The sequence below is a fragment of the Streptomyces sp. CB02056 genome, assembly GCF_001905545.1.
Taxonomy (GTDB): domain Bacteria; phylum Actinomycetota; class Actinomycetes; order Streptomycetales; family Streptomycetaceae; genus Kitasatospora.
Window position 1 is genome coordinate 1 of sequence record NZ_LIPD01000009.1, and the last position, 228,993, is coordinate 228,993.

Here is a 228,993-nt window from a genome sequence, read left to right on the forward strand (position 1 = left end):
CGGCGCGGCCGAGTTGTCCGCGGGGACGCCGTCGGCGGAGGCCAGTGCGGTGGCGCCGAGCGTGGCGGCCACGGCGACGGCACCGCCAACGAGCAAGCGGGACATGCGCTTTGCCATGCCTATTCCTCTTCGTTCATCTGGTGTTTGCCCTGACGGGCGGATCAGCGGAATCGGGTGACCGGTCTGAATGGTGAGCGAACCAACCGGCAATGGCGAGACGTCATTGCCGGTGGAAGTGGTCGAAGTTGCCGCATGGGCGCCTTCGGGGTCGCAGCCGGAATCCGGGCCATCGAACCAGATGAGCTGATGCTTCGACAAGCGCGTTCCTGGCGCTGGCCAGGCGGAATGTCATGCTTTCCCAGCGGTTGGGTGTCTATCGGTGATGCGGTTGTATTTGCTTGGCTTTGCCCTTTGACAGGTGTTTCATTGGCGGGTTTTTTTTGGCAACGTCATGGCTTCGTGGACGTTCTGTCGTATCGTCATCTGGCGTAGGCTCCGCTGCGGCCGTGAATCCGGCCGATGCCGACAGTGGAGGTTTCCGATGCACCATTCGATATCCCGTTCACAAGGGCGCGGGAGGGGGAGGCCGCCGCTGCTGGGCAGGCTCTCCCTGGGCCTCCTGCCGCTGGCTCTGACGGCGGGGCTGGTGGGTTCCGGCATCCAGACGGCTTCGGCCGTCGAACCGACCGACGCTCAGCTCCAGCGGAGCGCCCGCGACATCACGGTCGAGGCCTGGCTCAACGGTGGTCCTCGCGTCCACGAGCTCGCGGAAGCCGTGCTTGCGGGCTCGGACCAGGACGTGAAGCGGTTCGTCGACAACGAGCTCGCCGGCGCCCAGCACCTGGACGACCTGCTGGCCGCCACGCAGATCGAGGGTGTGGGCGGGCCGAAGGTCCGCGAGGCCGCGGGCAAGGCCATCGCGGGCACGGCCGACGAGCTGCACACGTTCCTGCGGAGCGGCTGGCAGTCGGCACTCGACGCCGACCGGCGGCTGTGGATCACCCGGATCACCGACCCCGCCGTGGGCGCCGGCCGCAACCTGCAGGCCGCCGGCGACGCCGCGCTGCGCAGCAACACCAGTGACGACCTGCAGCGGTTCCTGACCGAGGGACAGTTCCCGGCGAAGGATGCCGACGACCGGCTCAAGCTGGTCCAGATCCTCAGCTCCGGCGGCACGAACACCCAGGCCGCGGCACGCGCCGCGCTGAACGGGTCGATCCAGGACGTGCGCGACTTCCTCGCGACCGGCCAGTATGTCGCCCAGAACCGTGACATGGAGCGCGCGAGCATCGCGCTGCTGGTGCAGCAGGCGAAGGACGCGGGCGCGCAGGCGGCCCAGGAGGCCGCTGCGGCCATCGAGGCCAAGGACAAAGCGGTCTTCGAGGCGCAGGAGGCCATGAAGGCCGCCGCTCTGGCCGCGTCCGAGACCCAGCAGGCAGGTAACGACGCGGCCAGGGCCACGGAGGCGGCGAACAAGGCGGCGACGGCCGCCGAGCGTGCGGGCAAGGCGGCGAACACGGCCTTGGCGGCCGCGCGTGCGGCCAACGCGGGCGCGCGGGCCGCGGCTTACGCGGCGTCGAACGCGGCGGCTGCGGCGTCCGGCGCCCAGCGGGCCGCCGCCGCCGCGCGGAACTCCGCGGCCGCGGCGGCCGGTGACGCGACGAAGGCGCACGACGCGCGGGTCGCGGCGGACGCCGCCGACGCGGCCGCGAAGCTGGTGGACGCCGCCAAGGACACGCTCGTCCACGCGGACAAGGCCCTCAGCGACAGCCAGACCGCGGCGGGCGCCGCGCTGAGCGCGAAGGGCAACGCCGATTCCGCGGCGGGTTCGGCCGAGCAGGCCGGTGCCTACGCGGACAGCGCCGGCGGTCAGTCGGCCAAGGCCAAGCAGGCCGCGGCGGCCACCCGCCGTTCGGCCGTCGAGGCCGGTCGCGCCGCCGCCGCCGCGCAGCAGCTGGCCGGGGAGGCCGCGACGCAGTCGCAGGCGGCCGCGGCGCTCCTGAAGTCCGCGGGCGAGCACGCCGCCGCGGCGGCCCAGGCCGCCCGGGACGCCGCCGACCACGCCGGCCAGAGCGCGAACGCCGCGCAGGAGTCCACCGACCACGCGAACGCCGCCTCCGGGTTCGCTGCGGACGCCCAGACCGCGGTCGACAAGGCCAACGCGGTCCAGGACCTGGCACGCCGCATCGAGGCCGAGGACCTGACCAACCGCACCGCGGTGGCCGTGGAGAAGGCCCGGCAGGCCAAGGCCGACGAGACGGCGAAGCAGGCGCAGACCGACCAGGCCGCCCAGGACGTCCAGAAGGCCCGGGCCGAGGCCGACCGCCTCGCCCAGCTGGCCAACCAGCCCGGCGCCACTCCGACGCAGGTCGCCACCGACGGCCGCAAGCTCGCCATGGTCTCCCGCAAGATCTCCGCTTCCTGGGGGAACTCGGCGGCCGTCGACGCCCTGTCCGGTGACGACGCCGCCGTGTTCGCCTACGTGAAGACCGGGCGACGGGAGGCCGAGGAGCGCGACGCCCGCGACAGTGTCACCGCGATCCACAAGAACTCCGACAGCGAGGCGGTCCGCACCGCGGCCTACACCGCGCTGCAGGGCAACGCCGCCCAGCTCGGCGCCTTCCTGGCCAGCGGTCAGTACGAGGCCGTCGCGCCGGAGAACCGGCTGACGATCACCCGCCTCAGCGACAAGGCCGGCCCCGCCGTCAAGGCCGCCGCCGACGCCGCGCTGCGGGTCAACACCCCCGCCGCGCTGCGGGACTTCCTCGGCAAGGGCCTGTCGGACGCCCAGGCCGCCGACGACCGCCTCACCGCCACCCGGCTGGAGGACGCCCCGGCCACCGAGCCCGAGCTCAAGGCCGCGGCGAAGATCGCCCTCGAAGGCCCCGTGCAGGACCTGCGCGCCTTCGTGGCCGAGGGCCAGTACACCGCGCAGCAGAAGGACCGGCTCACCGCCCTCCACGTCGCGGACATCAAGGGCCTGATCGCCCAGGCGACCGCCGCCGCCGCGACCGCCCAGCAGAACGCGGCCACGGCCCAGGCCGCTGCCGCCATCGCCCGCAACGCCTCCAACGAGGCCAACGGCTACGCCGCCCAGGCTCAGGCCTCGGCCAACACCGCTGCCGAGCACGTCGCCAAGGCCAAGGCCGCCGCCGACGCCGCCGCGGCCGACGCCGCCAGGGCGGCGGCATCCGCGAAGACGGCCAACGCGGCCAAGGCCTCCGCCAACCGCGACGCCGCGAGTGCCGTCCACTCCGCCAACAGGGCCGAGCAGTCGGCCCGGCAGGCCCGGTCGGCCGCGACCGACGCCTACAACTCCGCTGCCGATGCCCGGGCCTCCGCGGAGGCGGCCGGCAAGGACGCGACGGCCGCCCAGGCCGCCGCCGACGACGCCCGCGCCAACTACCAGGGCAAGTTCGACGCCGAGCAGAAGGCCGAGGCCGAAAGGCTCGAGGAGGCGCGCAAGGAGGCCGATTACAAGGCCCAGATCGAGAAGGAGAAGCAGGACTCGATCGCGGGCATCGAGGAGGAGATCAAGAAGGCGAAGGAGGACAACGAGACCTCCAACTCCATCTACCGCCTCGTCTCCGAGACCATCCACCTCACCCTCGACGTGATCGGTGGTGCGGGCGGCGTCATCGCCCCCGGCCTCGCCGACATCGCCGACCTCGTCAACTGCGCCTACTACGCCGTCGAGGGCAGGACCACCGAGGCGGTCGAGTCCTGCATCGGGGCGATCCCCTTCATCGGCGACGGCGCCGCCATCGCCAAGCTCGCCCGGTGGGCGAAGAAGTTCGGCTCCTGGGGCGAGAAGGCCGTCGAGTTCATCCAGAAGCTCGTCAGGCGGGTTCCCGCGTCCTGCCCGGTGCCGAACAGCTTCGCGGCGGGTACCCCCGTCCTCATGGGCGACGGCTCCACCCGCGCGATCGAGACCGTCAGGATCGGCGACGAGGTCCTCGCCACCGATCCCGTCAGCGGGCTGACCGGACCCCGCCGGGTCTCGGCCACCATCTACGGCCCGGACGACCGGGACTTCACCGACATCTCCCTGGGTGCCGGACGCTCCCTGACCAGCACCGACCACCACCCCTTCTGGGCCGAGAACCGGAAGGCCTGGATCGACGCCGTCGACCTCGAGACCGGCGACGAACTGCGCGACCCGGCCGGCCAGCCCCGGCGAATCGAGAGCGTCCGGCACTGGAACACCCTCCAGGGCGCCTACAACCTCACCGTTGACGAGCTTCACACGTACTACGTGGTCGCGGGCGACACGCCGGTGCTGGTACACAATGCCAACAAGCCGCTGTGCCTGGAGAAGCTCACCAACAGCGACGTCGAGAGCGTCTTCCACCGCGGCACCTTCGACAATCCCAGCGATCAGTTCCTGTATCACTACAAGTTGGAGGGGGCCCCGAACGGCATGTCGCAGACGGAGTACATCGCCGCGGCCAAGGAGGCGATGGAGCGTGTGACGAAGCCTGGTTTCCTGAAGGACAACCCTGGTTGGAAGGTCAATATAAAGCCCATCGGAGCCCACGAGGACAAGCTGGAGGGGCTGGCGTGGACCAACGAGGCAACGGACGAAGTGGTGTTCACGTCGATGGATCGCAGTAGGGTCGTGACGTACCACCCCCCGAAGAGGCGGTAACAGAATGATGCGACGACCGGTGGAACTGAGCTTCGTCGATGCCTACACCATCTGGAGTCACGTTCCATATCCGCCGCATTCCACAACGCCGGAGTTGGGGAAGCTCCGCGCCGATCTCGCGATCGCCCACGAGCACACCACGGGGGCCGTCGTCTTCATGAGGACCGGTGCGTTCAGGCCGTCGGGTGCGGATGTCCTGACGGAACTCGACGAGATCATCACTCAAGCCGGTGTCCTGTGCGGGGAGTACGCGGGGGAGGACCTGGTGGTCGCGCGGGAGATACACGCCTACGCGACGTTGCTGGCGATCGTCTACCGGGGATTCCTCGAAGCGGGTGAATCCGTCTAGGCGGTCGTTTCGTCGAACCGCAGAACGCCCGGCCGGGGTTTCCCGGCCGGGCGTTCTGCGTTGTCGGCGGTTACAGGCGGCTGAGGCGCTCGGCGAGGGCGCGGGCGTGGGTGGCGGCGGTGGGGCCGCGGGTGGGGTCGGGGGCTTCGGAGAGGAAGACCAGGGCGAGCATCAGGGCGGCGTCGAGGCGGCAGACGAGGAGGGTGGGGTCGTCCTCGGTGGGGACGGGGGCGAGGGTGGCGTAGCCGGCGCGGAGGGCGGGCAGGTCGAGGTCGTTCTCGGGGTAGCGGGCGTATTCGGCGAGGCGGCCGAACTCGAGGGCGGGGGTGCCGAGGAGGGCGTTGGACCAGTCCAGGAGGGCGGTGGTGCGGCCCTGGTGGCGGCGGATGTTGGAGCTGCGGACGTCGAGGTGGAGGAGGCTGGTCCCGGTGAGGGGGGAGAGGTGCCGGGCGAGCAGGTCGGGGGCCGGGGGCTCGGGCCAGTCGGCGACGAGGCGGGCGAGTTCGGCCCAGCGGCGCGCTATCCGGGTGGTGAGGACCCCGGCGGTGGTGCCGCCCTCGGCGGCGACGGGGTGCAGTGGCGGCGGGGGTGCCTGGTGGAGCCGGGCGAGGAGCCGGCCGAGGGCGTGGGAGTCGAGCGGGGTGCCGTCGTCGGGGACGTAGTCGGAGAGCAGCACGTCGGGGGAGTCGGGGTCGTCGGCGAGGACGAGTTCCCGGGCGCGGGCGACGGGCAGGCCGTGTTCGGCCAGGTGCCGGGCGATGGCGTGCTCCTGGACGAGCAGGGCGCGGGTGTCCACGTGCGGGTCGTTGGCGTTGGAGTCGAAGCGGTGGTGCGCGAGCCGTACGGCGACCGGTTCGCCGTCCCGGGCCCGGGCCCGGAAGACGGTGAACTCCAGGCCCTTGCCGACGAGTTCCAGGCCGCTCAGGCCCCACTGTCCGGCCAGTCGGTCCAGTACGGCGAAACGCTCACTCATGGTGCATCCTCGGTGGTCTTGCGACGGTCGGTCACCCTGCTGTCCCTCAGCAGGGCGTAGGCGATCGGCAGGCAGGTCAGCAGGGTGACCACGCCGCCGAGGGCGAAGGCGGCGCGAGGCCCGGCCGAGGCGCTCACCCGGCCGAAGACCAGCGCGCCGAGGGGCATGGTGCCCCAGGCGAAGAGCCGGTAGACGCCGGTGGCCCGGCCGAGCATCCGGTCCGGGATGATCGTCTGGCGCAGGGAGACGGCGACGACGTTCCAGACCATCAGGGCGAAGCCGGTGACGCCGTAGGCGACGGCGACCACGGGGACCCGGTCGGTGGCGGCCACCGCCAGGCCGGCGGCGCCCATCAGGGCCAGGTTGCCGACCAGCGCGGGGACCCGGCCGACGGCCTTGCTGAGCCGGCCGGCGACCGCGCCGCCGATCACGCCGCCGACCGCCCCGGCGGCCAGCAGCGCCCCGTACGCGGCGTCCGGGAGTTCCAGCACCTCGCGGACCAGGATCACGAAGACGGCGATCTGGCCCAGGTAGACGGCGTTGATGACCCCGGCGGAGACGGTCAGGGCGCGCAGCAGCGGATCGCGGAGGACGAAGGCGACGCCCTCGCGGATGTCGGCCAGCAGGCGGGGCTTCCCGGCGCCCGGCCCGGGTTCGGCGGCAGGCCCGGATTCAGGTCCGGACTCGGGCACCGGCCCGCGCACGCCGCGCAGCAGCAGCGCGGAGGCCAGGAAGGAGACCGCGTCGATCACCAGCGGGACGGCCCGGCCGACCGTGAACAGCACGCCGCCGACGACCTGCCCGAGCAGGTCGCGGCCGACGGTCTGGACGGCGAAGAGCCGGCCGTTCGCCGACTCCAGCCGGTCCTTGGGCACGACGCTCGGCAGCAGCGCGAAGGACGCGCAGTCGAACAGCACCTCGCCGACGCCCAGCAGGAACGCGGAGGTGAGCAGCGGCCAGAAGGTCAGCCGGTCGGCGGCGAGCAGCAGGACGGTGAGGACCAGCACCGCGGCGCGCAGCAGGTCGGCGAGGACCATCAGCAGCCGCCGCTCGAAGCGGTCGGCGTACGCCCCGGCGGGCAGGGCGAACAGCAGCCAGGGCACCGTGGTCGCGGCGGTGACGGCGGACACCTGGAAGGCGTCGTCCAGCACCGCGGTGGACAGCAGCGGCAGCGCGGCGAAGCGCATGCCGTCGCCGACCGCGGAGGAGGCGGCGGCGCCGAGGACCCGGTGGTAGCCGGAGGAGGGGCGGACGGCGGTGTCGGTGCTCACCCGCGCGGCTCCGCGGCGGGGTTCCCGGCCGAGAAGACGGCGCAGCGCAGTTCGCTGGTGTACCGCCGGCCGTCCACGTCCAGCCAGCGCTGGTCGGGGGCGGGCAGCATCTCGGAGACCTCCAGGGTGCCCTCGGCTCGGGCGGCCAGCCGGCCCAGCTGCCGGACCAGCAGCGGGGACTCCCAGTCGACGTAGACCGGCTTGGGCTCGCCGGGGACCTTGACGAAGACGTGCCGGGGCAGCCGGTGCTCGGCGCGCAGCCGGCAGGCGGCGACGAACAGCGCGGCGTCGTCCCGGCCGGTCTGGCGGCCGAAGGCGGCGGTGTCGCGCAGCCGGGCGGCGGGGATGCGCCAGGTCTCGCGCTGCAGCACGACGCGGCCGCAGCGGATGCGCGGGATGTGCGCCAGGTCGGGGGCGTCCAGTCCGGCGCCGCCGAAGTGGCGGGGGAAGGCGAACGGGGAGAGCGGGTCCTGCCGGATGCTCGGGCCGCCGGCCGGGGGCGCCATCAGGCGCAGCCGGCCCTCGACGCCGTGGGCGCGCAGCTCCAGCCGGCCGTCGCGCAGCACCAGGTAGAGCTGGGAGGGCTGCAGCACCCGGTCGCGGGACTGCGCGGAGCGGCCGTAGACCTCCAGGTCGTGGCAGGGGTAGACGAGTTGGGTGGAGGACTTGTCGGGGTGGCCGCGGGACAGGTTGGCGAGCACCTCGTCGTCGGCGAGCAGGGACTGGTAGCCGCGGTACACCTCGGAGAGCAGTTCGGGGGTGTGCTCCTGGATCAGCGGGCCGAAGCTGGTGTGGGTGATGACCTCCCGCACCGCGTGGCAGTCGCCGATGACGGCGGTGAACCGGCCCTCGGCCAGGTCCTCCCGGCTCCGCGCGGCGAACAGGATGTCCGGGTCGCAGACGGCGGGCGGGCTGCTCGGCTGGGCGGCGAGGACGGCGGCCATCCGCTCCCGGTCGACCACGACCTCGGAGCGGTCCGGGTCGGTGGCGGCCTCGCCGAGCAGGGCGGCGCCGATCTCCCGGTCCAGTTCGGCGAGTTCGGCCTCGACGGCGAGGCACTCGCGGGCGATGGCGTCGCGGTCGCGGAAGAACTCGGCGTAGAGGACGTCCAGCGGGATCTCCACGCCGGGGCCGAACCGGTCGGCCACCCACCGGGTGAGGATGACCAGCTCGCGCCGCATCCGCAGGCGCGGGCCGGCCAGCACGGTCTCGTACACGATGGACAGTTCGTCGGTGATGAAGCGGGCGAGGTCCGGGCCGACGGTCAGGTCGGCGGGGCGGCCGCGGGCCTCCTCGAACAGGATGCTGCGGTCGGCGTAGTGCAGGCCGCTGTTGCGGTTGGCGGGGCCGCCGGTCAGCTGCTCGAACCGGGCCTTGCTCTCGGCGAGCGCGGCCGCGCGTTCGGGCAGCGGCAGGGCGGCGAAGCGGGTCAGGTCGGCCTCGAAGCCGTCGATCGCGGTGAGCAGCGGGTCGGCCAGCGGGGCGGGGGCGGCGAGCAGTTGCTCGCGCAGGGCGGCCAGCGGCCGGTGGTCGCCGATCGGGATCTCGAACTCGACGACCACCCATTCGCGCTCGGCGAGTCCGGCGAGCACCTCGTCGAAGGGGACGGGGCAGCGCTGCTCGTCCTGCCAGGCCCGCCGCAGTTCGCTCAGGGTGCGTTCGCCGTCGCAGTGCTGCCACAGCCAGGCCTCGTACGGTTCGACCGGGCGCCCGCCGAGGTGCTGGAAGTCCCAGTCGGTGTCCAGGCCGTCGCGGGTGGTGAAGGCGTAGAGGTCGATCCGGCCGTCGCGCAGGAAGGACAGCGGGCGGCGCCGGGGGCGGGCGTGGTCGAGCAGGCCGGGGACGGCGGCGGCGCTCTGGGCGAGCTTCTCCGCGGCCCAGTGGCTGAACAGCGCGCGCCGTTCCAGCTCCCGCTCGCCGGACCAGGTGATGCCGGGGGCGGTGCCGACCCGGCCGGGGGTGAAGGGGCCGAAGTGCGAGTGGGTCTCGTTCTTGGTGGTGACCCGCTGGAGGTACATGGTGAGCAGGTCGGTCATCTTGCGGGTGCGCCGCCCGGTCGCGCCGTCGTGGGCGTCGAGCCAGGCGGCGAAGGTGGGGTAGGCGGAGTCGTTGGAGAGCAGCAGGACCTGCCGCAGCCGTTCGTCGCCGAAGGCCTCGACGACGGCGGCCCCGGCCCGGTCAAGGCGGTCCTGGTGCCGGGCGGCGAACCGGGTCTGCTCCTCGGCGAAGTGCCGGGCGGCGTCCTGGTAGGCGCGCAGGACGGCGGCCTCCTCGGCGGGCACGGCGGCGGCCGCGGCGGCCAGCTCGGGCTCGGGGACGGGCAGCAGGAACCCGGCGGGGGAGGACAGCCGGGCGGCGCCGGGCACCGGGTGGCGGCGCAGGGCGGCCTTGAACGCGTCGGCCAGCTCCTTCAGCCGCTGCCCGTGGGCGACGAGCTCCCGGGCCTCCTCGGCGGCGGCCGGGTCGGCCAGGGGCGCGAGCAGCTCCATCGGGAAGCCGGCCTGGCGGAGCACGACGACCGGCGCGAGCTGCCAGGGGACGCGCACCCCGGGCTCGGCGGCGGTCCGGGGATCGTTGACGGTGGTCACGGCCTCACCTGGGGGATCGAGTGGACGGGCGGACGGCGGTCGTGCAGGGCGTCCAGGACGGCGAGCGGGTCGGCGGGGAGCGCGGGCAGCAGGCCGGGGCTCGGCGCCCAGGGCTTGACCCGCACCCCGTGGTAGTCGGACCCGGCGGTGGCGACCAGGCCGAGCCGCCCGGCGGCCTCGGCGAGCCGGGCGCTGTCGGCCGGGGTGTGCCAGCTGGTCCACACCTCCAGTCCGGCCAGGCCGGCCTCCCGCAGCGGCGCCAGCAGTTCGGCGCACCGCGGGGCGTCCAGGCCGGCGGTGTGCGGGCCGGGGTGGGCGAGGACGGCGACGCCGCCCGCCCGCTCGATCCAGGACAGCACGTCCACCAGGTCGGGGTTGACGGGGTGTTCGACGTGCAGTGGCCGGCCCGGGCGGCACCAGTCGGCGATGAGGCGGGCGAACCGGTCGTCGCCGTCGGCGTACGGGGCGAACCGGGGGTCGTCCCCGGCGGCCTCCAGCAGCAGGGCCAGGTAGTCGTTGACGTAGGCCACCCGGTCGCCGCCGAGGCGCCGTTCGACGTCGGCCCGGGCGATCGGCACGCCGAGGGCCTGCGCCCGGTCGGTCCAGGTGCGCCACCAGGCCAGTTCGGCGTCGTGGAGGCGCCCGATCCGCCGCCGGAACGCCTCGTCGCCGGGGTCGACGAAGTAGGCGAGGCAGTGGGTCTCCTCACCGCGCCAGGTGGTGGTGATCTCGCAGGCCGGGACGACGGTGAGGCGCCCGGCGGCGGCCCGTTCGAAGGCGGCGACGCCCGCGAGGGTGTTGTGGTCCGTCACGGCGGCCACCCGCAGCCCGGCCTCGACGCACCGCCTCGCCAGGTCGGCCGGCGCCTCGTCCCCGTCCGAGTGCCGGGTGTGCAGGTGCAGGTCGACCGGGGTGGCCAGGGTCGCGGGCGCCCCCCGCATCAGCGGGACCTCCACGCCGACCGGAATCCCCGCGCCGGCAGGGCCCCCCGCACCGGCAGGCTCCTCCGCATCAGCGGGCCCCGGGCAGGGTGCGCCGCCAGGAGGCGGCCAGCCAGCGCTCGTACTCGGGGCCGGACGGCTCGTCCACGACCAGGCAGAGCGGCTCGATGATCCGCCCCGCGCCGCCGGCCAGGCCGCCGTGCAGCATGGTCAGGTTGTGGCCGAGCAGCAGGTCGCAGTGCTCGCCCGGGGCGAGCACCTCCCAGCGGCGGCGGAACCGCGCCCAGGTCAGGCCGGTGGCCATGAGCAGCTGGTGGCAGAAGAGCCGGGCCGCCTCGCCCCGGCACTCGCCGCAGGCGCACTCGCGGGCCAGCGGCACGGCGGCGGGGTAGCGCCGCCGCTCCTCCTTGGACAGGTCCGCCTCGCTGTGGTGGAAGGACAGGCCGTGCCAGAACGTCTCCTCCAGCCCGAGCATGGCGCCCACCGAGGGGTAGGCGCAGCCGTGTTCGGGCTGGCGCTCCAGGCCGCGGCGCAGGTTGCCGCCGAGCCAGCGGGCCGCGCCGCCCACCGGGTCGTCGCCCCGGTCGATGCCGCGCCGCTCCAGTACCTCGTCGATCACGCCGAGCCAGTCGTAGTACGTGGTGACGCTCAGCCCCTCGCCGACCTCGGGCAGGAAGATGCCCTGGTACATCTTGTGCGCGGCGGTGGTGGTGTACCCGGAGTCGCCGTAGGTGCGCTGGGCCGGGTCCCAGTCGGGGGCGTCCTGGAGGCTGGGCGTCAGGTACGAGCAGTGCTGGCCGTCGTGGTGGGGCAGCAGGGTCCGGGTGGTGTAGCCCTCGGGGACGTAGGTCTGCTGCGCCTTGTCGACCTCCAGCCGCATCCGGGCGGGGGCGCCGCGGGCGATCAGCGCGGTGCGGACGCGCTCGACGATGCCGGTGGACAGCCGGCGGCTCTCCTCGACCCCGAGCCGCAGCCGGCCGATCCGGAAGACGGCGTAGCCGGTCCGGTGGATGACCTCGACGGCTCCGGCGGCGAGGGCGTCCAGCGCCCGCTCGCGCTCGGCGGGGGCCCCGGAGATCAGCGGGGTACAGTCGAACTGCGCTTCGTGGGGCGTGAATCTCACCGGTGCTCCAGGGGTGCGGAGGGGGTGCCGGGGGCCCAGGGCGCGAGTTCGGCCGGGGCGACCTCGGTGCGGAACAGGAACTCGAAGAGCAGCCGGGCGGCGATCTGCGCGGTGCCGCCGGACGGGTCGTAGCGGGGCGCGATCTCGGCGATGTCGACGGCGCCGACGGGCAGCGCCCGCAGCTCCTCGTAGACGTCGAGGAGGTCGCCGATGCCGATGCCGCCCATGGTGACGTGCCCGGTGCCGGTCGCGGCGGCGCTGTCGAGCACGTCGATGTCGAGGGAGACGTAGACGGTGTCGCACCGCGAGCCGAGTTCCTCGATGACGGGGCGCAGGGCCGCGGCGGCGCCGTCCCGGGTGATCAGGGAGCCGGGGACGACGTGGAAGCCGCTGTCCAGCAGGCCGCGGAACTGGTCGTACTTGGTCACGTCCCCGACCCCGACGAAGGCGATGTCCTCCGGGCGCATCTGCGGGATCTCGCTGATCCGGCGGGAGTTGGAGCCGTGGTAGAGCGGCCCGTGCAGGGTGCTCCAGTTGCCGAAGTCGAAGTGGTGGTCGATGTTGATGAACCCCACCCGGCCGGCGCCGCGGTCCAGCCGGCCGGCCCGGAAGCCGGCGAAGGTGGGGAAGGTGCAGGAGTGGTCGCCGTTGAGGAAGATCAGCCGCGGGGCGTTCTGGCTGAGCCGGCGGCTCTCGGCGGCGACGGCCTGGAAGGTCTTGACGGTGTCCGTCGGGTAGATGTGCAGGTCTCCGGCGTCCGCGACGCGGGGCGCGTGGTAGCGGAAGGTCTGCCCGGTGCGGGTGTCCAGCATCCGCCACTGGCCGAGGCTGGTGAGGTAGCTGGAGAAGACCAGGCTGGCCTGGCGGACCGCCCGCGGCCCCTCGGCGGCGCCGGGCCGGGAGCTGGCGGTGGCGTCGTAGGGCACGCCGGACACCACCCAGCCCGTCTCGCCCACGTCCACCTGGTCGGCGGTGGTGGTGGGGGCGCCGAAGAGGGTGCCGACGCCGGCCCAGCCGGGCAGCGGGTCCTGCTCGAAGTCCTCCGGCTTGACGCTGGTGCGGAGGGCCTCGAAGTCGGGGAGCTCGGTCATGTCAGTTCTCCTGCGCGGCGGGGGTGACGGACAGGCCGGGTACGGCGGAGGCCGGGGCGGCGGGCAGCGGGTCGCGGATGATGGCGTGCGCCGCGGCGATCTTCTCCTGGAACAGGTCCCAGCTGTCCTCGGGGGACAGGTGCCGGGGCCGGTAGACGACCGGGGCGTCCTCCCGCCAGTCGGCGAAGTCCCAGTTGAAGATGCGCTCGCGCAGCCTGGGGAAGTCCGGGGTGAGCGGGTACGGGACGAAGTTGTAGAGGTTGAAGAGCCACAGCGCCGATTCGTTCTCCCGCATCCAGCTGACGGTCTGGCCGTGCGCGGCCTCCGTCTCCTCGTCCAGGCCGCCCATCATGTTGAGGACGATCTTCAGCCCGGCGTCGCTGAGTTGACGGATCTTCGAAGTGTAGTCGTCCAGGCCGCGGGAGAGCTTGTTGAGGCGCTTGAGCATCTGCGAGTCGGCCGACTCGAAGCCGAGCTCCACGGCGACGACGCCGAGTTCGAGCATGGCCTCGACGATCCACTCCTTCACCTGCATCACGTGGGTCTGCACGATGAAGCGGTAGCCGGGGCGGTCGCGGAAGACGTCCAGCAGGTTGCCGACGGCCTCGCGGGACTGGCCGAAGGTCTTGTCGCCGATGTAGAAGAGCCGGGTGTCGGGGAACCGGCTGGTCAGCTCGTCGACCTCCTGGGCGAGCGCGTCCTTGGCGACCAGGGTGAGCTGCTTGCTCCAGGCGTCGCCGCAGAACGAGCACTGGTACAGGCAGCCGTGGCTGGCGTTGAGCCGCAGCAGCGGGACCCGGCCCTGGTAGCCGCCGAGGTGGCGGTAGTCCGGCGCCCAGGTGATCCGGTCGGACACCAGCCCGGGCAGCAGCGGCTTCTCCAGGCTGCCGCCGGACCCGGAGGCGAGCTCGACGAGCCGGCGCACGAAGGTGGCGTCGAGCTGGCCGCGGTGCACGGCGTGCACGGCGCCGTCGGGGGCGAGCGGGGCCATGTTGCCGCCGAGGACGACGCGCCGGCCGGCGTGCTCCAGCCGCTTGGCCACCTCCAGCGCGAGGCGGAGGTTCTGGGCGAGCGGGGACATCAGGACCAGGTCGCCGGGGGCGGTCGCCTCCAGCAGCGGCTCGGCGCAGTGCTCCGGCTCGGCCGGGGTCCTGGACAGGTCGCGGAAGACGGAGTCCAGGCCCGCGGTGTTCAGCAGGGCGGTCAGGTGGGCGACCCAGAGCGGCATCTCCCACAGGCCGTCGGTCGGGATGAAGTACTCGGGCAGCATGGCCCGGAAGCGCCGGTCGTAGTCGTCGTAGTAGCGGGCGAGGTTCGGGTCGGGGTCGTGGCTGGAGGGGAAGGGCAACTGGACGATGCAGCTCTTGGTCATGGCGGTGCCTTCGGTCGGTGAGGGCGTGGGGTCCTCGACGTGGAGCACTCAGTGGGGACGGCGCGAGAAGACCGCACAGCGCAGCTCGCTGGTGTGACGTTCTCCGTCGATGTCGAGCCAGAGGTGCTCCGGGGCGGGGAGCATTTCGCTGAACTCCAGAGCGGCGGCCGTCTTCCGGGCGAGCCGGAAGACCTGCCGGACGATGAGGGGGGATTCCCAGTCGACGTAGACCGGTTTCGGCTCGCCGGGGATCTTCAGGAAGCCGCGGCGCGGCAGGCCGAGTTCGCGGCGCAGCCGGCGGGCGGCGGCGAACTCCGGGGCGTCGCCCTTGGAGCGGTGGACGCCGGGGCTCCAGCCGCGCAGGGCCTCGGCGGGGACGCGCCAGCGCTCCCGGTGCAGCACGATCCGACCGCAGCGGATGCGGGGCACGTGGTCGCGGTCCCGGTCGCGGACGCCGACGCCGCCGAAGTGGCGGGGGAAGGCGAACGGGGAGAGCGGGTCCTGGCGGATGCTGGGGCCGCCCGCCAGCGGGGCGAGCAGCTTGAGCCGGCCGGCCAGTCCGTGGGCGCGCAGCTCCAGCCGGTCGGCGGTGGCCACCAGGTACAGCGCGCCGGGCTGGAGGACGTCGCCGCGGGCCTTCGGGGAGAGCCCGTACACCTCCAGGTCCGGGCAGGGGTAGGTGAGTTGGGCGCCGGTCTTGTCGGGGTGCGAGCGGGAGAGGTCGACCAGCACCTCGTCCTCGTCGAGCAGCCCCCGGTAGCGGTCGTGGACCGCGTCGAGGAGTTCGGGCGCCTCGGCCTGGAGCATCGAGGCGAAGCTGGAGTGGGTGAGCGCCTCGCGGACGGCGTGGCAGTCCCCGACGACGGCGAGGAAGTCGCCGCGGCCGATCGCGGCGGCGTCCGGCGCGGCGAGCATGACGTCCGGGTTGCACAGCGCGGGCGGGGTGTCGGGGTGGCGGGCGAGCAGCTCCTCCAGCCGGGCCCGGTCGACGACGCTCTCGGAGCGGCCGTCCTCGGCGCCGTCCAGCAGCAGGTCGACGACCTCCCGGTCGAGCGCCGCGATCTCCCGGTCCACCTCCTCGCACTCGGCGGCGAGCAGCGGCTTGTCGGCGAAGAAGGCGGCGTAGAAGTCCGGCAGCGGTACGGGCGTGCCGGTGCCGAAGCGCCGTGCCGTCCAGCGGTGCAGGATGTCCAGTTCGCGGCGGACGCGCAGCCGGGGGACGAGCAGCGTCAGGTCGTAGACCACGGACAGCTCGCGGCCGATCAGGGCGGCGACGTCGGGGCCGAGGACGACGTCCCTGACCGGGCTGTACGCCTCCTCGTAGAGGATGCTCCGGTCCGCGTAGTGCCGGCCCTCGGAGCGGTTGGCGGCGGAGCCGGTGACCTCCTCGAAGGCCTGCTTGAGTTCGCCGAGCAGGGCCGCGCGCCGCTCCGTCGGGCCTTCGGCGAAGCGGCGCAGCCCGTCCTGGAAGCGGCGCACCACGGCGAGGTCGGGGGAGTCGTCGGCGAGCTGTCCGGCGAGTTCGCGCAGTACGTCGGTGGCGCCGATCGGGATCTCCCGGCGGCCGATCAGCCAGTCCTGGTCGACGAGTTCGGCGAGCACCCGGTCGAAGTCGCGGTCGGCCGGGCGGTCCGGGCGGTCGGCCCAGGCGGCGCGCAGCCAGGCCACCGTGCGCTCGCCGTCGCAGTGCTCCCAGAGCCAGGACCGGTCGGCGTCGAAGGTGTCGGCCTTCACCGCGACGAAGCGCCAGCCGTCCGGCATGCCGGTGGTGCTCTCGAACGCGTACAGCCGGACGACGGGGCCCTCGGCGAAGGCGAGGGGCCGCCGGCGGGGGCGCACCGTCTCGAAGGCCTCCGGCCGGGCGCTGAAGACCTCGGCCATCGCCTCGCCCGCCCAGTGGCTGAGCAGGGCGATCCGGCGCAGCGGGCCGGTGGACCAGCCGACGCCGGGGGCGGCGCCCTCCGGTGCGGTCCGGGCGACGGCGAGGGGGCCGAAGTGCGAGTGGGTCTCGTTCTTGGTGGTGACCCGCTGGAGGTACATGGCGAGCAGGTCGGTCATCCGCTTGACGTGGCCGTCCGACCCGGCGCCGCCGGAGGCGAGCCAGGCGGTGAACTCCTCGAAGCGGGCGTCGTTGGACAGCAGCAGGACCTGCTGGAGGGAGGGTTCGCGGAACAGGTCCACGACGGTCCGGCGGGCGTCGGCGAGGGCGGCGCCGTGCTCCCGCTCGAAGGCCTCCCAGTGGCCGTCCAGGGCCTGCACCGCGTCCTGGTAGCGCTTGGCCGAGTCCAGGGCGGCCGGGCCGAGTTCGGCTTCGAGCCGGGCGAGGTCGGCGGGCGGGAAGGGGCGGAGCATGCCGACGCCGGAGGCGAGGTCGCCCCGGGTGCCGGCCCGCTCGGCGCGCAGGTCGGCCTTCAACCGCCGCCCCAGCTCGACGGCTTCGTCCCGCAGGTCGAGGACGGCGTCGGCGGCCCGGGCGGTCGAGGGGGCGACGACGCGGTCCAGCAGCGAGAGCGGGTAGCCCGCGTGGCGCAGCATCGCGACCGGGGCGAGGGACCACCCCGGGCCGCCGTCCGCCCCGGTGGTCGGGGTGCGGTCGCCTCCCGTCGGAGGTCGTGCGCCGTCCGGACGCGGCTTCGGCTCGTCCATGATCGCCCCCTTGTGGCTGACTTGATCACGACAGTTCGTGACCATAACAACGTGTCGAGGGGGCGTTCAATAACGATGTGGTCAACGCAAGGATTTCCGGCCGAGATTGACCGGTTGTCAGCCGAAATCCGTGGTGGTGCTCCAGGGCCCGACGATTGGGATGGCCGCAAACGGCCTGTTTCGACCCGAACGTGACGCTCGCTCGGGGGCCGGGCCAGGCGGGCTCAGGAGGCGGTACGGGCGTACGCGGTCAGCCAGTTGAGGTCGCGGTGCCCGGCGCCGTAGCGCTGCCGCTCGTTGACGACGCGGACGTCGGCCCCGGTGAAGCCGGCCGCCTCCAGCAGGCCGCGGACCCGGTCGGCGGTCTGGTAGCGGAAGAAGCGGGCGGCGTCGGCGCTGAAGGACTCGACGAACTCCTCCTCGCCCTCGCCCTCCTTGAAGCTGACGAACAGCGCCCCGCCGGGCCGCAGTACCCGGTGGAACTCGGCCAGCGCGGCCGCCACGTGCTCGTCCCTGAGGTGCAGCAGCGTCGCCTGGGACCAGACGCCCGCGAAGGAGGCGTCGGGGAGGTCCAGCGCGCACACGTCCATGCGCCGGAAGTCCAGCCCGGGGTGGAGCTCCCGGGCCCGGGCGACGAAGGGCTCGCTCAGGTCGACGCCGGTCACCGCCACGCCCCTGGCCGCCAGCAGGGCCGTGTCGCGGCCGAAGGCGCACCCGGCGTCCAGGACCGGCCCGGCCGGATCGGGGAGCATCCCGGTGAAGAGGTCGAGCTCCTCGTCCGGGACCATGCCCTTGGTGGCGGACTCGTACTTGTCGGCGCTGTGCTCGTAGGCGGCGATGGTGCGTGAGAGGTAGTCAAGCATGCCTGAAACCTACCCTCGTGGGGGTCGGAGCGGGCCGGAAGGGGGGCGCCCCGGACGGGACGCCCCCCTTCCGGGGCCGGTCAGGACCGCGCGGCGAGCAGCGCGGCCAGCCCGTCCAGCCCCCGGTCGACGGTGGCCGGGTCGACCTGGCTGACGGAGAGCCGCAGTTGGTGCTCCCCGCCCGTCCCCGGGTAGAAGTGCGACATCGGTGTCCAGATCACCCCGTACTCCGAGGCGGAGCGCTCCAGCAGCGCGTCGTCCACCACGCACGGCACCGTGAGCACCAGGAAGAAGCCGCCGCGCGGCTCGTTCCAGGTCACCCCGCAGCCGGGCGGGAAGCGCCGGGCCAGGCCCTCCAGCACCAGCGCGAGGTTGCGCCGGTAGAGCGCGGCCACCTCGGTGTTGGCGGCCCGCAGGCTGTGGCCGTGCTCCAGCAGCGCGCCGCCGATCACGGCCTGGGCGATCGGCGAGGTGTTCACCGTGGTCATGCTCTTGATCATGCCGAGCAGGTCGGCGAACAGCCCGGTGCCGCCCTGCCCGTCCGCCACCAGCTGGTCCGCCACCACGTACCCGACCCGGGCGCCCGGCAGGGCCGTCTTGGCGAAGGAGCCGAGGTGGACCACCCGCCGGTCGGTGTCCAGCGCCTTGAGCGAGGGCAGCCGCTCCTCGCCGGCGAACACGCAGTACGGGTTGTCCTCCAGCAGCAGGAAGTCCTCCTCGGAGGCCAGCGCCAGCAGCTCCCGGCGCAGCTCCAGCGGCAGGCTGGCCCCGCTCGGGTTGGCCACGTCCGGCACCAGGTAGAGCGCCCGCGGGCGCAGCCCCTCGGCCCGGGCGGCGGCCAGTTGACGGCGCAGGTCGGCGAGGTCCACGCCGTCCGGGCCGTCGGCGACCGCCCGCACCGGCAGGTCGGCCAGCAGCGCCGCGCCGGTCAGCCCCACGTAGGTGGGGGAGACGGCCAGCACCAGGTCCTCGGGGCCGCGGCGCAGCGCCCGCAGCACCAGGAACATCGCCTCCTGGCAGCCCACCGTGACCACGATCGACTCGGCGGGCACCTCGATGCCCTCGTCGGTGGCGAGGTGGGTGGCGATCAGGTCGTGGATGATCCCCTTGGTCCGCCCGTACTGGAGCACCTGCCGGCGGGCCGCCTCCTCCGTCAGCCCGCGCTCGGTGCGCAGGTGGTCGAGGTAGCGGTCCAGGTGGCGGTGGACGGCGTCCAGCTCGAAGAACTGCTCGGCCGGGCGGCCGGCCGCGAAGGAGACCGCCTCCGGGTAGCGGATGGAGATCTCGTTGAGCAGGTTCATCGAGGTCATCGCCGGGTCGGCGAGGGAGGTGTGCAGGCCCGCGAGCAGCAGGTCGTGCGGTGCGGCGATGGTGGTCACGGGGTGCTCCAGACGGGGCAGGGCAGGGTGGTGGTGCGCAGTTCGGCGGCGGCCCGGGGGTCGGCGCAGCCCGCGAGGCCGAGCGCGTGCCGCAGCTCGGTGGCGAGCAGGTCGAGGACCTCGGTGCAGCCCGCCTCGCCGCCGGCCGCCAGGCCCCAGATCAGCGGGCGCCCGAGCAGGACCCCGGTGGCGCCGAGGGCCAGCGCGGTGAGCACGTCCGAGCCGCCGCGCACCCCGCTGTCCAGCAGTACCTGGCAGTCCTCGCCGGCCAGCGCCTCGGCGACCTCCGGCAGCATCGTCACGGCGGGCACGGCCCGGTCGAGCTGGCGGCCGCCGTGGTTGGAGACCACCACGGCCGCGGCGCCGATCCCGGCGGCCCGCCGGGCGTCGGCCGGGTCGAGCACGCCCTTGACCACCAGCGGCAGGTCGGTCTCGCCGCGCAGCCACTCGAGGTCGGCCCAGGTGACGCCGGGGGAGAGCAGCTCCGCGGTGTGCGCGGCCACCGCCGAGACGGCGGCGGTGGCCTCGTGCGCCCGCCCGGCGGCGCCGCCCTCCAGCAGCGCCGCGCGGACGTCCGACGGCAGGGCGAAGGCGTTCCTGGCGTCGCGCAGCCGGCGGCCCATGTACGGCACGTCGGCGGTGACCACCAGGGCCTCGCTGCCGGCCTCCTCGGCCGCCCTGACCAGGTCGAGCAGCCGGCCGCGGTCGCGCAGCCAGTACAGCTGGAACCAGAGCGTGGCGCCGGTCTTCGCGAGCTCCTCGAAGCCGACGCTGCTGAGCGTGCCGACGGTGAACGGCACGCCCGCGGCGGCCGCGGCGCGGGCCGAGGCCAGCTCGCCCTCGGGGTGGAACAGCCGGTGGTAGGCGACGGGTGCCACCGCCACCGGCAGGGCCGCCCGGCTGCGCACCAGGGTGGCGGCGGTGTCCCGGGTGCTGACGTCGGTCAGCACCCGGGGCACCAGGGCCACCCGGTCGAAGGCGGCCCGGTTGGCGGCGAGCGTCAACTCGCGCTCGGCACCGCCCTCCAGCCACTCCCAGACCTCGGGCGCGAGCACGGCCCGGGCCCGGTCGGCGTACTCCGCGACGGACAGCGCCGGGCGCCCGCCGGCCGGGCCGGTCGGTGGTTCGTTGCGGACGGACGCGCTCATCCGGCCACTTCGCTGGCGTTGCGCTGGAGCTCCACGGCCTCGTAGAGGGCGCGGATGTTGTTGCTGCCGAAGTTGCGGGCCCGGATGCGCTCGATCACCTCGAAGAAGAAGGTGTTCCGCGGGTGCTGGGAGCGGGTGAAGATCTGGAACAGCTGGCCGTCGTGGTCCTGGTCGACCAGCAGGTTCAGCTCGCGCAGCTGCTCGAAGGAGTGCCGCAGCGGCGTCAGGCGGCCGGGCAGCGCGTCGTAGTAGGTCTGCGGGGTGCGCAGGAACGGCACGCCGCGCTCGGCCATGGTGGAGACGGAGTGCACCGCGTCCTCGGCGGCGAAGGCGACGTGCTGCACCCCGGCGCCGCCGTGGCCGGCCAGGAAGGAGGCGATCTGGCCGCCCGCGTCCGCGGTGAGCGGCTCGATCAGGGTGAGGGTGACGCTGTGGTCGGCGCTCTGCACGACCGCCGAGTCCATGCCGAGCGCGCCGACCTCGACCCGCTCCTCGAAGATCGTCCGGAAGCCGAAGACCTCGCGGTAGCGGTGCTCGGTCTTGCGCAGCTCGCCGAACGGCACCAGGACGGCGAAGTGGTCGACGGTCCGCAGGCCGACCTGGCCCTCGCCGGTCAGCGGGGCCGGGTCGGGCAGGCCGGGGATGCGGCCGGCCGGGACCTCGGGGCCGCGCTCGATCAGGGTGTGCACCACCTCGCCGAAGGCGTCGACGACCGCGGTGACGCAGCCGTCCGCGGCCTTCGGCTCGCCCAGCGCGGCGGCGCCGCGGGCGGTCAGGGTGCGGTACGCGTCGGTGGCGTCCGGCACCCGCAGGCCGAGGGCGCCGACGCCGTCGCCGTGCCGGGCCAGGTAGCCGGTGGCCGGGTGGCCGGCGGCCAGCGGCTGGGTGAGCAGCAGTCGGATGGAGGCCTGGCCGACCAGCGCGGACAGGCAGCGCTCGGCGGCCTCGCCGCGCTCGGTCGGCGGGACGAGCAGCTCGAAGCCGTACTCCGTGGTCAGCCGGGTGGTCTCGGCGCCCAGGTCGGCCACGTAGAACTCGACGTGGTCCAGCTCGACGGGGATCGGGGTGACGGTGGGAGAGGAACGGTCGGTCATCAGAGGAGCTCTCTCGTGAGGAGGACGGGAGGTGCTGAGGGACGATCGGGTGGAGCGGGCGTACGGGTGCGGGTGCGCGGGATCAGGTGGACTGGAGGTCCTTGGCGTTCTCGGGCTCGGTCGGGCCGTTGCCCTCGCCCTCGCCGTCGCCCTCGTCGGTGTCCGCGTCCGCGTCCGGGCCCTCGGGCTCCGGCGGCTCGGTCGGGGCCTCCGGCTTGCCGATCAGGTGGGCGGACGCGAGCAGCGCGCCGACCACCATCACGCCGAGCACCACCCGGAAGTCCAGGGCGGCCACCAGGCCGGAGCCGACGCCGACGGCCAGCGCCTGCGGCGCGGTGAGCGAGAGGTTGACGGCCGCCTGGGCGCGCCCCATCAGCTGTGGCGGGGTGGAGGCCTGGGCGGCGGTGGCGAGGCCGACCATGGCGGCCGGGATGCCCGCGCCCGCGATCACCAGGCCGGCCGACACCACGTACAGCGACGGGGCGAGCAGCAGGACGGTCCCGAGGCCGAACACCGCCGAGCCCGCCATGACCGTCCGGCGCGGCCCGAGCCTGCCGATCAGCAGGCCGCCGACCACCGAGCCGGCCAGCGCGCCGACGGCCTCGGTGGTCTCCAGCACGCCGAGGAACTGCGGCGAGCGGTGCAGCCCGTGCTGGGTCAGCGCGAACAGCACCGGCTGCAGCAGGCTCAGCACGAAGCCGGAGGCGGCGGTGGCCGCGACCAGCGGCCGCAGTCCGACCGAACCGCGCAGGTGGACGAAGCCGGCCAGCACCTCGGTGCGCCACCGCAGGCCCGAGGGCTCCGGCTTGACCTCCTCCACCCGCAGGGTGAGGAAGCTCAGCGCGGCCAGCAGCAGCACGACGAGGTCGGCCACCGCCACCACGTGCCCGCCGAACCAGCCGTAGAGGCCCGAGCCGAGCAGCGGCGCCACCAGTGTGGTGCCGGCCCGGGCGCTCTGGGTCAACCCGGCCGCCGCGCCGAAGTCCTGACGCTCCGTCAGGATGCTGCGCAGCAGCGCGCTCTGCGCCGGGGCCAGGACGGCCCCGGCCAGACCGCAGACCGTGGCGGTGCAGTAGATGATCCAGACCGTGTCCCGGCCGTCGACCAGCAGCAGCGGCAGCAGCGAGAGGGCCACCGCCAGGTTGACCCCGACCAGCAGCGGCTTGCGCCGGACCCGGTCGGCGAGCAGGCCGCCGAGCGGGAGCAGCAGCAGGGGCGCGGAGAAGCAGAACAGCACCAGACCGGCGGCGGAGTTGCTGCCGGTCAGCACCTTGGCCCAGATGCCGAGGGCGATGGAGAGGGCGCTGTCACCGAGGACGGACAGGGTCTGCCCGGCCAGGTAGCGCCGGAACTCCGGGCGGACCAACAGCGGGTGCATGGCGGTTCCTTCGCTGCGCCGACGGCGCTTCGGGGTGTGCAGGGGTGTGCGGTGGTGCCGTGGTGCTCGGTGGTGCGGTGGTGCTGTGCGGTGGTGCGGTGCGGTGGTGCTGTGCTGTGCGGTGCGGTGGTGCAGGGGCGCCCGGGGTGCGCCCTGACGCACGCGGGGTGCTCAGGGCGCCGGGCGGTCGGCGCGTCGGCGGGTCGGGCGCCGGGCGCTCAGGGTGTGGCCGGGTGGGCCGGGGCGAGCGGGGCGACGGCGGCGAAGCCCTCGATCACCGCGTCGTTGGCGTCCTTCTCGCCGATGGCGACCCGGATGCCCTGGCCGGGGTAGTAGCGCACGGCCACGCCCAGGCGCTCCAGCTCCGCGCGCAGCGGGAGCTGGTCGCCGGGGGCGTCGACCCACAGGAAGTTGGTGACGCTGGGCGCCACCGTCCAGCCGAGGCGCAGCAGTTCGGCCTCGGTGCGTTCCCGCTCCGCGGCGATCTCGGCGATCCGGCGCGCCATCTCGTCCTCGGCGCCGACGGCGGCGAGCAGGCCCGCCTCCTGGAGCCGGTTCACCGCGTACGGCACCTGGTGGTCCCGTACCCGCTGGGCCACGGACTCCTCCGCCAGCGCGTAGCCGATCCGCAGCGCGGCGATGCCGTGCGACTTGGACAGGGTGCGCAGCACCACGAGGTTCGGCCACTCGGCGATCCGGGCCGGCACGTCCGGGGCCTGCCAGCCCAGGGCGAAGTCGACGTACGCCTCGTCGAGCAGGATCAGCGCGGTGGCCGGCACCCGGCGGAAGAACTCCGTCAGCTCGGCCCAGGAGTAGACCGTGCCGGTCGGGTTGTGCGGGTTGCACAGCACGACGATCCGGGTGCGCCCGTCCATCCGCTCGGCCATCGCCGCCAGGTCGTGCCGGGCGTCGGGGCCGAGCGGGACCGGCCGGGCCTCGGCCCGGGCGATCTCGCAGAACAGCGGGTACGCGTCGAAGCAGGGCGCCGAGTGGACCACGTTGTCGCCGGGCTCGACCACCGCGTGGAAGAGGTCCAGCGCCACGCCCGCCGAGCCGTGGCCGACCACGACCTGGCCGGCCGGGACGTCCTGCCAGTCGGCGACGATCCCGGCGATCCGCTCCGGACGGAAGTCCGGGTAGCGGTGCAGGTCGGCACTGGCCTCGGCCAGCGCCGCCAGCACCGACGGCAGCGGCGGGTACGGGTGCTCGTTCTGTGCCAGCAGGTACCTGGCGTCCGACGGGCCGGCCATCAGTCGGCCTGGAGGACGTAGAGCCAGGAGTGCGGGGTGGCCAGCGCCTCGACGCGGTCGATCCGCAGGCCGGCCTCGGTGAACAGCTCCTCGTAGGTGGCCTTGGTGTGCAGCGGGACGCCCATCATCGCGTGCGCCAGCTCGAAGCCCACCGAGAAGACCGGCTGGGCGCCGTCGGAGGTGCCCGGGTCGCGCAGCATGGTGTCGCCGAGGACGAAGGTGCGGGCCTTCGGGAAGGACTCCCGCATCCGGGTGAAGATCGAGGAGCGGGTGGCCGGGTCGGCCAGCAGGTCGTGCAGCAGGAAGAAGCTCATCACGGTGTCGACTTCGGCCACCTCGGCGGCCTCGGCGTCGTTGTCGATCTGGGTGCCGAGCAGGCCCAGCACGTCCGCGCGGACGGCGGTGACCCGGTCCTGCATGCCGGCCTCGACGATGTCGCGGCGGGCGATGTCGGTGGCCGGGCGGCTGATGTCGATGCCCAGGCCCCGGGAGCCCTCGCGCTGCGAGACCACCCGGCGCACCCGGGCGGAGGTGCCCGAGCCCAGGTCGGCGATGTGCCGGAAGTCGATGCCGCTCAGCACGTCGGTGAGCTGGGCGGCGAACAGCGACTGGTCGCACTGGGCGGAGCCGAGGGCGACCATCGCCTCGTCGCGGAAGACGTCCGTGTCGTAGCGGTGGGTGCCGGCGCTCAGGTGGCCGGCGCGGCCGAACACGTCGTGGTAGCCGCCGACGGCCCAGGTGAAGTAGCCGCGCGCGGCGGCGATCTCCAGGCCCGCCTCGGTGGGCAGGTAGGCGTCGCCGTCGGCCTTGAGGTAGCCGTAGTCGGCGGCGGCGCGCAGCACGGCCTCGGTCCGGGCGGTGTCGCCGGCCTGGGCGGTGGCCTCGGCGGCCGAGAGCGGCTCGCCGCGCCCGATCGACTCCAGCAGGCCGATCCGGTCCAGCGCGAAGATCACGTTGGCGGCGATGAAGCCGTTGTACGCGTCGGTCGAGGTGATCGGCGACGGGGTGATGCCACGCCAGGTGTCGGGGATGGCCGCAGTGGTCATGGTGGTGTCCGTTTCTCGGTGGGCGGACCGGGTGCGGTCCGCGTGGTGTGCGCAGGTCGGTCGCCTGCGGTCGGTAGGGGTCTGAAGTCGGTGTGTCAGGAGGTCAGGAGGTCAGGCGGGCGGCGAGCACCGGGCCGATGACGGCGAGCGCCTCGGTGCCCGTCATCGCGCCGTGGGTGCTCGGCACCTCGTGGACGTCGAGCCGGCCGCCCAGGTGCGGGCGCCAGCTCTCCGGGTCGGGGGCGTCGGCCGGCCGGTCCTTGGCGGCGGTGAAGAACACCGCGTCGCCGTCGTAGCCGGGCAGCGGGAGCGCGTGGGACAGCTCGGCGTTGGCCTGGAAGACCGAGACCACCCGGGCCACCCCGGCGCCGCTGAGGCCGGCCAGCGGGCCCTCGCCGTCGCGGACGAGCGCGGCGTAGCCGTCCTCGTCGGCGGGCCAGGCGGTGACCTCCCCGGCCGGGTGGCCGAGCGAGTCGAGGATCACCGCGAGCTGCGCCGGGTCGTCCCGCCACTGCTCGGGCCCCGGCTCGCCGGTGCCCGGGTAGGCGTCCAGCAGCGCCAGCAGCCGGACCTCCTCGCCCTGGCGGCGCAGCAGCGCGGCGATCGCGTGGGCGACGGCCCCGCCGAACGACCAGCCGAGCAGGGCGTACGGGCCCTCGGGGCGGACGGCGCGGATCTGCGCGAGGTAGGTCCGGGCCAGCTCCTCGACCGAGGCCGGGTGCGCGGCCGGGTCGGCCAGGCCGGGGGCCTGGAGGCCGTAGATCGGCTGCTCGGCGTCGAGGTGGCGCAGCAGGCCGGTGTAGACCCAGCTGATGCCGGCGGCCGGGTGGACGCAGAACAGCGGCGGGCGCGAGCCGCGGGTGCGGATCGGCAGCAGGACGGGGAAGCTCTCGGCGGCCGGGCCCCGGGTGAGCCGCTCGGCCAGCCGGGCCACGGTCGGCGCCTCGAACAGCGTGCGGACGCCGACCTGGTCGCCCTCGCCGACCAGGTCGCGCAGGCCCGCGACCAGCCGGCTGGCCAGCAGCGAGTGCCCGCCCAGTTCGAAGAAGTTGTCGTCCACGCCGACCTTCTCCAGCCCGAGCAGGTCGGCGAACAGGCCGCAGAGCAGCTCCTCCTGGGGCGTCGCGGGCGCCCGCCCGGAGCCGAGCCAGGTGGTGTCGGGGGCCGGCAGGGCCTTGCGGTCGACCTTGCCGTTGGCGGTCAGCGGCAGGGCGTCCAGGGCGACGACCGCCGAGGGCACCATGTAGTCCGGCAGGGACGCGCCGACGTGGGCCCGCAGTTCGGCCTGGTCGACCGTCCGCCCGGGGTGGGCGACGGCGTAGCCGACCAGCCGGCGGTCGCCCGGGCGGTCCTCCCGGACCAGCACGAACGCCTGGGCCAGGGCGGGGTGGCGGGCCAGCACGGCCTCGATCTCGCCGGGCTCGATCCGGAAACCGCGGATCTTCACCTGGTGGTCGGTGCGGCCCAGGTACTCCAGGGTGCCGTCGGCCTGGCGGCGGACCAGGTCGCCCGAGCGGTACATCCGGCTGCCGGGGGCGCCGTACGGGTCGGCGACGAAGCGCTCGGCGCTCTGGCCGGGCCGGTTGAGGTAGCCGCGGGCCAGGCCGGCGCCCGCGATGTACAGCTCGCCCTCGACCCCGGCCGGGACGGGCTGGAGCGCGGCGTCCAGGACGTAGAGCCGGGTGTCCAGCACGGGCCGGCCCATCGGCGGGGCGATCCGGCCGGCGAGCGGTTCGCTCATGCTGGCGCAGACGGTGGACTCGGTCGGGCCGTAGGCGTTGACCATCCGCAGCCGGGCCGACCAGTGCTCGACCAGGTCGGGCGGGCAGGCCTCGCCGGCCACCACCAGGGTGCCGCCCTCCGGCAGCGCGTCCGGGGCCAGGACGGCCAGCGCGGTCGGCGGCAGGGTCAGGTGGGTGACGCCCTGCTCGGCGATCAGCTCGGTCAGCGAGGGGCCGGGCAGCAGCTGGTCGGCGTCGCCGAGGACGGCCCGGGCGCCGGTGAGCAGCGCCATGCCCAGCTCCCAGACGGCCGCGTCGAAGGACGGCGAGGCGAACAGCAGCACCCGGCTGTCCGGGGTGACGGCCAGGCCCCGGCGCTGGCTCTCCACCATGGCGGCGAGGCCGGTGTGGGTGACCACCACGCCCTTGGGGCGGCCGGTGGAGCCCGAGGTGTAGATGACGTACGCGGCCGAGTGCGGGGTGATCGCGGTGCCGGTGAGGTCGTGCGCCGGGTGGCCGGAGGCGTCCAGGTCCTCGATCAGCAGCCGCGGGACGGTGCTGTCGGCGAGCAGGCCGTCGGCCAGCGCCCGGCTGGTGAGGACCAGCGCGGGCCGGGCGTCGTCCAGCATGTAGGCGATCCGGTCGGCCGGGTAGCGCGGGTCCAGCGGCTGGAAGACCGCGCCGGCCTTGAGCACGGCGAGCTGGGCGACGATCAGCTCGATCGAGCGCTCCAGGGCGATCGCGACGAACCGCTCGGGGCCCGCGCCGTGCTCGATCAGCAGCCGGGCGAAGCGGTTGGCGCGCTCGTTCAGCTCGCCGTAGGTGACCTGCTCGGCGCCGAAGGAGAGCGCGACGGCCTCCGGGCGGGCGGCGGCCCGGGCCTCGAAGAGCGCCGGGAAGGTGCCGAGCGGGAGGTCCTCCCGGGTGTCGTTCCAGCCGGTGAGCAGCTGCTCGCGCTCCTCGGGCGCCAGCACCTCGACCCGGCCCACCGCGAGGTCCGGGTCGGCCAGCACCGCGCGCAGGGCGCGCTCGAAGCGGGCGGCCGTCGCCTCGGCGGTGGACCGGTCGAACAGGTCGACGGCGTACTCCACCGTCAGGCCCAGCCCGGCGGGCGCGCCGGCCGCGTCGAAGCTCTCGCTGAAGGCGAAGGTCAGGTCGAACTTGGCGAGGTCGGAGTCCAGTTGCTCGACCCGGCCGGGCAGGCCGTCGAGGCCGATCTCCCCGGCGTCGCCGCCGGAGGTCAGCATCACCTGGCAGAGCGGGTGGCGGGCGGTCGAGCGCACCGGGTTGAGCAGCTCGACCAGCCGCTCGAAGGGCACGTCCTGGTGCTCGAAGGCGTCCAGGGTGGAGACCCGCACGCGCTCCACCAGCTCCCGGAAGCTCGGGTCGCCGGAGAGGTCGGTGCGCAGCACCAGGGTGTTGACGAAGAAGCCGACCAGGTCCTCCAGCGCCTCGTCGGTGCGGCCGGCCACCACGGTGCCGATCGGCAGGTCGGTGCCCGCGCCGATCCGGCCCAGGGTGGTGGCGAGCGCGGCCTGCATCACCATGAAGACGCTGGCCCGGCTCCGCTGCGCCAACTCGACCAGGGAGGCGTGGAGTCCGGCGTCCATCCGCAGCTCGACGGCGGCGCCGAGGCGGCTCGGGGCGGCGGTGCGGTGCCGGTCGAAGGGGAGCGTCAGCTCCTCCGGGAGGTCGGCCAGGGCGCGCTGCCAGTAGGCGAGTTGGTCGGTCAGCAGGGCGCTGGGCCGCTCGTCGGTGCCGAGCAGCTCGTGCTGCCAGAGGGTGTAGTCGGCGTACTGCACCGGCAGCGGCGCCCAGCCGGGGGCGGTGCCGGTGCGGCGGGCCCGGTACGCCTCGGCGAGGTCGCGCACCAGCGGGACCACGGACCAGCCGTCGGTGGCGATGTGGTGCATCAGCACCAGCAGGACGTGCTCCTGGTGCGGCAGCGACAGCAGGGTGGCGCGGACCGGCAGGTCGCGGGCGAGGTCGAAGACCTGCGACCCGGCCTCGGCGAGGGCCGCCGCGAGCTCCTCCTCGGAGGCCACCGAGGCGGTGTGCAGCGGGAGTTCGGGGTGCTCCAGGAGCAGCTGGTGCGGTTGCCCGTCGGTGGTCGGGTAGACGGTGCGGAGCACCTCGTGGCGCTCCAGCACGTCCGCCAGGGCCGACTGGAGGGCGGCGGCGTCGACCGGGCCGGTCAGCCGGAGGGCGCACGGGGTGTTGTAGAGGGCGCTCGGGCCCTCGAACTGGTCGATGAACCACAGGCGTTGCTGTGCGGGGGAGAGCGGGACGCGGTCGGGGCGCTCGGCCGGCCGCAGGGCCGGACGGGCGGCGCCCGGGGCGGGCAGCGCCTCGGCGAGCGCGGCCACGCTGGGGGCGTCGAACAGCGTGCGGACGGGCAGTTCGGTGCCGAGCGCGGTGCGGATGCGGCCGACCAGCTTGGTGGCGAGCAGCGAGTGGCCGCCCAGGTCGAAGAAGCTGTCGTCGATCCCGATCCGCTCCAACCCGAGGACGTCGGCGAAGAGTTCGCACAGGGCGCGCTCGGTGTCGGTGCGCGGGGCGCGGCCCTCGGCGCCGCCGGTCCAGTCCGGGGCGGGCAGGGCGCGGCGGTCCACCTTGCCGTTGGCCGTCACCGGGAGGGCGTCGAGGACGACCACGGCGGCCGGGAGCATGTAGCCGGGCAGGCTGTCGGCGACGGCGGCGCGCAGCTCGGCGGGAGTGCCGTCGCCGGTGGCGTACACCACCAGGCGCTTGTCGCCGGGCCGGTCCTCGCGGACCACGGCGAAGGCCTGGCCGACGCCCGGGAGGGCGGTGAACGCGCCCTCCACCTCGCCGAGTTCGATCCGGAAGCCGCGGATCTTGACCTGGTCGTCGGCCCGGCCGAGGAACTCCAGCACGCCGTCGGCGGTCCAGCGGACCAGGTCGCCGGTGCGGTACATCCGGGCGCCGGGCTCGCCGAACGGGCAGGCGACGAAGCGCTCGGAGGTCAGGCCGGGGCGGCCGACGTAGCCGCGGGCCAGGCCGGCCCCGGCGATGTACAGCTCGCCGGCCACACCGGCCGGGACGGGCTGGAGCGCGGTGTCCAGCACGTACAGCCCGGTGTTGTTCAGCGGGCGCCCGATCGGCACCACGGCGGGGACGGGCTCGCCCGGGGCCATGGTGAAGGTGGTCTTGATGGCGGTGGTCTCGGTGGGGGCGTACACCGCGACCACGGAGGTGTCCGGGCAGGCCCGGTGGAGCCGGCGGACGGACTCCGGCGGGACGACGTCGCCGCCGGTCCACACCTGGCGGACGTTGCGGAAGGCGGCCGGGTCCTCGTCGGCCATCAGCCGCAGCAGGCCGGACGGGGCCTGGACCAGGGTCACCTCGTGGGTGGTGATGGTCTCGGCGAGGCGGCGGATGTCCAGCTCGCCGGGCTCGGCGAGCACGATCGCCCCGCCGGTGACCAGCGGCGCCCAGATCTCGGTGGTGGAGGCGTCGAAGGCGGTGGGCGAGTGCAGCAGCACCCGCTCGTGGTGGCCGGCCCGGAAGTGCGGGTTGCCCAGCAGGTCCACCGCGTTGCGGTGGGTGACGGCGACGCCCTTGGGCACCCCGGTCGAGCCCGAGGTGTACATCACGTAGACGAGTTGGCCGGGCAGGACGGGCACGGCCGGGTCGCCCGCCGCGGGGGCCCCGGCGAGCAGCGCGTCGGTGACCTCGACGGTGGCGAAGCCCTCGGTGGCGAGCACCGGGTGGCCCTGGTGGGCGGGGTCGACGAGCAGCAGGGCGGTGCGGGTGTCGGCGAGGATGTGCTGGAGCCGGTCCAGCGGGTAGCGGTCGTCCAGCGGGACGTAGGTGCCGCCCGCCTTGGCGATCGCGAGGACGGCGGTGAGCAGCCCGGCGGAGCGCTCCATCAGCACCGCGACCGGCTGCTCGGTGGTCAGGCCGCGCTCCAGCAGCAGGGCGGCGAGCCGGTTGGCGCGGTCGTTCAGCTCCGCGTAGTCGAGCCGCTCGGTGCCGGAGACCAGGGCGAGGGCCCCGGGGGTGGCGGCGGCCTGGGCCTCGAACAGCCGGGGCAGGCTCTGCTCGGCGACCGGCGCGGCCGGCCCGTTCCAGCCGGTGAGCAGCTGCTCGCGCTCGGCCGGGGCGAGGATCTCGATGCCGCCGATCGGGGCGTCCGGGGCGGCCACGGCGGCGCGCAGGACGCGCACCAGCCGCTCGGCGAGGGAGACGGCGGTGGCGTGGTCGAAGAGGTCGGCCGCGTAGTCGACGGCGGCGCGCACGCCCAGGCAGGTGCCGTCGGCCGCGAGCCGCTCGACGAAGTTGAAGTTGAGGTCGAACTGGGCCTGCGCCTCGCCGACCTCGACCGGGGTGCCCGTCGCGGTGCCGAAGGCGAGGTCGCCGGCCTGCTCCGCGTTGAGCGTGACGACGGTCTGGAAGAGTGGGTGGCGGGCGGGGGTGCGGGTGGGGTTGAGGTGCTCGACCAGGCGCTCGAAGGGGATGTCCTGGTGGTCGTAGGCGTCCAGGTTCGCGCGCCGGACGCGGTCGAGCAGCTCGCGGAAGCTCGGGTCGCCGCTGGTGTCGGTGCGCAGCAGCAGGGTGTTGACGAAGAAGCCGACCAGGTCGTCCAGGGCCTCGTCGGTGCGGCCGGCCACGGGGGTGCCGAGCGGCAGGTCGGTGCCGGCGCCGAGGCGGGTGTAGAGGGTGGCGACCGCGGCCTGCAGCGCCATGAACAGGCTGGCGTGCCGGCCGGAGGCCAACTCGGTGAGCGCGCCGTGCAGTTCGGCGTCCAGCTCGAAGTCGGCGGCGCCGCCGCGGCGGCTCGGCCGGGCCGGGCGCGGCCGGTCGTAGGGGAGCGCCAGCTCCTCCGGAAGGTCGGACAACTCCTGGCGCCAGTGGGCGAGTTGCAGGGAGACGACGCTCTCCGGGTCGTCCTCCTCGCCGAGCAGCTCGCGCTGCCAGAGGGTGTAGTCGGCGTACTGCACCGGCAGCGGCTCCCATCGCGGCTCGGTGCCGGTGGTCCGGGCCCGGTACGCCTCGGCGAGGTCGCGGAAGAGCGGGGCGACCGACCAGCCGTCGCTGGCGATGTGGTGGGTGAGCAGCAGCAGGACGTGCTCGTCCGGCGCGGGCAGCGCGTACAGCCAGGCCCGCACGGGCAGGTCGGCGGCGAGGTCGAAGACCTGCCCGGCCGCCTCGTGCAGCAGCGCGGGCAGCTCGGCCTCGTCGGCCACCGGCACCCGGTGCAGGGTCGGGCGCCCCTCGGTGAGGATGTGCTGGTGGGGCTGGCCGTCGGTGGTGGGGAAGACGGTGCGCAGCACCTCGTGGCGGTCCACCACGTCCCCGAGCGCGCCTTCGAGGGCGGCGGCGTCGAGCCGGCCGGTCAGCCGGAGGGCGAACGGAGTGTTGTAGAGGGCGCTCGGGCCCTCGAACTGTTCGATGAACCAGAGCCGCTGCTGGGCGAACGACAACGGGATCAAGGTCTGCCTCCGACTGGCGACGTACGGCTGCTGTGGCTGGTGGGGCTGCGGTGCCCGGTGGTGCGGAGCGGTCGTGCGGCGGGGGCGGGCCGTGCCGGTGGCGCGGCCCGCGTCCTGCCGCGGGTCAGGCCTGGCCGCTCGGGCGGCGCATCGGCCGCAGGGCCGGGCGGGCCTTCTTCGGCGCGGGCGCCGCCTCGCCCCCGGGCAGGACGGCGGCGAGGGCGGCGACCGTTGGCGCGTCGAACAGCGTGCGGATCGGCAGTTCCGCGCCGAGGGTGGCGCGGATCCGGCTGACCAGCCGGGTGGCGAGCAGGGAGTGGCCGCCGAGGTCGAAGAACCGGTCGTCGATGCTGACCGTCTCCACGCCCAGCACCTCGGCGAACAGGGCGCACAGCTCCCGCTCGCGCTCGGTGCGCGGGGCGCGGCCCTCGGCCGCCCCGGCGTACTCGGGCGCGGGCAGGGCCCTGCGGTCGACCTTGCCGTTGGCCGTGACCGGCAGGCCGTCCAGGACGACCACGGCGGCCGGGAGCATGTAGGCGGCGAGGCGGTCCGCGACGAAGGCGCGCAGCTCGCCGTCGGTGGCCTTGCCGGTGGCGTACACCACCAGGCGCTTGTCGCCCGGCTGGTCCTCGCGGACCACCGCGAGCGCCTGGCCGACGCCCTCGTGGGCGGTGAACGCCGCCTCCACCTCGCCGAGTTCGATCCGGAAGCCGCGGATCTTGACCTGGTCGTCGGCCCGGCCGAGGAACTCCAGGACGCCGTCCGCCGTCCAGCGGGCGAGGTCCCCGGTGCGGTACATCCGGCCGCCGGACCCGTCGAAGGGACAGGCGACGAAGCGCTCGGCACTGAGCGCCGGGCGGCCGACGTAGCCGCGGGCCAGGCCGGCCCCGGCGATGTACAGCTCGCCCGCCACCCCGGCCGGGACGGGCTGGAGCGCGGCGTCCAGCACGTACAGCCGGGTGTTGGCCAGCGGGCGCCCGATCGGCACCACGTTCGGCACCGCCGCGGCGTCCGGCATCGGGTACTGGGTGGCGCACAGGGTGGTCTCGGTCGGCCCGTACAGGGCCCGCACCGCGATGCCGGGGACGGCCTCCAGCACCCGGCGCACGGCCGGGGCGGAGACCACGTCGCCGCCGGTCAGCACCTCGCGCACACCGGCGAAGATGCCCGGGTCCTCCTCCGCGATGACCCGGAACAGACCGGCGGTGACGTGGACGTGGGTGAGCGCGTGCTCGCGGACCAGCCCGCGGATGGCGGCCGCGTCCAGGTCGCCCTGCGGCGCGACGACCACCTGGCCGCCGGAGAGCAGCGGCACCCAGATCTCGTAGGTCGAGGCGTCGAAGGCGTGCGGCGCGTGGAACAGCACCCGCAGGCCCTCGTCGTGCCGCCAGCACGGGTCGGTGGCGAGCTGCACCACGTCCCGGTGGCTGATCGCGATGCCCTTGGGCTCCCCGGTGGAGCCGGAGGTGAACATCACGTACGCGAGCTGCTCCGGGTGGGGCGCGGCCCGGTGGGCGCGCCGCTCGCGCGGACCGTCGAACCAGCCCTCGGTGAGCGGCAGGACGGGGCAGGGGGCGTCGGCGGCCAGCGGGTGGTCGCGGTGCGCCGGGTCGACCAGGACGAGCGCGGCGGCCGTCTCGGCGGTGATCCGCCGCAGCCGCTCGGCCGGGTGCCGGTCGTCCAGCGGGACGTAGGTGCCGCCGGCCTTGGCCACCGCGAGGATCGCGGTCAGCAGGTCGGCGGAGCGGTCCATCAGCAGGACCACCGGCGTCTCGGCGCCGACCCCGGCGCCGGCCAGGTGGGCCGCCAGGTGCTCGGCCCGGGAGTCCAGTTCGGCGTAGCTCAGCCGCTCGGTGCCGAAGACCACGGCCGGCGCGTCGGGGGTGGCGGCGGCCCGCGCCTCGAACAGCTCCGGCAGGGTCGCGTCCGGGACGGGAGCGGCGGTGTCGTTCCAGCCGGTGAGCAGCTGCTCGCGCTCGGCCGGGGCGAGGATCCCGATGCCGCCGATCGGGGCGTCCGGGGCGGCCGCGGCGGCGCGCAGGACGCGCAGCAGCCGCTCGCCGAGGGCGGTGGCGGTGGCGTGGTCGAAGAGGTCGACCGCGTACTCGACCGCCACCGTCAGGCCCGCCTGCGGGCCCTGCTCGGTGAAGCGGAAGGACAGGTCGAACTTGGCGACGTCCAGCTCGAAGGGGTGCTCCGCGCAGCCCAGGCCGCCGAACTCGGCCGGCACCGTGACCCGGCTCTCCAGCGCCACCAGGGTCTGGAAGAGCGGGTGGCGGGCGGGGGTGCGGGTGGGGTTGAGGTGCTCGACCAGGCGCTCGAAGGGGATGTCCTGGTGGTCGTAGGCGTCCAGGTCGGCGCGCCGGACGCGGTCGAGCAGTTCCCGGAAGGTCGGGTCGCCGCTGGTGTCGGTGCGCAGCAGCAGGGTGTTGACGAAGAAGCCGACCAGGTCGTCCAGGGCCTCGTCGGTGCGGCCGGCGACGGGGGTGCCGAGCGGCAGGTCGGTGCCGGCGCCGAGGCGGGTGTAGAGGGTGGCGACCGCGGCCTGCAGCGCCATGAACAGGCTGGCGTTCTGCGCCGCCGCCAACTCGCCGAGAGCGCCGTGCAGTTCGGCGTCGACGGTGACCTCCACCAGGCCGCCCCGGTGCCCCGGCACGGCCGGGCGCGGACGGTCGTAGGGGAGCGCCAGCTCCTCCGGGGCGTCGGCCAGGGCCTGCTGCCAGTAGGCGAGTTGGTCGGTCAGCAGGGCGCTGGGCCGCTCGTCGGTGCCGAGCAGCTCGCGCTGCCAGAGGGTGTAGTCGGCGTACTGCACCGGCAGCGGCGCGCGGGTGGGCGCGGCGCCGGTGCTGCGAGCCTGGTAGGCCTCGGCGAGGTCGCGGAAGAGCGGCCCGACCGACCAGCCGTCGCTGGCGATGTGGTGCATCAGCACCAGCAGGACGTGCTCGTCGTTCGGCAGCGACAGCAGGGTGGCGCGCACCGGCAGGTCGTGGGCGAGGTCGAAGACCTCCTCGCCGGCCGCGACCAGGGCCGCCCGCAGCTGCCCCTCGTCGGCCACCGGCACCTGGCGCAGCGACAACCCGCCAGCCTCGACGACCTGTTGGTGCGGCTGGCCGTCGACGGTCGGGAAGACGGTGCGCAGCACCTCGTGCCGCTCCACCACGTCCCGGACGGCCTGCTCCAGGGCGGGCAGGTCGACGGCGCCGGTGAGCCGGACCGCGACGGGGGTGTTGTAGAGCGCGCTGGGGCCCTCGAACTGCTCGATGAACCACAGGCGTTGCTGGGCGGAGGAGAGCGGCACGCGCTCCGGACGCTCGGCCGGCCGCAGGGCCGGGCGGGCCGCCGCGGAGTCGGGCAGGGCGGCGGCCAGCAGGGCCACCGTCGGGTTGTCGAAGAGCGTGCGGATCGGCAGCTCGGCGCCGAGGCCGGCGCGGATGCGGCTGACCAGCTTGGTGGCGAGCAGCGAGTGGCCGCCGCGGTCGAAGAAGTTGTCGTCGATGCTGATCCGGGCCAGCCCGAGGACCTCGGCGAACAGCGCGCACAGGGCCTGCTCGGTGGCGTTGCGCGGCTCGCGCCCGCCGTCGGCGCCGTTGTAGTCGGGCGCGGGCAGGGCCTTGCGGTCCACCTTGCCGTTGGGGTTCACCGGCAGTTCGTCGAGGACGACGATCGCGGCGGGCAGCATGTAGCCGGGCAGCCGCTCGGTGACGAAGTCGCGCAGCGCGTCGGCCCGCACCTCGCCGGTGACGTACGCGACCAGGCGCTTGTCGCCCGGCTGGTCCTGGCGGACCGCCACGCAGACCTGGCCGACCTCCGGGTGGGCGGTGAACGCCGCCTCCACCTCGCCGAGTTCGATCCGGAAGCCGCGCAGCTTGACCTGGTCGTCCGCTCGACCGACGAACTCCAGTTCGCCCGTGGGCGTCCAGCGCACCACGTCGCCGGTGCGGTACATCCGGCCGCCGGGCTCGCCGAACGGGCAGGCCACGAAGCGCTCGGAGGTCAGGCCGGGGCGGCGGACGTAGCCGCGGGCCAGGCCGGAGCCGCCGATGTACAGCTCGCCGGGCACGCCGACCGGCACCGGGCGCAGCCCGGCGTCCAGCACGTACAGCCGGTTGTTGGGCAGCGGCCGGCCGATCGGCACGACGGCCGGCACCTCGGCGGCCGAGGTCATCGGGAAGTGCGTGGCGAAGGTGGTCGTCTCGGTCGGCCCGTAGACGTTGATCAGCCGCAGCCCGGGGCAGCTGTCCAGCACCCGCCGCATGGCGACCGGCGAGGCGATGTCGCCGCCCGTCCACACCTCGTGCAGCCCGGTGAAGGTCTCCGGGGCCTCGGCGGCCAGCACGTTGAAGAGGCCGACGCTGATCCAGGCGGAGGTGGTCCGCTCGTGGCCGATCACCGCCGCCAGCTCGGCGATGCCGAGCCGGCCGGCCGGGGCGATCACCAGCTGGCCGCCGGAGAGCAGCGGGGTCCAGATCTCGTAGGTGGAGGCGTCGAAGGCGGAGGGCGCGTGCACCGGCAGCCGCTCGTGGCCGCCGCCGGTGAACTGGCCGCCGAGCGCGAGGTCCACCACACCGCGGTGGGTGATGGCGATGCCCTTGGGCACGCCGGTCGAGCCGGAGGTGTGCATCACGTACACCAACTGGTCGGCGCGCTGCGGCAGTCCGAGGTTCTCGGGGTGCTCCTCGGCGTGCGGGTCGAGCACCGTCAGTCCGGCCAGCGCGGGGTGCTCGCGGTGGGCGGCGTCGGCCAGCACCAGGGCGGCCCCGGCGTCGTCGAGGACGGTCCGCAGCCGGTCGGCGGGCTGGGCGTCGTCCAGCGGGACGTACAGGCCGCCGGCCTTGAGCACGGCCAGGATCGCCACCACCTGGGCGGCCGAGCGGTCGATCATCAGCGCGACCGGCGTCTCCCGGACCACCCCGGCCTCGACCAGCCGCAGCGCCAGGCCGTTGGCCCGGGCGTTGAGCTGGGCGTAGGTCAGCTCGGCGTCGTCCGCGGTGAGCGCGAGCGCGTCCGGGGTCGCGGCGGCCCGCGCCTCGAACAGCTCGGGCAGCGAGCCCTCCGGCAGCGGGGTGCTGGTGCCGCTCCACTCGGTGACCAGCTCGGCGCGCTCGGCCGCGGTCAACACCTCGACGGTGCCGACGAGTTCGGCAGGGTCGGCGACGATCCGGTCGAGCAGGGCGAGGAAGCGGTCCAGCAGGGCGCGGGCCTCCCCGGTGGTGAAGGCGTCCGGCTGGTGGTCCAGTCGCAGCTGGAGGCCGTCGCCGGGGGTGAGGGCCAGCACCAGCGGGTAGTGGGCGCTGTCGACGTCCTCGACCAGGGTGACGCGGGTGGCGCCGCTCGGGTCGGCGTCGTCCAGCGCGGACGGGTCCGGGTAGTTGCCGTACACCGTGACGGTGTCGAACAGACTGCCCATGCCGGCGAGTTGCTGGATCTCGGTGAGGCTGAGGTGCTGGTGGTCCAGCAGCGCGGACTGCTCGTGCTGGAGGCGCAGCAGCAGCTGGCCCCAGCTCTCCGCCTGGTCCAGGCGCACCCGCACCGGCACGGTGTTGATGAGCAGGCCCATCATCCGCTCCACGCCCGGCAGGTCGTGCGGCCGGCCGGAGACGGTGGTGCCGAACAGCACGTCCTCGCGCCCGGTGAGCCGGGCCAGCAGCACGCCCCAGGCCGCCTGGACCAGGGTGTTGAGGGTGACGCCGTAGCGGCGGGCGGTGCGGGCGAGGGCCTCGGTGGCCTCCGGGGAGAGCCCGGTGTGCAGGCGCAGCGGCAGCTGCGGGACGGCCGCCGAGCGGCCGGGGGCGAGCAGGGTGGGCTCGTCGGCGCCGGCCAGGGCGTGGGCCCAGGCGGCGCGGGCGGTGTCGCCGTCGCGCCGGGTGATCCAGCGCAGGTACTCGCGGTACGGGGCGGCCGGGGCCATCGGCTGCTCGAAGTACAGCGCCCACAGCTCCTCGGCGAACAGCGGGGTCGACCAGCCGTCCAGCAGGATGTGGTGCGCGGAGGCGATCAGCTGGTGGCGCCCGGGGGCGAGCCGGAGCAGGGTGTAGCGCAGCAGCGGCGGCCGGTCGAGGTCGAAGCGGCGGCCGTACTCGGCGGCGGCGATCCGCCCGGCCTCCGCCTCCGGGTCGGCGTGGCCGCTCAGGTCCACGACGGTGAAGGGCAGTTCGACGCCGTCCGGGACGACCTGCACCGGCGGGCCGTCGTGCCGCTGGTGGAAGGCGGCCCGGAGGTTGGGCTGGCGCACCAGCAGCGCCTCGGCGGCGGCGCGCAGCCGGTCGGCGTCCACCGGGCCGTCGAGGTCGAAGGTGACGACCGAGGTGTAGACGTCCGCGCCGTCGGCGTCGTACGCCGAGTGGAAGGCCATGCCCTGCTGGAGCGGCGAGGTCGGCCAGACGTCGACCAGGCGGGCGGGGGCGTGGTGGGCGGCGAGCCCGTCCAGCTCGTCCTGGGTGACGGCGACCAGCGGGAAGTCGGAGGGGGTGTGCCCGCCCGCGTCCGGCCGTTCGGCGTGCTCGGCGAGCGCGCCCAGCGCGGCGAACCAGGCCTCGGCGAAGGCCTGCACCCGCTCCTCGGAGAGCAGCCCGGTGGCGTAGGACCACTGGGCGACCAGCAGCGGGCCCTGCGGGGTGTCCACGGTGGTGGCGTCCAGGCCGAGCACCCGGCCGAGGGCGAGGCCGGTCGCGGCGCCCTCGGACATCGCCTCGGTGCCGGCGAGCACGTCCTCGGCGGTGACGCCCTCGGGCGCGAAGCGGCCCAGGTAGTTGAACTCGATCTGCGGGTCGGCGTGCCCGGCCAGCGCGGCGGCGGTGTCCGGGTTGAGGTGGCGCAGCAGGCCGAAGCCGATGCCGTTGTCGGGGACGGCGCGCAGCTGCTCCTTCACCCGGCCGAGGGCCCGGCCGAGTGCGGGGCCGGCCGCGGTGACCTCGGACCAGGGCAGCGCCCCGGGGGCGAGCCGGACGGGGTAGACGGAGGTGAACCAGCCGGCGGTGCGGTGCAGGTCGACGCCGTCGACGACCTCCTCGCGGCCGTGGCCCTCCACGGTGACCAGCACGGCGCCGTCGGGCCCGGTGGTCTCCTGGCCGCGCCAGTGGCCGAGGGCCAGGGCCAGCCCGGTCAGCAGCACGTCGTTGACCTGGGCGTGGTAGGCGGCGGTGACCTTGGTGAGCAGCGCCCGGGTGGTCGCGGCGGGCAGCACGAGCCGCAGCAGGCCCTCGGTGGCGTAGGTGTCCTGGGCCGGGTCCAGCGGGCGGTCGCCGAGCAGCGGGTCCGGGGTGGCCAACGCGGCCTGCCAGAGCGGGAGTTCGGCGGCCCGGCGGTCGGTGTTGGCCTCGGTGGTGAGGCGCTGGGCCCAGCGGCGGAAGGAGGTGGGCACCGGGGCGAGCTCGACGGCGCGGTCCTCGCGGAGCGCGGCGAGCGCGCCGAGCAGGTCCTCCTCGACGATGCGCCAGGTGACGCCGTCCACCACCAGGTGGTGGATCACCAGCAGCAGCTGCGAGGGCTGCTCCGGGCCGGCGTCGAAGCGCACGGCCTGGACCATCCGGCCGTCCTCGGGCGACAGGCGGCCGCGGGCGGCCTCGGTCTCGGCGCGCAGCGCGTCCGCGTCGGCCCGGCCCTCGACCCGGCGCAGCACGGCGTCGGCGGGGACGGCGCCGGGCTCGGGCACGTGCAGCGTCCAGGGGCGCTCGGCGAGCGGGGAGGTGCGGGCGCGGAACAGGTCGTGGTGGTCGAGCAGGGCCTGGACGGCGGTGGTCAGGTGCTCCCGCGTGGTGCCGGCGGGCAGGGTGAGCAGGGTGGACTGGTAGAAGCTCTCCACCGCGCCGTGCTGGGCGGCCAGCCAGTGCACGATGGGCGTCGGCGGCACCTCGCCGAGGCCGGACCCGGCGGGCTCGACGACGACCGGCCCCTCCAGCGGACGGGCGATCAGCGCCAGCTTCTCGACGGTCGGGGCGAGGAACACCTCGCGCGGGGTGAGCTGGAGGCCCGCGTGCCGGGCACGGGAGACCAGCTGGATGGCCACGATGGAGTCGCCGCCGAGCTCGAAGAAGGAGTCCGTGACGCCCACCCGGGGCAGGCCCAGCACCTCGCCGAACAGCCGGACCAGGGTGTGCTCCAGCTCGCCGGCGGGGGCGCGGCCGTCCTCCTCGCCGGCGCCGAACACCGGCGCGGGCAGGGCGCGCTTGTCCACCTTGCCGTTGGGCGTGAGCGGCAGCCGGTCGAGCACCACGACGACGGGCACCATGTGGTCGGGCAGCCGCTCGGCGCAGTACGCCCGCAGCTCGGCCGGGTCGGCGGCGCCGACGGTGTAGCCGACCAGGCGGCGCTCGCCCGGGCGGTCCTCGCGGACCAGCACCACGGCCTGGCGCACCTCGGGGTGGGCGGAGAGGGTCTGCTCGATCTCGCCGAGCTCCACCCGGAAGCCGCGGATCTTCACCTGGTCGTCGGCCCGGCCGAGGAAGTCCAGCTGGCCGTCCGGGCGGTAGCTGCCGAGGTCCCCGGTGCGGTACATCCGGTCGCCGGGCTCGCCGTAGGGGTCGGCCACGAAGCGCTCGGCGGTCAGGCCCGGGCGGTTCAGGTAGCCGCGGGCCAGGTGCGGGCCGGCCAGGTACAGCTCGCCGACGGTGCCCGGCTCGACCTGGCGCAGGTGCTCGTCCAGCACGTGGATGCGCACGTCCTGGCAGGGCCGGCCGATCGGGGGCAGCTCCTCGCCGGTGAGCGGCTCGCTCATGCTGACGATGACGGTGGCCTCGGTCGGCCCGTAGCTGTTGAGCATCAGCCGGCCGCGGCCGCAGCGGGCGGCCAGCTCGCGGGAGACCGCCTCGCCGCCGCCGATCAGGGTGCGCAGCGAGGGCATCGGCAGGTCGGGCAGGGTGGAGATCATCGCGGTGGCGACATCGGCGTGGGTGACGCCGAACCGGTCGATCAGGGCGGCCAGCGGCTCGCCGACCAGCTGGCTCTGCTCGCGCGGCAGCACCAGGGCGGCGCCGGTGGTGAGGGCCACGGACAGGTCGGAGACCGAGACGTCGAAGCTGAGCGAGGAGGCCTGGAGCACCCGGCTGCCGGGGCCGACCCCGGTGGCGGCGACCTGGGTGCCGACCATGCTGGGCAGCCCGGTGTGGGTGACGGCCACGCCCTTGGGCACGCCGGTGGAGCCGGAGGTGTAGATGACGTACGCGGTGTTCGGCGCGCTCACCGGCCGCACCCGCTCGGCGGCGGTGAACCGGTCCCCGGAGCGCGCGGCCAGGTCGGCGAGGTGCTCGGCGGAGTCGATCAGCAGCCGGGGGGCGCCGGTCTCCGGCAGCTGGCCGGCGGCCCCGGCGGTGGTGAGCACCAGGGCGGCGCGGGAGTCGCTCAGCATGTGGCGCAGCCGCTCGGCTGGGTAGGCCGGGTCGGCGGGCAGCCAGGCGGCGCCGGTCTTGGCGACGGCGAGGATCGCGGCGATCGCCTCGGGGGACTTCGGCAGGGCCAGCGCGACGACGTCCTCGGTGCCCAGGCCGCGGGCGGCCAGCACCCGGGCCAGCCGGTTGGCGCGGGCGTCCAGCTCGGCGTACGTGAGGGTGGTGCCCTCGGCGTACAGGGCGGGGGCGTCCGGGGTGCGGGCGACCTGGGCGTCGACCAGCTCGGTGAGGGTCGGGCGGGTGTCGGGGCGGGCCAGCCGGGCGGCCAGCGCGGCGGGGGTGGGGGCGTCCGCCAGGACGGACGGTTCCAGGCGGACGCCGAACTCCTCGTGCACGCGGGCCAGCAGCCGCTCGGCGGCGGGCCGGTCGCCGCCCAGGTCGTAGAAGCCCGCCGCGGGGTCGACCGACTCCCGGCCGAGCACCTCCGCGAACAGTCGGCACAGGACCTCGGCCGCTTCCGGCCGCTGCTCGGATCTGTGCGTCTGCTGGACCCCGGACATGTGACTCTCTCCCTCGTGCGGCTGGCTCCCGCGGTGGCGGGAGCGGCGAGCTGGGTTGACCCCGGGGCGGTCGGCCCGGGGGTCGGCGGAGCGATGTTGCGGTCGTCTTGCGGTGCTGCGGTGTGCTTCGTGTGACGTCCGTGCGGCACACGGGTGCGGTGCGGCGGTGCGGAGGGTGGTGGCGCGCCGGTGCTGTTCGATGCACGCGCGTAGACGTCGGACACGGGACCGCGCCGGCGGCGTGACGGTGCGGCCGCGCGGCGGTGACGGGGTGCTGCGGTGGTGTGGTGAGGCGGTGTCGGCGGGCTCCGGCGGTGCGGTGCGCCGACGACCGGGCGAGCGGCCTGGTGAGGGGCGGCTCGGGTGCGGGGCGGTGCCGGGTGAGCGGCGGTCTGCCCCGGGTGCGTTGCCGAGGTGGTGCGCTGTCAGGCGGTGCTTTGCCGGGTGGTGCCCTGCCGGATGGTGCTGTGCCGGGTGCCGCGCCGCCGAGGTGGTGCGACCGGGTGAGCGGCCGTTCGGCGCGGATCCCCGTCCGGCGGCCGCGCGGTGCTCAGCGGTCCGGCGGTCGGTGGGCGGTGGCCGGGGTCAGTGCTCGGACAGGTGCGCGATGAGGCTCTTCGGCCGCAGGTCCTGCCAGTTCTGCTCGACGTAGTCGAGGCAGTCCTGTCGTCCGGCGGCACCGAACACCTGCTGCCAACCGGCGGGCACCGGGCTGAAGGCCGGCCACAGCGAGTGCTGGCCCTCGTCGTTCGTCAGGACGAGGTAGCTGGCCTCGGCATCCTCGAACGGGTTCGCCATCGTCGGTTCCTCTCTGTTCGTAGCTGTGCAGATCTGGTTCGTAGCCGTGCAGAGCAGTGCGAGAAGGGGAGGAGCAGGGTGGTCGGACGTGACCGGATGTGATCAAACGGAGCCGCGGCTCACGGACCCCAGCCGGAGTCCTCGCTGGGGGCGTCGTGGGCGGTGACGGAGACCGTGGACAGGTGCGGCTGGGCGTGGAGCTGGAGGCCGACCACGGCGGCCAGCAGGACGGCGAGCATCCCGAGCATCTTGTGGACGCGGACGGCAAGGCTTGGCATCGCGAATTCCTCTTCCTGAGGAGGGCGGTCTGCCCTCTTCGCTCTGAAATGCATCCTGCCGAAGCCCCAAACGTGCTTGGAAGCTCTCACTGTGATCGTGAACACGCAATGCGGGAACCGGAAGCCCGGTCAGATCGTGCCAAAAACAGACAGACATGATCCAAGTCGTACCTGGGTCTGTCAGATCAGTGGTGGGAACTCCGTGGGCGCGTGGGACATCGCGGAGGACATCGCGGGGCGGAAGCGGGTACTCCGGCCCGCCGCAGCGAGCCCCGGCGCAACTCCTCCCGGACGGCGGGCCAGTCCTCGACCCACGGCCGGCCCGTCCCGGTCGGCGACTCCAGGGCGAGCGTCGCCAGGTAGGCGCGCTTGAGCGCCGCCCGTTCGTCCTGCACCCGCCCCGCGGACTGCTCGATCCGGCGCAGCCGGGCGTGCAGCCGCTCCAGCGCGCCCCCGCCGGTCAGCAGCCGCCGCGCCTCCGGGCCGAAGCGGAAACCGGGGGCCAGCAGCGGCCAGGCCGACCGCCACACCCGGAACACCTCGCGGTGGCTCGGCCCCCACTCCCGCTCGGCCTGGGCCAGCCGCTCCAGCGCCGCCGTCTCGGTCGGCGCCGTACAGGTCTCGCGCAGCGCCCGTGAGAGCGCGCCCCAGTCCTCGCCGGGCGCGTGCCGCAGCGCCGCGTGCAGCAGGTGCGCCACCGAACCGTGCACCACCGTGCGCGGCCACTGCTCGGCCGCCGCCTCCGCCAGCACCGCGCCGGTGCCGCCCACCAGCACCCAGACCTCCCGCACCCCGCGCTCGGCGAGCCCCGCCAGCACCTGCGGCCACTGCTCACCGTCCGCGGCCGGCCACAGGCCCAGCACCTCGCGCCGGCCCTCGGTGGAGACCCCGAGCGCCAGGTGCACCAGCGGCCCGCCCGAGCGGCCGCTGCGCACCGAGTCGACGAAGACCACCGGGTAGACCGGGTCGAGCCGCCGCCCGCGCCGCTCGGCGAGCTCGTCCAGCACCTGGTCGGTGATGGCCGAGACGGTCTCCCGGCTCAGCTCCACGCCGTACACCTCGGCCAGGTGCGCCACCAGCTCGCCCGAACTGAGGCCGCGCGCGGTCAGCGAGATCACCAGCCGGTCGAGCCCGGGCAGCCGCCGGGCGCGGGGGAGGACGGCCTTGGGGGTGAAGCTGCCCTCGCGGTCCCGGGGCACCCGCACCTCGACCGGGCCGATCTCGGTGAGCAGCCGTCTGGCCCGGGCGCCGTTGCGGCCGTTGCCGCCGGGACCGGAGCCGTTGCCGGTGCCGCTGCCGTTGCTGTTGCCGGAGCCGCGCAGGTGCTCCTGGAGTTCGAGCTCCAGGGCGCCCTCGATCAGCTGCTTGGCGAAGGCCTGGAGAATCCCGCCGTCGCCCAGCAGTCGGACCGCGCCGGAGCCGACCTGCGCGGCGGCGGCCTCCGCCAACTGCCGCACCAGGCGCTGGTCCACCAGGCCGGCGAGGGCGGCGGGCGGTGCCGCCGGGTCGGAATCAGCTCGCAACTGGGGGTGCCTTCCGTCTGTAGGCCGTTCCGTGCACCGACCGCCCGCTCCGGACGTCCCGTCGGAACGCCAGGTGCGATGCGCCGGCAATCCCCCGGTCACCGCTGCCGGGTACGGTCACGACCGTGACCCCGGCTCCCCGTTTGCGTGCACGCCCGACTACCGTCAGCCGATGATTTCCGCGCCCTTTGGGCGTACACTCACGGCTGTCGGAGCCCGGGGGGCGGCTTCCGAACGGCAGTCACTTCCATCTTGCCGGTTCGGATGCCTGGCGGTAGCCGGTACGGGCATTCGTGAAACCGCAATGCCGAAGCCGGAAGGATGCCCAGATGTGCCCAAGTCAGGACAACTGCGCGGAAAGGGGAACACCCCAGCTCTGCGACCGGGGCATCGAGTTCTACCGCACGGCGCTGGCCGAGGGGGAGGCGGTCGGCGAAGCCCCCGAATGCCTGCTCGCGATGGGTCTGCTGCGCCCGCTGCCCGGCTCCGGTGACCGGCTCGTCCCCGTCCCGCCCGACATCGCCGCCACCGGACTGGCGCGGCCGCTCGAACTCGCCGTACTGGCCCACCAGGAGCGGCTCGCCGCGCTGCACACCTCCTTCCACGCCGCCGAGCACACCTACCGCGACGTCATGCGGCGCGCCAAGTTGCCGATCCGGCTGCTGGCGGGCGAGGAGATCAACCCCGCGCTGGAGAAGGCCGTCGCCGCCTGCAGCGAGGAACTGCTCACCGCCCAGCCGGGCGGCGGCCGCGGCCCCGAGCAACTGGGCGACGCGCTCCCGCGCGACCTCGCCCTGGCCGGCCGCGGCGTGCGCCAACGCACCCTCTACCAGCACACCGTGCGCTCGCACGGCCCGACGCTGGCCTACATCGAGCAGGTCACCGCCCAGGGCGCCCAGGTGCGCACCCTGAACGAGGTCTTCGACCGGGTGATCATCTGCGACCGCTCCACCGCCTTCATCCCGGCCGGCGCCGACCGCCAGGCCGCCGCGATGCTCATCGAACTCCCGCCGCTGGTCGAGTACCTGCTCAAGATCTTCGAGCTGATGTGGGAGCGCGCCGAGCCCGTCACCTACCAGCAGGGCCACCACCGCCCCCGGCTGCTGACCGCCCGCACCCGGCAGAACGTGCTGCGCCTGATGGTCAACGGCTACACCGACGAGGCCATCGCCTCCCGCCTCGGCATGAGCACCCGCACCGTGTCCAGCCACATCCAGAAGGCCAGCGAACTCCTCGGCAGCCGCAGCCGCGGCCACCTCGGCTACATCATCGCCCGCCAGGGCGTCCTGGACGAACCCCTCGACGAACTCTGACCGGCCCGCGCGCCGCGCGCACCGCCCGCTTCGCCTGCTTCACCCGCTTCGCCACCGCCGGACCCGTCACGGGCCGGCGGTGGCGCTTTCGGCGGTGCGCGCCGCCTTATGACAACAGCATTGACGTGTGGCGGCGCCGCCGGTTTCATGGCTCGCACTTCCGGCCCGCGTCACCCCCCACGACCGGTACGGGAGCTTCCCCCACACGCGCACCCCACGACCAAGGCGGTGATCCGTTGGCATCGACGGTGAAGGACACGGGCGGCGGTCCGAGAGCGGACGCGGCAGGAACGCACGTCGCGATGCACAAGTCGCTCGGCCTGCTGGACGGGGCGGCGATCGCCGCCTCCAGCACGGCCGCCACCAGCAGCATCGGGATCGGCCTGGGGCTGATGGCCGGGGTGGTCGGCCTGCACCTCCCGGCGATCATGCTGCTGGCCTTCCTGCCGGTGCTCGCCATCGCCGGCGGGTACGGGCGGCTGAACGCCGTCGAGCCGGACGCGGGCAGCAGCTACCGGTGGGTCGGGCGCACCCTCAGCCCGTGGCTGGGCTTCCTCACCGGGTGGGTGAACACCGTGGGGACCGTCGTCTTCATGGCGTACACCACGACCGTCACCGGCTCCTCGATCGTCCAGCTGCTCGACCAGGCCCACGTCCGCAGCGTGGCCGGGCTGCGGCTCGACGCCGACTCCACCGTCCAGTGCACCCTGATCGGCCTGGTGGTGCTGGTGGGCGCCGCGCTGGTCGCGGTGCGCGGACTGGACCTGGCGGCCCGGCTGCAGAAGGCGCTGCTGGTCTTCGAGTACGCCGTCCTGCTCGGCTTCTGCGGCTACGGGCTGTTCGCCGGCGACCAGCCGTTCTCGCTCCAGTGGTTCAACCCCTTCGACATCCCCTCCTTCGACGCCGTCGCCCAGGGCATGGTGCTGGCGGTGTTCTGCTACTGGGGCTTCGAGTCGGTGTTCAGCGTCGGCGAGGAGGTGCGCGACCCGCGGGACGCCTCCCGGGGCGGCCTGCTGGCCCTGGTGGTGATGCTGGCGCTGTTCCTGATCGCCGGCACCGCCTTCCAGCGGGTCCTGCCGATCGACGAGCTGGCCGACAACGGCGCCCACGGGCTGACCTACTTCGGCACGAAGCTGGCCGAACAGCCGCTGGCCGCACTGCCGTTGATCGCGCTGATGTTCTCCGCGGTGGCCTCGCTGCAGTCCTCGGTGATCCCGACCGCGCGCGGGATGTACGCGATGGGGCGCGACCGGGTGCTCGGCCCGGTCTGGACCCGCCTGCACCCCCGGCACGCCACGCCCGCCGTCGGCACCCTGCTGATCACCGGCGTCGCCGTCGCCCTGGCGCTGGCCTCCATCGCCATCCCGACCGTCAACGACCTGATCTCGGCCGCGGTCAACGCGATCGGCATCGTCGTCGCCCTCTACTACGCGCTGACCGCCGTCGCGGCCGCCGTCCGGTTCCGCCACCTGCTGCGCACCGCCCCGCTGGAGGGGCTGCGCGCGGTGGTCGGGCCGCTGCTGGGCGCGGCGGCGCTGCTCGCCGTCGGCGGCTACCTCGCCTGGACCTTCTACGACTCCACGGACCACTTCGAACTCGCCGCCGACAACGGTTGGTTCGAGCTGTCCGTGGTGATCATGATGATCGTCAGCGGGCTGCCGGCGGCGGCCTGGGCCCGCTGGCGGCGGCGCTCGCCGTACTTCCTGCGGGAGGACACGGCGGCCGGGTAGCCGCCCGTACGACGTACGACCAGGCACGACCACGCGAGAACGGAGCACCACCCATGACCCAGGCCGATCTGGTCTTCACCCACGGCCCCGTCCACACCGGCGACGCGGCCCGCACCCGGGCGAGCGGGCTGGCGGTCGTCGGCGAGCGGATCGCCGCCGTCGGGCACGACGAGGTCCGGGAGCTGATCGGGCCGCGGACCGAGGTCGTCGACCTCACCGGCAAGCTGCTGCTGCCCGGCTTCCAGGACGCGCACATCCACGCCGTGTTCGGCGGCGCCGAGCTGGCCTCCTGCGACCTCACCGGGACGGTCGGCGTCGCCGACTACCTGGAGCGGATCCGGGCGTACGCCGAGGCCCACCCGGACCAGGAGTGGATCACCGGCAGCGGGTGGTCGATGGAGAGCTTCGAAGGCGGCCTGCCCACCCGGCAGCTGCTCGACTCCGTCGTCCCCGACCGGCCGGTGTACCTCACCAACCGGGACCACCACGGCGCCTGGGCCAACACCCGGGCGCTGGAACTCGCCGGGCTCACCGCCGACACCCCCGACCCGGGCGACGGGCGGATCGAGCGCGAGGCCGACGGCACCCCCGGCGGCACCCTCCAGGAGGGCGCCACCGCCCTGGTCGCCCGGCTGCTGCCGCCCGCCACCGCCGCCGACCGGCTGGCCGGACTGCTGCGCGCCCAGCGGCTGCTGCACTCGCTCGGCATCACCGGCTGGCAGGACGCGCTGCTCGGCGAGTTCAACGGCCAGCCGGACCCGTCCGACGCCTACCTGGCCGCCGCCCGCTCCGGCGCGCTGACCGCCCGGGTGACCGGCGCGCTCTGGTGGGACCGGGACCGCGGCGCCGACCAGATCCCCGACCTGGTGCGGCGGCGCGCGGAACTGGCCCACGGACGGTTCCGGGCCGGCTCGGTGAAGATCATGCAGGACGGCATCGCGGAGAACTTCACCGCCGCGATGACCAGCCCGTACCTGGACGGCTGCGGCTGCGCCACCGCCAACTCCGGCCTCAGCTTCGTCGACCCGGAGGCCCTGCGCGGGTACGTCACCGCACTGGACGCGCTCGACTTCCAGGTGCACTTCCACGCGCTCGGCGACCGGGCCGTGCGCGAGGCGCTGGACGCGATCGAAGCCGCCCGCACCGCCAACGGGCGGCGCGGCGCCCGGCACCACCTCGCCCACCTCCAGGTGGTCCACCCGGACGACCTCCCGCGCTTCGCCCGGCTCGGCGCCGTCGCCAACATCCAGCCGCTCTGGGCCGCGCACGAGCCGCAGATGGACGAGCTGACCATCCCGTTCCTCGGGCCGGAGCGGGCCGCCTGGCAGTACCCGTTCGGCTCCCTCCAGCGGGCCGGCGCCACCCTCGCGGCGGGCAGCGACTGGCCGGTGAGCAGCCCGGACCCACTGGCGGGGCTGCACGTGGCGGTCAACCGGATGGAGCCGGAGGCCACCGACGGGCGGGTCTTCCTGCCCGAGCAGCGGCTCGACCTGGGCTCGGCCATCGCCGCGTACACGGCCGGCAGCGCGTACCTCAACGGGCACGACGACGCCGGGGTGCTGGCCGTTGGGCGGCTCGCGGACCTGGTGGTGCTCGACCGGGACATCCTCACCGGGCCGCCGGAGGAGATCGCGCAGGCGCGGGTGGAGCGCACCTACGTCGGCGGGGAGCTGGTGCACGCGGCGGACTGACCGCGGCAGGGGCCGGACCGGCCGCCGGTGGTGGGCGCACGGGGGCCCACCACCGGCGGCCCTCGCGTTCCCCGGATCGGGGGTTCAGCCCCCGGCGGCCCGCAGCCGGGCCTCGGCGGCGTCCAGCAGCAGGTCCAGGGCGTACGGGTAGCCGCTGCGGCGCATGTCGGCGGTGAGCAGGTGGGCGGTGGCCGCGATGTGGGGGTGCTCGGCGGCGTCGAGCCGGGCGTAGGAGGCCTGCCAGACCTCGAGGTCGGCGCTCTGGGCGGCGGACGGCAGGGCGAGGGTGGCGGCGTCCAGGGCGGCGAAGCCGAGGCTCTGGTCGACGAAGGCGTGGTAGATCCGGACGGCTTCCGGGTCCGGGAAGCCCGCCGTGCGCAGGACGCCGAGGATCGCCTCGACGGCGGCGATCTCGTGGGCGCGGCCGGTGGTGCGGTGGGCGGCGAGGATGGCGGCCTGCGGGTGGGCCAGGTAGCTGGCGTGGATGCGCAGGCCGATGGCGCGCAGGTCGGCGCGCCAGTCGCCGGTGGGCCGCCAGTCGTGCTGGGCCCGGCCGATCAGCTCGTCGGCGACGGCGAGCAGCAGGTCGTCGGTGCTGTGGAAGTAGCGGTAGACCGCGCTCGGATCGGCCCCGAGCGCGGCGCCCAGCCGCCGGACCGTGAGCGCCTCGGCGCCGTGCCGGCCGATCAGCCGGATCGCGGTGTCGACGATCAGCTCGGCGGACAGCACCACACCCTGCTTGGTGGGTCGCCGCCGCCGCCGTTGCGGCTCGGGGACTACGCGGTCGGTCATGCGCCCGAGGTTATGTCAAGGATGCTGACACAAACCAGGGGTCGGGAGCGGAAGCCCGGCCTCAGCAGGAGACGGTGCGGCACGCGGCCGCCCGGGCGCCGAAGCCGCGGACGGCGGGGGAGGCGTGGGAGGCGTGGGAGGCGGGTTCCGGGGCCGCGTCGGGCGAGGCCCGGGAGCGGGCGTGCACGGGCATTGGTGGGCAGGTCTGCGGCGCCTAGGATGCGATCATGGCTGACTCGGCACCCTCCACCGGCGCTCCCGGACCCCGCGATCCGGAGCTGGGCTTCCCGCGCCCCGGCGAGGTGCTGCAGCGGCTGCGCACCCAGCGCGGTATGTCGCTGCGGCAGGTGGCCGCCGAGTGCGGGCTGTCGGTCTCCTTCCTGGCTTCGCTGGAGCGCGGGGAGACCGACATCGCGCTGGAGCGGCTCGGCCGGCTCGCCCGGGTGTTCGGCCACGACGTCGGTTCCTTCCTGGGCTTCTCCCGGGGGCGGGCGACCCCCGCGCTGTTCCCCCGGGAGGGGCAGGAGGAGCTCCAGCGGGCCCCGGGGGTGGTCTACCGGGTGGTGCGCTCCCCGGAGCTCGGCTACCAAGTGGTCACCGGTGACTTCGCGCCGCACAGCGGTCTCGGCGAGGAGCTCCAGCACGAGGGGTCCGATCTGATCACCGTCACCCGGGGTGAGCTGGTGGTCCGTTACAACGGGGTGGACCACGTGCTGGGAGCCGGCGACAGCATCCAGTTCTCGGCCGGCCATCCGCACAGCTTCCGCAACGAGACGGACGAGCCGGCCCAGCTGGTGGGGGTCCTCTTCTCCAGCCTCTACTGACTTCCAGGCGTCGCCGCCTGCTCGCCAACTGCCCTACGGACAGCGGTCCGTGGGGCAGTCGGCGTTGCGGTCCCGGGATGTCGCCGCAGGGCCTGCCCGTCTCGACGTGAGCGATATTCTGCTCTACGGTGCTCTATATCGAACAATCGAGGAGATCCAGAGGAGCTCGGAGATGACGATGCCGACCCCGCCGCTCGAGGGCGCCGCGCGCGAAGCCGTCCCGGACGCAGGCCCGCCCGTGGGGACCGACGAGCGGCGGGGCCCGGGGACCGGCGCGGCCCTGCGTGTGGCGCTCGTGGTGGTCTGGAGCTCCGGATTCATCTCCGGCAAGCTCGGCCTGCGGCACGCCGCGCCGTACACCTTCGCGACCTTACGGTTCGCGATCGCCGGGCTGGTACTGCTGGCGATCGCCGGAATCCGCCGGGAGCGCCTGCCCCGCGGGCGCCTGCTGCTGCACCTGGCGGTGGCGGGTGTGCTCGTCCAGGGCGTGCAGTTCTCCAGCATCTACATGGGCATGAAGCTCGGGGTGTCCTCCGGGCTCGCCGCGCTGGTCATCGCGCTCTACCCGCTGACCACATCGCTGCTGGCGGTGCCGCTGCTCGGTGAGCGGGTCACCCGCGGCCAGTGCCTGGGCCTGGTGCTCGGGATGGGCGGCGTCGCGCTGGCCGTCGCGGACCGGATCGACCTGTCCGGCGGCTACCTGCTGGGCCTCGGCTTCCTGTTGCTGGGCCTGCTCGGCATCTCGTACGGCACCGTCCACCAGAAGCGCCATTGCGCGCGGATGGAGCCGGTGGGCGGCAACGCGGTGCAGCTGCTGGCCGCCGCGGCGGCGGCGCTGGTTCCCGCGCTGCTGGTCGAGGGCTGGTCCGTGGAGTTCACCGCCTCGTACTGGCCGGTTCTGCTGTGGACGGCGCTGATCAACTCGATCGTCGGCGTGGGCCTGCTCTACCACCTGCTGCGGCGGCACGGCACGAGCCCGGTCAGCAGCCTGTTCTACCTGGTCCCGATGTGCACCGCCGCCTTCGCCGCGGTGCTGCTCGACCAGCCGCTCGGCGTGCTGACCCTGGCCGGGCTGGTCCTCGCCTCGGCCGGCACCTTCCTGGCGAACCGTGTCCACCGCTGACCGGCGGGAGGGCCGGGCGCTCGACCCGGCCGGTCCGCGCCCTCCTCAGGCTCCGGCCGCCGTCCGCTGGGTCGTCTCCCGCTGGTCGGCGATCAGGTCCTCGATGTCGTCGGCGCAGTCGCCGCACCGGTGTTCGCTCCGGTGGCCCCGCGCACCGCCCGCGCCGACCCCCACTGGCGCACCGATCGACACCCCTCCCGCACCGCACGTCCACTGTGAGGCCGACCCATCATGACCAACGTCGCCGTGCTCAACTACGGCCAGGGCCACGACTACCCCGGGATGTTCCCCGAACTCGCCGACAAGCTGCAGGTGTTCAGCCAGAACGAGCTCAAGAACACCGAGCGGCTGGCCCGTTACGAGTACGTCCCGGACTCCGACGCCGTCCCCTACACGGAGCTGGCGATCCGCCGGCTGCACCGGCAACGGCCGTTCACCCACATCATCACCGACAACGAGTACGACCTGGAACGGGCCGCCCGGATGCGCGCGGACTTCGGCCTGGGCGGCCAGACCCCGGACAGCGCCCGGTCGTTCCGCGACAAGGCGGTGATGAAGGAGGTCGCCGGCCGGGCCGTGCCGACCGCCCGCTGGGCCCGGCTCGACACGGTCGTCGACCTCACCGGCTTCATCGAGGCGGTCGGCTACCCCGTGGTCGTCAAACCGGTCAGCCAGGGCGGCTCGCGGGACATCGCGGTGCTGCACGGGGACGAGGAACTGCTCGCCTTCGCCCGGCGGCGCTGGCGCGAGGACCCGATGGCCGAGGAGTTCGTCGACGGCCCGATGTACCACGTCGACGCGGTGCTCGGCGACGGCTACCGCTTCGTCGCCTCCTCCCGCTACCTGCGCAGCTGCCTCGGGGTCTTCACCGGGCAGAACAACGGCTCGGTCCAGCTGCACCCGGAGAGCGGGATGGCCCGGCGGCTGGAGGAGTTCCTCGACCGGACGCTGTCCGCCTTCGACGTCCCGCCGGTCAGCGCCTACCACCTGGAGGTGTTCCACACACCGGACGACGAGCTGGTGATGTGCGAGATCGCCTCGCGGGTCGGCGGCGACCGCATTCCGTGGCTCACCCGGGCCACCTACGGGGTGGACCTGCACACCTCGGTGCTGCGCCAGTCCGCCGGGCTGCCCGTCCAGCCGCCGCCGGCCGCGCCGCCGACCGAGGTGCACGGCTCGGTGTCCGTCCTGCCGCAGGGGCGGCCGGTACGTGCGCCGGGGCGGCCGCCGTTCCCGTGGGTGCGGCACTACCAGGTGAACGAGGAACTGGAGCCCGGGGCGGTCACGCTCTACAGCGCCTCGCACCTGTGCTTCGTGATCGTCGCCGGTGCCGACGCGGAGCAGGTCGAGGAACGGTTGTTGCGGGCCGAGGCCTGGCTGATGGCGAACCTGGAGGAGCGCTGATGCCGTACAGGATCCTGGTCAACGCGAAGAGCGACCCGGGCGGGCCGGGCTACCACCAGCGGTTGACCGGCGAGGAGCACTCCGCGGAGGCGGTCAACACCGCGCCGGCCGCCCTGCGTTCGGCGGGCCGGCTGGTCTGACGGTGCGGCGCCGACGGCTGGTCAGCACTCTGGTCCGGCGTCCGACCGGTCCGCCGGGCCAGCCGTCCGAGTCGGGACGCTGGAACGGTTCCACCCCCTCCGGCCTGCGGTTTCACACCTGCCTGGAACGGCCCGCCGGAACGGTCCGGGGCCCGCCGCGGGCGAGTGCGGTCAGGACGGCGGTGCCGAGGGGGGAGCCGGGGGCGGCGAGTGCGTAGGGGAGGGAGAAGTGGTTGTGGGCGGGGGCGACGAGGTCGGTGAGGGCGGTGCGGGGGCGTAGGGCGGTGGCCATCAGGGTGTGCTGGCGGGCGTACTCGGCGGTCTCGTCGGCGCCGCGGGCGAGGACGACCGGGGGCAGGCGCGGCGGGAGGTGGTGCAGCGGGCTGTTGCGGTGGGCGGCGGCCGGGTCGAGGGCGAGCGCGTCGTTGACATAGCAGAGGCGGACGGGTTCCAGGTCGTACATGCCGCTCAGCAGGGTGGCGCCGGCGATCGCGGCGGAGACGTCGGGCCCGTGGTGGGGGGTGCCGGGGACGCGGGGGAGCAGGGCCATGGCGGCGAGGTGGGCGCCGGCGGAGTGGCCGGCCAGGTGGAGGCGGCCGGGGGCGAAGCCGAGGGCGTCGGCGTGGCGGTGGAGCCAGTGGACCGCGCGCCGGACCATGGCGACCATGTCGTCCAGCCGGGTGGCGGGGGCCAGGCCGTAGCCGACGACCGCGACGGCGGCGCCGGCCCGGAGCAGCGGCGGGGCGGGGAAGGCGGAGTCGTCCTTGGACAGTTCCTGCCAGTTGCCGCCGTGGACGAAGACCAGGAGCGGGGGCGGGCCGTCAGGGCCGTCGGGGGCGGGGAAGTAGTCGAGGGTCTCGGCCGGGTGCGGGCCGTACGGGAGGCCGGTGAGGACGGGGTGGCGGCGGCGGGCGTTCGCGCTGTCCCGCGCGTAGCGGTCCAGGTAGGCCCGGAGGTCGGGGACGCGGTGGCTGGGGGTGTACTGGCGGTCGAGGGCCGCGCGGTCCATGCCCCGGTAGACGGGGACGGGGGCGCGGCCGGGTATGAGCGTCGGGGCCGGGCTCTCGGGCACGGGAGGTCGCCTCCGCGGTACGTCGGTGGAGCCGTCGGACATGGAGCCGTCGGACGGTGAAGGGGCAAGGAGGTGAACGGGCAAGGCGGTGTCGGGAGCGGTCAGTCGAGGATGGTGACCGTCTGGTCGAGCGGAGCCCGGCCCACCCGGTAGCGGGGGGCGGCCGGGTCGGGGTGGCCCACGGAGAGGCCGCAGAAGAGCACGAGGGAGGCGGGCGGCGACAGGACGTCCGCGACGGTGCGGTGGTAGACGGACCAGGCCATCTGCGGGCAGCTGTGCAGCCCTTCGGCGCGCAGCAGCAGCATGACGGTCTGCAGGTACATCCCGAGGTCGGCCCACTGGGCCGGGCCCATCGACCGGTCGATGTAGCTGAACAGCGCGGTGGGCGCGCCGAAGCAGTCCCAGTTCCGGACGACGGCCCGCTGCCGGGCGTCCCGGTCCTCGCGGGGGATGCCGAAGGCGCGGTAGCGCTGTTCGGCGGCCTCCCGGCGCCGTTCCTGGTAGGGGGACTTGAGTTCGGGCGGGTACATCTCGAACTCGGGGTCGTCGCCCTGGTCGCCGGAGGAGGCGCGGGCGACGGCGAGCCGCTTGAGCCGTTCCAGCCGCTCCCCGGTGACCAGGTAGGTGTGCCAGGGCTGGAGGTTGGCGCCGGAGGGGGCGCGGGACGCGGCCGCGAGCACCCGTTCGAGCACCTCCCTCGGCACCGGTTGGTCGGTGAACCCCCGCACCGCCCGACGGGTCTCGACAGCCTCGTAGACGTCCACCAGCCGTGTCCTCACACCTCGCCCGACCGTTCCGGGGCCGCGTCCGGCACTGCCGGGCGTCCCGTTGCTGCAACGGTTCGGGCGCGGAGGAGGTGACGGCCGGGGGCCGAGGTCCCGCCGGACGGGTGTCAGCCGCCGACGGCGTAGCGGTCCAGGGTGCGGACGTACTCGGCGGCGCCCATCCGGCCGACCGACCCCAGCCGGTCCAGGTCGAGGTGGAAGCCGGTCTCGTCGACCAGTCCCTCCTCCGCGACGACGTGGACGACCTCGCCGATGACCACGGAGTGGTCGCCGACCGGCACCACCGAGGAGGTGCGGCACTCGAAGGCGAGCGGCGAGCCGTCGATGCGCGGCGAGCGGACGGCGTGCCCGGGCAGGGCGCGCAGCCCGGCCAGGTCGTACTCCGACTCGCCGTACGGGAGCGGTTTCGCCGTGGTGGTGGCGGCCTCGGCGTGCTTCTCGATCAGGACGTTGACGGTGAACTCCCCGGTGCCGCCCTCGGCGGGGAGGCGGGCGTTGCGGCAGGAGTCCTTCTCGGTGCCGTCGGCCCGCCGGCTGGCGCAGAAGAGCAGCGCCATCGGGGAGTAGCCCACGGCCGTGTAGTACGAGAAGGGCGCCAGGTTGACGGCCCCGCCGGGGGAGACCGTGCTCACCATGGCGATCGGCCGGGGGACCACGCTCCACAGCAGCAGGCGCTGGCGCTGGCGGGCGGTCATGGATGCCACGTCGACGTGCAGCATGGCTCGGTCGCTCCTACGGGCTTCTGGTGGGGTGGCGGTGAGCGGGAGGGCCGCTACACCGGGCTGGTGGCGAGCACCTCGGTGTGCGGGTTGCCGCGCAGCTGCCGCAGGTCGCGGAACGGGAGGGTGATCCGGCGCAGCAGGTAGTCCTCCCCGGAGGTGCCGCCGGTGCCCTGCTGCCCGCCGACCATCTTGGTCACCAGGCCCAGGTGGGCCACCTTCCAGCGCCAGTAGCCGTTGCCCACGTCGAGCAGCGCCTCGGCGACCCGGTGCGGGCCGCCGCAGGCGACGCCGAGGCGGCAGACGTCGGCGGCGCTCAGGCCCTGCCGGTGGGCGTCGGCCAGGAAGGCCCGGTACAGCTCGCTCGTCTCGGTGCCGTCCTCCAGCAGCCGGCCGAGCACCCGGAACTGCTGCGACTGGGCGCCGCTGGCGGTGCCGAGGTAGGGCCGGAACCGGACGAAGTGCCGCAGCGGGAGGCGTTCCAGGACGATCACCTGCTCGTGCAGGACGCGGAGCAACTCGGCGGCCCGCTGGAGGAGTTCGACCCCGTCCTCGGCTCCGCCGGCCGGGTCGCCGGGGGCGTTCAGGAGGTCCCGGGCCAGGCGAAGGTCGGCCACGATCTGTTTGAGCCACAGCTCGCAGGACTGGTGGGCGACGATGAAGAAGTGCTCGGCCAGGGCCACGCTCCGGTCGGTGGACTCGGGGAAGCGGGTCTGCTGGAGCGAGAGCAGGGTGTCCATCTGGAGGTAGGTGGAGTAGGTCAGGTCGGTCATCGTCTCGGTGACAGCTTCGGTCATGGTCAGCTCCGCATCAGAGGGCCCGCGCCGGGCGCGGGGTGGAGTCGCCCGGGGTGGAGTCGCCCGGGTCGGCGGTGCTCGGGTCGGCGGTGCTCGGGTCGGCGGTGCTCGGGGCGGGGAGGCGCGGTGCCGGGGCGGCCGTCGCGCCGGTGGCCGCCGCGTCGACGGTCACCGCGTCGAGGAAGGCGGCGAGGTCGGCGAGGACGCCCTCGGGGTGCTGGAACAGGTGGAAGTGGTGGCCCTCGCGTTCGAGGAGGCTGAACGGTCCGGTGGTGACGGCCGCCCACTCGGCGACCAGGGCGCGGTCGACCAGCGGGTCCAGGGTGCCGTGGTGGCAGCGGACCGGGCAGGCCAGCGGCGCGGTCCGCAGCTCCACCCGGTACTGCTCGTGCGCGGTGAGGTCCGCGCGCAGGACGGGCAGGACGGCCTCCGCGACCTCCGGCTCCTCGGGGAGGTCCGGGTCGATGCCGCCCAGGGAGCGGATCAGGGACCACAGGACCTCGTCGGACAGTCCGCCGGCCCGGATCCGTCCGGCCCGGCCGGGCGGCGGGCAGCTGGAGGCCAGCAGCCCGGCCGGCGGGCGCCCCAGGGTGCCGAGGGTGACGGCGGTCTCATAGCCGACGAGGGCCCCGAGGCTGTGCCCGAACAGCACGGTGGGCAGCGGCGGCAGGCGCAGGAGTTCGGAGGCCAGCTCCGCGCTCAGCGCGCGCACGTCGGTGGACGGCGGTTCGCCGAAGCGGTCGCCGTGCCCCGGGTACTGCACCGCCAGCAGTTCGACGGTCGGGGGGAGGGCGGTGGACCACGGGCCGTAGCCGGCCGCGCTGCCGCCGGAGTGCGGGAGGCAGACCAGCCGTGCCGTGGCCGCGGGCGCTCGGACCAGTGTCCGCAGGCAGTGGTCGCGGCGGGTACGAAGCATGACGGAACTCCTCCGCTTCGGAGTACGGGTGCTTCGGCAGGTGTCCGCAATCTTTCGGCTCTTCCTCCCTGACCGGACCGGCCACGAAAGAGTTCTGACACAACTGAAAGAGATCCGACACAACTGGCGCGGGCCGGTTCGGGCCTCTGTGAGGATCCGGTCACCGGGCCCGTGCCGAGCACTGCACGCAGTGCGTTTCCCGTCTTCCGTGGGGTTTGTGGACGATGAGCCGAACCGTGACCGCCTCGCTCGACCTGACCGACTCACGCACCTTCCTGGCGCACGATCCCTTCGAGTTCTTCGCCGGGGTCCGGGCGAACGAGCCGGTGTACTGGCACGCCGCCGCGGCCGACCGGCCGGGCTTCTGGGTGGTGGCCGGGTACGCCGACGTGGTCGCCTGCTACGGCGCCGCCGACGCGCTCGCCTCGGGCCGCGGCACCGTGCTCGACGTGCTCCTGCGCGGCGACGACTCGGCCGGCGGCCGGATGCTCGCCGTCACCGACCGCCCCCGCCACCGCGGGCTGCGCGCGCTGCTGTGGCGGGCGCTGTCGCCGAAGGTCCTCGACACCGTGGCCCGCAAGGTCGAGCGGCGCACCGCCGGACTGGTCGGCGCCGCGCTCGACGCCGACACCGTGGACTTCGCGACCGACGTCGCCGAGCACGTGCCGATGAACACCATCTGCGACCTGCTGTCCGTCCCGGAGGCGGACCGGCCGGACCTGCTGCACTGGAGCAAGGGCGCGCTGACCGGGGCGGACGAGCTCGACTCGCTCGAGTCCCGCAACGAACTGGTGCTGTACTTCATGGACTTGGCGCAGCAGCGGCGCGAGTCCCCGGGCGAGGACGTGATCAGCACGCTCGCCACCGGCCTGGTCGACGGCGAGCCGCTGAGCCTGGACGACATCGCGCTCAACTGCTACAGCCTGATCATCGGCGGCGACGAGTCCTCCCGGGTCTCCGCCGTCAGCACGGTCAAGGCGCTGGCCGAGAACCCCGCGCAGTGGCGCGCGCTCCGGGACGGCCGGGTGGACCTCGACTCCGCCGTGGAGGAGGCCCTGCGCTGGGCCACCCCGGCGTTCCACTTCGCCCGCACCGCCACCCGCGACCAGCTGATCGGCGGTCAGGAGGTGCGGGCGGGGGACATCGTGTCGCTGTGGAACATCTCGGCCAACAACGACGAGCGGGCGTTCGCCGAGCCGCGCTCCTTCGACCTCTCCCGCTCCCCGAACAAGCACGTCGCGCTGGGCCACGGCGCCCACTTCTGCCTGGGCGCCTTCCTCGGCCGGGTCGAACTGCGGGCGCTGCTGGGCGTGTTGGCCGAGGCGGTGCGGGGCGTGGAGGTGACCGGGCCGGCCACCCGGATCCGGTCCGCCTTCCTCAACGGCTACAGCTCCCTGCCGGTGCGGCTGCTCCCGCGCTGAGCATCCCGGGCGGGGCCCGGGAACCGGAAACGAACGGAGAAGAGGGACAACCATGCGGGTGACGGTCGACCGACAGCGCTGTATCGGCTCGGGGATGTGCGTGATCACCGCGGACGAGGTCTTCGCCCAGCGGGACGAGGACGGCACCGTCCGGCTGCTCGGGGCGGAGGTGGCGGACGAACTCGGGGACCGGGTACGGCAGGCCGCCCACCTCTGCCCCTCGCGGGCGATCACCGTCGGCGTCGGGCCGGAGGTGGAGCGGTAGCGCGCGCAGCGAGCCGGGGCGCCCCGAGGGAGGCGCCCCACCGGCGTTCCCGGACCCTTCCCGGACCGCCCCCGCTACGCGGTGAAGGCGGCGAAGTCGACCGCGCCGACCCGCTCCGGGTCCAGCAGGATCTGGATCCGGGTGATCCGCCCGCCGCGCACCGAGAAGCCCATGACCGAGGTCGGCGCGCCGTCCCGGGTGACCAGGGCGCCGGGGACGCCGTTGACCAGCACCGGGAAGACCGCCACCCCGCCCTGGCGGAACAGCGAGGCGCGCCCCGCCACCGGCCGGGCGCCGCGGATCGAGGCGGTGGCGGCGGCGAGGGCGGGCCCGCCGTCCGCGCGCAGCTCGACGTCCGGGTCGAGGACGGCCACCAGCCCGTCCAGGTCGCCGTCCCGGGCCGCCGCGAAGAAGGCGTTCACCAGCGTGCGGCGGGTCGCGAAGTCGCCGCCGGAGTCCGCCTCGCGCTCCTCCTGCACCCGGCGGCGCCCCCGGCTGGCGAGCTTGCGGGCCGCCGCCGGGGTCTTCCCGACGACGGCCGCGATCTCGTCGAAGGGCAGGTGGAACATGTCGTGCAGGACGAAGGAGACCCGCTCGGCCGGGGCGAGGGTGTCCAGCACGATCAGCAGGGCGAGGCTGACCGAGTCGCTCAGCAGCGCCTCGTCCTCCGGGCCGTTGGACGGCTCCTGCCCGACGACGACGTCCGGCAGGTGCACCCCGACCGGGTCCTCGGGTCGGGCGGCGCGGGAGCGGAGGATGTTCAGACAGATCCGGCCGATCACCGTGGTGAGCCAGCCGGCGAGGTTCGCCACCTCGTCGGCGTCGCTGCGGCTGAGTCTGATCCAGGTCTCCTGGACGGCGTCCTCGGACTCCGCGTGCGAGCCGAGCATGCGGTACGCCACGGCCCGCATGTGCGGCCGGTGCCGCTCGAACTGCTCTGCCAGCCGATCGTGGTCGGGCACGGTCACATTCCTCGGTCGGGAGGGGTCATCACTACGGGGGCGGCGAGCCGCCCCCGTCGTTCGTGGACCTTACTTGGAGCGCGGGATGATCACACTGGGTATCACACATATCACACGACTCCGGAGGGGCGAGAGGCCATGACCCTCTCCCTCACGGAGTCGCGACGCCGGCGGCTGACCCTGTTCGCGATGTGCATGGCCACGTTCATGACCTCGCTCGACCTGACCATCGTGAACGTGGCCCTCCCGTCGATGCAGAGCGAACTGCACATGGGCGCCGCCGAGCTGGAGTGGGTGATCAGCGCGTACTCGCTGAGCCTGGCCGCGGTCATCCCGGCCAGCGGGGCGCTCGGCGACCGGTACGGCCGCAAGCGGATTTTCCTGACCGGGATGGTCGTCTTCTCGATCGGCGTCGTCGCCTGCGCCGTGGCCTGGAACGCGCTCTCGCTGATCGCCTTCCGGGCGGTGCAGGGCCTGGGCGGGGCCGCGATGCTCGCGCTGGGGCTGTCCATCATCACGGAGACCTACCCGAAGGAGCAGCGGGCCTCCGCGATCGGCGCCTGGGCGGCGATCGGCGGCACCGGCTTCGGCGCGGGCCCGGTCGGCGGGGGCATCCTGCTGACCTTCTTCGGCTGGCAGTCGGTCTTCTGGATCAACCTGCCGTTCGCCGCCCTGGGCATCGCCTGCACCTTCCTGGCGGTGCGGGAGTCGCGCAACCCGCAGGCCCGCCGGCTCGACGTGCCGGGGATCGTGCTCAGCGCGCTCGGGCTGGTCTGCCTCACGCTCGGCTTCGTCGAGTCCGCCGACCACCCGTGGGGCTCGGCCGTGGTGGCGTTCCCGCTGGCGGCCGGGGTGGTCCTGCTGCTGGCCTTCCTCGGGTGGGAGCGCCGTGCCCCGCACCCGATGATGCCGCCCGCCCTGCTGCGCGCGCGCAGCTTCGCGAGCGCCTCGGGGATCTACCTGCTGTGCTACGGCGGCATGAGCGGCGCGCTGTTCTGGGTGACGCTGTACTTCCAGGACGTGGCGGGCTGGTCGGTGCTGCGCACCGGGCTGTCGTGGCTGTTCATGAACATCCCGTTCCTCACCATGGCGCAGTTCGGCGGCCGTCTGGACTCGCGGTTCCGCTCGGTGACGGTGGCCGTCTCGGGGATCCTGCTGGCCGCGGTCGGGGTGTTCCTGCTCAGCCGGGCCGGGACCACGCCCTTCGCGGTCAGCGCGCTCGGGTACGTGCTGTACGGCGGCGGGTTCGGCACCTTCGTGCCCGCCGTGACCCACGTGGCCATGCGGGACGTGCCCCCGGGGGCCTCCGGCGCCGCCTCGGGCGTGCTGAACGCCTCGCGGCAGATCGGCAGTTCGGTGTGCCTCGCGGTGCTGGGCGCCGTCGGCGTCAACTCGGCGGTCTCCGCCTGGCAGGAGAAGACGGCCGGGCTGGACGGGGCCCAGCGGGCCGAGGTGCTGGAGCGGTCGCGGGAGGTCGGCGGCGGCCGGCTGCACACGGTGGTGGAGGCGCTCGGCGAGCCGTTCCGGCAGCCGGCCGTCGACTCCTTCCTGCACGGCTACCAGCTGTCGATCGGGATCGCCGCCGCGGCCACGGCGGTGGCGGCGGTGCTGGCCTGGGCCGGGTTCCGGCAGCGCGCCGGACAGCTGCCGACGGCCCCGGAGCCGGCCCCGGAGCCGACCACCCCGGAGTCGAGTACTCCGGAGCCGGCCGGACCCCGACCGGCGGGCGGTTCGTCCGCCGACGAGGTGACGGTGGCCGGAAAGGGTCTGCGCCCCCGTCCGTGACCCATGTCACGCGGGTGCGCGGATAGAGCTCGGGCAAGGTAGGAGGTGGTCCGAACCACCGGTACGTCGCGCCCGCTCCCGGATTCCAGGGGGGCGGGCACGGCGCTGCCGAGGGCCGAGTGCCCAGCAGCAAACGTGTGCTTACCAGTCGGTGAACGTGTGCAACCGGGCCTTGCGGAGCCCCGCCCCGGCGGGAGGCCGCGGGCCCGGCCGTGAGCCGCGCCGGGCGTCGATTCCCACTGCCTTCGGGGCGGTTCGTACGAGAAAGCAAGGAAAGCCGAGACTGCCTTTTTCTCTGACGAGGGAGACACCCTTGAGCAAAGGTGTCACGTTAATACGATGGCCCATCGAGGCGGACAAACGGAATCACTGCCGAAAGGCGGGAATTCCCTGCCTGCTCGTCGTGGAGGCCGGCAATGACGCTCCCGTGTGCGTCGACCCCGGGGAGGACTGGATCAGGTCGCCGGCCCCGCGCGGGGACGTCGAGGCGCGCATCCAGGCGCTGTCCCAACGCGTGTACGGGCGCAGGGTCCCGACCGTCGATTCCACCGGGGTGCTCTGCTTCGGCGGCAACTCGGTCGCCATCTCCACCACCCAGGTGGGGATCATGGAGGAACTCGTCGCCCACTACGGCGAGGTGGTGTACCGGGCCGAGCTGGAGCAGCAGGTGGTCCGGGCCACCGGAGCGATCTCCAGGAACGCCCTGGACCTGCAGATCATGCGGCTGCGGAGGCGGATCTCCGAGGTCGGCCTCTGCATCCGGACGGTGTGGGGCCGCGGCTACATCCTGGAGGCGGACGGCCTGTGACCGGCGGCGCCGACCGCGGCTGACACCCCGCGCGGGCGGCACACCGCGAAGCCCGTACGCCGTACAGCCGGCACGCCGCCACCCCGGCGTGCGGCCGGTGCCCTCTGCCCGTACCTCACACGGGCAGAGGGCGTCCCGCCGGGCCGGGCTCAGGCGTCGAGCGAGGCCTGGACGTCCAGGGTGATGTGCGGGTCGGCCTTGTCGATGCTCCAGGTGCCCGCGGTGTACGCGGTGTACGCGGGGATCTCGGCGACGGCCTCCGTCATCGGAACTCTCCTTCGAACGGTCGTGAGTCACAAGCCCCGCGGTGCGCGGGTCATCAGTACGACGGACCGTGAACCCGGAAGGTGACCGATGGATCAGCGCCAACTGCTGGCGGAATTCTTCGAGGAGAGCCGAACGGCGCTGCTGGGGCTCGCGTACCGCATCCTCGGCTCCCGGGAGGAGGCCGAGGACGCGGTGCAGGAGACCTGGCTGAGGCTGGACCGCGCCGACACCACGGCGGTGCGCAACCTGCCCGGCTGGATCCGCACCGTCGCCTCCCGGGTCTGCCTGGACGCGCTGCGCAGCCGGTCGGGGGGCCAACAGCGCTGTGGGGGCGAGGAGTTGACGCACACCTGCGGCCCCGGCGCGGAGGCGGACCCGGAACAGGAGGCGCTGGCGGCCGAGTCGGTGGGCCTCGCGCTGCGGGTGGTCCTGCACGCGCTGAGCCCGGCCGAGCGGGTCGCGTTCGTCCTGCACGACGTCTTCGGGGTGCCCTTCGACGAGATCGGCGCGCTCCTCGACCGCAGCCGGACCACCGCCAAGAAGCTGGCCAGCCGGGCCCGGCAGAAGGTGCGGTCCCCGCTGGAGCGGCACCCGGTGGAGCCGGAGCGCCACCGCGAGGCGGTGGCGGCCTTCCGGCTCGCGGCCGCCACCGGGGACACCGGCCTGATCGCCGCCGCCCTGGCGCCCGACGTGGTGCGGGCCGCCCCGGCCCCCGCCCGGCCGCCCCGACCAGCGCGGGCGGAGCGCCTCTTTCGCAAATCTTTTTCCGCCGAACGGCCCGGCCGGGGCCCGTGCCAGAGTCGGTGTGCGGCGGCCGAGGACCAGGCCGCGCACCAGGACGTACGCCGTGACCAGGACGTACACCGTGACCGAGGACAGCGCGACCGTCGGCTCCCGACGGGACGCCAGGAGGTTCCTCCCCATGCCCCCCACGCCCATGACGGGGGCCGGCGGCCGCACGACGGCCGGACCGGTCTCCGCGACCGCGTTCAGAACCCTGATGGCGGGCTTCCCCGCCGGCGTCGCCGTCATCACCGCCGCAGACGAGGCCGGCCGGCCGTACGGCACGACCTGCACGGCGATCTCCAGCGTGTCGGCCGACCCGCCCACCCTGCTGGTGTGCATGCAGCGCTCCAGCCGTACCCTCGCCGTCCTCGAACGGAGCGGCGGCTTCGCGGTGAACCTGCTCGACGACCGGGCCCGCGCCGTCGCCGAACTCTTCGCCGCCCGGGGGCCCGACCGCTTCGAGCACGTCGGGTGGACCGCCCGCCCGGACTGGGCCGGCCCGCACCTCGACCGGGCCGCGCACTCCGTCGCCGACTGCCGGATCACCGGCTCGGTGACCGTCGCCGACCACGTGGTGCTCTTCGGCGAGGTCTACCGGGCCGCCGCGGCGGACGACGGACGGCCGCGGCCGCTGGTCCACGGACTGCGCGCGTACTGGTCCCTCGGCGGCCGCGGCGCCCTGCCCGACGCACCACCGGACCCGACCACGGAGGCCCAGAGATGACGACCTACGGAATATCCCTGCTGCCCGACACCCCGCCGCTGGTGCGCAGCGCCGAGGAGTACTACGGCAACCTGCTGGCGGTGTCCGAACTGGCCGACGACCTCGGCCTCGAGTACGTCAAGATGACCGAGCACTACCTGCACGCCTACGGCGGCTACTGCCCCGACCCGCTCGCCTTCCTCTCCGCCGTCGCCGCGCGCACCAGCCGGGTGCGGCTGATGACCGGCGGCATCCAGGCCTCCTTCCACCACCCGATCCAGCTCGCGGCCCGCACCGCGCAGCTCGACGCGCTCAGCGGCGGCCGGCTGGACGTCGGCTTCGCCCGCGCCTTCCTGCCGTACGAGTTCGACGCCTTCGGCATCGACCTGGACAGCAGCAAGGACCGGTTCCGGGCGGTGGTGGACGCGGTGGTGCGGCTGTGGACCGAGTCCCGGGTGAGCGAGGACACCCCCTTCTTCCGCTACCGGGACGCCGACTCCCTCCCGCTGCCCACCCAGGACCCCCACCCCCCGGTGTGGGCCGCCGCGCTGATCACCCGCTCCAGCTTCGAGTGGATCGGCGACTCCGGCTACAACCTGCTGATCGCCTCCGCCCCCAGCCGCGAACAGGTCGGCCAGGTACGGGAGATGATCGACCTGTACCGGCAGCGCTTCGCCGCGGCGCCGAAGAACGCCGGCCGCCGGCCCCAGGTCGCGATCAGCGTCGCGCTGTACCTGGCCGACTCCGACGAGGAGGCCGTGGCGGAGGGCAACGCCGCGCTGCGCCGGCACTGGGACACCTTCGGCGCGGCCGCGGAGTCCTGGCGCGAGCGCAGCTCGACCTCCTACCAGGGCTACCGCGAGGCCATGGTCGACAAGCACCAGGCCGGCCCCAGCGAGGCGGCGGGCCTGGCGGTGATCGGCTCCCCGCGCAGCGCTGTCGAGCAACTGCGGCGCATCGAGGCCGAGTTGGGGACGGACGTGGTGCTGTTCCAGCTCGACTACGGCCAGCAGTCGCTGGAGAGCATGTCGCGCAGCCTGAAGCTGTTCGCCACCGAGGTCCGCCCGCGGCTGGGCGAGGCGCCGTGACCGCGCCCGTCCGTACGGTGGCCGTACCCGCGGCCGCGCGAGCCCGTACGGTCGCCGAACTGTTCGAGGAGCAGGCGGCGCTCCGCCCCGGGGCGACGGCCGTGCTGTACCGGGACACCGCGCTCGACTACGGCCGGCTCAACGCCCGGGCCAACCGGCTGGCCCGGCTGCTGATCGACCGCGGCGTCGGCCCGGACCACCTGGTGGCGCTGGCCGTGCCGCGCTCGCCCGAGCTGGTGGTGGCCCAGCTCGCCGTGCTCAAGGCGGGCGGCGCCTACCTGCCGCTCGACCCCCGCTACCCCGCGTCCCGCAAGGCCTTCATGGTGCGGGACGCGGCACCGCGGCTGCTGCTGCGCACCGCGGCCGCCCGGCCCGAGGGCGTGGAACTGGACGAGGTCGTGCTCGACTCCGCGGAGTGCGCGGCGGCCTGCGCCCGGTACGGCGACGGGAACGTCCGGCAGGACGAGCGCCTGGCTCCGCTGTCGCCGCACCACCTGCTGTACGTGATCTACACCTCCGGCTCCACCGGCACCCCGAAGGGCGTCGCCGTCTCCCAGGAGGGCGTCGCCGACCTGGTCGCCACCCAGGCCGAGCACCTGCGCCCGGCCCCCGGCGAGCGGGTGCTCTCCTGGGCCTCGGTCAGCTTCGACGCCGGGTTCTGGGACCTCTCGCTGGCCCTGCTGCACGGCGCCGCCCTGGTGGTCGCCGACGACGAGGACCTGCTGCCGGGCGACGCCCTGCACGGGACGCTGGCCAGGCACGCGATCGACCACGCCACCCTGCCGCCCGCCGCACTGAGCGTGACGGACAGTCGGGACGTGCTCCAGGGAGGCACGGTGACCTCCACCGGCGACGCCTGCACCCCCGCACTGCTGGGCGCCTGGGCGCCGGGGCGCCGGATGTTCAACGGCTACGGCCCCACCGAGGTGACCGTCGGCTGCACCCTCGCCGGGCCGATCGACGCGGCGGACGGGGTCGACATCGGCGTCCCCTGGACCGGGGCGCGGGTGTACGTGCTGGACGAGCGGCTGCGGCCGGTGGCCGACGGGGCGGAGGGCGAGCTCTACCTGGGCGGCTCCGGGCTGGCCCGCGGCTACGTCGGCCGCCCCGGGCTGACCGCGACCCGCTTCCTGCCCGACCCGTTCGGTCCCCCCGGCGCCCGGATGTACCGCTCGGGTGACCGCGGCCGGCGCGCCGCCGACGGCCGGTTCCACTTCGCCGGCCGGGCCGACGGGCAGGTCAAACTACGGGGATTCCGGGTCGAGTTGGGCGAGATCGAGGACCGGCTCACCCGGCAGCCCGACGTGGACCTGGCCGCAGTGCTGGTGCGGGGCGGACAGGCCGACGCGCGCCTGGTCGGCTACGTCACCCCGAGCCCCGGCGCGGCCCTCGACCCCGCGGCGCTGCGCGCCCGACTCGCCGACGTGCTGCCGGAGTTCATGGTGCCGGCCCGGATCGAGGTGCTCGACGCCTTCCCCACCACCCCGAACGGGAAGATCGACCGCGCCGCCCTGGACCGCACCGCGCCGGACCGTCCTGCCTCGGACCGTGCGACCGGAGAGGTCGGCGGCGCGGAGCCCGGTTCCCGGGAGGAGCGGCTGTACCGCACGATCGCCCGGCTGCTCGACCTGCCGCGGGTCGAGCCGGAGGCCAACTTCTTCGACCTGGGCGGCAATTCACTGCTGGCGGGGCGGCTGATCGGCGCGCTGCGCGAGGAGCTCGGGGTGCGCGTGCCGATCCGCTCGGTCCTCGCGGCACAGGACCTGCGGGAGATCGCCCGGGCCCTGCACGGGTGACAGACCACGAAGGGCCGCCCGGCGGGACCCCGCGCGGCGCGGCGAGGAAGGGAGATTCCGTGACCATCGACGACGCGACCGGTTCCGCGACCGGGTCCGCAACCGATTCCGCCGGCGACCCCGCCGGCGGCTCCGCGACCGGGCAGCTCACCCGCTTCCCCATCCTGAAGGAGCCCGCCTGCCCCTTCGACCCGCCCTCCGCCATGCGCGAGCTCGGCGCCGGCCCGGTCCGGGTCCGGCTCTGGGACGGCAGCACCCCCTGGCTGGTCACCGGCTACGACCTCGGGCGCAAGCTCCTGGTCGACCCCCGGGTCAGCGCCGACTCGACCAGGTCCGGCTACCCGCACTTCGACCTGGGCAGCCGCGAACGGCGCAAGGACGGCCGCTCCTTCGTCGCCCTCGACGACCCCGAGCACGCCCGCCAGCGCCGGATGGTCTCCCCGCCCTTCGCGATCCGCAACATCGACGCGCTCAAGGACGAGGTCGCCGACATCGTCAACGGGCTCATCGACGAGTTCCTCACCCGGCCCCGGCCCGCCGACCTGGTCGGCGGCCTCGCCTTCCCGACCTCCACCAAGGTGATCTGCCGGATGCTCGGCGTCCCGTACGCCGACCACGAGTTCTTCCAGGACGAGAGCACCCGGATGCTGCACCGGGACAGCTCGCCCGACATGGTGGTCGGCGCCCAGGAGGCGCTGCGCGGCTACCTGCGGGAGCTGATCGACCGCCAGCTGCGCGAGCCCGCCGACGGCCTGATCTCCGAGGTGATCGAGACCCAGGTCCGCCCCGGCGCGCTCAGCCCCGAGCAGCTGTCGTACATCTCCATGACGCTGCTGGTCGCCGGCCTGGAGACCACCGGGAACATGATCGCCCTCGGCACGCTGGCCCTGCTGCGCAACCCCGAGCAGCTGGCGGTGCTGCGGGAGACCGACGACCCGGGCGTGGTCAACCGCGCCGTCGACGAGCTGCTGCGCTACCTCAACATCTCGCACTCCGGCCGCCGCCGGGTCGCCCTGGAGGACATCACCGTCGGCGACGTCGTGATCCGGGCCGGCGAGGGCATCATCCTGACCAGCGAACTGGCCAACCGGGACCCGGACAACTTCCCCGACCCGGACCGCCTCGACATCACCCGGGACGCCGCGCACCACCTGGCGTTCGGCTTCGGCCCCCACCACTGTCTGGGCCGCCCGCTGGCCGTCCTCGAACTGCAGACCGTCTACGGCACGCTCTACCGGCGGATCCCCACGCTGCGCCTGGCCATCGACTTCGCCGACGTCCCGTTCAAGTACGACGGCGTGGCCTACGGCGTCCGCGAGCTCCCGGTCACCTGGTAGCGGCGGGAGGCCCCGATGAGCGACTCGTACGGGCCCGCGACGGCGGGCGGCGGCATCGTGGTGGTCGGGGCCGGGCTGGCCGGCCCGGTCGCCGCGCTCTACCTGGCCCGGCGCCACGGCAGGGTGACCGTCCTGGAACGGCACGCGGACCCCCGGCGGATCCCGGCCGGACAGGGCCGGTCGCTGATGGTGATCCTCTCCGAGCGGGGCCGGCGGGTGCTGCGGGAACTCGGCCTGGAAGCGGCGGTGCGGCGGATCTGCGCGCCGATCACCGGCCGGTGCGGGCACCTGCCGGACGGCAGCACCGCCGTCACCCCGTACAGCCGGGACGGCGCGGCGATCTGGGCGGTCGAGCGGCAGGCGCTGCACCGGCTGCTGCTGGACGCGGCCGAGGCCGAGCCGGGGGTCGACCTGCGCTTCGACCACCCGGTGCTGGCCGTGGACCCGGCGGCGCCCGCGCTGCTGGTCGGGGCGGGCGGCGCCGAGCGGTGGGTGCGGTGCCGGCACGTCATCGGCTGCGACGGCGTCCACTCGGCGGTGCGCGGCGCCCTCGTCGAGCGGGGCGCCCGGGCGCGGGTGAGCACCCTGGAACTGGCCTACCAGGAGATCGTCCTGGACCTGCCCGACTGCGACCGCGGGGTGATGCACTACTGGCCGGCCGGGGACGCGCTGTTCGGGGCCTTCCCGCAGGTGTCCAGCCGGCGCTTCGCGGGCTCGGTGTTCTTCCGCCGGGAGGGCCCGCGCCCGTCCTACCGGGCCGCGGTCGGCGGGCGGGCCCTGGCCGAGCAGTTCGCCGCCGTCTTCCCCCGGCTGGCGGCCGGAATCCCGGACCTGGAGGAGCAGTTGGGCGCCAAGCCGGTCTCCGCCGTCCGGCTCACCCGGTGCGACCGGTGGGTCCTGGGCGGCACGGCCGCGCTGGTCGGCGACTCCTGCCACGCGATGGCGCCGTTCATGGGCCAGGGCATGAACGCCGCCTTCGAGGACGTCCGCACCCTGGTCGCCTGCCTGGACCGGGAGCGGGACTGGGAACGGGCCTTCGCCGCGTACGAGCGGATCCGCAAGGGCGACGGCGACGCGATCGCGGACATCTCCTACCGGCACTACTGGACGATGTCCCGGCTGCCGGACCCCAGGCACGAGGCGGAGGAGGCCATCGCGCGCCGACTGGTCGACCTGATGCCGGAGCGGTTCCGGCCCCTGTACGAGCGCTGCGCGTTCAGCGAGGAGAGCTACTCCCTGGCGCTCACCGAGGAGCACCGGCTGCGCGAGCTGGCCCGGCGGATCCTCAGCCGGCACGGCGCCGGCGCCGCCGAGCTGCCCGACCCGCAGCTGCGGGCCTTCGCCGGGGCAGGCTGAGCCGCGCGGTCAGCACGGCCCGCTCTGCCTACTCGGTCCGCTCTGCCTGCTCGGTCCGCCCGATCTGCACGAGTCGCGTGAACTGTCGTGTCACCAGCCGGAACTGACGGGAGATCAACGATGATTCTGGTCGTTTTCAGGTCGCGCTTCTCGGAGCAGTACGACCACGAGTACGAGACCACGGAGGACTACCTCGCCAAGAAGGTGCGGGCGGTCTACGGGGACGACCTCGTCCAGGTCAAGAACTACGAGACCGAGGACGGCGAACGCCTCGCCCTGGTGTGGTGGCGCGACCCCGAGACGCTGGCGCGGTGGCGCGCCGACGTGGAGCACCACAACGCCCAGCAGCAGGGGAAGGAGAAGTGGTACGCCTTCTACGAGTTGACCGTCGCCGAGGTGATCCGGACCAGCTCGACCCTGGAGCCCGAGGCGTACCCGGCGCCCTGAGCCCGCTGTCCCGGCCCCCGGCGGGCGCCGTCACAGGGCGGCGAGGACCGCGCGCGTCGCCTCCCGGGTGCTCAGCGTGCCACCGAGGTCCGGGGTGGTCCGTCCGGCCGCGATCGATCCGGCGACAGCCGCCTCGGTCGCGGCCGCCTCCGTGTCGTGGCCGAGGTGGCGCAGCAGCAGCGCGGCGGTCAGCAGGCAGGCGAAGGGGTTGGCGACGCCCCGGCCCGCGATGTCCGGCGCCGAGCCGTGCACCGGCTCGAACATCCCGAAGCCGCTCTCCGGGTTGAGGCTCGCCGAGGGCGCCAGCCCGATCCCGCCCGCCAGCGCGGCCGCGAGGTCGCTGAGGATGTCGCCGTGCGAGTTGCTGGCCACGATGACGTCGAACCGCTCGGGCTCGGTGACCAGCTTCATCGCGGCGGCGTCGACGTACAGGTGCCGGGTGGCCGCGCCGGGGTGCCGCTCGGCGGCCCGCCGCCAGCACTCCTGCCACAGCCGGCCGCCGGCCCGCACCGCGTTGGCCTTGTCCACCAGGCAGACCTCCCGGCGGGCGGTGGCGAAGGCGAAGTCCAGGATCCGGGAGACGCCGTGCCGGGTGTTGACGTCCGCGTCGACGGCCACCTCGTGGTCGGAGGAGGCGCGGAGGTTCCCGCCGATGCCGCTGTAGAGCCCCTCGGTGTTCTCCCGGACGATCACGCAGTCCAGGGCGCGCCGGGCCGGGTCCCGCAGCGGGCTGAGCCGGTCGTGCCACAGGCGCACCGGCCGGTAGTTGGCGTACAGGTCGAAGGCGTAGCGCAGCTCCAGCAGGACGTCGCGCACGTACCCGGTGTGCTCCAGGTCCGGCCGCCCGATCGCGCCGAGCAGCACCGCGCCGCTCGCCGCCACCCGGGCCAGGTCCGCCTCGCCCAGTGCCACGCCCTCCCGGCGGTAGCGCTCCGCGCCCACGTGGTCCAGCACGTCGACGTCCAGCCCCAGGCCGAACGCGTCGACCAGCCCCAGCGCGGACTCGACCACCTCGGGGCCGATGCCGTCGCCCGGAATCACACTGATGGCAGCCACGGCCGACCCTTCCTCGCGGCGGACAGGACCAACTCCGCCCGGCCGGTGCGCAGTTCCGGCCGGGCCCAGGCCCAGGCTAGGCGCCGCCGCGGCGCGTACCCCCGGTTCTGTCGCGCTTCATTCACCCGGCGGCCGCCGTCGGCGCGGGGAGCGGGGATTCCCGGCTCCGGGTGCCCGGGTACGGATCGGTACGATCCCTGTATGGGTGGTGCGCGGGAAGAGGCCTGGGACGCCGATGCGGCGGAGCGGGCGGTGGCGGTGCTGAAGGCGGTGGCCGACCCGTCGCGGTACCGGCTGCTGTGGGCGCTGAGCCGCCGGGAGCTGCCGGTGAGCGAGCTGGCCGAGCTGCTGGGGGCGCACGTCGCGGCGACCTCGCAGCACCTGGCGAAGCTCCGGGCGGCCGGGCTGGTGGTGGCACGGCGGGAGGGGACCCGGATCTTCTACCGGGCCACCGAGGTGCGCGGGCTGCTCACCGAGGCCGCGCTGATCGCCCACGACCTGCCCGACCGCCGCGACGGCGGCGACGACGGCGCCGCCCCGGCCGGCGCCACCGCGCCGCAGCCCTTCGCCCGCGCGGCCCGCGCGGTGCGCCGCCGCCCGGCGACGGGCTGAGCCCTCAGCGCTCCGGGGCGTCCAGCCGGTACTCCTGCCGGTCGGCGTCGTACGCGAAGAGCCCCGCGTAGCGGCCCCAGTCGGTCGCCGTCTCCAGCTGCCGGTCGGTCTGCTCGACGGTGTAGTGGCGGCCGAGCAGGTCGCGCAGGAAGCCGGTGCGGACGGTGGCGCCGGGCCGGTCGCCGAGGCTGTTGGCGATCAGCTTGATCAGCGGGACCTCCAGGGCCGCGGCGGCGAAGACGGCGCGGGAGTCCTGGGCGTCGGCCCCGGTGTAGGCGGCGCCGGCGTCGGTGAGCAGCAGGTCGTCGCCGTGGACCTCGGCGAAGCCGAGCAGGTCGAGGGCGTCGACCTGGGGGAGCAGGTCGTCGATGTCCAGGCCGAGCTCGTCGGCGAGGCCGGCCAGGTCGCAGCCGCCGCCCCGGTGGGCGATCGTCTCGGCGAGACCGGAGAGGCCGTCGACGCCGGCGGTGGGCAGCGGGGTGCTGGCGACGGTGCGGCGGTCGGGGTCGGGGCCCGGCTGGTCGGTGCGGCCGGGCGCCCGGGTGTCCTTGGGGCGGCCGGTCATGATCCGGTACACCCGGTCCACCCGCTCGTCGAAGGCGGCCGAGTCGCGGTCGCGCGGCCGCTCCAGGTCGACCTCGACGGTCTCCCGGATGGTCCCGTACGGGCGGGCGCCGAGGACCACGACGCGGTCGGCCATCAGCACCGCCTCCTCGATGTTGTGGGTGACCAGCACGACGGCCCGGGTCGGGAACTGGCCGGAGTCCCACAGCTCCATCAGCTCGCCGCGCAGGTTCTCGGCGGTGAGCACGTCGAGGGCCGAGAACGGCTCGTCCATCATCAGCACGTCCGGTTCGACGACCAGCGCCCGGGCGAAGCCGACCCGCTGGCGCATGCCGCCGGAGAGCTCCTTGGGGTAGGCGGACCCGAAGCCGGTGAGGCCGATCAGGTCGATGGCCTGGGCGGCGGCCCGGGCGCGCTCCCGGGGCGGCACCCCGCGGGCCTCCAGGCCGAGCTCGACGTTCTGCCGGACGGTCAGCCAGGGCAGCAGCGCGAAGGTCTGGAAGACCAGCGCGGTGCCGGGGTTGGCGCCGGTGAGCGGGGTGCCGCGGTAGCGGACGGTGCCGGAGCTGGGCGGGATCAGGCCGGCCAGGCAGCGCAGCAGGGTGGACTTGCCGGAGCCCGAGCGGCCGAGCACGGCGACGATCTCGCCGGCCCGCACGGTCAGGTCGATGCCGGAGAGCACCGGCAGTTCGCCGGCGGCCCCGGCGTAGGCCTTGGTCAGGCCGACGGTCTCCAGCAGGACCTCGTCGTCCGGGCGCGGGGCGTCGCCGTGCGGGTGGTCCCCGCGCGGGACGGGCGCGGGCTCGGCGGGGCGGCGGCGGAAGGGGAAGCGCATCGGCGGACTCCGGACTACAGCGAGTAGCGGCGCTCGGCCAGCCGGTACAGCCGGCGCCAGAGCAGACGGTTGAGGACGACGACGTACAGGCTCATCACCGCGACCCCGGCGAGCAGGCGCGGGTGGTCGCCGTGCTCGGCGGCCCGGGCGATGTACGCGCCGAGGCCGGTCGCGGTGAGCGTGGTGGAGCCGAAGGTGACCACCTCGGCGACGATGGAGGCGTTCCAGGCGCCGCCGGAGGCGGTGATGCCGCCGGTGACGTACGCCGGGAAGATCCCGGGGATGATCAGCCGCCGCCAGCGCTGCCGGCCGCGCACGCCGAGGTCGTCCATCGCCTCGCGCAGGTCGGCGGGGACGGCCATGGCCCCGGCGATGGCGTTGAACAGGATGTACCACTGGGAGCCGAGGGCCATCAGCAGGATGCCGCCGAGGTCGATCGACACCCCGGTGCGCAGCAGCAGCCAGACCACCAGGGGGAAGACGAAGTTGGCCGGGAAGCCGGCCAGCACCTGGACGACGGGCTGGGCGATCCTGGTCAGCCGGGGCGAGAAGCCGATCCGCACGCCGATCGGCACCCAGACCACGGTGGCCACCGCGACCAGCACGACCACCCGGGCGAGGGTGGCGAGCCCGAGCAGCAGCGGCTCGCCGAAGACGCCGAGGCCGGTGCGGTCGGCGAGGTAGCGGCCGAGGTCGACGAGGCCCCAGAGCACGATGCCGCCCGAGACGAGGCCGAAGGCCACGTCCCCGGCCCGCCGCCGGCCGGGGTGGACGGCCGGCGGGCGCTCGGCGGTGCCGAACACCCGCCCGGCCCGGTTCAGGGCCCGCCCGACGGGCCGCAGCGCCCGGCCGAGCGCGGTGGGCAGGCGGGAGCGGCGCAGCAGGTCCAGCACGACCGAGCGCTGCACCTCGGTGGCCTCGGACTGCTCGTTCTTGAACCGTTCGGCCCAGGCGGTGAGCGGCCGCCAGAACAGGAAGTTGACGCCGACCACCAGCACCACCATGGTGGCGATCGCCCAGCCGACCCGGCCCAGGTCCCCGGCGGCGATGGCCGCGCCCGCGTACGAGCCGACCCCGGGCAGCGCGTACCGCTGGCCGTCCACGGTGATCGCCTCGGAGGCGACCAGGAAGAACCAGCCGCCGCCGAAGCCGAGCATGCCGTTCCAGACCAGGCCGATCATGCCCGAGGGCAGTTCGACCTTCCAGAACCGCGTCCACCGGCTGAACCCGAACGAGCGGGACAGCTCGTCGAGTTCGGGCGGCAGCGAGACCAGCGCCTGGTAGAAGGCGAAGGTCATGTTCCAGGCCTGGGAGGTGAAGATGGCGAACACGGCGGCGCACTCCAGGCCGAGCATCGAGCCGGGGAAGAGCGCGAGGAAGCCGGAGACGGCGACGCTCAGGAAGGCGAGCACCGGCACCGACTGGAGGATGTCCAGCGCCGGGATCAGCACCCGCTCCAGCCGGCGGCTGCGGGCGGCGGCGTAGGCGTAGCCGAAGGTGAAGACGACCGAGACGGCGAGCGCGGTGAACATCCGCAGCAGCGAGCGCAGGGCGTCGTACGGCAGCCGGGCCGGGTCGGTGTCGACGGCCGCGTCCCGGGCGGTGGAGAACCGGAGGGTGCCGCCCTGGCCGAGGCGCAGCCCCAGGTAGAGCAGCACCAGCACGGCGGCCGCGACGACCAGGTCCACCCACACCCGACCGCCGAGGCGGCTCGCCGTCCGGGCGGGCAGCGAGCCCCGGGACAGGGCCGGGACGGACTTCGGCAGGGTCATGGCGGTACCTCCGGCGCAAACCCGGGCAGTCTGCTCCCTCGGTACGTCCGTACGCAAACCCGTCCCGCGTTTCGAGGACCGCTGCCCGGGCCCCGCCGGTCGCTACCGGGTGGGAGCGGCCCCGGTGTGCCGCCGGGCCGCGGTGACCAGCAGCCGGGCGGTGCGGACGGGCAGGTCCAGGTGCCGGGCGATCCACTGCGGGTCGTGCCCGTGGGTGGCGAACACCCAGGCGGTGTAGAGCCGGCTCAGGCCGGGTGCGCCGGGGGCGAGCAGCAGCGGGCGGACCTGCTCCATCGGGAAGCCGTCCAGCGAGCGGGCGCTGAACCACTGGGCGTCGTCGCGGAACGGCCGGGCCCCCGCCGCCGCGGCCGCGCCCGCCCGCCGCCGGCTGGTGGCCAGCAGCAGGGCGAGCAGCAGCCCGGCGGTCGAGGCGCCGATGAACGTGCCGGACAGGAAGAGCCGCAGGGGGTGGGGCGCGAGGGCGACGGCGAGGCCCTCGGCGGTGATCAGCAGTAGGACGCCGCACAGCGCGGTCCCTCTGCCGGTCCTGGGGAACAGGGCGGTTCGGGTCATCGCGGGGGTCCTCCTTCGGACGGTCGTCGGGTCCTTCGGTGGTGGGGTCGGGCGGTCAGGTCAGGTCAGGTCAGGTCAGGTCAGGTCCGGCCGAGGGCGTCAGGCGGTCCGGGCCAGCCGGGGGTCGTACTTGTAGCCGATCTGCCGGACGGTGGCGATCGCCTCCCGGTGCCCGGGGCCGAGCTTGCGCCGGATCCGGGCGATGTGGGTGGCGACGGTGCGGGAGTCGCCGCTGTCCGGGCGCCCCCAGACGTTCTCCATCAGCTGGCGCCGGGAGTGCACCCGCAGCGGGTTGCCGACCAGGTGGGCGAGCAGCTCGAACTCCAGGTACGGCATGGTGACGGGGCGGCCCTCGACGGTGACGGTGCGCTGCTCGGTGTCCACCACCAGGCCGGGCGCGGGAGCCGGCCGCGGGGCCGGGCGCCGGGCGGGCGCGGGGTGGTCCGAGAAGAGGGCGTCGAGCCTGGGGTAGCGCAGGGCCATGGCGGAGGGGCTCCTTCGGGGTCTGGGCGGCCGGGGCGACCGGGGTGGACGGGACGGGCGGCGCGGACGGGGCGGGGGTGCGGGCGGAGCGGGAGCGCCGCTCCGCCCGCTCAGCGGCCGGGGTGCCAGGTGGCCTCCAGCCGGGCCGTCCCGTCCGGCGCCGGGACGGCCCGCCAGCGGGCCCGCAGCCCGCCGGTGCCCGCGGCCGCCGGGCCGCCGCACCCGGCCGCCGGGCCGGCGGCCGGAGCCGGGGCGGCCCGGAGGACGCTGTTGTCGAGGGGGCTCGCCGCCAGGCGTCGGCCGACGGCGGCGAGGGTGGAGCGCAGTCGGCCCCGGTCGGTGGACGGACGGGTGGGCCGGAAGACGGCGACGATGGTCATGGCAGGTCACCTCCGTGACGGGACAACGGGCAGGGCGTGCGCGGAGCCGGTCGGCTCAGTGGTTCAGCGCGGTCTGGACGATCTTGACGACGACCATCGCCATCGCGATCAGCAGGTAGGCGCGCAGGGCGCCCATGCCGACCTTGCGGGCGGTGGACAGCACCGGCTTGTCGAGGGTCTCCAGCGGGGGCATCCGCCAGTTCTCCCGGCCGGTGCGGTCGACCGGGTCCTCCTTGGTGCCGCGGCGCCCGAAGGTGAAGAAGTACCCGGCGACGAGCACACCGGCGACGCCGCAGCCGGCCATGATCCACAGGATCGCGTCGGAGCTGATGTCCGGCCAGACCACGGCGGCGGTGAGGATCAGCGAGAGCATCACCAGGACGCCGACCACCGCCGAGGTGAAGGCGTTGGTCCTCGGCCCGTTCGTCCAGGGCCCCAGTACGGCGCGGTCGTTGCAGAGCAGCAGCAGGAAGACGGTCGCGGAGGGCAGCAGCACCCCGGCCAGCACCTGGACGAACTGGGTCATCAGGCCCTGGGTGTAGTCGGTGGAGAGCAGCGTGATCGCCGCCGCCGCGACCACCAGGCCCGCGTAGATCCCGTAGAAGCCCTTGGCGCCCTTCACCCCGCGGTGCAGCGAGTGCTTGATGCCGAAGACGTCGCCGATCGCGTACGCGGTGGACAGCGACACCGCGAAGGCGCCGATGATCGAGGCGTCCAGCAGGGCTATCGCGAACAGCACGCCGGCCAGGTGCCCGGCCTTGTCCTCGATGCCCCGGGCGACGGCGGCCGCGTCGGAGAACTGGCCGAAGCCGTCGGTGCCCGCGAAGGCGGCGGCGGTGAGGCCCATCATGGCGGCGGCGCCGACGATCACGATCACGATGCCGATCCAGAGGTCGGCCTTCTCGTACTTCATGAAGCGCGGGGTGATCCGCTTGTCGATGACGTACGACTGCTGGAAGAACAGCTGCCAGGGCGCCACGGTGGTGCCGACGATGGAGACGATCACCAGCATCACGGCCGCGAGCTGACCGGACCCGCCCGGCATGCTCGGGACCACGAAGTCGTGCGCCATCTGCGAGGTCTTCGGGTGCACCATGAAGTAGATCGGCACCAGCAGCAGCGAGCCCAGGCAGAGCGCCACGGCGACCCGCTCGAAGCGCCGGAACGAGCCGGTGAAGGCCGAGGCGATGATGATCCCGGCCGCCAGCACCACCGAAGCGGCCTTCGGCAGGCCGAGGTACCCGGCCGCGAGCGTGACCCCGATGAACTCGGTGACCAGGGTCAGCGCGTTCAGCAGGAAGAGGTCGATCACGCTGAACGCGCCCCAGAACTTGCCGAAGCGCTCCAGGATCAGCCGGGCGTGCCCGACCCCGGTGACGGCGCCGAGCCGCAGCACCATCTCCTGGTTGACGTAGAGCACCGGGACCAGCATCAGCAGCGTCCACAGCAGCTGGGTGCCGTAGTTCTGCCCGGCCTGCCCGTAGGTGGAGAAGGCGCCGGCGTCGTTGTCGCCGACCATCACGATCAGGCCGGGCCCGATGATCGCGAGCAGGGTCTTCAGCCGCGCCGACAGGCCGTGGCGGGGCGTGGTGTCGTCGAGCCGGATGGTGCCGAGCGCACCCTTGATGTCACCGAGGTGGGCGTCGTCCAGGACGGCCGAACGCGGCTCGGGGACAGTGGAGTTGAGTGTGGCGTGGGTGGTCATGGTGGTTTCCTCCCTGGGCCCCGGACAGGCGGGGCGGTTCGGAGGCAGGCGGCAGCGCTCCCTGCAAGCGGACACGGCGCATCGGCGCGCGGCTGCGCGGCCCGTACGGAGGTGTGCGGGCACGGCGGAGCCGCGTGCGGACGTGGCGTGGACGTCGTGGCTGACGGATCGTCAGGACGTTGTGCAGGGAAGGTTGTTACCGCATGCCGGAGGTGTACGAGGGCAAGCGGGGGTAGGGGCAACTGTGGCCCGGACTACTGCAATCCATGTCTCTCGCCTCCTCCCGGCCGGCGCACCCCGTGGTGCGTGTCATCGACGCGGCAAGGAGTTCACCGGCCCGCGCAACGCGACCGCCGGTTCACCCCAACTCGTCAGAGCTTAGTCCCGTCCGGAGGTGATACTTGCGCACTTGGTTAAACCTTTACCTTTGGCGGGTGCTCCGGGTGCTCCGGGTGCTCCGGGTGCTCCGGGCGTTCCGGTCGCTCCGAGGCGCTCGTCCCGGTCCTCCGCTTCAGGACTTCTCGATCGTCACCTTCAGATGCTTCATGATCGGCTGGTCGCTCTGGGTGCTGTAGTCGCCGATCGCGCACAGCACGTTCAGCTCCGGCATGTACCCGGCCGCGCAGCCGCGCGGGATGTCGTACGGGACGGCCAGGTAGCCGTGCACCGAGCGGGTGCTGCCGTCCCGGGCGGTGCTGGTGACGTCCACCCGGTCGAACTCGGCCAGCCCGCGCTCGCGCATGTCGTCCCGGTTCATGAACACCAGGGTGCGCAGGTTCTTCACGCCCCGGTAGCGGTCGTCGTCCGAGTAGATGGTGGTGTTCCACTGGTCGTGCGAGCGCATGGTGCCCAGCGCCAGGGTGCCCGCCCCGGGGACGACGTCGGGCAGCGGGGCGGCGGAGAACTCGGCCCTGCCGGAGGGGGTGTCGAAGACCAGCTCGCGGGCCGGCTGCTTGATCCGGAAGCCCAGCGGCAGCCGCACCCGGCGGTTGAAGTCCTCGAAGCCGTCCAGGACCCGGGCCATGGTGTCGCGGATGCGGTCGTAGTCCTCGATGTACCACTCCCACGGGGTGGCGCTGTCCGGCAGCGCCGCGCGGGCCATCCCGGCGACGATCGCGGGCTCGGAGAGCAGGTGCGGCGAGGCCGGGCGCTTCATGCCGACCGACAGGTGCACCATGCTCATCGAGTCCTCGACCGAGGTGGACTGCACCCCGGCGCGCTGGTGGTCCTTCTCGGTCCGGCCCAGACAGGGCAGGATCAGCGCGGCCCGCCCGTGCACCAGGTGGCTGCGGTTCAGCTTGGTGCTCACCTGGACGGTCAGCTCGCAGGTCTCCAGGGCCTGCCGGGTGTACGGGGTGTCCGGCGCGGCGAGCGCGAAGTTGCCGCCCATGCCGACGAACACCGTGACGTCGCCGCGCCGCATCGCCTCGATCGTGCCGACGGTGTCCAGCCCGTGCTCGCGCGGCGGCTCGATCCCGCACACCTCGGCGAGCCGGTCCAGGAACCCGGCGGCGGGCCGGTGGTCGATGCCGCAGGTGCGGTTGCCCTGGACGTTGCTGTGCCCGCGCACCGGGGAGGGGCCCGCCCCCTCGCGGCCCAGGTTGCCGCGCAGCAGCAGGAGGTTGACGATCTCCCGGACGGTGTCCACGCCGTGCTCGTGCTGGGTCACGCCCAGGCACCAGCTGAAGATCGAGCGGTCGGCCTCCCGGTAGACCCGGGCCGCCCCGAGGATGTCGGCCCGCTCCAGCCCGCTCTGGCGCTCGATCTCCTCCCAGGGCGTGGCCAGGCAGATGTCGCGGTAGGCCTCGAAGCCGGTGGTGTGGCGGTCGATGAACAGCCGGTCCAGCGCCCGGTCGTCGGCCGCGGACTGCTCCAGGACCGCCTTCGCCATGCCGCGCAGCAGCGCCATGTCGCCGCCGATCCGCGGCTGGAGGTTCAGGGTGCTGGTGCGGGTGGCCCGGTTCAGCGCCATGTCGGTGAAGTCGTGCGGGATGATCGTCCGGGTCGCCGCCGCCTCGACCAGCGGGTTGATGTGGACGACCTGCGCGCCGCGCTTGTACGCCTCGGCGAGCGAGGTGAGCATCCGGGGCGCGTTGGAGGCCGCGTTGACGCCCAGGATGAACAGCGCGTCGGTGACCTCCCAGTCCTTGAGGTCGACCGTCCCCTTCCCGGTGCCGAGCGAGGCCTGCAGCGCCCGGCCGCTGGCCTCGTGGCACATGTTGGAGCAGTCGGGCAGGTTGTTGGTGCCCAGCTCGCGGGCCAGCAGCTGGTAGAGGAAGGTCGCCTCGTTGCCGAGCCGGCCGGAGGTGTAGAACGCCGCCCGGTTCGGGTCGTCCAGCCCGCGCAGGGCGCGGCCGACCAGGGCGAACGCGTCCTTCCAGCCGATCGGGACGTAGTGGTCGGTGTCCGGGTCGTAGACCATCGGCTCGGTGAGCCGGCCCTGGTCCTCCAGCGCGAAGTCGCTCCACCCGGACAGCTCGGTCACCGAGTGGGCGGCGAAGAACTCCCGGCCGACCCGCTTGCGGGTCATCTCCCAGGTGACGTGCTTGATGCCGTTCTCGCAGATGTCCAGGTGCAGGCCCTTGGTGTCGTCGGGCCAGGCGCAGCCGGGGCAGTCGAAGCCGCCGTTCTCGTGGTTCATCCGCATCACCGCCCGCGGCCCGTCCAGGTACGCGCCCTCGCGGGCCAGGAAGCGGGTGACGCTCTTGGCGGCGCCCCAGCCGGCGGCCGGGTGGTGGTACGGCGCGACGTGGGGCGGCCCGGCGGGGGAGGGGCCGACGTCCTCCCGCGGCTCCCGCGGGGGCTCCTGCGGCTGCTTCCGCGGGGGAGTGGTGGCGGCGTCGTCGGAGGTGGTCACGGTACTCGCCTTCCGTCGCACGGGTCGGACAACCGGGGCTGGGTCGAGGCTATGCCGGGCGGTCGGGGCGCGCGCGTCGAGCGGCCGCGGGTGCCGGGCCTCCGTGCCCAGGGTCCGTGCGCCCGGTGTGGGCGCCCGGTGGTCAGGCGCCGCCCGGCAGGCTGCCGAGGACGGCGGCCACCTCGGTGCGCCGGGCGACCTCCAGCAGCGCGCGGGCCATCACCGAGCCGGGCTCCCGGGCGGCGGTCACCAGCCCGATCGGCGCGCTGTGCACCGGCTCCGCCAGCGGGACGGCCCGCATCCCGTGCGGCACGCCGAACACGTGCAGCCAGGCGTACGGCACGATGCTCGCCCAGTGGCCGGTGCGGACGTGGGCGAAGAGCGAGGCCACCGAGTCGGTCTCGACTCGGGGCGTGGCCTCGAGGCCGAGGCCCGCGAACACCTCGTCCAGCACCCGGCGGCCCTGCATGCCCGGGTGCAGCAGGCACAGCGGCAGCCGGGCGGCCTCCTCCCAGGTCGCCCGGGGGTGCCGGGCCAGTTCGTCGGCCGGACCGGTCAGCAGGACGTACCGCTCCTCGTAGAGCGGGAGCGCGCGCAGGTCGTCGGCGCCCGGTCCGGGCAGGTAGGTGATGCCCGCGTCGATCTCGAAGTTCCGCACCTGGCGCAGGAGTTCGTCGGATCGCAGGTCGGTGGACAGCTTCACGGCGGCCAGCGGGTGGGCGGCGCAGAACGGTCCGGTGAGCAGCGGGACGGCGCCCGAGGCGGTCGGCACCGAGCCGATCCGCAGCCGTCCGGCCAGGCCGGTGCGCAGCGCGTCCACCTCGTCCCGCAGGGCGTCCCGGTCGGCCAGGATGCGCTGCGCCCACAGCACGATCCGCTCGCCCTCGGGCGTCAGCCCCTCGTAGCTGCGCCCGCGCCGCACCAGCAGCACCTTCAGCTCGTCCTCCAGCTTGCGCAGGGCCTCGGAGAGCGCGGGCTGGGAGACGTGGCAGGCCTGGGCGGCGCGGGCGAAGTGGCGCTCGCGGGCGAGCGCGACGAGGTACTCCAGCTGGCGGAAGAGCATCTACCGGCCTTCCTCCCGGACGGCGGCCTCGGCGTCGGTTCGGACGTCCGGGCCGACGTCGATCCGGTCCGCGCGGGTGTAGACGTTCATCGACTCGCCGCGCAGGAAGCCGACCAGGGTCAGCCCGGTCTCCTCCGCGAGGTCCACGGCCAGCGAGGACGGCGCGGAGACCGCCGCGAGCAGCGGAACGCCCGCCATCACGGCCTTCTGCACCAGCTCGAAGGAGGCCCGGCCGCTGACCATCAGCACCGTGCCGCGGGCCGGCAGCAGCCCCTCGCGCAGGGCGTGGCCGACCACCTTGTCCACGGCGTTGTGCCGGCCCACGTCCTCGCGCAGGCAGAGCAGCCGCCCGTCGGCGTCGAACAGCCCGGCCGCGTGCAGGCCGCCGGTGCTGTCGAAGACCTTCTGGGCGGCGCGCAGCCGGTCCGGCAGCGCGGAGAGCAGCGCGGGGGTGACGCGCAGCCCGTCCTCGGCGACGCTCCACGGCGCGGTGGTGCGCACCGCGTCCAGGCTGGCCTTGCCGCACAGGCCGCAGGAGGAGGTGGTGTAGAAGTTGCGCTCCAGCGAGGCGTCGGGGGCGGGCACACCGGGGGCCAGCTGGACGTCCACCACGTTGTAGGTGTTGCCGCCGTCGGCGGTCGCGCCGGCGCAGTAGCGGATGCCGGCCACCTGCCCGGCGGCGTGCACCACGCCCTCGCTGACCAGGAAGCCGGCCGCCAGGTCGAAGTCGCTGCCCGGGGTGCGCATGGTCACCGTCAGCGGGCGCCCGCCGACCCGGATCTCCATCGGCTCCTCGGCGGCCAGGGTGTCGGGACGGTACGAGGGCGCGCCCTGGCGCAGGCGCAGCACTCTGCGGGGTACGGTCACTCGGCCCATGGCGGTCGGCTCCTCGGTGGTGTGCTGGCGACGGACTGTACGGATGCATCCTCGCGCGTCGGCGGCTCCGGGTGCTCCCCGGCCGGCAGGTGGCGGCGGCTGTGGGCGGCGGTGACCGCCAGGCAGAGCAGGCCGACGGCCGCCATGGCTGCCAGCAGCGCCGGGTAGGAGGCGTGGCCGGCGATGCCGGCGAGCAGCAGCGGGGTGAGGAAGCCGCTGGAGGTGGTGCTCTGGTAGAGCGAGGCGGAGGTCGGGCCGGAGGCGTGCGGGTCGGGGGCGTGCCGGGTGAGCCGCTCCACCTCGTGCAGCCCCGCGCCGAGCGTCAGCCCGTACCCGATGCCGAGGACCACGGCGGCGGCCACCACCAGGCCCACCGAGTCGCGGGCGGCGGCGACGGCGCCGAGCAGCAGCCCGGCGATGACGGTGGCCATCGCGGTGAGGGTGGCCCGGGCGCTGTCCGCGTCGTCCAGCCGGGCGGCGAAGGGCTGGGCGACCACGCCGGTGGCCAGGGTCAGCGCCGCGACCAGGCCGCTGAACAGCGGGGCGTAGCCGGGCACCCGGTCGGCGACCAGCGGCGGCAGCACCACGTACGCCACGGTGGCGGCGCCGAGCACGGCCGGGCTGGCGGGCAGCACGACGTAGCGGAACCGGGGGTGGCGGACGGCTGCCGTGCGGTGCGGGGGATTGCCGCGGCCCGGGGTGCTCTCCGGCCTGCCGTCCGCCTTGGCCCCTGCTCCGGCCTCCGGCTTCGTCTCCGGGAGCCCGCGGGTGGCCCGCAGTACCAGCAGGCAGCCCAGCGCGTGGGCGAGGGCGGGCAGCCCCGTCGGGCCGGGCAGCCACTCGGCGAGCACCCCGGAGGCCAGCGCGCCCGCCGCGAAGCCCGTACCGGTGGCGTACATCGCCCGGCGGGCCGCCCGCTCGGGCGGGACGGCGGGCCCGGAGAGCTCGCGCAGCCAGGCCGTCCCGGCCAGGAAGACCAGCCCGGCCGCGAAGCCGGTGGCCAGCCGGGCGGCGTACACGGACGGCTCGTCCGGCAGCGCCAGCACGACACTGGCGGCGGCGGACAGTCCCAGCGCGCCGCGCACCGTCCGCCGCCGGCCGTACCGGTCGGCGGCGGGCCCGCCCAGCAGCAGCCCGGGCACCAGGCCGACCAGGTAGACCGAGAACATCGCGGCCAGCGAGAGCGCCGACCAGTCAGTGCGCGCCCGGTACACGGTGGCCAGCGCGGTGAACTGGTTGGCGCCCCAGGCGGCGACGGCGACGGCGGCGGCCGCCGGGAGCCAGCGGGCGGTGCGGGACGGGGGCATGCGCGCGCTCTGCTCGGTTTCTCTCGGGTGCTTTCCGGGGGCGGGAATTCGCTGGGAATTCCCGGTTCCCCGATTCCCGTCCAGTGTCCGGCAGGCCATCGCAGCACGTCAAAGAGGCAACACGACTGAACCGATAAGCCCCGCCTATCAACAGCCCCGCGGATACCCCGTCGATATCCCGGCCCGTTTCCCCCGGAATTCCGACCGGAATTCGACCGTGCCGCGCCGTGCCGCGTCGCGCCGCCTCAGCCCGACTGCGGGCCCGCGTCGGCGCCCACCGACAGCACCACCGCGCTGGCCGCGCCGGCCGGGGTGTCGTAGTTCACCGTCTCCCCGGCGTGCCGCCCGAGCAGCGCCTTCCCGAGCGGGCTGTCGAAGGTCACCAGGGTGAGGTCCCGCTCCTCCGCGATCTCCGAGATCTCGACGGTCTCCTCCGTGCCGTCGTCGAACCGCACGTTCACCGTCGACCCCACCCCGACCACCCGCGCGGACGGCTCCCCGGCCACCTCGGCCTCCCGCAGCCGCGCCTCCAGCTCGACGATCCGCCGGTCCAGCCGCGCCACCTCCGACGCCCGCTGCAACTCGTCCGCCGCGTCCGCCCGGTCCCCCACCGGATCCACCCCGCGCAGCGTCGCGGCCACCTCCCCCCGCTCCACCCGCAGCTGCGCCAATTCCTCCCGCACCGCACGCAGACCCTCGGCACTGATCGGTTCCGGCCCACCGCTCATCCCAAGCTCCCGGGGCTGCTCGTCACACACTCGAACACCGGCCGTCTCCCATTACCCCACCACCCGCACCCCCGGGCAACTTCCGGGCCGGTCGACCACCCGGAGCGGGCCCCGCGGGGCCGTGGGTCAGCGGGTGAGCAGCCGGGCCGGGACGATCGGTTCGAGGAAGACGCTCGGTGTGCCGTGCCAGGACACGCTGAGGGCTTCGCGGGCGCGGGTGCACGCCACGAAGAGCAGGCTCAGCTCGCCGGTGAGGTCCTCCTGGTGCTGCAGCGGGTCGGTGTCCGCCGGGGTGATCGCGCTGCGCAGGGGCACCGTGCCGTCGCTGACGCCGACCACGGCGACGCAGCGGTACTCCAGGCCCTTCATCCGGTGCATGGTGCCGACCCGTATGCCGGGCGACGGCGCGTCGCCGAGCACGTGGGTCGGGATCCCGGCTCGCCCCAGGGCGTGGGCGGCCTCGCGGCCGAGCCGTCCGGTCCGTACGGCGACGCCGATGTCCTCCGGGCTCACGCCCGAGGCGGTCCACTCCTCGACGCGGGCGACGAGGGCCCGGAACTCCTCGGCCCGGTCGGGGTGGCCGGACACGTCGGGGTGGGCGCCGTGCAGGGTCGAGTGGTAGCCGGCCAGCGAGTCCTCCCCGCCGTCCATGTCGTCCGGGCGTTCGCCGGTGAGCAGGGACGCGGACCAGGTGAGGATCTCCTGTGTCGTCCGGTAGTTGATCCGGAGCCGGAAGGAGCGGCCGACCACCTGGATGCCGAGCGAGCGCAGCGAGACCTTGTTCCCGTAGATCCGCTGGTGCGGATCGCCGGAGAGGAACAGGTCGTCCGGGCCGGTGGCCACGAGCGCGCGCAGGAAGCGCCATTGGACGGGGTGCAGGTCCTGCGCCTCGTCGATCACCACGTGCCGGAACGGGCGGTCGCCCTGTTCGTCGAGCATCCGCGCGGCCCGCGCGCAGACCTGGAGGTACGTCAACTCCCCGGCCTTGCGCAGCTCCTCCTCGAACGCGGCCACCGCGTGCCACAGTTCGGTCCGCTCCGGCGTTCCGAGGGCCTTGCCCCGTCCGGTCCGCGGGGCCTTCAGGTACTGCTCCCGGCTCCCGATCGACTGGGCCAGTACGACCTGCCGCCACTCCTGGTCGAGGAACAGGTCGGTGAACCCGACGCCGAGCCGGCGGGCGACCCGTCCCCAGCGGGCCAGGATCGGGTGCTGTTGGAAGAGGACCTTCGACGGGGCGCCGCCGAGGGAGCGCCGCAGGACCTCGGCAGCCAGCGCGTCGACGGTGACCACCCGGACCTTCGCCCGGATCCGTCCGTCCGTCACGAGCAGGGCGAGGCAGCGCTCCAGCTCCGCGGCGAGGTCCTCGGAGGAGGTGGTCAGCAGAATCGATCCGTCAGGCGCGTCCGCCGGCAACCGGCGGGCCAGGTGGTAGGCCCGGTGCAGGGCCACCACCGTCTTCCCGGTGCCGGGGCCGCCGGTCACCCGGGCCGGCCCGCTGTACGACTCCCGGTAGGCGACCCGGTACTGGGCCGGGTGCAGGAAGATCCGCCAGGCGTCGAAGGGGCGTTCCAGGATCTCCAGCAGTTCGTCGGGCCCGGACACCAGGGCGACCCGGCCGCGCGCCCGGGCCATCGCCGAGACCAGCCCGTCGGCGGGCTGGTCGACGCTCGTGGGCGCGGCCGCCCGGGCGTACGCCCGGACGATCTCACGATCGATCTCGGCCGGCTCCATCCCGCTCGCGAGGCCGACCAGGACGTCGAACTGCTGCTCCGGCAGCACGCGGTGGAGCGCCTCCAGGTGGGCCTCGTCGGGGAGCAGCCGGATGATCGGCAGGATCTCCTCGTCGACGCCCAGGCTGCGCAGGACCTTGTCGGAGCGGTCGGCGAAGAGCCTGCGGGGTTCGTCGGCGGCCAGCGCCTTCAGCGACCGGGAGGCTCGTTCCAGCGCGACGTCGTTGCGGATCTCGACGCCCTGGGTGGCGGCGTTGACCGAGGCCCGGTGCTTGACCGCCCAGTCGTTGGCCTTGTCGTGCGGAAGGACCTTCAGCAGGAGGTAGCCGTCGCCCCGGTCGGCCTTGAGGACGACCCCGCGCCAGAAGTCGGTGATCCGGATGGTCCGGATCCGGGGGTCCCGCTGGTTGGTGAGCTTCTCCAGGTGCACGCCGGTGTGGGTGGCCTCGGTGAACTTCTCGAAGGTCTCGAAGACCCGCCGCTGCACCGGCTTCTCCAGCGCCGCGAACTCCATCAGGAAGTCCCGGTGCATGCCCAGCGTCGCCACCCCGGCCCCCTCGTGCCCGTGCCCGTCCGCCCGGGCCGTGCGTTTCACTGTACTGGCCCGGATGATCACTCACGCCGGGCCGCCCGACGGGTGGTCGGATCGAGGGTGGCGGTGATCACCTTCGGGGGTGGGGGTGGGGGGAAAGCGCAGGTCGGGGGCTCGGGTGGGGAGGGTGGGGGAGGGACCGGCGGTCGGGGTGCGGGCGGGCGAAGCTACCATGTGGGCAACACCCTCAGCTCGAAAGATGGACTTGTGACTGTCAACGACGACGTGTTCACGGACTGGAAGAACCGCGAGGAGATCGCGGAGTCGATGATCCCGATCATCGGGCGGCTGCACCGGGAGCGGGACGTCACCGTTCTGCTCCACAGCCGGTCCCTGGTGAACAAGTCGGTGGTCAGCATCCTCAAGACGCACCGCTTCGCCCGGCAGATAGCCGGCGAGGAGCTCTCGGTCACCGAGACGATGCCGTTCCTCGAGGCCCTGACCGCCCTGGACCTCGGCCCCTCGCAGATCGACCTCGGCATGCTCGCCGCGACGTACAAGGCGGACGACCGCGGCCTGTCGGTGGCGGAGTTCACCGCCCAGGCCGTCGTCGGCGCCACCGGTGAGAACAAGCTGGAGCGCCGGTCCGGGCAGGACGTCGTGTTGTACGGGTTCGGCCGCATCGGCCGGCTGGTCGCCCGGCTGCTGGTCGAGAAGGCCTCGGGCAACGGCCTGCGGCTGAAGGCGATCGTCGTGCGCAACAGCGGCGGCGACGACCTGGTCAAGCGCGCCTCGCTGCTGCGCCGTGACTCCATCCACGGCCAGTTCCAGGGCACGATCACCGTCGACGAGGCGAACAACAAGATCATCGCCAACGGCAACGAGATCACGGTGATCTACTCCGACGACCCGACCACGGTCGACTACACGGAGTACGGGATCAAGGACGCGATCCTGATCGACAACACCGGCCGCTGGCGCGACCGCGAGGGCCTGTCGAAGCACCTGCGCCCCGGTATCGCCAAGGTCGTGCTGACCGCGCCGGGCAAGGGCGACGTCCCGAACATCGTGCACGGCGTGAACCACGACACGATCAAGCCGGACGAGCAGATCCTGTCCTGCGCCTCGTGCACCACCAACGCCATCGTCCCGCCGCTGAAGGCGATGGAGGACGAGTACGGCGTGGTCCGCGGCCACGTGGAGACCGTCCACTCGTTCACCAACGACCAGAACCTGCTGGACAACTACCACAAGGCCGACCGCCGCGGCCGCTCGGCGCCGCTGAACATGGTGATCACCGAGACCGGTGCCGCCTCGGCCGTCGCCAAGGCCCTGCCGGACCTCCAGGCGAAGATCACCGGCAGCTCGATCCGCGTCCCGGTGCCGGACGTCTCCATCGCGATCCTCAACCTCCAGCTGAAGCGGGAGACCAACCGCGAGGACGTCCTGGAGTACCTGCGGAACGTCTCGCTGACCTCGCCGCTGAAGCGCCAGATCGACTTCACCGACTCGCCCGACGCCGTCTCCAGCGACTTCATCGGCTCGCGCCACGCCTCGATCGTGGACGCCGGCGCGACCAAGGTCGAGGGCGACAACGCGATCCTCTACCTGTGGTACGACAACGAGTTCGGCTACTCGTGCCAGGTGATCCGGGTCGTCCAGTACATCTCGGGCGTCGAGTACCCGACCTACCCGGTTCCGGCGGTCTGATCCACCGGTAGGGCAGGACGACGGAGCAGTACGGCGGGGCGGTGACCGACAGGTCGCCGCCCCGTCGGCGTTCGCGGGCGGGGCGGTCGCTATCTTGAGGGATCACTGACAGGACTGGGGAGGGTGATCGGGATGGGTGGTCGGCGGGTGCTCGCCGCGGTGGCGGCGGCCGGGGTGCTGACGGGCGTGCTGACGGGGTGCTCCTCCGGGGGGTCTTCGAAGGGCGCGGGCGGGGCGGCCGCGGGTTCGGCCGCGGCTCCGGCCGCGTCGGGTCCGGCCACGACGGGAGCGGCGACCGGTACGGCGGGGGCGTCCGCGTCCGCGCCGGCGGCCGCCGACACCCCCGGGGCGGCTTCGGCGCCGGCCTCCGCACCGGCCCCGGCCGCCGCGGAGGCCCCGCACGCGGACCTGGAGGCGGCGCTGCTGGACGACAAGGTGGTCGGCCAGGTGCTGCCGGACGCCAAGGCGATGACCGGGTGGGAGGAGGAGAAGCGGAAGGTCGACACCGCCGACCACCAGGTCACCTGTGCCGGTGCCGCCGCGGCCTCCTGCGCGGGCAAGCCGCTGAGCGGGTCGGTGCGGTTCTCCTCGGGCGACGTGGTCGTCCGCTTCCTGGTGGACACCCTGCCCAGCCGGGACGCGGCGGCGCAGCGGCTGAAGGAGAACTACGCCTCGTACTCCGCCGGGCCGTTCAAGAAGGTCGACACCCCGGCGCTGGGCAGCGAGAGCCAGGCCTTCCAGGGGCCGCTGGCCGAGGGCGAGGGCGTCGGCATCGTGGTGCGCTCGGGCACCGTGGTGGCGAGCGTCACCAGCGAGGGCGGTCCGGTGGACGTGCCCGCGACGCGGAGGTTCGCGGTGATGCTGGTGAACCGGATCGAGCAGGCGCAGGCCGGGAAGACGCCGGACGCCGGGCTCGGCGCGGCCTGACGGAACCCCCTCGCCGGGCGGGCAGGGCGCTGGGCTGGGCAAACGGATGTCAGTCGACCGTGATATGTACTTTTCCCGTGGCCGCTGTGCGGTCGTGCGAAAGATACCGATGACGTTCGAGGGGGCCAGACATGCCGCTGTTCCGACGCCGCTCCGGCGGGGAGGGCGCGGAGGACCGGGCCGAGCGGCGCGGGTTCGGGTTCGGGTTCGGCCGCCGGGGAGCCGGAGCGCCCGCGCCGGCTGGCGGCGGCGAGCCGCGGCTCGACCCGGCGTACGGGGACGAGTCGCTGCGCCTGATGCTCCGGCAGGCCTCCGCCGGGGACTGGGCCGCGCTGCGCCCCGCGCTGGCCGCCGCCGAGGGCGAGGAGCTGACCTTCCTCGTCGGGGCGATGTCCGACGTGCCCCGGGTCGAGCAGTGGACGTCCCGCGTGCTGGCCGACGCCCCGGACGACACGCTGCTGCTGTTGCTGTCCGGCGCCCGGCAGATCGCCTGGGGCTGGGAGGCCCGGACGGGCGCCCGGGCCAAGGACGTCACCGAGGAGCGCTGGAAGGCGTTCCACGAGCGGCTGGACACCGCCGAGGAGCAGCTGCTGGAGGTCGCCGAGCGCGAGCCGTCCTGGCACGCCCCCTGGCGGTTCCTGCAGACCAGCGCCCTCGGGGCCTCGCTCGGCCCGGAGGTCGCCACCTGCCGCTTCGAGGCCGCGGTGCGCCGGGCGCCCGGGAGCTCCGCCTCGCACTGGGTCAGGCTGCAGCAGCTGAGCGCCAAGTGGGGCGGTTCGCACGAGGAGATGCACGCGTTCGCCCGCTCGACGATGCTCGCCGCCCCGGAGGGCAGCCACCTCGGCGAGCTGGTCGCGGTCGCGCACCTGGAGCACTGGCTGGCCCTCCCGGACGGCGAGGACCGCGCCTACCTGACCAGTCCGGCCGTGGTGGCCGGGCTGCAGGAGGCGGCCTTCCGGTCCGTCCTGCACCCGGCCTTCGAGCCGGCGCGCGGCTGGCAGGGCTCCTTCAACACCTTCGCGATGGCCTTCTCCCTCGCCGACCAGCCCAAGACCGCGCGCCTGCTGTTCGAGGCGCTGGACGGCCTCGTGACCAAGGCGCCCTGGCACTACCTGTCGGGCGATCCGGTCAAGGCCTTCCGCGCCCACCGCGACCGCTGCACCTCGTACTGGCGCTGACGCGCACCCGGCGCCGGGCCGTACGGGCGCCGCCGCCGACCCGCATCCCACCACCGTCATCCACCCCGCGATCGAAAGAGCCTCCGGTGTCCCCTACCGACAACCCGACGAGTGCGCACACCTTCCAGGTGGACCTGCGCGGCCTGGTGGACCTGCTCTCCCACCACCTCTACTCCAGCCCGCGGGTCTACCTGCGCGAGCTGCTGCAGAACGCCGTGGACGCGATCTCCGCCCGCCGCGCCCTCGACCCCGGGGCGCCGGCCAGGATCACCGTCCGGGCCGACGACGCGCTGTCCGTCACCGACACCGGCATCGGCCTGACCGAGCAGGACGTCCACACCTTCCTCGCCACCATCGGCCGCAGCTCCAAGCGCGACGCCGACGGCCGGCTCGACGGCGCCGGGCTGGCCCGGGCCCGCGGCGACTTCATCGGCCAGTTCGGCATCGGCCTGCTCGCCTGCTTCGTGGTCGCCGACGAGATCACCGTGGTCACCCGCTCCGCCGCCACCCCGGACGCCCCGGCGATCGAGTGGCGCGGCAGCTCCGACGGCAGCTACACCATCCGCACCCTGCCCGCCTCGGCCAAGCCCGAGCCGGGCACCACCGTCACGCTGGTCCCGCGCGCCGACGCCGCCGAGTGGACCCGCGCCGGCCGGGTCCTCGCCCTCGCCCGGGACTTCGGCAGCCTGCTGCGCCACGACGTCACCGTGGTCGACGGCAACGGAACCGAGCACCGGGTCAACCGCACCCCGCCGTGGGCCGAGCGCCACGCCTCCCCGCTGGCCAGGCGCGACGCGCTCGCCGAGTACTGCCGCGCCGCCTTCGACTTCACCCCGCTCGACACCATCGAGCTGGACCTGCCGCTGGTCGGCCTGCGCGGCGTCGCGTACGTCCTGCCGGACGCCGCCTCGCCCTCGCGCCGCAACGGCCACCGGGTGCACCTCAAGGGCATGCTGCTCTCCGACCAGGCCGACGAACTGCTGCCGGACTGGGCGTTCTTCGTCCGCTGCGTGGTCGACACCGACGGGCTGCGCCCCACCGCCTCCCGCGAGGGCCTGTACGCCGACGAGACGCTGGCCGCCGTGCGGGACGCGCTCGGCGCCCGGATCCGCGACTGGCTGACCGGCCTGTCCGCGAGCGACCCGGCGCTGCTGCACCGCTTCCTGTCCGTCCACCACCTGGCCGTCAAGGAACTCGCGCGCTACGACGACGAGTTGCTGCGGATGATGCTGCCGTGGCTGCCGTTCGAGACCACCGACGGCAACGTCACCCTGGACGAGTTCGCCCGCAGCCACCCGGCGGTGCTGGTGACCAGGACGGTCGAGGAGTTCCGCCAGGTCGCCCCGATCGCCGGCGCCGCCGGGCTCGGCGTGGTCAACGGCGGCTACACCTACGACCACGACCTGGTGCACCGGCTGCCCGAGATCCGCCCCGGCGTCTCCGTCTCCGACCTCGACCCGGGCACCGTCACCGCGCACCTGGACACCGTCGACCCGGCCGCCGAGCTGGCCGCCAACGCCTTCCTGGCGATCGCCCGCGAGGTGGTCGGCCGGTTCGACTGCGACGTCGCGCTGCGCAGCTTCCACCCCACCAACGCGCCCGCCCTGCTGCTCGACAACCGGGAGGCCCGGCACGAGCGCACCCGGGCCCAACTCGCCGACGAGGCCGACGGGTTGTGGGCGGACATCCTCGGCTCGCTGCGCGCCGAGGCGCCCCGCGCCCAGCTGGTGCTCAACCACCTCAACCCGCTGGTGCGCCGCGCCGCCACCGTCACCAGCCGCGAGCTGGCCGTCACCGCCGTCGAGGCGCTGTACGGGCAGGCCGTGCTGATGACCCGCCGCCCGCTCAAGGCCAGCGAGTCCGCGCTGCTCAACCGCTCGTTCATCAGCCTGCTCGACCACGCCATGCTCGGCCACGAGGCCGGCGGGGCGGGCGGGGCGAACGGGGCGGGCGGCTTCCCCGAGGGCGGGGAGGGGGCGTGATGCTGGACACCCCCGACGCGGTGATGGCCGCGCTGCGCGAGAACGACGCCCGCCCGTACGGCCGGACCAGGACCGTCACCGCCGAGGAACTCGTCGACGCCGCCGAGCAGTTCGACGACACCGGCGTCCTCTCGATGGCCCTGCTGGAACTGATGGAGGCCTACGAGTACGACGGCGAGCGCGGCAAGGGCCCGGTCGTCTTCGCCCGCGTCCTCAGGCTCTGGGACACCGACCCGGACGGCTTCGGCGAGTGGGCCCGGCAGCAGGTGCTCTGGCGCTTCAAGTGGGTCGCCGACACGCTCAAGGACAACCCGGACGTCCCGCTCGCGGCGGTGCGGCGCTGGCACACCGAGCTGCGCGACCGCTACCGCGCGGCCGGCCAGGACCTCCAGCCGTACTACGCCCAGCGCTACCACCTGGCCGCGCACACCGGTATCGACGTGCAGGACGCCTACGAGCTGTGGGCGGCCCGCCCGCGCGCCGAGCTGAGCGACTGCCACGCCTGCGAGACCCGCGCCCGCGCCCGGCACCACCTCGCCGCCGGGGACGACGCCCGGGCCCTGGAGGCGCTCGCCCCGGTGCTGGACGGCCGGAGCGGCTGCGAGCAGGAGCCCCACCTCAGCCAGGCCACGGCGCTGCTCGCGCAGCTGCGCCAGGGCCGGTCGGACGAGGCCCGCTCGGGCCACCTCGCCGGCTACCGCCACGCCCGCGGCAAGGCCTCGATGCTGAGCGCCGTCGGCCTGCACATCGAGTTCTGCGCGCTGTCCGGCAACGAGCCGCGCGGCCTGGAGCTGCTCGCCGAGAACCGCGCCCTGTTCGCGGTCACCGGCGATCCGGCCGCCCGGCTGGACTTCCTGACCGGAGCCGAGGTGCTGGTCGCCCGGCTCGCCCGGGCCGGCCACGGCGAGCTCGCGGTCAGCGGCCCGGTCGGCACCGCCTGGACGGTGGACTCCCTGCTCGCCCACCTGCGCGCCGAGGGCGACGCGCTGGCCGGCCGCTTCGACGCCCGCAACGGCACCGACGCGGTCGGCGCCGGGCGGCGCGCCCGGCTGGCCGTGGAGCCGCTGCTCGCCGAACCGCTGGCACTGGGCGTGCGGGCCGCCGCCGCTTCCGGGCTGTCGGCCGCCCCGGCGGCCGCGCCCGCGCCGCGCCGGACGGTCGAGGCGGAGCCGGAGGACTTCACCGCCCTGGTGCTGCGGGCCCGCGAGCTGGAGGTGCTCGGCCACCCGGATGCCGACCGGCTGTGGAAGCGGGTCGCCGAGCGCGCGGAGGCCGCGGACTTCGTCCACCCGGAGAGCGCCGAGCTGGGCGGCCCCGAGCGGCTGCGCGCCGAACTCGCCGAGCAGCGGGCCCACGAGGCGCTCCAGCGGGACGCGTGCGAGGAGGGCAAGGCCGGGCTGCTGGCCGCCGCCGAGCTGTTCGAGCAGGCGGGGCTGGCCGGGTCGGCGCTGATGTGCCGGGCCCGGACGCTGATCGCGGACCTCGACGAGGGCGACGAGGGCGCCGAGGGCGCCGAGGCCGAGGGCGCTGCGGACGGCGAGGGCGCCGGGCGCGGCGGCCGGCGGGCCGACTGGGCGGCGCTCGACGCGGCGCTGGCCCGGGCCGAGGAGCTGCGCGCCGGCGGCGAACTGGCCGACGACGACTACCTGATCGTGCTGCAGACCCGCGCCTACGCCGCCCACCACGACCTCTCCGAGGTGCTGCCCGAGCCCGCCGCCGAGGTGACCGGGCGCTTCGAGGCGGCGGTCGGCGGCTACCGGCGGGCCGCCGTGGAGCTGGGCTCCGAGCGGCGGGCCGCCACCTCCCGGCAGTACACCGCCGACATCGCCGCCCGGCAGGGCCGGCTGGCCGAGGCGGAGGCCGAACTGCGCGAGGTGCTGGCCCAGTTGGACGCGGCCGAGCTGCCCTGGCACACCCCGCGGGTGCTCGGCCTGCTGGGCCAGGTGCTGCTGCAGGGCCACGAGCCGGGCCAGGCGGTCGAGGTCTTCCACCGGGCGCTGGCCGAGGCCGTGCGCTGGGGCGACGACTCCTACCCGTACGCGCCGACGTACATGATGCTCGGCCACTCCTGCCTCCAGGTGGGCGACCTCGGCGGCGCGGTCCGCGCGCTGTCGGAGGCGGCCGCGCGCTACGACCGCAAGGGCGCCGAGGCGGTCGAGGAGGCCGCCCGGGTGCGCCTGCAACTGGCCGATGTGCTGCGCGACACCGGCCGGGCGGCGGACGCGGTGGCCGTCCTGGAGTCGGTGCTGCTGGACGCGTCGGCGGCGCGGCTGGACGTCCGGATGCTCGCCCAGGGCCGGCTGGACCTCGCCCGGGGCCTGTCCGACCTGGAGGAGCACCGGGACGCCGCCGAGGAGTACCTGCGGCTGGCCGACCTGGTGGCCGGGTGGGAGGACCAGGAGACCCACACCATGGTCGCCTGCGAGGCCACCCTGGCGCTCGCCCGGGCCGAGCGCTGGGACGCCGCCGAGGCGGCGCTGGCCCGCGCCCGCGAGGCGCACGGGAAGGCCCCGCAGGTGGACCAGCTGGCCGCCACCCTGCGGGAGCTGGCCCGGCTGACGACGCGGGAGAAGGGCGAGGAGGGGCTGGCGGCGGCGCTCGCCCTGCTGGCCGAGGCGGACGCGGTCGGCGAGGCGGCCGAGCGGTCCGGTGAGGAGTACAACTCCTGGTACCTGCGCGGTGGTTCGCACTACGAGCGGGCGCGTTCGCTGGCCGTCGCCGGGCGGCACGAGGAGGCGCTGGCCGAGGTCGAACGGGCCATCGCGGAGTACGAGGCGGGCGGGGTGCGGGCCGAGTCCCCGCGGGCGGAGGCCGTCCGGCTGGCCGCGCTGATCGAGGGCAGCGACCTGGGGCGTACCGACGCGGCGGTGGCCCGGCTGGCCGCCGGCATCGCGCGCTGCGAGGCGGCCGGGCTGCCGGAGGCGGCGGAGGTGCTGGCGGAGCTGCGGGAGCGGTTCGCGAACTGACCGGCGGGGGGCGGGCGTTCATGGCGCCCGCCCCCCACCGGTGGTCGCCGGTACGGCCGTCAGCAGGGCCCGTCGTCGGCCCAGACGCCCCACTGGCCACTGGCGCTCGGCACCTCGTTCAGCGTCCACCACTTGGCGTGGTAGGCGTGCCCGTTGTACGAGACCTTGGCGCCGCCGTTGTACGTGGTGCTCGCGCTCCACGCCGGGGCGGCGCAGCTGCCCGGGGTGGTCGGCGGCGTGGTCGGGGGAGTCGTCGGCGGGGTGGTGGGCGGGGTGGTGGGCGGCGTGGTGGGCGGGGTCGCCCCGGCGAACTTCACCGTGAACCTGGTGAAGTCCCAGTCGTTCTGCACCACGCTGGAGCAGGAGCCGGACAGCCCCGGGTCGACGTTGCCCGCGCACTGGCGGTCCCGGTTGACCGACCAGTAGGTGTACCGGGCCAGGCCGTGCGCGGTGGCGAAGTCCAGCACGGTCTGGAAGTCGGACTGGTGGAAGTACTCGGCGGCGTCGGTGCGGCCGTTCATCATCGACACGCCCTCGTGGGCGTAGGCGGTGGCCTCGTTCCAGCCGAAGGTGGTCTGCAGGATCTGGTTGAACTTCACCAGCGCGTCGGTCTGTGCCGCGGCGCCGCTGAAGCCGCCGTCGAACGGCATGATCGAGTAGTTGTCGGGCGTGAAGCCCTGCGACTTGGCCTCGTTGAGCATCTGGGTGCCGAACCAGCCGGTGCCCGCGTTGGTGCCGGCGGTGGTGATCGAGACGTACAGGCCGGGGTTGTTCTGCTGGAGGATCCGCGCCGCGCCGATCTCGTTGTGGATGGCCGCGGTGTTCTCGTACTCCGGCTCCTCCAGGTCGAAGTCGATCGCCTTGAGGCCGTACTTGGTGATCACCTTCTGGTACCCGGCGGCGGTCGCCTCGGGGGTGCCGCAGACCTGGCCCAGCTTGGTGCCGCCGTACCCGCCGACCGACACCGAGACGTCCCCGCCCTTGCCGCGGACGGTCTGGATGACGCTCGGCATGGTGGTGTCGGTGTCGATCGGGGAGGTGCCGCCCCAGGCGGGCGAACAGCTGCTGCCCTGGGCCAGGATGAACGCCAGCTGGAAGGCCTTCTGGCCGGTGGCGTCCATGACGGCGGCGGCGTCCGGCGGGCTGTTGTCCTCGGGCATCAGGTACGGCGCCGAGGCGTACCAGTTGCTGCCGAGCCCTCCGGCGGCCCCGGCGGCCCCGGTGCCGGTGGTGCCGGTGGTGTCCGCGGCGGCGGAGCCGGTGCCGGCCAGGGCGGCGACGCCGCCGGCGACCAGGCCGAGCGCGGCGGCCACGGCGAGTACGGCGCGGCGCCTGAAGGGGGGACGTGCGGTGTGCTGTGGGGGAAGAGCGCGTTCCATCGGAAGCCTTTCCAGGACACGGCAGTGGGGGAGGCGGGCCTGCTCACGCCGGGTGCGGGGGTGGCGTGGCGGCCGAACGGGCCTGCGGCGGCGGGTGGTTGCCGAAGGTCCTCACTGGTATAGACCTGTCAGGGAAGGGCGGTCAACCCCAAAGAGGTCAAGGCGCACCGGTCGGCCGACGGGCCCTGGAGTCGGCTCACCGGGACGGAACTCCGGCCGCCGCCCCGGCCACCACTCCCGGCGCCATCCCCGCCAGCAGCGAGCCGACCGCCGGGGACCACGGGCGGCCGGTCGGCCCGGTCAGCGACAGCGTCCGGTGGACGGCGGGCCGGATCGGGACCAGCACGCAGTCGGCCGGGAGCATGGTCAGCGCCAGCGCGGGCATCACCGAGACCCCGACGCCCGCGTGCACCATGCCGATCAGGCTGTTCAGGTCGCGGATCCGGTGCCGGGGCGTGAAGCGGGTGCCGGCCCGCCGGTAGGCCTCGCGGATGTGGCGCTCGCAGCCGCCCTCCGAGAGCAGGAAGTCGTCGTCCTCCAACTCGGCCACATGGACGGTCGGTTGGCCGGCGAGCGGGTGGTCGCGGCGGAGCAGCGCGTGCATCGAGTCGGCGCCGAGCGAGACCGCCCCGGGCGGCAGCGGCCCGGCGTCCACCAGGACGGCGGCGTCCACCGTGCCCGCCTCCAGCCAGGCCGCCAGCTCGTCGTCCTCGCCCTCGAAGACCCGGACGGTCACCTGCGGGTAGGCCGCCCGCCAGTCCTTGAGCAGCCCGGGCAGCAGCGCCTGGCAGACGGTGGTCGGCGCCGCCAGCCGTACGGTGCCGGTCGGGCCGCCGGAGTGCCGGGTGGCGATCGCGCGGACGGCGGCGGCCGAGGCGACGGCGGTCCGGGCGTGCGGCAGGACCTGCTCGCCCAGCGGGGTGGGCCGGCACGGGCTGCCGCGCCACAGCACGGGGGCGCCGAGGCTGCGCTCCAGCGCGGCGACGGCGTGCGAGACCGCGGACTGGCTGATGCCGAGCTCGTCGGCGGCCGCGCTGAAGCCGCCGGTGTCGGCGACCGCGACCAGTGCCCTGAGCTGGGCCAGATTGACGTCCGGGGTCATGAGACTTCCTCATCACGAGTGCACTGCCACTTGTTGGACTCATGCTGCGGCGCCGGGCCACGCTCTGTCCAGAAGACGCGACGGGAGGACGGAGGTGGTCGGGGTGAGGCGCTGGTTGCCGGGCTTCGTGGCACTGTCGGCGATCTGGGGCGCGAGCTTCGCCCTGATCAAGGTGGCGGTCGAGGCGGGCGTGCCGCCGCTGTGGGTGGCGCTGTGGCGCTGCCTGCTCGGCGCCACCACGCTGTGGGCGGTGCTGCTGCTGCGCGGCGAGCGGGCCCCGCGCGACCGGGCGCTGTGGGGGCACTCGGCGATGGTCGCGGTGCTGCTCAACAGCGTGCCGTTCACCCTCTTCTCCTTCGGGGAGACCAGGGTCAGCTCGGTGCTCGCCGGGGTGATGAACGCGACCACCCCGCTGTTCACCCTGCTGTTCGCGGTGCTGACCGTCCCCGAGGAGCGCCGCCCGGGCACCCGCCGGCTGGCCGGTCTCGGGCTCGGCTTCGTCGGTGTGCTCACCGTGCTCGGGGTCTGGCACGGCCTGGGCACCGGTGCGACCGCCGGTGCGCTGGCCTGCCTGGCCGCCGCCTGCTGCTACGGCGCGGGCTTCGCCTACCTGCGCCGCTTCCTGTCCGGCCGCCCGGAGTCGGTGACCACCCTCTCCACGCTCCAGATCACCTGCGCCACGGTGGAGTTGGCCCTGGTGGCGCCGTTCGCCGCGGGCCTCCCGCGCTGGCCGGGCGCCGCCGCGGCCGGCGCGCTGCTGGTGCTCGGCGCGCTCGGCACGGGCGTGGCCTACCTGCTCAACCTGGCGCTGGTCCGCGGCGCCGGGGCGACGGTGGCCTCGGCCGTGACGTACGTGACGCCGCTGTGGTCCACCGCGCTCGGCGCGGCCTTCCTCGCCGAGCCGGTCGGCTGGAACGCCCTGGCCGGCGGCGCGTTGGTGGTCGCCGCCGTCGCGCTGACCAGGCCGCGCGCGGCCCGCGCCCGGGCCCCGAAGGACCGTCAGCCGGTCGGTTAGGGTGGACCGGGTGAACGAGGGGTCGGTGACGGACGGGGAGCGGCGGCCGACGTCCGTCCGCGAGGCGCTGCGGGCGCACCCGCTGCGCTTCCCGTTCACCCGCTGGGTGCCGCGCTGCTGGGCGTACCTGCTCGGCGGGGCGCTGTTCGGGCCGGTGCTGCTGGTGGTCCTCGCGGTGCTGCTGGTGGTCGGTGCGGGCCTGTCGGTGGTCGGCCTCGGACTGCCGGTGCTGCTCGCCCTGGTGCTCGCGGGCATCCCCGCCGCCGGTGTGGCCCGGTGGCGGCTGCGGCTGGTCGAGCCGGTCCCGCCGCCCGACCCGCACCGCAGCCTGCCCGGGGCCGGCCGCCGGGCCCGTGTCCGCACCCGGCTGCGCGAGCGGGCCACCTGGCGTGAACTCGCCCACGCCGGGCTCACCTCGACCGTGCTGGCCGCCGCCTCGCTGGGCTTCACCGCGCTGCTGGTGATCTCCGGCGCGTTCACGGTCTCCCCGCTGGTGGTCTGGGCGCTCGCCCCGGAGACCGTGATGCTCGTCCCCGGGCGCGCCGTCGCCGGGCCGTTCGCCGCCCTGCCGTTCACCGCCGCCGGACTGGCCGGCCTGCTGCTCTGCGCGTACGCCGGGGCGCTGCTGGTCCGGGCCGAGGTCGCGCTGGCCCGCTTCCTGCTCGGGCCCCGGGAGGACGACCTCGGCCACCAGGTGCTCGAACTCACCCGCTCCCGGGCCCGGTTGGCCGACGCCTTCGAGGCCGAGCGGCGCCGGATCGAGCGCGACCTGCACGACGGCGCGCAGCAGCAGCTGGTCGCGCTCAGCATGACCCTCGGGCTCGCCGAGTACGAGCTGCGCGACCGGGACGGCCGGGCGGCGGAGCTCGTCACCCGGGCGCGCGGCGAGGCCCGGCAGGCGCTGGAGCAGCTGCGCGGGCTGGTGCGCGGCATCCACCCGCAGGTGCTCACCGACCACGGGCTCGCCGCCGCCGTCGACGAGGTCGCGCAGCGCCACCCGATCCCGGTGGCCACCGACATCGAGCTCCCGGAGCGGCTGCCCGCCCCGGTGGAGACCACCGCCTACTTCACCGTCACCGAGGCGCTCACCAACGCCGCCAAGCACAGCGGCGCCACCGCGATCACCGTCCACGGGCGGCTCGCGGGCGGCCGGCTGGTCGTCCAGGTGACCGACGACGGCCGGGGCGGGGCGGACCCGGCCGCCGGGGCCGGGCTGGCGGGACTCGCCGACCGGGTGGCACTGCTGAGAGGACGGTTGATGGTGACGAGCCCGACGGGCGGCCCGACGACGCTGCGGCTGGAGGTCCCGTGCTCCGGGTCGTGATCGCCGAGGATGCGGTGCTGCTGCGCGCCGGACTGGTCGAACTCCTCACCCTCGGCGGCCACCGGGTGACCGCCGCCGTCGGCGACGCGGAGGCGCTGGCCGCGGCCGTCGACGCCGAGCGGCCGGACATCGTGGTCACCGACGTCCGGATGCCCCCCGACCACACCGACGAGGGCCTGCGCGCCGCCCTCGCCCTGCGCGAGCGCCACCCGGGCCTGCCCGTCCTGGTCCTCTCCCAGTACGTGGCCACCCCGTACGCGACCCGGCTGCTCGCCGCCGCCGGCGCCCAACCGGCCGGTCTGGGCTACCTGTTGAAGGACCGGGTCGGCGACGTCGCGGACTTCCTGGACGCGCTGCGGCGGGTCGCCGACGGGGAGACGCTGATCGACCCCGAGGTGGTCCGGGTGCTGCTGCGCGGCCGGTCCGCCGACCGCCCGCTGGCCCGGCTCACCCCGCGCGAGCGCGAGGTGCTGGCGCTGATGGCCGAGGGCCTCAACAACCAGGCCGTGGCAGGCCGGTTGAGCATCACCGAGGCCTCGGTGGTGAAGCACTGCGGGAACATCTTCATGAAGCTGGACCTGGACCCGACGGAGGGCAACCGGCGGGTCCTCGCGGTGCTGGCCCACCTGCGCGGGGAGTGAACGGGCGGGCGCCGTACGGCTTTTGAGTGACGCCCTTGTCAGGGCGGCCGCGGTGCCGGAACGATGGCGGCATGGCGAGGACACGGGAACCGCAGAGCGCGATCGTCAACCGGATGCTCAAGGGCGAGGCGACCAGGGACGACACCACGACGGCCCAGACCAACTTCCTGCTGTGGCTGCGGCAGGAGTGGGCCGGGGACGGGGACCAGGCGCTGGCGGCCTGCCAGGACGTGCTGACGGACGCCGGGGGCGAGGAGTGGCGAGCACTTCCGGAACGCGACCTGTCCGCCCACGTCTGGCTGTTCAGCTTCTCCTGCCCGAGCCGGGAGGACCTGCCGGGCCAGGCGCGGAACTGGGTGACGGCGGTCGGCGCCAACGGCGGGGCGCCCGCGATCGCCCGGCTGGTCAGGCACCTGCGGGGGCAGCCGGAGTGACCGCGGCGGCCGGATCGACCGCGGTGGCGGGATTGACCGCGGTGGCCGGGTCGGCCGGGTCCGGCAGGGGCACGGCGGGGTCGAGCAGCTCGGTGAGCCGCCGCGCCGAGGCCTCCCAGGTCCAGTGCTCCTCCGCCCAGCGCCGCCCCGCCGCCCCCATCCGGGCGCGCTCGGCGGGCGGGGCGAGCAGGATCCGGGTCAGGGCGGCGGCCACTTCGGCGGGCGCGCGGCCGTCGACGACCGCGCCGGTGACGCCGTCCAGGACGGTGTCCGGGGCGCCGCCGGAGCGGCCGACCACCACCGGGAGGCCGGCCGCGGCCGCCTCCAGGAAGACGATGCCCAGGCCCTCGGCCTCCAGGCCCAGTCGGCGGGTGCGGCACGGCATCGCGAAGACGTCCGCCTCCGCGTAGTGGACGGCCGTCGCGGCGTGGTCGAGGCCGCCGGTGAACACCACGCTGCCCGGCTCGGTGAGGCGGAGGGCGAGGCCCCGCAGCCGGTCCTCGTCCGGGCCCCGGCCGACCAGTACCAGGGTGGTCCCGGGCACGGCCCGGCGGATCGCGGGCAGCGCGCGGATCAGCACGTCCTGGCCCTTGCGCGGGACCAGCCGCGCCACGCAGAGGACCACCGGGGCGGCGGACGCCTCCCCGACGGAGTCCTCGGCGGCCGGCCGGAAGACCGCCGGGTCGACCCCCGGCACCAGGCGCGCCAGCCGGGCGTCCGGTCCGAGCGCGGGCGCGATCCGGGCGCGGGTGTAGGCGCCGAGGTAGGTGACCACGTCCGTGCCGCGGCCGATCCGGCGCAGCAGGCCGCGGGCGCCCGGGGTGCGGGCCCACCAGATCTCGTGGCCGTGGGTGGTGGCGACGGTGCGGCGGATGCCGGGCGCCAGCCGCCGCAGGCCGGGCGTCATCGCGGCGAGCGGCGCGGCGGCGCCGAACCAGACCCGGTCGCAGCCGTGCGCCCGGGCTATCTCGGCGGCCCGGCGGGTGGCCCGCGGGGTCGGCAGCAGGGTGCGGGCGCGGTCGCGGATCACCGGGTAGGGGAGAGCGGCGTCGTGCTGCTCCGCACCCGGTTCGGCCGAGGTGTAGACCACGACGTCGTGACCGGGGACGCGGTCGGCCATGGCCTTGACGAAGGTTTCGATGCCGCCCTGGCGCGGCGGGAAGTCGTTGGTGACGACGAGGGTGGTGCCCATGGCAGGCCTTTCGGAACGGAGAGCGGAACAGAGGACGGGAGGGAGGGCGAGACGGAGGACGAGAGGGAGAGCAGGACCAGGACGAGCGGCAGCGCGAGGTAGCCGAACCGCCCGGCGGGCGCCAGCAGGAAGGCCGCGGTCAGTCCGAGCGCCAGCCGGTGTACCGCGGCGGGCGCGGTGCGGGGCGGCCGGACGGCCAGGGACGCCCCGACGGCGAGCCCGGCGAGCAGCAGCAGTCCGACGGCGGCGCACCAGCCGGCCGGGCCGAGGTCGGCCAGCAGCCGCCCGGGCAGCGGGCTCGCGGCCGGTGTCGGCAGGCCGCCGCGCCCGGTGGGGAAGGCGAACACCTGCTCCACCAGCGGCCCCGGCGCGCGCAGCGCCACCGGCAGCACCGCCAGCGCCGCTGCCCCCACCGCGACGGCTACCCCGCGCAGCGCCGCGCGCCGTCCGGCGGTGGCCGCCAGCAGGGCCGCCACCACGGCCAGCGCCGGCCAGGCCGTCCACTTCAGCGCGCAGGCGGCGGCCAGCGCCAACCCGGCCGCCACCGGCCGCCGTTCGGCGGCGCGGACCAGGGCGAGCCAGCAGAGGCCGGTGAGCGGCAGGTCCACCCCGCTGACGCAGAGCGGCAGCGCGACCACCGGCGAGGCGGTGAGCGCGGCGGCGCCGAGCCGGCGCCCGGCGGGCACCGTCCGCAGCACGCAGACCAGGAACACCGCCGCGCACCACAGCCGGGCGTCGCCCAGCGGCGAGCCGCCCAGCGGGGTGCCGTCCAGCAGCGCCCGGGGCAGACCCAGCAGGGCCATCCCGGGGAGGTACGGGGTGTACTCCTCGACGGTCCGCGGCTCGGCCAGGTACGGCATGCCGGTGTGCAGCAGCAGCGACCCGGAGCGCTCGATCACCCCGACCTCGCTCTGCCCCCGCCCGTCCAGGACCAGCAGGAGCAGCGGCACCAGCACCGCCCCGAGGGCCGCGACCGCCACCGAGACCTCACGTCCGCGCCGCCGCACCAGCACCACGGCGAGCGCCGCCAGCAGGTACCCGCAGGCCGCCCAGGCCCCCCAACTCCGGTGCGGACCGAGCCCGGACACCACCGGGAACGCCCCCGCCCACCCCGCCGCGACCAGCCACCCGCCGCACCACCACCACGCCCGTTTCGTCACCGCTTCATTGCATCGCCGCAGCTCGGCGGGGTCATCACGGCCAGGTCGAGTCTCGTGGTCGGGTTTTCCCTACCCCGCCCCGACGGCCGCCGGCGGCGGGCGCCGTCCTCGGGGCCGGCCCGGCGGCGGGGCGGGGTCGGCGCCACCTCCCGCTCCCCGCACTGACATTCGGTGGCGGCCGGATTACTGATCGTCCCTGCCGCGCCGCTATCCTCGCCCTGTGGTGAGGTCGTGGGATGCGGCGGTGGAGCGGGCGCAGGACCGGCTGGCGGCGGGGCCGCGGCTTCGGGCGGCCGGGCCGGGGGACGAACGGCGGTTCGCGCTCTGGGACTTGGCGTCCCTGGTGGAGGGCGGGCTGGGCGAGCTGGTGGACCCGGACGGGCTGGCGCCGCCGGCGGAGCGCGCCTGGCGGGAGCGGCTGGGGGAGAGCGGGCGGGAGTGGCCGGGCGGTGAGCTGTACCGGCGGCGCTACTGGATCCAGGACGACGACAACGCCGTGGTGGGCACCGTCGCCGTGGACAACTGGACCAAGGGCCCGAGCCAGCTCGCCGTCTCCTCCCTCTACGTGACCCCGGCCGCGCGCGGGCGGGGCCTGGCCGCCGCGGCGCTGGACGAGGTGTACGCGGCGGCCACCGCCGAGGGCCTGCCGGGGTTCCGGCTGGAGGCGCACTGGACCTGGCAGCCGGCGGTCCGCTACTACCTGCGCCGGGGCCTGTGGGTGGTGGGCTGGAAGCACTCGCTGTCCTTCGCCCGGATGCCCCAACTCCCCCTGCACCGGGTGCGGGAGGAGGACGGCCGGCTGCTCCTGCTGGTCGCCGACCGGCTGCGCGGCTGGGTGCCGATACTGGCCGCCGGGCAGGAGGGCCGCTGGCTGCGGCTGGACGAGACGGCGGACTACCGGGGCTGCGACGGCTGGGTGCACGAGTACGCCCGTTCCACGCTGGCCCTGTACCTGGCGCTGGCGGGCCGGCCGCTGGTGCGCGGCCCGCAGTGGTGGGCGGAGGCGTGGCGCTGGTCGGACGCCGGGGAGCCGGAGGGCCTGGCGTACCGGATAGAGGAGTTCGAGCGGGTGGCCCGGGCGGCGGGCCGGCGGGTGGTGAGCCCGTACCGCCCGGTGCCGCTGCCGGAGAGCGCATTGCCGGAGAGCGCGTTGCCGGAGTCCGTCCCGCCGCAGTCAGTGCCCCCGCGGTCCGCGCTGCCGGGCTCCGCGCCGCGGCCCGGGTCCCCGCAGCTGGCAGACTCGGGGGATGGCTGAGATCGAGATCGACGGCGCCCCCGCCGACCCGGCGCGGCTGGCCGCGCTGGGGCTGCTCAACTACGGGCACTTCACCACCCTGCGCGCCGAGGCGGGCCGGGTGCGCGGTCTGGCCCTGCACCTGGACCGGCTGGTCCGGGACTGCCGGGTGCTGTTCGGCGCCGAGCTGGACCGGGCGGCGGTGCGGGAGCGGATCGGCGCGGTGCTGCCCGCCGACGGCGCGCCGGTGATCGTCCGGGTCACCGTGTACGACCCGGCGCTCGGCCTGGAGCGCCCCGCCGCCCCGGCCGCGCCCGCCCTGCTGGTGACCACCCGCCCGGCCGCGGCGGCCGAGCCCGCCCCGCTGCGGGTCCGCACCGCGGCGTACCGGCGGGAGCTGCCGGAGGTGAAGCACGTCGGCCTGTTCGGCCTGGTGCACCACCGTCGGCAGGCCCAACTGGCGGGCTACGACGACGTGCTGCTGGTCGGCGAGGACGGCCTGGTGGTCGAGGGCGCGACCTGGAACGTCGGCTTCCTGGCCGGGGAGCGGCTGGTCTGGCCGCAGGGCCCGAGCCTGCCCGGGGTGACGGAGGCGCTGCTGTCCGGCGCGTACCGGGGCCCGCAGTCCCGCGAGCCGCTGCCCGCCGACGGGCTGGACCGCTTCACCGCCGCCTTCGCGGTGAACGCGGGGGTCGGGGTGCGCCCGCTGGCGGCCGTGGACGGCACCGCCTTCGACCCCGCGCACCCGGCGCTCGCCGTCCTGCGCGCCGCCTACCTGGGGATTCCCGCCGAAGCGGTGGGGGGATAACCCCACCGCCGTTCCGCCGGTGGCCTGCATGGTTCGCGGAGCCCGTCGTCCCTAGGTTGGAGCACGTTGACGACGAGCGACGCAGAACCGAAGGAAGGCCCACCCATGGCACGCCGCCAAGACCGCCGCAGGACCGACGAGTTCGGGACGGATCAGTACGGCCCCGGCGGCCACGCTGCCGAGGGGTACGGCCCCGACGGATACGGCCGCGAGGGCTACGGCGCCGACGGTCACGGCGGGTACGCCCCGGCCCCGCAGGCGGCCCCCGCGATCGAGCTGCGCGGGGTGCGCCGCACCTACGGCCGAGGCGAGGCGACGGTGCACGCGCTGCGCGGGGTCGACCTGGCGCTCGCCCACGGCAGCTTCACCGCGGTGATGGGCCCGTCCGGCTCCGGCAAGTCCACCTTCCTCCAGTGCGCGGCGGGCCTGGACCGCCCGGACTCCGGGCAGGTCCGGCTCGGCGGCGAGGACATCACCGCGCTGAGCGAGAACCGGCTGACCAAGCTGCGCCGCAGCCGGATCGGCTTCGTCTTCCAGGCCTTCAACCTGCTGCCCTCGCTGACCGTCGAGCAGAACGTGCTGCTCCCGCAGCGCCTCGCCGGGGAGCGCCAGGACCGGGCCCGGGCACGGGAGCTGCTGGCCCGGGTGGGCCTGGGCGAGCACGCCAAGCGGCGGCCCGGCCAGCTCTCCGGCGGCCAGCAGCAGCGGGTGGCGATCGCCCGCGCGCTGATCACCCGCCCGGACGTGGTGTTCGCCGACGAGCCGACCGGCGCGCTGGACACCCGCACCGCGCACGAGGTGCTGGCCCTGCTGCGGCAGGCCGTGGACTCGCTCGGCGCGACGGTGGTGATGGTGACCCACGACCCGGTGGCGGCCTCCTTCGCCGACCGGGTGCTGTTCCTGGCCGGCGGCGCGATCGTCGACGACCTGCCGCACCCGAGCCCGCAGACCGTCGCGGACCGGATGGTCGCGCTGACCGCCCGCCCGGTGGGAGCCGCGGCATGACGAACGGACTCGCGCGCTCCTCGGTGCGCTTCCGGCCCGCGTCCTTCGCGGGCACCCTGGTCGCCCTGCTGCTGGGCGCCGCCGTGGTGGTGGCCTGCGGCGTGCTGCTGCAGACCGGTCTGACCGCGAGCCTCAAGCCGGCCCGGTACGCGGACACCCCGGTGGTGGTCGCGGCCGACCAGGCGGTGAAGATCCAGCGGAAGGTCGGCACGGACACCGAGACGACGGAGGAGGCCACCCCGGAGCGGGCCCGGACGGACGCCGCGCTGGCCGGCCGGCTGGCCGCGCTGCCCGGGGTCGCTGCCGCCCGCCCGGACAGCGCCTTCCCGCTGCCCGCCTCCGGCCGGGCGCCGGCCCTGACCGGCCGGGGCTTCGCCGCGCTCGGCATCGCCGGGCCGGGCGACACCCTGGTCGAGGGCCGGGCCCCCGGCGCGAACGAGGTCGTGCTGGACGCCGACACGGCGCACGCCGCCCACATCGCGCCCGGCGCGAACCTCACGCTCACCGCGCCCGGCGGCACCGCGGACTACCGGGTCTCCGGCCTGGCCGCCGCCCAACAGGCCGGCCCCACCGCCTGGTTCGCCGACGCCACCGCCGACCGCCTCTCCGGCCACCCCGGCCGGATCGACGCCATCGCCGTCCAGCCCCGCGCGGGCGTGACCACCGCCGCGCTCGCCGCCCAGGTCCGCCAGGCCGTCGGCGGCGACGCCGGTGCCGGAGCCGGTGCCGGAGCCGGTGCCGTCAAGGTCCTCACCGGGGACGACCGGGGCGCCGTCGAGCACCCCGACCTCGGCGGAGCCCGCACCCTGCTGATGGCGCTCGGCGGCAGCTTCGGCGGCTACGCCACCATGACCGCGGTCTTCGTGGTGATGAGCACCGTCGCCCTCGCCACCGGCCAGCGCGCCCGCGAGTTCGCCCTGCTCCGCGCCATCGGCGCCACCCCGCGCCAGATCCGGCGCACCATCGCCGCCGAGGCGATGCTGGTCGCGCCGCTCGCCGCGGCGCTCGGCATCCTGCCCGGAATCGCCCTCGCCCGCTGGTGGTTCGACCAGCTGGTCGAGCGCGGCGCCGTCCCCGCGGACGTCCGCCTGGACGTCGGCCCGCTGCCGATGCTCGCCGCCGTCCTCGCCTGCACCCTCGCCGCGCTGACCGCCGGGTTCCTGGCCGCCCGCCGGCCGTCCCGGATGCGGGCCGCCCAGGCGCTCGGCGAGGCCGCCGTCGAAGCGCCCCGACCGGGCGCGGTGCGCACCGTCCTCGGACTGGTCTTCGCCGCCGGCGGCATCGCGGCCGCGGCCATCGCCACCTCCCTGGACGGCGCCAAGGCCGCCCAGACCGCGCTCGGCGTGGTGATGTGCTTCATGATGGCCGTCGCCCTGCTCGGCCCCTGGCTGGCCCGGGTCGCCGCCGCGGTGCTCGGCGCCCCGCTGCGGGCCGGCGGCGCGCCCGGCTCGCTGGCCGCCGACAACACCCGCGCCAACGCCCGCCGCCTGGCCTCCGCGATCACCCCGATCGTCCTGGTCACCGCCTTCTGCGGCACCCTGCTGATCATCCAGAGCACCGTGCGCCACACCAGCGGCGAGAACGTCCGGGCCGGCGTCACCGCCGACCACGTGGTCGGCGCCACCGGCCCCGGCCTGCCCGCCGGGACGGCCGAGCGGGCGGGCCGGGTGCCCGGCGTGGACACCGCCGTCGGCGTGCTGCGCACCGGCGTCGTCTACCGCAACGGCGACCAGCTGAGCTCCGCCCCCGTGCTCGGCGTCGACGGCGACCCGGCCCGGCTGCCGAAGGTGCTCGACCTGGGCGTGCGCAGCGGTTCGCTCGCCGACCTCGGCCGCGCCCCGGACACCGTGGCGCTGAGCTCCACCCTGGCCGAGGCGTTCGGCGCCAAGGTCGGCGACCGGGTCCCGCTCTGGCTCGGCGACGGCACCGCCGTCCGGCCCGCCGTGGTCGCGGTGTACGACCGCGGGCTCGGCGTCGGCCAGGCGCTGCTGCCCCGGGCCGCGGTGGCCGCGCACGTCACCGCCGGGTACGACAGCCAGGTGCTGGTCGCCGACGCGCCGGGCGCCGACCGGGCGGCGGTGGCCGCCGGGCTGGGCGGGCTGGCCGGGGCCGCGGTGACCGACCGGGCCGGGTTCGTCGCCCAGTCCGACAAGGCGATGGAGGTCAACGGCTGGGCCAACACCGTGATGGCCGCCGTGCTCGGCGGGTTCGCCGCCGTCAGCGCCGCCAACACCCTGGTGATGACGGTGCTGGACCGGCGCCGCGAGGTCGCGCTGCTGCGGCTGGCCGGCACCACCCGGCGCCAGGTGCGCGGCATGATGCGCTGGGAGGCGCTGCTGGTGGCCTCGACCGGGCTGGCGGTCGGCGCGGTGATCGCCGCGGTCACCCTGGTGCCGGTCGCCCGGGGCGTGGCCAACTCCGCCCCGTACGTCCCGCCGATGCTGGCCCTGCCGCTGGCCGCCGGAGCCGTGCTGCTCTGCCTCGCGGCGACCGGGGTGCCGGTCCGGGCGCTGCTGCGGACCCGGCCGGCGGGGCTGGGCGCGGCGCGCCAGTAGCGGGCCCGCGGGCGGCGAGGAAGGGGGTGCTCTTGAGGACGACTCAAGGGCACCCCCTTCCTTCGGGTGAGAACGACGGCCCCGAGCGGGCGGTCATGGGGACCACATGACGGTCCGATGACCTTTTCAAGAGCTGATTGTGACGTCGCATCAGTTACGCTCGCGCCCGCCCCGCCAGACCGTCGACGCAGAGAGTAGCCCGACCATGAGCAGTCCTCCTGCCGCCCCCGCGCCCCGCTGGCCGCTGATCCTGCTGCGTACCTCCACCACCCTGCTCGCCCTGCTGGCACTGCTCCAGGTCATGCTGGCCGGCAGCTTCCTGAACGGCACCTACGACTCCCTGAAGGACCACGAGGGCAACGCGATGATGCTGGCCACCGTGGTGGTGCTCCAGCTCGCGGTGGCCGTCGCCGTCCGGTGGCCCGGCCGGGGCCCGCTCTGGCCGCTGTGGACCACCGCCCTGCTCACCGTCGCCGTCATCGGCCAGATCACCGCCGGCTACGCCCGGGCGCTCGGCGTGCACGTCACGCTCGGCGTGCTGCTGGTCAGCGGCGTGCTGTTCGGCCTGGTCGGCGCCTGGCGGCTGCCGCTGCCGGCCCGGGAGGCGCGGGTCGTCGGCGGTCCGGACGGCACCGGGCGGCTGCCGCGCCCCGGCGGACCGGTCGAGGTGGTCAAGTGAACCGGCGCCGGTTCCTGCGCGTCGGCGCCTCCGTGCTCGGCGCGGGCGCCCTGGTCTCCGTGGCCGGCCCCTCCGTTGCCCGGCTGCTCGCCGAGGGCCGCCCCGGGCAGCTGCTGAGCAGCGAACTCGACCTGCCGGAGGCCTTCCGGGCCGCGCTGCCGGTGCCGACCGTGCTGCAACCGGTGCGCACCGACGCGACCGCCGACCACTACGAGATCACCCAGCAGGTCGCCCGGCTGGAGATCCTGCCCGGGGTGCGGACCGAGGCCTGGACGTACGGCGGCGGCTTCCCCGGGCCGACCGTGGTCACCCGCTCCGGGCGGACGGCGGTGGTCAAGCACCGCAACGAGCTGCCGGTGCCCTCGGTGACCCACCTGCACGGCGGGCACACCCCGGCGGACAGCGACGGCTACCCGGTGGACCTGCTGCTGCCGGTGGGGTCCTCGCCGGACGCCGCCCAGCAGGCGGGCGGCATGGCCGGGATGGCGGGGATGGCCGGGATGGCCGGGGCGGACCACGCCGCCGCCCGCACCGCCGTCGGCGAGCGCAGCTACACCTATCCGGGCAAGCAGCGCGCCGCCACCCTCTGGTACCACGACCACCGGATGGGCTTCACCGGCCCCGGCGTCTGGCGCGGACTGGCCGGCTTCCACCTCGTGCACGACGACGAGGAGGACGCGCTGCCGCTGCCGCGCGGCGAGCGGGACCTGCCGCTGATGATCACCGACCGCTCCTTCGCCGCCGACGGCTCCTTCCGCTACCCCGCCGTCGACCCGCAGCTCGCCGAGCCGGGTGTCACCGACGCCTACGCCAACGGCGTGCTCGGCGACGTCATCCTGGTCAACGGCGCGCCGTGGCCCCGGCTGGACGTCGACCGGGCCCGCTACCGGCTGCGGCTGCTCAACGCCTCCAACGCCCGGCTCTACCGGCTCGAACTCGACCCGCAGCCGCCCGGCGGCGACGCCCTGGTCCAGATCGGCTCCGACGGCGGCCTGCTCGCCGCCCCGGTCCGGCACGACGGCATCGAGATCGCGCCCGCCGAACGCTTCGACGTCGTGGTCGACTTCTCCCGCTACCAGCCCGGCACCCAGGTCCGGCTGGTCAACCGCTTCGGCAGCGGCCGGACGGCCGAGGTGATGCGCTTCGACGTCACCGCGAAGCAGCCGGCCGACGACGCGACGGTGCCCGACCGGCTCGCCGCCGTCGAGGCCCTGGACGCCTCCGCCGCCGTCGCCACCCGCGACTTCACCTTCCGGCGCAGCCGCGGCGACGGCTGGACCATCAACGGCCGCCCGTACAAGCCGGGGGAGTCCATCGCCACGCCCGCCCTCGGCACGGTCGAGCTCTGGCGCTTCTCCACCGACCTGCACCACCCGGTGCACGTCCACCTCGACCACTTCCAGGTGATCGGCCGCAACGGCGCCGACCCGGGCCCGTACGACGCGGGATGGAAGGACACCGTGGACCTGCGCCCGGCCGAGGCGGTGGAGGTACTGGTGCGCTTCACCGACTACGCGGGGGCGTACATGCTGCACTGCCACAACCTGGAGCACGAGGACATGGCGATGATGGCGGACTTCACGGTGCGCTGAGCCGCCGGGGTTCACCCGGACGGCCGACCGCCGGAGGGCGCGCGCTGCGCCCTCCGGCACCCGTGTCCTAGCCTCGCGGGGAGGAGGGGACCCGCCGACGCCCGGAGCCGCGCCATGACCACCCCCGCCGAACGCCGCCGGCACGGCCGGGCCGCCCGGGAGCGGGTCTCCCGCTCCGCCCACGGCCGGTGGATCCCCGCCGCCGACCGGCCCGACCCGCTCGGCGTGCTGGAACGGCAGGGCGCGGACCGGGTCGCCCGGTTGCTGCCGATCCGCCACGGGCGGATGGCGGAGAGCCCGTTCGCCTACCTGCGCGGCGCCGCCGCCGTCCTGGCCGCCGACCTCGGCGCCCTCCCCGACACCGGGCTCACCGTCCAACTCTGCGGCGACGCCCACCTGTTGAACTTCGGCCTGTACGCCTCGCCGGAGCGCGCGCTGCTCTTCGACGTCAACGACTTCGACGAGACCTTCCCCGGCCCCTTCGAGTGGGACGTCAAACGGCTCGCCGCCAGCGTCGCCGTCGCCGCCCGCGACAACGGCCAGGACGACCGGCGGGCGCGCCGGGCCGCGCTCGCCGCCGCCCAGGGGTACGCGACCGCGATGCGGCGGCTGGCGGGCCGGGGTGAACTCGACGTCTGGTACGCCCGGGTGGACACCGCGCAGCTGCTGCCACTGCTCGCCAAGCCCCGGCAGCGCAGGCGGGCCGAGGCCGAGTTCGCGCGCGCCCGGCGCCGCACCAGCCTCCAGGCCTTCGGCAAGCTCACCGAGGAACGCGACGGGCGGCGCCGGATCATCAGCGCGCCGCCGCTGATCGAACCGCTGAGGAAGTCCGAACTGCGCGGCGTCGGCAAGGTGTTCAGCGACTACCGGGCCACCCTCGCGGAGGACCGCCGGGTGCTGCTGGACCGCTACCGGTTCGTCGAGGCGGCCACCAAGGTGGTCGGGGTGGGCAGCGTCGGCACCCGTTGCTACATCGTGCTGCTGGAGGGCGGGAACGGGCACGACCCGCTGTTCCTCCAGCTCAAGGAGGCCGGCCGGTCGGTGCTGGAGGACCACCTGCCGCCGCTGCGGGCGGACGCCGAGGTGCTCGCCCACCACGGCGGCCGCCGGGTCGTCACCGGCCAGCACCTGATGCAGGCCGCCAGCGACATCTTCCTCGGCTGGACCACCGGCCCCGCCGGGCGCCACTTCTACGGCCGCCAACTGCGCGACATGAAGGGCTCGGCGGACATCGCCGACTTCCGGCCCTCCGGCCTGCGCGCCTACGCCGACCTCTGCGGCCGCACCCTCGCCCGCGCCCACGCCCGCACCGGCGACCGCCTCGCCATCGCCGGCTACCTCGGCAGCGCCGACACCTTCGCCGAGGCGGTCGCCGACTTCGCGCTGCGCTACGCCGACCGGACGGCGGCCGACCACGGCGAGCTGGTCGCGGCGATCGCCGACGGGCGGGTGGCGGCGACCCCGGGGGTGTGAACCGGGGCCGGGGGACGGCGAGTTCGGCGCGGCCTTCGGCGCCGGTGGGGTCAGTCGAGCCGCGGCCGCACCGCCGCGACCAGCAGTGCGGCGGCGACCAGCAGGCCGCCCGCGTAGAACGGGCCGAGGTCACCGGCCGCCGTGCCGAGGGAGGCGGCGGCCAGCAGCGGGCCGGCCGTGGCGCCGAGGTTGAGGGCGGCGGTCGCGTAGGCGCCGGCCAGCGCGGGGGCGCCGGCCGCCTCGTACAGCACCCGGGTGATCAGCGTGCCGCCGACCGCGAAGGACAGCCCGCCCAGCAGGAACACCAGCGGCAGCAGCGCGCCCGGCGCGTCCGCCAGGACGGCCAGGGCGGGCCAGCCCGCCAGCAGCAGCGGGCCGCCGACGGCGAGGACCAGGCCGGGGCGCCGGTCCGCGAGCCGCCCGGCGACGGTGACCCCGGCGAACGACCCGGCCCCGAACAGCACCAGCGCGACCGGCACCCACAGGTCGCCCAGCCCGGCCGGGCCGGTCACCACGGGGGAGAGGAAGGTGAAGCCGCCGAAGGTCGCCGCGTTCACCAGCGCGGCGAGCAGCATCGCGCGGAGCAGCGGGGGGCGGCGCAGCTCGCCGAGCTCCGCGCGCAGGGCCGGGGCCGGGTCCGTGGCCGCGGCCCGGTCGGTCGACGGGGCAACGGGCGGAAGGCCCTTGGCGATGCCGACGGCGGCCGGAAGGCAGAGCAGCGCGACGGCCCAGAACGCGGCGCGCCACCCGAACAGCGCGCCCAGCACCGCCCCGCCCGGGACGCCGGCGACCGTCGCCACCGTCGTCCCCGACAGCAGCACGGCGAGCGCCCGCCCCTTGCGGTCCGCCGGGACGAGCACGGCGGCGGTGGTCAGCGCCACCGCCAGGAACCCGGCGTTGGCGAGCGCGGCGACCACCCGGGTGGCCACCAGCACCGGGAAGCTCGTCGTCACCGCCCCGACGGCGTGCGCGGCCGCGAACACCAGGACGAACCCGAGCAGGCTGCCGCGCCCCGACCGGCCGCGGGCGAGCCCGGCCATCAGCGGCGCGCCGACCGCCATGCCGACCGCGAAGGCCGAGGTCAGCCCGCCGGCCGTACCGACGGTGACGCCGAGATCGGCGGCGAGTCCGGGCAGCAGCCCGGCGAGCATGAACTCCGAGGTGCCCATGGCGAACACGGCCAGGGCGAGCAGATAGAGCGGAAGGGGCATCGAGAGGCTCCGAAGCGGGGCGGTGGGAACGAGGAGGACGGACGTCTCGTCACCGCACGCTCAACCCCCGGGCGGCGCAGGCGTGGCGCTCGCTCGGACCTCGGTGGTTCAGGATCTCCGGGGTTTCAGGGGGCTGACGGCGCGTGACCGAAAGCCCCCACCCTGGATGCCTCAGGGCTCGACATGCCCGGCACGCTACCCGACCCCCTGCCGCCGGGTCACCCGGTTCTTCCGGTGGCCGGGCCGGGAGCCACCGGCCGGCGTACCGCGAATCGAGGAGGGACCGTGCCCTCCTCGATCGCGGTGGCCGGCCGGCACCGGCCTACCGCCTACCGTCCACCGGGACCGGCCTGCGGCTGGCGCAGGTGCCGGGCGAAGAACCCGGCCGCGTCCTCGCCCGCGAACCGCGGGACGCCCGTGTGCCCGCCCATGTTGGCGTGCAGCGTCTTCTCCCGGGAGCCGAAGGCGTCGAACAGGTCCAGGGACGCCTGCCGGTCGTTGCCCTCGTCGTCCCACTGCAGCAGGACGTGCAGCGGAATGGTGACCCGGCGGGCCTCCTCGAACACGGCGCGGGGAACGAGGCTCCCGGCGAAGAGGCCGGCGGCCACGATGCGCGGCTCGACCACCGCCAGCCGGACGCCGATGGAGATGACTCCCCCCGAGTACCCGACCGGGCCGCCGATCCCGGGCAGGGCGAGGAGGGCGTCCAGGGCGGCCCGCCATTCCGGGACGGACTTGTCGACGAGCGGGAGGACGAGGGCGTCGACGATCCCCTCGCCGACCGGCTCGCCGGCCTCCATGGCCCGGCGCAGGTCGGCGCGCGCCTGCTCGAGGGCGGCCCAGCGGGGCCGGTCCCCGCTGCCGGGGAGCTCGATGGTGGCCGCGGCGAAGCCGTCCGCCGCGCAGCGTCGGGCCCGGGCGACCAGCCGGGGGTGCATCCTGCGCAGTCCGAGCGGGGGGTGGCCGAGCAGGACCAGCGGGACCGGCTCGGACGGGGAGGCGGATGCGGGCGTCCACAGGATGCCGGGGATCTCGCCGAGGGTGAACCCACGCTCGAGGACGCCGCCGTCGAGGTGCTGTTCGGAAGTGAAACGCATGGTCGTGCCTTTCGGGAGTGCACTGGAACGGCGCTCCCGGACGACGACCTATCGCCCGACCGTGACCCCGGAGGAGAGCACCCATGTCGAAACGTTCACGGGTACCACCTCCTCGTTCTCTCGCACGGCCTCCAGGAGGCTAGCAGACCGGCGGTACCGGGGCACCGGAGAACCTCTCGGCCGGGCCGGGGGCGGGCAGCGCCCTAGGATGCCCGGAAACCGAGGAGGGGGTTCGATGGCGAACCGTGGGAGAGTCGGCGGCATCGTGGCCGTCACCGCGCTGTTGCTGCCGCCGGCGCTGTGGGCGGTGGGGCGGATGGAGTCCGGCAACGGCGGGCGGGCGGTGGCGGCCGACGTCCTGAACCGGCCGTGGGCGATGCTCGGCCTGGCCGCCGTCCTGCTGCTGGCCGCGGTCGTGGTCCGCGGCCGGTGGGACGTCGTCGGCGGGCTGGCGTCGGCGTTCGCGGTGTTCGGGCTGCTGCTGTCGGGTGGCGGCCACGTCCTGCAGATGTTCGGACCGAAGGTCCAGGGGGTGAGCCGCACCGCCTCCCCGGAGCGGGCGGACCACGTCCTGACGGTGGCCCACCACGACGATCCGGAGGGCTACAACGGGCGCTACTTCGTCCGGCTGGAGACCGGCACCGGCCTGGCGACCCGCCGCTGGGACGTCCTCGCCCTCCACACGGGCGGCTTCCGGGGCCAGGGGGAGTTCGTCGCGGCGGAATGGGCCGGGTCCGGCCGGGTCCGGGTCACCACCGACGCCGGCTACCGCGTCTTCACCGTCGACCCGGGCTCCGGCGAACCGACCCTCACCGAGAGCGTCGGCGAGCTGAAGTCCCTCGTCCAGGGGGCCTGAGCACGGACGACGGGACGTTCGCCGCCGAGGCCGCCGCGGCCTGGGACGACGGGTTCACGGTGGGGGAGGGGCTGGAGCGGGAGAACCGCGTGCTGCTGGAGACGTCTGACGTGGTGGCGGCCGTGGCGCTGCCGGCCGGCCGGGTACGGGCGTGGCGGGCCTGAACCGCGGGATCTGTTGCGGGGATCGGCCGCCGGGGATCGGCCACGGGGATTGTCAGTGCCGTGTGCAACGGTGACGTCATGCTGGCGATCACGGTGCAGACGAACGAGACGCGGCACCTGAGGGTGTCCGCGGACGACCTCGCGGGGATGGTCCGGCGCATCGGTGCGCCGGACGACCGCTTCCTCGTCGTGGAGCGGATACCGGACCTGCCGGACGTGTACGTGCAGGTGTGGCACGCCGACGGCGAGGAGTACACGCTGGAGCACCGGGACGGCTCCGCCGAGCGGCACTTCGAGGTGCGGCTGGCCGGGCCCGAGCCGGTGGTCGCGGCGATGACGGGCTGGGCGCGCGGTGCGGCGGGCTGGGACGAGGGGCTGGACTGGCAGCCGCTCGACCTGGGCCCGGCGCCGGCGCCGGTGCCGCCGATCGACCTGGAGGCGGGCGAGCGGCGGGAGTTGGAGGACCGGCTGCGGCTGACGCTGGCCTGCGGCTACACCGACCGCGCCCGGCTCGCCGAGCAGGCCGAGGAGCACCTGGTCGCGGGCGACCGCCGCCCGCTCTCGCGCCCCCAGGCCGAGCAACTCGCCGACCGGCTCTGGCTGGAACGGGTCGGCGAGCAGACCGGCTGGATCGGCGAGACGGATCCGGAGCGCCTGGCCCAGGCCTTCGCCGCCCTGGAGGCGGGCGGCATCACGGCCCGGGAGGACTTCGGCTGCTGCCGCTCCTGCGGCGACGCCGAGATCGCCGGGGCCGGCGAGGCCGACGCCCGCGGCTTCGTCTACTTCCACGCCCAGGGCACCGAATCCGCCGCCCTCGGCCACGGACTGTCCCTGCTGTACGGCGGCTTCGACGGCTCCCCGGCGGCCACCGCCGCGGTCGGGAAGGAGGTGGTCGCCGCCCTGGCGGAGGCCGGCCTGCCGACGGTCTGGAACGGCGACCCGTCCCAGGCCGTCGAGATACGCCCGCTGCTGTGGCGCCGCCGCCTGGCGGGGTGAGACCGGCACCGCGGTCCGGCGGCACCCCGACGGCCGGACGGCGGCGTCAGCCCCTCACGGCACCAGCACCCGCAGGGCGTCCGGTACCACCGCGACGTCCACCGGGAGCGCGGCGATGAACTCGCCGTCGGCGTAGGCGGTGATGCCGGGGGACTCGATCCGCAGGGCTTCGGTGCGCAGCGTGGTGACCTCCGGGTAGGTGATGTGGGTGCCCTTGAAGAGCGTGGGGAAGAAGCGGGCGATGCGCAGCCGGGGCATGGCGTCGACGAGGGTGAGGTCGAGCAGTCCGTCGTCGGGCAGGGCGGCGGGGCACATCAGCATGCCGCCGCCGTAGCTGCGGGTGTTGCCGACGGCGGCCAGGGTGAGGTCGCGTTCGATGACGGTGCCGTCGGCGAGGGTGATGCGGAACGGCAGCGGGCGGAGGTTGGCGAACTCGGCGGCGATGGCGAGGTTGTAGCGCATCCGGCCGCGCGGCCAGCGCAGCCGGTTCGCGCGGTCGCTGACCAGGGAGTCGAAGCCGGTGGCGAGGACGGAGCCGTACCAGCGCACCGCGCCGTCCGGGCCGGTGATCCGGCCGAGGTCGACGCCGCGGGTGCGCCCGGCGGCGATGACGTCGGCGGCGGCCTCGGGGGCGCCGAGCGGCAGGCCGTACTCGCGGGCGTGGTCGTTGCCGGTGCCGGCCGGTATCACGCCGAGCGGGACGGGCGTGCCGGCCAGGGCCTGGAGGGCGAGGTTGATCATGCCGTCGCCGCCGACCACGGCCACCGCGTCCACGCCGTCGGCCGCCGCCTCGCGGGCGAGCCGGACGGCGTCCTCGGGGGAGCGCCCGGCCCGCGGTTCGACGTCGACGCCGAGGGCCCGCAGCCGGGCGGTGGCCCGGTGGGCGGCGGGCTCGGCGTGGCCGATGCCCGCCGCCGGGTTGGTGAGAACGGCGACCCTGCGGACGGTTCTCACGTCGTTCACGGGATCAGCTTGCCCGGGTTGAGGATGCCCGCCGGGTCGAGTTCGGCCTTGACGGCGCGCAGGATGCGCACGCCGAGGTCGCCGATCTCCTCGGTCATCCAGGGCCGGTGGTCGGCGCCGACGGCGTGGTGGTGGCTGATGGTGCCGCCGGTGCGGAGGATGGCGTCCCCGGCGGCGCGCTTGGCGGCGCCCCAGCGGGTGAGCGGGTCCTCGCCGAGGGCGGCGACGACGGTGAAGTAGAGCGAGGCGCCGGTCGGGTAGACGTGCGAGACGTGGCAGAGCACCAGGGAGCCGGGCAGGGCGCCGGTGAGCGCCTCGGTGACGGCGGCCCGCAGGGCCGGCAGCCGGCTCCAGGAGGCCGCGGTCTCCAGGGTCTCGCACAGCGCGCCCGCGGCGAGCAGCGAGTCGCGCAGGTAGGGGGCGCTGAACCGGCCGTGCTCCCAGGCCCGGGCGGGGCCCTCGCCGAGCGAGGTGCCGCCGGCGGCGAGCAGGGCGTCGCGGGTGAGCTGCTGCCGGGCGGCGACCTGGGTGGCGCCGCCCTCGAAGACGGTGACGGCCAGGCAGCCGCTGACCGCCGGGGCGCCGCCGATCTGCTCGGTCATGGCCAGGTTGATCATGGTCTCGGCCTCGTCGGAGAGCCGGATCACGGTCGGGCCGGTGCCCTGCTGCTCGACGGCGCGCAGCGCGGCCGTGCCGGTGGCGAAGTCGGGGAAGCTCCACGCCTCGTACGCCTTGACGGCGGGCAGCGGGTGGACGCGCAGCCGGACGGCGGTGATCACGCCGAGGGTGCCCTCGGAGCCGAGGAAGAGCTGGCGCAGGTCGGGGCCGGCGGCGGAGGCGGGGGCGCGGCCGAGGTCGAGCACCCCGGCCGGGGTGATGACGCGCAGCCCGCGCACCATCTCGTCGAAGCGCCCGTACCCGGCCGAGTCCTGGCCGGAGGAGCGGGTGGCCGCGAAGCCGCCGATGGTGGCGTAGCGGAAGCTCTGCGGGTAGTGGCCGAGCTCCCAGCCGCGCTCGGCGAGCAGCTCCTCCGCGGCCGGGCCGGTGAGGCCGGCGCCGAGGACGGCCTCGCCGGAGGTCTCGTCCAGGTCGAGCAGCCGGTCGAAGCGGCGCAGGTCGAGGGAGACGACGGCGGCGAGGCCGCCGCGCTCGGGGTCGAGGCCGCCGACCACGCTGGTGCCGCCGCCGAACGGGACGACGGCGATGCGGCGTTCGGCGCACACCGCGAGGACGGCGGCGACCTCCTGCTCGCTGCCGGGCAGCACGACGGCGTCGGGGGCGTCCTGCGCCTCGCGGCTGCGGCGGCGCAGCAGGTCCGGGGTGGACTTGCCGCCGGCGCGCGGCAGCCGGTCGGCGTCGGCGGCGCTGACGTGCTCCTTGCCGACCGCGCCGGCCAGCGCGTCGAGGTCCTCGGCGGAGAGCCGGGACGGGTGCAGGACGACCTCGTCGGCGCTCGGCCCGGGAGCGGCGTCGCCGGTGACGCCGAGGGCGGCGGCGAGCAGTCCCTTGATGTCGGCGGACAGCTCCTTGGCCAGGGCCGGGTCGCCCCAGGCGTCCCACTTCATCGGGGGGAGCGGAAGTGCGGCGCCGGCCGGTCCCGCTTGCGTCTCAGGTGCCATGCGTTACAGTTTCACACATCATGTCAAGTAGTAACGACGAGCCCGAGACGCCGGGCCAGACCCACGGGGGCACCGGCCAGGTCCCGGGGGCCCGCAGCACCGACGACGCGATCCTGGACGCCGCCGCCGACCTGATGGTCCATCTCGGCGTGCGCCGCACCCAGCTCGCCGAGATCGCCCGCCGTGCCGGGGTCAGCCGGCCGACCGTCTACCGCCGCTGGCCGGACGTCCGGGCGGTGATCGGCGCGCTGCTCACCCGGGAGATCCTGGCCACCCTGGAGGCCGCCGTGCCGACCGGCCGGGACCGGGAGGCCTTCGTCGAACGGACCGTGGAGATCGCCGTCCGGCTGCGCGACCACCCGGTGATCGGCGCGCTGCTGCGCTCCGACGACTCCGACCTGCTGCTCGAGTACGTCGTCGAGCGGCTCGGCGCCAGCCAGCGCGGCCTGCTGGAGGCACTGCGCACCGGCATCGAGCAGGGCCAGGCACACGGCTCGATCCGGGAGGGCGAGCCGCTCGAACTGGCCGCCATGGTCCTGCTGACAGCCCAGTCCACCGTCCAGTCGCACCGCATGGTCGCCTCCCTGCTGCCCGAGGCGGCCTGGCGGCGCGAACTGGCCAGAGCACTGAACGGATACCTCGCGCCATGACCCCCACCGCAGGCCCGCACACCGGTCCGCACTCCAGCGCGCACGCCGGTCCGTCCTCCGGTTCGCACGCGGGCCCGTACACCGGTCCGCACGCCGGGACCACCCTGCTCAACGCCGTCCGAAGGGCGGCGGAGCTGGAGGCGCTCGGCGACGACGCCCGGATCGACCTCCTGGTCATCGGCGGCGGCGTCACCGGCGCCGGAGTGGCCCTGGACGCGGCCTCGCGCGGCCTGCGCACGGTGCTGGTCGAGGCCCGGGACCTCGCCTTCGGGACGAGCCGCTGGAGTTCCAAGCTGGTGCACGGCGGCCTGCGCTACCTCGCCTCCGGGCGGATCAAGGTGGCCCGGGAGAGCGCGGTGGAGCGCGGCGTGCTGATGACCCGCACCGCCCCGCACCTGATCCGCGCACTGCCCCAACTGGTGCCGCTGCTCCCGGACCTGCTGCGCCCCGGCCAGGCCGCGCTGATCCGTACCGGCTTCCACGCCGGGGACGCGCTGCGCCTGACGGCCGGCACCCCGGGCGCGCTGCTGCCCCGGGTGCGCCGGATCGACGCCGACCGGACCCGCCGGCTGGTGCCGGGCGTGCGGACGGACGGGCTGCGCGGCGCGCTGGTCGCCCACGACGGCCAACTCGTGGACGACGCCCGGCTGGTGGTCGCACTGGCCCGGACCGCCGCGCAGTACGGTGCCAGCGTGCTGACCAGGGTGCGCGCCGAGCAGGTCACCGGCACCTCGGCCCGGCTGGTCGACACCCTGACCGGGCGGGAACTCACCGTCCGGGCCGGCGCGGTGGTCAACGCCACCGGCGTCTGGGCGGGCGAGGTGGACACCTCGATCCGGCTCCGGCCCAGCCGGGGCACCCACCTGCTGGTGGACGCGAAGGCCCTCGGCAACCCGACCGCCGCCCTCACCGTGCCGGTGCCCGGCTCCACCAGCCGCTTCGTCTTCGCCCTCCCGCAGCAGCTCGGCCGGGTCGCGATCGGCCTGACCGACGAGGACGCCCCGGGCCCGATCCCGGACGAGCCGCAGCCCACCGAGGCCGAGCTCTCCTTCCTCCTCGACACCGTCAACGCCGCGCTCGCCACCGCCCTGACCAGGGCGGACGTGATCGGCGCCTACGCCGGGCTGCGCCCGCTGATCGACACCGGGGACGGCAGCACCGCCGACATCTCCCGCGAGCACGCGGTGCTGGAGAGCCCGTCCGGGGTGATCACCGTGGTCGGCGGCAAGCTCACCACCTACCGCCGGATGGCCGAGGACGCGGTGGACACCGCCGTCCGGCTGCGCGGCCTGCCCGCCCGCGCCTGCTGGACGGCCCGGCTGCCGCTGGTCGGCGCCCCCGGCCACGGGGACAGCCGCCCGCTGCCCGCCGGGGACGTGGTCGTCGGGGAGGCAGGCGTCGGGGACGGAACCGCCGGGCGGGTGCCCGCCTCACTGCTTGCCCGCCACGGCGGCGCGGCCCACGAGGTGCTGGCGGCCGGAGAGTTGACGCCGATCGCCGAGGACCTGGACGTGACCCGCGCCGAGATCGCCTACGCCGTCAGCCACGAGGGCGCGCTGGACGCGGCCGACGTGCTCGACCGCCGCACCAGGATCGGGCTGGTCGCGGAGGACGCCGAGCGGGCAAGGAAGGCGGTCGAGGAGATCGTCGAGGAGGCGCGGTAGCGCGGCAGCGCGTGGGGCCGGCCCGGCTGAGCGCCGTACCGGCACGTGTCCGCTCCGTTCCTGCGGCTCCACGCCTTGGCGCGGCAGCCGTGGATGGGTGCGGCCGTGCGGAGGAGGCGGAATCAGCGCGCCGTGCGCTCGGGCATCGGGTGCTCGGCGCCGGACAGTTCCAGGACGCAGGAGAGCGGGTGCTCGGCCCGGCCGGTGCGGTCCAGCCGCACCGCGAGCGGCCTCGGCGGCGTCGGCGGCTCCTCGGCGACCTGGGCGGTGAGGGTCAGCGGATAGTCGCCGTGCCCGTGGACGCGGTGGAAGTCGCACTCCTTGCCGTCGACCAGCAGCTCGGTCTCGGTGATCCAGCCGGACCGGACGTTGACGGTCACCGAGTGCCCGCCCTGGTCGAGGTGGAAGCTGTACCGCTGGCGCATCGGGACCTCCGGCGACCGGGCCTGCGACGAGGGGAGACGGCGGCGAGCCGACGAGGGGGAACGGGGGAAGAGCGGACGAGGGGAAATCCACTGCCAGTCTAGGGCGGGAGGTCGCTAGGGTGCTCGGCATGCGGAGCACAGCGGGCGGCCTGCGGCCGTACGGGCCGGACGAGGAGGTGGCCGAGGACGAGTACGTCCTCGGCCTGTACCGGGTGCCGGTCAAGGCGAGGACGGGGCGCGGGGTCGGCCCGGCGCCGCAGCCCGGGCGGCTGGAGGCCTGGGTCGACGGCGGCGCCCTGCGGGCCGTCCTGCGCCGTCTGGGTGCGCGGACCCTGCCCACCCTCGCCCGCCACGAGCCGGACCTCGACTTCAGCAGCCGGATCCGGCAGCCGTCGATGGCCGCGCTGGTCCGGGAGATCGAGCAGGTGGACCTGGCCCGGCTCCCGGCCGCCGAGCGCGAGGTGCTGGGCCTGCTGCTGGGCTGGGGCCGCAGGGCGACGGCCGAGAACGGTGCGCTGCGGATCGAGATCGACGCCGTGCGGTGACGCCCTGACCGGGCCGGCGGCGGTTCCCGGGCACGGTTCCCGTGTGCGACCCGGAGAAATTCCCGGGGTGGGCCCGCCTGCAGACGGATTCTCGTGATCTCTACAGTGTTGTAGATTCGTCCACAGGGAGAGATCAGAGGAGGGCATTGTGGGAGTTTCGCTGGCCAAGGGCGGCAACGTCTCGCTGAGCAAGGAGGCGCCCGGTCTGAGCGCCGTGATCGTCGGTCTCGGCTGGGACGTGCGCACCACCACCGGGGCCGACTACGACCTGGACGCCAGTGCGCTGCTGTGCAACGCGCTGGGCAAGGTGGTCTCGGACCAGCACTTCGTCTTCTTCAACAACCTCCGCAGCCCCGAGGGTTCGGTCGAGCACAGCGGCGACAACCTGACCGGCGGCGGAGACGGGGACGACGAGCAGATCAAGGTCGACCTGGACCGCGTCCCGGCCGACGTGGCCAAGGTGGTCTTCCCGGTGTCGATCTACGACGCCGACGCCCGGCTGCAGAACTTCGGCCAGGTGCGCAACGCGTTCATCCGGATCGTCAACCAGGCCAACGGCCTGGAGATCGCGCGCTACGACCTGACCGAGGACGCCTCGACCGAGACCGCGATGGTCTTCGGCGAGCTGTACCGCAACGGCAACGAGTGGAAGTTCCGCGCCATCGGCCAGGGCTACGCCTCCGGCCTGCGCGGCATCGCGACCGACTACGGCGTCAACGTCTGACCGTCGTCCGTCGGTAGCGGTCAACGCCCGTTCGCCCGAAGCGGGTCGACCGGGGTTCGGCAGTCACGGCCACGCGCTCAGTCGGTACGGCCGAGCGCGTGGCCGCCGAAGCCCCCGCCGCCGGTGAACTGGTGGTGCCACCAGGCGGTCATGGCCGGCTCGTCCATCCCCGACCAGTCCGGCGCCGCGGTGACCTGGGCCCGGCCCAGGGTGCGGCCCAGTTCCACCAACTCCCGCCCGGCCGCCGTCCGTTCGCGGTCGTAGGCGGCCAGCAGAGCCGCCCAGGAGCCGGCCTCCCGCCCCGCCAGCTCGAAGGCGTGGGCGTCCTGGATCGCCTTCACCGCGCCGCTGGTGTTGTGCGGGCGCACCACGGTGGCCGCGTCCCCGCCGATCAGCAGCCGTCCGGCCGTCCGGGCCGGGGCCGCCAGGTCGTAGACCGGCTGGAGGAAGGTCCGTTCGCGCGGGGTCAGGGTGACCAGGCCGGCCCAGTACGGCGGCAGGTACCGCTCGGCGAGCCGGCGCAGCTCGTCCACCTGCGGGTCGGTGAGGCTGCCCGCCGGGATGCTGGTCGGGCCGTCCAGGCGCAGCCAGGCGGGGGTGGGGGCGTAGAAGACCCAGTTCACCTGGGTGCGGCCGGGCGCGACCCCGGGGATGCGGTAGATCACCACCTGGCCGCCGGGGTAGCAGGCGGTGATGCACTGCTCCTCCGGCCAGGGCGCCGCGCCGCCGGGCAGCTCGGCCAGCAGGGCGTCGTCGTAGCTGCCTCGCCAGCACACGTACCCGGCGTACTCGGGCTCGGCCTGCGGGCAGACGGCCTCGCGGACCACCGAGCGGTAGCCGTCGGCGCCGATCACCAGGTCGTACGTCTCGCGGCCGCCGTCCGTCTCGACCCAGGCGCCGTCGGCCTCGGCCCGGGGGCCGTCAGCCTCAGCCTGGGGGCCCTCCGACCCGCCGCCGTCCGGTTCGTCCCCGCCCGGCTCGTTGCCGACGGCCGTCACGGTGGCACCCAGCCGGAACTCGACCTGCTCGGGCATCCGTTCACGCAGGGCCTGCCAGAGCACGCCCCAGTGGTGCGAGTGGAACGGGAAGGGCTGGGCCCAGAGCAGTCGCCCGCAGCCGTCCGGCCCGTCGCCCTCGCCGGCCGCGCCCCGGGCGACCCAGCGGCGGACGGTGAGGCGGTGGCGGCGGGTGTCCGCGTCGAGGTGTCCGGCCCGGACCAGTTCGTCGAAGCGGTCGTTGTGGGTGCACAGCCCCACGCCGCGGTCCTCCAGGTGCCCGGGGCTGCGTTCCAGCACCACCACCCGTTCCGCGCCGAGCCGGGCGGCCGCGCCGGCGAAGGCGCTCCCGGCGATGCTGCCCCCGACCACGGCCACCGAGCCACCGCGCACGGTCGCTCCTCTCCTGAGTCCCGAGCTTCGAGTCCGCGGCGTCCCCGCGATGCGATGTCCCCCCGCGACGCCCCCACGATGTCCGGGACACGACGATACGCGTCCGGCCGGTCCCCGGCGCCGTGTTCGAGCCATCCGGAGGGCCCTTCCGGCGACCCGGGAGAGCCTTATGCAACTAGTTGCATACCCCGCCGCCCGTCCCCTACCCTGCGGTAACAAACGCCCCCGGTCCACAACGCCCCGGTCCACTCCCCGGTCCACTTCCCGCCCGCGCCCCAGGAGACGTCGATGAGCGCCCACCCCGGCAGCAACCGCTACCCGCACCTGCTCAGCCCGCTCGACCTCGGCTTCACCACCCTGCCCAACCGCGTGATCATGGGCTCGATGCACGTCGGCCTGGAGGAGGCCCCCGGCGGCTACGAGCGGATGGCCGCCTTCTACGCCGAGCGGGCCCGCGGCGGCGTCGGCCTGATCGTCACCGGCGGCATCGCCCCCAACGAGGCCGGGCGCCCCTGGGAGGGCGGCGCGATGCTGACCACCGAGGAGGAGGCCGACCGGCACCGCGTGGTCACCGACGCGGTGCACGCCGCCGGCGGCAGGATCGCCCTCCAGATCCTGCACTTCGGCCGCTACGCCTACCACCGCGACCTGGTCGCCCCCAGCGCGATCCAGGCCCCGATCAGCCCCTTCACGCCCAACGCGCTCACCGCCGAGCAGGTCGAGCAGACCATCGAGGACTTCGCCCGCTGCGCCGAACTCGCCCGCCGCGCCGGGTACGACGGCGTCGAGATCATGGGCTCCGAGGGCTACCTGGTCAACGAGTTCATCGTCGCCGCGACCAATCACCGCGAGGACGAGTGGGGCGGCACGTACGAGCGGCGGATGCGCTTCCCGGTGGAGATCGTCCGCCGGGTCCGCGAGCGGGTCGGCGAGGACTTCATCATCGTCTACCGCCTCTCCATGCTCGACCTGGTGCCCGGCGGCTCCACCCTCGACGAGGTCGTGCGGCTCGCCCAGGCCGTCGAGGCCGCCGGGGCGACCATCATCAACACCGGCATCGGCTGGCACGAGGCCCGCATCCCCACCATCGCCACCTCGGTGCCGCGCGGCGCCTTCGGCTGGGTGACGAAGAAGGTGATGGGCAAGGTCGGCATCCCGCTGGTCACCACCAACCGCATCAACACCCCCGAGATCGCCGAGCAGTTGCTCGCCGAGGGCAGCGCGGACCTGGTCTCGATGGCCCGCCCGCTGCTCGCCGACGCCGACTTCGTCGCCAAGGCCCGGGACGACCGCGCCGAGGCCATCAACACCTGCATCGGCTGCAACCAGGCCTGCCTCGACCACACCTTCAACCTCCAGATCACCTCCTGCCTGGTCAACCCGCGCGCCTGCCACGAGACCGAACTCGTCCTCGGGGCAACGAAGTCGCGCAAGCGGATCGGCGTCGTCGGGGCGGGCCCGGCCGGCCTCGCCTTCGCCGTCTCCGCCGCCGAGCGCGGCCACGACGTCACCCTGTACGACGCCGCCGAGGCGATCGGCGGGCAGCTGAACATCGCCCGGCGCATCCCCGGCAAGGAGGAGTTCGACGAGACGCTGCGCTACTTCCGCACCCGGCTGGCCGAGTTGGGCGTCACGCTGCGGCTCGGCGCGACCGTCACCGCCGAGCAGCTGGCCGGGCAGGGCCACGACGAGCTCGTCCTCGCCACCGGCGTCACCCCGCGAACTCCCGCCGACATCCCGGGAATCGACCACCCCAGCGTGCTCGGCTACCTCGACGTGCTGCGCGACGGCGCGCCGGTCGGCGAGCGGGTCGCCATCCTCGGCGCCGGCGGAATCGGCTTCGACGTGGCCGAGTTCCTCACCGACCCGGGCGACGCGGCGAGCCTCAACCCGCCGGTGTTCCAGGCGAAGTGGGGCATCGACCCGGAGTACCGCGAGCGCGGCGGCCTGCGCGCCCCGGAGCGGCCGAAGCCCCCGCGCAGCGTCCACCTGCTCCAGCGCAGGACCACCAAGGTCGGCGCTGGCCTCGGCAAGACCACCGGCTGGATCCACCGCACCGAGCTCAAGCACCGCGGCGTGGTGATGGTCCCCGGCGTCACCTACGACCTGATCGACGACGCCGGTCTGCACATCACGGTGGACGGCGAGCGCCAACTGCTGCCCGTGGACACCGTCGTGCTCTGCACCGGCCAGGAGCCGCGCCGCGACCTGTACGAGGCGCTGCGCGAGCGCGGCCTGCCGGTGCACCTGATCGGCGGCGCCGACGTGGCCGCCGAACTGGACGCCAAGCGCGCCATCAAGCAGGGCACCGAGCTCGCCGCGGCGCTCTGAGCCCTCGCGTTCCGTACGGTCGGCGTCCCCGCGTCCCGTACGGTCGGTGCCCCCGCGTCCCGTACGGTCGGCGCCCCCGCCGCGAGCGGGGGCGCCGACCGAAAACCACTCGCCGTCCGCCCGGGGGCCGTTGCTAGTATCCGCAGGTCGCAGCGCGGATCACGGCGCGCGGGGCGTGGAGCGGATCACAGGGGAGAGCAGGCCGATGGACGAGCAGGGCGAGACGGCGTACGCGCCGATGGCGGACGAGCCGGCGGCGGACGAGCGGATCGAGTTGGCGTACACGCCCACGGTGGCGGACTTCCGGGAGGCCCTGGCCGCCCGGTCCCGGGCGACGCGCGCGGGCCGGCGCCAGCGGGCGTTCCTGTACCTGCTCGTCGTCTGCGGCCCGCTCATCGCCGCGCTCGACCTCTCCACCGGCAAGGGCATCGGCTTCCCGCCGGTGTTCATGGTGCTCGCCGCGCTGGCCCTGCTCCTCTGGCTGCCCCGGCTGCAGGCCGGCCAGTTCCACAAGTTGACCGCCGACAAGGGCGAGTTCACCGCCACCGTGGCAGCGTCCGGCGTGACCATCACCAACCGCCACTCCACCAGCACCCTGACCTGGCAGGCGGTCCCGCACCACGTGGAGACCCCGGGGCTGTTCGTCCTGCTGAGCAACGACAAGAACAACTCCTGCCTGGCCGTCCTGCCCAAGCGCGGCACCGCCGACCCCGACCGGCTGCGCGCCGTGCTCGACCGGCACGCCCCCGCGCCCACCCGGGGCTGAGCCCGGCCCGTCCCGCAGCCCGCAGTCCGTATCCCGCCTTCGCCCCGTTCGTCCCCTGCCCGCTCCCCGTACGATCGACGGCATGTCGCTGCCGCACGCCATCCTCACCGCCCTGCTGGAGAAACCGTCCTCGGGGCTGGAGCTGACCAGGCGGTTCGACCGGTCGATCGGCTTCTTCTGGCCCGCCACCCACCAGCAGATCTACCGCGAACTGGGCCGGCTGGAGGCCTCCGGACAGATCCGGGCCCTCCGGCCGGAGGCACCGGTGCGCGGGCAGAAGAAGGAGTACGAGGTGCTCCCGGAGGGCCGCGCCGAACTGGCCCGCTGGACCGCCGAGGGCGCCGCGCCGCGCGCCGTCCGGGAGCCCCTGCTGCTGCGGCTGCGGGCGGCCGCGGTGGTCGGCACGGACGGCCTGACGGCCGAGCTGGAACGCCATCTCGCCCTGCACCGCGAGCAGTTGGCCGATTACCGGGAGATCGAGCGGCGCGACTTCCCGGTCGAGCGGGCGGACGAGGAGAACCGGCTCCAGCACGCGGTGCTGCGGGCCGGCATCGGACTGGAGAGCTTCTGGGTGCAGTGGCTCGCCGAGACCCTCGACACCCTGCCGGCCGAGCCCTCCCGCCCGGCCCGCCCCTCCGACGCTTCCGCGGCCTCCGACCGGCCCTGACCTGCGCCGATCCCCGCCCGCGCGCCCGGCCCAGCCCCCGGTGGGACACTGGTGGCCTGTCCCTTCCCGAACTCTCGACCGGGGGACCCGTATGTCTCTGACCAGGCCCTTCCACGCCCTCACCGCCGCGGCCGTCGTCGTGGCGGTCGCCCTGGGCCCGGCCGCCCTCCCGGCGTCCGCCGCAACCGCCCAGCCACTGCCCTCCGCCGACCAGCTGAAGTCGGCCCTGCTGACCGCGGCCGACCTCGGCCCCGGCTGGACCGAGCCCCCGGCGACCCAGAGCCCCAGCCCCAGCGCCGGCGCGAGCCCCAGCGCGAGCCCGTCGAACCCGGTGACCGGATGCGACGCGCTCAGCGCCCTGATCAACATGTACGTCACCCGGCCGGGCGCGGCGATCCCGCGCGCCGAGACCGAACTCGACGGCCCGAACGGCAACCCGATGGTCACCCAGGCCCTCGCGGCCGAGCCGTCCGACCAACTCGCCACCGACTTCAACTCCGCCGCCGACGCCCTGAAGACCTGCCACACCATCACCTTCAACGCCGGCCCCAGCGACACCGTGACCTTCACCGTCAGCCCGGTCACCCTCGGCGACCGCAAGGACGCCCCCGCCGTCCACCTCGACGGCACCCTGGCCGGCGTCCGACTCAACGGCTACGTCGGCATCGAACGCTTCGGCACGGTGGCCATGGCCTTCGGCTACTTCGAACGCCAGGGCAGCAACGAACAGGCCGCCTCCATGGAGTACCGCACCGCCGTCGCCAAGGTCGAACGCGCCCTCGGCGCCAAGGCCGGCAGCACCACCGGCCCCACGGCCGTCCCCACCACCCCCACCGAGGGCCGCCGCGTCTGACCCTCCTCGCCCTCCGAACACCACCGCGGCCCCCCACCGAACGCACGAGGCGCTCGGCGAGGGGCCGCGGTGGTGGCCTGACGGCGACCGGACGGGGAGTCACGTTTTGGTTGTCCGGGAGCTCCTGTGAAGGCCCTCGTCGCTCTGTTGTTCCTGGTCCCCTTGTTTCAAGGAGCCCGCGGCGGGCGCCGGACCGCTCGGCGAGGACCAAGGGACCTGGAAGACTGGGAGCGTCGATGATGCCGGGGTGGGGGTTCTCGTGACCTTGCGGAACTACGACAGAGGGCATGGCTGCCAGATCTACCTGCAGGAAGAACGGAACGGGCAGCCTGACGTACGCAGAGGGATGAGCAGGAGACCGGTCTTCGGTGGGGGAGGCGATTCGCGTGGTGGGACGTTCGGTGGTGTTCCGGATGGTGCTGGTGGGGTTGTTGTGTGGCGCCAGTGCGTGCACCGGGGCGTCCGGTGGGCACGGCGGGGCGTCGGCGGGCGCCGTGTCCGGTGGGGTGGCGGCCGAGGTCGCGTGGCCGCTCGGTGAGGAAGGGGCGACGCTCTCGGAGGTCGAGAGGCGGCGGATCCTGCGATCGGCCGAGGAGAACGGCTGGGCTCCGGCCGGTGGCGAGGCCACGGTGGTCCGGTACGACAGCGGGTACGGCCCGGGGCTGATCTGGCGGGCGAAGGGGACCGGCGCGGTCTGTTCGGGATCGTCGCGTGGCTCGGGTCCCTGTGTTCCGCTGGCGGACATCGCCGCGAGGCCGAACCCGGGCGTCGGAATCTTCATCGGCGCCGCCTACTACGAGGGGAAGTGGTCGGTCATGCTGTTGTCCAGCGGTGAGACGGTCGATCGGGTCATGTGCCAGGGGCGGAGCTTTCCGGCGCGGCGGGCGTACGAGGTCACGGTCGACGGCGTGCTCCACACCGTCTACACGGTGTCGATACCGCGCGGACTCCAGGGCGAGTACCGGGTGGCCGTCCGACGGGACGGGCAGCCGGCCGAGGACCGCGTGACGCTCAACATGGATCGGGTCGCCGGCCCGGCGCGGTGCTGACCGGGCGGGCGAGGGCGGTGCACGGCGGGTGAGGCGGCGGCCCGGGCCGCCGGGGGAGGAACAGGTGACCGTGCTGTGAGGGGCTTCCCGAAGTCGCGGGAGGGGGTGGTCCTGCTGGCGGGCCTCCTGCTGATCGTCAGAGCGTAGTTCGCCCGGCGCTGATCCGGCAGGCCGAGAAGACTGGGGCCGTCCGGTCGGCGGTGCCATGGCGAAGGCTTGAGCAATGCGCACGGGGGGATGAGTCACGTGGTGGGACGTTCCATGAGGGTGAGCGCTGTTCTCGTGGGTTTGGTGTGTGCTGCCAGTGCGTGCAGCGGGGGTGGGGCCGGAGGGGTGGCGGGCAAGGGTGTCACGTCGGCGCCCGTGGTCCGGCCGGTGTTTGCGGAGAGCTCGAAGCAGGTGATCCTGCGGACGGCGAAGGAGAACGGGACGGCGCCGGCAGGTGATCGGTTCACGCTGGTCGAGTACGACGGCGGGTACGGGCCGGAGCTGATCTGGCAGGCGGAGCGGACCGGGGGTCTGTGCGCCGCGTCGGAGAGCGTCATGGCGGGTTGGTGCGAGACGGTGGAGGAGACCTCCGGGCGGCGGGTTCCCGGCGTCGGCGTCTTCGTGGACCCGGGGCTGCGCGAACGCGACGGGGAGGCGTGGTGGGTGGTGCGGGTGATGGCCAGCGGTGAGACGATCGACCGTCTGTCGTGCCAGGGAAGGGAGTTCCCGGTCCGTCAGGTGTACGCGGTCGACCTGGCCGGGGCCCGGCGCACCGTCTACACCGCCTCGATCCCGAGGAATCTCCAGGGGGAGTACCGGGTGTCCGTCCAGCGGGACGGGAAGCCGGACGAGGATCGTCTCGACCTCGGCTTCGAGAAAGGCCGTGTCGTGCAGTGCTGAGGGGCCGGCCGCCCTCGGGCCCGCTGCACGGGCGGATTCTGCCTGGCCGACGCCGAACTGCTGATGCGCCGTTTCCCGCAGCTGGGTTCGCTGTCGGCGGCGATGTGGGTCGGTCGGGTGCTGACGCAGAACTCCGTGACGTGGGTTCCCGGGCCGACCGACGTGAGTGTGCAAGGGGTGGCACAGGTCGAGTCGGCGATGCTGGCGGAGATCACGGCGAACGGGACGTGGGAGGAGGTCTCCATCGGTTGCGGTGTCCCGGAGGAGATCGCCGCCGAGGTGGGTGACCCGACCAGGTGGCTCCACAGCAGGGCCTTCGACGAGTCGGTCACCCGGACCCAGTACTCGGGGAGCTTCTCCTTCGACAAGCAGACTGGCCGGGTCTACTTCTGCGCGTTCAATCCGAAGATCAGGGAGGGGAGTTGAGCGTCTGCGGGCCTTGCGGGCGGCCGTACCCCCGTGACGGCCGCCCGTCGTACGGGCCTACGGGTGGTAGACGACCTCCGGGAAGGCCGTCGACGGTCCGTCGAGCAGGTTGCCGCAGTGCCGGCCCCGCAGGTGGAGGTCGAAGAAGGCACGCGGGTAGGCCTGTTGGACGAGGACGCCGCGGTCGGGGTCGAGGGTGCCGACCTGGGACTGGATCTCCTGCTCGGTCATGCCGAGCAGCTTGCCCGCCTGCGGGATCAGCGTCATGTTGTCGCCGTAGGAGCTGTGGATGGCGCCGGTGGCCTGGACGTCGAGGCGCCAGCCGCGCAGGTGGCCCCAGAAGGTCTCGATGAACGGGCTGGTGGCCCGGGTGTAGCGGGCGGTCATCATCATGAACGGCCGGTCGATGTCGGTGGTGATGGCGGGGTTCGACTCCATCCGCCCGTCCAGGGTGAGCCCGGCGCGGATGCGCTGGTCGGCGACCATGGCGAGGCCGACGGCGGTGCCGCCCTTGGACCAGCCGAAGGCGCCCATGTTCCGCGCGTCCAGGTTGCCGAGCAGGCCGGTCGGCAGGGTGCGGCCGTCGACGTCGGGGTTGCGGCCGTTGGCGAGGTCGACGACGCGGTCGAGGAGGAAGAGCAGGTCGGCGGCGTAGTCCTTGGGGGCCAGCCCCGGGGCGACGCCGTCCCGGGTGACGACGGTGCCGTCGGGGAACTCGGTGAATCCGTCGTGGGTGTGGTCGACGGTGACGACGGCGAAGCCGTGGCTGGCCAACTCCTGGACCACGATGGTGTGGTCGGCGCGGTGGCTGCCCGCGCCGTGCGAGTAGACGATGACGGGCAGCGGCCGCCCGGCCCGGTGGACGGGGGCGCCCTGGTGGCCGGCGGTGAGCGGTGCGAGTGAGAGGGGGAGGGGGAAGCCGGCGTCGTCGAGGAAGGCCTTCAGGGCGCCGTCGGTCATCCAGGGGGCGAGCGGGTACGCGTCGGCGGCCGCGGCCCGGGCCGGGTACCAGACGGTGGCCATCAGCTCGCGGAACTTTCCGGGCCGGGCGTTCGGGTCGAGCCTGGCCTCGTCGCGCAGGTGCAGCGGCACCATGCCCACGGGGAAGGGGCCGGTGGGCGCGGGCAGGGTGAGGCGGCCGGGGGAGCCGGGGCCGGTGCCCGTGGAGGAAGCGGGGGTGGAGGCGGGGGCGGCCGAGGCGGCGTGGGCGAGGCCCAGCGGCGCGACGGCGCCCAGTGCGAGGGCGGCGCCGAGCATGCGGCGGCGGCTCGGTCCGGTGGGGCGGGCGGTCGGCGTGCTGTCCATCGGCGTGGTGCCCGTCGGCGTCGTGTCCATCGGCGTGGTGTCCATGCGCGGAACGCTGTCACGTGGGGCGCGGGGGCGGCATCGGCCTGCGGATTGATGATCTGTCACCTGGCATTGGCCCACGGGTTTACATCCCCGGGCTGATGCGGAACGGGCGTGCGCGGGGTCTCGCGAAGGGCGGCCCCGAGGGCGTGCGGTCGACGTCTCGGCCCCCTCGGGTGCGGGAGGGGGTCGAGGGGGCCGAGGCGGATGGTGCCGAGAGGGATGGCGCCGTTGCCGATGTGCCTAGACGAAGTTCTTGTCGATCAGCATCTGCAGCACGTTGACGTGGAAGTCCGGGAAGTCCATCGGCACGATGCCGAACCGGGCGCGCTGCTGGGTGCGGGCGTTCAGGTACGGGTAGATGCTGCGGTCCATCAAGGTCTGAGAGCTGGTCTTGGGCCAGTAACCACCGGCGTACGAAAGGAAGTTGACGAACATCTTCGAGTAGCCCGGGTTGAGGAAGGCCTTGTCGAACTGGGCGACGATGCGCTGGCCCTTGGTCCCCAGGGGGTCGGTGCCGCCGGTCTGCCAGAGGTCCTGGGTGTCGAAGTAGCCGTTCTCGCCGCTGGACCAGTCGATCAGGCCCCACGGGTTGGTGAAGTCGGCGATCAGGACGACCTTCCCCCGGGCGGTGGCGAGGGTCGGCCAGCCGTAGAAGTGGAACAGGCCGCGGTAGCCGAGCCCGTCGAGGTAGTGGTTGATCCGCCGCATGAACTCGGTGTCGTCGAGCGCCTGGCCGCCGGCGCGCTCGTTGCGCAGGCGCATCAGGACGGTCTCGCCGGGGTGCGAGCGGAGGAAGGAGCGGCACTGGTCGAGCACGTCCTGGAGCCGGAGGTGCTGGTAGTTGTCCGAGTGGTAGATCCCGAGTTCGTCGGGCGCGCCCTGGAGGCCGTTGCAGCGGATGTCGAGGAAGCGGACGCCCTCGGTCAACTGCTGGGGGAGGCCCCAGTTCTGGGTGTGCGACCACTCGGTGCCGTAGGCGGGGTTCTCGCAGCAGGAGTCGTGGGTGCCGGGGATGGTGAGGTCCAGGAGGGAGGTGCTGCCGTTCAGGCGGCTCATCCAGCTGTCGGTCGGCAGCCCGCGCGGGGTGGTCGAGGCGGCGGCGGAGGGGGAGGCCGAGGCGCTGCCCGGGAGGGCGAGGCCTCCGAGGGCGGCGGCGCCGAATCCCGCGCCCCAGCTGAGGAGTTCACGACGTGCGATGCCCATGGTGCGGCTCCTTGGGGTCCAGTCGGTCCGGGGTCGATCCGGGGTTGATCCGGGGTCGGTCCGGTCGGTCGTACGAGTCGTGCGAGGCGTGCGAGTGGTGCGCTTGTCATCTTGGAGCACGGGGCCACTGCTTTGGCAGGTTCACGACGCCGGCAATCCGGGGCCGGACGGCCCCGGCGGGGTGAAGATCGAAATGCGCGGACGGCCGCCGCCCGCCACGGTGGGACCGTGGCTGCGATCGTCGTCCTCTTCGAACTGGCTCCGGACCAGGCCCTCGGCCCCGAGGGCGTCGGGCCGGGCATGGTCGCGGTGCACGCCGCCGGCCAGGACCCGGACGTCCCGGAGGACCCGCAGGCGCGCACCCTCTGCGGGCTGGACACCGCGCCGATGGAGCACGCCCACTACCGCCCCGCCCGGCCGGGCGAGCCGTGGTACCCGCCCGAGCTGGAGCAGCAGCGGTGCCGGCTCTGCGAGGCGGCGCTGCACCGGCTCTGAGAGTCCTGAGGATCAGGAGAACGTTCGAGCGGCCGGTCAGCGGGGCCGGTGGGCGATCGCGGCGAACATCGTCACCGACAGGTGGAACGCCCCGTGCCCGGCGGCCGCGTCGAGGTCGGCGTAGAGCCGGTCGCGCTGCTCCTCGGTGAGCAGGCCCCGGCCGACGGCCGCCGCGCCGAGACCGCGGAGGATCGGTCCGCCGACCGTGTGGGGGTCGTGCAGGAGGACGTCGGCGCCGAGGGTGTCGACGGTCAGCCCGGCCTCGACCAGCCAGCCCGCGAGGCTGCGCCCGGCCTCCGGCTGGGCGGCGGCGCCCTGGACGACGGCGGCCAGCGCGGGACGGACGTCCGGGGCCACCGGGTGCAGCACGAAGGTCGACCAGTCGGTGTCCAGCAGCGCGACCCGGCCGCCCGGGCGCAGCACCCGGGCCATCTCGGTGACGGCCTTCGCCGGGTCGGTGAGGTGCTGGAGAACGCGCTCGCACCAGACCGCGTCCAGCTCGCCGTCGGGCAGCGGCAGCGCCTGCGCGTCGCCGTCCAGGAAGCGGGCCGGGCTGCCGGCCTCGGCGGCGCGCCGCTCGGCGACGGCCCGCAGACCGGGGTGCGGTTCGACGCCGATCGCGCTTCCCGTGCTGCCGCCGGCCGCACCGCCCTCCGGGCTGACCGCCGCCGCGAGCACCCGGGTCTCCGAACCGGTGCCGGCGCCGACGTCCAGCGCGCGCTCGCCAGGGCGTACGGCGAGCCGCTCGTGCGCCCACGCGCGCAGGCGCCGTACCCCGGGGTTGGCGGCCTGCGCGTCCAGCGCGGCGACCAAGCGGTCGGTGTCTGCGGGGTCGGCGTTGGCGGCGTGGAAGGCCGAGGTGGGGTGCGGGTCGGTCATGGGCGCCACCCTAAACGGACATGACGGTCCATCAGCGACATCCCGTCCGCGCTCCTCGCGGCACGGCTCGTCCGGGACGGCGGTCCGCCCCCTGCCGACCGGCAGGGGCCCTGGTATGGCGGGTCCGGCCGACTTCCCGCTCCTCGCGCCCGCCGCCGAGGGTCAGAGTTCCGGCAGTGCCTCGCCGGCGCGGGGTTCGCGGTGCTCGGTGAGCCAGAACAGGTAGCCGCGCAGGTAGGCCTCCAGCCCGTCGTCGAGGTGGGCGGCGTACTGGCACAGGGCGTCCGGTTCGTTCCGGCTGTCGTCGCCCAGCCGCAGTTCGTCGGCGATCCAGGCGCGGACCTCGTCCCGGCGGGCCCACCAGTCGCGTACCGCCTGCGGGGTCCAGTGCAGGTCGCCGTCCCAGGCGTAGCCGCCCAGGGGCTCGTCGTGGGCGATCTCGACCAGGGCGGCCACTTCACGCGGGTTGACGGGCTGGCGGTGGACGAACTCGCAGTGCCTGTCGTCGGAGAGCACGTGCTCGGGGAGGTAGTACGGGCCGTTCAGCCCGCTGTCGGTCTCGCCGGCGTAGAACGGGCCGGGCACGTTCAGCCTGCCGCGCTGCTCCCAGCGGCCGTAGCCCACCGAGTCGGTCAGCTCCCGGGCGGTCGGCAGCGGGTCCCAGTAGGCGAGCTCCTGCCACGGCCCCTCCACCGGGTGGAGGAGCAGCCGCCCGCGCATCCGGGCTGCGGCCTGCCGCAGCGCCGCCTCGTGCGAGAGCTCCTGCCCCCGGTTCAGCGACCGGATCCACCGGCCGATCACCCCGCCCACCTGCGTCTTTCCCATGCGGCCCAGCCTAGGACCTGCCTTTGGGCGCGCGTCGTTCGCCCGGGGGGCGGGGGAGTGCCGGCCCGTGGACGGGGCGTTGCCTGAGCGGGCTCGCGGGCCCTCGGAACCGCTCAGGCGAAGCCGGCCTCGGTGAAGCGGCAGCCGCCGCGCTCGGCGCCGGACAGGACCGGGGCCGAGGTGAGCCGCGGGGTCTCGCGGATGTACTGGCGGAAGCCGGAGGCGCGGAACTTCAGGTCGAAGGAGTGGCCCTCGATGTGCCAGTGCGGCGAGTCCTGCTTGTCGTCGTCCGGTGCCAGCCGGTGTAGGTCGGCGATCTCCAGCTCCGGGGCCATGCCCTCGAAGCCGAAGTCGCCCTGGAGGTCCCAGACCTCTTCGAAGGCGAGGGTCGCGGGGGCGACCCAGAAGGAGAAGTTCCGCGCGGGCCGGACGGGGTGGACCCACTGGACGATGTAGTCGAGGTCGAGGAGGAGGCGCGGCAGGAAGTCGTCGGTCTGCTGCACGTACAGGCCGTGGACGGTGGCGTCGTGCCAGCCCATCTCCTCGAAGTCGGCGTCGCTCCAGACGCTTTTCGAGAGGCCTGATTCCTGGTGACCGCCGCTGTTCATGGTCGTCATCCAATCAGGCCCGGTGCGCGGGAAGTCGGCCGGGCCGACTTCCCGCGCACGTCGGCTCAGGCGGACGGCTCGCCGGTGGCGGTGCCCGTGCAGCAGGCCTCGGGGGCGCCGGCGGCGCTCTTGCCGAGGGTGTCGGCGTCGGCCTTGACCACGTAGACCTCCCAGGGCTCCTTGCCGGGGGCGGTCACCCAGACCTTGTCCTGGACGGCGTAGCAGCAGGAGGTGTCGTTCTCCTCGAAGGCGGCGAGGCCGGCGTCCCGGAGGCGGGTGGTGACGGCGGTGACCTGCTCGGTGGAGGCGACCTCGACGCCGAGGTGGTCCAGGCGGGTGTCCTCGCCCGGCTCGCCCTCGATGAGGACGAGCTTCAGCGGGGGCTCGGTGATGGCGAAGTTCGCGTAGCCGGGGCGGCGCTTGGCGGGCTCGGTGCCGAAGAGCTTGGCGTAGAAGGCGATGGAGCCTTCGAGGTCGGCGACGCGCAGGGCGAGCTGGACACGGGACATGGTGGCCTCCAACAGGCTGGATCGAGCCTGGATCGATATCCGTCGATGCAAGCTTGCGGACTGGATCGGCGTTCGTCAATATAGAAGCATGTCGAAACAGGAACTCCGAGTGCTGGGCCAGGACGACGGCGCGGACGGCTGCTGCCCCGGGCTGCTGAGCGCCCCGCTGGACGAAGGGCAGGCCGCCGAACTGGCGCCGCTGTTCAAGGCCCTGGGCGATCCGGTGCGGCTGCGGCTGCTGTCGATGATCGCCTCCGGCGCCGGCGGCGAGGTGTGCGTCTGCGACCTGACCCCGGCCTTCGACCTGTCCCAGCCGACGATCTCCCACCACCTGAAGCTGCTGCGGCAGGCCGGGCTGATCGACTCCGAGCGCCGGGGCACCTGGGTGTACTACCGGCTGGTCCCCGCGACCACCGACCGCCTCGCGGGCGTCCTCACCCGCCCGGCGCCGCTCGAACCGGGCTCGGTGCCGTTCGGAGCCGCCGAGTGAGCGCCGCAACCGGGGCGCCCGCCCCCGCCCCCGTCGCCGGCCGGCTGTCGTTCGTCGACCGCTACCTCGCGCTCTGGATCCTCGCCGCGATGGCCATCGGCATCGGCCTCGGCCGGCTCGTCCCGGGCCTGGGCGACGCGCTCGCGAAGGTGACCGTCACCGGCGTCTCGCTGCCGATCGCGCTCGGCCTGCTGGTGATGATGTACCCGGTGCTCGCCAAGGTCCGCTACGACCGGCTCGACACCGTCACCCGGAACCGCCGCCTGCTGATCCCCTCCCTGGTGCTCAACTGGCTGGTCGGGCCCGCCGTGATGTTCGCCCTCGCCTGGCTGCTGCTGCCCGACCTGCCGGAGTACCGCACCGGGCTGATCATCGTCGGCCTCGCCCGCTGCATCGCCATGGTGATCATCTGGAACGACCTGGCCTGCGGCGACCGGGAGGCCGCCGCCGTGCTCGTCGCCCTGAACTCCGTCTTCCAGGTGGTCGCGTTCGGCGCGCTGGGCTGGTTCTACCTGTCCGTGCTGCCCGGGTGGCTCGGCCTGGAACAGGCGGCGCTCGACGTGTCGGCCTGGGAGATCGCCCGCAGCGTGCTGATCTTCCTCGGCATCCCGCTCGCCGCCGGCTACCTCACCCGCCGCCTGGGCGAGAAGGCCCGCGGCCGCACCTGGTACGAGACCGGGCTGCTGCCGCGGATCGGCCCGTTCGCGCTGTACGGGCTGTTGTTCACGATCGTCGTCCTGTTCGCGCTCCAGGGCCGTGCGATCACCTCGCAGCCCCTCGACGTCGCCCGGATCGCGCTGCCGCTGCTGGTGTACTTCGCCGTCATGTGGGCCGGTTCCCTGGCGCTGGGCCGCGCGGTGGGCCTGGACCACCCGCGCGCCACCACCCTGGCGTTCACCGCCGCGGGCAACAACTTCGAACTGGCCATCGCCGTCGCCATCGCCACCTTCGGCGCCACCAGCGGCCAGGCCCTCGCCGGAGTCGTCGGGCCGCTGATCGAGGTGCCGGTGCTCATCGGTCTCGTCCACGTGGCCCTCGCCGCCCGCCGCTACTTCCCCCAGCCCGCCACCGCCGTCGAAGGGTCCGCCCGTGTCTGAGCCTCAGCCGCCCGTGCCCGCAGCCGTGTTGCCGTCCGGGCCGTCCAAGCCGTCCGTGCTGTTCGTCTGCGTGCACAACGCCGGCCGTTCCCAGATGGCCGCCGCCTTCCTGAGCCACCTCGGCGGCGACCGGGTCGAGGTCAGGTCGGCCGGCTCCGCGCCCGCCGACACCGTCAACCCGGCCGTGGTCCGGGCGATGGCCGAGGTGGGGATCGACCTCTCCGCCGAGACGCCCAAGGTCCTCACCGTCGAGGCGGTCCGGGCCTCGGACGTGGTGATCACCATGGGCTGCGGCGACGCCTGCCCGTACTTCTCCGGAAAGCGCTACCTGGACTGGCAGTTGGCGGACCCGGCCGGCCAGGGCGTCGACGCCGTGCGCCCGATCCGCGACGAGATCGAGCGGCGCGTCCGCGGTCTGCTCGCCGAACTGGGCGTGGGGGCGGGGGCGTGAACGGGGGAGTGGCCGTCGTCGCGATGACGGCGGCGCACGCCGAACAGGTCCTGGCGATCTACCGGTTCGGGATCGACGGCGGCGACGCCACTTTCGAGACCGCCGCGCCGAGCTGGGAGGCGTTCGACGCCGCGCGCCTGGCCGAGCACCGCCTCGTCGCCCTCGATGGACACGGAGACGGGGACGGCCGGGTGCTCGGCTGGGCCGCAGTGGCCCGGGTGTCGGACCGGTGCGCGTACGCGGGTGTGGTCGAACACTCCGTCTACGTCCACCCGGAGGCGCGGGGGCGGGGCGTGGGCGCCGCGTTGCTGGAGGCGCTGATCGCCTCCACCGAGCGGGCCGGGATCTGGACGATCCAGTCGGGGATCTTCCCGGAGAACACGGCCAGTCTCGCCCTGCACGCCAGGGCCGGGTTCCGGGTCGTCGGGACGCGGGAGCGCATCGGCCGGCGCGACGGCCGGTGGCGCGACGTGGTCCTCCTCGAACGCCGCAGTCCTACGGTCGGTTGAGCACATCGCTGACCGAATCGCCGTCCGGAGCGCCGTCCGCCCGGTGGCGCGGAGTGGGAAGTCGGCCGGGCCGACTTCCCACTCCGCACGTGTCCGGGTACGGCGCCGACTACACGCCGACCGCGGTGCCGGCGTGGGCGGAGGCCGCCTGGTACTCGTCGTCGCCCTCGAACCGTGCTTCGCAGCCGGTGGTGAGGGTGCTGGCGACGATGACCGGATCGAGGATCTTGGAGCCGGAGTTCAGCTTGGCGATCCCGCTCTGGTCGGTGGTCGCGGAGCCGACGCGCTGGCCGCTCGCGGTGCTGTAGAAGGTGATCTGCCGCCCCACGATCGGCTTGCCGTCCGTGTCGGTCAGCGTGGCCTCGAAGTCGCCGCTGATCGGTGCGTTGGCGACCACGTGGCCGCTCACCGTGCGTGCCGTGAGCTGGACGGGCTTCTTGTCGGAAGTCATAACGTAACCTCCTGGATGCTCTGGGCTACTCCCTCCACCGTAGGCACGTCCGTGAGGGCCTGCACCCGGGCCGTATCGCCGCAGGTCAGGGCCGTCGGCGGGCCCGCTCCTCACGGGCCGGTCCCGCCCTCGGCGGGGGTGCGGGGAGCGGGCGCGACCCGGTGGCGTCCGGCGCGGGGATCGGGGAGACTCGCGCGCATGGTTTCGGTGTTGCAGAACGTGGCGATCGACTGTGCGGACGCCTATGAGCTGGCGCGGTTCTGGAGTGGTGTGACCGGTCGGCCGTTGGACCCCGACTGCCGGCCGGGGGACCGGGAGACGCAGGTGCTGCTGGCGGAGGGGCCGGTGCTGTACTTCAACCAGGTGTCCGAGGCGAAGACGGTCAAGAACCGGGTCCACCTGTGCCTGCGGCCCGAGACCTCGCGCGACCAGGAGGTGGAGCGGCTGCTCGGCCTCGGCGCCACCTTCGTCGGCGACCACCGGAACCCCGACGGTTCGGGGTGGGCCGTCCTCTCCGACCCCGAGGGCAACGAGTTCTGCGTGCTGCGCAGCGACTCCGACCGGGCCGTCACGAACCCCTGACGCCCGTGCGCCGCCGCGGCCGGAGCCGCGACCAGGCCCCGACGCCCAGGGCCGTCCCGATCCCCAGGAAGGCCCCGACCCCGGCCGGCGCGACCCACCCGGTGATCGGCGCCGCCGCGCCGCCGCCGTCCCCGGTGAGGGCGAGCAGCGCGGTGAGCAGGCCGTACGGGACCAGCAGCGTCCCCGCGCAGGCCAGGGCGAGCAGCGGCCCGCGCGGGAGGCGCCGTCCCCACGGCCAGGCGAGGGCGCAGGCCATGGCGAGCCCGGCCAGGGCGAGGACGGCGGTGAAGTCGACGCCGTGCCGTTCGAGCCAGACCAGGGCCCCGGGCGCGCCGTTGCGCCGACTTCCCACTGACGGGGTGCCGGGGGCTACCGGGAGAGCAGGACCGCTCCCGCGGCCGCCGCCGCGGCCAGGATGACGAGGGCCAGGACCGCGCAGCCGAGGTTCGCCTCCACGGACCCCCGGGTGGCGGCGAGGGCCGGTGTGAAGTCGGCCGGGTTGTCGGGCGCGTAGTGGATCACGACCTCCTGGCCGTACACGGCGGTGGTGTCGGACAGGTACGAGGGCTGGTAGCCGGTGACGGCCGTCCCCTCGGGGGTGGTGAAGGAGTAGACGGGTGTCCGGCTGGTGCGGAGGTCGCCGTCCGCGTCGGTCTCGACGGTCCTGAGGACGGCGATGACGCGGCCCGTCGCGGACGCCATGGCGTCCAGCTCGGCGAGACGCTTCCTCATGCGCCGCCGCTCCCCGGGCAGGTGGAAGGCGGTGAGGACGGTGAGCGGCCCGCAGACCGCGACCAGGGCCCACGGCCAGCCCCAGTCGATCGAGGCGACGACCACCAGCCCGACGTAGATCAGCAGGACGGCGGAGTTCGGCAGGCCGAGCCCGCGCCCGCCGTCCTGGGGGCTGTTGGTGAACCGGAAGGCGTGCGGTCTCCCCGGTCGGTAGCGGATTCCGACCTCCCGGCCCACCCAGGCCGTGGTGATCAGGTCGCCGGTCCCGGTGTCGTTCGTGACGACGAACTCCTCGCCGGTGGAAGGGTCCCGGAAGCGGACGACCACCGCGATCCCGTCCTCCTGGGAGCTCCCGTGCCGCGGCTCCCGCACCCGTTCGATCCGCCCCGTCACCCGTACCGTCCGCTGCGCCCGGGTCAGGCCGGCCAGCGACCGCCCGTACCCGACCAGCGCGACGAGGCCGAACGCCCCGCACCACAGCGCCAGAACTCCGTGCCAGTTCATCTGCGTCCCGTTCCTGTCCGTGGTTCAGTGCGCCGAGGTGCGCCGCAGCACCCGGCCCTGCCCGTCCGCCTCCAGCACGGCGGCGCCCCCGGGCCCGGTCACGCTGACCGTGATGGTGACGGGGCCGTCGGTGCGGAGGACGGTGATGCTCCAGGTCTGCGGGGCGTGGACGCCGAGGGTGGTCCTGGCCTCCTCGACCAGGGCGGGGAACCGCTCGTAGGGCAGCGACTTCGGGTCGAACTCGCGGGCCTTCGTGCCGGCCGAGGAGAACGTCACCGCCAGCAGGTTGTCCGTCACCTGGAGGGTGGTCACCGGGCCGTACTCGCCGTTCCGGGTCACGGAGTCGATCGACCGGCCCAACGCGCCGTCGTCGAGGAAGGACTGGCCGGCGCCGAGCACGACGGTGCCGGACCCGCCCGTCACCACCTCGGCCGACCACGAGGAGGAGACCGAGGGGTCCGCCGAGGAGGACGGCGGTTCGGCGGGCTGCTGCTCGAACAGGTCCGCGCGGAACAGGAAGACGACGGCCGTGGCGGCGAGCAGCAGGCCGAGGAGCCCGACGAAGCCGACGGCACGGCTCTCGGGAGGCTCGCTCAGCCTGGTCGCCTCGGGTGCGGAGTCGAGTCGGGCTCCGGCCGCCCGCTCCTCCCACTCCGGGGTCGGCCGCTTCACGATCCGCATGTCCGTCGGCCGGTCCGGCGGGTAGCGGACCACCAGGACGGTGCGGGGCACGTAGTCGGGGAGGTCGGCGACGTTGATGTCCTGGGTGAGCTCCACCCGGAACGCGGGCCCGTCGTCCGGTACGACGGTGAGGTCGAACCGCACCGCCCGGTCGGTCACCTGGCCCTCGGGGACGGTCCGGCCCTCGACCACCGCCAGCGCCGTACGCGGGACGACGGCCGCCTCCCGCGCCCGCCGCGGCCAGCCGGCGAGGAGGTACAGCAGGCCGTAGCCGATCGGCACGCCCAGGCCGCCGACGAGCAGCGGCACATTCTCCAGGACGACGCCGACGACCAGCCCGGCGAGCGAGCCTCCGATGACGCCACCCGTCAGGAAACTGCGGGCGAGGGCGATCGGCAGGTTGCGCCTGGGCGGCACGCCGGGGGTGATCGTCATACCGGTGATTGTGCCGGGCTGAGGGGCCGGCCGATAGGCCTTTGTGCCGTCACCAGTGGGGAGTTGCTGGCGCCGGGCCCTGCCGGACGGGCTTCGGCCTCGGTCGGCTACTCGTCATAGACGACCGTGAAGTCCCTTTCGGCCGTGGCGAATTCGGCCAGCTGGCTGCGGAGCAGCGCGGCCGAGGACGGGACCTCGCGCTCCAGCTCGGCCCAGCCGGTGAAGCGGAGCTCGCGGGGCATCGCGACCAGGCCGGTGATCGCGTCCCAGAAGGCGTTCCAGTTCCTGCCGTAGAACGCCGGGAAGCCGAGTTCGCGCTTCAGGACGGCGTGGAGGCCGCTGTCGTCGCGGACGGATCCGACGTCGATGGTGACGAGGCGGGGCACGCTCGGTGTCGGGTCCTCGGTGGCGCCCGGGAAGGACGGCAGCCACCAGCACCAGACCGACCGGTCCTCGGGCCAGGGGCGGCCTTCCTCGTCCGCCCGGTCCTCGAAGACGTCCGTGGCCAGGTCGATGGGCCGCCAGGCGGGGTCGAGCGGCTCGTCGGGCGTCGGAGGCCGGACGAAGCGGCGGCCGCGCTGGTCGCAGGCGCCGTACTCCTGGACGTTCCGCTGGGCCCGCACCAGCGAGACGCTGTTGGCGCCGCGCGGCAGGAGCGGCCGGCGGAGCTGGGTCGGGTCGTCCTCCCAGGAGCAGACCGGGCAGACGACGGACGAACCGGGCCACCCCTCCCGGACGTCGAAGACGAGATGGCCGCAGCAGGGGCAAGGCCGACGAGTGTCCACCCCGGTAGTCTGGCCCGCCGTCCCGGCCGGTGGCGACCCGGTTTCGCGCGGCCGTTCGTCAGCCTTCCGTTCTGCTCCCCAACTCCGCTGCAACTGTGTGCAATCGGCTCGGGGGCGGCGGCGGTGCGCGGCTACGCTTCTCGGTAGGAGCCGCACGGGGAGTGCGCCGTCCACCCCGACAATTCCCAGGCAGGTGAACCATGCCCTCAGTCATGCCGTCCAGCAGCGCGGTGGCGGTCCGCAAGGAGGTCGCCGACCGGTTGCGCGAGCTGTGCCGCGACGCCGGGTTCAACGGGCGCGAGCTGGCGCTCCGGGCCGGCTGGCACCCCTCCAAGTCCTCCCGGATCATCAACGCGCTGACCTCGCCGTCCGACGAGGACATCCGCACCTGGTGCCGGCTCTGCGGGGCGGAGGAGGAGTCGGCCGACCTCATCGCCGCGACCCGCTCCGCCGAGTCGATGTACGTGGAGTGGCGGCGGCTCCAGCGCACCGGGCTCACCCGGCTGCAGAACTCCTACGTACCGCTGTTCGAGCGCACCAGGGTGTTCCGGGTGTACAGCTCCTCCCTCGTCCCCGGGTTCCTGCAGAGCCGGGGCTACGCAACGGCGTTGCTCTCCGCCATCACCCGTTTCCACGGCACCCCCGACGACGTCGCCGACGCGGTCGACGCCCGGCTCGCGCGCTCGCGGATCGTCCGGGAGGGCGGGCGGCGGTTCGCCCTGCTGATGGAGGAGTCGGTCCTGCGCCACCGGATCGGGGACGCCGGGGTGATGCGCGGGCAGCTGGAGGACCTGCTGGCCGCGACCGCGCTGCCCGCCGTCTCGCTGGGGGTCATCCCGGCGGGCGCGGAGCGGGAGGTGTGGCCGCTGGAGACCTTCAGCCTCTACGACGGCGAGCAGGTGGAGGTGGAGACCCTCACGGCGAGCCTGACCGTCACCCGGCCCCGCGAGATCGCCCACTACCTGGACGCCTTCGAGAAGTTGTCCGGTACGGCCGTGTACGGCGACCGGGCCCGGGCGCTGATCGGTTCGGCGCTCGACACGCTCGGGTGACGCCGCGGATACCACGGTTCGGTGATCGGCAAGGGAGGATGACCACGAACCACCTATCCGAGCGAATCTGACGGTGCATCAGTTAGCATCCGGTCACTCCGGACCATGATGCGGTCAGCATCCGTTACGGAAAAGGTGGTTCGCATGGCCAGTATCAGTGGGCAGCCGATCCCGGCGATCACCGAGGCGACCCTCACGGAGATCGCCGACAGCGGCCTCCGGGGCCCTGGCAACACCGTCAACCAGGCCGTCGTCGACCTCGGCAACGCCCTGGTGGCGGCCGTCCAGGGCGACGAGAGCGTCCAGCTCCCGCCGGAGCTGGCCGAGCTGGTGGCCCAGGTGCGGCGGATCGCCGAGGTCGAGGTCACCGGGATCCCCGTCGAGGAGAACCTCAAGCTGTCGGCGTTCACCATCAAGCTGCACGGCGACGAGCAGCGCCCGGTCGTGATCCTGCCCGCGGGGTGGAACCCGCTCGGCTGGCTGCCCTTCGTCTACGCCTACTTCAAGCTGGCGCTGCGCGGCTACCACGTGCTGACCTACACCCCGCGCGGCCTCGGCTACCCGGGCTGGATCTCCACCTCCGGGGGGCACATCGACGTCGCCGGGCCCAAGGACTGGGCCGACGGCTCGAAGGTCATCACCTACGCGGAGGGGCACTTCAGCCCGAGCAAGGTCGGCTTCCTCGGCGTGTCCTACGGCTCCGGGATCAGCCAGCTGGTCGCCGCGCACGACCGGGACGAGCGGGTCAAGGCCGTGGTCGCGCTGAGCACCTGGGGCAACCTGGCCACCAGCCTCTACGCCAACGACACCCGGCACGTGGAGGCCGTCAAGGTGCTGGTCGGCTTCACGGGCGGGGAGCGGGACGACAAGTTCGACGAGGAGGCCCTGGACATCCTCGACAAGTTCGACCAGAACCGCGACCTCGACGACGTGGTCGCCTGGGGCACCGAGCGCTCGCCGGAGACATACCTGGGCAAGACCAACGAACTCGGCATCCCGACCTACATCTCCAACACCTGGCACGAGACCCTCTTCCCGGTCGCCCCGGTGATCGACGTCTACAACCGGCTGACCGTGCCGAAGCAGCTGAACCTGTGGATCGGCGACCACGGCGCGCCGGAGGGCGCCGGACTGTCCGGACTGCTGACCCACCTGCCGTTCCCCGGTCTGGCGGAGCCCCTCCGGGAGGCCTACGAGTTCCTGGACCACCACCTGCTGGGTGCCGACAACGAGGCGCCGAACCGCCCGCGGGTGACCAACCAGGTCATGTTCACCTACAAGACCAAGCCGGTACTGGGCGGCGGGCGGCGGATCACCGAGGCCGCCCGCCGGGAGGGCCACGACTCGTGGGCGGACGTCACCACCGGCACGGAGGCCTGGTACCTCACCGGCGTCAACGGCGACGGTGACGGCGCGCTGGCCGACAAGCAGGCCGCCGGCTGGTCGCGGAGCTTCACCGCCGGCCTGGAGACCAAGGCCACCGCGGTGGACGAGGTCATGAAGACGGGCCAGAAGGAGTGGACGGGCAACCCCCGGAAGTACGTCCTGGCCGAGTTCGAGCGGGAGAACCTGCTGGTCTGGTCGACCGACCCGCTGACCGGCAGCGACGGGGTGGCCCGCCGGATCCGGGGCGCCGCGGCGGTCCGGCTGACCGTGCGCAGCACCGAGGAGGCCGCCACCCTGGTGGCCTACCTGTTCGACGTCGCCCCGGACGGCACCGCGCGGATCATCACCCACGAGCCGTACACCGCGCTCGGCCTGACGCCCGGCCAGGACACCACTGTCGACTGGGAGCTCCAGCCCGCCGCGTACGACGTGCCGGTCGGCCACCGGGTGGCGCTGGTCGTCAACAGCCGGGACCAGCTGTACTCCTACGCCGCGGAGCAGGGAACCATCACCATCGGCTCGCCGAACGGGCACGAGTCCCGGCTGGAGCTGCCGCTGGGCTGATCCGCTCGCCGCTCCTGCCCCGGCCCGTCGCCCTCGTGGCGGCGGGCCGGTCGGCGTCCGTCAGGCCGTGCTCCTGGCGGAGGTGCCGCGCAGCAGCAGCGCGATGAGGACGGCGAGCAGCGCGCCGACGGCCGCCAGGCCCCACAGCACGGAGTGGAAGGCGGAGTCGTAGGCGTGCGCGAGGAAGTCCGTGAAGGCGCGGTGGTCGGTGGCGCCGGAGAGTTCGGCGGCGCCGGCGAGGTCCCCGCCGGCCGTCCGGTCGGCGACCTCGCCGGCCCGGGAGGCGCCCGGGTGCGCGCCGATGCCGTCGGCGACCCGGGTGCCGAGCACGGTGGCCAGCGCGGAGCCGTACACCGCGACGGCGACGGCCTCGCTGCCCAGGCGCAGGGTGTTGAGGAAGCCCGCCGCCATGCCCGCCTTGGCCGGGTCGACCAACTCCAGCGCCTGGCCGTCGACCAGGCCGGCCGACAGCCCCATTCCGGCGCCGGTGATGAGCATCGGGGCGGCGAGCAGCAGCACGGTGGCGGAGGGGGAGAGCAGGGTGAGGGCGAGGTCGCCCGCGACCAGGCAGGCCAGGCTGAGGAGGACCAGGGTGAGCGGGCGCATGCCGTGGGCGACCAGCCTGGCGGCGAGCATCGGCAGGACCAGTACCGGTGCGGTGAGCAGCAGCATCAGCAGCCCGGCGGCGCCGGTGCCGCGGCCGGTGACGGCGGTCAGGTAGCTCGGCAGGTAGGTGAGCACGGTGACGAAGCCGAAGGAGGCGGCCACCGGCACCAGGCAGAGGCCGAGGAAGCGGCGGTCGCGCAGCAGGCCGAGGTCCAGCATCGGGTGGGCGCTGCGGTGCTCGACGGCCGTGAAGACGCCGAGTACGGCGACCGCGCCGGCGAACAGGCCGAGCACGCCCGCACTGCCCCAACCCCACTGGGAGCCCTGGACGATGGCGGTGGTGAGCAGCACCATGGCGAGCACGAACAGCGCGCTGCCGGGGACGTCGATCCGCCCGCCGCCGGCGCCGCCGCTGCCGCCGGGTGCGGCGGTCACGGCTCGGGCGATCACGGGCAGCGCGAGCAGGACGAACGCCAGGGCGACGGCGTGCACCGCGAACACCCAGCGCCAGCCGAGGCCCTGCACCAGCACGCCGGCCAGCGACGGGCCGAGGGCGACGCCGGCCCCGGCGACGGTGCCGAACAGCGCGAAGGCCCGGGCGCGGGCCGGGCCGTCGAAGACGGTGGAGAGGATCGCCGCACCGCAGGAGAAGATCGCGGCGCCGCCGATGCCGGTGAGGGCGCGGGCGGCGTCCAGCCAGAGCACGTCGGCGGCGACGGCGCTGGCGAGCGAGCCGAGGGCGTAGAGGGCGACGCCGGCGGCGAAGGCCCTGGCCCGGCCGATGACGTCGGCGATCGAGCCCCAGACCAGGGTGAAGCAGGCGAAGGCCACGTTGAAGGCGTTGACCACCCACTGGAGCGGGGCGAGGTCGGCGTGGGTGCCGGCGCCGATCCGGGGGAGGGCGACCGCGGTGCCGGAGATGGACATCGGGACGACGAAGACCGCGAGGAGGACGGCGGCGAGGACGGGCGTGCGGGCGGGGCGTCGCCGCTGGTCGGGGGCGTCGGACGGCGCGGCCTGCATGGCCTGCGTCGGCTGTGCGGCCTGTGTGGGCTGCGTGCTCAAGGGGGCGTGACTCCAGGCTTGAACCGGCCACGGGGTGGCCAGGTACGGATTTGATCGAACCTAAAGCTGCCATGGCGCCGAGGTACGATGCAACCCATACCTTGCGGAGGAGGAACCGATGCCCGACGCCGAAGGCCACCCCTCGACCGGGGAGATGGACCTGCGCACCGTCCTGGGTGCGCTCGCCGACCCGCTGCGCTACGGCGTGGTCGCGGCCCTGCTGCGGGAGGGCGAGGGGGCGGCGCGCACCTGCGCCTCGTTCAACCTCCCGGTCTCCAAGTCCACCCTCACCCACCACTTCCGGGTGCTGCGCGAGTCCGGCCTGATCCGCCAGGTCGACCGCGGCAACAGCCGGGCCGCCACGCTGCGCCGCGAGGACCTCGACCAGCGCTTTCCGGGGCTGCTCGACCTGGTCCGCGCCGACTCCTGACGGCGGGGGAGGCCCAAGCGGAGGTCAAGGAACCTTGACCTCCGCTTGGGGCCGTCCAGGGCTGACGGCGTGTCAAACTGTGCGCCCCGCAGGCCGATGAGGAGAGTTCGGTGGATCTGGCGCGCCCCCTGATCGAGGACTTCCCCGCCCACCCGGACGGCGATCCCGCCGACGCCCTGGCCCGCGCCGTCCGGGCCCGCCGCACCGCCCTCGGTCTCACCCTCCCCGACCTCGCCGTTCGCACGGGCCTCCCCGAGGCCGACGTCCGGGCCGTCGAGGCGGGGCACGCGAGGCCGACACTGGCGCTGCTCACGGTGCTGTCGCGCGCCCTGCGGAAGGTGTAGCCGGGGAGGATTTCAGACCGGCTCGTAGGAGGTCCGGCGGACCAGGGCGCGGGCGTGGGGGGAGTCCATGGGGTGGGCGAAGAGGTACCCCTGGCCGAGCGGGCAGCCCATCGCGGCGAGCAGGTCGCGCTGGTCGGGGTGCTCGATGCCCTCGGCGATGACCTGGACCCCGAGGGTGTCGGCGATCCGGGTGATGCCCTCGACCAGGGCGTACTGCTGGGGCGAGTGGCCGAGGCCGTCGATGAAGGACTTGTCGATCTTGAGCAGGGAGATCGGGAACTCGCGCAGGTAGGACAGCGAGGAGTAGCCGGTCCCGAAGTCGTCGATGGCGATGCCGACACCGAGTCCGGACAGCGTGGCCATGTCGGCGTGGACGCGGTCGTCGCGGCGCATCAGCACCGATTCGGTGAGCTCCAGGACGAGGGTGTGGGGGTCGATGCCGGTGGCGGCCAGCGCCCGGCGGACCACGTCCACGAAGCCGGCGTCGCGGAACTGGCGGGCCGAGACGTTGACGTTGACCCGCAGCGGCGGCCGGCCGGCGGCCGTCCGCGCCGCCGAGCTCGCGGCGTGCCAGGCGGCGACCTCCTGAGCGGCGCGTTCCAGCACCCAGGCGCCGAGCGGGACGATCTGGCCGCTCTCCTCGGCGAGGGCGATGAACTCGTCGGGCAGCACCATGCCGCGCCGGTCGTGCGGCCAGCGGACCAGCGCCTCGAAGGCGACCAGATCGCCCGTGCGCAGGTCGACGATCGGCTGGTAGTACAGCTGGAAGGCCGATTCGGCGATCGCCGAGTCGAGGTGCTCGTTCAGCTCGTGCCGCTCCACCATGCCGGTCTGGAGGGCCGGCCGGTAGTGGCGCCACTGGCGGCGGCCGGCCGCCTTGGCGGAGTAGAGCGCGAGGTCGGCGTGGGTGAGCAGCTCGGTCGCGTCCACGCTGTCCTCGGTGGTCGCCACACCGATGCTGGCCGTCACCCGCACCGTGCCCGACGTGAGCTTGAACGGTTCGGCGAACACCGCCAGCACCCCGGACGCGATGGTGTCCACGTCGGCGGGCCGTCTCGCGTCCTCCACCAGGACGGCGAACTCGTCGCCGCCGAGCCGGGCGGCGGTGTCCGAGGCGCGCAGCGCGGTGGAGATCCGCAGCGAGACGGCGACCAGCAGCTCGTCGCCGACCGCGTGCCCCTGGGTGTCGTTGACCACCTTGAAGTCGTCCAGGTCGATGAAGAGCACCCCGGTGACGGCCCCGCTGCGCTCGCCCCGGGAGAGCGCGTGCCCGACCCGGTCCTGGAACAGCACCCGGTTGGCCAGGCCGGTCAGCGAGTCGTGGAAGGCCCGGTGGGTCAGCTCGCGCTCCATCTGCCGCTGCTCGGTCACGTCGCGCAGGGTGAGCACCAGGGCGCCGACGGTCGGGTCCGCGCGCAGGTCGTCGGAGCGGACCTCGGCCTCGATCGGGGTGCGGTCCTGGCGCAGCAGCCGCCAGTGCTCGCGCGGCTGCTCGCCCCGGGGCGGCTCGGCGGTCCCGCGCATCCGGGCCAGCGCCTTGCCGACCTCCCGGCTGTCCTCGGGCGGGACCAGGTCGGTCAGCGGGGTGCCGGCCAGGTCGGGGCGGCCGAGCACCGTCGCGGCGGACGGGGAGGCGTAGCGCACGCCGTCGTCGGCGTCGAGGATCAGGATGACGTCGCTGGCGTTCTGCACCAGGGTGCGGAAGTACAGCTCGCTGTTGCGCTGGGTGACCTCGCGGCTCAGCACCACCCGCTCGACCGCGAGGGCCGCCTGCGCGGCGAGGATCTCCAGCGAGCTCCAGAGGCCGGCCAGCTCCTGCTCCGTCCCGGTGACGACGAGCGCGCCGATCAGCGGGTCGCCGGAGGGGCGCTCGGCGAGGGTGAGCGGGCAGACCAGGGCGTACGGCATGCCGCCGAGGCGGGCGAGGAGGCCGCCGTCGGCCGGGGTGGCGGCCGGGTCCAGGCCGAGGGAGCCGACGGGCAGCAGCACGGTCTCCCGGGCGGTGGCGAGCTCCAGCACCCGGTCGGACTGCGCGGTGTCCCCGGGTGTGGGCCGGGGGGTGTCGCTCCCGGCGTGCCGGACGTGCAGCACCCCGGCCTCGGCGACGGAGAGCAGGGCGACGTGCCCGGCCTCGGCCGGCATCAGGGTGGAGGCGGCGGACTGGACGGCGTCCGCGACCTCCCCCACCGTGACGGCCGCGGTCAGCCGGGCGCCCGCCTCGCGCAGCGCCCGCTCGCGGGCCACGGCCTGCCTGCGGGCGGAGACGACCACCGCCAGCCGGGCCAGCACCAGCAGGTAGAGCACCGCCGAGAAGGCGCCGATCACGCCCGCGTTGCTGGTGTTGCCGGCCAGCGCCTCGATGATCAGGATCGCCGGGGCGATCAGCGAGGCCAGGGTGAGCAGCACCAGCCGGGCGGTGCTCAGGTCCGGCTGCTGGGTCGGCACCGGCCGGGTCAGCTCGACCATCGACGGGTGCAGCGCCGCCGCGCCCCAGGCGGTGTAGAAGGCGGCCCAGCCGAGTTCGACGGGCGTGCCGATGTGCCAGGTGCCGTGCAGCTGGATCAGCCCGTACAGAACGTCGGAGACCATGATGCCGAGCGAGCCGACGGCGAGCAGCTGCAGGGAGCGGGAGTTGCCGCCGCGCGGGGTCAGCAGCCGCAGCAGCAGGGCGAGCACGACCACGTCGCCGAGCGGGTAGGCGATCGAGACGGCCTTCTGGAACCAGTCGAGGTCCGGGTTCCGGGCGTACGGGAGGATCAGGTAGATCCAGGCGAGCAGGGCCAGCCCCATGGTGGGGACGAGGGCGTCGAGCAGCCCGGCGCGGTCCTGACGGGCCGTGCGCCAGCGGATGAAGCCCAGCACGCCGACCGCGTACAGCACGTACTCGGCGAGGTAGAAGCCGTCCGCGACGGACGGGAACGGGTTGGGCACGTGCAGGATGTCCAGCTGGACGGCCTGCACCACCTCGCCCACCGTGAAGCTGAGGTTGGCGAGCGCCAGCACGTACCAGTAGCGCGCGTGCGCGGGACGGTTGAGGCGGACGCCGACCACGATGGCGGCGACGCCGCCGAGGCCGATGCCGGTCCACCAGATGATCCGCTGGCCGGGATTCGCGTAGTAGATGCCGGTGAACAGCACCATCCAGAGCAGGTAACAGACCATCAGGTGTTGTCGCCGGCGAGTCAACGAGGCTACCTCCTCCACGACATCACCCCGCCGGTCGGGCGGGGGAGTTCGGGTGAGGACGGGACGGGCCGGGCGTTGGAGCCGGTCCGGGTGGGGCGGATGAGCGCTTTCGCGCAGCAGCGAGGCGTCCGGTGGGGGTGCGACCGGACGTCCTCGACGGGGCAGGAGTGCGTATAGTCGGAAATGTCGCACTCCCCAGCATTCTGCCGCCACAGCACGAGGTCAAGCCGGTGGACGACGCAGTAGACAGCGCACAGGGCGTACGAACGGATGCGAGCTCCGGCCGTCACGCCGTGGTCCGCAACGGCAACGGTCAGTATGCGATCTGGCCGGGCGACTTGACCGTCCCGGCCGGCTGGCAGCAGGTCCACGGGCCGGCCGGACGGGCCGACTGCCGGGACTGGGTGGAGCGCGAGTGGCGCCCGGCCGGGCTGGGCTTCCCCGACGGCGCCCCGGTACGGCGGGCGGCGGGCGGATCCGCGGACCCGACGGCCGGATCGGCGGACCCGTCGGCCGGATTCCCGCACACCGTCGCCGGATTCGCGGACACGGTGCACGGGCTGTTCCGCGCGCGGGCGGCGCACGACCCGGACGCGGTCGCCGTCATCGCCGCGGACGCCACGCTGAGCTACCGCGAACTCGACCTGCGCAGCGACCGGTTGGCCGCCGCGCTGCGGGCGCGCGGGACCGGCCCGGAGCAGGTGGTGCCGGTCTGCCTGGACCGCGGGGCGGGTCTGGTCACCGCCTGGCTGGCCGTGCTCAAGGCCGGCGGGGCCTTCCTGCCGCTGGACCCGGCCCACCCGCCGCGGCGGCTGGCCCGGCTGGTCGAGGACTGCGGGGCGCGGGTGGTGGTCGCGGACGGTGACGGGTTCCCGGAGGCGCCCGGGGTGTCTGTGTCCGGGGTGTCCGCGCCCGGGGTGTCCGTGCCCGGGGTGTCCGTGCTCGGGGTGTCCGCGCCCGGGCCGGAGGACGGCGGGGAGCCCCTGAACTCCGGGGCGTACTTCGCCGGGGACGACGGCGCCGTCCCCGACGACCTCGCCTACCTGATCTACACCTCCGGCACCACCGGCCGCCCCAAGGGCGTCCCCGTCACCCACCGCGCACTGCTGTTCACCCTCGACCGGATCGTCCACGCCTACCGGCTGCGCCCCGGCGAACGCGTCCTGCACCTGGCCGCGCTGGGCTCCGACACCGCGCTGGAGCAGGTGTTCGGCGCGCTGCTCGCGGGCGCGACGGTGGTGCTCGGCGGGGGCGGCGGCGCGGGCGGCACCTGGGCGCCCACCGAGCTGGCCGGCCGGCTGCCCGGGCTGGGCCTGGCCGTCGCCGACCTCACCCCCGCCTACTGGCACCACCTGCTCGACCTGCTCCCGCCCGGCGGGCCCGGCCCCCAGGGGCTGCGCCTGGTGGTGGTCGGCGGGGACGCCGTGCACGCCGCCGACAGCCGGCACTGCCTGGAGCGGCTGCCGGGCGCCCGGCTGCTCAACGCGTACGGGGTCACCGAGGCGGCCGTCACCTCGACGCTCTGCGAGGTCACGGCGGAGCTGCTCGACGGGGGCGGCGGAAGCTCCGCGGGGGCGGGCGGCACCCCGGCCGCGCCCGTGCCGATCGGACGGCCGCTGCCCGGGGTGCGGGTGCACGTGCTGGACGCCCGGCTGCGCCCCGTCCGGCCCGGGGAGAAGGGGCAGATCCACCTCGGCGGGCCCGGCCTGGCCCGGGGCTACTGGCGGCAGGCCGGGCTCACCGCCGAGTCCTTCCTGCCCGACCCGTACGCGCCGCTGCCCGGCGAGCGGATGTACCGCACCGGCGACGCCGGGCGCTGGCGGGCGGACGGGCAGCTGGAGATCCTCGGCCGCTTCGACGACCAGGTGAAGGTGCGCGGGCACCGGGTGGACCCGGCCGAGGTCGAGGCCGTCCTGGCCGCGCACCCCGACGTCCGGCAGGCCCGGGTCGCGGCCGACGGCGAGGCGGCCGACGGCAGCCGCACGCTCATCGCGTACTACACGCCCGCCTCCGGGACGGCCGTCGGGGCGCCGGGGCTCCGGGCGTTCCTGGCCGACCGGCTGCCGGAGTACCTGGTGCCGGCCGAGTTCGTGCCGCTGGAGGCGATGCCGCTCACGGCGGCGGGGAAGATCGACCGGCGGCGGCTGCCGCACGCGCCGGTGCGCTCCCCGGCGTCGGCTCCCGTTCCCCCGTCGACCCCTTCGCCGGCCCCCGCACCCGGCCCCGCCGGAGACGGGGCGCTGGAGGCGGCCGTCGGACAGCTGTGGGCGGAGCTGCTCGGCGTCGAACACATCGGCCCGGACGGCGACTTCTTCGCGCTCGGCGGCACCTCGCTGCTCGCGATGGAGATGCTGGCGCGGGCCCGGATCCTGCTCGGCATCGACGTCGGGCAGGTGCGCACGCTCACCCGGGCACTGCTGCGCGAGCCCGTCCTGCGCGCCTTCGCGGCGGCGCTGTCGGCGGCGCGCGGGGACACCCCCGCCGGGGCCGTACGGGACGCCGCGGTCGACTGGTTCGCGGAGGCCCGGCTCACCGAGGACCTCCGGCAGTCCTGGAGCCCGGCGCCCTCCCGCGCCGAACCCGCCGAGATCCTGCTCACCGGCGCCACCGGCTTCTGCGGCGCCCACCTGCTGCACGCGCTGCTCGCGACCACCCGGGCGCGCATCCACTGCCTGGTCCGCGCGCCCGACGAGGAACACGCGCTGGAACGGCTGCGGGCGGCCCGGCAGCGCTTCCTGCGGCAGGACCTCGCCGACCGGCGGGTGGTGCCGCTGGTCGGCGACCTCACCCGGCCGAAGCTCGGCCTGACGGACCGTCGGTTCGACTGGTTGGCCGGGCACCTGGACGCGATCCACCACCTCGGCGGACAGGTCAACTTCCTCTACCCGTACCACCAGTTGCGTGGCGCCAACGTCGGCGGCACCCGGGAGGTCGTCCGGCTCGCCGGGCACAGCCGGGGCATCCCCGTGCACTACCTCTCCACCCTCGCCGTGCTGGCCGGCTTCGGCGCGGCCGGCGTCCCGAAGGTCACCGAGCGCACCCCGCTCGCCCACCCCGAACGGCTCGGCGTCGGCTACGTCGAGAGCAAGTGGGTCGCCGAACAGCTGCTGCACAACGCGGCCGCCGCCGGGCTGCCCGTCACCGTGCTGCGCACCAACGACGTCACCGGGGACCTCGCGTCCGGGGCGATGAACACCGGCACCGAACTGTGCGCGCTGATCGCCTACTTGGCCGACAGTGGGACCTATCCGGACGTGCGGCTGCTGCTCGACTTCGTCCCCGCCGACCGCTTCGCCCGGGCCATCGCGCACATCGCCGCCCACGCACCCGCCGCCGGCGAGGTCTACCACCTCACCTCCCCGCGCCCGGGCACCCTCGCCGACCTCGCCGAGCGGCTCCGGGCGCGCGGCCACCGGATCGCCCCGCTGCCGTACGGGGACTGGGTGCGGCGGCTGGTCCGGTTCGCCGCCGGGAACCCGACGCACCCGATCGCGCCGTTCGTCCCGCTGTTCGTGGACCGCGCGCCGGGGTCGGAGCTGTCGGTCAGCGAGATGTACTTCCGGCCGACGTTCCCGCTGTTCGAGCGGGCGAACGCGGACGCGGCGCTGGCCGGGAGCGGGATCGAACTGCCGCCGGTGGAGGCGGAGTTGATCGACCACTACCTGGCGGGGCTGGAGCGGGAGGGCTTCCTGCGGGCGGTGTCTCCGTGAGCCCCTCCGAGGCGCTCGGCGCGTTCGAAGCGCTGGACGTGCTGGACGTGCGGCACGGGCCCGGCGACGGCCCGGTGGCCTTCGGCGGGTCGCTCGGCGCGCTCAGCCCCGGCGGGCTGCTGGCGGCGTACCGGCGCGGGCTGTTCCCGCTGCCGGCGGCGGACGTCTACGCGAGCGCGTACAACGAGGCGGTGTACGGGGACGCCGTCGAGGCGGGCGAGGTGGCGCTGCTGCCCGGCGGGGCGGACCCGTACGCGCTCGCCTGGTGGTCGCCCGACCCCCGGCCGGTGATCGCGCCCGACGGCGTCCGGCTCGGGAGCCGGCTGGCGCGGCGGCTGCGCAACCGGTCCACGTGGTGGACGAGCGCGGACCGGGCCTTCGGGCGGGTGCTGGCGGCGTGCGCCGAGGGCCGTCAACCGGCTTGGCTCACCGAGGAGTTGGCGGCGTTGCTGGTGCGGCTGCACGAGCTGGGGGCGGCGCACAGCGGGGAGGTGTGGGAGGGGGAGGAGCTGATCGGCGGGGTGTTCGGGATCGCGGTCGGGCCGGTGCTGAGCCTGGACTCGATGTTCCACCGCCGCCCGGACGCCGCCCGGGTCGCCGTCGCCGACCTCGGGGCGCGGTTCGGTGCGGCGGGCGGGCGGCTGCTCGACGCCCAGTGGGACGGGCCGCACGTGCGGAGCCTCGGGGCCGAGCCGATGGCGCGCTCGCGGTACCTCGCGGAGCTGTCGGGCGGGAGTGGGGATTCCGCTGTGGTCCCGGACGGGGCGCCGCTGCCGGCGGCGCGGCTGGGAGAATCGGCATGCCTCCGCTGACCTGCGGTTAAACCTGATCGGGCTGGCTTTTTTGGCCTGTCTTCGACAAACTTATTCCTCGTCAGTAACATGACGCCGCGTGTTCAAAAGTTCCATAGGCAGGGCCTCCGGCCCCGCCGTCCTCACCCTCACCCTCACCCTCATCCTCGCCGGGGCCACCGCGTGCGGGCCGACCGACCCCGGCACCACCCAGGCCGGTGCCGAACCGGCCGCCGCCACCGTCGCCGACCCGGCCGCGACCGCCGCCGGGGGCAGCCCGGCCGCCGCCGCCCGGCCCGCCGGTGCCACCCCGCACGCCAGAGCGGCCAGTCCCGCCGCCGGCCGTCCGACCCCGGGCAAAGCGCCCGTCACCGCCGCGCCCGCCGGCGACCAGCAGGCCGCGATCGGCAGCCCCGGCAAGGACGGTGGCGCGGTCACGGCGGCGACGAAGAACCTCCAGCTGACGGCGTACGACCCGGCGGGCGGGACGGCGGTGCTGTCGGCGACGGGGCCGGGCGCCACGGCCCCGACCTCGCCAAGTACCGCTCCCGGCACCGCTCCTGGCGCTTCTCCCAGCGCCGTGCCGAGCGCGGCCGCCGCCGCCGTCCAGCCCGGGCAGCTGATCGCCAGCCCGCCCACCGCCGCCGCACCGCAGGGCGCACTGGTCGCCGTCACCGGCGTCCGCCCCGGCGCGGGCAACACACTCGCCCTGACCACCCGCCCGGCCACCCTGGCCGAACTCCTCGGCGGCACCGAGGCCGACGGCAACGTCCCCGTCGACCCGCACGGCATCACGGTGACCCCGCTGGTCAAGGACCTCAAGGCCACCGCCGGCCTGACCGGCAACGGCGTCCAGGCCGACGCCTCCGGCACCCTGGAGGTGAACCTCAAGGCCCCCGTCCCGCTGCCCGACGGTGCCAGCCTCGACGCCTCCGGCTCGCTCCAGCTCCACCCGGCCGTCCACTTCGCCTACCACGGCGCCGCGGCCGGCAGTCCGCGCACCGCCTCGATCGGCTTCGACCTCGGTGCCCACGCGCAGTGGAAGGTCACCGGCGACGCCGCTCGCAGCACCGGCGCCGCGCCCATCCGGGTGCCCTTCGCCAAGCTGCAGGCCAGCCCGGTGCTGACGGTCGCCGGCCTGCCGGTGGTCGTCAACCTCGGCCTCACCTGCTACCTGGAGGTCAGCGCCGACGGCCAGGTTCACCTGGAGGCGGAGCAGGACGCCACCGGCACCTGGGCGGTCCGCGCCGACTACACCGGCGGCAAGGGCTGGACTCCGGTCACCAACGCCGAGACCAAGGTCACCCCGGTGCACGTGCGGCTCAACGGCAAGGCGGGCGTGCGGGCCGCGCTCGGCGCCGAGATCAGCCTCGGCCTGTACGACACCGTCGGCGTGGAGGCCACCGTCGCCCCCTACCTGCGCGCCCAGGCCGAGGGCTCGCTGGTCGCCGACTCCTCCGGCAACCCGCCTCAGGTGCAGGGCAGTTGGTCGCTGGTCGGCGGCGTCGACCTGAACGGCTCGCTGCTCGCCCACCTGAAGGTCTTCGGCACCCCGATCATCGAGGGCAAGCTGCCGCTGCCGCCCTTCCACCGGGAGTGGCCGCTGCTCGGGGGATCGGCGACGCTGCCCGCGCCGCAGCACAGCTGATCCGACGTCACTTCGTGGGCCCCTCCGCCGGGTTGTCCGGTCGAGGGGCCCTCGTCGTGGGTAGGCTCGGGTCGAAGCTCGGGCTTGAGTTCGAACCGGTCGGAGGGGGTGCGGGGGCGGGATGCGGAACAGACAGGTGGCCTACGGCGTTTCGGTCGCCCTGGTGTGGGCGGTGTCGCTGACGCTGTACGCCGCCACCGGGATCGGCTGGTGGGCGGCCGTACCGGCGGGGCCGGCCGTGCTGGTGCTGCTGGCGGTCCTGTGGCCGCGGCGGCGGGGGAGCGGGGCCGGGCGGGGAGGGGATGTCGCCGCGTGGGACGCACCCCGCTCCGCGGCCGGGCCGGCGCCCGGCCGGGCGGCCCCGCTGCCGGAGAGTTCGGTGGTCTGGGAGATGGGGGACCCGGCCGGCCCGCCGGTCGTCAAGGGCCCGGTCGCCGGAAGCGCCGTCCTCCCGGATCGGATCGACTCCACCGAGCGGGACGACGACCTGGTGATCGTCGGGAGCGGTGCCGCCTCCCGGTACCGTCCCCTGCACGAGTACGCCCAGGACCCGCTGACCCCGGCGGCCGCCGAGACCGTCGCCACGGGCCTGGAGCGGCTGTTCCTCCGCCTCGGCCCGCCGCCGGGCGCCGCCCACGGCCCCGACCAGTCCGCCCCCGCACCCCGAGGTGACGACCGGTGACCACCCCCGAGGAAGGCCGCCTCCGCCGCCCGACGGCCCTGGAGATCGCCACCCAGTGGGCCCAACTCCCGCCCGAGCACCTGCGGGTGGCCCTGGAACACCTCGAACTGGAACTCCAGCGAGAGCACGCCAGGGAGACGGCAAGGGAGCGCCACCGGGCGTCCCTCGAAACGGTCCGCCTCAAGGAGGAGCACGCGACCGAGCGCGCCCGGATCGCGGCCCGGGAACGCCGCGACCAGCGCGCCCACCAGCTCTACGTCGGCGGCCTGGTGGCCGGCTTTATGCTCGCCGCCGGGATGCTCGTCGGCTCAGTGCTCGTCGGCCTCGACGGCCGCCAGTGGCTGGCCGGCCTGCTCGCCGGGCCCAGCCTGATCGCCCTGCCGGTGGTCTTCGTCCTGCGCCGCAGCGACCGCCCCGCCGCCCGCCCGCGCCCCCTCCCGCCGCCCTCGCTGCCGGACCAACTCCCGGGCGACCAACCGGCGTAGCCGGGGGCGGGTGCCCGCGTCGGGTTGGTCCTGCGGCGTCCGCCGTGGTGGAGGCGTGTCGTGGATTCCGGAGCGCCCCGCGGCCGTGGAACCGGGCGGCTGGCGGCGCCCCGGAGCGGTGCGTCAGGTGCCGCTGGTCGGGGTGTCGTCCTTCTTGACGCCCAGGAGGATCTGGTCGAGCACCGAGACGTCCGGGGCGGCCGGGTCCTCGTCCACGCCGCCGTCGAAGACCACGTAGCCGCCGCCCTTGGCGGGGAGGGCGGCCAGCAGGACGAAGCCCTGGGTGCCGTCGGTGTTGGTGATGTGCCAGCGGGTCGCGTACCCGGCCACGCCGGCCACGGTGATGGTGCCCGAGCCGTAGTCGGTCTGCGAGGCCATCCCGCTGAAGATCTGCTTGGCGACCGTCGGCATGGCGGCGTCGGCGGCGGCCTTGGGGGTGTCGCCCTGGACGGTGTTCTTCTCCACCGAGAACCGGCCGCGGATGCAGGCCTTGCCGTTCGCGCAGGTGTAGCGGCCGCTGCCGAGGTAGACCGACCACTGCGGGGTGTCGGTCGCGGAGACCTCCCAGCCCTCGAACAGCGGCAGGGTGATCGAGTGCTGCTTGTCCGCGACGGTGCTCCGGAGGGCCGGCGCGGGCTTGGGCGTGGACGGTTTCGGGGCGGGGGTGGGGCTGGTCGTCGGGCCGGTGCTGCTGGTGACGGGGATGGTGGGGTCGGTGGTCGGGTCCGCCGCCGGGTCGCCGCCGCGGCTGAGCGCGATCCCGGCGACGCTGCCGCCGATCGCCAGGACGCCGACCGCGATGCTGATGAGCACGCCGGGCTTGACCCGCTTGGGAGTCGGGGCCGGGGGCGGGTAGCCGGGGCCGGGCTGTCCGTAGCCCGCGCCGGGGTAGGCCTGCTGGGACGGGTGAACCGGGTAGGCCGGGTACGCCTGCTGCGCCGGGTACGCCTCCTGGCCCGGGTAGCCGTAGGCGCCCTGGGCCGGCCGGACGTCGCCGGTCCAGGCGTTGCCGTCCCACCAGCGCTCGTGGCCCGGGGCGCCGTCCGGGCCGGGGACCGGGTACCACCCGGGAGGCGTCTCGTTGCTCACGGCCGTACGCTACCCGGCGGTGTGCCGCCCGGGCCGGGGAGGGGTGCCGCGCCCACCGGCACCCCGGCGGGCGGTGGCCGCGAGGGTCACGGCCGTGGTCGCGGCGAGGGCCGCCCAGGCGGCGGTGAAGCCGTGGGTGGTGTCGCGGAGCAGCCCGAGGGCGGGCGGGACCACGACGACGGCCACCTGGTTGACCGCCATGACCAGGCCGAGGGCGAAACCGGTCCGGCCGGGCGGCGCCGACTCCGCCAGGTGGGCCACCCAGGGGCCGTACCAGCCGATCCCGAAGAAGCCGAGCCAGGTGAACAGGACGGCGGCCGCGGTGGGGGACCGGCCCGCCGGCGTCGTCAGGACCACCAACCCGGCCACCACCGCGGCCAGGCAGACCAGGACGGGCCGGTACCGCCCGGCGCGGCTCCGGTCGCTCCAGGCCGCCAGTGCGATCCGGCCGACCGCCCCCGCGACCTGGACCGCCACCAGGACGGCGGCGCCGGCGCCGGGGCCGAGGGCTGTCACGTCGTGGAGGTACAGGGCGCCGAGCACGCCGATGCCGCTGTGCACCGAGACCAGGGCCAGGCCGGAGAACAGGATCCTGGCCATGGCCGGTTCGCGGAGGATCCGCAGCCGGGCGCGGACGGAGGCCGTCGGTGCCACGGGGCCCGGGGCAAGGCCGCGAGCCGGGGCGGGAGCGGGGCGTACCGGCGGGGCGGTCGGCGGGCGCCGGTAGAGGGCCGTGAAGAGCCCGGCGCCCAGGAGCGCGACCAGCCCGCCGACCACCAGTGCCGCCCGCCACCCGTACGCCACGGCCACCAGCGGCAGCACGGCGGCGGCGAGCGCCCCGCCCAGCGGCAGTCCGGCCTGGCGGACGCCCATGGCCAGCCCCCGCTGGGCCGGGTCGAACCAGGAGGCCACCGACTTGCTGCCGCCGGGCTGCACGGTGCTGTACCCGGCGCTGACGGCCAGCAGGACGGCCAGCAGGGAGGCGTACCCCTGCGCCAGGCTGCCGAGGAGCAGGGCCGCGGCGACCACGGCGGCGCCGAGGCCGACGACCCAGCGCTCGTTGTACCGGTCCAGCAGCTCGCCGGCCACCAACAGGCCGACCAGCGGCACCAGTTGGGAGGCCGACAGGAGCAGGCCGAGTTGGCTGGTGCTGAGGGACAGCGCGTGCTGCAGGGGGACGGCCATCGCCCCGATGCCCTGGACGAAGAAGCCGGAGGCGGCCTGGGTGACGGTGGCGACGGCCAGGACCACCCAGCGGTACCGGATCGGGCGGGCGGTGTCCCCGGGAGCCGCCGGTGCGGAAGTCGTCGGTGCGGAAGTCGAGGATGTGGAAGTCGGGGATGTGGAAGTCGCCGGTGCGGAAGGCTTTCCGGTGTCGGTGTGCTGACGCATGCCCAGCAGCCTGCTGTCATGGTCTTATGTACCTCAACCCTTACGGCGAGAGCGCCGTGCACCTGGCCGCGGCCCTGGCCAACCGGCGCCCCGGGACCGCCGAGGAACTGGCGGACCGCTGCCGCGCGGCCGGGCTGGTGGTCGACGGACCGGTCCGGCCGGCGGACCTGGCGCGCATCCTGGCCCTGCTGGATACCTGGGAGTCGGTGGTCGACGCGACTGACGACCGCGAACGGGCCGAGCGGCTCAACCGGATGCTCGCCGCCGACGCCGCCCACCCCCGGCTGACCGACCACACGGGCGGCTGGCACCTCCACTACCGCGACGACCACCAGTCGTTCGGCGCCGTGCTGTCCACCCTGATCGCCGTCGGCACCGCCTTCCATCTGGTGGGCCGCGGCATGCACCGGCTCGGCCGGTGCGCCGTCGCCGAGTGCGCCACCGTCTTCGCCGACACCACCCGGACCGGCCGCAAGCGCTACTGCACCCAGCGCTGCGCCAACCGCGACGCCGTCCGCCGGCACCGCCGCGCGGCGCGGCCGGCGAACGGGCCGGCCCGCGCGTGACCGTCCCGGCCTCGGGAGCAGGAAGTCGGCCGGGCCGACTTCCCACTCCGGCCGCCCCGAAGGCCGTCCCGGGGGCCGTGTCGGTGCCGAGGGCTACGGTGTCGATCATGACCGACTACGACTGGATCCACCGGGGCCCCATCGACTGGCTGGAAGGACAGGGCTACGGAGAGGACGAGACCGTCCTGGTGTACTTCCGGGGAACCACCCGGGCCGCCGTGGCCGACGGGCTGACCGCGCGGCACCGTCCGCCCTTCGCCCGGGGCGAGGAGCCGGCGCCCGGCGAGTGGGGCGTGATCGTGCACCCCATGCTCAACCCGTCCCGCAACGACTACGACGACATCGACTACCGCGGGCTCTGCCCCGAGGGCGCCGAACTGGTGGTGTTCGTGCCCAACCCCTGCATCGTCAAGGCCCACGGCCCCAAGGCGTACCACTACCGGGACGGCCGGATCTCCTCGTGCGTCGACTACGAGGGCGCCGAGCACGTCGGGGAGCGCTGGCCCAACGCGCTGGCCCCCCTGGTCACGGCGGCCGGGCTGGGCATCGGGGGCGAGTTCGCCGAGAGCCCGGACCACGAGCAGCGGCTCACCGCGCTGATCTGCGAGCACCTGGGCCTGCCGGCCCTGGACCGGGCCGCCATGACGGTGGACCGCGAGCTGATGGACGACTACCAGTAGGGGCCCGGCTCGTGGGGGCGTTTCCGGGCGGGACCGGTGGTGGATCGTGTACGGCACCGGCTGGATAGCATCGTCTTATGATCTCCACCAGCGCCCGCACCACGGTCTTCGACATCGACGGCACGCTCTGCTTCGACGGGCGGACGATCGACAGCCGGATCCTCGCCGCCCTCGACGCCTGCGAGCGGGCGGGCCACCAGCTGGTCTTCGCCTCCGCCCGGCCGGTCCGCGACCTCCTGCCCGTCCTCGACGGTGCCTTCCCGACCGCCACGCTGGTCGGCGGGAACGGCAGCCTGGTCTCCGTCGACGGACAGGTGCGGGCGCGGGCCGCGTTCGAAGCCGGTGAACTCGGGCGGCTGCTGACCGAGGTCGAGCGCTTCCGGGCCGGCTACCTCGCCGACGGCCCGTGGGACTACGCCTACACCGGACCGGCCGACCACCCGATCCGCGGCCGGGTGGACCAGGGCGGCCTCGCCCGCCGGGTCGAGCTCGCCGAACTCCCCGCCGTCGTCAAGTTCCTGGTCGTCGACGCGACCGACCTGGCGGCCCTCGCCGAGGCCGGCCGCGCGCTCGGGATGACCGTCAACCACCACCTCGACGAGGCGATCATCGACTTCGCCCCGGGCACCACCAACAAGTGGGAGGCGCTGACCTCGCTGGGGATCGACGCCTACAACGCCTTCGGCAACGACATCAACGACCTCGACCTGCTGCGCAACGCGCGGCACTCCGTCCGGGTCGGCGGTCACCCGGGCCTGGACGGCGTCGCCCGCGTCACCGTCGCCGCCGAACCGGAGGCCGTCGCCGCCGAGATCTCCCGCCTGGCCGAGGCACCCGTCCGGTAGCGGTCGGACGCCGCTTGCCACGCGGGCACGGCGAGCTGCCGGGTGCTTCCCGTGGTCGCCGCCGCCGTGCCCCATCAGGACCCGACGCCCGGTCAAGGCGTGGGAACATCAGGGGAGATGACCGCCGTCCGGCCCCGGGGGAGACCATGACCGCGCCAGTCGATCCGGTGCCGAGCCACCGGGCGATCGAGAACCTGATCGCGCGCTACGCCGAACTCGTGGACGACGGCGACTTCGCGGGCCTCGGCGCCCTGCTCGCCGACGCCGTCTTCGTCGGCAGCGGCGCGCCGGTGCGCGGCGGCGAGGCGATCGAGGCGATGTTCCGGGAGACGGTGATCATCCACGCCGACGGGACACCGCGGACCCAGCACGTCACCACCAACGTGGCGGTCGAGGTCGACGAGCCGGCGGGGACGGCGGTCGCCCGCTCCTACGTCACCGTGCTGCAGGCACTGCCCGGGCTTCCGCTGCAGGCGATCGCCGGGGGCCGGTACCACGACCGCTTCGCGCGCGGGGAGGACGGGCGGTGGCGGTTCGCCGAGCGGCGGGTGCGGATCACCCTGGTCGGCGACGTGAGCCGCCACCTGCGGCGGTAGGGTGCCGCCGACCGGGACGACGAGGGGCGGGGCAGTGGTGCGGGAACGGTTGGCGGGTGCGGCGCGGGCCGCGCTGGGCGGCGGGCGGCGGCTGGAAGCGGTCGAGCGGCTGGCGGGCGGCAGTAAGAAGGGCGTCTACCGCCTGCGGATGGACGACGGGACGACGGCGATCGCCTACCGCTGGGACCGGACCGAGAACTACTGGCCGGCGTCCGAGGGCGACGACGACCTCGCCGACCCGTTCTCGCCCGGCCTCGGACTCGACCTGTTCGAGGCCGCGCACGCGCGGCTGGACGCGCTCGGCGTCCGGGTCCCGGCGCTCCGGTTCGTCGAGCGCGCCACGGACCGGGACGGCGGGGGTGCCCCGGGCACGGCCGCTCCCGCGGCCGACGACCCGGCCGACGACCCGGCCGACCGCACGGCCGACCTCGCGATCGTCGAGGACGTCCCCGGCGAGAGCCTGGAGAAGCTGCTCGCCCGCGACCCGCACGCCGCCGCCCCGGTCCTGGCCCGGCTCGGCGAGGCACTGGGCGCCATGCGCGGCCACCGGGCGCCCCGCTACGGGAAGGTGGCGGTGGTCGACGGCGGAGGAGCGTCGCACGGGCCGTCCTGCGAGGGCGTCGTGCTGGACCGCGCGCTGCGCGACCTCGCCGAGGCGGCCGCGCGCGACCCCCGGATCGCGGAAGCCCGGGACCGGTGCGCGGACCGGCTGCGGGCCCTGGCGGCGGCGGTGCGCCCGCGCGCCGAGTACCCGGTGGTGCACGGCGAACTCGGGCCCGACCACGTGCTGGTGGACGCGGACGACCGCCCGGTGCTGATCGACATCGAGGGCACGATGTACTTCGACGTCGAGTGGGAGCACGTCTTCCTGCGGATCCGCCTGCCCCGGGCCGACTACCGGCCGCTGGCGGCGGACGGCCTCGACGAGGACCGGCTCGCCCTCTACGCACTGGCCCAGCGCCTCTCGCTGACGGCGGGACCGCTGCGCCTGCTCGACGGGCCCTTCCCGGCCCGCGAGGCGATGGCCGCCATCGCCGAGCACAACCTGCGCCAGGCCCTGCGCCTGCTCGGCGACTGAGGCCGGGTGGGGCGGACGAACCCGTGGACGGCAGACCCCCGGACCGCCCTCGCCGAGGCGGGCCTGGTTCTCGTGGGCGGATGGACCGAACCCGAGGGCCTCGTCCCGCCGTTCCTCACCGGCCAGGCGCCGGGATGCCCGCCCGCGGGTGCTGCGGCGGTTCACCGCGTGGGTGGCGCAGGGCGCGCTGGACGACCCGGACGAGCCGCCGCTGGGCCCGGTGGCGCGTCGCTGGCTGGACGGCCTCCCGGGGCGGACCTGATCGCGGGCCGGCCCACGATCAGGTCCGCCCCGGACGGTCAGCCGGTGAGCTGGGCCTGGAAGACGGCGCTGTTGAAGTACGCCCGGGCCTCGCGGATGAGGCCGGTGTCGTCCAGCTCGTAGACGTTGATGCCGGACCAGTTGACCGGTTTGCCGTCCAGGGCCACGGCCGCGCCCCGCCAGGAGACGGCGACGTGGCTGCCGACGGTGTGCGCCTCCAGCGGCGTCAGCCCGAGGAAGGGGCGGAAGCCGGGCAGGACGGAGGAGATGAAGGCGTGGATCGCGGGGCGGCCGGTGATCGGCGGCGCGCCGACCGGGTCGTGGAAGACGCCGTCCTCGGCGAAGGACTCGGCCCAGGCGTCGGCGTCGCCCTCCTGGGAGGCGCGGAAGAACTGGAGGACGGCGGGCGGCATGGCCGGGAACGTCATGGGAACTCCTTCGGGATGTGGTGACACGGTGACGTGGTGGTTTGGTGGAAGCGGTTGGAAGCGGCTCAGCGACCGGCCCCGGCCCTGACCCCGGTCCGCAGGGCGGCCAGGGCGGCGGCCGCGGTGAGCGCGACGAGGCCGCACACCCCCGGCCAGCCGAGCTGGGCGTGGAGGCGGATGCCGAGCCAGGAGCCGGCGCTGCCGCCGAGGAACGAGCAGGTCATGTAGGCGGTGTTCAGCCGGCTGCGGGCCTCCGGGCGCAGTGCGAAGATCCGGGCCTGGTTGGCGACCTGGCCGCACTGCACGGCCAGGTCCAGCAGCAGGAGGCCGGCGGCCAGTGCGACGAGGCCCGTCGTGCCGCCGGTGCCGCCCGCGGCGAGCACCGCGGCCGCGGCGAGGGTGGCGCCGGTGCACCAGGCGTTGACCCGGTCCGGGCCGTGCCGGTCGACCCGGCGGCCGGCGGCCGGGGCGCAGAACATGCTCGCCGCCCCGATCAGGGCCAGCAGGCCGAGGGCCTGGGCGCCGAGCCGGTAGGGCGGGCCGGTGAGCAGCAGGGCGAGCGCGGTCCAGGTGGCGCTGAAGCCGCCGAAGAGCGCGGCCTGGCCGAGTGCGGAGCGGCGCAGGGCGGGTTCGGTGCGCAGTAGCCGGACGGTGTCGGCGAGCAGGGCCGGGTACCGGTCGCGGACGGCGGGCGGGGCGGCGGGCAGGGCCAGGCCGAGGGCGAGTGCGAGCAGTGCGGTGAGGGCGGCGGCGGCCAGGTAGGGGGCGCGCCAGCCGAGCTGTTCGCCGAGGACGCCGCCGAAGGTGCGGGCCAGCAGGATGCCGCCGATCAGGCCGCCCTGGAGGGTGCCGATCACGGCGCCGCGCCGGTCGGGTGCGACCAGGCCGGCGGCCAGCGGGATGAGCAGCTGGGGGACCACCGTGGCGAGGCCGACGACCGCGCCGGCCGCGACCAGCGGGCCGGCGGCTGGGGCGAGCCCGGCGGCCAGCAGCGCGCAGGCCGTGACGACCAGGAGCACGGTGATCAGCGGGCGGCGGGGGAGCCGGTCGCCGAGCGGGACCAGCAGGAAGATCCCTGCGGCGTAGCCGAGTTGGGTGACCGTGGCGAGGTTCGCCGCGGTGCCCGGTGCGATGCCGAGGCCGTCGGCGACGAGCGGGGTGAGGGCCTGCGGGAAGTAGACGTTGGCCACGCTGACGCCGCAGGCCAGCGCCATCACCAGGGGCAGCCGCCGGCCCGTGGCGGCGGGCCGGGGCGTGGGTTCCGGTGGCGTGGGTTCCGGTGGCGGCGTCGCGGGCGGTGTGGGCCCGGGTGGCGCGGGGGCCGCGGGTGGCTCGGGCTCGGGCAGGACAGCCGGATCGATCCGGGGCATCGTGACTCCAACCGAACGAACTAGATGGTTCGAATGCTCGCCGTGAGCGTGCCAGACCGCCGCGGGATCGTCAAACGAACCGGTTCGTTACCATCGGCCCATGGCGTACGACTCGACGGCAACCAAAGAGCGGATCCTCACGGCGGCGGCCACCGAATTCGCCGCGTACGGCGTGGCCGGCGCCCGCGTGGACCGCATCGCCGCCCAGGCCCAGGCCAACAAGCGGGCGATCTACGACTACTTCGGCGACAAGAACAGGCTCTTCGCCGCCGTCCTGGAGCGCCTCATGGCCGACCTCGCCCAGGCCGTCCCGCCCGGCGACGAGGACCTGGCGGCGTACGCCGAGCGGCTCTTCGACTACCACCGCGACCACCCGGAGGCCCTGCGGCTGCTGCTCTGGGAGGCCCTCGAACTCGGCGACGAGCCCGTTCCGGGGGAAGCGGACCGGACCCGCCACTACCAGGACAAGATCCGGGCGGCGCGGCCGGCGGGCAGCGGCGACGACGGCGACAGCGGCGGTGATGGCGACGAGGCCCGCGCGCGGCTGTTCCTCACGCTCGGCATGGTCGGCTGGAGCCTCGCCATGCCCCAGCTCCGCCGCATGATCCTCGGCCCCGACCACACCCTCGACGGGCTGCGCGCCGAGATCGCCGGCGCCGTCCGGGCGCTGCCGACCGCCGGAGGCGGGCTCCCCGAGCAGTCGTGACCCCCGCCATGCGGTCGTCCCGTCCTTTGCGGAAGAGCGTGGAAGGACGCGGAAAGTCGGCGGGTCCGACTTTCCACTCCCGGCGGACCGCGGGCGAATGCCGCGCCGGGCATTGTCCTCGGTTCGGGGGATTTGCGGCGGGATTTCTGACATGGACAGGGCGGTGGGGGAATTCATGGCCCGGAAGGGTGCCGTAACCGATGTGCGCCCTCGGAAGGGAGAACAGTCATGCGTCGTCGGATTGCCGCGGTCGGGATGCTGGCCGCCGCCGGAGTGCTCGCACTCGCCGTGCCCGCACAGGCGGCTACGGGGGTTCTGGTGGTGAACGGTGTGACGCACCAGAATCCGGCGCGGGGGTGCTACCCGACCGTGTCGCCGGTGGTCGTCGAGAACCTCACGAACGTGACGGTCGACGTGTATTCCGCGCCGAACTGTCAGGGGACGGTGACGCGGGAGGTGGCAGCCGGGATGACCGCGGCGACGGTCGGGTTCAGCTACTTCGTCAACTGAGGCACTTCGTCAACTGAGGCCGGCCCGCCGGCCGCGCGACGGAAAGGGGCCGGGGCGGTGCTCCGTACGGAACACCGCCCCGGCCGTCCCGTGGCACAGGAAGGCCCCGGTTCGTACAAAGGCGCCGCGGAACGATCCCCGGAAGGCACCCCAGGAGGTCCGATGCAGATCCCCGGTCCCGAGCCGAGAGCGGACGGCGGGGTGGGCGCCATCGCGCGGGCGGGCGGGTTGCACGACTACCAGCTGTGGCTGCACGCCGAGTACGGGCCCGTCGTGCGGTTCCAACTGCCGGGGGCCGAAACCGCGGTGTCGATCGCCGACCCGGTGCTGCTGGAGGCCGTGGCCCACCTCGACGAGCGCCCGCCGGGGCTGTTCTCGTTCCTGGACCCGCTGTTCGAGGCGGGCAACCTCCAGGTGCTCCCGGCCGGGGAGCACGGCCCGTGGCGCCGGCTGCTGCTCACCGTCCTCGCCGGACGGCCCTCGCACGAACGGCACTTCGCCCGCTTCACCGCCCTGGCGACCGGGCTCGCCGACCGCTGGGCCGCCCTGCCCGCCGGTCAGGCCGTCGAGCTCCAGCGGGAACTCACCGGGCTCTCCCTCCGGATGATCTGCGGCTACGCCCTGGACGGCGGGACGGAGGACCCGGACGGGGGGATCGAGGACCCGGAGGGTGTGGTCGAGGCCTTCGAGGCGGTGCTCACCGACCAGTTGGAGCGCCTCTACCGGGTGCCGTCCGAGCAGCCCCCGGAGCAGCGCGCCGAACGGGCCGCCCGGGCGCTCGCCCGACTGCGGGCGACGGTCGACCGGGTGATCGCCGCGCACCACCGGGGCCACCCCGGCGGCCGGAGCGGTGGGGACGGCAGCGGCGGGGACGGCAGCGGTAGGGACCGCAGTGACCTGATCGGCGCCCTCGTCGAGGCCGGGGAGAGCCCCGCGCGGATTCGCGACACCGTCCTCGCGGTGATGCTGGCCGCCCACCACACCACGGGCGTCGCCGTCTCCTGGACCCTGCACCTGCTCGCCGCCCACCCGGCGGCGGCCGCGCGCGTCGCCGAGGAGCTCGACCGCGTCCTCGGCGACCGCCCGGTGCCCGACCACGCCGACCTGCGCCGGCTGCCGTACCTGGGGATGGTCCTGCGCGAGTCCCTGCGCCGGTACCCGCCCGGCCCGTACGGCGCCCGGCTGACCACCGGGCCGCTGGCCGTCGGCGGGTACGTCGTCCCCGCCGGGGCGGTGGTCTTCCTCCCGATCCGGGCCGTCCACCTGAACCCCGCGTACTGGCCCGAGCCGGAGCGGTTCCGGCCCGAGCGGTTCACCCCCGAGGAGTCGGCGGGGCGGCCCCGGCTGGCCTGGATCCCGTTCGGACTGGGGCCGCGCGCCTGCGAGGGGGAGGGCCTGGCCGTGGTGGAGGCCCAGGTGCTGCTGGCCGTGCTGCTCAAGCGGCTGCGCTTCCGGCCGGAGCCGGGCCACCGGGTGGTCCCGGTCGAGCGGTTCGTGCTCTGGGCCGCCGACGACATCCGCATGCTGGTCGAGCCGCGGGCCGCGGCGGGCGAGCCCGCCCGCTGAACAGGCCCGTCGAACAGGTCGGCCGAACCGGTCTGGCGGGAAACCCTATCGCGATATATCGTGAGTTCCTGTCCGCGCCGCTGACCCCAACGCGCGAAGACCATCGCCGAGTTCAGGACGGGAAGTATGCCGGGAGAGATCGTGCCCGCCGCAGGGCAGCAGGCCGCCCGCGGCCAGGAGTCCGCGATGCGGGCCTCCCACGCCGACCGGGACCGGGTGGCCGAGCTGCTGCGCATCGCGGCGGGCGACGGCCGGTTGACCTCGGAGGAGCTGGACGAGCGCCTGGAGGCCGCCCTGTCCGCGCGGACGATCGGCGACCTGGCCGGACTCACCACCGACCTGCCGCCCGTCTCGCTCGCCCCCGGCGGGGTGGTGGCGGAGGTCAAGGACGTCCTGACGATCGACCAGCGGTGGAGCCGGGTCAGGCGGGAGGGGCGCTGGGTGGTGCCGCGACGCCTGGAGCTCTTCGTGGAGTGGTGCGACGTGACGCTCGACTTCACCGAGGCGGTGATCACGCAGGACACCCTGCAGATCGACCTGGACATGGAGGGCAAGACCCTGACCCTGATCACCGGGCCGGGCATCGTGGTCGACGCCGACGGCCTGGCCCTGGAGTTCAGCCGGATCAGGAACCGCCGGGCGCCGGACCACGGTGCGCCGGTCACGCTGCGGATCGAACTGGTCGGCAGGAAGCGCCACGGCCGCGTGGTCGTGCGCCGGCCCCGGCGGACGGCCGGACAGTGGCTGCTCAGGAAGCCCCTGGCCCTGCCACCCGGTGACTGACGGTCCGTCATGGCGGCGGAGGCGGTTTCGTGTCGTACGCCGCAACCGTCGAGCTCCGGCCCCGACCTCCCCTACCCTTCCTCCATGCTCTCTGTGGTGGTCGCCCCCTGGGCGGGAAAAGCGGAGCCGGTGTTCGTCCACAATCCGGACGAACTTCACGACGCCGCCAGCACGATGAAGGTCGCGGTGCTCGCCGCGCTCTGCCGCGGCGGGGCGAACCTCGACGCCGAGGTGCCGGTGGTGAACCGCTTCGAGTCCGTCGTGGGCGGCGAGTTCGGCAACGACCCGGACTGGGACAGCGATCCGCTGCCCTGGGAACTGGTCGGCACCCACGTGCCGCTCCGGCTGCTCGCCGAGCGGATGATCACCCACTCCTCCAACCTGGCCACCAACATCTGCCTGGCCCGCACCACCCAGCAGGCCGTCACCGAGGTGTGGCGCCGCGCCGGTGCCACCCACAGCTCCACCCCGCGCGGGATCGAGGACTACGCGGCGCGCGCCCAGGGCGTGCACAACCGGGTGACGGCCCGCGACCTGGTCCGGCTGCTGCGCTCGCTCGCCGGGGAGCCCGAACTCCTCGCCCTCCTCGAGTGCAACGAGTTCCGGGTGGACCTGGCCGCCGGCCTCCCCTCCAACACCCGGATCGCCTTCAAGAACGGCTGGGTCCCCGGTGCCCGGCTCGGCGTCGGCCTCGTCCAGCCGGCCGACTGCCCGCCCTACCTGATCGCCGTCTGCTACACCGGCCCGCTCGCCGACGGCACGGACCGCACCGACCCGGCGGCCCGCCTGCTCGCCCGCGTCTCCAAGGCGGTGTGGGACCGCCGGGACCAGATCAGCCGCCCGGCGCCGGTGGCCCGCCCGGTGCCCTCGGCCGGTCCTGCGCCGCTCCGCTCGGCGGGTTGATCCGTACCGGCCCCGCGTGGCCGGTGCGTTCGCCGCGCTCCCCGTCGGGCTTCGGACCGCCCCCGTTCTGGTGTTCGGCGCCAAACCGTAACCGATCGTGCGCGCATGATGATCGGTCGGTTGCGGTATCCGATTGAGGCGTCCTGCTCAAGCGGTCGGGGGTGGGCTGAAGTGTCGTCCCGTCTACGCATACTCGCCCGGTGGGTCACGGCGACCGCCGTCGCCGCGGCCTACGTCGCGCTGCACCTGCTGGTCAACGTCGGCACGGGGGTGGATGTCGAGGCCAGCAGGGCCGGTGCGCTCTGGTGCGGGGCGATCGCCCTGGCACTGCTCGGGCCCGCCCTGTGGCTGCGGCACCGGCGCCGGTCCGGGGTCGCCGAACTCGTCGGGCTCGTCGACCGCTTCGGCGCGCGACAGCCGCGGTGGCGGTGGGCCGTCCGGATCGCCAACGGCGCCGGGTACCTGCTGTTCGGGGGCGGCACCGTTGCCGTCGCCGCCTCGGAGCGGGGCGAGGGCATGGGCCTGACGGTGTCGCTCGGGGTGCTGGTCGGCGGCGTGGCGGCCGGGGCGGCGGGACTGCTGGTCCTGCGCCGCACCCGCCCGCTCGCCGCCCGCGGGGCGGCCCAGGCCCTGTTGCGGGACGGGCGCAGGCCGGTGCTCTACCTGCGCAGCTTCGACGACGATATGACCGCCGCCCGGGTGGACGACGCCGCGGAGATCAACCTCCACAGCCGGGAGGAGCAGTTCGCCGCCGCGCTGGGCGCCGTCGGACCGGTGATCGCGGTGGGGCGGCCGGGGGAACCCCTGCCCCTCCTGGGCGCGGCCCGGTTCTACCTGCCGCTCGACGACTGGCAGGGCACCGTGCGGCAGCTGATGGACCTGTCCCAGCTGATCGTCCTGCGCCTGGGGAAGGGCGAGGGGCTGCGCTGGGAGATCGGCGAGGCGCGGGCCACCCAGCCGCCGGGGAAGCTCGTCCTGCTGGCCCCGCGCGGACTGTCCGAGCTGGCCGACCAGTTGAACGAGGGCCTGCCCACCCCGGTGCTGCCGAGGGAGGCGGTCACGGGTGAGCACTGGATCGGCGCCGTGATCGCCTTCGACGGCCACTGGACGCCCCGGGTGTTCCCGGTGGTGGAACGCAAGGGGCCGTGGGCGTGGATGGAGCGGGTGGGCCTCACCACGCCGCAGACGCCCACGGTGCACCTGGCCCACGCCATCCGGACGGCCCTGGCGGCCACCGGGTGGCGGCCCCGGCGGACGATGACCTGGCGAGCCCAACTCGCGACGAGGAAGGCGGACTTGACGGGCGTGGGGTTGGCCGTCGCGCTGACCCTGCCGGGCTGGCTCGGCTACCGGGTGCTGCAGCTGGCCGGTCTGTGGTGAATCGGTGACCCGACAGGAAGAGGGGGAAGCATGGACAGGTCGAAGCAGCACAGGGCCGTGGTCGGATGGGGTGCCGCGGCGTCGCTGCTGATCCTCGCGATGGTGGCGGGGGACATACTGCTCGCCGCGGCCGACTGGCGCGTCTACCTGGTCGTCCAGGACGCCCTCGCGGGCAGGGCGACGGAGGCGGAGTTCACGGCGGCCGCCGACTTCTGGGACTCCGTCAGGGGGCCGCGGTGGTTCCTGTTGCTCGTCCCGGTCTACGCGGTGTTCGCCGTGTGGATGTGGCGGGCCCGGCTCAACGCCGAGGCGCTGGGCGGCCCGGGCAGCCAGCGCCGGGCGCGGGCCTGGGTGCTCGCGGGCTGGATCACCCCGGTGGCGAACCTCTGGGTGCCGTACCAGGTCGTCTCGGACGTCTGGAAGGCGAGTGCGCCCGGGCGGTCGGCTCCCCGGGCGCGGCTCGCCGTGTGGTGGGGAGCGCTGCTGGTCGGAACCTACGTGGGCAACGGGTACGTGAACCTGCTCAAGGACGAGTTCGACACGGTCGACGACCTGCGCCGGCTCGTGACCCTGTCCACCACCAGCGCGGTGCTCGACGTGGTCGCCGGAGCGATCATCGTCCACACCATCCACCGCGTCAGTACCTGGCAGACCCAGCGGCGCGCCGAAGCGCGCCGCTGAATCCGCCGTCGGACGGAACCGCGGCCGTCAGTACGGCTGCACGAGGACGTGCGCCGCGCCGGGGATGCCGACCTTGAGCAGCTCGTCCTCCTCCGGCGTGGTCGCGGTGCCCGTCTCCTGCTTGAGGACGGCCCGGGACAGGGCCTGGACCCACATGGCGCGCGGGCGGCGGCGGGCCTCCCAGGCGGTGAGGGCGGCCGGGACGGTGTCCTCCGCGTCCAGGCTCTGGGCGAGCACGAGCGCGTCCTCGACGGCCATCGCGGCGCCCTGGGCGAGGTGCGGGGTGGAGGCGTGGGCGGCGTCGCCGGCCAGGACGATCCGGCCGACGTGCCAGGGCTCCTCGACGGTGACCTGGGAGATCCGCGAGTAGACCACGGCGGCCGGGTCGGTGATCTGCGCCAGCGCCTCGGCGATCGGGCCGCCGAAGCCGGCCAGCCGCTCGCGCAGCTGCTCGTGGGCGCGCTCCGGGTCGGGGCGGAAGTCCTCGGCTTCGGCGAAGACCGAGCCCAGGTACATCTGCTCCGCGCTGATCGGGGTGAGCAGCGCCTTCGCGTTCAGGTTGCCGGAGGACATCACCACGCCCCGCACCTCGGGCGAACGCGGGACGGTCACACGCCAGTTGGCGAAGCCGGTGTACTCGGGGGCGTACTTCTCGCCGTACAGGTGGCGGCGCAGCGGCGAGCCGATGCCGTCGAAGCCGACGACCAGGTCGTAGCGGCCGACCTGCCCGTCGGTGAGGGCGGCCTCGATGCCGTGGGCGTCCTCGCGCAGGGTGCCGATGGTGGTGCCGAAGCGGAGGGTGGCGCCCGCCTTGACAGCGGCGTCGGCGAGGACGCGGGCCAGCGCGGGGCGCGGGATGCCGTTGTTGGAGGGGGCGTCGCCCATCCGGGGCTGCGGGATCTTCGCGAGGGTGGCGCCGGCCGGGTCGCAGATGGTCAGCACCTCCCACTCGAAGCCGGCGGCGAGGCAGTCGTCCAGGACGCCGATCTCGCGCATCACGTGCAGGGCGTTGGACGGCTGGATGATGCCGACGCCGAGGGCCTCCAACTGCTCGCGCAGCTCGGCGACGTCGACCTGGTGGCCGCGCTCGGCGAGGGCGGTCGCGAGGGTGAGGCCGCCGATGCCGCCGCCGTTGACGAGGACGCGCAGGGGTCTGTTCATGAGGGGGGCTCCGAAAGGAAGTTCACAGGAGGTGCGGGGGTGCGGGGGCGGTGCGGGGCCCGGCCGGAGCCGGTCCGGCCGAGCGGGCACGGCGGTCGAGGGGAAGGGTCGGCCGGGATGTCGGTCCGGCCGGGGCCGGTTCAGCCGACGGGTGTGGCGGCGAGCTCCATCAGGTGGTCGACCAGGGCGAGCAGCAGGTCCCGCCCGAAGGCGCGCTCGCGCACGTCCCCGAGCAGCATCGGCACCTGCGGGTCGAGGTCGAGCGCGGCGCGGATCTCGTCGGGGGTGCGGGTGTTGGTGTTGTGGAAGCAGTTGATCGCGACCACGAACGGGATGCCCCGGCTCTCGAAGAAGTCGATGGAGGCGAAGCTGGTCTCCAGCCGGCGGGTGTCGGCGATGACGATCCCGCCGAGGGCGCCGTTGACCAGGTCGTTCCACATGAACCAGAAGCGCTCCTGGCCGGGCGTGCCGAACAGGTAGACGACCAGCTCGGGGCTGACCGTGATCCGGCCGAAGTCGAGGGCGACGGTGGTGGTGGTCTTCTGGTCGACGCCGGCCAGGTCGTCGACGCCGACGCTGGCCCGGGTCAGGTACTCCTCGGTGCGCAGCGGGGCGACCTCGCTGACCGAGCCGACCAGGGTGGTCTTGCCCACGCCGAAGCCGCCCGCGATCAGGATCTTGACGGCGGCCGGGGCGGCGGGGGCGTCGGTGGCGGAGTGGGGAGTTGCCATGTTCAGAGTCTCCGGAGTCCTTCGCGTACGGCCGTGAGCAGGCCGAGGTCCACGCCGCCGGCGGCCCGGGCCACCGACAGCGGCGCCCGGGCCTTCAGCAGGCCCTGGGCGACCAGGTCGCCCAGCAGGATCTTGGTGACCGAGACCGGGAGGTCCAGGCCCGCCGACACCTCGGCGACGGCGATCGGGCGCCGGCAGCGTTCGAGGATCAGCCGGTGTTCGGGCTGGAGGCCGCGGGCACCGGCGCGGCTGCCCCGTGCCAGGGCGGCGTCGGCCTCCTCCTCGACCGTGGTGAGCACGGTGATGAGGGTGAGGTCGTCGCGCTCGGGCGCGGTCCGGCCGCGGGTGATCGTGTACGGGCGCACCATGCTGCCCGTCTCCTCCTCCGCGTCGTCCTCCAGCTCGCTCCAGTGCGGCACGGTGCCGCGCCGCCAGGAGTCGTCCCAGCCGGACTGCCGGCCCGAGGGCGGGCCGGACGGAGAGCCGGGCTGCGGGCCGGACGGCGAACCGGAGGCCGGACCGGGTCGCGGGTCGGCCTGCCGGCCGTCGTCGAGGCCGTCCCCCCAGGCGTCGTTCCCGTACGGTTCCACCCTGGTCAGCCCCGGTTCCGGGCGGCGAAGGCGTCGAAGGAGGCCGGGGCGGCGGGGGCGCCGGGGGCCTCCTCGTGGCGGACCGGGGTGGTGAGCTTCTGGCCGACCTGCTGCACCAGGGTGTGCATCGCGACGGACATCACCTCGGCGTCCACCTCCTGGGAGGCGACCACGGCCAGGTGGGTGCCCTGGGCGGCGGCGATGACGAACAGCCAGCACTCGGCGAGCTCGACGATCACCTGGTGCACCGGGCCGCCGTCGAACAGCGCCCCGACCCCGCGGGCCAGGCTCTGCTGGCCGGTGGCGACGGCGGCCAGGCGCTCGGCGTCGGCCCGCTCGATGGTGCGGGAGTGGCTGACCACGAGGCCGTCGTCGGAGAGCAGGACGGCGTTCCTGGTCCCGGGCACCGAGTCGACGAGTCCGTCCAGCAGCCAGTCCAGGTCCTGGTGGGTGGCGATCGTGCGGTTCATCACTGCTCATCCGTTCGTGTGGTTCGGGGGTCCGCGGCCGGAAGGGCCCAGGGGGCGGGCGCGGGTGCGGGGGAGGGCTCCGGCGGGGTGGCGGGCAGGCGGTGCTCTCCGCTGTCCTGGGCCCGGGCGGCGCGGGACTGCCGCTGGAAGGCGCCGATTGCCGCACCCGAGCGCCGTACCGGGCGCTCGGTGCGCTGGAACGGTCCCGCGGGCGGGGTGTCCGCGGCGGGCCGCTCGACCCACTGCGGCTGGGCCGGCGGGGGCACCCGCAGCTCGGCCGCCAGGCTGGCCTGCCGGACGCGCTGCGGCAGCGGGGGCTGGCCGGCCTGGGCCGGGCTGAACGGCACCGAGGTCCGGTACTCGCGGGGCTGGCGCCGCTCGGCCAGCCGGTAGTGGTCGGCCGGGCGGTACTGCTCGTCGGCGTACGGGGCCTCGGCCTCGGTGACCCGGGCGTAGGCGATGTCCGGGTAGGCCGGGGCGTCCTGGGCGGGCGCCGGGTCGGCCGGGGAGGTGTGCTCGATCGGCTGCTCCGGCTGGTGGTCGGGCCGGGCAGCCGTGGCGGGCTGCTCCACTCCGTACGACGGCATGGGGCCGGTGGACGGTTCAGCGTCGTACGACGGCTCCGATCCGAAGGGCTGCCCGGACGGGTACGGCTGCTCCGCCGGGTACGCCTGCCCGGCCTGGAACGGCTGCTCGGCCTGGTACGGCTGCTCGGGCCACTCCGCCTCGAACGGAGTCGCCGGGAGGACGGCCGGGGCGGCCGGGGCGTCCGGGTCCGACGGCAGCGGCTGGACGACCGCCGGCTGGAACGGGGCCGCGGGCAGCGGGACCTCCTGGAGCGTGGCCTCCGGTGCCGCGCCCCATCCCGCCGCCGGTCCCGCGTCCGGTCCCGGCCACGTCCCGGCCTCCGCCGGGGGCAGCGGCACCGGGGCCCCGTGCGGGGCGTGGTCGCCCTGCGTGAAGGAGTCCACCGGCGCGACCGGCGGACCGGCCGGCACCGGGACGGGCGTCTCGTCGGAGGCCGAGCGGACGGCCCGGCGCGAGCGGCGCACCAGCGGGATCGGCTCGGTGGCCGTGCCGCCGGCGCCGTCCGGCAGCCCGGTGTCGCCCTCCAGGACCAGCTCGTCGGGGACGAGCACGACCGCCCGGGTGCCGCCGAAGGCGGACGGGCGGAACTCGATCCGCAGCCCGTGCAGGGCGGCCAGCCGGGAGACCACGTGGAAGCCGAGGCGGATGTCGTCGGCCCGGGCCAGCACGTCGGTGCGCGGCGGGCGGCTCATCAGCTCGTTGGCCGCGTCGTACTGCTCCGGGTCCATGCCGAGGCCCCGGTCCTCGATCTCGATCGCGAGCCCGCGGCCGACCACGGCGGCGCGCACCTCGACCGGTGTGGGCGGCTTGGAGAAGGTGGTGGCGTTCTCCATCAGCTCGGCGAGCACGTGCGCAACCGGGCCGACGGCCCGCTCGGAGAGCCAGGGGTCGCCCTCGATGTCGATCGAGATCCGCCGGTAGTCCTGCACCTCGCCCTGCGCGGCGCGCAGCACGTCCAGCAGCGGGACGGGCTTGCGCCAGCGCCGCTGCGGCTGGCCGCCGGCCATGATGACGAGGTTCTCCTCGTAGCGGCGCAGGCGGGCGGTGAGGTGGTCGAGGTCGAAGAGGCCCTCCAGGACCTCCGGGTCGTCGTGCTTGCGCTCCAGCTCGTCCAGCTTGCGCAGCTGGCGGCCGATCAGCAGCTGGGTGCGGCGGGCGATGCGCTGGAGCAGCCGCTCGAAGCCGCGGTGCTGCTCGGCCTGGCCGACGGCGGACTCCAGGGCGGCGGAGCGGGCCAGGTTGAGCGCCTGGCCGAGCCGGGCCAGCTCGTCGGTGCCGTTGCCGTGCGGGCCGTCCGTGATGGTGCGGGTCTCGGCCTCGACGTCCACCTGCTCGCCGCGGCCGAGGCGGTCGACCACCTCGGGCAGGGTGCGCTGCATCTCCTCGGCCTGGGTGTGCAGGTCCTTGATGCGGCGGCGCAGCGAGCGGCTGAGCCGCCAGGAAGCGATGATCACCGCGACGACCGTGATCAGGCCGACGACGGTGGTCAGCACGACCCGGGTGAGCATGCCGACGATGGCGCTCTTGGCGACCTCGATGATGCCGTTGGTGCGGTCCTCGATCGCCTTGACCAGCGGCGGGTTGAGCCCGTCGAGGGCCTGGCGCCACTGGTCCTGGGTCGCCGGGAGCTTGACGGTGCCGTTGGCGTCGGCGGCGGTGGGCTTGAGCAGGGCCTGCTCGACGGCGGCCTTGGCCTGCCAGGACGGGCTGTTGACCAGCTCGTGCCAGGCCGGTGCCTCGGCGTCCGGGATGTACGGCAGGACCTGGACGTTGAGCAGGTGGTCCTGCGCGCCGATCAGCTGCTGGACCTGCTGGTAGTCGGTGGCCGACAGTCGCCCGGTGGGCCAGCCGCGGGCCAGGACGGCGTCCTCGCGGGAGAGCATCTCCTTGGCCCAGAAGGAGTTGACCAGGGTCTTGGACAGCCAGGTGACCTCGCCGGTGTCGACCCGGCTGAGCGCGGTGAACAGCCGCAGGTCGACGCTGATCAGGTCGGTGTAGTAGGCGAAGACGCTCTGCTGGTCGGTGGTGCCGCGGTCGACGGCGGAGCGCTGCTCGGCCAGCTTGCCCATGGCCTGGCGGGCCTCGACGACGGCGGACCGGATCTCGCCGGGGGCGTTGTCGGCGGTCGCGCCGGAGAGGGTCTGGAACTGCCGCACCGCGTCGTCGGTCAGCTGGCGCTGGTGGCGCAGCTGGTCGGCGTTGGAGCCGGGCCGGGCGAGCGCCTCGGCGCTGAGCCGGCGCTCCTCCTGGAGGTTGTAGTAGACGATGTTGGACGGTTGGCCGGCCTTCTGGGCGATGGTGGCCTGGTCGGCCAGCCGCTGGAAGTCGGCGATGGTCTCACCGCTGGTCACGGCCCAGAGGGCGACCAGGGCGATGCTGGGGACGACGGCCAGGACGAGCAGCGCCGTCCGCAGGGACAGGCGTGGACGCCTGCGGGGGCCCTTCGGCGTCGGGGGCCGCCGATTCGCACGCGCGCGCAGAGCTGACTCCTTGGGGCTGGCGGCCGGCCGGTGAGGGGCGGGCCGTCCGGGCACGGTTTTTTGACGAAGCGATACTAGTCATACCGTGTGATTAGAGTGAAAATCCGTTTGCTGCCTGGGCTGTGCTTGCACACGGAGCGGACACAATGTCATTCATTCGTTGACCGTCCGTATGCGGAGCAGGCCCTTCCGGACTCGCCCGACACAGTGTCAACGAGACGTGCGGCCGACGGATGGCCGGGGTGTGAAAACTGTGTGACGCCCCGCCGGGACCCGCTCGGCACGCCCGCCGGGCCACCGCCCGGCCCGGATCCGCCCCTCCGGCCGCGTGGCGGCCCGTCCGGCGAGGGGGAGGGTGTGGAGGGCGGCCATCGGACCCATTTGTCAGGTTCTCTGAGGACTCGCGTACCACGGTCAGCCTACCCGGCACACGGCCGCGGACGCCCTCCGTGGGAGCCGCCGTTCCGATGACGTACCGGGAGTCGCCGAACGTGACGGGCGGGACACCCTCCACGGTGGCGGCCGGCAGTCGCGAAGTCCGTACGGCTCTGGAGCTGCGAACACGCTCGGTGGGCGGATACTGGAGGAGTGGGACGGATCGGACCGGGCGTCGCCGACAGGCCGCCGGAACGGTCCGACCACGGGCAACGGCCTCCAGGTCCCCGGGACCGCGCCGCCGGTGCAGGTCTCGGCGGGCGCCAGGAGCGCCGACGCAACGAGAGAGAGAAGCCGTGATGAGTTACTTCGGCCGTGGAGGAGACAGAGGCGGTGGTTACGGCCGTGACCGTGACCGTGGTCGTGGGCGTGATCGTGATCGTGGCCGCAACCGTCGTGGAAACCACCGTCGCCGTTTCGGCATGTGGTGACGGTGATTTCGGCTAGGACTGCGCACAACAGTCCCGACTAGCGCCATCACAGGGGCCGGCGGTACCACCGCCGGCCCCTCACCCTGGGGCCGGCACCGCCGCCACGCGGAGGGTGACGCGTCCCGGACGACGGGGCCCGGACGACGGGGCCCCGGATGACGGGTCCCCACCTCGGAAACGGCGGATCCGGACCCCGAAAGGTCGTTTCCGGACACCGGAACGACGTCTCCGAGAGCAACGGGTCGTGGCCATGCGCGAAGTGACGCCCCCGGGCGACCGGGCGGCGCGGGACGACGACGACCCGGGGCCGGTGACGGACCCGCCCGTCGTCCCGCTGCGGGAGCTGATGCGCCGGTTCTGGCCGTGGGTGCGCCCCGACGTGCGCTGGCTCCCGGTGAGCGCGGTCCTGCTCGTCCTCGGCGCCTTCGGCGAGGTCGTCTCCGTTTGGCTGTTCAAGGACCTGATCGACGACGTCCTGGTGCCCCGGCACTTCGCCGACTTCTGGCTGCTCGCCGCCCTCATGCTCGGCGCGTCCGTGGCCGCCGCGCTGTTCACCTACGGCGGCACCTACACCAGCACCAGGACCGCCGAGCGCTACATGCTGCGGCTGCGCACCGACACCCTCGCCCACCTGCACACCCTGCCGCCCGACACCCTGGAGACCCGCTGGCGCGGCGACCTGGTGGCGCGGCTCACCTTCGACATCGCCGAGATCGAGCAGATGGTGGCCACCGGACTGGTCGAGGGCGCCGTGGCCGCGGTCAGCCTGCTGCTGTTCACCGGAGCCGCCTTCTACCTGAGCTGGCCGCTCACCGTGGCCGCGCTGCTGGCCGCCCCGCTGTTCGTCCTCTCCACCAGCCTGTTCGGGCGCCGCATCCGGCGCCGGGAACGGCAGGTCCAGCGCCGCGCGGGCGGCGTCACCGCGCTGCTGGAGGAGTCCCTGCGCAACGCCACCGTCACCCGGACCTGCGGCCAGGAGAGCCGCGAGGTCGAACGGGTCCACCGGGAGGGCAAGGCCCTGCTCGACGCCGAACTCTCCGCCGCCCGGGTCGCCGACCTCTACCAGCCCTTCCTCGGCGTGCTGCAACTGCTGGCCGGGCTCACGGTGGTGGGCGTCGGCGCGCTGGAGGTCATCCACGGGCAGCTCAGCCTCGGCGGCCTGCTCGCCTTCGCCGCCTTCATGGCCCAGCTGTTCGAGCCCGCCCAGCAGCTCGCCGCCCTCGTCCCGCTGGCCGGCACGGCCTGCGCCTCGGGCGAACGCGTGCTGGAACTGCACGACCTCACCAGCCCGGTGCGCGAACGCCCCACTGCCCGCGACACCGGCCCGGTCCAGGGCCGGGTCACCCTCCAGGGCGTCCGGGCCGGCTACCCCGGCGCCACCGGGACCCCCGGGCCGCCCGTCCTCACCGACCTGGACCTCGACCTGCTCCCCGGTGAGACCCTGGCCCTCGTCGGGCCCAGCGGCAGCGGCAAGTCCACCCTCGCCAAGCTCCTCGTCCGCTTCCTCGACCCGCAGGCCGGCACCGTCCGCCTCGACGGCCAGGACCTGCGCGACCTCACCCTCGTCTCGCTGCGCCAGGCCGTCACCCTGCTGCCCCAGCAGGCCCCGCTGTTCCGCGCGACCATCGCCGACAACATCGCCTACGGCCGCCCCGACGCCCCGCCCGCCGCCATCGAACGCGCCGCCCGCAACGCCGGCGCCCACGACTTCGTCACCGCGCTCCCGGACGGCTACCGCACGGTGATCGGCGCCGACGGCTTCCAGCTCTCCGGCGGCCAGAGCCAGCGCGTCGCCATCGCCCGCGCCTTCCTGCGGGACACCCCCGTGCTGGTCCTGGACGAACCCACCACCGGGCTGGACCCGCACACCGTCGAGCAGTTCGTCCCCGCGCTGCGCCGCCTGATGACCGGGCGCACCACCGTCCTGATCACCCACGACCGGGCGCTGCTGCCCCTCGCCGACCGCGTCCTCACCCTCCGGCCGCCGGGCACCGCCGGGCCGGCCGCCGGTCCGGACAGCCGCCCGGACGCCAGCCCGGTCGACGCGTTGCGCGGCCGGGAGCCGCGGAAGCCCTGAGCCGACGGCGCGGAGGCTACGCGCCGAGGTAGTGCAGGACGGCCAGGATGCGGCGGTTGTAGTCGGTGGTGCGGGGCAGGTCCAGCTTGTCGAAGACGGCGTTGAGGTTCTTCTCCACCGCGCTCATCGAGACGTGCAGCCGCTGCGCGATGGCGGCGTTGGTCCAGCCCTGGGCGAGCGCCTCCAGGACGCTGCGCTCACGCGGGGTGAGCCGGGCCAGCGGGTCGGTGCGGGTGGTGCGCACCACCAGTTGGCGCACCACCTCCGGGTCGATCACCGCGCCGCCCGCCGCGACCCGCACCAGGGCGTCCAGGAACTCGTCGACCTCCGCCACCCGGTCCTTCAGCAGGTAGCCGACCCGCTCCGCGCCCGCGTCCAACAGCCGGGCCGCGTACCCGCGTTCGATGTGCTGGGAGAGCACCAGCACGCCCACCTCCGGCCAGCGCTCGCGGATCTCCACCGCCGCCCGCAGCCCCTCGTCGGTGTGGGTCGGCGGCATCCGGATGTCCACCACCACGACGTCCGGCGGCCGTTCCGCCACCGCCGCCGTCAGCGCCGCCGCGTCGCCGACCGCGGCCAGCACCTCGTGCCCCTCCTCGGCGAGCAGCCGGACCAGGCCCTCCCGCAGCAGGGTCGAGTCCTCGGCGAGGGTCACGCGCATGGCAGCTCCGCGGTGATGACGGTCGGGCCCCCGGCGGGGCTGTGGACGTGGAGGGTACCGTCCAGCGCGGCGACCCGCCCGCGCAGGCCGGTCAGGCCGCTGCCCGCCGGGTCCGCGCCGCCGGTGCCGTCGTCCTCGACCCGTACGGTGAGCACGCCGGCGGTCCGCTCGACCAGGGCCGAGACGGCCGAGGCGGCGGAGTGCTTGGCCGCGTTGGTGACGCACTCCGACACCACGAAGTAGGCCGCGGTCCGGACGGGTTCGGGCAGCGGGCCGGCCACCTCGTAGCGGAGCCGCAGCGGGACGGCGCACCGCTCGGCCACCCCGCCCAGCGCCTCCTCCAGGCCCAGGGTGTCCAGCGCCGACGGGTACGCCCGCCAGGCCACCTCGCGCAGCTCGGTCAGCACCCCCTGCGCCTCCCGGTGCGCCTGGCGCAGCAGCGCCTCCGTCCGCTCCGGGTCCTGGCGGCGGTCCAGGCCGCGCCGCGCCCGGCCGATCAGCATCGCCAGCGCGACCACCCGCTGCTGCACGCCGTCGTGCAGATCCCGCTCGATCCGCCGCCGCTCGGCGTCCACCGCCTGCACCACCGCGGCCCGGCTGTCGGCGAGTTCGGTGATCCGGCGGCGCAGCAGCTCGGCCTCGGACGGCCCGAAGCACTCCCGGGCGGTCCGGGCGTCCAGCGCGGCCAGCGAGAACAGGCCCTGCACGGCCAGGAAGAGCAGCACCCCGCCGAGCAGCACCTGGGTCGCCAGCTCCTCCCAGCCCAGCGAGCCGCGCAGCACCCCGCCGACCAGCAGGACGGCCAGCGCCAGCCCGAAGCCCAGCAGCCCCAGCACCACCCCGGCGACCAGCCCGCCGCCGCTGCGCACCGCCAGGTAGCGCAGCACCCGGCGGTCGTCCGCCCGGTAGTGGCGGGGGAAGCGGTCGCCGAAGAAGGCGCTGCGCCGGGCCCGCTCCAGGGCGGCCAGCCGGCGCACCCCGGACAGCAGGCCCGGCACCGCGTACGGGCGGGTGCGCGGCCAGAGCAGGAACGGGCCGAGGACGGCGGCCGCGAGGAGGAGGTACAGCGCGGAGAGCGCGGCGCTCGGGCAGCCGAGCAGAACTCCGGTGGCCCGGCGCGGCCATGACGTGGTGTCCGCTGCATCCCCCTGCACGGGGTCCGAGCTTACGGGGCGGGCCGGGCCTGCGGGGGCGGTGGGGCCTTCGGGGCCATCGGGGCCGGTGGGTCCGGCCGGGCCGGTCACCGGGCGCGGCGGTGCTGGGCGGCGCTGTTGCGCCCGCGCCAGCGCATCACGACGTACCCGGCCACGGCCACCGCGACCACCACCAGGACCGCCTTGGAGAACAGGCCGACGTACGTCTCCACCGTGTCCCAGCGGTCCCCGAGCAGGAACCCGGCCATCACCAGCACGCTGTTCCACACCAGGCTGCCGATCGTGGTCAGCATGACGAACGCGGGCAGCGGCATCCGCTCGACCCCGGCCGGAACGGAGATCAGGCTGCGGAAGATCGGCACCATCCGGCCCAGCAGCACCGCCTTCGTCCCGTGCCGGGCGAACCAGGCCTCGGTGCGCTCCAGGTCGGAGGCCTTGACCAGCGGCAGCCGGGCCCAGATCGCGTGCATCCGCTCCCGGCCGAACAGGGCGCCCAGCCAGTAGAGGACGACGGCCCCGGCGACCGAGCCGAGGGTCGTCCAGGTCAGCGCGGAGGCGAGGCTGATCACGCCCTGCCCGGCGGCGAAGCCCGTCAGCGGCAGGATCACCTCGCTGGGCAGCGGGGGGAACAGGTTCTCCAGCGCGATCGCCAGGCCGGCCCCGGGGCCGCCCAGGGTGTCGACCAGGTCGGCCGCCCAGCCGGCGAAGCCGTCGGCGGGCTGCTGGGCGATGGCGAGGACGGTGTGCGGCATGCGGGCTCCAGGGTGGTCGCGGTGCCGGCGCCTGGTGCGCCCGGCTCTGCCCTCCACGCTAGGAACCGCAGGTCAGCGCCGGTATGCGGGTTTCCGGCGGACGCCCTGTGGTTTTCCGTACCGCCGCACCCTGTGGTTTTCCGCAGGGGCGGAGAATCCGGTGGCGGCTGGCGTGGCCGCTTTGTCAGGATGGCGCCATGGACGACGCATTCACCCTGGCCTGGCAGCATTCCGCCGGACTGGTCTTCCCCGAGGACCTGCCGATGGCCGCCGCCGGGCTGCTGGCGGCGGGCATCGGCGGGGACTCGCCCGCGCTCTGCGACCTCGCGGGGCGGCCGGGCCGGGGCGAGCCCCCGGTCGAGCTGACGGAGCTGCTGTGGCAGGCGATGGCGGAGCTGGGCCTGCCGGTGCCGGACGACGGCTTCGTCCAGCGCAGCCTCCTGCACCACACCGCGGCCCGGCTGGTGTCCGGGGAGATCACGCCGGTTGAGGCCGTCGCCATGCTCTGGTCCCGGATCGACGAGCGCACGACCGGGGCGGAGCGGCGGCTCGCGGAGCTGGTCGACCGGATCTGCTGCCCGGGCTGCGTCGACACGTGGCCGGTCGAGGTGACGCGGGACTGGGAGCGGGAGATGAGGGCGGCGGCCGTCGAGGTGGCGTCGGCGCCCGACCACCGGAACGCCGCCTCCTGGCACCGGGGCTGAACGCGCCTCGCCCGCCGGGCGGTTGGCGATCAGGTGTTCGGCGGCTCAGCGGTTCAGTGCGGCCACGGTCTCCCTGGTCAGCTCCCGCGCCCGGGCGACGGTGGCCGTCAGCTCCGCCGCCGACCCGCCGGGCTCGGCGAGCAGGCCGTGCGCGCGCCGGCCGAAGTACGGTGGGGCGTCCGGCAGTCGACCGGCTACGGCCAGCGCGCCCTTCTCGTTCAGGCACCAGCGGCGGTGGTGGGCGAACAGGGCCTGGACCAGGATGCCGACGGCGTGCGACAGGCAGAGCGAGACGTGCAGGGCGTCGGCGCGGACGGCGCTCTTCGCGGCGGTGTCGAGCAGGAAGCCGGCCTCCCAGGTGGCCGCGGTGAGGGCCCCGCGCAGCGGTTCCGGGTAGTCGGCGGTCTGCCGCTTGAGCCGCGTCAACTCCCCGGTGGGGTCGGCCAACGGCTGCCCGAGGGCAACCTCGCCCGGGTAGCAGGGCGACCAGAAGCCGAGCGGGTGGCCAGCCTGCGTCCCCACCTCGTAGCGGCCCGCGCGGCAGTCCGCCCACACCCGTCCGACCCGGTCGAGGTCCCGCAGGATCCAGTCCACGGCGACGCCGTCGACCCGCAGCCACGCCCCGCCGTTGACCCACGGGCCCCAGCCGCCCGGGCCGGCCACCTCGGTCTCCGGCCCGGCGAGCGCCCGCAGCGCGTCGAGGTCGGGGCCGCCCCGGTAGTACACCCCGAGGTCCCAGTCCGACTCCGGCCGCTCCTCGCCCCGCGCCCGGCTCCCGCCGAGCATCACTCCCACCACGCCCGGCACACGGGCGAGTTGACCGGCCATGTCCTCGATGATCGCGCGCATGAAGGAGATTCTGGCAGGAGAAGCGGTGTCCGCCCGGGAATTTCGGATGCGGTGGTGGCGTCCGCGGAGGCGTACCCACTCCTCGCCACTCTCAACGTACAGCGCACGGGGGGCCTTGCCACAAGGCCCCGGTGGTGACGCAGAATCACCGCTTCGAGGACGCAGGTCCGCGAAGCACGGAAGCAGATCCGCGAAACGGGGAGTCACGAAGTGCGAGTGGTGTTGTCGACGTACGGGTCGCGCGGGGACGTCGAGCCGATGGCCGCGCTGGCGGTGCGGCTGAGGGAACTCGGCGCCGAGGTGCGGGTCTGCGCGCCGCCGGACGAGGAGTTCTCGGCGCGGCTGGCCGAGGCCGGAGTCGAGCCGGTGCCGGTCGGGCAGTCGGTGCGCGCGCTGGTCAGCGGGCCGCCGCCGAAGCCCGGGGACCTGCCCGCGCGCGCCGCCCGGCTGGTCGAGCGGTTCCACGCGGCGGTGCTCGCGGCGGCCGAGCCGGGCGGCGCGGTGCTGGCCACCGGGCTGTTCCCGGCGGCGGCCGGCGCACAGGCGGCGGCCGAGCAACTGGGCGCCCGCTTCGTGTACGTGGCCCTCCAGCCGACCGTGCTGCCCTCCCCGCACCACCGGCCGTTCGAGTACCCGATGCTGCCCTACCCGCCGGAGGCGACCGACCCCCGGGAGCTGTGGGAGCTCAACATCGGGACGATGAACGCGCTGTTCGGCGACGCGGTCAACTCCCGCCGGGCGGCGGTCGGACTGCCCGAGGCCGACAACGTCCGGGACCACGTCCTCACCGGCCGGCCTTGGCTGGCCACCGACCCGCTGCTCGACCCGTGGCCGCGGCCCGCCGAGGCGGACCCGGCCTGGCCCGAGGCGGTGCAGACCGGCGCGTGGATCCTGCCGGACGAACGCCCGCTGCCCGCCGACCTGTCGACCTTCCTGGCGGCCGGCGAGGCGCCGGTGTACGTCGGCTTCGGCAGCATGCCGCTGCGCGACCCGGCGGGCGCCGCCCGGGTCGCCGTCGAGGCGGTCCGGGCGCAGGGCCGCCGGGTGCTGCTCGGCCGCGGCTGGGCCCGACTGGCGGAGGTGGACGGGGCCGAGGACTGCTTCGCGGTCGGCGAGGTCAACCAGCAGGCGCTGTTCCCGAAGGTGGCCGCCGTCGTCCACCACGGCGGCGCGGGCACCACCACCACGGCCGCCCGGGCCGGGGTGCCCCAGGTGCTGGTCCCGCAGATGGTGGACCAGCCGTACTGGGCCGCGCGGGTGGCGGAGTTGGGCATCGGCGCCGCCCACGACGGCCCGACCCCGACCACCGCGTCCCTCGCCGCCGCCCTGCGCCGGGCCCTCGCGCCCGCCACCCGGGAGCGCGCCGCCGCCCTCTCGGCCCGGGTCCGCACGGACGGTGCGACGGCCGCCGCGAAGCTGCTGCTCGGCTGAGGGGGACAGGGGCGCGGGAAGTCGGCCCGGCCGACGTCCCGCGCCTGCCCCGGGCTCAGGAGGCCGGTTCGGTCAGGTACTTGGCACCGGCGTCCGGGAGCTTGTTGCCGTCCTTGTCGAAGAACTGCCAGGACTTCGCCCGCATCGTCCCCGGGCGGGCCACCACCAGCTCGCGGATCGGGGAGTCGGCCACGGTGACGGGCGTCGGCTCCGTGGTGCTGCCGTCCGCCCAGGTCACCACCACCCGGCCGACGTCCGGTCCGATCGAGAGCAGCACCACGTCCAGCGGGGCCACGGTGTCGCCCTTGCCCCGGTGGCCGACCAGGCCGCCGCCGAAGACGGTCCGGTTGCGCGGGTCGACCTTGCCCGGGGCCGCCTGGGCGCCGTCGGAGTCATGGCTGAGCCGCGCCCCGTCCACCGTGAAGTAGACGTTGGTGACGTCGCAGTCCGGCTGCCAGTACCGCTGGACGTACTCCTCCGTCGGCTTGGAGATCTCCGAGTCGTACCTGCTGCGCTCCTCCCACACCGCCGTCGCCTGCTCGAACGCCCGCTCCCGGGGGGCCTCCGGCCACAGCGCCTCCCACAGCTGCCACTGCTTGCCGTCCGGGGTCAGGCCCTGGCCGAGCAGCACCCGGACCGGGGTCAGCGGGTTGCGGAAGGCCGGGGCGGTCCCGTTCGGCGGGAGGGGGGTGCCCAGCCCGGGGGTGTTCGCCACCGTGAGCGTGGGCGCGGGCGCGGCGCCGACGCCGGCCGGACCGATCCCGTGGGCGGGCGCCGGGCCCGGCCGCAGCTGCGCCAGCGCCCCGCCGGTCAGCGCCACCGCGGCGGCCAGCGCCGCCGCGCCGACCACCGTACGGCGGCGGTGCCGCAGCCGGCGGCCCCCCGCCAGGATGTCCGTCACCGGCACCGGGCCGATCCGCGCGCCGGCCGCCGCCTCGGCGAGGCCGAGCCCCACCCACAGGTCCGTGCCGTCGTCCCCGCCCACCCCGTCCGGTTCCCGGTCCATGCCGCCCCTCATGCCGCTCCTCCGATGTGCGTCGTGTCCTTGAGTCCCACCAGTGCCGTGACCTGCCGCAGCCGCGCGATGCCCTTCGCCGCGTGGCTGCGCACCGCGCCCACCGAGCACCCCATGGCGGCCGCCGTCTGGCTGTCGCTCAGGTCCTCCCAGTGCCGCAGCACCACCGCCTCGCGCTGGCGCGGCGGCAGGGTGGCCAGCGCGGCCAGCAGGGCCCCGCGCTGGTCGGAGCGGGCGTAGCCGTCCTCCACCCCCGCCGCGTCCGGCACCGCGTCCACCAGCAGCTCCGGCGCCCGGCGGCGCCAGCGGCGGGCGTGCTGGTTGACCAGGATCCGCCGCACATAGGCGTACGGATCGTCGGCCCGGCGCACCTTCGACCAGGCCGCGCAGGCCTTCTCGGCGGCCGACTGCACCAGGTCCTCGGCCGCGTACTGCTCGCCGGCCAGCAGGTACGCCGTCCGTACCAGGCGCGGCCAGACCGTGACGATGAACGCCTGGAACCCGTCGTCCCGATCGTCTTTCGCTTCTCCCATGAGCACCTCCGAGCACCTCCTTCACCCGTCCAGAGCCCGGGGGCGGTCGAAAGCGCTTACCCGCGGCCGCGGCGGCTTCAAATCGCTTGGGGAACAGCGGCGGGGACACTACGATCCGCCGAATGATCATTTCTCATGACGTAGCGGGCAGTGGGCCCGCCGTGGTGCTGCTGCACTCCTCGGTGTGCGACCGGCGGATGTGGGACGCGCAGTGGCAGCCGCTGGTCGACGCCGGACACCGGGTGGTCCGCTGCGACTTCCGCGGCTTCGGCGACACGCCGCTCGCGGACGCCCCGTACAGCGACGCCGGGGACGTCCTGGCCCTGCTCGACCACCTGGGCATCGGGACCGCCGCCCTGGTCGGCGCCTCCTACGGCGGCCGGATCGCCCTGACGGCGGCCGCGCTGCGCCCCGAGGCGGTCACCAGGCTGGCCCTGCTCGGCGCGGGCATGCCCGGACACCAGCCCAGCGACACCCTGCGCGCCTTCGGCGGGCGCGAGGACGAGCTGATCGAGGCCGGGCGGATCGACGAGGCCGTCGAGCTGAACGTCGAGTCCTGGCTCGGCCCGGAGGCCGACGAGCGGACCCGCGCGCACGTCCGCCGGATGCAGCGCCACGCCTTCGACGTCCAGATGACGGCGACGGTCGGCTCCGACCGCGAGGACGTCGACCTCGGCCGGATCACCGCCCCCACCCTGGCCGTGTCCGGCGCCCACGACTTCCCGGACTTCCGGGACATCGCCGCCGCCCTCCCCGCCCTCCTCCCCGACGCCCGCCACCAGGAGCTCCCCTGGGCCGGCCACCTCCCCAGCCTGGAGCGCCCGGCCGAGACCACCGCCCTGCTGCTCGCCTTCCTCCACGAGGACGGCCAGGCCGCGCGGTAGCGGCGAGCCGTGCGGTGGCGACGGCGGTGAGCCCGTCGCGGGGCAGCCCGTCGAGGGAAAGGCCGGACCCGAACGTGTGTCGGGAGCCATGATGACGGGGTGCACTTCACCACGGAATCCAGCGCGGACGGCGTGACGCAGCGCCACTTCACCCTCGACGGCGCGCCCGGAGTGCTCTGGCAGCCGGACGGATCGCCCCTCGGCGGGCGGCCGTTGGTGCTGCTGGGGCACGGCGGCGGCCAGCACAAGCTGGGTCCGGGACTGGTGGACCGGGCCCGGCGGTTCGTGCGGCGGCACGGGTTCGCGGCGGTGGCGCTGGACGCGCCGGGGCACGGGGAGCGGACGCGCAGCGCCCAGGACGAGCGGTTCGCCACCGAGATCGGGGAGTTGATCGCGGCGGGCCGGCCGGTCAGCGCCTGGGTGGCGCGGCACACGGCGGCGCTCGCGGAGCGGGCGGTGCCGGAGTGGGTGGCGGTGCTGGACGCGCTGAGCGGTGAGGCGGAGCGCCCCGGTCGGACAGAGGGCCCCGGACAGGCGGAGCGCCCCGGTCGGGTGGAGGACCCCGGACAGGCGGAGGGCCTCGGGCCGGTCGGGTACTGGGGGTTGTCGCTGGGGAGCGCGATCGGCATCCCGCTGGCGGCGGCCGAACCGCGCGTAACCGTGGCGGTGTTCGGGCTGACGGGGCACGCGTCGCAGACGGAGGCGGCGGGTCGGGTCGGCGTGCCGGTGGAGTTCCTCCTCCAGTGGGACGACGCGCTGGTCCCGCGCGAGGGGGCGCTGGCGCTGTTCGGCGCGCTGGGCTCGCGGGAGAAGACGCTGCACGCCAACCCCGGGGGCCACCTGGAGGTGCCGGAGCCCGAACTGGAGTCGTCGGAACGGTTCCTGGCGCGGCATCTGATCCGGGCGGGAGTGAGCCCGGCCCCGGCATAGCCGATGCCAACCGTCAGTAAAACTTCGCAAAGGATTTCTCCCTGCAACGAACCCGACGGGCCGTGACTTCAACAGATTGTTGCAGCTCAGCGGCCCGATGGTCACCCTTCGTGGATTTGGCATAACACCCCGTACCCCCTGGACTTCGCAAACCATAGGAGTACGGTTCCGGAGGAATCGCCGGGGCCGACATTCAGGCAGGCCGGCCGTACCGGAAAATTGGTGCGCAGCATGGGTTTGCAACAGGGTGGGGAGAGCGCCTCGGTGGCGACTCGTCCGATATCCGCCAGGGTGGTCGCGGAGGTCCTGCGCGGCGTCGCGCAGGTCGATTTCATGCCGTCCGTCGTCTGCGGACTCTTCTTCGTGGCCGCACTGTTCGCCGCCGACTGGCGGTACGGCCTCTACGGACTGCTCGGCAGCGCCGTCTCCACCGCCGTCGCGTACGGACTCGGGCTCGACCGGGAGACCGTCGGGGCGGGGCTGCACGGGTACAACGGCTGCCTGGTGGCGCTGAGTTGCGCCGTCTTCCTGGGCGCCGGGCACCCGGCGACGGTCGCGGTGGCGGCCCTCGGGTCCGCCGTCGCCGTGGTGGTCACGGCGGGGCTCGGGGCGCTGCTCGCCACCTGGCGGCTGCCCGCGCTGACCGCGCCGTTCTGCCTGGTCGCGACGGCCGTCACGGCGGCCGCCCCCGGCTTCCGGCGACTGTGGCAGGGCGCGGGCGCACCCGCCGCGCTGCCCGTCCCGGCCGCCGGGCCGACCGGGCTGAGCTGGGACCAGCTCTGGCACGGCTTCTTCGCGAACATCGGTCAGATCTTCTTCATGCCGCAGTGGTACGTCGGACTGCTGTTCCTCGCCGGGCTGTTCGCGGCGAGCCGGCTCGCGGGCCTGATGGCCTGCGCGGGGAGCGCCACCGGGCTGCTCACGGCCTGGGTGTTCGGCGCCCCCGGCGAGGCGGTCGGGCAGGGCCTGCTCGGGTACAGCGGCGTCCTGGTCGCCCTCGCGCTGTGCGGGGTGTTCCTGGCGCCCGACGCCTGGAGCGCGGCGTACGCCCTGGTCGGTGCGGCCGGCGCGACCGTGCTCACGCCGGCGCTCGGCGCGGCCTCCGCGCCCTTCGGCGGTCACGCCTTCACCTGGCCGTTCGTCCTGACCACACTGCTGTTCCTGGCGGCGGTGCCGGCCGTCCCGCGCCTGCGCCGGACTTGATTCCGCGTCCGGCGCCGCCGAATTCATCTGATGTCGAGAACCCTGGGCTCACCGAAGCCCCTTGAGCATCTTTCTGCATTCCATCGGATTCTCGGAAAGGAAGAGTGATACCCGTGAATCTCTCGCCGCGTGAGATCGACAAGCTGTACATCTACGTCGTCGCCGATCTGGCCCGCAAACGCCGGGACCGCGGCGTCAAGCTGAACTACAGCGAGGCCTGCGCGCTGATCAGCGAGGCGATCATGGAGGGCGCCCGGGACGGCCGCACTGTCGCCGAGTGCATGGAGATCGGCAAGCAGGTCGTCAGCGGCGAGGACGTCATGCCGGGCGTGCGCGAGATGCTCCCGCTGCTCCAGGTCGAGGCGGCGTTCGTGGACGGGACCAAGCTGGTCTCCTGCCACGACCCGGTGGGTGCCTGAGTGATGACCCGGTCCCATGCCGCCGCCACCGTGGTGCTGGCCGGCGGCCACGAGAGCGACGGCGGCCGGGACCTCGCGGCGCTGGCGGCCCGCGAGTCCACCGTGCACGCCGCGGCCCCCGCGGGCCGTCCGCTCACCGAGGCCGTCCGGTCCGCGCTCGCCGCGGCGGGCGACGGGCCGGTGTGCGTCGTACCGATGACGCTCGGCCGCGACCCGAAGCTCGTCGCCGACACCGCCCGGGCGCTGCGCTGGCTGGCCGCCGCGGAGGGCCGCGGACGGCTCGCCCTGACCGCGCCCTTCGGCGCCGCCGACCACCTGATCGGCTGGCTGCGCGCCGCCGCCGGCCCCGCCCCTGACGGCGCGGTGCTGGTCACCGCCCCGGCGGCCGGCCCCTTCGAGGACGCCGAACTGTTCCGGATCGCCCGCCTCGCCCGCCAGTACGGGCGGCACCGGTGGGTCGAGGTCGCCTTCGACGGCGGCGACCCGGACCCGGCCGAGGGCGCCGAACGCTGCCGGCTGCTCGGCGCCCGCGAGGTGACGGCCGTTCCGGCCTCCTTCGGGCCGGCCCTGCGCACCGCGCTGCCCGGCGTACGGGACGGCGGCCCGCTGCTGCGGCCCTCCGCCGTCGCCGGGGTGGTCGCGGCCCGGACGGCGGCGGCGCTGCACCTGCTCGGGCACGGGGAGGACGGCATCCTGGCCGGCCTCGACGCCGAGCACGGGCACGGCTACGCGCACAGCCACGGGCCGGGGGAGCAGAGCCACGGTCACAGCCACGGGCCGGGCGGGCACCAGCACGGCCACGCGCCGGGCGGGCACCAGCACGGCGATGCTCCCCACCCGCACCACCCCAGCCATACCCACGAACCCGCACACACCCCCCACTGACCCGGCAGAGAGGAAGGCCAGCCATGTCTGGTGGCGCCGCGTACCTGTACGGCGACGACCCGGTGGAGATCAACGCCGGCCGCGCCAAGGCCACCGTCACGGTCAGCAACACCGGTGACCGGGCGATCCAGGTCGGATCCCACTACCACTTCTTCGAGGCCAACCGCGCCCTCGACTTCGACCGCAACGCCGCCTTCGGCAAACACCTGGACATCCCGGCCGGCACCGCCGTCCGGTTCGAGCCGGGTGACACCAAGGACGTCACGCTCGCCGAGTTCGGCGGCCACCGCCGCCTGGTCGGCTTCGCCAACCTCGTGGACGGCGGCATCACCGCCCCCGCCACCCGCGCCCGCGCCGTCGACCGGGCCATCGCCCTCGGCTTCAAGGGCACCAACCTCGACCACAAGGAAGACCGGCCCCGGGACTTCCACACGGAGACCCACCCGGAAGGCGACCGCTGATGGCCATCCTCTCCCGCAGGCAGTACACCGACCTCTTCGGCCCCACCGTCGGCGACCGCTTCCACCTCGCCGACACCAACCTCCTGGTCGAGGTCGAACAGGACTTCAACCAGGGCCACTACGGCGACGAGGCCGTCTACGGCGGCGGCAAGGGCATCCGCGACGGGATGGCCCAGGACCCGGCCGCGACCTCCCTCCAGGGCGCCCTCGACCTGGTCATCACCAACGTGGTCGTCATGGACGCGGTGCTCGGCGTGGTCAAGGGCGACATCGGCGTCAAGGACGGCCTCATCGTCGCGGTCGGCAAGGCGGGCAACCCGCACACCCAGAGCGGCGTGCACCCGCGCCTGGTGATCGGCCCCGGCACCGAGGTGATCTCCGGCGAGCACCTGATCGCCACCGCCGGCGGCATCGACACCCACATCCACTTCATCGCCCCGCAGCAGGTGCAGGAGGCGCTGAGCAACGGCATCACCACCCTGATCGGCGGCGGCACCGGCCCCTCCGACGGCACCAACGGCACCACCTGCACCCCCGGCCCGTGGAACATCCACCGGATGTACCAGGCCGTCGAGGACCTGCCGGTCAACGTCGGCCTGCTGGGCAAGGGCAACGGCTCGCTGCCCGGCGCGCTGCGCGAGCAGGTCGAGGCGGGCGTGTGCGGCCTCAAGGTGCACGAGGACTGGGGCAGCACCCCGGCCGCGATCGACAGCGCGCTGAGCGTCGCCGACGAGTACGACGTGCAGGTGGCCATCCACACCGACACCCTCAACGAGTCCGGCTACTTCGAGGACACCCTGTCCGCGATCGACGGCCGCACCATCCACACCTTCCACACCGAGGGCGCGGGCGGCGGCCACGCCCCCGACATCATGCGGATCGCCGGCGAGCCCAACGTGCTGCCGTCCTCCACCAACCCGACGCTGCCCTACACCGTCAACTCGGTGGACGAGCTGCTGGACATGGTGATGGTCTGCCACCACCTCAGCCACAACATCCCCGAGGACGTCTCCTTCGCCGACTCCCGGGTCCGCGCCGAGACCATCGCCGCCGAGACCGTGCTGCACGACGAGGGCGTCATCTCGATCTTCTCCTCCGACTCGCAGGCGATGGGCCGGATCGGCGAGTCCTTCACCCGGGCCTTCCAGACCGCCCACCACTGCAAGGACCAGCGCGGCAAGCTGGCCGGCGACAGCGAGCGCAACGACAACGCCCGCGTCCTGCGCTACCTCGCCAAGCTCACCATCAACCCCGCCGTCGCCTCCGGCACCGCCGACCACATCGGCTCGCTGGAGCCCGGCAAGCTCGCCGACATCGTGCTCTGGCCGATCAACTCCTTCGCCGCCAAGCCGAAGATGGTCATCAAGGGCGGCGTGATCAACTGGGCGCTGATGGGCGACCCGAACGCCTCGCTGCCCACCCCCCAACCGGTCTACTACCGCCCGATGTTCGGCCAGTACGGGCGGGCGAAGCAGGCCACCCGGGTGTCCTTCATGTCGCAGGCCGCCGTCGACCTCGGGGTTCCGGCCCAACTCGGCCTGGAGAGCCGGGTGCTGCCGGTGCGGCGGTGCCGTACGGTCGGCAAGCAGCACATGGTGCGCAACGACGCGCTGCCGAAGATCGCGGTCGACCCGGAGACGTACAAGGTCACCCTGGACGGCGAGCCCGCCACCATCGAACCGGCCCGCGAGCTGCCGCTCAACCACCTGTTCTACCTCGCGTGAGCCCCGTCACCGAGACGCGGCCGGGCCTGGACGCCATGGGCGGCCTGGACGCTGTGGACGGCCTGGGGGATCCGGACGGCCTGGACGGCCTGGACGCCCTGCTGGTCTGCCTCCAGCTGACCGACTCGGCCTTCCCCAGCGGCTTCTACACCCTCTCGCACGGGCTGGAGGGCTACGCCCAGGCCAAGGCCGTCACCCCGGACACCCTGCCCGGGCTGCTCGCCGACCTGCTGCGGCACGGCGTCGGGCCGTCCGACGCCACGGCCCTGGTCCTGGCCCACCGGGCGGCCACGGCGGGCGACTGGGAGCTGCTCGCCGAGACCGATCAGCGGCTGCACGCCACCAGGCTCAACCGCGAGCTGCGCCTGGCCGCCACCCGGACCGGTCGCCAACTCCTGGACATCGCCCGGGAGTCGGTGGGCGGCGAGCCGCTGGAGCGGTACGCCGCGCTGGTCGCGGAGAAGCGGGCCCCCGGCTGCCAGGCGGTGGCGGCCGGGGTGGCGTACGCCTCGGCCGGCGTCCCGGTCCAACAGGCCGTCACCAGCGACCTGTTCGCGTTCTGCACCAGCTTCGTCGGTGCGGCGCTGAGGCTCCGGCTGACCGACCACCGCAAGGCGCAGGTGGTGCTGCGGGCGGCCTCCCCGGTGATCCGGGAGGTCGTATCCGCAGCCCTGGAACGGGACTTGGCGGACCTCGGCGGCTGCGTGCCGGTCGCGGACGCCATGTCCGGACGGCACGAGCGGGCGGAGGCCCGGCTGTTCATGAGCTGACCGCCCGATGCGTACGTGCGCCACAGAAGAACGACCGACAGAAGGAGGAGAGTTGACCGAGAACGTGCTCCGCGTGGGCATCGGTGGACCGGTGGGCTCCGGCAAGACGGCGCTGATCGAGGCGCTCGTCCCGGTGCTGATCGCCCGCGGCCACCGCCCGGCGGTCATCACCAACGACATCTACACCCAGGAGGACGCCCAGCACGTGCGGCGCACCCTGGCCGGGATGCTGGACCCCGAGCGGGTCGTCGGCGTGGAGACCGGCGCCTGCCCGCACACCGCCGTACGGGACGACCCGACGATGAACCTCGCGGCCGGCGCCGAGATGCTGGAGCGCTTCCCGGACGTCGACACCCTGCTGTACGAGTCCGGTGGCGACAACCTCACGCTGACCTTCAGCCCGGTGCTGGTCGACCTCTTCCTCTTCGTCCTCGACACCGCCGAGGGCGAGAAGATGCCCCGCAAGCGCGGCCCGGGCATCACCGAGTCGGACCTGCTGGTCATCAACAAGATCGACATCGCCCAGTACGTCCGCGCCGACCTCGGGGTGATGGAGTCCGACGCCCACCGGGTGCGCGAGGGCGGACCGGTGGTGCTCACCAACTGCCTGACGGGGGAGGGGCTGGAGGAGATCGCGACCTTCCTGGAGACCTTCCGCAAGGTCCCGGCGTGACAGCCTCCCCGGCTGCGGCGGTGCCCCGGCTCGACCCCCGGCACTACGAGCCGGCCCGCGTCCCGTACGAGGTCCGCCGCCACGCCGGGACGCCCGACACCCTCGCGGTCGGACGTCCCGGCAAGGTCGGGCTGCTGGAGCTGGCCTTCGAGCGGGTCGGCGGGCGCACCGAACTCACCGGCCACTACCAGAAGTCGCCGCTGCAGATCATGCGCCCGCTCTACTTCGACCCGGCCCGCCCCGACCTCGCCGTCACCTTCCTGATGTCCACCGGCGGCGGCATCCTCCAGGCCGACCGGCTCCGCACCGACCTGCACTGCGGCGCCGACACGGCGGTCCACCTGACCACCCAGGCCGCCACCAAGGTCTACCGGATGGAGCACGACTACGCGACGCAACTGGTCAACCTGACAGCCGGGCCGCGCGCCTACGTCGAGTACCTGCCCGAGCCGGTGATCCCCTTCGTCGACTCGCGCCTCTATCAGCGGACCGTCCTCACCGTCGACCCGGACGCGACCGTGCTGGCGGGCGAGACCGTCCTGGCCGGCCGCCTCGCCCGGGGCGAGCGCAACGCCTACCGGGTGTTCGCCTCGGACCTCGAAGTGCGGCGCCCAGGTGGTGAATTGGTGGCACTGGACACCGTGCGACTGGAGCCCTCGCCGGGTGGAGGCGGAGGCGGAGGGGGCGGCAGGGGTGCCGGGGTCACCGGGCCGGCGGTGCTGGCCGGGCACGACGTGATGTCCAGCCTGTACGTCCTCAGCCCGCTCGCCCCGGCGGCCCGGATCGCGGACGTCCTGCACGAGGCGGTGGCCGGCTGCGGCCAGGAGTACGGCGAACTGCTCTACGGGGTCAGCGTGCTGCCGCAGGACAGCGGCGCCTGGCTGCGGCTGCTCGGCTCCGACACCCGGGCCTGCGCCGCCGCCCTGCGCGCGGCCTGGGACGCGGTCCGGCGGCTGCTGATCGGGGTGCCGGCGCCGGAGCTGCGGAAGACGTAGGGCCGTCGGCCGGCGCCGCCGGTCGTGATCTTCTTCCGGATCCGGCACAACCCTGGGGCCGGGTGCGCGGTCCTGTCTGGCGTGAACGACGATGCGAGACGGGACGCCGTGCCGGACGAGGCGCGCGAGGCGGTGCGGGACGTGGCGCCCGATGCGGTACCGGAGGACGTACCGGAGGACGTGCGGGAAGCCGCACCGGACCGTGTGCCGACGCCACCGGCCCGGCGCCTGGTCAACCGCCGGCGGCTGCTGACGGGCGCCGCCGCCCTGGGCGCCCTCGCGGCCGCCGCCGGCGTCAACGAGTGGGCCCGCCGAAAGAGCTCCCACGGCCCGCGACTCTGGCGGACGACCGCCGCGAGCGGGCGGCTCGTGCTGTCCGCCGACCGCCGACAGGGCCTCTACGCCTCCGGCTTCGACGGCTGGGTGCGCGCCCTCGACCCGCGTACCGGTGAGGTCCGCTGGAGCCGTACGGTCAGCACACCCGACGCCGCCGCTGCCCCGGGCGGCTGGCCGTCGGCCGCCGGGGACGGCGTGGTGTGCGTGGCCACCGACACCCGTCTGCGGGTCCTGGACGCGGCGTCGGGAGAGCAGCGCTGGGAGGCCGCCCTGCCGGACTGGTCCGAGGGCGGGTGGCGGCAAGGCCCCGCCGTCGGCGGCGGCAGCGTGTTCGCGGTGTACGGAAGCTCGGTGCGCTGCTACGACCTGGCCACCGGCGAGCCGCGCTGGACCGGCCCGGCGGGCGTCTCGGCCGCTCTGGCCCTCGACGGCGGCACCGTGTACGCGGCGGGGAGGCCGAGGGGGCTCCTGGCGCTGGACGCCCGCACCGGCGAGCGCCTCTGGGAGCGCGACCTCGTCGTCAGCGGCCCACTGACCGTCCACCGGGACGCCCTGCTGGTCTCCTCGCCCCCGGAGACGATGGCCTCCACGATCGTCGGCGCACTGGACCCGGCGACCGGCGCGCAGCTCTGGGCGTCCGTCCAGCACGGGGAGCTGAGCTGCCCCCTGTCGGCCGCCGGTCGGACCGTCTACATGGGCGGCGGGGACCGTCTGTTCGGGTTGGACACGACGACCGGCGACTGGGTCTGGAAGGCCAACACCTTCGCCGGTCGGAAGGGCGGGACCCCCGCCATGGTCGCTACCGAGGACGGCGTCTACGCCTGGTCGGGGGACGGCCGGCTGTGGGCGTTCGACCCGTCGACGGGCGGGATGCGCTGGCAGGACGATTCGGAGGAGGTCGGCCGGATCTCGCTGGCCGCTGCCGGTGGGACCATCTACCAGGGCGGCCCGGGCGGCGTTCTCGCGCTGGGCGCCCTGCCGGCGCCGCCGGAGGCCTGACCGGGCGGGTTCAGGAGCGGCCCGTCCCGCCCGGCTCGCCCGGTTCCATGGCCGCCAGGCGGGCGACCTGGCGGTGACTGAGCTCGACGGTGCGGTTCATGTGCCGCAGGAGGAAGGCGAGTTCGGCTTCGCTGTCCTCGGCGAAGACGGCCGCCCAGTCGGTGGACAGCTCGCGCCACACCTCTCCGAAGCGCTCCAGCGCCTCGGGGAGGACCGCGACCAGCACCCGGCGGCGGTCGGCCTGGTCCCGCTGCCGGGCGACCATCCCGGCCTTCTCCAGCCGGTCGACCAGCCGGGTGGCCGAGCCGCTGGTCAGCCCGGTGAGTTCGGCGATCCGGCCGGTGGTGACCGGCCCGTCCTCCAGGGTGAGCAGGTTGAGGCACTGGACGTCGGTCGGGTGCATGCCCAGGTGGTCGGCGACGGCCTGATTGAACAGCACGTACGAGGCCAGGTAGCGGCGCGAGACCGGCCACAGCCGGGCCATCAGTTCGTCGCGGGTCGTCGTCATGGGGGAAGGGTAACCGGCTGCCCGATAATTGCTTGTGCCATGCAGAGATCTTTCCCTATGTTGCCTGCATGACGCAGATAACTGAGTCCGCAGCCCCCCGTGCCCGCCTCCTCCCCGTCGCCGTCACCGGCGCCACCGGCGCCCAGGGCGGCGCCACCGCCCGCGCCCTGCTCCGCGCCGGCCGCCCCGTCCGCGCCCTCACCCGGAACCCCGGCTCGCCCGCCGCCACCCAGCTCGCCGCACTCGGCGCCGAACCGGCCCGCGCCGACTTCGACGACCCGGCCTCGCTCGCCACCGCCCTCGACGGCACCGGCGCACTGTTCGCGATGTCCACCCCGTTCGGCACCGACCTCGGTGTCGAAGTCCGCCAGGCCACCGCCCTGCTGGACGCCGCCCGGGCAGTCGGAAGCGTCCGGCACGTCGTCTTCACCTCGGCCACGAACGCCGACCGCTCCACCGGCATCCCGCACTTCGACAGCAAGCACCGAATCGAACAGCACCTGGCCGGCCTCGGCCTGCCCTGGACCGTCCTCGGCCCGGCCGCCTTCATGGAGAACTACGCCAACGACTGGACCCTCCAGTCCCTCCGCGACGGCGTCTTCCACCTCCCCATGCCCCCCGGCGTCCCACTCCCCGTGATCGCCGCCGACACCATCGGCACCTTCGCCGCCCACGTCCTGGCCAGGCCTGACGCCTACACGGGCCGCCGCATCGACATCGCCTCCCAGTGGCGCACCGGCGAGCAGATCGCCGCCGCGATCAGCGCCGCCAGCGGCCGCCCCATCCGCTTCGAACAGGTGCCGCTCTCGGTCGTGGCGGCCCACTCCGAGGACCTCGCCACGATGTTCCGCTACCTCCAGGACCCCGGCCTCACCATCGACACCGCCGCCCTGCACGCCGAACACCCCACCATCGACTGGCAGCCCCTGGAGACCTGGGCGGCGGCCCGCACCTGGCACCTCTGAGGGGCTTCAGGCGCCCGCAGTGACCTTGGGTGCTGAGGCCTTGATCAGGTTGATCGTTCCAGCCTGGTACACGTCGCCGTTGACGGTTCCGCCCGTGACCTGATTGGCGGTCGAGATCCTTGGAACGCTACCCACCCGACCTAGGCCAGCCGCTCCACGAACTTGCGCTGCCACGGTGTTTCGACGGCGTGCCGGCTGTAGTGCTCCCGCACGTACGCCACCGCCTCCGCGGCCGGGACGCCGTCCAGGACGGCGATGCAGGCGAGTGCGGTGCCTGTGCGGCCCCGGCCGCCGGCGCAGGCGAGTTCGACGCGTTGGGTGGCGGAGCGTTCCCAGGCTTCGCGGAAGGCGTCGGTGGCGTCCGTGCGGTCGGTGGGGAGGCGGAAGTCGGGCCAGCGTACCCAGCGGCTGGGCCAGTCGACGTGCGGCGGGCGGCCCAACAGGTAGAGGCCGAAGTCGGGTCGGGGGCCGGGCGGCAGGGGCTTGCTGAGGCCGCGGCCGCGCAGGAGGCGGCCGGAGGGCAGGCGCAGGAGCCCGGGGGTGGTCGGGTCCCAGGTGGTCGGGCCCGGGGTGGTGGGGTCGGTCATGTCGGCCATTCCTCAGGTGGGGGAGGGGTGTTCAGGATGCCGCGTGCAGCCCGACCGGGCCGCGGGGCAGTCCGGCGCGGTGGGCCAGGGCGGCGGCTTCGCCGCGGGAGGAGACGTCGAGTTTGGCGAGGATGTTGGCGACGTGGAACTTCACCGTCGACTCGCTGATGTGGAGTGCCGCCGCGATGTCCCGGTTGCGGCGGCCCCGCGCGAGCTGGTCGAGGACCTCGAGTTCGCGCGGTTGGAGGCCGTCGAGGGGGTCGGTGGCGAGGGCGGGTTCGGGCAGGGCGAGCGGGAGGTCGACGGTCACGGTGGTGCCCCAGCCGGGGACGGCTTCGACGCCGTGGCGTCCGCCGAGGGCGGTGATGCGGTCGGCGGTGCGGTGGACGGTGAGGGCGTCGGCGGTGAGCAGGCCGAGGCCGTCGCCGCGTACGACGGCGCGCAGTTGGCCGTCGGCGGTGAGCTGCCAGCTGACGTGCAGCCGGGTCGGCTTCTCCTGTTCCAGCATCAGCAGGACGGCCACCCGGACGGCGTCGCGGGCGGTGTGGGCGGCGTCGGCCGGGACGGAGCGGTCGGCTTCCGGCGGGGGTGCGACGTCGAGGTGGACCCGGGTGTGCCGCAGCAGCGGGCGCAGTTCGCGGACGAGTCGGGCGAAGGCGGCGTCGGCGGGTTCCTCGCTGAGGGTGCGGTCGAGTTCGGCGCCCTGGCGCAGGTCGAGCAGGGCGGTGACGGCCAGTTCGGTGGCGTTGCGGCGGGCGGTGGCGTCGTCCAGGCCGGTCGAGCGCAGCGGGGCCAGGATCGCGGTGAGCGCGGCGCTGTGGGTGCCGGTGAACTCGGCGATGGCGCGGGCGCGGGCGTTGGCGGAGGCGCGGGAGGCGGCGGTCTGGGTGGGGGCGGCGTCGGTGGCGCGGTGGTCGGAGTGGGCGATGACCAGGTCCCACAGCTGTTGCAGGACGGCGAGTGCCCCGGGGGCGACCGGTTCGGTGCCCGCCCGGACGAGGACGAGGACGGCGCCGCTGTCGTTGCCCGGCGTGGTCGTGACGACGACGACCGGCCGGGATTGTCCGGCGAGTTCGGACTCGCCCTGCCAGGGACGGCCGGCGGAGGTGGTCGCGGCCGCCTGTTCGGCCAGCCGGGACAGGTCCAGCGTGCTGATGGCGGCGGTGAGTTCGGGCGGGCCGTAGCTGTGGGAGGGGTTGAACGTGCAGACGCCGCTGAGCTGCGCGAGCGCCGTGTGCGGGACGAGGGTGCCGAGCACGTCGGACAGGCGCAGCAGGAGGTCCGGCCGGGGAGCGCGCAGCACCTCGACGGCCCGTGCGAGCGCGTCCTCGGGGCGGCCCCAGCGGTCGCGCCAGGTCCCGTCCGCGCCCGTCCCGTCCGTGCGCGGATCGCCCGTGCCCGTCCCGTCCGTGCGCGTGCGCGTGCCCGTCCCGCCCGTGCGCGTGGCGGTTCCGGGCGGCTCAGTGGTGTCCATGCGGTCCAGCCTAGTTCGGGCGCCGCCGGGCCCGCCTGGCCGTTCGGACAGGTCGAACCGTCCGAAGGACTGGCTGGGCCGCCGTTGCCCCGGTCGCAGGATGGAAGACGTCGGAGGCAACAACTCCCCTGGAACCGAAGGACCTTCCCATGACCAAGGCGATCGCCTTCCCCGAGTTCGGCGGCGCGGACGTGCTGCGCCCGATCGACATCGAACTGCCCGCCCCGGGCCCCGGCCAGGTGCGGGTCGCGGTCCGCGCGGTGGGCGTCAACCCGCTGGACCACAAGCTGCGCACCGGCGAGCTGGCCGGGTTCTTCCCGGTCTCCTTCCCCTACGTTCCGGGCTTCGAGGTGTCCGGCGTGGTGGAGGCCGTCGGCGCCGAGGTGCGCGGCTTCGCCCCCGGCGACGAGGTGTTCGGCGCCCTGATGGGCGGCGGCTACGCGGAGCGGGCGCTGGTGGACGCGGCGATGCTGGCCCACAAGCCCGCCACCCTGGGCTGGACGGAGGCCGCCGCGATCCCGACGGCGGCCGAGACGTCCGAGCGCGCCCTCGCCGTCCTGGGCGTGCGGCCCGGCGAGACCCTGCTGGTGCACGGTGCGGCCGGCGGGGTGGGCACCGTGCTGCTCCAGTTCGCCCGGGCCCGTGGGATCACTGTGGTCGGCACCGCGAGCGAGTCGAACCACGACCACCTGCGCGAGCTCGGCGCGATCCCGGTGACGTACGGCGAGGGCCTGGCCGAGCGGGTGCGGGCCGCCGCCCCGGGCGGGGTGGACCGGGTGCTGGACGCGGCCGGGCGCGGGGTGCTGCCGCTGTCGATCGAGCTGGTGGGCGGCGCGGACCGGGTGCTGACGATCGCCGACATCCAGGGCGCGCAGGAGCACGGCGTCCGGTTCACCGGTGGCGCCGAGGGCGTCGAGCCCTACTACACGAGTGCCTACGCGGCCGCGCTGGCCCTGCACGAGGCGGGCACCCTGCGGCTGCCGCTGCACCGGGTGTTCCCGCTGGCGGAGGCGGCCGAGGCGCAGCGGGTCAGTGAGGGCGGGCACCTGCGCGGCAAGATCGTGCTGACGGTCTGACAGGCACACGGCGCCCGCCCTGTCCCTGTCTGCCCGTTTTGCTTCCGTTTTGCATTGGCTGCGCCATTTCCGTACGGTTTCATCCGTTCGGAGTAATTCGGCAGGCGGACGCGCCGTAAACACGGCGCTACGCCGTCCGGCCGACATGCGGTCCCTCGAACGGTCGACCAGGGTTGGCCGGACGTGGGCGGCACCGGACCGCCTGCCCTGACGGTCAGGAGGACCAGGCGCATGGGTGGAACGGACAGGCGGGCGGTGATCGGCGAGTTCCTCGGGACCCTGCTGCTGGTGCTGCTGGCAGTGGGTGCGGCGGTGCTCGCGGGGGTGGCGATCGGTCCGGTGGGCATCGCGTTCGCGTTCGGTTTCGTGCTGCTGGCGCTCGCGTACGCGCTCGGCCCGATCTCCGGCTGCCACGTCAACCCGGCGGTGACCCTCGGCTTCCTGCTGGCCCGCCGGATCGACGGGCGCACGGCGGTGTCGTACTGGGTGGCGCAGCTGCTCGGCGGCATCGCGGGTGCGGGGCTCGTCCTGCTGCTGGCGAAGCAGATACCGGGGCTGGAGACCCACGGCAAGCTCGGCACCAACGGCTGGGGCGAGCGCTCCCAGATGCACATCAACGCCGGCGGCGCGTTCCTGACCGAGGTCATCCTCACCTTCCTGCTGGTGTACGTCGTCCTGGCGGTCACCCACCGGCTCGCCGCGGTCGGCTTCGACGGGCTGCCGATCGGCCTCGCGCTGGTGGTCGTCCACCTGGTCGGCATCCCGCTCACCGGCACCTCGGTCAACCCGGCGCGCAGCCTCGGCCCGGCGCTGTTCGCGGGCGGCGACGCGCTGTCGCAGCTGTGGCTGTTCCTGCTCGCCCCGCTGGTCGGCGGCGCGCTGGCGGCGGGCGTGCACCTGCTGACCCACCCGCAGCCCAACCTTCCGGTGGCGGAGGCCCTGGCGACGGACGCGCGGGTGTAGTACCCGCCGTCGAGCCGGCGCGGCGGCCGGGACCGTACCGACGGTCCCGGCCGCCGCTGTCGTCGGTGGCCTTCTGCCGGCTCCTGCTTCTCTCCGCTCCGCCCCCCGGTCCCGCTCCGGGCCGCTTTTGAGCCGCCGACCGGCCGGATCCGGCGGACCGGCCGAAGGCGCCCGACGCGTGGCCGCCCGCTGGGTAGAGTCGCGCCATGGTGACTGAGAACGCGGGAAGCCCCGCGGGCGGGCGGCTGGCCGGCCGCTCCTGTGCGGTGACGGGTGCGGCCAGCGGTATCGGACGGGCCGTCGCCGAACGCTTCGTCCGGGAGGGCGCGTCGGTGGTCGCCTTCGACGTGGACGAGGCCGGGCTGGACCGGCTGGCCGAGCGGTTCCCGGACGCCGTCAGCACGGTGGTCGGCGACGTGGCCCGGGACGAGGACGCGCGCCGGCTGGTGGCCGCCGCCGTCGAGCGGCACGGGCGGTTGGACGTGCTGGTGGCCAACGCCGGGATCATCCCGCTGATGGAGATCACCGAGGCCACCGCCGAGGACTGGGACCACGTGATGGCGGTGGACGGCCGCGGCATGTTCCTCACCTGCAAGTACGCGATCGAGGCGATGACCGCGCAGGACCGGCCCGGCGGCTCGATCGTCTGCCTCTCCTCCATCTCCGGCGAGGCCGGACAGCGCGGCCAGGCGGTGTACGGGCCCGCCAAGTTCGTCGCCTCCGGCCTGACCAAGCACCTCGCCGTCGAATGGGCCGACCGCGGCATCCGGGTCAACGCCGTCGCCCCCGGCACCATCACCACCGAGCGGGTCGCCCGGCTGTACGACGAGCCCGGCGGCACCGAGTACCTCGGGGCGATCGAGAAGCTGCACCCGATGGGGCGGCTCGGCGACCCGGCCGAGGTCGCGGCGGCCGTCCTCTTCCTCGCCTCCGACGACGCTTCCTTCGTCACCGGGGTCGTGCTGCCGGTGGACGGCGGGTACCTGGCGCAGTAGCGGGCCCGGTCGGCGGGGTGTCCGGCTGCCCGGTTCCCGGCTGCTCGGTTGTCCGGTGACCTGGCTGCCCGGCTACCCGGCTGCTCGGCTATCCGGCGAGCAGGTCGACCAGGGCGGACACCCCGTCCGACCCGTGCCCGGCCCCGACCGCCCGCCGGGTGACGGCGAGCGCCGCGTCCAGGACGGAGGTGTCCAGGCCGCGCGCCCGGGCGGTGTGCGCGACGTGCGCCAGCCCGGCCTCGGCGGAGGCGAGGCTGCTGTGGTCGCCCGGATGCCGGCGGTCGTCCGCGCGCTGCGCGAAGCGGTCGATCAGCGGCGGCAGCAGGCGCGGCAACCCCTGGGCGTACGGCGCGAGTTCGGCGCCGCTGATGCCCTCGGCGCGGGCCAGCGCGAGGGCGTGCAGGCAGCCGTGCACGGTGGTCCAGAACAGGTCGAGCAGGGCCGCGTCGAAGGCCGCCGCCCGGCCCGGGTCCGCGCCCACGTGGCGTACGGTGCCCAGCGTCCGCAGCGTCGCCTCGTGGGCGGCGACGGCCTCGGCGTCGCCGCTCAGCAGGACGGTGCCCTCCGGGCGGCCGATGGTCGGGGTGGGGGTGAGGATCGCGGCGTTCAGGAGGCGGTAGCCCCGGGTCTCGGCGTCGGCGGCGTTCGCCCGCGCGTCGCCCGGCGCGATCGAGGTGGCGTTGACGACGGTCCGGCCGCGCAGTGCCGCCCCGGCGGCCTCCAGTACGGCGCGGGCGGCCGACTGGTCGCGGACGCAGAGCAGGACGAGCGGGGCGCCGGCCTCGGCGGAGCCCGTGGCTCCTTCGGTGGAGCCCGTCACCGCCTCGGCGGGGCTCGCGGCCGACCGCGCGCCGAGGGCGAGCGGTTCGGCGTCCCGGCCCGGCGTGCGGTTCCACACGGTGACCGGATGGCCGGCGGCCAGCAGCGCCCCGGCCAGCGCCCGGCCCATCGGACCCAGGCCCAGCACGGCAACGGCGGTGCGGGCAGGGGAGGTTGAGGAAGATCGTTCGTTCGGCATGGCGGTTACGCTAGACCTTCACGCCGACGGCAGAGTCAAGGCGGAGGGGCGCGGCGGAACGTCACGAGGGCTTCGGTGGGGAGCCCCGGTGGCGGCCCGCGGTGGACGGTCCGTCGAGGAGGTGTCCGCGATGCGGATCGGAGAGCTCGCCCGGCGCACCGGGGCCACCCCGCGCGCGCTGCGCTACTACGAGGAGCAGGGGCTGCTCGCACCCGAGCGCCGTCCCAGCGGCTACCGCGAGTACGGAGAGCCGGACGTCGACACCGTCCGCGGGATCCGCACCCTGCTCGCGGCCGGCCTCAACAGCGCCGTGATCGCCGAGATCCTCCACGGCCTGCCGGGCCCGGGGCAGCGCCCTCCCGGCCCGACCTGCCCCGAACTGCTCGACGGTCTGGCCCGGGAACGCGCCCGGATCACCCGGCAGATGGACGAACTCGCCGAAGCGCGAAGCCTGTTGGACGCCATCATGGGTGCGGAGGCGCCGAGCGAGGCGATCCGGTCCGGCCGGCTCCGGGCGGCGGACCGCCGGTCGGCCGGGGAGCGTGAGCAGACCGGTGGCCGTCGCTCGCGGCAGGACGGGGAGCGTGAGCAGACCGGGGGCCGTCGCCCGCGGCAGGACGGGGAGCGCCGCCCGGAGCCGACCGGGGGGCGCCGCCCGCAGCCGGTGGCGCGGAAACTCGATGGTGCGCGCTCGCGGACCGTGCTGGAGTGAGCGGATGGATCATGACGACATGCTTGCCCTGTTCGACGACCGGATCCGGCGCAACACGCCGCCCGACCCCGGCTGCCGCGTCGAGCGCGACGGTGCGGTGGTCCGGCAGGTGGGCTCGGAGCACAGCTGGAACGGCGTGGTCTGGTCCGGGCTGGACGAGGCCGGGGCGGACGCGGCGATCGCCGCGCAGGTGCGCCACTTCGCCGGACTGAGGCTGGAGTTCGAGTGGAAGGCCTACTCCCACGACCGCCCCGCCGACCTCGGCGCCCGCCTGCTGGCGGCCGGTTTCACCCCGGAGCCGGACGAGGCGCTGATGCTCGCCCGGATCGCGGACCTGCCCGCCGAGGCCGCCCTGCCCGAGGGCGTCCGGCTGCTCCCGGTGACCGACCCGGCCGGGGTGGACCTGCTGATGGACGCCCACACACAGGCCTTCGGCGCCGAGAACCCCCGTCTGCGCGAGCGGCTGCTCGACCACCTGCGGCACGGCGTCGGGACGGTCAGCATGGTCGTCGCGATGGCCGGCGACCGCCCGGTCAGCGGCGCCAGGATGGAGCTGATCCCGGGGACCGGGTTCGCCGGACTCTGGGGCGGCGGCACCGCACCCGACTGGCGCGGCCGGGGCATCTACCGCGCCCTCATCGCCCACCGCGCCCGCCTCGCGGCCGAGCTCGGCTACGAGTACCTCCAGGTCGACGCGAGCGACCAGAGCCGGCCGATCCTGCAGCGCCTCGGCTTCGCCTGGGTGAGCACGACGACCCCGTACGTCCGCCGGCCGTAGGGCCTGCCGGGGGCCGCGGGTACGGGTACGGGTGGGGAGATTCCTTTCCACCGTGTGGACGCGGCCGGTGTGCCCCTGCCGATCGGCAGGGGGACATGGGGGTGCCGCTGCTCAGGATGTGCCGTTCGGTACATGTGCGGGAGGGGTGGCCGGGGTCATCGTTGGGGCACCACGAGCGGGGCCGTCCGGGCCCCGGGAAGGAGCCCCGGCATGTTCGACTTCCGCCACCCGCGCGCCCTCGCCGCGACGGCTGCCGTGCCCGCCCTCCTCGGCCTGGGCTTAGGCCTCGGCCTCGGGCTCGTACACGCCCGGAGGCGATCAGGCCGGGAGCCGTGCCCGAGGTACGGCGGCCGGCCCGACGAGGGCCGGGAGAAGGCAATCCGACAGGGCTGCCTGCCGTCGTTCCGAGGACGCTCGTCACGGGGCGCTCGTCGGCCGCCCTCACGGCAGCCGCTCGACCACGACCATGGCCGCATCGTCGTTCAGTCGGCCGCCGACGTGGGCGAGCAGGTCGCGGCGCAGGTGGTGGAGCAGGGCGGCGGGGTGTTCGGCACGCCAGGCGGTGACGCGTTCGGTGAGCGGGTAGAAGCGCCGCTGGGCGTCGCGGGCCTCGATCACGCCGTCGGTGTAGATCAGCAGCCGGTCGCCGGGCCGGAACGGGAAGGTCTCCGTCTCGTACCGCGTCGGCGCGAGCTCGCCGAGGCCCAGCGGCGGGGACGGTTGGCGGGCGGCGAGGGCGGTGATGCCGTCGGGGCGCAGCAGCAGCGGGGGAGGGTGGCCGCAGTCGATTAGGCGCACCGGGGAGCCGTCGTCGGGGATGTCGAGCAGCACGGCGGTGATGAACGACTCGCCGGAGTCGCCGCTCTCCTCCGGGGGGTCCTCGGGCGGGGGGAAGGGCAGTGCGGAGAGCGCCTGCCGCTCGCGCCGCTCCCACCGGTCCCGCCGGGACTGTTCGGCGAGCTGGGCGAGGTCCCAGCTGACGCTGCCGTCCAGGTAGGCGGCCAGGTCGGGCAGTTCGGCGTGCAGGTGGGCGGCGGCGCGGAAGGCGCCGAGCAGCAGGGCCGCGTCGCCGAGCGAGGAGAGGCCCTTGCCGCGCACGTCGCCGACCAGCAGCCGGGTGCCGGTGGCGGTGCGGGCGGCCGCGTACAGGTCGCCGCCGACCTGCGCCTCGGCCTCGGCGGCCAGGTAGACGGAGGCCAGGTGCAGCGGGCCGATCCGTTCCGGCAGCGGGCGCAGCAGCACCCGCTGGGCGGCCTCGGACACCGAGCGCACCCGGGCCAGTTCGCGCTCGTGCCGTTCGCGCAGCACCCGCAGGCCGACGATCAGTGCCGAGACGATCAGCTGCGCGCTGAGCTGGGTCTCGATGTTCGCGCTGGTCAGGCCGTCCCGGACGGCGCCGATGACGGTCAGCGCGGCGAACGCGAGCGCGGCGACCCCGGCGGTGGCCCGGGGGCCGGCGAAGGAGGCGGTGAGGGCGGGGGCGACGATCAGCAGCGGGCCGAGGTGGACGTCCGGCGGGGAGACGATGTCGACCACGGTGATCAGCACGATCAGCGCGAGCGTGAGCGCCGTCAGCACCCGGCGGTCGGGCCGCCAGGCGCGGCGGCGGTCGGGGGGATGCGGCGCGGGCGGCGGGTGCGGCGCATCGGGACGCTGCCGGAGGGGCACTCCTCCTCTGTACACCGTGGGGGTGCCGGGGCGCACCCGGAGCGGCCGGGCTCACTTCCCGGCAGCGTTCGTCCTGCTCCCCGCCGGCGCTCGGCTCACGCCTCCCGGCAGGGCTCCGCCCGCTCCCCTGAGGCGCCCGGTCAGCCCTCCTGGCCGTAGCGGGCCAGGTAGTCGGCGAAGCGGGCGACGTCCTCGTCGGACCAGTCGGTGAAGCGCGCGGTGAAGGAGAGCCGACGCTGCTCGTTGGCGTCCCGCAGCAGGGTGAGCCCCGCCTCGGTGGCGCGCAGGATCTGGCCGCGCTGGTCGTCCGGGTCGGTCTCGCGGGCCAGCAGGCCGAGCTTCTCCAGGGCGGTGACCTGGCGGCTGACGGTGGACTTGTCGAGCATGAAGTACGCGGCCACGTCGGCGGCCCGGCAGCCGCCGCGCTCGGTGATCAGGTCGAGGATGCTGTAGGTGACCAGCGAGAGGTCGGGGTGCAGCTGGGAGGCCTTGTGCCGGGCGCGGCGGGCGAAGGCGGTCAGCTCGCGCTGGATGGTCTCGATGGACGACTGGCGGCCGGGCACGGCGTTCCTATCTCCTCGATATTTGTTGCACTATACAACAGATGTGCCCGGGATCGCGCCCCGCTCCGGCGCCCGCCGTTCCGGTGCGGCCTGCCAGGCGCGGGCGGCGGCGATCCGGCTGGTCGCACTCGGGTGAGTGGCGAACAGTAGCTCAAGCACCCTCGGCGGGTCGACATCGGAGACGTTCGCCACGGCCAGTCTGCGCTGCATCGCCACGAACTGCTCGACGTCCCCGGTCAGTTCGAGCGCGTGCCGGTCCGCCCTGGCCTCGATCCGACGGCTCACCGCACACTGCGCCGGCCCCGACAGCGCGCCCAGCAGCGCCGCCAGTGCCGCCAGCAGCGGCAGCGCCCGGGGGTCCGCCGCGTCCGTCGCCCCGGCGGCGTCCAGCAGCGGCCGCCAGGTGGCGAGCAGGCCGAGGACGGCCACCGCGACGGCCGCACCGACCGCGCCCAGCGCGGTGCCCACCGGCACGTCCCGGTGCTTGACATGGCCCAGCTCGTGCGCGACCACCAGCTCCACCTCGCGCGGCTCGGCGGTGGTCAGCAGGGTGTCGTACGCGACGATCCGGCGGGTCGCCCCGAACCCGGAGACGTACGCGTTGAGCGCGGTGGTGCGGCGGGAGGCGTCCGCGACCAGGACGTCCCGCACCCGGACGCCGTCCCGCTCGGCCAGTGCCAGCAGCGCGGTGCGCAGCTCCCCCGGGGGCATCGGGGAGAAGCGGTTGAACACCGGCTCGATCAGCAGCGGATGGAGGAAGGAGAGCGCCACCGTCAGCAGCGCCGCCGCGCCCGCTCCCGGCAGCCACCAGCGCTGCGGCGACCAGGCGGTCAGCGCGAACAGCCCGAGTGCGAGCGGGAGGACGAGGACGAGGGTGAGCGCGAGGCCGCGTACGGCGTCCAGCGCCCACCCGGACCAGCCCTGGGTCACCAGCCCGTACCGGGCCCGGACGGTCCGCGCCCCGGCGCCGAACGGCAGCTGCAGCGCCTGGCCGAGCAGCACCAGGGCTGCCGCTCCGGCCAGCACCCCGGCCGTCCGGGAGCCGCCGAACCAGCCGCCGACGGCGGTCACCAGGGCGGCGCCGGCCGGGGTGAGGCCGAGCAGCAGGGTGAGCGCCAGGCCCGCCAGCCGCCCGCCCAGCGCCCACGGCAGCTGGGCGCGGCGCAGTGCCCGGCCCCGGGCGCGCTCGTCGGGGGAGAAGTCCGGGGCGGCCTCCGGGGTGGGGGCCTCGGAGGCTGGCGTGGTGTCCATGGCGGGGAGCGGCTCTTCCGGTCGGGGCGGGGCGGGGATGATCGGGTCGGGGAGGGACGGGGGTACGGCGGTTCAGCAGTTCAGCAGTTCAGCGGTGATTCAGCATGGCGTATCCGGCCGCTCGCCGCTCACGCCACGGCCCGGTTCCCACCCCCGGCCGGGTTGTTCACTCCTCCGTGGTCCCGGTGGCGCCGTGGACGCCGGCGCGCAGCAGCTGGTGGCCGAGGTCCACCAGGGCGCGGCCGACCGCGAACTCGTCGCCGACCGCCGGGGCCGGGGCGTCGCGCGGGTTGCGGCGGGAGCGGGTGTCGCTGTGCAGCACGTTGCCGTCGGCGTCCAGCACGGCGTGCACCCGGGTGGTGTCCTCGTCCTCCACCACGTGCAGGCTGAGCTGCCAGTCCTTGGTGCGCACGGCCCCGGGCGCCGGCTGTTCGACCCCGAGGGCGGTAGCCGCGGGGGAGGCCGCCCCGTCGGCGCGGACGATCACCACCGGGCAGACCCCGTGCACCGCGCACCGGGTGGACACCGAGCCGAGCAGGGTCCGGGCGAAGGTGCCCCGGCCGCGACTGCCCAGCACCAGCAGGTCGGCCCCCTCGGCGGCCTCCAGCAGCACCTCGGCGGCGTGGCCCAGCACCAGGCTCTCCCGGACGTCCACCGGGCGGTCCGGGCCGAGGACCTCGTTGATCTCGGCGCTCAGCGTCCGGCGGGCGATCCGTTCGAAGCCGTCGTCCACCATCGGCGCGAACCACCCGTACAGCGAGGGGTACTCCCAGGCCGCCACCGCGTGCACCGTCGCCCCGGTGAGCACGGCCTGGCCGACCGCCCAGCGCAGGGCCGCCTTCGACGGCGGGGAGCCGTCGATCCCGACCACGATCCGGCGCTCCCGGGCGGGGGAGGCGCGGCCGCCGCCCGCGGGGGAGACGTCACCCGCGGAGGAGAGCTGATTGCTGCCCATCACGTCACACCTCCGGGCCTTCGGTGCGGGACTCGCCCCCCTACGCGCGCTCCCCTGCACGGGCTCCCCCCGCACGCGCTTCCCCCGTACTCGTCCCCTCCACACCACGCTGCGCGCCCCGCCCGCCTCCGCGCCAGGGACGTGGTGGCCCGGTCGGGTGGGCGGTTGGGACGGGTCGGCCAGGCGGGCCGGGTGCGCCGTCCGGGGAGCGGCCGTCGGCGCCCGGTCGGGGCCGCCGCGCCGTGCCCTTTTGTGGCCGGAATGTTGCGGGCTCGGGTCCGAGCGGTGGTGATTCGGTGGCGTACGCTGATCGTTCTCGCATCATCCTCGGGGGGATCCACTCATGCGCCGTGCCGCGGCCGCCGTCGCGCTGTTCGCCGGACTGACCGCCGTCACCGCCTGCGGGCCGGACGACCCCGCCCCGGCCCCGGCCTCCGCCGCCCCCGTCCCGCCGGGCGAGTCCTCGGCGCCGGGCGGCTCGCCCTCCGGCACGGCCCCGGGCAAGAGCGCCCCGCCCCGGCCCGACGGCACCATCACCGTCGCCTTCGCCGGGGACGTCCACTTCGAGGGCCGCACCGAGGCCCGGCTGGCGGTCAAGCCGCCCGAGCCTGCGCTCGGCCCGATCTCCCGCACCCTCGCCGACGCCGACCTGTCCGTCCTCAACCTGGAGACCGCGATCACCGGGCGCGGCGCCCCGGAGCCGAAGACGTACACCTTCCGCACCTCGCCCAAGGCGCTGTCGGTGCTCAAGGACTCGGGCGTCGACGTCGTCTCGATGGCCAACAACCACGCCGTGGACTTCGGCGCCGACGGCCTCACCGACACCCTCGCCGCCAAGGACTCCTCGCCGATCCCGGTGGTCGGCGTCGGGCGCAACGCCAAGGAGGCGTACGCCCCGTACGTCACCACCGTGCGCGGGGTGAAGGTCGCGGTGGTCGCCGCCAGCCAGGTCGAGGACCTCACCAACCAGAAGTGGCGGGCCGGCGCGAGCAAGCCGGGCATCGCCTCGGCGCTGGACGTCCCGGCGCTGGTCAAGGCGGTGGAGACGGCGAAGCAGCAGGCCCCGGTGGTGCTCGTCTACCTGCACTGGGGCGACGAGGGCAAGGCCTGCCCGACCGGTCCGCAGACCACCATCGCCAAGAAGCTCGCCACCGCCGGAGCCACCGCCGTGGTCGGCACCCACGCGCACACCATGGTCGGCTCGGGCATGCTCGGCGACACCTACATCGGGTACGGCTTCGGCAACTTCCTCTGGTACGGCACCTCGAACTACGCCAACTCCAACGAGACCGGCGTCACCACCCTCACCCTCACCGCCGACGGCAAGGTGACCGGCGAGGCCTTCACCCCGGCCACCATCGACGACAAGGGCATCCCGGAGCCGGTCACCGGCGCCACCGCCGAGGCCGCCCTCAAGCGCCGCGACGGCCTGCGCGGCTGCACCGGCCTCTCCCCGGCGCCCGCCGCCCCGGGCGCCCCCGGCACCCCCGCGACGGCCCCCACTACCCCGACGGCCCCCGCCTCCACGGCTCCCGGGAAGTCCTCGACGGCTCCCGCGAAGGCTCCGACGACCCCCGCCGCGCCGCGCTAGATTCCGGTCGACCGGCCCGGGGCACGTCCTGCGGGAGCCCTGCCGGACGGGTCCTGCCGGAGGACGGGCCCTGCCGGACCAGGGCGCGGCGTCGCGGTGCGGCGGCACGGGACAGCACGAGACGGCGGCGCGACCACCCGGGCCGCGCCGCCGCCTACCGCCCGTCGGGGGGTGCTACTGCTCGGCCCGCGCCCGTGCCCGGACGGCGCGGCGCAGGGTGTCCAGCTGGTCCACCAGTCCGCGCCGGGTCGCCGCGGTGAGCTCCGGGTCGGCCAGGCAGGCCTCGGCCGCCCGTACCGTCCGGTCGGTGGCGGCGAAGGCGGGGAAGCCCGTGGTGGCGAGCACCCGGGCCAGTGCGGGGCCGCGGCGGGCGGCGGCCGACCCCAGCTCCTCGAAGTAGCGGGCGGTCAGCCCGTCCAGCAGCTCGGCCTGCTCGGGCTGCCACAGGCCCCTGGCGGTGGCGGCGGCCAGGTAGTTGGAGAGCTCGCCGTGGAACAGCGCCTGCCAGGCGGCCTCCTTGGCCCCCGGGTCGGGCAGTGCGGCGCGGCAGCGGGCGGCGCCCTTCTCGCTGGTGTCGCTGGGGTCGGCGGCGAGTTCGGCGGCGATCTCCGGCTCACCCGCCGCGCCGAGCACGCACAGCCGCAGCAGCAGCTGCCAGCGCAGGTCCGGGTCGAGCACCGGCCCGCCGGGCACGGTGCCGGCCGCCAGCCAGTCGCGCAGCTCGGCGGCCTGCGCCTCGCCGGCGGCGGTGCCGATCACGCCGCGCGCGGCCACCAGGCGCAGCCCGGTGCGGTCCGTTTCGTCCTCGGTGCGCCGCAGCAGGGTGCGGCAGACCTCGTTCAGGACGGCCAGTGCCGCCGGCCGTGCGGTCGGCGGCACGGCGCAGTCCACCACGAAGTCGCGGGCGAAGGAGAGCACCGCGTCGACCAGGTGCACCGAGGTCTCGCCGGGCAGGTGGGCGGCGACCAGCTCCAGGTACTCGCCGGGCGCCAGCTCCCCGTCGCGCACCTGGTCCCGGGCGGCGCTCCAGAGCACGGCCCGGGCCAGCTCCTCGGGCACGGCGCCGAGCGAGGAGCGCACGGTCCGCCAGGAGCCGGGGTCGAGACGGATCTTGACGAAGCTGAGGTCGGTGTCGTTGAGCAGGGTCAGCTCGGCGTCGGCCTTCACCGCCGCGGTGCTGTCGGCCGCCAGGTCCAGCGGCACGCGGTCGGCCAGCTCCAGGGCGCCCTCGGGGGTGCGCCGGTAGTGGCCCACGGTCAGCTGGTGCGGGCGCGGCCCGCCGTCGGCCGAGGTGTGCTCGATCCGGCCGTCGGTCAGCCGCAGGGTGTCCACGCCGGTGGTGCGCAGCCAGCGGTCGGCCCAGCCGTGGACGTCGCGGCCGCTGGTCGCGGCCAGGGCACGGAGCAGGTCGTCGAGGGTGGCGTTGCCGAAGGCGTGCTCGTCGAAGTAGTCGTTGACGCCGGCCAGGAAGGCCTCCTCGCCGAGCCAGGCGACCAGCTGGCGCAGCGCGGCGGCGCCCTTGGCGTAGGAGATGCCGTCGAAGTTCTGCAGCGCCTGGGCGGTGTCGTCCACCGTGCCGGGTGCCACCGGGTGGGTGGAGGGGCGCTGGTCGGCGTCGTAGCCCCAGGTCTTGCGGTTGGCGGCGAAGCCGGTCCAGGCACTGGTGAAGCGGGTGGAGGAGGCGGTGACGCTGTAGGCCATGTACTCGGCGAAGGACTCGTTCAGCCACAGGTCGTCCCACCACTTCATGGTGACCAGGTCGCCGAACCACATGTGCGCCATCTCGTGCACCACCACCAGGGCGCGCTCCTCGCGCCTGGTGTCGTCCACGGCGGAGCGGAAGACGAACTCGTCGCGCAGTGTGACGCAGCCCGGGTTCTCCATCGCGCCGGCGTTGAACTCCGGGACGAAGCACTGGTCGTAGCTGTCGAAGGGGTAGCGGTGCCGGAAGACCCGGTGGTAGTGGTCGAAGCCCTGCCGGGTGACCTCCAGCAGCTCAGGGGCGTCGGCGTCCAGGTGGGCGGCGAGCGAGCGGCGGCAGTGCAGGCCGAGCGGGATCCCGTCGTGCTCGGCGCGCACCGAGTGCAGCGGGCCGGCCACCACGGAGACCAGGTAGCTGCTGATCGCCGGGGTGGGCGCGAACTCCCAGCGCCCGGGCGTGACCTGGCGGCCCACGCCGTTGCCGACCACGGTCCACTGCCGCGGCGCGGTGACGGACACCGTGTACCGCGCCTTGAGGTCGGGCTGGTCGAAGGACGCGAACACCCGCGGGCCGTCGTCGAGGAAGGACTGGGTGTAGACGTAGTCCTCGCCGTCGGCCGGGTCGGTGAAGCGGTGCATGCCCTCGCCGGTGTGCGAGTAGGCCATGTCGGCCTCGACGGTGAGCTCGTTGTCGGCCGCCAGGCCGGTCAGCGGGAAGCGCCCGGCGCGCAGCGCGGCGACGTCCAGTTCGCGGCCGTTCAGCACCACCCGGCGGAGCGCGGCCGGTTTGACGTCCACGTAGGTCCCGGCGCCCGGGGTGGTGCAGCCGAAGCGGATCACCGTGGTGGAGCCGAAGACCTCCCGACCGCGGGTCAGGTCGAGGTCGAGGCGGACGGTGCGGACGTCGAGCAGGTGGTGGCGCTCGACGGCCTCGGCCCGGGTGAGTACTGAGGTATCAGACATACGGCTCATGCTGCTTCATCCACGGGTGGGCGGCACCCGTTTTTCGGTGCCGGCTTTTCGGTGCCGGCCTTTTGGCACCCGCTCTTCGATGCCCGCTTCTCGGTGCCGGCTCTTCGGTGCCGGAAGGAGACCGGGGCCGCCGGATCGTCCGGGGCGGACGGCCTCCGTGCGTCCGGAGCGAGTTGACGGCGAAGCAGCGGAATTCGTACAGGCGCTCGGCACAGGCGAACGGCTGTGTTAGGTTAGGCTTGCCTAATCTTGCTGGTCGGAGGGGATGTCCTGTGCAGCAACAGTCCGAATTCGCCGGTGTCGTCGCGATGGTCACCGGGGCCGGGCAGGGCATCGGCGCGGCCGTGGTGCGGGCGCTGGTGGCCGAGGGAGCCGTCGTCGCGGCGGTGGACCGCGATCCCGGCGGGATCGACGCGCTGGCGGCCGAGCTGCCGTCCGTGCGTCCCTACGCGCTGGACGTCTCGGACGCCCAGGCGGTCGACAGCACCGTGGAGTCGATCGAGAGCCGGCTCGGACCGATCGGCGTGCTGGTCAACGTCGCGGGAATCCTGCGCACCGCCCCGGTCGTCGAACTCACCGACGGGGACTGGGCGGACACCTTCGCCGTCAACACCACCGGCGTCTTCCACACCAGCCGCGCCGTCGGCCGCCGGATGGCGGACCGCGGACGCGGGGCGGTCGTGACCGTCGGCTCCAACGCCGCCGGGGTGCCGCGCGCCGGGATGGCCGCCTACGCGGCGTCCAAGGCGGCGGCCACCATGTTCACCCGCTGCCTGGGGCTGGAACTCGCCCGGTCCGGGGTGCGGTGCAACGTGGTGTCGCCCGGCTCGACCGACACCGCGATGCAGCGCGCGCTGTGGGGCGAGGACGCCGAGGCGGCCGAACGCCGGGTGATCGAGGGCGACCTGGGCGCCTGGAGGGTCGGCATCCCGCTCGGGCGGATCGCCGCGCCCGCCGACATCGCGGAGGCCGTGGTGTTCCTGGCCTCCGACCGGGCGCGGCACATCACCATGCACGACCTGTACGTCGACGGCGGCGCGACCCTGCGCGCCTGAGCGGAACGCCGCCGGTCCTCCTCCCACCCCCCGAAGAACCGTCCCAGACTGGAGAAACCGCCGTGACCACGGTGCACCACGCCCCCGCCGGGCCGATACCCGCCGGGCCCGACGCCCCGGCGACCGCCCTCGCCGAGGGCCAGGACCACGCCGTCATCGGCGCGGCCAGCGGACTGCTCGGCCAGTACCGGGCCGGCTCCGACGAGGCGTTCTTCGCCTCGCCGACCCGCACCCTGCTCGGCTCCGGGGTGCACGCCCGGGTGCCGCAGGACGGGCGGCCGCTGTCGGTGCGGGTCGCCGAGACGCTGGCCGAGGCGGGCCGCTCCGGCGTCGAACGGCCGCTGGTGGTCGGCGCGGTGGCGTTCGACCGGGACAGCCGGGTCGAACTCGCCGTCCCCGCCCGGGTCCGCACCGCCGGGGCGCTGCGCGACGACCCGCTGATCGCCCTGCCCGCGCCGCCGGCCGAGCAGGCCGACTGGCGGATCGACCCGGTGCCCGCGCCCGAGGCGTACGGCGCGGGCGTCGCGGCCGCCGTCGAGCGGCTGCGCGGCGGGGAGTTGAGCAAGGTGGTGCTGGCCAGGACGCTGGAGCTGAGCGCCGCGCGGCCGCTCGACCTGCCCGCCATCCTGCAGCGGCTGGCCCGCCGCGACCCGGGCGGCTACACCTTCGCCGTCCCGTCCGGCGGCGGCCGCACCCTGGTCGGCGCCAGCCCCGAACTCCTGCTCTCCCGGCGGGGAACGGCCGTGCTGGCCAACCCGCTGGCCGGCTCCGTTCCGCGCAGCGAGGACCTCGGCGAGGACGTCCGGCGCGCCGCCGCGCTGCTGGAGTCGCCCAAGGACCTGCACGAGCACGCCGTCGTGGTGGACGCCATCCGCGAGGCGCTGGCGCCGTACTGCCGCACCCTGGAGGTGCCCGAACGGCCCACCCTGGTACGGACGGCCGCGATGTGGCACCTGGCCACCACGATCCGCGGCGAGCTGGCCGACCCGGCGGTCTCCGCCCTCGAACTGGCCTGCGCGCTGCACCCCACCCCGGCGGTCTGCGGCACGCCGACGGACGTCGCCCGCCGGGTGATCGGCGAGGTCGAGCCCTTCGACCGCGGCCTCTACACCGGCATGGTCGGTTGGGAGGACGCGACCGGCGACGGCGAGTGGGTGGTCACCATCCGCTGCGCCGAGGCGGAGGGGCGGACGCTGCGCGTGTACGCCGGCGCCGGCGTGGTCGAGCAGTCCCGGCCGGAGGCCGAACTCGCCGAGACCAGTGCCAAGTTCCGCACCTTCCTGGACGCCGCGGGGGTGGCCCGGTGACGCCGCTGGAGACGGCCCGGGCGGGCTTCACCCCGTACCCCGCCGAGTTCGCCGAGCGCTACCGGGCCGCCGGGTACTGGCGCGGCGAGACCTTCGGGCGGATGCTGCGCGAGCGCGCCGCCGAGCACGGCGGGCGCACCGCCGTCGTCGACCCGGGCGGCCACGGCGTGGCGGCGACCGAGCGGCGCTGGACGTACGCCGAACTCGACCGCCGGGCCGACCGGATGGCCGCCGGACTGCTCGCCCGGGGCATCCGGGCCGGGGACCGGGTGGTGGTCCAACTGCCCAACGCCGCCGAGTTCTTCGAGGTCGTGTTCGCGCTGTTCCGGATCGGCGCGCTGCCGGTCTTCGCGCTGCCCGCCCACCGGTACGCCGAGATCGGGTACTTCTGCTCCTTCACCGGGGCGGCGGCGTACGTGGTGCCCGCCGTCGAGGGCGGCTTCGACTACCGCGAACTCGCCAGCCGGGTACGGGCCGAGAACCCCGCGCTACGGCTGGTGCTGGTGGCCGGCGAGGACCCGGGGGAGCACGTCCGGCTCGCGGACGTGCCCTGCGACGGGCCCGGCCCGGAGGCCTTCGGCGGGGAGCCCGGGCCCGAGGACGTCGCCTTCCTCCAGCTCTCTGGCGGCAGCACCGGCGTGCCGAAGCTGATCCCGCGCACCCACGACGACTACATCTACTCGCTGCGCGGCTCGGTCGAGCTGTGCGGCCAGGACCCGGACAGCGTGTACCTGTGCGTGCTGCCCGCCGCCCACAACTTCCCGCTCAGCTCGCCGGGTTCGCTCGGCACGCTGTACGCCGGCGGCCGGGTGGTGCTCTGCCCGCAGCCCGCCCCCGAGACGGCCTTCCCGCTGATCGAGCGCGAGGGCGTGACCATCACCGGGCTGGTGCCGCCGCTCGCGCTGCTCTGGCTGGACGCCGCCGAGCGCGGCGCCCGCGGCTACGAGAGCCTGGAGGTGCTGCTGGTCGGCGGCGCCAAGTTCAGCGAGGAGGCGGCCCGGAGGGTGCGCCCGGTGCTGGGCTGCACGCTCCAGCAGGTGTTCGGGATGGCCGAGGGCCTGGTCAACTACACCCGGCTGGACGACCCGGAGGAGCTGGTCACCACCACCCAGGGCCGGCCGATCTCGCCCGACGACGAGGTCCGGGTCGTCGACGACCAGGACCGGGACCTGCCCGACGGCGCCACCGGACACCTGCTCACGCGCGGCCCGTACACCATCCGCGGCTACTGGAACGCGCCCGGGCACAACGCCGACTCCTTCACGGCGGACGGCTTCTACCGCACCGGGGACCTGGTCCGGCGCACCCCCACCGGCCACCTGGTGGTCGAGGGACGGGCCAAGGACCAGATCAACCGGGGCGGGGAGAAGGTCGCCGCCGAGGAGATCGAGAACCACCTGCTCGCGCACCCCGCGGTGCACGACGCGGCGGTGGTGTCGATGCCCGACCCGTACCTGGGCGAGCGCACCTGCGCGTACGTGGTGCTGCGCGCCGAGAGTCGTGAACAGCCCCCGAAGAGCGTCGAGTTGAAGCGGTTCGTGCGACAGCGCGGGCTCGCCGAGTACAAGGTGCCGGACCGGGTCGAGTTCGTCGCCGCCTTCCCGGCCACCGGGATCGGGAAGGTCAGCAAGAAGGAGCTGCGGGCCGCGATCGCGGCCTCGCTGACCACCGGCTGACGCCTCCGTCCTTCGTCGCCACCTCGCCACATCTAGCTAAGGAACACCACCGTGGGCCTGCCCCGCATTCCCCGCTATCCCATGCCCGCCGCCGAGGAACTGCCCGCCAACCGGGTCTCCTGGACGGTCGACCCGGCGCGCGCCGTCCTGCTGGTGCACGACCTGCAGAACCACTTCCTGGACGCCTTCGACGCCGAGGCCGCGCCGGTGCCCGAACTCCTCGGCAACGTCCAGGCGTTGGCGGAGGCCGCGCGTGCCGCCGGCGTGCCCGTCGTGTACTCGGCGCAGCTCGGCGGACAGAGCCCGGCCGAGCGCGGGCTGCAGCAGGACTTCTGGGGCCCGGGCATCCCGGCCGACCCGCGGGCCACCGCGATCGCCGACGCCGTCGCTCCCGCGTCGGGCGACACCGTTCTCACCAAGTGGAAGTACAGCGCCTTCGTGCGCACCGAGTTGGAGCAGCTGCTGCGCGAGCAGGGGCGGGACCAGCTGGTGATCACCGGCGTGTACGCGCACATCGGGGTACAGGCGACCGCCTGCGACGCCTGGATGCGGGACGTGCAGGCCTTCGTGGTGGCCGACGCGGTCGCCGACTTCGGCCCGGCGGAGCACCGCGGTGCGCTGGCCTGGGTGGCCGGGCGCTGCGGGATGGTCGCCACGGCGGAGACCGTGCTCGGGGCGATGGCTCCGGCCGCTGCGGCGGCCGGCCTGGATGCCGTGGCCGGCCTGGACGCCACGGCCGGCTTGGACGCCGCAGGCGTCGACGTGCTCGAAGGGGTGGGCGGCAAGTGACGGGTACGGGCTTCACGGTGGAGCGGATCCGGGCCGAGGTCGCTGACCTGCTCGGCGAGGACCCGGCGGAGATCCCGCTGGACGAGAACCTGGTCGACTGGGGGCTGGACTCCATCCGGCTGATGACCCTCGCCGGGCGCTGGCAGGAGGAGGGCGCCGAGGTGGCGTTCGTCCAGCTCGCGGAGCGCCCGGCGATCGAGGCCTGGGCCGAGCTGCTGGGCGCGGCGTGATGGCGGCGGGGGTGGGCGAGGCGCTGCGGGACCCGGTGCGGGATCCGCTCCGGGAGCCGGTTCGGGCTGGAGCCCGGGATGCGGCCCGCGGGGCGGTGCTGCCCGAGGTGCCCGAACTGCCTCCGCTGCCGCGCCGGACGGTGCGCTACCCGGCCACCACCGCGGTGGGGCCGGTCGAGGCGCAGGCGGCGCGGACGCCGGACGCGCCGGCGCTGGTGCTCGCGGGCGGGGAGACCGTCGGCTACCGGGAGTTGAACGCCTCGGCCAACCGGCTGGCGCGCGCCCTGGCCGCCCGTGGGGCCCGCCCGGGTGCGGTGGTCGGCCTGGCGGCGTTCCGCCGTCCGGCGGAGCTGGTGACGGCGCTGCTGGCGGTGGCGAAGTCGGGTGCGGCGTACCTTCCGCTGGACCCGTCGGACACGCCCGGGCGGCGCGAGCGGCTGCTCGCGGAGAACGCTCCGGTCTGCGTGCTGGGGGAGGGGGTGCCGGGGGCGCTGGCCGGGCTGGAGACGGAGGGCGAGCTGCCCACCGACCCGCCCCGGGCGCTCACCCCGCACCATCTGCTCTGCGTCGGGTACGGCCCGGGCGGGCGCCCGAGCGCCGTCCGGCTCACCCACGCCGAGGCGGACCGCCGGGTGCGCGAGCTCCAGGCGGCCCACCCGCTCGGGCCGGGCGACCGGGTGCTGCAGCTGGGCCTGCCGCTCTGGGAGTACCTGTGGCCGCTGCGGACCGGCGCCGCCGTGGTGCTCGCCGACCCGTGGCAGGAGGGCGAGGTCGGGGCGCTGGTGCGGGAGTTGGGCGTGACGGCGGTGCGGGTGGCGCCCGGGGTGCTGCTCGGCGGGTGAGCGGGACCCGGGGCGCCGGGGGCGACGGCTGACGGAAGACGGTCGACGGGTAACAGATAACAGATGACAACTTTCAGCGAACAGATTTCGTTATCTGTTCGCTGAAAGTTGTCGGCCGTCATTCGTTCGTCGCTGCCGCCGACTCCGCCGACTCCGCCGACTCCGCCGCAAGATCCGCCGCCAGGTCCGCCGCCGTCCACGCCATCGCCACCGCGCCGTCCAGCACCGCCCGCTCCGCCTCTGCGCCCAGCGCCGCCTCGGCGAACGCCGCCTCGTGCGGGGCGCAGGCGCCGCCGGTGATGTCCAGCACCGGATGGATCGACGGCACCGCGTGCGACACGTTCCCCATGTCCGTACAGGCGAAGGGTCCGCTCTCGACCGGTTCCGGCCGGCCGAGCGCCGCCGCGTTGGCCCGCCACAGCGTCAGCAGCCGGGGGTCGGAGCGCATGTCCAGGTAGTCCGGCTCGGGGCGGGTCAGTTCCACCTCGCAGCCGGTGGCGAGCGCCCCGGCGCGGAAGCAGTCCTCGACCCGGGAGCGCAGTTCGGCGAGGTCCTCGGCCGCCGAGGCCCGGATCTCGTACTCGGCGCTCGCGCTGTCCGGGATCAGGTTCGGCGCCGTTCCGGCCGCCGTGGTGATGCCGTGCACCCGCCACTGCGGCGGGAGGTGCTGGCGCAGCAGCCCGATCGCGACCTGGGCGACGGTGAGCGCGTCGGCGGCGTTGCGCCCCCGGTGCGGGTCGAGGCTCGGGTGGGCGGCACGCCCGGTGTAGCGGACGGAGAGCGTGCCGAGGGCGAAGGAGCGGAAGTCGGCGACCTCGACGGGGCAGGGGTGGACCATCATGGCCGCGTCCACCCCGTCGAACGCCCCGGCCTCCAGCAGCAGGGCCTTGCCCGCCCCGCGCTCCTCGGCCGGCGCGCCGATCACCCGTACGGTGAGCCCGAGTTCGTCCGCGTACGGGGCGAGCCCGAGCGCCGCGCCGATCCCGGCGGCGGCGATCAGGTTGTGCCCGCAGGCGTGGCCGAGTCCGGGCAGGGCGTCGTACTCGCAGACCAGCGCGACGGTGACCGGCCCGCTGCCGAGGCGTGCGTCGAAGGCGGTGGCCAGGCCGTGGGCGGGCGCGGTGACCGAGTAGCCGTGTGCGCGCAGCAGTTCGGAGCACCAGGCAGCCGCCAGGTGCTCCTCGAAGGCGGTCTCGGGGTGGGCGTGGATGCGGTGGCTGAGCGCGAGGAGTTCCGCCCGCAGGGCGAGGATGCGCTCGCGCACGGCCCGCTTGGCGGCGCTGGGTCCGGTGGGTTCGGTGGGTCCGGTGGGTCCGGTTGGTTCGGCGCTCTGCGGGAGCGGTTCGGTCTGGGGCACGGGTGGCGTCTCCGGGGTGTCAGGGGCCCGACCCTGCGGGGCCGTTGACCAGATCATATGAACTTAGATTAGGCTAACCTAAGTAAGGCGTTCCGGATCCCCCGAGGAGCTCTCCACCCCATGCCTGCCGTCGAAACCCAGATCGCCGACAGTCAGACCGTCGACAGCCAGATCGCCGACAGTCGGGCCGCCCACAGCCGGACCGTCGACGGTCAGGCCGCCGACGTCCCCCTGCTCGCCGCCCAGGCCGCCATCTGGTACGCCCAGGCCCTCGACCCCGACAGTCCGGTCTACAACACCGGCGACGCCGTCGAGATCACCGGCCCGCTCGACGACGAGCGGTTCGAACAGGCGCTGCGGCAGGCGGTGGAGGAGGCCCAGGCGCTGAGCGCCGTC

192 protein-coding genes and 4 pseudogenes (1 of these 196 only partly in view) are annotated in these 228,993 nt (G+C 74.7%); 106 read left to right on the top strand and 90 right to left on the bottom strand.

The window, feature by feature from the left end:
- The coding region (locus tag AMK13_RS42980) for a hypothetical protein (RefSeq protein WP_143204616.1) at positions 1-318 on the bottom strand (318 nt) is incomplete at its 3' end.
- A gap of 328 nt (positions 319-646) precedes the next feature.
- On the opposite strand from AMK13_RS42980, the gene AMK13_RS24155 reads away from it, so the two are divergent.
- Both AMK13_RS24155 and AMK13_RS24160 read left to right on the top strand, forming a co-directional pair.
- Entirely contained in the window at positions 647-4,648 is a 4,002-nt protein-coding gene (locus AMK13_RS24155; RefSeq protein ID WP_074004058.1) for a polymorphic toxin-type HINT domain-containing protein, read from the top strand.
- Between the two features lie 19 nt (positions 4,649-4,667).
- Positions 4,668-4,997 (top strand): hypothetical protein, encoded by a 330-nt coding sequence (locus AMK13_RS24160; protein ID WP_074004059.1) that lies wholly within the window; start codon positions 4,668-4,670, stop codon positions 4,995-4,997.
- Between the two features lie 70 nt (positions 4,998-5,067).
- Here AMK13_RS24160 and AMK13_RS24165 read toward each other — a convergent pair whose 3' ends face one another.
- From AMK13_RS24165 to AMK13_RS24255, 20 genes and pseudogenes are all read right to left on the bottom strand, one after another.
- Complete coding sequence (locus AMK13_RS24165) at positions 5,068-5,970, bottom strand: phosphotransferase family protein (RefSeq protein WP_074004060.1); 903 nt, start codon at positions 5,968-5,970, stop codon at positions 5,068-5,070.
- Entirely contained in the window at positions 5,967-7,241 is a 1,275-nt protein-coding gene (locus tag AMK13_RS24170) for an MFS transporter (RefSeq protein ID WP_074004061.1), read from the bottom strand. The genes AMK13_RS24165 and AMK13_RS24170 overlap by 4 nt, the downstream gene beginning before the upstream one ends.
- On the bottom strand, positions 7,238-9,829 hold the full coding sequence (locus tag AMK13_RS24175) for a lantibiotic dehydratase (RefSeq protein WP_049649747.1): 2,592 nt from the start codon (positions 9,827-9,829) through the stop codon (positions 7,238-7,240). Before AMK13_RS24175 ends, AMK13_RS24170 begins: the two co-directional genes overlap by 4 nt.
- Complete coding sequence (locus AMK13_RS24180) at positions 9,826-10,770, bottom strand: PHP domain-containing protein (RefSeq protein ID WP_143204617.1); 945 nt, start codon at positions 10,768-10,770, stop codon at positions 9,826-9,828. The genes AMK13_RS24175 and AMK13_RS24180 overlap by 4 nt, the downstream gene beginning before the upstream one ends.
- 70 nt (positions 10,771-10,840) lie before the next feature.
- The gene (locus AMK13_RS24185) at positions 10,841-11,893 is read right to left on the bottom strand and encodes a hypothetical protein (RefSeq protein WP_074004063.1); all 1,053 of its coding nucleotides are present in this window, start codon (positions 11,891-11,893) and stop codon (positions 10,841-10,843) included.
- On the bottom strand, positions 11,890-12,984 hold the full coding sequence (locus AMK13_RS24190) for an arginase family protein (protein ID WP_074004064.1): 1,095 nt from the start codon (positions 12,982-12,984) through the stop codon (positions 11,890-11,892). Before AMK13_RS24190 ends, AMK13_RS24185 begins: the two co-directional genes overlap by 4 nt.
- 1 nt (position 12,985) lies before the next feature.
- Entirely contained in the window at positions 12,986-14,356 is a 1,371-nt protein-coding gene (locus AMK13_RS24195; protein WP_074004065.1) for a B12-binding domain-containing radical SAM protein, read from the bottom strand.
- A 48-nt stretch (positions 14,357-14,404) separates the two neighbouring features.
- Entirely contained in the window at positions 14,405-17,002 is a 2,598-nt protein-coding gene (locus AMK13_RS24200) for a lantibiotic dehydratase (protein WP_074004066.1), read from the bottom strand.
- A gap of 224 nt (positions 17,003-17,226) precedes the next feature.
- The gene (locus AMK13_RS24205) at positions 17,227-17,865 is read right to left on the bottom strand and encodes a class I SAM-dependent methyltransferase (RefSeq protein ID WP_074004067.1); all 639 of its coding nucleotides are present in this window, start codon (positions 17,863-17,865) and stop codon (positions 17,227-17,229) included.
- 80 nt (positions 17,866-17,945) lie between these two features.
- Positions 17,946-19,175, bottom strand: a complete 1,230-nt coding sequence (locus tag AMK13_RS24210; RefSeq protein ID WP_079272481.1) for an aminotransferase-like domain-containing protein — start codon at positions 19,173-19,175, stop codon at positions 17,946-17,948.
- Between the two features lie 65 nt (positions 19,176-19,240).
- Positions 19,241-20,392, bottom strand: coding sequence for an alpha-hydroxy acid oxidase (locus tag AMK13_RS24215; RefSeq protein WP_074004068.1), 1,152 nt, complete (start codon positions 20,390-20,392; stop codon positions 19,241-19,243).
- On the bottom strand, positions 20,389-21,486 hold the full coding sequence (hppD, locus tag AMK13_RS24220; RefSeq protein ID WP_049649755.1) for a 4-hydroxyphenylpyruvate dioxygenase: 1,098 nt from the start codon (positions 21,484-21,486) through the stop codon (positions 20,389-20,391). The genes AMK13_RS24215 and hppD overlap by 4 nt, the downstream gene beginning before the upstream one ends.
- Before the next feature lie 82 nt (positions 21,487-21,568).
- Positions 21,569-22,864 carry an MFS transporter gene (locus AMK13_RS24225; RefSeq protein ID WP_074004069.1) on the bottom strand — a complete coding sequence of 432 codons (1,296 nt, stop codon included), beginning with the start codon at positions 22,862-22,864 and terminating at the stop codon, positions 21,569-21,571.
- A 218-nt stretch (positions 22,865-23,082) separates the two neighbouring features.
- A complete protein-coding gene (locus AMK13_RS24230; RefSeq protein WP_049649757.1) occupies positions 23,083-24,114 on the bottom strand; it encodes a pyridoxal phosphate-dependent aminotransferase in 1,032 nt (343 codons plus the stop codon).
- Positions 24,114-25,160 carry a class I SAM-dependent methyltransferase gene (locus tag AMK13_RS24235; protein ID WP_049649758.1) on the bottom strand — a complete coding sequence of 349 codons (1,047 nt, stop codon included), beginning with the start codon at positions 25,158-25,160 and terminating at the stop codon, positions 24,114-24,116. Before AMK13_RS24235 ends, AMK13_RS24230 begins: the two co-directional genes overlap by 1 nt.
- A 103-nt stretch (positions 25,161-25,263) precedes the next feature.
- Positions 25,264-32,334: pseudogene (locus tag AMK13_RS24240) on the bottom strand (amino acid adenylation domain-containing protein); the annotation flags it as partial.
- A 124-nt stretch (positions 32,335-32,458) separates the two neighbouring features.
- A complete protein-coding gene (locus AMK13_RS24245; RefSeq protein ID WP_074004071.1) occupies positions 32,459-42,217 on the bottom strand; it encodes a non-ribosomal peptide synthetase in 9,759 nt (3,252 codons plus the stop codon).
- Positions 42,218-42,802: 585 nt separating this feature from the next.
- Entirely contained in the window at positions 42,803-43,015 is a 213-nt protein-coding gene (locus AMK13_RS24250) for an MbtH family protein (RefSeq protein ID WP_049649760.1), read from the bottom strand.
- A gap of 119 nt (positions 43,016-43,134) precedes the next feature.
- Positions 43,135-43,293: a hypothetical protein gene (locus tag AMK13_RS43665; RefSeq protein WP_158077742.1), complete on the bottom strand. Its 159-nt coding sequence runs from the start codon at positions 43,291-43,293 to the stop codon at positions 43,135-43,137.
- Positions 43,294-43,559: 266 nt separating this feature from the next.
- A pseudogene (locus AMK13_RS24255) lies at positions 43,560-44,816 on the bottom strand (IS256 family transposase); the annotation flags it as partial.
- 329 nt (positions 44,817-45,145) lie between these two features.
- Between AMK13_RS24255 and AMK13_RS45105 the strand changes: the two are divergent.
- The 3 genes from AMK13_RS45105 (at position 45,146) to AMK13_RS24270 (ending at position 49,550) form a co-directional block, all read left to right on the top strand.
- Positions 45,146-46,129 (top strand): helix-turn-helix transcriptional regulator, encoded by a 984-nt coding sequence (locus AMK13_RS45105; RefSeq protein WP_049649231.1) that lies wholly within the window; start codon positions 45,146-45,148, stop codon positions 46,127-46,129.
- Between the two features lie 302 nt (positions 46,130-46,431).
- Entirely contained in the window at positions 46,432-47,859 is a 1,428-nt protein-coding gene (locus AMK13_RS24265; RefSeq protein WP_074004073.1) for an APC family permease, read from the top strand.
- Positions 47,860-47,912: 53 nt separating this feature from the next.
- Positions 47,913-49,550: an amidohydrolase gene (locus AMK13_RS24270; protein ID WP_074004074.1), complete on the top strand. Its 1,638-nt coding sequence runs from the start codon at positions 47,913-47,915 to the stop codon at positions 49,548-49,550.
- 84 nt (positions 49,551-49,634) lie between these two features.
- On the opposite strand, the gene AMK13_RS24275 is transcribed toward AMK13_RS24270, so the two are convergent.
- On the bottom strand, positions 49,635-50,342 hold the full coding sequence (locus AMK13_RS24275) for a TetR/AcrR family transcriptional regulator (RefSeq protein ID WP_049649218.1): 708 nt from the start codon (positions 50,340-50,342) through the stop codon (positions 49,635-49,637).
- A 61-nt stretch (positions 50,343-50,403) separates the two neighbouring features.
- Positions 50,404-50,535, bottom strand: coding sequence for a hypothetical protein (locus tag AMK13_RS46015; RefSeq protein WP_274538698.1), 132 nt, complete (start codon positions 50,533-50,535; stop codon positions 50,404-50,406).
- Between the two features lie 34 nt (positions 50,536-50,569).
- On the opposite strand from AMK13_RS46015, the gene AMK13_RS24280 reads away from it, so the two are divergent.
- The 4 genes from AMK13_RS24280 to AMK13_RS43670 all read left to right on the top strand — a co-directional run bounded on the left by AMK13_RS24280 (position 50,570) and on the right by AMK13_RS43670 (position 53,833).
- Positions 50,570-51,166, top strand: a complete 597-nt coding sequence (locus AMK13_RS24280) for a cupin domain-containing protein (RefSeq protein WP_049649217.1) — start codon at positions 50,570-50,572, stop codon at positions 51,164-51,166.
- A gap of 172 nt (positions 51,167-51,338) precedes the next feature.
- Entirely contained in the window at positions 51,339-52,289 is a 951-nt protein-coding gene (locus AMK13_RS24285) for a DMT family transporter (RefSeq protein WP_241853011.1), read from the top strand.
- A 231-nt stretch (positions 52,290-52,520) separates the two neighbouring features.
- Positions 52,521-53,693 (top strand): ATP-grasp domain-containing protein, encoded by a 1,173-nt coding sequence (locus AMK13_RS24290; protein WP_074004075.1) that lies wholly within the window; start codon positions 52,521-52,523, stop codon positions 53,691-53,693.
- Complete coding sequence (locus AMK13_RS43670) at positions 53,693-53,833, top strand: hypothetical protein (protein WP_158077743.1); 141 nt, start codon at positions 53,693-53,695, stop codon at positions 53,831-53,833. The genes AMK13_RS24290 and AMK13_RS43670 overlap by 1 nt, the downstream gene beginning before the upstream one ends.
- A gap of 112 nt (positions 53,834-53,945) precedes the next feature.
- Here the strand turns inward: AMK13_RS43670 and AMK13_RS24295 are convergent, their stop codons facing one another.
- The 5 genes from AMK13_RS24295 to AMK13_RS24315 form a co-directional block, all read right to left on the bottom strand.
- The gene (locus AMK13_RS24295) at positions 53,946-54,905 is read right to left on the bottom strand and encodes an alpha/beta hydrolase (RefSeq protein ID WP_241853012.1); all 960 of its coding nucleotides are present in this window, start codon (positions 54,903-54,905) and stop codon (positions 53,946-53,948) included.
- Positions 54,906-55,006: 101 nt separating this feature from the next.
- Entirely contained in the window at positions 55,007-55,669 is a 663-nt protein-coding gene (locus AMK13_RS24300) for a nitroreductase (protein WP_049649215.1), read from the bottom strand.
- 128 nt (positions 55,670-55,797) lie between these two features.
- Entirely contained in the window at positions 55,798-56,409 is a 612-nt protein-coding gene (locus AMK13_RS24305; RefSeq protein WP_074004076.1) for a flavin reductase family protein, read from the bottom strand.
- A gap of 53 nt (positions 56,410-56,462) precedes the next feature.
- Positions 56,463-57,206 (bottom strand): tryptophan 2,3-dioxygenase family protein, encoded by a 744-nt coding sequence (locus tag AMK13_RS24310; RefSeq protein WP_074004077.1) that lies wholly within the window; start codon positions 57,204-57,206, stop codon positions 56,463-56,465.
- 13 nt (positions 57,207-57,219) lie between these two features.
- On the bottom strand, positions 57,220-58,122 hold the full coding sequence (locus AMK13_RS24315) for a thioesterase II family protein (protein ID WP_074004078.1): 903 nt from the start codon (positions 58,120-58,122) through the stop codon (positions 57,220-57,222).
- 224 nt (positions 58,123-58,346) lie between these two features.
- On the opposite strand from AMK13_RS24315, the gene AMK13_RS24320 reads away from it, so the two are divergent.
- Complete coding sequence (locus AMK13_RS24320; RefSeq protein ID WP_074004079.1) at positions 58,347-59,543, top strand: cytochrome P450; 1,197 nt, start codon at positions 58,347-58,349, stop codon at positions 59,541-59,543.
- Positions 59,544-59,595: 52 nt separating this feature from the next.
- Positions 59,596-59,808, top strand: coding sequence for a ferredoxin (locus tag AMK13_RS24325; RefSeq protein ID WP_049649205.1), 213 nt, complete (start codon positions 59,596-59,598; stop codon positions 59,806-59,808).
- A gap of 74 nt (positions 59,809-59,882) precedes the next feature.
- On the opposite strand, the gene AMK13_RS24330 is transcribed toward AMK13_RS24325, so the two are convergent.
- Entirely contained in the window at positions 59,883-60,770 is an 888-nt protein-coding gene (locus tag AMK13_RS24330; protein ID WP_074004396.1) for a sigma-70 family RNA polymerase sigma factor, read from the bottom strand.
- Positions 60,771-60,908: 138 nt separating this feature from the next.
- Between AMK13_RS24330 and AMK13_RS24335 the strand changes: the two genes are divergently transcribed.
- The 9 genes and pseudogenes from AMK13_RS24335 to AMK13_RS24375 all read left to right on the top strand — a co-directional run bounded on the left by AMK13_RS24335 (position 60,909) and on the right by AMK13_RS24375 (position 71,143).
- Positions 60,909-62,555, top strand: coding sequence for an MFS transporter (locus tag AMK13_RS24335; protein WP_074004080.1), 1,647 nt, complete (start codon positions 60,909-60,911; stop codon positions 62,553-62,555).
- Between the two features lie 427 nt (positions 62,556-62,982).
- On the top strand, positions 62,983-63,363 hold the full coding sequence (locus tag AMK13_RS24340) for a winged helix-turn-helix domain-containing protein (RefSeq protein WP_198959425.1): 381 nt from the start codon (positions 62,983-62,985) through the stop codon (positions 63,361-63,363).
- A 354-nt stretch (positions 63,364-63,717) separates the two neighbouring features.
- Positions 63,718-64,197, top strand: a pseudogene (locus AMK13_RS46440) (sigma-70 family RNA polymerase sigma factor); the annotation flags it as partial.
- Positions 64,198-64,552: 355 nt separating this feature from the next.
- Positions 64,553-65,140 (top strand): flavin reductase family protein, encoded by a 588-nt coding sequence (locus AMK13_RS45110; protein ID WP_241853013.1) that lies wholly within the window; start codon positions 64,553-64,555, stop codon positions 65,138-65,140.
- Entirely contained in the window at positions 65,137-66,207 is a 1,071-nt protein-coding gene (locus tag AMK13_RS45115) for an LLM class flavin-dependent oxidoreductase (protein WP_049649200.1), read from the top strand. The genes AMK13_RS45110 and AMK13_RS45115 overlap by 4 nt, the downstream gene beginning before the upstream one ends.
- Positions 66,204-68,003 (top strand): non-ribosomal peptide synthetase, encoded by a 1,800-nt coding sequence (locus AMK13_RS24360; RefSeq protein ID WP_107418836.1) that lies wholly within the window; start codon positions 66,204-66,206, stop codon positions 68,001-68,003. Before AMK13_RS45115 ends, AMK13_RS24360 begins: the two co-directional genes overlap by 4 nt.
- 161 nt (positions 68,004-68,164) lie before the next feature.
- Positions 68,165-69,340: a cytochrome P450 gene (locus AMK13_RS24365; protein WP_049656281.1), complete on the top strand. Its 1,176-nt coding sequence runs from the start codon at positions 68,165-68,167 to the stop codon at positions 69,338-69,340.
- A 15-nt stretch (positions 69,341-69,355) separates the two neighbouring features.
- On the top strand, positions 69,356-70,696 hold the full coding sequence (locus AMK13_RS24370) for an FAD-dependent oxidoreductase (protein ID WP_049656276.1): 1,341 nt from the start codon (positions 69,356-69,358) through the stop codon (positions 70,694-70,696).
- A 120-nt stretch (positions 70,697-70,816) separates the two neighbouring features.
- On the top strand, positions 70,817-71,143 hold the full coding sequence (locus tag AMK13_RS24375) for an antibiotic biosynthesis monooxygenase family protein (RefSeq protein ID WP_049656274.1): 327 nt from the start codon (positions 70,817-70,819) through the stop codon (positions 71,141-71,143).
- A 30-nt stretch (positions 71,144-71,173) separates the two neighbouring features.
- Here the strand turns inward: AMK13_RS24375 and AMK13_RS24380 are convergent, their stop codons facing one another.
- Positions 71,174-72,199: an isocitrate/isopropylmalate dehydrogenase family protein gene (locus AMK13_RS24380; RefSeq protein WP_074004081.1), complete on the bottom strand. Its 1,026-nt coding sequence runs from the start codon at positions 72,197-72,199 to the stop codon at positions 71,174-71,176.
- 201 nt (positions 72,200-72,400) lie between these two features.
- Here AMK13_RS24380 and AMK13_RS24385 point away from each other — a divergent pair, with 201 nt between their 5' ends.
- The gene (locus AMK13_RS24385) at positions 72,401-72,811 is read left to right on the top strand and encodes an ArsR/SmtB family transcription factor (RefSeq protein ID WP_049656270.1); all 411 of its coding nucleotides are present in this window, start codon (positions 72,401-72,403) and stop codon (positions 72,809-72,811) included.
- Positions 72,812-72,815: 4 nt separating this feature from the next.
- Here AMK13_RS24385 and AMK13_RS24390 read toward each other — a convergent pair whose 3' ends face one another.
- The 12 genes from AMK13_RS24390 to AMK13_RS24445 all read right to left on the bottom strand — a co-directional run bounded on the left by AMK13_RS24390 (position 72,816) and on the right by AMK13_RS24445 (position 88,231).
- Positions 72,816-74,210 carry an ABC transporter ATP-binding protein gene (locus AMK13_RS24390; RefSeq protein ID WP_079272399.1) on the bottom strand — a complete coding sequence of 465 codons (1,395 nt, stop codon included), beginning with the start codon at positions 74,208-74,210 and terminating at the stop codon, positions 72,816-72,818.
- Between the two features lie 14 nt (positions 74,211-74,224).
- On the bottom strand, positions 74,225-75,982 hold the full coding sequence (locus AMK13_RS24395; RefSeq protein ID WP_074004082.1) for an ABC transporter permease: 1,758 nt from the start codon (positions 75,980-75,982) through the stop codon (positions 74,225-74,227).
- Positions 75,983-76,084: 102 nt separating this feature from the next.
- A complete protein-coding gene (locus AMK13_RS24400) occupies positions 76,085-76,555 on the bottom strand; it encodes a hypothetical protein (RefSeq protein WP_074004083.1) in 471 nt (156 codons plus the stop codon).
- 99 nt (positions 76,556-76,654) lie between these two features.
- The gene (locus AMK13_RS24405) at positions 76,655-77,038 is read right to left on the bottom strand and encodes a winged helix-turn-helix domain-containing protein (protein WP_049656267.1); all 384 of its coding nucleotides are present in this window, start codon (positions 77,036-77,038) and stop codon (positions 76,655-76,657) included.
- A gap of 110 nt (positions 77,039-77,148) precedes the next feature.
- Positions 77,149-77,418 carry a hypothetical protein gene (locus AMK13_RS24410; protein ID WP_074004084.1) on the bottom strand — a complete coding sequence of 90 codons (270 nt, stop codon included), beginning with the start codon at positions 77,416-77,418 and terminating at the stop codon, positions 77,149-77,151.
- Positions 77,419-77,473: 55 nt separating this feature from the next.
- The gene (locus tag AMK13_RS24415; protein WP_074004085.1) at positions 77,474-79,123 is read right to left on the bottom strand and encodes an NRAMP family divalent metal transporter; all 1,650 of its coding nucleotides are present in this window, start codon (positions 79,121-79,123) and stop codon (positions 77,474-77,476) included.
- Positions 79,124-79,634: 511 nt separating this feature from the next.
- The gene (locus AMK13_RS24420) at positions 79,635-81,980 is read right to left on the bottom strand and encodes an FdhF/YdeP family oxidoreductase (RefSeq protein WP_074004086.1); all 2,346 of its coding nucleotides are present in this window, start codon (positions 81,978-81,980) and stop codon (positions 79,635-79,637) included.
- A gap of 142 nt (positions 81,981-82,122) precedes the next feature.
- A complete protein-coding gene (locus tag AMK13_RS24425) occupies positions 82,123-83,043 on the bottom strand; it encodes a LysR family transcriptional regulator (RefSeq protein ID WP_074004087.1) in 921 nt (306 codons plus the stop codon).
- Positions 83,044-83,919, bottom strand: coding sequence for a formate dehydrogenase accessory sulfurtransferase FdhD (fdhD, locus tag AMK13_RS24430; protein ID WP_049657281.1), 876 nt, complete (start codon positions 83,917-83,919; stop codon positions 83,044-83,046).
- Positions 83,907-85,226: an MFS transporter gene (locus AMK13_RS24435; RefSeq protein ID WP_074004088.1), complete on the bottom strand. Its 1,320-nt coding sequence runs from the start codon at positions 85,224-85,226 to the stop codon at positions 83,907-83,909. Before AMK13_RS24435 ends, fdhD begins: the two co-directional genes overlap by 13 nt.
- Positions 85,227-85,471: 245 nt before the next feature.
- Positions 85,472-85,954, bottom strand: coding sequence for a GreA/GreB family elongation factor (locus AMK13_RS24440; RefSeq protein WP_074004089.1), 483 nt, complete (start codon positions 85,952-85,954; stop codon positions 85,472-85,474).
- Positions 85,955-86,080: 126 nt separating this feature from the next.
- Positions 86,081-88,231: a UvrD-helicase domain-containing protein gene (locus AMK13_RS24445; protein ID WP_074004090.1), complete on the bottom strand. Its 2,151-nt coding sequence runs from the start codon at positions 88,229-88,231 to the stop codon at positions 86,081-86,083.
- 252 nt (positions 88,232-88,483) lie between these two features.
- Here AMK13_RS24445 and AMK13_RS24450 point away from each other — a divergent pair, with 252 nt between their 5' ends.
- The 5 genes from AMK13_RS24450 to AMK13_RS24470 all read left to right on the top strand — a co-directional run bounded on the left by AMK13_RS24450 (position 88,484) and on the right by AMK13_RS24470 (position 96,979).
- Positions 88,484-89,926: a glyceraldehyde-3-phosphate dehydrogenase gene (locus tag AMK13_RS24450; RefSeq protein ID WP_049660894.1), complete on the top strand. Its 1,443-nt coding sequence runs from the start codon at positions 88,484-88,486 to the stop codon at positions 89,924-89,926.
- A 132-nt stretch (positions 89,927-90,058) separates the two neighbouring features.
- Complete coding sequence (locus tag AMK13_RS42985) at positions 90,059-90,853, top strand: hypothetical protein (RefSeq protein ID WP_143204618.1); 795 nt, start codon at positions 90,059-90,061, stop codon at positions 90,851-90,853.
- A 131-nt stretch (positions 90,854-90,984) separates the two neighbouring features.
- On the top strand, positions 90,985-92,031 hold the full coding sequence (locus AMK13_RS24460) for a hypothetical protein (RefSeq protein WP_079272400.1): 1,047 nt from the start codon (positions 90,985-90,987) through the stop codon (positions 92,029-92,031).
- Between the two features lie 86 nt (positions 92,032-92,117).
- Positions 92,118-94,013, top strand: a complete 1,896-nt coding sequence (locus AMK13_RS24465) for an HSP90 family protein (RefSeq protein WP_074004092.1) — start codon at positions 92,118-92,120, stop codon at positions 94,011-94,013.
- Complete coding sequence (locus AMK13_RS24470; RefSeq protein WP_074004093.1) at positions 94,013-96,979, top strand: hypothetical protein; 2,967 nt, start codon at positions 94,013-94,015, stop codon at positions 96,977-96,979. Before AMK13_RS24465 ends, AMK13_RS24470 begins: the two co-directional genes overlap by 1 nt.
- Positions 96,980-97,038: 59 nt before the next feature.
- Here the strand turns inward: AMK13_RS24470 and AMK13_RS44190 are convergent, their stop codons facing one another.
- Together AMK13_RS44190 and AMK13_RS24480 are read right to left on the bottom strand one after the other, a co-directional pair.
- Positions 97,039-98,358 carry a chitinase gene (locus AMK13_RS44190; protein WP_074004094.1) on the bottom strand — a complete coding sequence of 440 codons (1,320 nt, stop codon included), beginning with the start codon at positions 98,356-98,358 and terminating at the stop codon, positions 97,039-97,041.
- 196 nt (positions 98,359-98,554) lie between these two features.
- Positions 98,555-99,460 carry a LysR family transcriptional regulator gene (locus AMK13_RS24480; protein ID WP_074004095.1) on the bottom strand — a complete coding sequence of 302 codons (906 nt, stop codon included), beginning with the start codon at positions 99,458-99,460 and terminating at the stop codon, positions 98,555-98,557.
- Positions 99,461-99,563: 103 nt separating this feature from the next.
- Between AMK13_RS24480 and AMK13_RS24485 the strand changes: the two genes are divergently transcribed.
- From AMK13_RS24485 to AMK13_RS24500, 4 genes are all read left to right on the top strand, one after another.
- A complete protein-coding gene (locus tag AMK13_RS24485; RefSeq protein ID WP_198959427.1) occupies positions 99,564-100,475 on the top strand; it encodes a DMT family transporter in 912 nt (303 codons plus the stop codon).
- A 10-nt stretch (positions 100,476-100,485) separates the two neighbouring features.
- The gene (locus tag AMK13_RS24490; RefSeq protein WP_241853015.1) at positions 100,486-101,799 is read left to right on the top strand and encodes a sensor histidine kinase; all 1,314 of its coding nucleotides are present in this window, start codon (positions 100,486-100,488) and stop codon (positions 101,797-101,799) included.
- The gene (locus AMK13_RS24495) at positions 101,784-102,440 is read left to right on the top strand and encodes a response regulator (RefSeq protein ID WP_049660614.1); all 657 of its coding nucleotides are present in this window, start codon (positions 101,784-101,786) and stop codon (positions 102,438-102,440) included. The genes AMK13_RS24490 and AMK13_RS24495 overlap by 16 nt, the downstream gene beginning before the upstream one ends.
- A 71-nt stretch (positions 102,441-102,511) precedes the next feature.
- A complete protein-coding gene (locus AMK13_RS24500; protein ID WP_074004097.1) occupies positions 102,512-102,874 on the top strand; it encodes a hypothetical protein in 363 nt (120 codons plus the stop codon).
- On the opposite strand, the gene AMK13_RS24505 is transcribed toward AMK13_RS24500, so the two are convergent.
- A complete protein-coding gene (locus tag AMK13_RS24505) occupies positions 102,846-103,994 on the bottom strand; it encodes a glycosyltransferase family 4 protein (protein ID WP_241853016.1) in 1,149 nt (382 codons plus the stop codon). The genes AMK13_RS24500 and AMK13_RS24505 overlap by 29 nt on opposite strands.
- Positions 103,901-105,226, bottom strand: coding sequence for a glycosyltransferase 87 family protein (locus AMK13_RS42110; RefSeq protein WP_241853017.1), 1,326 nt, complete (start codon positions 105,224-105,226; stop codon positions 103,901-103,903). The genes AMK13_RS24505 and AMK13_RS42110 overlap by 94 nt, the downstream gene beginning before the upstream one ends.
- A 223-nt stretch (positions 105,227-105,449) precedes the next feature.
- Between AMK13_RS42110 and AMK13_RS24515 the strand changes: the two genes are divergently transcribed.
- The 7 genes from AMK13_RS24515 to AMK13_RS24545 all read left to right on the top strand — a co-directional run bounded on the left by AMK13_RS24515 (position 105,450) and on the right by AMK13_RS24545 (position 114,572).
- Complete coding sequence (locus AMK13_RS24515) at positions 105,450-106,481, top strand: GNAT family N-acetyltransferase (protein WP_143204619.1); 1,032 nt, start codon at positions 105,450-105,452, stop codon at positions 106,479-106,481.
- Positions 106,474-107,268 (top strand): aminotransferase class IV, encoded by a 795-nt coding sequence (locus AMK13_RS24520; protein WP_074004100.1) that lies wholly within the window; start codon positions 106,474-106,476, stop codon positions 107,266-107,268. The genes AMK13_RS24515 and AMK13_RS24520 overlap by 8 nt, the downstream gene beginning before the upstream one ends.
- 105 nt (positions 107,269-107,373) lie before the next feature.
- Positions 107,374-108,273: an ABC transporter ATP-binding protein gene (locus AMK13_RS24525; RefSeq protein ID WP_079272403.1), complete on the top strand. Its 900-nt coding sequence runs from the start codon at positions 107,374-107,376 to the stop codon at positions 108,271-108,273.
- The gene (locus AMK13_RS24530; protein WP_074004101.1) at positions 108,270-110,828 is read left to right on the top strand and encodes an ABC transporter permease; all 2,559 of its coding nucleotides are present in this window, start codon (positions 108,270-108,272) and stop codon (positions 110,826-110,828) included. The genes AMK13_RS24525 and AMK13_RS24530 overlap by 4 nt, the downstream gene beginning before the upstream one ends.
- Before the next feature lie 205 nt (positions 110,829-111,033).
- Entirely contained in the window at positions 111,034-111,507 is a 474-nt protein-coding gene (locus AMK13_RS24535) for a hypothetical protein (protein WP_049658344.1), read from the top strand.
- Positions 111,504-113,099, top strand: a complete 1,596-nt coding sequence (locus AMK13_RS24540) for a multicopper oxidase family protein (RefSeq protein WP_074004102.1) — start codon at positions 111,504-111,506, stop codon at positions 113,097-113,099. Before AMK13_RS24535 ends, AMK13_RS24540 begins: the two co-directional genes overlap by 4 nt.
- Before the next feature lie 114 nt (positions 113,100-113,213).
- On the top strand, positions 113,214-114,572 hold the full coding sequence (locus AMK13_RS24545; RefSeq protein WP_074004103.1) for a DUF2252 domain-containing protein: 1,359 nt from the start codon (positions 113,214-113,216) through the stop codon (positions 114,570-114,572).
- Positions 114,573-114,622: 50 nt separating this feature from the next.
- On the opposite strand, the gene AMK13_RS24550 is transcribed toward AMK13_RS24545, so the two are convergent.
- Together AMK13_RS24550 and AMK13_RS24555 are read right to left on the bottom strand one after the other, a co-directional pair.
- On the bottom strand, positions 114,623-115,783 hold the full coding sequence (locus AMK13_RS24550; protein WP_074004104.1) for a Cmx/CmrA family chloramphenicol efflux MFS transporter: 1,161 nt from the start codon (positions 115,781-115,783) through the stop codon (positions 114,623-114,625).
- Positions 115,784-116,112: 329 nt separating this feature from the next.
- Positions 116,113-116,880: an alpha/beta hydrolase gene (locus AMK13_RS24555; protein ID WP_074004105.1), complete on the bottom strand. Its 768-nt coding sequence runs from the start codon at positions 116,878-116,880 to the stop codon at positions 116,113-116,115.
- A 235-nt stretch (positions 116,881-117,115) separates the two neighbouring features.
- Between AMK13_RS24555 and AMK13_RS24560 the strand changes: the two genes are divergently transcribed.
- On the top strand, positions 117,116-117,736 hold the full coding sequence (locus AMK13_RS24560) for a hypothetical protein (protein ID WP_107418837.1): 621 nt from the start codon (positions 117,116-117,118) through the stop codon (positions 117,734-117,736).
- 242 nt (positions 117,737-117,978) lie between these two features.
- Complete coding sequence (locus AMK13_RS24565; RefSeq protein ID WP_074004401.1) at positions 117,979-118,896, top strand: DUF6891 domain-containing protein; 918 nt, start codon at positions 117,979-117,981, stop codon at positions 118,894-118,896.
- Between the two features lie 54 nt (positions 118,897-118,950).
- On the opposite strand, the gene AMK13_RS24570 is transcribed toward AMK13_RS24565, so the two are convergent.
- Both AMK13_RS24570 and AMK13_RS24575 read right to left on the bottom strand, forming a co-directional pair.
- Positions 118,951-119,859, bottom strand: coding sequence for a diacylglycerol kinase (locus AMK13_RS24570; RefSeq protein ID WP_198959428.1), 909 nt, complete (start codon positions 119,857-119,859; stop codon positions 118,951-118,953).
- Positions 119,856-121,424, bottom strand: a complete 1,569-nt coding sequence (locus tag AMK13_RS24575; RefSeq protein WP_074004107.1) for an FAD-binding oxidoreductase — start codon at positions 121,422-121,424, stop codon at positions 119,856-119,858. The genes AMK13_RS24570 and AMK13_RS24575 overlap by 4 nt, the downstream gene beginning before the upstream one ends.
- A 74-nt stretch (positions 121,425-121,498) precedes the next feature.
- On the opposite strand from AMK13_RS24575, the gene AMK13_RS24580 reads away from it, so the two are divergent.
- Complete coding sequence (locus AMK13_RS24580) at positions 121,499-122,128, top strand: TetR/AcrR family transcriptional regulator (protein WP_079272406.1); 630 nt, start codon at positions 121,499-121,501, stop codon at positions 122,126-122,128.
- Positions 122,125-123,792, top strand: a complete 1,668-nt coding sequence (locus AMK13_RS24585) for a glycerol-3-phosphate dehydrogenase/oxidase (RefSeq protein WP_079272407.1) — start codon at positions 122,125-122,127, stop codon at positions 123,790-123,792. The genes AMK13_RS24580 and AMK13_RS24585 overlap by 4 nt, the downstream gene beginning before the upstream one ends.
- A 122-nt stretch (positions 123,793-123,914) precedes the next feature.
- Here the strand turns inward: AMK13_RS24585 and AMK13_RS24590 are convergent, their stop codons facing one another.
- Positions 123,915-124,217, bottom strand: a complete 303-nt coding sequence (locus AMK13_RS24590) for a hypothetical protein (RefSeq protein ID WP_074004108.1) — start codon at positions 124,215-124,217, stop codon at positions 123,915-123,917.
- Between the two features lie 128 nt (positions 124,218-124,345).
- On the opposite strand from AMK13_RS24590, the gene AMK13_RS24595 reads away from it, so the two are divergent.
- Together AMK13_RS24595 and AMK13_RS24600 are read left to right on the top strand one after the other, a co-directional pair.
- A complete protein-coding gene (locus AMK13_RS24595; protein WP_143204620.1) occupies positions 124,346-124,762 on the top strand; it encodes a hypothetical protein in 417 nt (138 codons plus the stop codon).
- Positions 124,763-124,910: 148 nt separating this feature from the next.
- On the top strand, positions 124,911-125,486 hold the full coding sequence (locus AMK13_RS24600; RefSeq protein ID WP_049650185.1) for a TerD family protein: 576 nt from the start codon (positions 124,911-124,913) through the stop codon (positions 125,484-125,486).
- A 77-nt stretch (positions 125,487-125,563) separates the two neighbouring features.
- On the opposite strand, the gene AMK13_RS24605 is transcribed toward AMK13_RS24600, so the two are convergent.
- Positions 125,564-126,874, bottom strand: coding sequence for an FAD binding domain-containing protein (locus AMK13_RS24605; RefSeq protein WP_074004110.1), 1,311 nt, complete (start codon positions 126,872-126,874; stop codon positions 125,564-125,566).
- A 288-nt stretch (positions 126,875-127,162) separates the two neighbouring features.
- Between AMK13_RS24605 and AMK13_RS24610 the strand changes: the two genes are divergently transcribed.
- From AMK13_RS24610 to AMK13_RS24640, 7 genes are all read left to right on the top strand, one after another.
- On the top strand, positions 127,163-129,205 hold the full coding sequence (locus AMK13_RS24610) for an NADPH-dependent 2,4-dienoyl-CoA reductase (RefSeq protein WP_074004111.1): 2,043 nt from the start codon (positions 127,163-127,165) through the stop codon (positions 129,203-129,205).
- A 205-nt stretch (positions 129,206-129,410) separates the two neighbouring features.
- A complete protein-coding gene (locus tag AMK13_RS24615; RefSeq protein ID WP_079272408.1) occupies positions 129,411-129,971 on the top strand; it encodes a YcxB family protein in 561 nt (186 codons plus the stop codon).
- Positions 129,972-130,053: 82 nt separating this feature from the next.
- Positions 130,054-130,638, top strand: a complete 585-nt coding sequence (locus AMK13_RS24620; RefSeq protein ID WP_074004112.1) for a PadR family transcriptional regulator — start codon at positions 130,054-130,056, stop codon at positions 130,636-130,638.
- A 91-nt stretch (positions 130,639-130,729) separates the two neighbouring features.
- Entirely contained in the window at positions 130,730-131,491 is a 762-nt protein-coding gene (locus AMK13_RS24625) for a sensor domain-containing protein (protein WP_074004113.1), read from the top strand.
- A gap of 368 nt (positions 131,492-131,859) precedes the next feature.
- Positions 131,860-132,540, top strand: a complete 681-nt coding sequence (locus AMK13_RS24630; RefSeq protein ID WP_074004114.1) for a hypothetical protein — start codon at positions 131,860-131,862, stop codon at positions 132,538-132,540.
- Positions 132,541-132,939: 399 nt separating this feature from the next.
- Positions 132,940-133,428: a hypothetical protein gene (locus tag AMK13_RS24635; RefSeq protein ID WP_206745850.1), complete on the top strand. Its 489-nt coding sequence runs from the start codon at positions 132,940-132,942 to the stop codon at positions 133,426-133,428.
- Between the two features lie 177 nt (positions 133,429-133,605).
- Positions 133,606-133,854, top strand: a complete 249-nt coding sequence (locus tag AMK13_RS24640; protein ID WP_143204622.1) for a hypothetical protein — start codon at positions 133,606-133,608, stop codon at positions 133,852-133,854.
- A gap of 57 nt (positions 133,855-133,911) precedes the next feature.
- On the opposite strand, the gene AMK13_RS24645 is transcribed toward AMK13_RS24640, so the two are convergent.
- Entirely contained in the window at positions 133,912-135,204 is a 1,293-nt protein-coding gene (locus tag AMK13_RS24645; protein WP_241853018.1) for an alpha/beta hydrolase family protein, read from the bottom strand.
- Positions 135,205-135,444: 240 nt separating this feature from the next.
- A complete protein-coding gene (locus tag AMK13_RS24650; RefSeq protein WP_074004117.1) occupies positions 135,445-136,407 on the bottom strand; it encodes a phosphatidylinositol-specific phospholipase C in 963 nt (320 codons plus the stop codon).
- 228 nt (positions 136,408-136,635) lie between these two features.
- Between AMK13_RS24650 and AMK13_RS24655 the strand changes: the two genes are divergently transcribed.
- Positions 136,636-136,902 carry a hypothetical protein gene (locus AMK13_RS24655; RefSeq protein ID WP_074004118.1) on the top strand — a complete coding sequence of 89 codons (267 nt, stop codon included), beginning with the start codon at positions 136,636-136,638 and terminating at the stop codon, positions 136,900-136,902.
- 36 nt (positions 136,903-136,938) lie between these two features.
- Here the strand turns inward: AMK13_RS24655 and AMK13_RS24660 are convergent, their stop codons facing one another.
- The 4 genes from AMK13_RS24660 to AMK13_RS24675 all read right to left on the bottom strand — a co-directional run bounded on the left by AMK13_RS24660 (position 136,939) and on the right by AMK13_RS24675 (position 139,723).
- Positions 136,939-137,781 (bottom strand): methyltransferase domain-containing protein, encoded by an 843-nt coding sequence (locus AMK13_RS24660; protein WP_074004119.1) that lies wholly within the window; start codon positions 137,779-137,781, stop codon positions 136,939-136,941.
- Positions 137,782-137,943: 162 nt separating this feature from the next.
- Complete coding sequence (locus AMK13_RS45120) at positions 137,944-138,606, bottom strand: ferredoxin (protein ID WP_241853019.1); 663 nt, start codon at positions 138,604-138,606, stop codon at positions 137,944-137,946.
- A gap of 113 nt (positions 138,607-138,719) precedes the next feature.
- Positions 138,720-139,223 carry a hypothetical protein gene (locus AMK13_RS24670; RefSeq protein ID WP_241853020.1) on the bottom strand — a complete coding sequence of 168 codons (504 nt, stop codon included), beginning with the start codon at positions 139,221-139,223 and terminating at the stop codon, positions 138,720-138,722.
- A 56-nt stretch (positions 139,224-139,279) separates the two neighbouring features.
- The gene (locus AMK13_RS24675; protein ID WP_074004121.1) at positions 139,280-139,723 is read right to left on the bottom strand and encodes an ArsI/CadI family heavy metal resistance metalloenzyme; all 444 of its coding nucleotides are present in this window, start codon (positions 139,721-139,723) and stop codon (positions 139,280-139,282) included.
- 88 nt (positions 139,724-139,811) lie between these two features.
- On the opposite strand from AMK13_RS24675, the gene AMK13_RS24680 reads away from it, so the two are divergent.
- Genes AMK13_RS24680 through AMK13_RS24695 form a run of 4 tightly spaced genes read left to right on the top strand, consistent with a single transcriptional unit; the run spans position 139,812 to position 142,270 of the window.
- Positions 139,812-140,213, top strand: a complete 402-nt coding sequence (locus AMK13_RS24680; protein WP_074004122.1) for an ArsR/SmtB family transcription factor — start codon at positions 139,812-139,814, stop codon at positions 140,211-140,213.
- Complete coding sequence (gene arsB, locus AMK13_RS24685; RefSeq protein ID WP_074004123.1) at positions 140,210-141,310, top strand: ACR3 family arsenite efflux transporter; 1,101 nt, start codon at positions 140,210-140,212, stop codon at positions 141,308-141,310. The genes AMK13_RS24680 and arsB overlap by 4 nt, the downstream gene beginning before the upstream one ends.
- Positions 141,303-141,761: an arsenate reductase ArsC gene (locus tag AMK13_RS24690; protein ID WP_274538699.1), complete on the top strand. Its 459-nt coding sequence runs from the start codon at positions 141,303-141,305 to the stop codon at positions 141,759-141,761. The genes arsB and AMK13_RS24690 overlap by 8 nt, the downstream gene beginning before the upstream one ends.
- A gap of 23 nt (positions 141,762-141,784) precedes the next feature.
- Entirely contained in the window at positions 141,785-142,270 is a 486-nt protein-coding gene (locus AMK13_RS24695) for a GNAT family N-acetyltransferase (RefSeq protein ID WP_074004408.1), read from the top strand.
- Between the two features lie 109 nt (positions 142,271-142,379).
- Here AMK13_RS24695 and AMK13_RS24700 read toward each other — a convergent pair whose 3' ends face one another.
- Positions 142,380-142,721, bottom strand: coding sequence for a hypothetical protein (locus AMK13_RS24700; RefSeq protein WP_074004125.1), 342 nt, complete (start codon positions 142,719-142,721; stop codon positions 142,380-142,382).
- A gap of 198 nt (positions 142,722-142,919) precedes the next feature.
- Here AMK13_RS24700 and AMK13_RS24705 point away from each other — a divergent pair, with 198 nt between their 5' ends.
- Positions 142,920-143,303: a VOC family protein gene (locus tag AMK13_RS24705; protein ID WP_049651006.1), complete on the top strand. Its 384-nt coding sequence runs from the start codon at positions 142,920-142,922 to the stop codon at positions 143,301-143,303.
- Here the strand turns inward: AMK13_RS24705 and AMK13_RS43680 are convergent.
- The 4 genes from AMK13_RS43680 to AMK13_RS45125 all read right to left on the bottom strand — a co-directional run bounded on the left by AMK13_RS43680 (position 143,290) and on the right by AMK13_RS45125 (position 146,440).
- Positions 143,290-143,655, bottom strand: coding sequence for a hypothetical protein (locus AMK13_RS43680; RefSeq protein WP_074004126.1), 366 nt, complete (start codon positions 143,653-143,655; stop codon positions 143,290-143,292). The two genes, AMK13_RS24705 and AMK13_RS43680, sit on opposite strands and share 14 nt — an antisense overlap.
- 17 nt (positions 143,656-143,672) lie before the next feature.
- Complete coding sequence (locus tag AMK13_RS24715; RefSeq protein WP_074004127.1) at positions 143,673-144,539, bottom strand: DUF3592 domain-containing protein; 867 nt, start codon at positions 144,537-144,539, stop codon at positions 143,673-143,675.
- Positions 144,540-144,563: 24 nt separating this feature from the next.
- Positions 144,564-145,655 (bottom strand): hypothetical protein, encoded by a 1,092-nt coding sequence (locus AMK13_RS24720; protein ID WP_074004128.1) that lies wholly within the window; start codon positions 145,653-145,655, stop codon positions 144,564-144,566.
- 107 nt (positions 145,656-145,762) lie between these two features.
- Complete coding sequence (locus AMK13_RS45125) at positions 145,763-146,440, bottom strand: CPCC family cysteine-rich protein (protein WP_074004129.1); 678 nt, start codon at positions 146,438-146,440, stop codon at positions 145,763-145,765.
- A 212-nt stretch (positions 146,441-146,652) separates the two neighbouring features.
- On the opposite strand from AMK13_RS45125, the gene AMK13_RS24730 reads away from it, so the two are divergent.
- A complete protein-coding gene (locus AMK13_RS24730; protein ID WP_241853021.1) occupies positions 146,653-147,492 on the top strand; it encodes a helix-turn-helix domain-containing protein in 840 nt (279 codons plus the stop codon).
- A 144-nt stretch (positions 147,493-147,636) separates the two neighbouring features.
- Positions 147,637-149,442 (top strand): CocE/NonD family hydrolase C-terminal non-catalytic domain-containing protein, encoded by a 1,806-nt coding sequence (locus tag AMK13_RS24735; protein ID WP_074004131.1) that lies wholly within the window; start codon positions 147,637-147,639, stop codon positions 149,440-149,442.
- A gap of 60 nt (positions 149,443-149,502) precedes the next feature.
- On the opposite strand, the gene AMK13_RS24740 is transcribed toward AMK13_RS24735, so the two are convergent.
- The gene (locus AMK13_RS24740; protein ID WP_074004132.1) at positions 149,503-151,071 is read right to left on the bottom strand and encodes an MFS transporter; all 1,569 of its coding nucleotides are present in this window, start codon (positions 151,069-151,071) and stop codon (positions 149,503-149,505) included.
- A 160-nt stretch (positions 151,072-151,231) separates the two neighbouring features.
- Here AMK13_RS24740 and AMK13_RS24745 point away from each other — a divergent pair, with 160 nt between their 5' ends.
- Both AMK13_RS24745 and AMK13_RS24750 read left to right on the top strand, forming a co-directional pair.
- Positions 151,232-151,543: an ArsR/SmtB family transcription factor gene (locus tag AMK13_RS24745; protein WP_074004133.1), complete on the top strand. Its 312-nt coding sequence runs from the start codon at positions 151,232-151,234 to the stop codon at positions 151,541-151,543.
- Between the two features lie 110 nt (positions 151,544-151,653).
- Positions 151,654-151,887 (top strand): helix-turn-helix domain-containing protein, encoded by a 234-nt coding sequence (locus AMK13_RS24750; RefSeq protein WP_074004134.1) that lies wholly within the window; start codon positions 151,654-151,656, stop codon positions 151,885-151,887.
- Between the two features lie 12 nt (positions 151,888-151,899).
- On the opposite strand, the gene AMK13_RS45130 is transcribed toward AMK13_RS24750, so the two are convergent.
- Positions 151,900-155,073 carry a putative bifunctional diguanylate cyclase/phosphodiesterase gene (locus tag AMK13_RS45130; RefSeq protein WP_143204623.1) on the bottom strand — a complete coding sequence of 1,058 codons (3,174 nt, stop codon included), beginning with the start codon at positions 155,071-155,073 and terminating at the stop codon, positions 151,900-151,902.
- Positions 155,074-155,303: 230 nt separating this feature from the next.
- On the opposite strand from AMK13_RS45130, the gene AMK13_RS24770 reads away from it, so the two are divergent.
- The 5 genes from AMK13_RS24770 to AMK13_RS24790 all read left to right on the top strand — a co-directional run bounded on the left by AMK13_RS24770 (position 155,304) and on the right by AMK13_RS24790 (position 162,389).
- Complete coding sequence (locus AMK13_RS24770) at positions 155,304-158,783, top strand: amino acid adenylation domain-containing protein (RefSeq protein ID WP_158077744.1); 3,480 nt, start codon at positions 155,304-155,306, stop codon at positions 158,781-158,783.
- Positions 158,780-159,595 carry a leucyl/phenylalanyl-tRNA--protein transferase gene (locus AMK13_RS24775; protein ID WP_074004137.1) on the top strand — a complete coding sequence of 272 codons (816 nt, stop codon included), beginning with the start codon at positions 158,780-158,782 and terminating at the stop codon, positions 159,593-159,595. The genes AMK13_RS24770 and AMK13_RS24775 overlap by 4 nt, the downstream gene beginning before the upstream one ends.
- A gap of 79 nt (positions 159,596-159,674) precedes the next feature.
- Positions 159,675-161,222 carry a hypothetical protein gene (locus tag AMK13_RS43685; protein ID WP_079272414.1) on the top strand — a complete coding sequence of 516 codons (1,548 nt, stop codon included), beginning with the start codon at positions 159,675-159,677 and terminating at the stop codon, positions 161,220-161,222.
- Positions 161,223-161,343: 121 nt separating this feature from the next.
- Positions 161,344-161,904, top strand: a complete 561-nt coding sequence (locus tag AMK13_RS24785) for a hypothetical protein (RefSeq protein WP_143204626.1) — start codon at positions 161,344-161,346, stop codon at positions 161,902-161,904.
- Positions 161,901-162,389, top strand: coding sequence for a hypothetical protein (locus AMK13_RS24790; protein WP_074004139.1), 489 nt, complete (start codon positions 161,901-161,903; stop codon positions 162,387-162,389). Before AMK13_RS24785 ends, AMK13_RS24790 begins: the two co-directional genes overlap by 4 nt.
- A 123-nt stretch (positions 162,390-162,512) precedes the next feature.
- Here AMK13_RS24790 and AMK13_RS24795 read toward each other — a convergent pair whose 3' ends face one another.
- Positions 162,513-163,478, bottom strand: a complete 966-nt coding sequence (locus AMK13_RS24795) for a DUF2510 domain-containing protein (protein ID WP_074004140.1) — start codon at positions 163,476-163,478, stop codon at positions 162,513-162,515.
- 9 nt (positions 163,479-163,487) lie between these two features.
- Positions 163,488-164,729: an MFS transporter gene (locus AMK13_RS24800; protein WP_241853022.1), complete on the bottom strand. Its 1,242-nt coding sequence runs from the start codon at positions 164,727-164,729 to the stop codon at positions 163,488-163,490.
- 167 nt (positions 164,730-164,896) lie between these two features.
- Between AMK13_RS24800 and AMK13_RS24805 the strand changes: the two genes are divergently transcribed.
- The 5 genes from AMK13_RS24805 to AMK13_RS24825 all read left to right on the top strand — a co-directional run bounded on the left by AMK13_RS24805 (position 164,897) and on the right by AMK13_RS24825 (position 168,635).
- Complete coding sequence (locus tag AMK13_RS24805) at positions 164,897-165,436, top strand: CGNR zinc finger domain-containing protein (protein ID WP_074004141.1); 540 nt, start codon at positions 164,897-164,899, stop codon at positions 165,434-165,436.
- 107 nt (positions 165,437-165,543) lie between these two features.
- Positions 165,544-166,116, top strand: a complete 573-nt coding sequence (locus AMK13_RS24810; RefSeq protein ID WP_241853023.1) for a hypothetical protein — start codon at positions 165,544-165,546, stop codon at positions 166,114-166,116.
- A gap of 77 nt (positions 166,117-166,193) precedes the next feature.
- Positions 166,194-166,961, top strand: coding sequence for an HAD family hydrolase (locus AMK13_RS24815; protein ID WP_074004142.1), 768 nt, complete (start codon positions 166,194-166,196; stop codon positions 166,959-166,961).
- Between the two features lie 146 nt (positions 166,962-167,107).
- Complete coding sequence (locus tag AMK13_RS24820; protein WP_074004143.1) at positions 167,108-167,557, top strand: nuclear transport factor 2 family protein; 450 nt, start codon at positions 167,108-167,110, stop codon at positions 167,555-167,557.
- A gap of 34 nt (positions 167,558-167,591) precedes the next feature.
- Positions 167,592-168,635 (top strand): phosphotransferase, encoded by a 1,044-nt coding sequence (locus tag AMK13_RS24825; RefSeq protein ID WP_074004144.1) that lies wholly within the window; start codon positions 167,592-167,594, stop codon positions 168,633-168,635.
- A 299-nt stretch (positions 168,636-168,934) separates the two neighbouring features.
- Here the strand turns inward: AMK13_RS24825 and AMK13_RS24830 are convergent, their stop codons facing one another.
- Entirely contained in the window at positions 168,935-169,324 is a 390-nt protein-coding gene (locus AMK13_RS24830; RefSeq protein ID WP_074004145.1) for a nuclear transport factor 2 family protein, read from the bottom strand.
- 65 nt (positions 169,325-169,389) lie between these two features.
- Positions 169,390-170,538, bottom strand: coding sequence for an MFS transporter (locus tag AMK13_RS24835; protein ID WP_198959439.1), 1,149 nt, complete (start codon positions 170,536-170,538; stop codon positions 169,390-169,392).
- A gap of 256 nt (positions 170,539-170,794) precedes the next feature.
- Here AMK13_RS24835 and AMK13_RS24840 point away from each other — a divergent pair, with 256 nt between their 5' ends.
- The 7 genes from AMK13_RS24840 (at position 170,795) to AMK13_RS24870 (ending at position 177,223) form a co-directional block, all read left to right on the top strand.
- Positions 170,795-171,400, top strand: a complete 606-nt coding sequence (locus AMK13_RS24840) for a TetR/AcrR family transcriptional regulator (protein WP_074004146.1) — start codon at positions 170,795-170,797, stop codon at positions 171,398-171,400.
- A gap of 228 nt (positions 171,401-171,628) precedes the next feature.
- Positions 171,629-171,910, top strand: a complete 282-nt coding sequence (locus tag AMK13_RS24845; protein WP_049654447.1) for a hypothetical protein — start codon at positions 171,629-171,631, stop codon at positions 171,908-171,910.
- A 162-nt stretch (positions 171,911-172,072) separates the two neighbouring features.
- Positions 172,073-173,476: a cytochrome P450 gene (locus AMK13_RS24850; protein WP_074004147.1), complete on the top strand. Its 1,404-nt coding sequence runs from the start codon at positions 172,073-172,075 to the stop codon at positions 173,474-173,476.
- Positions 173,477-173,602: 126 nt separating this feature from the next.
- Positions 173,603-174,259 carry a DUF1707 SHOCT-like domain-containing protein gene (locus AMK13_RS24855; protein WP_074004148.1) on the top strand — a complete coding sequence of 219 codons (657 nt, stop codon included), beginning with the start codon at positions 173,603-173,605 and terminating at the stop codon, positions 174,257-174,259.
- An 84-nt stretch (positions 174,260-174,343) separates the two neighbouring features.
- Entirely contained in the window at positions 174,344-175,162 is an 819-nt protein-coding gene (locus AMK13_RS24860; RefSeq protein ID WP_049654454.1) for a serine hydrolase, read from the top strand.
- Between the two features lie 171 nt (positions 175,163-175,333).
- Positions 175,334-176,542 carry a hypothetical protein gene (locus AMK13_RS24865; protein ID WP_074004149.1) on the top strand — a complete coding sequence of 403 codons (1,209 nt, stop codon included), beginning with the start codon at positions 175,334-175,336 and terminating at the stop codon, positions 176,540-176,542.
- A gap of 30 nt (positions 176,543-176,572) precedes the next feature.
- A complete protein-coding gene (locus AMK13_RS24870; protein WP_074004150.1) occupies positions 176,573-177,223 on the top strand; it encodes a DUF4328 domain-containing protein in 651 nt (216 codons plus the stop codon).
- Positions 177,224-177,250: 27 nt separating this feature from the next.
- On the opposite strand, the gene AMK13_RS24875 is transcribed toward AMK13_RS24870, so the two are convergent.
- The 5 genes from AMK13_RS24875 to AMK13_RS46020 all read right to left on the bottom strand — a co-directional run bounded on the left by AMK13_RS24875 (position 177,251) and on the right by AMK13_RS46020 (position 183,114).
- The gene (locus tag AMK13_RS24875) at positions 177,251-178,384 is read right to left on the bottom strand and encodes an FAD-dependent monooxygenase (RefSeq protein WP_074004151.1); all 1,134 of its coding nucleotides are present in this window, start codon (positions 178,382-178,384) and stop codon (positions 177,251-177,253) included.
- 140 nt (positions 178,385-178,524) lie between these two features.
- On the bottom strand, positions 178,525-179,115 hold the full coding sequence (locus tag AMK13_RS24880; protein ID WP_074004152.1) for a GTP-binding protein: 591 nt from the start codon (positions 179,113-179,115) through the stop codon (positions 178,525-178,527).
- Positions 179,116-179,117: 2 nt separating this feature from the next.
- Positions 179,118-179,705 (bottom strand): DUF742 domain-containing protein, encoded by a 588-nt coding sequence (locus AMK13_RS46445; RefSeq protein WP_380717442.1) that lies wholly within the window; start codon positions 179,703-179,705, stop codon positions 179,118-179,120.
- A gap of 5 nt (positions 179,706-179,710) precedes the next feature.
- The gene (locus AMK13_RS24890; protein ID WP_049654463.1) at positions 179,711-180,175 is read right to left on the bottom strand and encodes a roadblock/LC7 domain-containing protein; all 465 of its coding nucleotides are present in this window, start codon (positions 180,173-180,175) and stop codon (positions 179,711-179,713) included.
- Positions 180,175-183,114: a sensor histidine kinase gene (locus tag AMK13_RS46020; RefSeq protein ID WP_074004153.1), complete on the bottom strand. Its 2,940-nt coding sequence runs from the start codon at positions 183,112-183,114 to the stop codon at positions 180,175-180,177. Before AMK13_RS46020 ends, AMK13_RS24890 begins: the two co-directional genes overlap by 1 nt.
- An 879-nt stretch (positions 183,115-183,993) precedes the next feature.
- Between AMK13_RS46020 and AMK13_RS46025 the strand changes: the two genes are divergently transcribed.
- Both AMK13_RS46025 and AMK13_RS24900 read left to right on the top strand, forming a co-directional pair.
- On the top strand, positions 183,994-184,125 hold the full coding sequence (locus AMK13_RS46025) for a hypothetical protein (RefSeq protein ID WP_255357445.1): 132 nt from the start codon (positions 183,994-183,996) through the stop codon (positions 184,123-184,125).
- Between the two features lie 234 nt (positions 184,126-184,359).
- Positions 184,360-186,186 carry an ABC transporter ATP-binding protein gene (locus tag AMK13_RS24900; protein WP_074004154.1) on the top strand — a complete coding sequence of 609 codons (1,827 nt, stop codon included), beginning with the start codon at positions 184,360-184,362 and terminating at the stop codon, positions 186,184-186,186.
- Between the two features lie 16 nt (positions 186,187-186,202).
- On the opposite strand, the gene AMK13_RS24905 is transcribed toward AMK13_RS24900, so the two are convergent.
- From AMK13_RS24905 to AMK13_RS24915, 3 genes are all read right to left on the bottom strand, one after another.
- The gene (locus AMK13_RS24905) at positions 186,203-186,847 is read right to left on the bottom strand and encodes a response regulator transcription factor (RefSeq protein WP_049654400.1); all 645 of its coding nucleotides are present in this window, start codon (positions 186,845-186,847) and stop codon (positions 186,203-186,205) included.
- Positions 186,838-188,001, bottom strand: a complete 1,164-nt coding sequence (locus AMK13_RS24910; protein WP_074004155.1) for a sensor histidine kinase — start codon at positions 187,999-188,001, stop codon at positions 186,838-186,840. The genes AMK13_RS24905 and AMK13_RS24910 overlap by 10 nt, the downstream gene beginning before the upstream one ends.
- A gap of 86 nt (positions 188,002-188,087) precedes the next feature.
- Positions 188,088-188,753 carry a DedA family protein gene (locus AMK13_RS24915; RefSeq protein WP_049654396.1) on the bottom strand — a complete coding sequence of 222 codons (666 nt, stop codon included), beginning with the start codon at positions 188,751-188,753 and terminating at the stop codon, positions 188,088-188,090.
- Between the two features lie 197 nt (positions 188,754-188,950).
- On the opposite strand from AMK13_RS24915, the gene AMK13_RS24920 reads away from it, so the two are divergent.
- On the top strand, positions 188,951-189,457 hold the full coding sequence (locus AMK13_RS24920; RefSeq protein WP_074004156.1) for a hypothetical protein: 507 nt from the start codon (positions 188,951-188,953) through the stop codon (positions 189,455-189,457).
- 45 nt (positions 189,458-189,502) lie between these two features.
- On the opposite strand, the gene AMK13_RS24925 is transcribed toward AMK13_RS24920, so the two are convergent.
- Positions 189,503-190,306 (bottom strand): nucleotidyltransferase family protein, encoded by an 804-nt coding sequence (locus AMK13_RS24925; RefSeq protein WP_074004157.1) that lies wholly within the window; start codon positions 190,304-190,306, stop codon positions 189,503-189,505.
- 210 nt (positions 190,307-190,516) lie between these two features.
- Here AMK13_RS24925 and AMK13_RS24930 point away from each other — a divergent pair, with 210 nt between their 5' ends.
- Positions 190,517-191,737, top strand: coding sequence for a glycosyltransferase (locus AMK13_RS24930; RefSeq protein ID WP_074004158.1), 1,221 nt, complete (start codon positions 190,517-190,519; stop codon positions 191,735-191,737).
- A 55-nt stretch (positions 191,738-191,792) separates the two neighbouring features.
- Here the strand turns inward: AMK13_RS24930 and AMK13_RS24935 are convergent, their stop codons facing one another.
- Both AMK13_RS24935 and AMK13_RS24940 read right to left on the bottom strand, forming a co-directional pair.
- Complete coding sequence (locus AMK13_RS24935; protein ID WP_074004159.1) at positions 191,793-192,743, bottom strand: hypothetical protein; 951 nt, start codon at positions 192,741-192,743, stop codon at positions 191,793-191,795.
- A gap of 8 nt (positions 192,744-192,751) precedes the next feature.
- A complete protein-coding gene (locus tag AMK13_RS24940; RefSeq protein ID WP_074004160.1) occupies positions 192,752-193,285 on the bottom strand; it encodes a SigE family RNA polymerase sigma factor in 534 nt (177 codons plus the stop codon).
- 122 nt (positions 193,286-193,407) lie between these two features.
- Here AMK13_RS24940 and AMK13_RS24945 point away from each other — a divergent pair, with 122 nt between their 5' ends.
- From AMK13_RS24945 to AMK13_RS24995, 11 genes are all read left to right on the top strand, one after another.
- On the top strand, positions 193,408-194,169 hold the full coding sequence (locus AMK13_RS24945; protein ID WP_074004161.1) for an alpha/beta fold hydrolase: 762 nt from the start codon (positions 193,408-193,410) through the stop codon (positions 194,167-194,169).
- Between the two features lie 99 nt (positions 194,170-194,268).
- Complete coding sequence (locus tag AMK13_RS24950) at positions 194,269-195,099, top strand: dienelactone hydrolase family protein (protein ID WP_074004162.1); 831 nt, start codon at positions 194,269-194,271, stop codon at positions 195,097-195,099.
- A gap of 264 nt (positions 195,100-195,363) precedes the next feature.
- Positions 195,364-196,302, top strand: coding sequence for an urea transporter (locus tag AMK13_RS24955; RefSeq protein WP_241853024.1), 939 nt, complete (start codon positions 195,364-195,366; stop codon positions 196,300-196,302).
- A 113-nt stretch (positions 196,303-196,415) separates the two neighbouring features.
- Positions 196,416-196,721 carry an urease subunit gamma gene (locus AMK13_RS24960; RefSeq protein WP_049661349.1) on the top strand — a complete coding sequence of 102 codons (306 nt, stop codon included), beginning with the start codon at positions 196,416-196,418 and terminating at the stop codon, positions 196,719-196,721.
- A gap of 3 nt (positions 196,722-196,724) precedes the next feature.
- Entirely contained in the window at positions 196,725-197,606 is an 882-nt protein-coding gene (locus tag AMK13_RS24965; protein WP_074004415.1) for a hypothetical protein, read from the top strand.
- A 23-nt stretch (positions 197,607-197,629) separates the two neighbouring features.
- Positions 197,630-198,067, top strand: coding sequence for an urease subunit beta (locus tag AMK13_RS24970; protein WP_063780133.1), 438 nt, complete (start codon positions 197,630-197,632; stop codon positions 198,065-198,067).
- Entirely contained in the window at positions 198,067-199,791 is a 1,725-nt protein-coding gene (gene ureC, locus AMK13_RS24975; protein ID WP_074004164.1) for an urease subunit alpha, read from the top strand. The genes AMK13_RS24970 and ureC overlap by 1 nt, the downstream gene beginning before the upstream one ends.
- Before the next feature lie 35 nt (positions 199,792-199,826).
- Complete coding sequence (locus AMK13_RS24980; protein WP_049651050.1) at positions 199,827-200,561, top strand: urease accessory protein UreF; 735 nt, start codon at positions 199,827-199,829, stop codon at positions 200,559-200,561.
- Positions 200,562-200,613: 52 nt separating this feature from the next.
- The gene (ureG, locus tag AMK13_RS24985; RefSeq protein ID WP_049651049.1) at positions 200,614-201,234 is read left to right on the top strand and encodes an urease accessory protein UreG; all 621 of its coding nucleotides are present in this window, start codon (positions 200,614-200,616) and stop codon (positions 201,232-201,234) included.
- The gene (locus AMK13_RS24990; RefSeq protein WP_107418839.1) at positions 201,231-202,229 is read left to right on the top strand and encodes an urease accessory protein UreD; all 999 of its coding nucleotides are present in this window, start codon (positions 201,231-201,233) and stop codon (positions 202,227-202,229) included. Before ureG ends, AMK13_RS24990 begins: the two co-directional genes overlap by 4 nt.
- A gap of 81 nt (positions 202,230-202,310) precedes the next feature.
- The gene (locus tag AMK13_RS24995) at positions 202,311-203,564 is read left to right on the top strand and encodes an outer membrane protein assembly factor BamB family protein (protein WP_143204628.1); all 1,254 of its coding nucleotides are present in this window, start codon (positions 202,311-202,313) and stop codon (positions 203,562-203,564) included.
- 10 nt (positions 203,565-203,574) lie between these two features.
- Here the strand turns inward: AMK13_RS24995 and AMK13_RS25000 are convergent, their stop codons facing one another.
- The gene (locus AMK13_RS25000; protein ID WP_074004167.1) at positions 203,575-204,072 is read right to left on the bottom strand and encodes a MarR family winged helix-turn-helix transcriptional regulator; all 498 of its coding nucleotides are present in this window, start codon (positions 204,070-204,072) and stop codon (positions 203,575-203,577) included.
- 68 nt (positions 204,073-204,140) lie between these two features.
- Between AMK13_RS25000 and AMK13_RS25005 the strand changes: the two genes are divergently transcribed.
- Positions 204,141-205,037, top strand: a complete 897-nt coding sequence (locus AMK13_RS25005) for an NmrA/HSCARG family protein (protein ID WP_074004168.1) — start codon at positions 204,141-204,143, stop codon at positions 205,035-205,037.
- Positions 205,038-205,177: 140 nt separating this feature from the next.
- Here AMK13_RS25005 and AMK13_RS25010 read toward each other — a convergent pair whose 3' ends face one another.
- On the bottom strand, positions 205,178-205,624 hold the full coding sequence (locus tag AMK13_RS25010; RefSeq protein ID WP_074004169.1) for a protein-tyrosine phosphatase family protein: 447 nt from the start codon (positions 205,622-205,624) through the stop codon (positions 205,178-205,180).
- A 31-nt stretch (positions 205,625-205,655) separates the two neighbouring features.
- Positions 205,656-207,098 carry a helix-turn-helix transcriptional regulator gene (locus AMK13_RS46030; RefSeq protein ID WP_079272417.1) on the bottom strand — a complete coding sequence of 481 codons (1,443 nt, stop codon included), beginning with the start codon at positions 207,096-207,098 and terminating at the stop codon, positions 205,656-205,658.
- 149 nt (positions 207,099-207,247) lie between these two features.
- Here AMK13_RS46030 and AMK13_RS25020 point away from each other — a divergent pair, with 149 nt between their 5' ends.
- From AMK13_RS25020 to AMK13_RS25030, 3 genes are all read left to right on the top strand, one after another.
- The gene (locus AMK13_RS25020) at positions 207,248-208,174 is read left to right on the top strand and encodes an NADP-dependent oxidoreductase (protein ID WP_074004170.1); all 927 of its coding nucleotides are present in this window, start codon (positions 207,248-207,250) and stop codon (positions 208,172-208,174) included.
- Between the two features lie 231 nt (positions 208,175-208,405).
- Positions 208,406-209,137 (top strand): MIP family channel protein, encoded by a 732-nt coding sequence (locus tag AMK13_RS25025; RefSeq protein ID WP_049651042.1) that lies wholly within the window; start codon positions 208,406-208,408, stop codon positions 209,135-209,137.
- Positions 209,138-209,343: 206 nt separating this feature from the next.
- Positions 209,344-210,132: an SDR family NAD(P)-dependent oxidoreductase gene (locus AMK13_RS25030; protein WP_049651041.1), complete on the top strand. Its 789-nt coding sequence runs from the start codon at positions 209,344-209,346 to the stop codon at positions 210,130-210,132.
- Between the two features lie 88 nt (positions 210,133-210,220).
- Here AMK13_RS25030 and AMK13_RS25035 read toward each other — a convergent pair whose 3' ends face one another.
- Positions 210,221-211,150: an NAD(P)-dependent oxidoreductase gene (locus tag AMK13_RS25035; protein ID WP_074004171.1), complete on the bottom strand. Its 930-nt coding sequence runs from the start codon at positions 211,148-211,150 to the stop codon at positions 210,221-210,223.
- A gap of 130 nt (positions 211,151-211,280) precedes the next feature.
- On the opposite strand from AMK13_RS25035, the gene AMK13_RS46450 reads away from it, so the two are divergent.
- On the top strand, positions 211,281-211,862 hold the full coding sequence (locus AMK13_RS46450) for a MerR family transcriptional regulator (RefSeq protein WP_074004172.1): 582 nt from the start codon (positions 211,281-211,283) through the stop codon (positions 211,860-211,862).
- 4 nt (positions 211,863-211,866) lie between these two features.
- Entirely contained in the window at positions 211,867-212,640 is a 774-nt protein-coding gene (locus AMK13_RS25045; RefSeq protein ID WP_074004173.1) for a GNAT family N-acetyltransferase, read from the top strand.
- Between the two features lie 441 nt (positions 212,641-213,081).
- Here AMK13_RS25045 and AMK13_RS25050 read toward each other — a convergent pair whose 3' ends face one another.
- From AMK13_RS25050 to AMK13_RS46325, 4 genes are all read right to left on the bottom strand, one after another.
- A complete protein-coding gene (locus AMK13_RS25050) occupies positions 213,082-214,218 on the bottom strand; it encodes a PP2C family protein-serine/threonine phosphatase (RefSeq protein WP_074004416.1) in 1,137 nt (378 codons plus the stop codon).
- Positions 214,219-214,448: 230 nt separating this feature from the next.
- Positions 214,449-214,871: a MarR family winged helix-turn-helix transcriptional regulator gene (locus AMK13_RS25055; protein WP_049651037.1), complete on the bottom strand. Its 423-nt coding sequence runs from the start codon at positions 214,869-214,871 to the stop codon at positions 214,449-214,451.
- Positions 214,872-214,901: 30 nt separating this feature from the next.
- A complete protein-coding gene (locus AMK13_RS25060) occupies positions 214,902-216,122 on the bottom strand; it encodes a M48 family metallopeptidase (protein WP_074004174.1) in 1,221 nt (406 codons plus the stop codon).
- 166 nt (positions 216,123-216,288) lie between these two features.
- Positions 216,289-217,077 carry a universal stress protein gene (locus AMK13_RS46325; RefSeq protein ID WP_074004175.1) on the bottom strand — a complete coding sequence of 263 codons (789 nt, stop codon included), beginning with the start codon at positions 217,075-217,077 and terminating at the stop codon, positions 216,289-216,291.
- Between the two features lie 343 nt (positions 217,078-217,420).
- Here AMK13_RS46325 and AMK13_RS25070 point away from each other — a divergent pair, with 343 nt between their 5' ends.
- Complete coding sequence (locus AMK13_RS25070) at positions 217,421-218,668, top strand: CapA family protein (protein WP_074004176.1); 1,248 nt, start codon at positions 217,421-217,423, stop codon at positions 218,666-218,668.
- Positions 218,669-218,842: 174 nt separating this feature from the next.
- Here AMK13_RS25070 and pepN read toward each other — a convergent pair whose 3' ends face one another.
- Positions 218,843-221,332: an aminopeptidase N gene (gene pepN, locus AMK13_RS25075; RefSeq protein ID WP_074004177.1), complete on the bottom strand. Its 2,490-nt coding sequence runs from the start codon at positions 221,330-221,332 to the stop codon at positions 218,843-218,845.
- 248 nt (positions 221,333-221,580) lie between these two features.
- On the opposite strand from pepN, the gene AMK13_RS25080 reads away from it, so the two are divergent.
- From AMK13_RS25080 to AMK13_RS25105, 6 genes and pseudogenes are all read left to right on the top strand, one after another.
- A complete protein-coding gene (locus tag AMK13_RS25080; protein WP_074004178.1) occupies positions 221,581-222,396 on the top strand; it encodes a 2,3-dihydro-2,3-dihydroxybenzoate dehydrogenase in 816 nt (271 codons plus the stop codon).
- A 95-nt stretch (positions 222,397-222,491) separates the two neighbouring features.
- Positions 222,492-223,703, top strand: coding sequence for an isochorismate synthase DhbC (gene dhbC, locus AMK13_RS25085; protein WP_079272487.1), 1,212 nt, complete (start codon positions 222,492-222,494; stop codon positions 223,701-223,703).
- Positions 223,700-225,379 carry a (2,3-dihydroxybenzoyl)adenylate synthase gene (locus AMK13_RS25090; protein ID WP_380717456.1) on the top strand — a complete coding sequence of 560 codons (1,680 nt, stop codon included), beginning with the start codon at positions 223,700-223,702 and terminating at the stop codon, positions 225,377-225,379. Before dhbC ends, AMK13_RS25090 begins: the two co-directional genes overlap by 4 nt.
- A gap of 51 nt (positions 225,380-225,430) precedes the next feature.
- Positions 225,431-226,048 (top strand): annotated as a pseudogene (locus tag AMK13_RS25095) (isochorismatase family protein); the annotation flags it as partial.
- Between the two features lie 116 nt (positions 226,049-226,164).
- Positions 226,165-226,398, top strand: coding sequence for a phosphopantetheine-binding protein (locus AMK13_RS25100; RefSeq protein WP_049657883.1), 234 nt, complete (start codon positions 226,165-226,167; stop codon positions 226,396-226,398).
- Positions 226,399-226,505: 107 nt separating this feature from the next.
- Complete coding sequence (locus AMK13_RS25105) at positions 226,506-227,240, top strand: AMP-binding protein (RefSeq protein ID WP_158077745.1); 735 nt, start codon at positions 226,506-226,508, stop codon at positions 227,238-227,240.
- 118 nt (positions 227,241-227,358) lie between these two features.
- Here AMK13_RS25105 and AMK13_RS25110 read toward each other — a convergent pair whose 3' ends face one another.
- A complete protein-coding gene (locus AMK13_RS25110) occupies positions 227,359-228,504 on the bottom strand; it encodes an amidohydrolase (RefSeq protein WP_074004419.1) in 1,146 nt (381 codons plus the stop codon).
- A gap of 213 nt (positions 228,505-228,717) precedes the next feature.
- Here AMK13_RS25110 and AMK13_RS25115 point away from each other — a divergent pair, with 213 nt between their 5' ends.
- Positions 228,718-228,993, top strand: the beginning of a protein-coding gene (locus tag AMK13_RS25115; protein WP_079272421.1) for an amino acid adenylation domain-containing protein. It continues 7,035 nt past the right edge of the window; the window shows 276 of its 7,311 coding nt (coding positions 1-276); it begins with the start codon at positions 228,718-228,720; its stop codon lies beyond the right edge, outside the window.

What these genes read in the sequence shown, in the direction of transcription:
- AMK13_RS24165 (WP_074004060.1), bottom strand. Translation starts at nt 5,970, where the DNA reads ATGAGTGAGCGTTTCGCCGTACTGGACCGACTGGCCGGACAGTGGGGC.
- AMK13_RS24180 (WP_143204617.1), bottom strand. Translation starts at nt 10,770, where the DNA reads ATGCGGGGGGCGCCCGCGACCCTGGCCACCCCGGTCGACCTGCACCTG.
- AMK13_RS24190 (WP_074004064.1), bottom strand. Translation starts at nt 12,984, where the DNA reads ATGACCGAGCTCCCCGACTTCGAGGCCCTCCGCACCAGCGTCAAGCCG.
- AMK13_RS24195 (WP_074004065.1), bottom strand. Translation starts at nt 14,356, where the DNA reads ATGACCAAGAGCTGCATCGTCCAGTTGCCCTTCCCCTCCAGCCACGAC.
- AMK13_RS24200 (WP_074004066.1), bottom strand. Translation starts at nt 17,002, where the DNA reads ATGGACGAGCCGAAGCCGCGTCCGGACGGCGCACGACCTCCGACGGGA.
- AMK13_RS24205 (WP_074004067.1), bottom strand. Translation starts at nt 17,865, where the DNA reads ATGCTTGACTACCTCTCACGCACCATCGCCGCCTACGAGCACAGCGCC.
- AMK13_RS24210 (WP_079272481.1), bottom strand. Translation starts at nt 19,175, where the DNA reads ATGACCTCGATGAACCTGCTCAACGAGATCTCCATCCGCTACCCGGAG.
- AMK13_RS24215 (WP_074004068.1), bottom strand. Translation starts at nt 20,392, where the DNA reads ATGAGCGCGTCCGTCCGCAACGAACCACCGACCGGCCCGGCCGGCGGG.
- hppD (WP_049649755.1), bottom strand. Translation starts at nt 21,486, where the DNA reads ATGACCGACCGTTCCTCTCCCACCGTCACCCCGATCCCCGTCGAGCTG.
- AMK13_RS24225 (WP_074004069.1), bottom strand. Translation starts at nt 22,864, where the DNA reads ATGCACCCGCTGTTGGTCCGCCCGGAGTTCCGGCGCTACCTGGCCGGG.
- AMK13_RS24230 (WP_049649757.1), bottom strand. Translation starts at nt 24,114, where the DNA reads ATGGCCGGCCCGTCGGACGCCAGGTACCTGCTGGCACAGAACGAGCAC.
- AMK13_RS24235 (WP_049649758.1), bottom strand. Translation starts at nt 25,160, where the DNA reads ATGACCACTGCGGCCATCCCCGACACCTGGCGTGGCATCACCCCGTCG.
- AMK13_RS24245 (WP_074004071.1), bottom strand. Translation starts at nt 42,217, where the DNA reads ATGTCCGGGGTCCAGCAGACGCACAGATCCGAGCAGCGGCCGGAAGCG.
- AMK13_RS24250 (WP_049649760.1), bottom strand. Translation starts at nt 43,015, where the DNA reads ATGGCGAACCCGTTCGAGGATGCCGAGGCCAGCTACCTCGTCCTGACG.
- AMK13_RS43665 (WP_158077742.1), bottom strand. Translation starts at nt 43,293, where the DNA reads ATGCCAAGCCTTGCCGTCCGCGTCCACAAGATGCTCGGGATGCTCGCC.
- AMK13_RS45105 (WP_049649231.1), top strand. Translation starts at nt 45,146, where the DNA reads ATGTGCCCAAGTCAGGACAACTGCGCGGAAAGGGGAACACCCCAGCTC.
- AMK13_RS24265 (WP_074004073.1), top strand. Translation starts at nt 46,432, where the DNA reads ATGCACAAGTCGCTCGGCCTGCTGGACGGGGCGGCGATCGCCGCCTCC.
- AMK13_RS24270 (WP_074004074.1), top strand. Translation starts at nt 47,913, where the DNA reads ATGACCCAGGCCGATCTGGTCTTCACCCACGGCCCCGTCCACACCGGC.
- AMK13_RS24275 (WP_049649218.1), bottom strand. Translation starts at nt 50,342, where the DNA reads ATGACCGACCGCGTAGTCCCCGAGCCGCAACGGCGGCGGCGGCGACCC.
- AMK13_RS46015 (WP_274538698.1), bottom strand. Translation starts at nt 50,535, where the DNA reads ATGCCCGTGCACGCCCGCTCCCGGGCCTCGCCCGACGCGGCCCCGGAA.
- AMK13_RS24280 (WP_049649217.1), top strand. Translation starts at nt 50,570, where the DNA reads ATGGCTGACTCGGCACCCTCCACCGGCGCTCCCGGACCCCGCGATCCG.
- AMK13_RS24285 (WP_241853011.1), top strand. Translation starts at nt 51,339, where the DNA reads ATGACGATGCCGACCCCGCCGCTCGAGGGCGCCGCGCGCGAAGCCGTC.
- AMK13_RS24290 (WP_074004075.1), top strand. Translation starts at nt 52,521, where the DNA reads ATGACCAACGTCGCCGTGCTCAACTACGGCCAGGGCCACGACTACCCC.
- AMK13_RS43670 (WP_158077743.1), top strand. Translation starts at nt 53,693, where the DNA reads ATGCCGTACAGGATCCTGGTCAACGCGAAGAGCGACCCGGGCGGGCCG.
- AMK13_RS24305 (WP_074004076.1), bottom strand. Translation starts at nt 56,409, where the DNA reads ATGCTGCACGTCGACGTGGCATCCATGACCGCCCGCCAGCGCCAGCGC.
- AMK13_RS24310 (WP_074004077.1), bottom strand. Translation starts at nt 57,206, where the DNA reads ATGACCGAAGCTGTCACCGAGACGATGACCGACCTGACCTACTCCACC.
- AMK13_RS24315 (WP_074004078.1), bottom strand. Translation starts at nt 58,122, where the DNA reads ATGCTTCGTACCCGCCGCGACCACTGCCTGCGGACACTGGTCCGAGCG.
- AMK13_RS24320 (WP_074004079.1), top strand. Translation starts at nt 58,347, where the DNA reads ATGAGCCGAACCGTGACCGCCTCGCTCGACCTGACCGACTCACGCACC.
- AMK13_RS24325 (WP_049649205.1), top strand. Translation starts at nt 59,596, where the DNA reads ATGCGGGTGACGGTCGACCGACAGCGCTGTATCGGCTCGGGGATGTGC.
- AMK13_RS24335 (WP_074004080.1), top strand. Translation starts at nt 60,909, where the DNA reads ATGACCCTCTCCCTCACGGAGTCGCGACGCCGGCGGCTGACCCTGTTC.
- AMK13_RS45110 (WP_241853013.1), top strand. Translation starts at nt 64,553, where the DNA reads ATGCCCCCCACGCCCATGACGGGGGCCGGCGGCCGCACGACGGCCGGA.
- AMK13_RS45115 (WP_049649200.1), top strand. Translation starts at nt 65,137, where the DNA reads ATGACGACCTACGGAATATCCCTGCTGCCCGACACCCCGCCGCTGGTG.
- AMK13_RS24370 (WP_049656276.1), top strand. Translation starts at nt 69,356, where the DNA reads ATGAGCGACTCGTACGGGCCCGCGACGGCGGGCGGCGGCATCGTGGTG.
- AMK13_RS24375 (WP_049656274.1), top strand. Translation starts at nt 70,817, where the DNA reads ATGATTCTGGTCGTTTTCAGGTCGCGCTTCTCGGAGCAGTACGACCAC.
- AMK13_RS24385 (WP_049656270.1), top strand. Translation starts at nt 72,401, where the DNA reads ATGGGTGGTGCGCGGGAAGAGGCCTGGGACGCCGATGCGGCGGAGCGG.
- AMK13_RS24390 (WP_079272399.1), bottom strand. Translation starts at nt 74,210, where the DNA reads ATGCGCTTCCCCTTCCGCCGCCGCCCCGCCGAGCCCGCGCCCGTCCCG.
- AMK13_RS24395 (WP_074004082.1), bottom strand. Translation starts at nt 75,982, where the DNA reads ATGACCCTGCCGAAGTCCGTCCCGGCCCTGTCCCGGGGCTCGCTGCCC.
- AMK13_RS24400 (WP_074004083.1), bottom strand. Translation starts at nt 76,555, where the DNA reads ATGACCCGAACCGCCCTGTTCCCCAGGACCGGCAGAGGGACCGCGCTG.
- AMK13_RS24405 (WP_049656267.1), bottom strand. Translation starts at nt 77,038, where the DNA reads ATGGCCCTGCGCTACCCCAGGCTCGACGCCCTCTTCTCGGACCACCCC.
- AMK13_RS24410 (WP_074004084.1), bottom strand. Translation starts at nt 77,418, where the DNA reads ATGACCATCGTCGCCGTCTTCCGGCCCACCCGTCCGTCCACCGACCGG.
- AMK13_RS24415 (WP_074004085.1), bottom strand. Translation starts at nt 79,123, where the DNA reads ATGACCACCCACGCCACACTCAACTCCACTGTCCCCGAGCCGCGTTCG.
- AMK13_RS24425 (WP_074004087.1), bottom strand. Translation starts at nt 83,043, where the DNA reads ATGCTCTTCCGCCAGCTGGAGTACCTCGTCGCGCTCGCCCGCGAGCGC.
- fdhD (WP_049657281.1), bottom strand. Translation starts at nt 83,919, where the DNA reads ATGGGCCGAGTGACCGTACCCCGCAGAGTGCTGCGCCTGCGCCAGGGC.
- AMK13_RS24435 (WP_074004088.1), bottom strand. Translation starts at nt 85,226, where the DNA reads ATGCCCCCGTCCCGCACCGCCCGCTGGCTCCCGGCGGCCGCCGCCGTC.
- AMK13_RS24440 (WP_074004089.1), bottom strand. Translation starts at nt 85,954, where the DNA reads ATGAGCGGTGGGCCGGAACCGATCAGTGCCGAGGGTCTGCGTGCGGTG.
- AMK13_RS42985 (WP_143204618.1), top strand. Translation starts at nt 90,059, where the DNA reads ATGGGTGGTCGGCGGGTGCTCGCCGCGGTGGCGGCGGCCGGGGTGCTG.
- AMK13_RS24460 (WP_079272400.1), top strand. Translation starts at nt 90,985, where the DNA reads ATGCCGCTGTTCCGACGCCGCTCCGGCGGGGAGGGCGCGGAGGACCGG.
- AMK13_RS24470 (WP_074004093.1), top strand. Translation starts at nt 94,013, where the DNA reads ATGCTGGACACCCCCGACGCGGTGATGGCCGCGCTGCGCGAGAACGAC.
- AMK13_RS44190 (WP_074004094.1), bottom strand. Translation starts at nt 98,358, where the DNA reads ATGGAACGCGCTCTTCCCCCACAGCACACCGCACGTCCCCCCTTCAGG.
- AMK13_RS24480 (WP_074004095.1), bottom strand. Translation starts at nt 99,460, where the DNA reads ATGACCCCGGACGTCAATCTGGCCCAGCTCAGGGCACTGGTCGCGGTC.
- AMK13_RS24500 (WP_074004097.1), top strand. Translation starts at nt 102,512, where the DNA reads ATGGCGAGGACACGGGAACCGCAGAGCGCGATCGTCAACCGGATGCTC.
- AMK13_RS24505 (WP_241853016.1), bottom strand. Translation starts at nt 103,994, where the DNA reads ATGGCCGACCGCGTCCCCGGTCACGACGTCGTGGTCTACACCTCGGCC.
- AMK13_RS24520 (WP_074004100.1), top strand. Translation starts at nt 106,474, where the DNA reads ATGGCTGAGATCGAGATCGACGGCGCCCCCGCCGACCCGGCGCGGCTG.
- AMK13_RS24525 (WP_079272403.1), top strand. Translation starts at nt 107,374, where the DNA reads ATGGCACGCCGCCAAGACCGCCGCAGGACCGACGAGTTCGGGACGGAT.
- AMK13_RS24530 (WP_074004101.1), top strand. Translation starts at nt 108,270, where the DNA reads ATGACGAACGGACTCGCGCGCTCCTCGGTGCGCTTCCGGCCCGCGTCC.
- AMK13_RS24535 (WP_049658344.1), top strand. Translation starts at nt 111,034, where the DNA reads ATGAGCAGTCCTCCTGCCGCCCCCGCGCCCCGCTGGCCGCTGATCCTG.
- AMK13_RS24545 (WP_074004103.1), top strand. Translation starts at nt 113,214, where the DNA reads ATGACCACCCCCGCCGAACGCCGCCGGCACGGCCGGGCCGCCCGGGAG.
- AMK13_RS24550 (WP_074004104.1), bottom strand. Translation starts at nt 115,783, where the DNA reads ATGCCCCTTCCGCTCTATCTGCTCGCCCTGGCCGTGTTCGCCATGGGC.
- AMK13_RS24555 (WP_074004105.1), bottom strand. Translation starts at nt 116,880, where the DNA reads ATGCGTTTCACTTCCGAACAGCACCTCGACGGCGGCGTCCTCGAGCGT.
- AMK13_RS24560 (WP_107418837.1), top strand. Translation starts at nt 117,116, where the DNA reads ATGGCGAACCGTGGGAGAGTCGGCGGCATCGTGGCCGTCACCGCGCTG.
- AMK13_RS24565 (WP_074004401.1), top strand. Translation starts at nt 117,979, where the DNA reads ATGCTGGCGATCACGGTGCAGACGAACGAGACGCGGCACCTGAGGGTG.
- AMK13_RS24575 (WP_074004107.1), bottom strand. Translation starts at nt 121,424, where the DNA reads ATGAAGTGGGACGCCTGGGGCGACCCGGCCCTGGCCAAGGAGCTGTCC.
- AMK13_RS24580 (WP_079272406.1), top strand. Translation starts at nt 121,499, where the DNA reads ATGTCAAGTAGTAACGACGAGCCCGAGACGCCGGGCCAGACCCACGGG.
- AMK13_RS24585 (WP_079272407.1), top strand. Translation starts at nt 122,125, where the DNA reads ATGACCCCCACCGCAGGCCCGCACACCGGTCCGCACTCCAGCGCGCAC.
- AMK13_RS24590 (WP_074004108.1), bottom strand. Translation starts at nt 124,217, where the DNA reads ATGCGCCAGCGGTACAGCTTCCACCTCGACCAGGGCGGGCACTCGGTG.
- AMK13_RS24595 (WP_143204620.1), top strand. Translation starts at nt 124,346, where the DNA reads ATGCGGAGCACAGCGGGCGGCCTGCGGCCGTACGGGCCGGACGAGGAG.
- AMK13_RS24610 (WP_074004111.1), top strand. Translation starts at nt 127,163, where the DNA reads ATGAGCGCCCACCCCGGCAGCAACCGCTACCCGCACCTGCTCAGCCCG.
- AMK13_RS24615 (WP_079272408.1), top strand. Translation starts at nt 129,411, where the DNA reads ATGGACGAGCAGGGCGAGACGGCGTACGCGCCGATGGCGGACGAGCCG.
- AMK13_RS24620 (WP_074004112.1), top strand. Translation starts at nt 130,054, where the DNA reads ATGTCGCTGCCGCACGCCATCCTCACCGCCCTGCTGGAGAAACCGTCC.
- AMK13_RS24625 (WP_074004113.1), top strand. Translation starts at nt 130,730, where the DNA reads ATGTCTCTGACCAGGCCCTTCCACGCCCTCACCGCCGCGGCCGTCGTC.
- AMK13_RS24645 (WP_241853018.1), bottom strand. Translation starts at nt 135,204, where the DNA reads ATGGACACCACGCCGATGGACACGACGCCGACGGGCACCACGCCGATG.
- AMK13_RS24650 (WP_074004117.1), bottom strand. Translation starts at nt 136,407, where the DNA reads ATGGGCATCGCACGTCGTGAACTCCTCAGCTGGGGCGCGGGATTCGGC.
- AMK13_RS24660 (WP_074004119.1), bottom strand. Translation starts at nt 137,781, where the DNA reads ATGACCGACCCGCACCCCACCTCGGCCTTCCACGCCGCCAACGCCGAC.
- AMK13_RS45120 (WP_241853019.1), bottom strand. Translation starts at nt 138,606, where the DNA reads ATGGGAAAGACGCAGGTGGGCGGGGTGATCGGCCGGTGGATCCGGTCG.
- AMK13_RS24670 (WP_241853020.1), bottom strand. Translation starts at nt 139,223, where the DNA reads ATGACGACCATGAACAGCGGCGGTCACCAGGAATCAGGCCTCTCGAAA.
- AMK13_RS24675 (WP_074004121.1), bottom strand. Translation starts at nt 139,723, where the DNA reads ATGTCCCGTGTCCAGCTCGCCCTGCGCGTCGCCGACCTCGAAGGCTCC.
- AMK13_RS24680 (WP_074004122.1), top strand. Translation starts at nt 139,812, where the DNA reads ATGTCGAAACAGGAACTCCGAGTGCTGGGCCAGGACGACGGCGCGGAC.
- AMK13_RS24695 (WP_074004408.1), top strand. Translation starts at nt 141,785, where the DNA reads ATGACGGCGGCGCACGCCGAACAGGTCCTGGCGATCTACCGGTTCGGG.
- AMK13_RS24700 (WP_074004125.1), bottom strand. Translation starts at nt 142,721, where the DNA reads ATGACTTCCGACAAGAAGCCCGTCCAGCTCACGGCACGCACGGTGAGC.
- AMK13_RS24705 (WP_049651006.1), top strand. Translation starts at nt 142,920, where the DNA reads ATGGTTTCGGTGTTGCAGAACGTGGCGATCGACTGTGCGGACGCCTAT.
- AMK13_RS24715 (WP_074004127.1), bottom strand. Translation starts at nt 144,539, where the DNA reads ATGAACTGGCACGGAGTTCTGGCGCTGTGGTGCGGGGCGTTCGGCCTC.
- AMK13_RS24720 (WP_074004128.1), bottom strand. Translation starts at nt 145,655, where the DNA reads ATGACGATCACCCCCGGCGTGCCGCCCAGGCGCAACCTGCCGATCGCC.
- AMK13_RS24730 (WP_241853021.1), top strand. Translation starts at nt 146,653, where the DNA reads ATGCCGTCCAGCAGCGCGGTGGCGGTCCGCAAGGAGGTCGCCGACCGG.
- AMK13_RS24735 (WP_074004131.1), top strand. Translation starts at nt 147,637, where the DNA reads ATGGCCAGTATCAGTGGGCAGCCGATCCCGGCGATCACCGAGGCGACC.
- AMK13_RS24740 (WP_074004132.1), bottom strand. Translation starts at nt 151,071, where the DNA reads ATGCAGGCCGCGCCGTCCGACGCCCCCGACCAGCGGCGACGCCCCGCC.
- AMK13_RS24745 (WP_074004133.1), top strand. Translation starts at nt 151,232, where the DNA reads ATGCCCGACGCCGAAGGCCACCCCTCGACCGGGGAGATGGACCTGCGC.
- AMK13_RS24785 (WP_143204626.1), top strand. Translation starts at nt 161,344, where the DNA reads ATGCGGAACAGACAGGTGGCCTACGGCGTTTCGGTCGCCCTGGTGTGG.
- AMK13_RS24805 (WP_074004141.1), top strand. Translation starts at nt 164,897, where the DNA reads ATGTACCTCAACCCTTACGGCGAGAGCGCCGTGCACCTGGCCGCGGCC.
- AMK13_RS24810 (WP_241853023.1), top strand. Translation starts at nt 165,544, where the DNA reads ATGACCGACTACGACTGGATCCACCGGGGCCCCATCGACTGGCTGGAA.
- AMK13_RS24815 (WP_074004142.1), top strand. Translation starts at nt 166,194, where the DNA reads ATGATCTCCACCAGCGCCCGCACCACGGTCTTCGACATCGACGGCACG.
- AMK13_RS24820 (WP_074004143.1), top strand. Translation starts at nt 167,108, where the DNA reads ATGACCGCGCCAGTCGATCCGGTGCCGAGCCACCGGGCGATCGAGAAC.
- AMK13_RS24830 (WP_074004145.1), bottom strand. Translation starts at nt 169,324, where the DNA reads ATGACGTTCCCGGCCATGCCGCCCGCCGTCCTCCAGTTCTTCCGCGCC.
- AMK13_RS24835 (WP_198959439.1), bottom strand. Translation starts at nt 170,538, where the DNA reads ATGGCGCTGGCCTGCGGCGTCAGCGTGGCCAACGTCTACTTCCCGCAG.
- AMK13_RS24840 (WP_074004146.1), top strand. Translation starts at nt 170,795, where the DNA reads ATGGCGTACGACTCGACGGCAACCAAAGAGCGGATCCTCACGGCGGCG.
- AMK13_RS24845 (WP_049654447.1), top strand. Translation starts at nt 171,629, where the DNA reads ATGCGTCGTCGGATTGCCGCGGTCGGGATGCTGGCCGCCGCCGGAGTG.
- AMK13_RS24850 (WP_074004147.1), top strand. Translation starts at nt 172,073, where the DNA reads ATGCAGATCCCCGGTCCCGAGCCGAGAGCGGACGGCGGGGTGGGCGCC.
- AMK13_RS24855 (WP_074004148.1), top strand. Translation starts at nt 173,603, where the DNA reads ATGCCGGGAGAGATCGTGCCCGCCGCAGGGCAGCAGGCCGCCCGCGGC.
- AMK13_RS24860 (WP_049654454.1), top strand. Translation starts at nt 174,344, where the DNA reads ATGCTCTCTGTGGTGGTCGCCCCCTGGGCGGGAAAAGCGGAGCCGGTG.
- AMK13_RS24870 (WP_074004150.1), top strand. Translation starts at nt 176,573, where the DNA reads ATGGACAGGTCGAAGCAGCACAGGGCCGTGGTCGGATGGGGTGCCGCG.
- AMK13_RS24875 (WP_074004151.1), bottom strand. Translation starts at nt 178,384, where the DNA reads ATGAACAGACCCCTGCGCGTCCTCGTCAACGGCGGCGGCATCGGCGGC.
- AMK13_RS24880 (WP_074004152.1), bottom strand. Translation starts at nt 179,115, where the DNA reads ATGGCAACTCCCCACTCCGCCACCGACGCCCCCGCCGCCCCGGCCGCC.
- AMK13_RS24890 (WP_049654463.1), bottom strand. Translation starts at nt 180,175, where the DNA reads ATGAACCGCACGATCGCCACCCACCAGGACCTGGACTGGCTGCTGGAC.
- AMK13_RS24900 (WP_074004154.1), top strand. Translation starts at nt 184,360, where the DNA reads ATGCGCGAAGTGACGCCCCCGGGCGACCGGGCGGCGCGGGACGACGAC.
- AMK13_RS24905 (WP_049654400.1), bottom strand. Translation starts at nt 186,847, where the DNA reads ATGCGCGTGACCCTCGCCGAGGACTCGACCCTGCTGCGGGAGGGCCTG.
- AMK13_RS24915 (WP_049654396.1), bottom strand. Translation starts at nt 188,753, where the DNA reads ATGCCGCACACCGTCCTCGCCATCGCCCAGCAGCCCGCCGACGGCTTC.
- AMK13_RS24920 (WP_074004156.1), top strand. Translation starts at nt 188,951, where the DNA reads ATGGACGACGCATTCACCCTGGCCTGGCAGCATTCCGCCGGACTGGTC.
- AMK13_RS24925 (WP_074004157.1), bottom strand. Translation starts at nt 190,306, where the DNA reads ATGCGCGCGATCATCGAGGACATGGCCGGTCAACTCGCCCGTGTGCCG.
- AMK13_RS24935 (WP_074004159.1), bottom strand. Translation starts at nt 192,743, where the DNA reads ATGGACCGGGAACCGGACGGGGTGGGCGGGGACGACGGCACGGACCTG.
- AMK13_RS24940 (WP_074004160.1), bottom strand. Translation starts at nt 193,285, where the DNA reads ATGGGAGAAGCGAAAGACGATCGGGACGACGGGTTCCAGGCGTTCATC.
- AMK13_RS24945 (WP_074004161.1), top strand. Translation starts at nt 193,408, where the DNA reads ATGATCATTTCTCATGACGTAGCGGGCAGTGGGCCCGCCGTGGTGCTG.
- AMK13_RS24965 (WP_074004415.1), top strand. Translation starts at nt 196,725, where the DNA reads ATGACCCGGTCCCATGCCGCCGCCACCGTGGTGCTGGCCGGCGGCCAC.
- AMK13_RS24970 (WP_063780133.1), top strand. Translation starts at nt 197,630, where the DNA reads ATGTCTGGTGGCGCCGCGTACCTGTACGGCGACGACCCGGTGGAGATC.
- ureC (WP_074004164.1), top strand. Translation starts at nt 198,067, where the DNA reads ATGGCCATCCTCTCCCGCAGGCAGTACACCGACCTCTTCGGCCCCACC.
- AMK13_RS24980 (WP_049651050.1), top strand. Translation starts at nt 199,827, where the DNA reads ATGGGCGGCCTGGACGCTGTGGACGGCCTGGGGGATCCGGACGGCCTG.
- AMK13_RS25000 (WP_074004167.1), bottom strand. Translation starts at nt 204,072, where the DNA reads ATGACGACGACCCGCGACGAACTGATGGCCCGGCTGTGGCCGGTCTCG.
- AMK13_RS25005 (WP_074004168.1), top strand. Translation starts at nt 204,141, where the DNA reads ATGACGCAGATAACTGAGTCCGCAGCCCCCCGTGCCCGCCTCCTCCCC.
- AMK13_RS25010 (WP_074004169.1), bottom strand. Translation starts at nt 205,624, where the DNA reads ATGACCGACCCCACCACCCCGGGCCCGACCACCTGGGACCCGACCACC.
- AMK13_RS46030 (WP_079272417.1), bottom strand. Translation starts at nt 207,098, where the DNA reads ATGGACACCACTGAGCCGCCCGGAACCGCCACGCGCACGGGCGGGACG.
- AMK13_RS25020 (WP_074004170.1), top strand. Translation starts at nt 207,248, where the DNA reads ATGACCAAGGCGATCGCCTTCCCCGAGTTCGGCGGCGCGGACGTGCTG.
- AMK13_RS25025 (WP_049651042.1), top strand. Translation starts at nt 208,406, where the DNA reads ATGGGTGGAACGGACAGGCGGGCGGTGATCGGCGAGTTCCTCGGGACC.
- AMK13_RS25030 (WP_049651041.1), top strand. Translation starts at nt 209,344, where the DNA reads ATGGTGACTGAGAACGCGGGAAGCCCCGCGGGCGGGCGGCTGGCCGGC.
- AMK13_RS25035 (WP_074004171.1), bottom strand. Translation starts at nt 211,150, where the DNA reads ATGCCGAACGAACGATCTTCCTCAACCTCCCCTGCCCGCACCGCCGTT.
- AMK13_RS46450 (WP_074004172.1), top strand. Translation starts at nt 211,281, where the DNA reads ATGCGGATCGGAGAGCTCGCCCGGCGCACCGGGGCCACCCCGCGCGCG.
- AMK13_RS25045 (WP_074004173.1), top strand. Translation starts at nt 211,867, where the DNA reads ATGGATCATGACGACATGCTTGCCCTGTTCGACGACCGGATCCGGCGC.
- AMK13_RS25060 (WP_074004174.1), bottom strand. Translation starts at nt 216,122, where the DNA reads ATGGACACCACGCCAGCCTCCGAGGCCCCCACCCCGGAGGCCGCCCCG.
- AMK13_RS46325 (WP_074004175.1), bottom strand. Translation starts at nt 217,077, where the DNA reads ATGGGCAGCAATCAGCTCTCCTCCGCGGGTGACGTCTCCCCCGCGGGC.
- AMK13_RS25070 (WP_074004176.1), top strand. Translation starts at nt 217,421, where the DNA reads ATGCGCCGTGCCGCGGCCGCCGTCGCGCTGTTCGCCGGACTGACCGCC.
- pepN (WP_074004177.1), bottom strand. Translation starts at nt 221,332, where the DNA reads ATGTCTGATACCTCAGTACTCACCCGGGCCGAGGCCGTCGAGCGCCAC.